General features: G+C 71.3%; 196 protein-coding genes and 10 pseudogenes (1 of these 206 running past the window's edge). 112 read left to right on the top strand and 94 right to left on the bottom strand.

The window, feature by feature from the left end:
- Positions 1 to 942 (top strand): protein phosphatase 2C domain-containing protein (locus SNA_RS27930; RefSeq protein WP_104532090.1); only part of this gene is annotated, 942 nt, incomplete at its 5' end.
- A gap of 309 nt (positions 943 to 1,251) precedes the next feature.
- Here SNA_RS27930 and SNA_RS45350 read toward each other — a convergent pair.
- Positions 1,252 to 1,874 (bottom strand): annotated as a pseudogene (locus SNA_RS45350) (hypothetical protein); the annotation flags it as partial.
- 261 nt (positions 1,875 to 2,135) lie between these two features.
- Between SNA_RS45350 and SNA_RS27925 the strand changes: the two are divergent.
- Entirely contained in the window at positions 2,136 to 2,597 is a 462-nt protein-coding gene (locus SNA_RS27925; protein WP_420823517.1) for an ATP-binding protein, read from the top strand.
- A gap of 42 nt (positions 2,598 to 2,639) precedes the next feature.
- On the opposite strand, the gene SNA_RS27920 is transcribed toward SNA_RS27925, so the two are convergent.
- Complete coding sequence (locus SNA_RS27920; RefSeq protein ID WP_044367175.1) at positions 2,640 to 3,725, bottom strand: DUF2637 domain-containing protein; 1,086 nt, start codon at positions 3,723 to 3,725, stop codon at positions 2,640 to 2,642.
- A gap of 205 nt (positions 3,726 to 3,930) precedes the next feature.
- A complete protein-coding gene (locus SNA_RS27915; protein ID WP_030062765.1) occupies positions 3,931 to 4,770 on the bottom strand; it encodes a (2Fe-2S)-binding protein in 840 nt (279 codons plus the stop codon).
- Between the two features lie 141 nt (positions 4,771 to 4,911).
- Between SNA_RS27915 and SNA_RS27910 the strand changes: the two genes are divergently transcribed.
- A complete protein-coding gene (locus SNA_RS27910) occupies positions 4,912 to 5,655 on the top strand; it encodes a GntR family transcriptional regulator (protein WP_030062764.1) in 744 nt (247 codons plus the stop codon).
- Positions 5,656 to 5,740: 85 nt separating this feature from the next.
- On the opposite strand, the gene SNA_RS27905 is transcribed toward SNA_RS27910, so the two are convergent.
- The 3 genes from SNA_RS27905 to SNA_RS27895 form a co-directional block, all read right to left on the bottom strand.
- Positions 5,741 to 6,616: a hypothetical protein gene (locus SNA_RS27905; protein ID WP_241779863.1), complete on the bottom strand. Its 876-nt coding sequence runs from the start codon at positions 6,614 to 6,616 to the stop codon at positions 5,741 to 5,743.
- Positions 6,617 to 6,958: 342 nt separating this feature from the next.
- Positions 6,959 to 7,801, bottom strand: a complete 843-nt coding sequence (locus SNA_RS27900; RefSeq protein ID WP_241779862.1) for a hypothetical protein — start codon at positions 7,799 to 7,801, stop codon at positions 6,959 to 6,961.
- Between the two features lie 395 nt (positions 7,802 to 8,196).
- Positions 8,197 to 9,861 (bottom strand): PucR family transcriptional regulator, encoded by a 1,665-nt coding sequence (locus SNA_RS27895; RefSeq protein ID WP_044367173.1) that lies wholly within the window; start codon positions 9,859 to 9,861, stop codon positions 8,197 to 8,199.
- Positions 9,862 to 10,143: 282 nt separating this feature from the next.
- Here SNA_RS27895 and SNA_RS27890 point away from each other — a divergent pair, with 282 nt between their 5' ends.
- The 11 genes and pseudogenes from SNA_RS27890 to SNA_RS27840 all read left to right on the top strand — a co-directional run bounded on the left by SNA_RS27890 (position 10,144) and on the right by SNA_RS27840 (position 24,217).
- Complete coding sequence (locus SNA_RS27890; protein ID WP_030064594.1) at positions 10,144 to 11,034, top strand: FAD binding domain-containing protein; 891 nt, start codon at positions 10,144 to 10,146, stop codon at positions 11,032 to 11,034.
- Positions 11,025 to 11,651: a (2Fe-2S)-binding protein gene (locus SNA_RS27885; protein ID WP_030064595.1), complete on the top strand. Its 627-nt coding sequence runs from the start codon at positions 11,025 to 11,027 to the stop codon at positions 11,649 to 11,651. Before SNA_RS27890 ends, SNA_RS27885 begins: the two co-directional genes overlap by 10 nt.
- Before the next feature lie 2 nt (positions 11,652 to 11,653).
- Positions 11,654 to 14,041 carry a xanthine dehydrogenase family protein molybdopterin-binding subunit gene (locus tag SNA_RS27880; protein WP_030064596.1) on the top strand — a complete coding sequence of 796 codons (2,388 nt, stop codon included), beginning with the start codon at positions 11,654 to 11,656 and terminating at the stop codon, positions 14,039 to 14,041.
- Positions 14,042 to 14,332: 291 nt separating this feature from the next.
- Positions 14,333 to 15,793 (top strand): NCS2 family permease, encoded by a 1,461-nt coding sequence (locus tag SNA_RS27875; RefSeq protein ID WP_030064597.1) that lies wholly within the window; start codon positions 14,333 to 14,335, stop codon positions 15,791 to 15,793.
- A gap of 35 nt (positions 15,794 to 15,828) precedes the next feature.
- Complete coding sequence (locus SNA_RS27870) at positions 15,829 to 17,022, top strand: XdhC family protein (RefSeq protein WP_044367170.1); 1,194 nt, start codon at positions 15,829 to 15,831, stop codon at positions 17,020 to 17,022.
- A gap of 203 nt (positions 17,023 to 17,225) precedes the next feature.
- On the top strand, positions 17,226 to 18,464 hold the full coding sequence (locus tag SNA_RS27865) for a GNAT family N-acetyltransferase (RefSeq protein ID WP_044367326.1): 1,239 nt from the start codon (positions 17,226 to 17,228) through the stop codon (positions 18,462 to 18,464).
- 55 nt (positions 18,465 to 18,519) lie between these two features.
- Complete coding sequence (locus SNA_RS27860; protein WP_030064600.1) at positions 18,520 to 19,494, top strand: LysR family transcriptional regulator; 975 nt, start codon at positions 18,520 to 18,522, stop codon at positions 19,492 to 19,494.
- 102 nt (positions 19,495 to 19,596) lie between these two features.
- A pseudogene (gene dmpI, locus SNA_RS27855) lies at positions 19,597 to 19,794 on the top strand (4-oxalocrotonate tautomerase DmpI); the annotation flags it as partial.
- Between the two features lie 112 nt (positions 19,795 to 19,906).
- Positions 19,907 to 21,448 carry an AMP-binding protein gene (locus SNA_RS27850; RefSeq protein WP_030064602.1) on the top strand — a complete coding sequence of 514 codons (1,542 nt, stop codon included), beginning with the start codon at positions 19,907 to 19,909 and terminating at the stop codon, positions 21,446 to 21,448.
- 107 nt (positions 21,449 to 21,555) lie between these two features.
- Positions 21,556 to 23,193 (top strand): AMP-binding protein, encoded by a 1,638-nt coding sequence (locus SNA_RS27845; protein ID WP_044367167.1) that lies wholly within the window; start codon positions 21,556 to 21,558, stop codon positions 23,191 to 23,193.
- A 349-nt stretch (positions 23,194 to 23,542) separates the two neighbouring features.
- Positions 23,543 to 24,217, top strand: a complete 675-nt coding sequence (locus SNA_RS27840) for a hypothetical protein (RefSeq protein ID WP_030064604.1) — start codon at positions 23,543 to 23,545, stop codon at positions 24,215 to 24,217.
- A 60-nt stretch (positions 24,218 to 24,277) separates the two neighbouring features.
- On the opposite strand, the gene SNA_RS27835 is transcribed toward SNA_RS27840, so the two are convergent.
- The 6 genes from SNA_RS27835 to SNA_RS27810 all read right to left on the bottom strand — a co-directional run bounded on the left by SNA_RS27835 (position 24,278) and on the right by SNA_RS27810 (position 29,991).
- Positions 24,278 to 24,658, bottom strand: a complete 381-nt coding sequence (locus tag SNA_RS27835) for an MmcQ/YjbR family DNA-binding protein (RefSeq protein WP_030064605.1) — start codon at positions 24,656 to 24,658, stop codon at positions 24,278 to 24,280.
- A 7-nt stretch (positions 24,659 to 24,665) separates the two neighbouring features.
- Positions 24,666 to 25,196 carry a GNAT family N-acetyltransferase gene (locus SNA_RS27830; protein WP_030064606.1) on the bottom strand — a complete coding sequence of 177 codons (531 nt, stop codon included), beginning with the start codon at positions 25,194 to 25,196 and terminating at the stop codon, positions 24,666 to 24,668.
- A gap of 8 nt (positions 25,197 to 25,204) precedes the next feature.
- The gene (locus SNA_RS27825; protein WP_030064607.1) at positions 25,205 to 25,966 is read right to left on the bottom strand and encodes a hypothetical protein; all 762 of its coding nucleotides are present in this window, start codon (positions 25,964 to 25,966) and stop codon (positions 25,205 to 25,207) included.
- A 531-nt stretch (positions 25,967 to 26,497) separates the two neighbouring features.
- On the bottom strand, positions 26,498 to 27,955 hold the full coding sequence (locus SNA_RS27820; protein WP_044367165.1) for a catalase: 1,458 nt from the start codon (positions 27,953 to 27,955) through the stop codon (positions 26,498 to 26,500).
- Positions 27,956 to 28,201: 246 nt separating this feature from the next.
- Complete coding sequence (locus SNA_RS27815) at positions 28,202 to 29,098, bottom strand: 2-hydroxy-3-oxopropionate reductase (RefSeq protein WP_044367163.1); 897 nt, start codon at positions 29,096 to 29,098, stop codon at positions 28,202 to 28,204.
- 53 nt (positions 29,099 to 29,151) lie between these two features.
- Positions 29,152 to 29,991 (bottom strand): TIM barrel protein, encoded by an 840-nt coding sequence (locus SNA_RS27810; RefSeq protein WP_044367324.1) that lies wholly within the window; start codon positions 29,989 to 29,991, stop codon positions 29,152 to 29,154.
- Between the two features lie 136 nt (positions 29,992 to 30,127).
- Here SNA_RS27810 and SNA_RS27805 point away from each other — a divergent pair, with 136 nt between their 5' ends.
- The 8 genes from SNA_RS27805 (at position 30,128) to SNA_RS27770 (ending at position 37,111) form a co-directional block, all read left to right on the top strand.
- Positions 30,128 to 30,418, top strand: a complete 291-nt coding sequence (locus SNA_RS27805; RefSeq protein ID WP_078970233.1) for a TroA family protein — start codon at positions 30,128 to 30,130, stop codon at positions 30,416 to 30,418.
- On the top strand, positions 30,415 to 30,813 hold the full coding sequence (locus SNA_RS27800; protein ID WP_030073339.1) for a helix-turn-helix domain-containing protein: 399 nt from the start codon (positions 30,415 to 30,417) through the stop codon (positions 30,811 to 30,813). The genes SNA_RS27805 and SNA_RS27800 overlap by 4 nt, the downstream gene beginning before the upstream one ends.
- A 316-nt stretch (positions 30,814 to 31,129) precedes the next feature.
- Positions 31,130 to 31,651 carry a 2-oxo-4-hydroxy-4-carboxy-5-ureidoimidazoline decarboxylase gene (uraD, locus tag SNA_RS27795; RefSeq protein ID WP_030073341.1) on the top strand — a complete coding sequence of 174 codons (522 nt, stop codon included), beginning with the start codon at positions 31,130 to 31,132 and terminating at the stop codon, positions 31,649 to 31,651.
- Positions 31,648 to 32,058: a hydroxyisourate hydrolase gene (uraH, locus tag SNA_RS27790; protein ID WP_030073343.1), complete on the top strand. Its 411-nt coding sequence runs from the start codon at positions 31,648 to 31,650 to the stop codon at positions 32,056 to 32,058. Before uraD ends, uraH begins: the two co-directional genes overlap by 4 nt.
- A 7-nt stretch (positions 32,059 to 32,065) precedes the next feature.
- Entirely contained in the window at positions 32,066 to 32,989 is a 924-nt protein-coding gene (pucL, locus tag SNA_RS27785; protein WP_030073345.1) for a factor-independent urate hydroxylase, read from the top strand.
- Between the two features lie 83 nt (positions 32,990 to 33,072).
- Positions 33,073 to 33,816: a solute carrier family 23 protein gene (locus SNA_RS27780; RefSeq protein ID WP_030073347.1), complete on the top strand. Its 744-nt coding sequence runs from the start codon at positions 33,073 to 33,075 to the stop codon at positions 33,814 to 33,816.
- 45 nt (positions 33,817 to 33,861) lie between these two features.
- On the top strand, positions 33,862 to 35,265 hold the full coding sequence (locus tag SNA_RS27775; protein ID WP_044367158.1) for an 8-oxoguanine deaminase: 1,404 nt from the start codon (positions 33,862 to 33,864) through the stop codon (positions 35,263 to 35,265).
- 310 nt (positions 35,266 to 35,575) lie between these two features.
- Complete coding sequence (locus tag SNA_RS27770; protein WP_044367156.1) at positions 35,576 to 37,111, top strand: nucleobase:cation symporter-2 family protein; 1,536 nt, start codon at positions 35,576 to 35,578, stop codon at positions 37,109 to 37,111.
- A gap of 137 nt (positions 37,112 to 37,248) precedes the next feature.
- Here the strand turns inward: SNA_RS27770 and SNA_RS27765 are convergent, their stop codons facing one another.
- The 5 genes from SNA_RS27765 to SNA_RS27745 form a co-directional block, all read right to left on the bottom strand.
- The gene (locus SNA_RS27765; protein ID WP_044367154.1) at positions 37,249 to 38,127 is read right to left on the bottom strand and encodes a chitosanase; all 879 of its coding nucleotides are present in this window, start codon (positions 38,125 to 38,127) and stop codon (positions 37,249 to 37,251) included.
- Positions 38,128 to 38,256: 129 nt separating this feature from the next.
- Positions 38,257 to 38,859: a TetR/AcrR family transcriptional regulator gene (locus SNA_RS27760; RefSeq protein ID WP_051877559.1), complete on the bottom strand. Its 603-nt coding sequence runs from the start codon at positions 38,857 to 38,859 to the stop codon at positions 38,257 to 38,259.
- 161 nt (positions 38,860 to 39,020) lie between these two features.
- On the bottom strand, positions 39,021 to 40,649 hold the full coding sequence (gene aceB / locus SNA_RS27755) for a malate synthase A (protein ID WP_030073362.1): 1,629 nt from the start codon (positions 40,647 to 40,649) through the stop codon (positions 39,021 to 39,023).
- 315 nt (positions 40,650 to 40,964) lie between these two features.
- Positions 40,965 to 41,543 carry a nucleotidyltransferase family protein gene (locus tag SNA_RS27750; RefSeq protein WP_030073364.1) on the bottom strand — a complete coding sequence of 193 codons (579 nt, stop codon included), beginning with the start codon at positions 41,541 to 41,543 and terminating at the stop codon, positions 40,965 to 40,967.
- A 101-nt stretch (positions 41,544 to 41,644) separates the two neighbouring features.
- A complete protein-coding gene (locus tag SNA_RS27745; RefSeq protein WP_030073366.1) occupies positions 41,645 to 41,869 on the bottom strand; it encodes a hypothetical protein in 225 nt (74 codons plus the stop codon).
- Between the two features lie 371 nt (positions 41,870 to 42,240).
- Between SNA_RS27745 and SNA_RS27740 the strand changes: the two genes are divergently transcribed.
- Both SNA_RS27740 and SNA_RS27735 read left to right on the top strand, forming a co-directional pair.
- Complete coding sequence (locus SNA_RS27740; RefSeq protein WP_044367151.1) at positions 42,241 to 44,130, top strand: serine/threonine-protein kinase; 1,890 nt, start codon at positions 42,241 to 42,243, stop codon at positions 44,128 to 44,130.
- Positions 44,131 to 44,500: 370 nt separating this feature from the next.
- Entirely contained in the window at positions 44,501 to 44,791 is a 291-nt protein-coding gene (locus SNA_RS27735) for a DUF5955 family protein (protein ID WP_030073368.1), read from the top strand.
- Between the two features lie 34 nt (positions 44,792 to 44,825).
- Here SNA_RS27735 and SNA_RS27730 read toward each other — a convergent pair whose 3' ends face one another.
- Complete coding sequence (locus tag SNA_RS27730) at positions 44,826 to 45,629, bottom strand: IclR family transcriptional regulator (RefSeq protein WP_030073370.1); 804 nt, start codon at positions 45,627 to 45,629, stop codon at positions 44,826 to 44,828.
- Positions 45,630 to 45,869: 240 nt separating this feature from the next.
- Here SNA_RS27730 and SNA_RS44835 point away from each other — a divergent pair, with 240 nt between their 5' ends.
- From SNA_RS44835 to SNA_RS27715, 4 genes are all read left to right on the top strand, one after another.
- The gene (locus tag SNA_RS44835; RefSeq protein ID WP_338059827.1) at positions 45,870 to 46,055 is read left to right on the top strand and encodes a cytosine permease; all 186 of its coding nucleotides are present in this window, start codon (positions 45,870 to 45,872) and stop codon (positions 46,053 to 46,055) included.
- Between the two features lie 299 nt (positions 46,056 to 46,354).
- Entirely contained in the window at positions 46,355 to 47,698 is a 1,344-nt protein-coding gene (gene allB / locus SNA_RS27725) for an allantoinase AllB (RefSeq protein ID WP_030073372.1), read from the top strand.
- Positions 47,695 to 48,870 carry an allantoicase gene (gene alc, locus SNA_RS27720; RefSeq protein ID WP_044367149.1) on the top strand — a complete coding sequence of 392 codons (1,176 nt, stop codon included), beginning with the start codon at positions 47,695 to 47,697 and terminating at the stop codon, positions 48,868 to 48,870. The genes allB and alc overlap by 4 nt, the downstream gene beginning before the upstream one ends.
- Before the next feature lie 420 nt (positions 48,871 to 49,290).
- Positions 49,291 to 50,109 carry an AIM24 family protein gene (locus tag SNA_RS27715; RefSeq protein WP_030073376.1) on the top strand — a complete coding sequence of 273 codons (819 nt, stop codon included), beginning with the start codon at positions 49,291 to 49,293 and terminating at the stop codon, positions 50,107 to 50,109.
- A gap of 31 nt (positions 50,110 to 50,140) precedes the next feature.
- Here SNA_RS27715 and SNA_RS43425 read toward each other — a convergent pair whose 3' ends face one another.
- On the bottom strand, positions 50,141 to 50,296 hold the full coding sequence (locus tag SNA_RS43425; RefSeq protein ID WP_198535141.1) for a DUF6126 family protein: 156 nt from the start codon (positions 50,294 to 50,296) through the stop codon (positions 50,141 to 50,143).
- Positions 50,297 to 50,382: 86 nt separating this feature from the next.
- A complete protein-coding gene (locus SNA_RS27705; RefSeq protein WP_241779860.1) occupies positions 50,383 to 51,048 on the bottom strand; it encodes a helix-turn-helix domain-containing protein in 666 nt (221 codons plus the stop codon).
- Between the two features lie 190 nt (positions 51,049 to 51,238).
- On the opposite strand from SNA_RS27705, the gene SNA_RS27700 reads away from it, so the two are divergent.
- The 12 genes from SNA_RS27700 to SNA_RS27645 all read left to right on the top strand — a co-directional run bounded on the left by SNA_RS27700 (position 51,239) and on the right by SNA_RS27645 (position 62,618).
- Entirely contained in the window at positions 51,239 to 51,688 is a 450-nt protein-coding gene (locus tag SNA_RS27700; protein WP_030073380.1) for a guanyl-specific ribonuclease, read from the top strand.
- 367 nt (positions 51,689 to 52,055) lie between these two features.
- Positions 52,056 to 52,724 (top strand): bifunctional 4-hydroxy-2-oxoglutarate aldolase/2-dehydro-3-deoxy-phosphogluconate aldolase, encoded by a 669-nt coding sequence (locus SNA_RS27695; RefSeq protein ID WP_030073382.1) that lies wholly within the window; start codon positions 52,056 to 52,058, stop codon positions 52,722 to 52,724.
- 127 nt (positions 52,725 to 52,851) lie between these two features.
- Positions 52,852 to 53,712 (top strand): transporter substrate-binding domain-containing protein, encoded by an 861-nt coding sequence (locus SNA_RS27690; protein WP_030073384.1) that lies wholly within the window; start codon positions 52,852 to 52,854, stop codon positions 53,710 to 53,712.
- 174 nt (positions 53,713 to 53,886) lie between these two features.
- Positions 53,887 to 54,606, top strand: a complete 720-nt coding sequence (locus tag SNA_RS27685; protein WP_044367145.1) for an SDR family oxidoreductase — start codon at positions 53,887 to 53,889, stop codon at positions 54,604 to 54,606.
- A gap of 246 nt (positions 54,607 to 54,852) precedes the next feature.
- The gene (locus SNA_RS27680) at positions 54,853 to 55,572 is read left to right on the top strand and encodes a GntR family transcriptional regulator (RefSeq protein WP_030073388.1); all 720 of its coding nucleotides are present in this window, start codon (positions 54,853 to 54,855) and stop codon (positions 55,570 to 55,572) included.
- 130 nt (positions 55,573 to 55,702) lie between these two features.
- The gene (locus SNA_RS27675; RefSeq protein WP_030073389.1) at positions 55,703 to 56,707 is read left to right on the top strand and encodes a sugar ABC transporter substrate-binding protein; all 1,005 of its coding nucleotides are present in this window, start codon (positions 55,703 to 55,705) and stop codon (positions 56,705 to 56,707) included.
- A 209-nt stretch (positions 56,708 to 56,916) separates the two neighbouring features.
- Positions 56,917 to 57,900, top strand: a complete 984-nt coding sequence (locus SNA_RS27670; RefSeq protein ID WP_030073391.1) for a sugar ABC transporter substrate-binding protein — start codon at positions 56,917 to 56,919, stop codon at positions 57,898 to 57,900.
- Entirely contained in the window at positions 57,897 to 58,940 is a 1,044-nt protein-coding gene (locus SNA_RS27665) for an ABC transporter permease (protein ID WP_044367143.1), read from the top strand. Before SNA_RS27670 ends, SNA_RS27665 begins: the two co-directional genes overlap by 4 nt.
- Positions 58,937 to 59,746 carry an ATP-binding cassette domain-containing protein gene (locus SNA_RS27660; protein ID WP_030069952.1) on the top strand — a complete coding sequence of 270 codons (810 nt, stop codon included), beginning with the start codon at positions 58,937 to 58,939 and terminating at the stop codon, positions 59,744 to 59,746. The genes SNA_RS27665 and SNA_RS27660 overlap by 4 nt, the downstream gene beginning before the upstream one ends.
- Positions 59,747 to 60,008: 262 nt before the next feature.
- Positions 60,009 to 61,130 carry an ROK family glucokinase gene (locus SNA_RS27655; RefSeq protein ID WP_044367140.1) on the top strand — a complete coding sequence of 374 codons (1,122 nt, stop codon included), beginning with the start codon at positions 60,009 to 60,011 and terminating at the stop codon, positions 61,128 to 61,130.
- A complete protein-coding gene (locus SNA_RS27650; RefSeq protein ID WP_030069948.1) occupies positions 61,127 to 61,699 on the top strand; it encodes a hypothetical protein in 573 nt (190 codons plus the stop codon). Before SNA_RS27655 ends, SNA_RS27650 begins: the two co-directional genes overlap by 4 nt.
- A 385-nt stretch (positions 61,700 to 62,084) precedes the next feature.
- Complete coding sequence (locus tag SNA_RS27645) at positions 62,085 to 62,618, top strand: GNAT family N-acetyltransferase (RefSeq protein ID WP_030069946.1); 534 nt, start codon at positions 62,085 to 62,087, stop codon at positions 62,616 to 62,618.
- Between the two features lie 102 nt (positions 62,619 to 62,720).
- On the opposite strand, the gene SNA_RS27640 is transcribed toward SNA_RS27645, so the two are convergent.
- The 7 genes from SNA_RS27640 to rpmF all read right to left on the bottom strand — a co-directional run bounded on the left by SNA_RS27640 (position 62,721) and on the right by rpmF (position 69,400).
- Positions 62,721 to 63,749 carry a methyltransferase gene (locus tag SNA_RS27640; protein ID WP_198535140.1) on the bottom strand — a complete coding sequence of 343 codons (1,029 nt, stop codon included), beginning with the start codon at positions 63,747 to 63,749 and terminating at the stop codon, positions 62,721 to 62,723.
- An 85-nt stretch (positions 63,750 to 63,834) separates the two neighbouring features.
- Complete coding sequence (locus SNA_RS27635) at positions 63,835 to 65,190, bottom strand: FAD/NAD(P)-binding protein (RefSeq protein ID WP_157880119.1); 1,356 nt, start codon at positions 65,188 to 65,190, stop codon at positions 63,835 to 63,837.
- Positions 65,133 to 65,528, bottom strand: a complete 396-nt coding sequence (locus tag SNA_RS38920) for a chorismate mutase (protein WP_063752846.1) — start codon at positions 65,526 to 65,528, stop codon at positions 65,133 to 65,135. Before SNA_RS38920 ends, SNA_RS27635 begins: the two co-directional genes overlap by 58 nt.
- 269 nt (positions 65,529 to 65,797) lie before the next feature.
- Positions 65,798 to 66,619, bottom strand: coding sequence for a class I SAM-dependent methyltransferase (locus tag SNA_RS27625; protein ID WP_030069938.1), 822 nt, complete (start codon positions 66,617 to 66,619; stop codon positions 65,798 to 65,800).
- 136 nt (positions 66,620 to 66,755) lie between these two features.
- Positions 66,756 to 67,724, bottom strand: coding sequence for a cytochrome P450 (locus SNA_RS27620; protein ID WP_157880118.1), 969 nt, complete (start codon positions 67,722 to 67,724; stop codon positions 66,756 to 66,758).
- A 320-nt stretch (positions 67,725 to 68,044) separates the two neighbouring features.
- Positions 68,045 to 69,223 carry a GTP-binding protein gene (locus SNA_RS27615; protein ID WP_030069937.1) on the bottom strand — a complete coding sequence of 393 codons (1,179 nt, stop codon included), beginning with the start codon at positions 69,221 to 69,223 and terminating at the stop codon, positions 68,045 to 68,047.
- A 6-nt stretch (positions 69,224 to 69,229) separates the two neighbouring features.
- Positions 69,230 to 69,400, bottom strand: a complete 171-nt coding sequence (gene rpmF, locus SNA_RS27610) for a 50S ribosomal protein L32 (protein ID WP_030069935.1) — start codon at positions 69,398 to 69,400, stop codon at positions 69,230 to 69,232.
- A gap of 38 nt (positions 69,401 to 69,438) precedes the next feature.
- On the opposite strand from rpmF, the gene SNA_RS45345 reads away from it, so the two are divergent.
- Entirely contained in the window at positions 69,439 to 69,699 is a 261-nt protein-coding gene (locus tag SNA_RS45345; protein ID WP_104532077.1) for a transposase, read from the top strand.
- Positions 69,700 to 70,204: 505 nt separating this feature from the next.
- On the opposite strand, the gene SNA_RS42820 is transcribed toward SNA_RS45345, so the two are convergent.
- Positions 70,205 to 70,489, bottom strand: coding sequence for a hypothetical protein (locus SNA_RS42820; RefSeq protein ID WP_157880117.1), 285 nt, complete (start codon positions 70,487 to 70,489; stop codon positions 70,205 to 70,207).
- A 74-nt stretch (positions 70,490 to 70,563) separates the two neighbouring features.
- Here SNA_RS42820 and SNA_RS27600 point away from each other — a divergent pair, with 74 nt between their 5' ends.
- Together SNA_RS27600 and SNA_RS27595 are read left to right on the top strand one after the other, a co-directional pair.
- Positions 70,564 to 71,400, top strand: a complete 837-nt coding sequence (locus tag SNA_RS27600) for an ABC transporter ATP-binding protein (RefSeq protein WP_044367318.1) — start codon at positions 70,564 to 70,566, stop codon at positions 71,398 to 71,400.
- Entirely contained in the window at positions 71,397 to 73,016 is a 1,620-nt protein-coding gene (locus tag SNA_RS27595) for a GumC domain-containing protein (RefSeq protein WP_044367136.1), read from the top strand. Before SNA_RS27600 ends, SNA_RS27595 begins: the two co-directional genes overlap by 4 nt.
- A 76-nt stretch (positions 73,017 to 73,092) precedes the next feature.
- Here SNA_RS27595 and SNA_RS27590 read toward each other — a convergent pair whose 3' ends face one another.
- A complete protein-coding gene (locus SNA_RS27590) occupies positions 73,093 to 73,266 on the bottom strand; it encodes a hypothetical protein (RefSeq protein WP_157880116.1) in 174 nt (57 codons plus the stop codon).
- 190 nt (positions 73,267 to 73,456) lie between these two features.
- Between SNA_RS27590 and SNA_RS27585 the strand changes: the two genes are divergently transcribed.
- Complete coding sequence (locus SNA_RS27585) at positions 73,457 to 73,876, top strand: VOC family protein (RefSeq protein WP_030069928.1); 420 nt, start codon at positions 73,457 to 73,459, stop codon at positions 73,874 to 73,876.
- A gap of 9 nt (positions 73,877 to 73,885) precedes the next feature.
- Here the strand turns inward: SNA_RS27585 and SNA_RS27580 are convergent, their stop codons facing one another.
- The 4 genes from SNA_RS27580 to SNA_RS27570 all read right to left on the bottom strand — a co-directional run bounded on the left by SNA_RS27580 (position 73,886) and on the right by SNA_RS27570 (position 76,724).
- Positions 73,886 to 74,770, bottom strand: a complete 885-nt coding sequence (locus tag SNA_RS27580; RefSeq protein WP_338059826.1) for a DNA glycosylase AlkZ-like family protein — start codon at positions 74,768 to 74,770, stop codon at positions 73,886 to 73,888.
- Complete coding sequence (locus tag SNA_RS45070; RefSeq protein WP_051877472.1) at positions 74,770 to 75,054, bottom strand: hypothetical protein; 285 nt, start codon at positions 75,052 to 75,054, stop codon at positions 74,770 to 74,772. Before SNA_RS45070 ends, SNA_RS27580 begins: the two co-directional genes overlap by 1 nt.
- A complete protein-coding gene (locus SNA_RS27575) occupies positions 75,051 to 75,689 on the bottom strand; it encodes a TetR/AcrR family transcriptional regulator (protein ID WP_044367316.1) in 639 nt (212 codons plus the stop codon). The genes SNA_RS45070 and SNA_RS27575 overlap by 4 nt, the downstream gene beginning before the upstream one ends.
- 519 nt (positions 75,690 to 76,208) lie before the next feature.
- Positions 76,209 to 76,724 (bottom strand): GNAT family N-acetyltransferase, encoded by a 516-nt coding sequence (locus tag SNA_RS27570; protein ID WP_037792599.1) that lies wholly within the window; start codon positions 76,722 to 76,724, stop codon positions 76,209 to 76,211.
- 209 nt (positions 76,725 to 76,933) lie between these two features.
- Here SNA_RS27570 and SNA_RS27565 point away from each other — a divergent pair, with 209 nt between their 5' ends.
- Positions 76,934 to 77,425, top strand: coding sequence for a DUF2975 domain-containing protein (locus SNA_RS27565; protein ID WP_030069644.1), 492 nt, complete (start codon positions 76,934 to 76,936; stop codon positions 77,423 to 77,425).
- Positions 77,425 to 77,646, top strand: coding sequence for a helix-turn-helix domain-containing protein (locus SNA_RS27560; protein ID WP_030069638.1), 222 nt, complete (start codon positions 77,425 to 77,427; stop codon positions 77,644 to 77,646). Before SNA_RS27565 ends, SNA_RS27560 begins: the two co-directional genes overlap by 1 nt.
- Positions 77,647 to 78,001: 355 nt before the next feature.
- Here SNA_RS27560 and SNA_RS27555 read toward each other — a convergent pair whose 3' ends face one another.
- Entirely contained in the window at positions 78,002 to 78,337 is a 336-nt protein-coding gene (locus SNA_RS27555) for a cupin domain-containing protein (protein ID WP_030069636.1), read from the bottom strand.
- A 72-nt stretch (positions 78,338 to 78,409) separates the two neighbouring features.
- Here SNA_RS27555 and SNA_RS27550 point away from each other — a divergent pair, with 72 nt between their 5' ends.
- On the top strand, positions 78,410 to 79,345 hold the full coding sequence (locus SNA_RS27550) for a GlxA family transcriptional regulator (protein WP_044367134.1): 936 nt from the start codon (positions 78,410 to 78,412) through the stop codon (positions 79,343 to 79,345).
- A gap of 430 nt (positions 79,346 to 79,775) precedes the next feature.
- Here SNA_RS27550 and SNA_RS27545 read toward each other — a convergent pair whose 3' ends face one another.
- Entirely contained in the window at positions 79,776 to 79,985 is a 210-nt protein-coding gene (locus SNA_RS27545) for a DUF6243 family protein (protein WP_030069632.1), read from the bottom strand.
- Between the two features lie 343 nt (positions 79,986 to 80,328).
- Here SNA_RS27545 and SNA_RS27540 point away from each other — a divergent pair, with 343 nt between their 5' ends.
- Positions 80,329 to 80,913: an Imm21 family immunity protein gene (locus SNA_RS27540; RefSeq protein ID WP_030069630.1), complete on the top strand. Its 585-nt coding sequence runs from the start codon at positions 80,329 to 80,331 to the stop codon at positions 80,911 to 80,913.
- Between the two features lie 426 nt (positions 80,914 to 81,339).
- Here the strand turns inward: SNA_RS27540 and SNA_RS27535 are convergent, their stop codons facing one another.
- Together SNA_RS27535 and SNA_RS27530 are read right to left on the bottom strand one after the other, a co-directional pair.
- Positions 81,340 to 82,602, bottom strand: a complete 1,263-nt coding sequence (locus tag SNA_RS27535) for a hypothetical protein (protein ID WP_030069628.1) — start codon at positions 82,600 to 82,602, stop codon at positions 81,340 to 81,342.
- 6 nt (positions 82,603 to 82,608) lie between these two features.
- Positions 82,609 to 83,421 carry an alpha/beta fold hydrolase gene (locus tag SNA_RS27530; protein ID WP_030069626.1) on the bottom strand — a complete coding sequence of 271 codons (813 nt, stop codon included), beginning with the start codon at positions 83,419 to 83,421 and terminating at the stop codon, positions 82,609 to 82,611.
- Between the two features lie 200 nt (positions 83,422 to 83,621).
- Here SNA_RS27530 and SNA_RS43420 point away from each other — a divergent pair, with 200 nt between their 5' ends.
- Entirely contained in the window at positions 83,622 to 84,167 is a 546-nt protein-coding gene (locus SNA_RS43420) for a hypothetical protein (RefSeq protein ID WP_198535147.1), read from the top strand.
- 147 nt (positions 84,168 to 84,314) lie between these two features.
- Here SNA_RS43420 and SNA_RS27525 read toward each other — a convergent pair.
- Positions 84,315 to 84,768, bottom strand: a pseudogene (locus SNA_RS27525) (transposase); the annotation flags it as partial.
- Positions 84,769 to 85,233: 465 nt separating this feature from the next.
- Here SNA_RS27525 and pcaDC point away from each other — a divergent pair.
- From pcaDC to SNA_RS27505, 4 genes are all read left to right on the top strand, one after another.
- The gene (gene pcaDC / locus SNA_RS27520) at positions 85,234 to 86,520 is read left to right on the top strand and encodes a bifunctional 3-oxoadipate enol-lactonase/4-carboxymuconolactone decarboxylase PcaDC (RefSeq protein ID WP_044367133.1); all 1,287 of its coding nucleotides are present in this window, start codon (positions 85,234 to 85,236) and stop codon (positions 86,518 to 86,520) included.
- A gap of 134 nt (positions 86,521 to 86,654) precedes the next feature.
- On the top strand, positions 86,655 to 87,296 hold the full coding sequence (locus SNA_RS27515; protein ID WP_030069624.1) for an MBL fold metallo-hydrolase: 642 nt from the start codon (positions 86,655 to 86,657) through the stop codon (positions 87,294 to 87,296).
- A gap of 30 nt (positions 87,297 to 87,326) precedes the next feature.
- Positions 87,327 to 88,106, top strand: coding sequence for an exodeoxyribonuclease III (locus tag SNA_RS27510; RefSeq protein WP_030069622.1), 780 nt, complete (start codon positions 87,327 to 87,329; stop codon positions 88,104 to 88,106).
- A 102-nt stretch (positions 88,107 to 88,208) separates the two neighbouring features.
- Entirely contained in the window at positions 88,209 to 88,511 is a 303-nt protein-coding gene (locus SNA_RS27505; protein ID WP_030069620.1) for a hypothetical protein, read from the top strand.
- A gap of 76 nt (positions 88,512 to 88,587) precedes the next feature.
- Here the strand turns inward: SNA_RS27505 and SNA_RS27500 are convergent, their stop codons facing one another.
- Positions 88,588 to 90,414: an SGNH/GDSL hydrolase family protein gene (locus SNA_RS27500; RefSeq protein ID WP_078970230.1), complete on the bottom strand. Its 1,827-nt coding sequence runs from the start codon at positions 90,412 to 90,414 to the stop codon at positions 88,588 to 88,590.
- A gap of 168 nt (positions 90,415 to 90,582) precedes the next feature.
- Between SNA_RS27500 and SNA_RS27495 the strand changes: the two genes are divergently transcribed.
- The 5 genes from SNA_RS27495 (at position 90,583) to SNA_RS27475 (ending at position 94,445) form a co-directional block, all read left to right on the top strand.
- A complete protein-coding gene (locus SNA_RS27495) occupies positions 90,583 to 91,023 on the top strand; it encodes a DUF6278 family protein (RefSeq protein ID WP_030069616.1) in 441 nt (146 codons plus the stop codon).
- Positions 91,024 to 91,237: 214 nt separating this feature from the next.
- Entirely contained in the window at positions 91,238 to 91,981 is a 744-nt protein-coding gene (locus SNA_RS27490) for an amino acid ABC transporter ATP-binding protein (protein ID WP_030069614.1), read from the top strand.
- Positions 91,982 to 91,995: 14 nt separating this feature from the next.
- On the top strand, positions 91,996 to 92,925 hold the full coding sequence (locus SNA_RS27485) for a glutamate ABC transporter substrate-binding protein (protein WP_044367130.1): 930 nt from the start codon (positions 91,996 to 91,998) through the stop codon (positions 92,923 to 92,925).
- Between the two features lie 9 nt (positions 92,926 to 92,934).
- Positions 92,935 to 93,579: an amino acid ABC transporter permease gene (locus SNA_RS27480; protein ID WP_030069611.1), complete on the top strand. Its 645-nt coding sequence runs from the start codon at positions 92,935 to 92,937 to the stop codon at positions 93,577 to 93,579.
- Positions 93,576 to 94,445 (top strand): amino acid ABC transporter permease, encoded by an 870-nt coding sequence (locus tag SNA_RS27475; protein ID WP_030069609.1) that lies wholly within the window; start codon positions 93,576 to 93,578, stop codon positions 94,443 to 94,445. The genes SNA_RS27480 and SNA_RS27475 overlap by 4 nt, the downstream gene beginning before the upstream one ends.
- Before the next feature lie 66 nt (positions 94,446 to 94,511).
- On the opposite strand, the gene SNA_RS27470 is transcribed toward SNA_RS27475, so the two are convergent.
- Both SNA_RS27470 and SNA_RS27465 read right to left on the bottom strand, forming a co-directional pair.
- Positions 94,512 to 94,988 carry a hypothetical protein gene (locus SNA_RS27470; RefSeq protein WP_030069607.1) on the bottom strand — a complete coding sequence of 159 codons (477 nt, stop codon included), beginning with the start codon at positions 94,986 to 94,988 and terminating at the stop codon, positions 94,512 to 94,514.
- A gap of 50 nt (positions 94,989 to 95,038) precedes the next feature.
- Positions 95,039 to 96,643, bottom strand: a complete 1,605-nt coding sequence (locus SNA_RS27465) for an alpha/beta fold hydrolase (RefSeq protein WP_030069605.1) — start codon at positions 96,641 to 96,643, stop codon at positions 95,039 to 95,041.
- 224 nt (positions 96,644 to 96,867) lie between these two features.
- On the opposite strand from SNA_RS27465, the gene SNA_RS27460 reads away from it, so the two are divergent.
- On the top strand, positions 96,868 to 97,212 hold the full coding sequence (locus SNA_RS27460; protein ID WP_044367128.1) for a hypothetical protein: 345 nt from the start codon (positions 96,868 to 96,870) through the stop codon (positions 97,210 to 97,212).
- Between the two features lie 100 nt (positions 97,213 to 97,312).
- On the opposite strand, the gene SNA_RS27455 is transcribed toward SNA_RS27460, so the two are convergent.
- Positions 97,313 to 98,365 (bottom strand): glutathione S-transferase family protein, encoded by a 1,053-nt coding sequence (locus tag SNA_RS27455; protein WP_044367126.1) that lies wholly within the window; start codon positions 98,363 to 98,365, stop codon positions 97,313 to 97,315.
- 74 nt (positions 98,366 to 98,439) lie between these two features.
- Here SNA_RS27455 and SNA_RS27450 point away from each other — a divergent pair, with 74 nt between their 5' ends.
- Positions 98,440 to 99,240, top strand: coding sequence for a hypothetical protein (locus tag SNA_RS27450; protein WP_052808999.1), 801 nt, complete (start codon positions 98,440 to 98,442; stop codon positions 99,238 to 99,240).
- A gap of 95 nt (positions 99,241 to 99,335) precedes the next feature.
- On the opposite strand, the gene ligD is transcribed toward SNA_RS27450, so the two are convergent.
- A complete protein-coding gene (gene ligD / locus SNA_RS27445) occupies positions 99,336 to 100,319 on the bottom strand; it encodes a non-homologous end-joining DNA ligase (protein WP_030069597.1) in 984 nt (327 codons plus the stop codon).
- A gap of 172 nt (positions 100,320 to 100,491) precedes the next feature.
- Positions 100,492 to 102,765: pseudogene (locus SNA_RS27440) on the bottom strand (MMPL family transporter).
- A gap of 249 nt (positions 102,766 to 103,014) precedes the next feature.
- Between SNA_RS27440 and SNA_RS27435 the strand changes: the two are divergent.
- Positions 103,015 to 103,752 carry an SDR family NAD(P)-dependent oxidoreductase gene (locus tag SNA_RS27435; RefSeq protein WP_030069595.1) on the top strand — a complete coding sequence of 246 codons (738 nt, stop codon included), beginning with the start codon at positions 103,015 to 103,017 and terminating at the stop codon, positions 103,750 to 103,752.
- 303 nt (positions 103,753 to 104,055) lie between these two features.
- Here the strand turns inward: SNA_RS27435 and SNA_RS27430 are convergent, their stop codons facing one another.
- Complete coding sequence (locus SNA_RS27430) at positions 104,056 to 105,156, bottom strand: calcium:cation antiporter (RefSeq protein WP_030069593.1); 1,101 nt, start codon at positions 105,154 to 105,156, stop codon at positions 104,056 to 104,058.
- A 55-nt stretch (positions 105,157 to 105,211) separates the two neighbouring features.
- Positions 105,212 to 105,955, bottom strand: a complete 744-nt coding sequence (locus SNA_RS27425; RefSeq protein WP_030069591.1) for a hypothetical protein — start codon at positions 105,953 to 105,955, stop codon at positions 105,212 to 105,214.
- 148 nt (positions 105,956 to 106,103) lie between these two features.
- On the opposite strand from SNA_RS27425, the gene ggt reads away from it, so the two are divergent.
- Together ggt and SNA_RS27415 are read left to right on the top strand one after the other, a co-directional pair.
- Positions 106,104 to 107,921, top strand: a complete 1,818-nt coding sequence (gene ggt / locus SNA_RS27420) for a gamma-glutamyltransferase (RefSeq protein WP_044367124.1) — start codon at positions 106,104 to 106,106, stop codon at positions 107,919 to 107,921.
- Between the two features lie 151 nt (positions 107,922 to 108,072).
- Positions 108,073 to 109,527, top strand: a complete 1,455-nt coding sequence (locus tag SNA_RS27415; protein ID WP_044367122.1) for an amidase — start codon at positions 108,073 to 108,075, stop codon at positions 109,525 to 109,527.
- Positions 109,528 to 109,551: 24 nt separating this feature from the next.
- On the opposite strand, the gene SNA_RS27410 is transcribed toward SNA_RS27415, so the two are convergent.
- The 3 genes from SNA_RS27410 to SNA_RS27400 are packed head-to-tail and all read right to left on the bottom strand — an operon-like array spanning position 109,552 to position 112,036.
- Positions 109,552 to 110,106, bottom strand: coding sequence for an isochorismatase family protein (locus tag SNA_RS27410; RefSeq protein WP_030067756.1), 555 nt, complete (start codon positions 110,104 to 110,106; stop codon positions 109,552 to 109,554).
- A gap of 59 nt (positions 110,107 to 110,165) precedes the next feature.
- Positions 110,166 to 111,608 carry an MFS transporter gene (locus tag SNA_RS27405; RefSeq protein WP_241779859.1) on the bottom strand — a complete coding sequence of 481 codons (1,443 nt, stop codon included), beginning with the start codon at positions 111,606 to 111,608 and terminating at the stop codon, positions 110,166 to 110,168.
- On the bottom strand, positions 111,605 to 112,036 hold the full coding sequence (locus SNA_RS27400) for a MarR family winged helix-turn-helix transcriptional regulator (protein ID WP_030067754.1): 432 nt from the start codon (positions 112,034 to 112,036) through the stop codon (positions 111,605 to 111,607). The genes SNA_RS27405 and SNA_RS27400 overlap by 4 nt, the downstream gene beginning before the upstream one ends.
- Positions 112,037 to 112,246: 210 nt before the next feature.
- On the opposite strand from SNA_RS27400, the gene SNA_RS27395 reads away from it, so the two are divergent.
- The 3 genes from SNA_RS27395 (at position 112,247) to SNA_RS27385 (ending at position 115,863) form a co-directional block, all read left to right on the top strand.
- A complete protein-coding gene (locus SNA_RS27395; RefSeq protein WP_044367115.1) occupies positions 112,247 to 113,530 on the top strand; it encodes a hypothetical protein in 1,284 nt (427 codons plus the stop codon).
- A gap of 171 nt (positions 113,531 to 113,701) precedes the next feature.
- Positions 113,702 to 114,544, top strand: a complete 843-nt coding sequence (locus SNA_RS27390) for a nitrilase-related carbon-nitrogen hydrolase (RefSeq protein WP_030067753.1) — start codon at positions 113,702 to 113,704, stop codon at positions 114,542 to 114,544.
- Positions 114,541 to 115,863, top strand: a complete 1,323-nt coding sequence (locus SNA_RS27385) for an aspartate aminotransferase family protein (protein ID WP_044367114.1) — start codon at positions 114,541 to 114,543, stop codon at positions 115,861 to 115,863. Before SNA_RS27390 ends, SNA_RS27385 begins: the two co-directional genes overlap by 4 nt.
- Positions 115,864 to 115,930: 67 nt before the next feature.
- On the opposite strand, the gene SNA_RS27380 is transcribed toward SNA_RS27385, so the two are convergent.
- The gene (locus SNA_RS27380) at positions 115,931 to 116,815 is read right to left on the bottom strand and encodes a substrate-binding domain-containing protein (protein WP_030067750.1); all 885 of its coding nucleotides are present in this window, start codon (positions 116,813 to 116,815) and stop codon (positions 115,931 to 115,933) included.
- Between the two features lie 428 nt (positions 116,816 to 117,243).
- Between SNA_RS27380 and hydA the strand changes: the two genes are divergently transcribed.
- Together hydA and SNA_RS27370 are read left to right on the top strand one after the other, a co-directional pair.
- Complete coding sequence (hydA, locus tag SNA_RS27375) at positions 117,244 to 118,653, top strand: dihydropyrimidinase (protein ID WP_030067749.1); 1,410 nt, start codon at positions 117,244 to 117,246, stop codon at positions 118,651 to 118,653.
- Between the two features lie 112 nt (positions 118,654 to 118,765).
- Positions 118,766 to 119,770 carry a TIGR03842 family LLM class F420-dependent oxidoreductase gene (locus SNA_RS27370; protein WP_030067748.1) on the top strand — a complete coding sequence of 335 codons (1,005 nt, stop codon included), beginning with the start codon at positions 118,766 to 118,768 and terminating at the stop codon, positions 119,768 to 119,770.
- Positions 119,771 to 119,856: 86 nt separating this feature from the next.
- Here SNA_RS27370 and SNA_RS27365 read toward each other — a convergent pair whose 3' ends face one another.
- Positions 119,857 to 120,921 (bottom strand): lipoate-protein ligase LplAB, encoded by a 1,065-nt coding sequence (locus SNA_RS27365; protein WP_030067747.1) that lies wholly within the window; start codon positions 120,919 to 120,921, stop codon positions 119,857 to 119,859.
- Between the two features lie 448 nt (positions 120,922 to 121,369).
- On the opposite strand from SNA_RS27365, the pseudogene SNA_RS40540 reads away from it, so the two are divergent.
- A pseudogene (locus SNA_RS40540) lies at positions 121,370 to 121,585 on the top strand (class I SAM-dependent methyltransferase); the annotation flags it as partial.
- A 229-nt stretch (positions 121,586 to 121,814) separates the two neighbouring features.
- Here SNA_RS40540 and SNA_RS27360 read toward each other — a convergent pair.
- The 3 genes from SNA_RS27360 to SNA_RS27350 form a co-directional block, all read right to left on the bottom strand.
- Complete coding sequence (locus SNA_RS27360; protein WP_030067746.1) at positions 121,815 to 123,071, bottom strand: MFS transporter; 1,257 nt, start codon at positions 123,069 to 123,071, stop codon at positions 121,815 to 121,817.
- Positions 123,062 to 123,562, bottom strand: a complete 501-nt coding sequence (locus SNA_RS27355) for a MarR family winged helix-turn-helix transcriptional regulator (RefSeq protein WP_037791412.1) — start codon at positions 123,560 to 123,562, stop codon at positions 123,062 to 123,064. Before SNA_RS27355 ends, SNA_RS27360 begins: the two co-directional genes overlap by 10 nt.
- 388 nt (positions 123,563 to 123,950) lie before the next feature.
- On the bottom strand, positions 123,951 to 124,598 hold the full coding sequence (locus SNA_RS27350; protein ID WP_078970229.1) for a TetR/AcrR family transcriptional regulator: 648 nt from the start codon (positions 124,596 to 124,598) through the stop codon (positions 123,951 to 123,953).
- Positions 124,599 to 124,698: 100 nt separating this feature from the next.
- Between SNA_RS27350 and SNA_RS27345 the strand changes: the two genes are divergently transcribed.
- Entirely contained in the window at positions 124,699 to 125,085 is a 387-nt protein-coding gene (locus tag SNA_RS27345; protein WP_030067743.1) for a nuclear transport factor 2 family protein, read from the top strand.
- A gap of 545 nt (positions 125,086 to 125,630) precedes the next feature.
- Here the strand turns inward: SNA_RS27345 and SNA_RS27340 are convergent.
- Together SNA_RS27340 and SNA_RS27335 are read right to left on the bottom strand one after the other, a co-directional pair.
- Positions 125,631 to 126,473: an aminoglycoside 6-adenylyltransferase gene (locus SNA_RS27340; protein ID WP_030067742.1), complete on the bottom strand. Its 843-nt coding sequence runs from the start codon at positions 126,471 to 126,473 to the stop codon at positions 125,631 to 125,633.
- A 133-nt stretch (positions 126,474 to 126,606) separates the two neighbouring features.
- Entirely contained in the window at positions 126,607 to 127,068 is a 462-nt protein-coding gene (locus SNA_RS27335; protein WP_241779858.1) for a helix-turn-helix domain-containing protein, read from the bottom strand.
- A 338-nt stretch (positions 127,069 to 127,406) separates the two neighbouring features.
- On the opposite strand from SNA_RS27335, the gene SNA_RS27330 reads away from it, so the two are divergent.
- Positions 127,407 to 127,964 carry a DUF3291 domain-containing protein gene (locus SNA_RS27330; protein ID WP_030067740.1) on the top strand — a complete coding sequence of 186 codons (558 nt, stop codon included), beginning with the start codon at positions 127,407 to 127,409 and terminating at the stop codon, positions 127,962 to 127,964.
- A 746-nt stretch (positions 127,965 to 128,710) separates the two neighbouring features.
- Positions 128,711 to 129,418 carry a rhomboid-like protein gene (locus tag SNA_RS27325; RefSeq protein ID WP_338059822.1) on the top strand — a complete coding sequence of 236 codons (708 nt, stop codon included), beginning with the start codon at positions 128,711 to 128,713 and terminating at the stop codon, positions 129,416 to 129,418.
- 22 nt (positions 129,419 to 129,440) lie between these two features.
- On the opposite strand, the pseudogene SNA_RS44350 reads toward SNA_RS27325, so the two are convergent.
- The 4 genes and pseudogenes from SNA_RS44350 to SNA_RS27310 form a co-directional block, all read right to left on the bottom strand.
- A pseudogene (locus tag SNA_RS44350) lies at positions 129,441 to 129,680 on the bottom strand (IS982 family transposase); the annotation flags it as partial.
- Positions 129,681 to 129,939: 259 nt separating this feature from the next.
- Positions 129,940 to 130,194 (bottom strand): annotated as a pseudogene (locus SNA_RS45340) (DUF1579 family protein); the annotation flags it as partial.
- A 345-nt stretch (positions 130,195 to 130,539) separates the two neighbouring features.
- On the bottom strand, positions 130,540 to 131,307 hold the full coding sequence (locus SNA_RS27315) for an SIR2 family NAD-dependent protein deacylase (RefSeq protein WP_044367111.1): 768 nt from the start codon (positions 131,305 to 131,307) through the stop codon (positions 130,540 to 130,542).
- 37 nt (positions 131,308 to 131,344) lie between these two features.
- On the bottom strand, positions 131,345 to 132,325 hold the full coding sequence (locus tag SNA_RS27310; protein WP_052808998.1) for a hypothetical protein: 981 nt from the start codon (positions 132,323 to 132,325) through the stop codon (positions 131,345 to 131,347).
- Positions 132,326 to 132,484: 159 nt separating this feature from the next.
- On the opposite strand from SNA_RS27310, the gene SNA_RS27305 reads away from it, so the two are divergent.
- The 6 genes from SNA_RS27305 (at position 132,485) to SNA_RS27280 (ending at position 138,864) form a co-directional block, all read left to right on the top strand.
- On the top strand, positions 132,485 to 133,435 hold the full coding sequence (locus SNA_RS27305) for an inositol monophosphatase family protein (protein WP_078970227.1): 951 nt from the start codon (positions 132,485 to 132,487) through the stop codon (positions 133,433 to 133,435).
- A 49-nt stretch (positions 133,436 to 133,484) separates the two neighbouring features.
- On the top strand, positions 133,485 to 134,897 hold the full coding sequence (locus tag SNA_RS27300; protein WP_044367109.1) for a phytoene desaturase family protein: 1,413 nt from the start codon (positions 133,485 to 133,487) through the stop codon (positions 134,895 to 134,897).
- A 192-nt stretch (positions 134,898 to 135,089) separates the two neighbouring features.
- Complete coding sequence (locus SNA_RS27295) at positions 135,090 to 135,602, top strand: O-acetyl-ADP-ribose deacetylase (protein WP_030067731.1); 513 nt, start codon at positions 135,090 to 135,092, stop codon at positions 135,600 to 135,602.
- 184 nt (positions 135,603 to 135,786) lie between these two features.
- Complete coding sequence (locus tag SNA_RS27290; RefSeq protein ID WP_030067730.1) at positions 135,787 to 137,262, top strand: DNA-3-methyladenine glycosylase 2; 1,476 nt, start codon at positions 135,787 to 135,789, stop codon at positions 137,260 to 137,262.
- A 9-nt stretch (positions 137,263 to 137,271) separates the two neighbouring features.
- The gene (locus SNA_RS27285; protein WP_044367108.1) at positions 137,272 to 137,868 is read left to right on the top strand and encodes a methylated-DNA--[protein]-cysteine S-methyltransferase; all 597 of its coding nucleotides are present in this window, start codon (positions 137,272 to 137,274) and stop codon (positions 137,866 to 137,868) included.
- 360 nt (positions 137,869 to 138,228) lie between these two features.
- Entirely contained in the window at positions 138,229 to 138,864 is a 636-nt protein-coding gene (locus SNA_RS27280) for an NAD(P)-dependent oxidoreductase (RefSeq protein WP_030067728.1), read from the top strand.
- Between the two features lie 8 nt (positions 138,865 to 138,872).
- Here the strand turns inward: SNA_RS27280 and SNA_RS27275 are convergent, their stop codons facing one another.
- From SNA_RS27275 to SNA_RS27260, 4 genes are all read right to left on the bottom strand, one after another.
- The gene (locus SNA_RS27275; RefSeq protein ID WP_030067727.1) at positions 138,873 to 139,211 is read right to left on the bottom strand and encodes a hypothetical protein; all 339 of its coding nucleotides are present in this window, start codon (positions 139,209 to 139,211) and stop codon (positions 138,873 to 138,875) included.
- 106 nt (positions 139,212 to 139,317) lie between these two features.
- A complete protein-coding gene (locus SNA_RS44830; protein ID WP_030067726.1) occupies positions 139,318 to 139,767 on the bottom strand; it encodes a hypothetical protein in 450 nt (149 codons plus the stop codon).
- 343 nt (positions 139,768 to 140,110) lie between these two features.
- Entirely contained in the window at positions 140,111 to 140,947 is an 837-nt protein-coding gene (locus SNA_RS27265) for a DUF4037 domain-containing protein (RefSeq protein ID WP_030067725.1), read from the bottom strand.
- 92 nt (positions 140,948 to 141,039) lie between these two features.
- Entirely contained in the window at positions 141,040 to 141,558 is a 519-nt protein-coding gene (locus SNA_RS27260) for an NUDIX domain-containing protein (RefSeq protein WP_037791386.1), read from the bottom strand.
- Positions 141,559 to 141,802: 244 nt separating this feature from the next.
- Between SNA_RS27260 and SNA_RS27255 the strand changes: the two genes are divergently transcribed.
- A complete protein-coding gene (locus SNA_RS27255; protein WP_044367107.1) occupies positions 141,803 to 142,927 on the top strand; it encodes a glycerate kinase in 1,125 nt (374 codons plus the stop codon).
- A 144-nt stretch (positions 142,928 to 143,071) separates the two neighbouring features.
- On the opposite strand, the gene pssA is transcribed toward SNA_RS27255, so the two are convergent.
- From pssA to SNA_RS27210, 9 genes are all read right to left on the bottom strand, one after another.
- Complete coding sequence (gene pssA, locus SNA_RS27250; protein ID WP_030067721.1) at positions 143,072 to 143,941, bottom strand: CDP-diacylglycerol--serine O-phosphatidyltransferase; 870 nt, start codon at positions 143,939 to 143,941, stop codon at positions 143,072 to 143,074.
- Positions 143,928 to 144,575 carry a phosphatidylserine decarboxylase gene (locus tag SNA_RS27245; RefSeq protein ID WP_030067720.1) on the bottom strand — a complete coding sequence of 216 codons (648 nt, stop codon included), beginning with the start codon at positions 144,573 to 144,575 and terminating at the stop codon, positions 143,928 to 143,930. Before SNA_RS27245 ends, pssA begins: the two co-directional genes overlap by 14 nt.
- 170 nt (positions 144,576 to 144,745) lie before the next feature.
- On the bottom strand, positions 144,746 to 145,951 hold the full coding sequence (locus SNA_RS27240; RefSeq protein ID WP_030067719.1) for an acyl-CoA dehydrogenase family protein: 1,206 nt from the start codon (positions 145,949 to 145,951) through the stop codon (positions 144,746 to 144,748).
- A gap of 5 nt (positions 145,952 to 145,956) precedes the next feature.
- Positions 145,957 to 146,481 (bottom strand): MaoC family dehydratase, encoded by a 525-nt coding sequence (locus SNA_RS27235; protein WP_030067718.1) that lies wholly within the window; start codon positions 146,479 to 146,481, stop codon positions 145,957 to 145,959.
- Positions 146,482 to 146,486: 5 nt separating this feature from the next.
- On the bottom strand, positions 146,487 to 147,449 hold the full coding sequence (locus SNA_RS27230) for an HpcH/HpaI aldolase/citrate lyase family protein (RefSeq protein WP_030067716.1): 963 nt from the start codon (positions 147,447 to 147,449) through the stop codon (positions 146,487 to 146,489).
- Complete coding sequence (locus tag SNA_RS27225; protein ID WP_030067715.1) at positions 147,446 to 149,458, bottom strand: protein meaA; 2,013 nt, start codon at positions 149,456 to 149,458, stop codon at positions 147,446 to 147,448. Before SNA_RS27225 ends, SNA_RS27230 begins: the two co-directional genes overlap by 4 nt.
- A 30-nt stretch (positions 149,459 to 149,488) precedes the next feature.
- Positions 149,489 to 150,826 carry a crotonyl-CoA carboxylase/reductase gene (gene ccrA, locus SNA_RS27220; RefSeq protein ID WP_030067714.1) on the bottom strand — a complete coding sequence of 446 codons (1,338 nt, stop codon included), beginning with the start codon at positions 150,824 to 150,826 and terminating at the stop codon, positions 149,489 to 149,491.
- Positions 150,827 to 151,233: 407 nt separating this feature from the next.
- Positions 151,234 to 152,037, bottom strand: a complete 804-nt coding sequence (locus tag SNA_RS27215) for a TetR family transcriptional regulator (RefSeq protein ID WP_030067713.1) — start codon at positions 152,035 to 152,037, stop codon at positions 151,234 to 151,236.
- 142 nt (positions 152,038 to 152,179) lie between these two features.
- The gene (locus SNA_RS27210) at positions 152,180 to 154,000 is read right to left on the bottom strand and encodes a 3-hydroxyacyl-CoA dehydrogenase family protein (RefSeq protein WP_044367106.1); all 1,821 of its coding nucleotides are present in this window, start codon (positions 153,998 to 154,000) and stop codon (positions 152,180 to 152,182) included.
- A 418-nt stretch (positions 154,001 to 154,418) separates the two neighbouring features.
- Between SNA_RS27210 and SNA_RS27205 the strand changes: the two genes are divergently transcribed.
- Entirely contained in the window at positions 154,419 to 155,015 is a 597-nt protein-coding gene (locus SNA_RS27205; protein ID WP_030067712.1) for a HEAT repeat domain-containing protein, read from the top strand.
- A gap of 386 nt (positions 155,016 to 155,401) precedes the next feature.
- On the opposite strand, the gene SNA_RS27200 is transcribed toward SNA_RS27205, so the two are convergent.
- Positions 155,402 to 156,415: an Rv2578c family radical SAM protein gene (locus SNA_RS27200; protein WP_030073690.1), complete on the bottom strand. Its 1,014-nt coding sequence runs from the start codon at positions 156,413 to 156,415 to the stop codon at positions 155,402 to 155,404.
- 157 nt (positions 156,416 to 156,572) lie between these two features.
- Between SNA_RS27200 and SNA_RS27195 the strand changes: the two genes are divergently transcribed.
- The gene (locus SNA_RS27195; protein WP_030073692.1) at positions 156,573 to 157,016 is read left to right on the top strand and encodes an SRPBCC family protein; all 444 of its coding nucleotides are present in this window, start codon (positions 156,573 to 156,575) and stop codon (positions 157,014 to 157,016) included.
- Between the two features lie 216 nt (positions 157,017 to 157,232).
- The gene (locus SNA_RS27190; RefSeq protein ID WP_044367105.1) at positions 157,233 to 159,605 is read left to right on the top strand and encodes an MFS transporter; all 2,373 of its coding nucleotides are present in this window, start codon (positions 157,233 to 157,235) and stop codon (positions 159,603 to 159,605) included.
- A 38-nt stretch (positions 159,606 to 159,643) separates the two neighbouring features.
- Here SNA_RS27190 and SNA_RS27185 read toward each other — a convergent pair whose 3' ends face one another.
- Positions 159,644 to 160,582 carry a class I SAM-dependent methyltransferase gene (locus tag SNA_RS27185; RefSeq protein ID WP_078970224.1) on the bottom strand — a complete coding sequence of 313 codons (939 nt, stop codon included), beginning with the start codon at positions 160,580 to 160,582 and terminating at the stop codon, positions 159,644 to 159,646.
- A gap of 192 nt (positions 160,583 to 160,774) precedes the next feature.
- On the opposite strand from SNA_RS27185, the gene SNA_RS27180 reads away from it, so the two are divergent.
- Entirely contained in the window at positions 160,775 to 161,839 is a 1,065-nt protein-coding gene (locus tag SNA_RS27180; protein ID WP_044367104.1) for an aldo/keto reductase, read from the top strand.
- Between the two features lie 16 nt (positions 161,840 to 161,855).
- Here SNA_RS27180 and SNA_RS27175 read toward each other — a convergent pair whose 3' ends face one another.
- Entirely contained in the window at positions 161,856 to 163,250 is a 1,395-nt protein-coding gene (locus SNA_RS27175; RefSeq protein WP_044367103.1) for an 8-oxoguanine deaminase, read from the bottom strand.
- A gap of 218 nt (positions 163,251 to 163,468) precedes the next feature.
- Entirely contained in the window at positions 163,469 to 164,302 is an 834-nt protein-coding gene (locus SNA_RS27170) for an alpha/beta fold hydrolase (protein WP_037788392.1), read from the bottom strand.
- Between the two features lie 140 nt (positions 164,303 to 164,442).
- On the opposite strand from SNA_RS27170, the gene SNA_RS27165 reads away from it, so the two are divergent.
- Positions 164,443 to 165,771, top strand: a complete 1,329-nt coding sequence (locus SNA_RS27165) for an aminotransferase-like domain-containing protein (protein WP_044367101.1) — start codon at positions 164,443 to 164,445, stop codon at positions 165,769 to 165,771.
- An 18-nt stretch (positions 165,772 to 165,789) separates the two neighbouring features.
- On the opposite strand, the gene SNA_RS27160 is transcribed toward SNA_RS27165, so the two are convergent.
- The 6 genes from SNA_RS27160 to SNA_RS27135 all read right to left on the bottom strand — a co-directional run bounded on the left by SNA_RS27160 (position 165,790) and on the right by SNA_RS27135 (position 173,403).
- Complete coding sequence (locus tag SNA_RS27160) at positions 165,790 to 166,287, bottom strand: cupin domain-containing protein (RefSeq protein ID WP_030063007.1); 498 nt, start codon at positions 166,285 to 166,287, stop codon at positions 165,790 to 165,792.
- Between the two features lie 71 nt (positions 166,288 to 166,358).
- On the bottom strand, positions 166,359 to 167,237 hold the full coding sequence (locus tag SNA_RS27155; RefSeq protein ID WP_030063008.1) for a carbohydrate ABC transporter permease: 879 nt from the start codon (positions 167,235 to 167,237) through the stop codon (positions 166,359 to 166,361).
- A complete protein-coding gene (locus tag SNA_RS27150; RefSeq protein WP_030063009.1) occupies positions 167,234 to 168,640 on the bottom strand; it encodes an ABC transporter permease subunit in 1,407 nt (468 codons plus the stop codon). The genes SNA_RS27155 and SNA_RS27150 overlap by 4 nt, the downstream gene beginning before the upstream one ends.
- A 12-nt stretch (positions 168,641 to 168,652) precedes the next feature.
- Positions 168,653 to 169,981: an ABC transporter substrate-binding protein gene (locus SNA_RS27145; protein ID WP_030063010.1), complete on the bottom strand. Its 1,329-nt coding sequence runs from the start codon at positions 169,979 to 169,981 to the stop codon at positions 168,653 to 168,655.
- Positions 169,982 to 170,144: 163 nt separating this feature from the next.
- Complete coding sequence (locus SNA_RS27140) at positions 170,145 to 171,884, bottom strand: glycoside hydrolase family 13 protein (protein ID WP_030063011.1); 1,740 nt, start codon at positions 171,882 to 171,884, stop codon at positions 170,145 to 170,147.
- Positions 171,885 to 172,119: 235 nt separating this feature from the next.
- Positions 172,120 to 173,403: an ABC transporter substrate-binding protein gene (locus SNA_RS27135; protein ID WP_044367100.1), complete on the bottom strand. Its 1,284-nt coding sequence runs from the start codon at positions 173,401 to 173,403 to the stop codon at positions 172,120 to 172,122.
- Positions 173,404 to 173,669: 266 nt separating this feature from the next.
- Between SNA_RS27135 and SNA_RS27130 the strand changes: the two genes are divergently transcribed.
- The 9 genes from SNA_RS27130 (at position 173,670) to SNA_RS27090 (ending at position 185,130) form a co-directional block, all read left to right on the top strand.
- On the top strand, positions 173,670 to 174,176 hold the full coding sequence (locus SNA_RS27130) for a PadR family transcriptional regulator (protein ID WP_030063014.1): 507 nt from the start codon (positions 173,670 to 173,672) through the stop codon (positions 174,174 to 174,176).
- Positions 174,173 to 174,928, top strand: a complete 756-nt coding sequence (locus tag SNA_RS27125; protein ID WP_030063015.1) for an ABC transporter ATP-binding protein — start codon at positions 174,173 to 174,175, stop codon at positions 174,926 to 174,928. Before SNA_RS27130 ends, SNA_RS27125 begins: the two co-directional genes overlap by 4 nt.
- 2 nt (positions 174,929 to 174,930) lie before the next feature.
- On the top strand, positions 174,931 to 177,261 hold the full coding sequence (locus tag SNA_RS27120; protein ID WP_030063016.1) for an ABC transporter permease: 2,331 nt from the start codon (positions 174,931 to 174,933) through the stop codon (positions 177,259 to 177,261).
- Positions 177,262 to 177,390: 129 nt separating this feature from the next.
- A complete protein-coding gene (locus tag SNA_RS27115) occupies positions 177,391 to 177,810 on the top strand; it encodes a hypothetical protein (RefSeq protein WP_051877023.1) in 420 nt (139 codons plus the stop codon).
- Positions 177,807 to 178,136, top strand: coding sequence for a winged helix-turn-helix domain-containing protein (locus SNA_RS27110; RefSeq protein ID WP_030063018.1), 330 nt, complete (start codon positions 177,807 to 177,809; stop codon positions 178,134 to 178,136). The genes SNA_RS27115 and SNA_RS27110 overlap by 4 nt, the downstream gene beginning before the upstream one ends.
- A gap of 146 nt (positions 178,137 to 178,282) precedes the next feature.
- Complete coding sequence (locus SNA_RS27105; RefSeq protein ID WP_044367099.1) at positions 178,283 to 179,116, top strand: M55 family metallopeptidase; 834 nt, start codon at positions 178,283 to 178,285, stop codon at positions 179,114 to 179,116.
- On the top strand, positions 179,109 to 180,527 hold the full coding sequence (locus SNA_RS27100; protein ID WP_078970223.1) for a M20/M25/M40 family metallo-hydrolase: 1,419 nt from the start codon (positions 179,109 to 179,111) through the stop codon (positions 180,525 to 180,527). The genes SNA_RS27105 and SNA_RS27100 overlap by 8 nt, the downstream gene beginning before the upstream one ends.
- 126 nt (positions 180,528 to 180,653) lie before the next feature.
- A complete protein-coding gene (locus SNA_RS27095; RefSeq protein ID WP_044367098.1) occupies positions 180,654 to 182,681 on the top strand; it encodes a S9 family peptidase in 2,028 nt (675 codons plus the stop codon).
- A gap of 628 nt (positions 182,682 to 183,309) precedes the next feature.
- A complete protein-coding gene (locus SNA_RS27090; protein ID WP_030063023.1) occupies positions 183,310 to 185,130 on the top strand; it encodes an alpha/beta fold hydrolase in 1,821 nt (606 codons plus the stop codon).
- A 172-nt stretch (positions 185,131 to 185,302) separates the two neighbouring features.
- On the opposite strand, the gene SNA_RS27085 is transcribed toward SNA_RS27090, so the two are convergent.
- The 3 genes from SNA_RS27085 to SNA_RS27075 all read right to left on the bottom strand — a co-directional run bounded on the left by SNA_RS27085 (position 185,303) and on the right by SNA_RS27075 (position 187,665).
- Positions 185,303 to 185,497 carry a ferredoxin gene (locus SNA_RS27085; protein WP_030063024.1) on the bottom strand — a complete coding sequence of 65 codons (195 nt, stop codon included), beginning with the start codon at positions 185,495 to 185,497 and terminating at the stop codon, positions 185,303 to 185,305.
- Positions 185,498 to 185,552: 55 nt separating this feature from the next.
- The gene (locus SNA_RS27080; RefSeq protein WP_044367097.1) at positions 185,553 to 186,788 is read right to left on the bottom strand and encodes a cytochrome P450; all 1,236 of its coding nucleotides are present in this window, start codon (positions 186,786 to 186,788) and stop codon (positions 185,553 to 185,555) included.
- A 232-nt stretch (positions 186,789 to 187,020) separates the two neighbouring features.
- Entirely contained in the window at positions 187,021 to 187,665 is a 645-nt protein-coding gene (locus SNA_RS27075; protein ID WP_030063026.1) for a TetR/AcrR family transcriptional regulator, read from the bottom strand.
- A 111-nt stretch (positions 187,666 to 187,776) separates the two neighbouring features.
- Between SNA_RS27075 and SNA_RS27070 the strand changes: the two genes are divergently transcribed.
- On the top strand, positions 187,777 to 188,676 hold the full coding sequence (locus SNA_RS27070; protein WP_044367096.1) for a DUF2867 domain-containing protein: 900 nt from the start codon (positions 187,777 to 187,779) through the stop codon (positions 188,674 to 188,676).
- 171 nt (positions 188,677 to 188,847) lie between these two features.
- Here SNA_RS27070 and SNA_RS27065 read toward each other — a convergent pair.
- A pseudogene (locus SNA_RS27065) lies at positions 188,848 to 190,045 on the bottom strand (RNA-guided endonuclease InsQ/TnpB family protein); the annotation flags it as partial.
- A 182-nt stretch (positions 190,046 to 190,227) separates the two neighbouring features.
- On the opposite strand from SNA_RS27065, the pseudogene SNA_RS27060 reads away from it, so the two are divergent.
- The 4 genes and pseudogenes from SNA_RS27060 to SNA_RS27050 form a co-directional block, all read left to right on the top strand.
- A pseudogene (locus SNA_RS27060) lies at positions 190,228 to 190,791 on the top strand (GNAT family N-acetyltransferase); the annotation flags it as partial.
- Positions 190,792 to 190,818: 27 nt separating this feature from the next.
- Positions 190,819 to 191,175: pseudogene (locus tag SNA_RS44330) on the top strand (glyoxalase superfamily protein); the annotation flags it as partial.
- 138 nt (positions 191,176 to 191,313) lie between these two features.
- Entirely contained in the window at positions 191,314 to 193,365 is a 2,052-nt protein-coding gene (locus SNA_RS27055; RefSeq protein ID WP_044367095.1) for a DUF5107 domain-containing protein, read from the top strand.
- 129 nt (positions 193,366 to 193,494) lie between these two features.
- Complete coding sequence (locus tag SNA_RS27050) at positions 193,495 to 194,421, top strand: NADP-dependent oxidoreductase (RefSeq protein WP_030063031.1); 927 nt, start codon at positions 193,495 to 193,497, stop codon at positions 194,419 to 194,421.
- A gap of 27 nt (positions 194,422 to 194,448) precedes the next feature.
- Here SNA_RS27050 and SNA_RS27045 read toward each other — a convergent pair whose 3' ends face one another.
- From SNA_RS27045 to SNA_RS27035, 3 genes are all read right to left on the bottom strand, one after another.
- The gene (locus SNA_RS27045) at positions 194,449 to 194,823 is read right to left on the bottom strand and encodes a VOC family protein (protein ID WP_044367094.1); all 375 of its coding nucleotides are present in this window, start codon (positions 194,821 to 194,823) and stop codon (positions 194,449 to 194,451) included.
- A 42-nt stretch (positions 194,824 to 194,865) separates the two neighbouring features.
- Positions 194,866 to 195,681, bottom strand: a complete 816-nt coding sequence (locus SNA_RS27040) for a class I SAM-dependent methyltransferase (RefSeq protein ID WP_044367093.1) — start codon at positions 195,679 to 195,681, stop codon at positions 194,866 to 194,868.
- A 99-nt stretch (positions 195,682 to 195,780) separates the two neighbouring features.
- Positions 195,781 to 197,286, bottom strand: a complete 1,506-nt coding sequence (locus tag SNA_RS27035; RefSeq protein ID WP_044367092.1) for a bifunctional phosphatase PAP2/diacylglycerol kinase family protein — start codon at positions 197,284 to 197,286, stop codon at positions 195,781 to 195,783.
- Positions 197,287 to 197,665: 379 nt separating this feature from the next.
- On the opposite strand from SNA_RS27035, the gene SNA_RS27030 reads away from it, so the two are divergent.
- From SNA_RS27030 to SNA_RS40515, 7 genes are all read left to right on the top strand, one after another.
- Positions 197,666 to 198,871 carry a cytochrome P450 gene (locus SNA_RS27030; protein ID WP_044367090.1) on the top strand — a complete coding sequence of 402 codons (1,206 nt, stop codon included), beginning with the start codon at positions 197,666 to 197,668 and terminating at the stop codon, positions 198,869 to 198,871.
- Between the two features lie 326 nt (positions 198,872 to 199,197).
- On the top strand, positions 199,198 to 200,244 hold the full coding sequence (locus SNA_RS27025; RefSeq protein ID WP_030063035.1) for a type III polyketide synthase: 1,047 nt from the start codon (positions 199,198 to 199,200) through the stop codon (positions 200,242 to 200,244).
- A gap of 202 nt (positions 200,245 to 200,446) precedes the next feature.
- A complete protein-coding gene (locus tag SNA_RS27020) occupies positions 200,447 to 201,649 on the top strand; it encodes an aminotransferase class I/II-fold pyridoxal phosphate-dependent enzyme (protein ID WP_044367089.1) in 1,203 nt (400 codons plus the stop codon).
- A gap of 138 nt (positions 201,650 to 201,787) precedes the next feature.
- Positions 201,788 to 202,972: an MBL fold metallo-hydrolase gene (locus SNA_RS27015; protein WP_030063037.1), complete on the top strand. Its 1,185-nt coding sequence runs from the start codon at positions 201,788 to 201,790 to the stop codon at positions 202,970 to 202,972.
- Positions 202,973 to 203,281: 309 nt separating this feature from the next.
- On the top strand, positions 203,282 to 204,721 hold the full coding sequence (locus tag SNA_RS27010) for an amino acid permease (RefSeq protein ID WP_044367088.1): 1,440 nt from the start codon (positions 203,282 to 203,284) through the stop codon (positions 204,719 to 204,721).
- A gap of 374 nt (positions 204,722 to 205,095) precedes the next feature.
- The gene (locus SNA_RS27005) at positions 205,096 to 205,608 is read left to right on the top strand and encodes a hypothetical protein (protein WP_030063040.1); all 513 of its coding nucleotides are present in this window, start codon (positions 205,096 to 205,098) and stop codon (positions 205,606 to 205,608) included.
- A gap of 75 nt (positions 205,609 to 205,683) precedes the next feature.
- Positions 205,684 to 206,199, top strand: a complete 516-nt coding sequence (locus SNA_RS40515) for a methyltransferase domain-containing protein (protein ID WP_198535139.1) — start codon at positions 205,684 to 205,686, stop codon at positions 206,197 to 206,199.
- 56 nt (positions 206,200 to 206,255) lie between these two features.
- Here the strand turns inward: SNA_RS40515 and SNA_RS26995 are convergent, their stop codons facing one another.
- Entirely contained in the window at positions 206,256 to 207,068 is an 813-nt protein-coding gene (locus SNA_RS26995; protein ID WP_037788397.1) for a helix-turn-helix domain-containing protein, read from the bottom strand.
- Positions 207,069 to 207,225: 157 nt separating this feature from the next.
- Here SNA_RS26995 and SNA_RS26990 point away from each other — a divergent pair, with 157 nt between their 5' ends.
- Entirely contained in the window at positions 207,226 to 207,537 is a 312-nt protein-coding gene (locus tag SNA_RS26990; RefSeq protein ID WP_044367087.1) for a 4a-hydroxytetrahydrobiopterin dehydratase, read from the top strand.
- 68 nt (positions 207,538 to 207,605) lie between these two features.
- On the opposite strand, the gene SNA_RS26985 is transcribed toward SNA_RS26990, so the two are convergent.
- The gene (locus tag SNA_RS26985) at positions 207,606 to 208,535 is read right to left on the bottom strand and encodes a YihY/virulence factor BrkB family protein (protein WP_044367085.1); all 930 of its coding nucleotides are present in this window, start codon (positions 208,533 to 208,535) and stop codon (positions 207,606 to 207,608) included.
- Between the two features lie 207 nt (positions 208,536 to 208,742).
- Positions 208,743 to 209,813, bottom strand: coding sequence for a DUF1266 domain-containing protein (locus tag SNA_RS26980; RefSeq protein ID WP_052808996.1), 1,071 nt, complete (start codon positions 209,811 to 209,813; stop codon positions 208,743 to 208,745).
- 118 nt (positions 209,814 to 209,931) lie between these two features.
- Here SNA_RS26980 and SNA_RS26975 point away from each other — a divergent pair, with 118 nt between their 5' ends.
- The 4 genes from SNA_RS26975 to SNA_RS26965 all read left to right on the top strand — a co-directional run bounded on the left by SNA_RS26975 (position 209,932) and on the right by SNA_RS26965 (position 214,850).
- A complete protein-coding gene (locus SNA_RS26975; RefSeq protein ID WP_078970221.1) occupies positions 209,932 to 210,924 on the top strand; it encodes a class I SAM-dependent methyltransferase in 993 nt (330 codons plus the stop codon).
- A gap of 129 nt (positions 210,925 to 211,053) precedes the next feature.
- Positions 211,054 to 213,129, top strand: a complete 2,076-nt coding sequence (locus SNA_RS26970) for a tetratricopeptide repeat protein (protein WP_241779856.1) — start codon at positions 211,054 to 211,056, stop codon at positions 213,127 to 213,129.
- 3 nt (positions 213,130 to 213,132) lie between these two features.
- Entirely contained in the window at positions 213,133 to 213,579 is a 447-nt protein-coding gene (locus tag SNA_RS45065; protein ID WP_338059821.1) for a hypothetical protein, read from the top strand.
- Positions 213,564 to 214,850: a hypothetical protein gene (locus tag SNA_RS26965; protein ID WP_338059820.1), complete on the top strand. Its 1,287-nt coding sequence runs from the start codon at positions 213,564 to 213,566 to the stop codon at positions 214,848 to 214,850. Before SNA_RS45065 ends, SNA_RS26965 begins: the two co-directional genes overlap by 16 nt.
- A gap of 72 nt (positions 214,851 to 214,922) precedes the next feature.
- Here the strand turns inward: SNA_RS26965 and SNA_RS26960 are convergent, their stop codons facing one another.
- Positions 214,923 to 215,714 (bottom strand): VOC family protein, encoded by a 792-nt coding sequence (locus SNA_RS26960; RefSeq protein ID WP_030063049.1) that lies wholly within the window; start codon positions 215,712 to 215,714, stop codon positions 214,923 to 214,925.
- 282 nt (positions 215,715 to 215,996) lie between these two features.
- Between SNA_RS26960 and SNA_RS40510 the strand changes: the two genes are divergently transcribed.
- Positions 215,997 to 216,888 (top strand): IS5 family transposase gene (locus SNA_RS40510; RefSeq protein WP_198535138.1). Its coding sequence is split into 2 segments (ribosomal slippage): positions 215,997 to 216,359 and positions 216,361 to 216,888, totalling 891 coding nucleotides; the frame shifts between segments, so codons are not numbered across the junction.
- Between the two features lie 541 nt (positions 216,889 to 217,429).
- A protein-coding gene (locus tag SNA_RS26955; RefSeq protein WP_030063051.1) for an arylsulfotransferase family protein crosses the window boundary here: on the top strand, positions 217,430 to 217,455 show its start. 1,192 nt of this gene lie beyond the right edge of the window; the window shows 26 of its 1,218 coding nt (coding positions 1-26); it begins with the start codon at positions 217,430 to 217,432; its stop codon lies beyond the right edge, outside the window.

The raw sequence follows: 217,455 nt of genomic DNA, 5'->3' as shown, positions 1-217,455 counted from the left end.
GCGCCCGCCCCCCCCTCCGCCGCCCCCCCCGAGCCCGAGCCCGCCCCCCCCTCCGCCGGGCCCCCCGAGCCGGAGCCCGTCCCGCCCTCCGCCGTCCCCCGCCCCGACGTCCGGCCCTCCTGCGTCCCCTTGGCCCACCCCCCAGTGGCCCTCCCCGCCGCCGACCCCGCCGACCTCGGCGCCCTGGTCCCCGACACCGAGCTGGACGGCGCCGCCTACGGCTGTCTCACCCTGCGTGCCGTCTCCCTGCGCGGCGACCGGGCCCGCTACCACGGCGAAGCCCGCCGCGACGCCCTGCTCACCGCCCGCTTCGGCAGCGGCCGCGACACCCTGATCCTGGTGGCCGTCGCCACCGGCAGCCCCGGCCCCGAGGGCTCGCCGCGCGCCGCCCGCGACGCCTGCGCCCGGATCGCCGCCGCGGTCGGCCGCAGCGGCACCCGACTGGCCGAGGACCTCCGCGGCGGCCGCCGCGACGCCCTGCGGTCCGGCCTCCATCGGCTCACCGCCCGCGGCTACGGCACCCTGCGCGGCCGCACGACGGAGCCCACCGCGGAACCGCCCGCCGCAGCGGAGGAGTTCCCGGCCGCGGTGCGCTGTCTGCTGCTGCCCGCCGACCCCGACTGCCGTACCCGGGTGTTCTTCGGCGCCGGCGCCGGCGGCTTCTTCCGCCTGTGCGACGGTGCGTGGCAGGACCTGGAGCCCGCCGCGCCGCAGGGCGGGGCGTTCCTCTTCCGGCCGGTCGACGGCCGCGCCGGGGACACCCTGCTGATGTGCAGTACGGGCCTGGCGCGGCCGCTGCGCGCCGACACCGCGTACGCCGACCGGCTCGCCATGCGGTGCGGTGGACAGCCGCCCGACCTGCCCGCCTTTCTGTCCGCCGCCCAGCTGCCCAGCGCGGGCCATGCGGGGGACCGTACGGCCGTGGGGGTGTGGGAGTCGTAGCCGCGCGGGTAGGCGGGGCCGAGAGCCAACGAAGGGCGCAGCGCCGTCGGGAGGAGCCCCGTCATGCCCAGGCAGACCGTCGCCGAGCAGTTCGTGGACATCCTGGTGCGGGCGGGGGTGCAGCGGCGTCGGGGACAGCCTCAACCGTTCCTCAGGGCTGAGCGGAGTGAGTCCTGACGCCAGAACTCATGCTCAGCCGCGTGCCCCGAACGGTGTTGGGCACCCTGGTCCCCCGCGTTCTCGCCGCATCCGGTCCCGGCGCATCGTGTGCGCGGACCGGGAATACGGGGGCGGGATTCCTCATGCCCTGCGGCCTCCGGTCCGGCCTGGACGGTCCGATGCCCACGACGATCGCTCTGGTCGTCGTGGGGCGGTGTCGTCCGTCGCCGGATCGGGTGCCCCTGGGCGCGTCGTCCGCAGCCGCTTGCCACCGCGCACGACGTGTACGACCCCGGCCTCGCGGTCGGCCCACTCCGCCTCCAGCCGGTGCTCAAGTGCCGCCAGGCGGCGGGTCTTGGCGTGCCACTCCCGCCCGGCGTCTTCTTGCTGCCCTTCTCACCAACTGGGAGCGATAGCCGCTGCGCGACGGTCTTGATCCCGGCCTCAAGCGACTGGATGTGTGCGAGCTGGCCACGTCGGGCCAGCGCCCACTGGTCGTGTGACGCCTTCGTGACCGTCCCAGCCCAGCGCGACGACGACACCGGCGTCAGTTCCCGTTTGCGAGCCGCCCACGTGTCCGCGGAGTGTTCCAGCCCGTCCGCGCAGCGGGCCTTGAGATCCTGCGACGCCAGCGAGCCGAGATGCGCGCCCACCATCGCCAGGACCTTCTCATCCTCAGCCGTCAAGTCCTTCAGACGCGTACGGACCGCCACGCCGGAAGGGCCGCTTACGACGAACGGTGCCTCGATCAGACGCAATTCCTGCTGATGCACCCAGCGCCCTCCCCTCGAAATCCCGTGGACCACGGACACCACGAACCTACCGGCCCCCACTGACAAAGCTCACACAACCTCGGGTGCGAGCAGTTGCCAACCCCGCCATCCAGCACGCCGTCGGTCCCCTGCAACGCTGTCCTCCCCGAGGACGCCGGCCGAAGCATGGCGTCCGGCCGGATGGGCATGCATGAGCGTGAGGCTGTTCGAGTGAGAGCGCCGGTCGTTTGTTGGGGGCGGGGGAGAGGCATGCGTCAGCCTGTGCGGCGCGAGGGACGGGACGGTTGGCAGGACGCGGGCGAGGGGACCCGCGGCGGGGGGATCGCCGCGCGGGCGCCGGGGGTGCTCAGACGTACGGTGCGCCATGCGGATCTGAGGGCCGTCGGCGAGGTGCGCCGCGAGCTGCGGCAGCTGCTCAGCCACTGGGCGGGGCCCAGGAACGGCGAGGTCGCGGAGGTTGCGACGCTGCTGACCAGTGAGCTGGTCACCAATGCGCTGGTGCATGCGGAGGGCGGCGCCATGGTCACCGCGACGGTCGGGGACCGGCTGCGGGTGGAGGTGCGCGATTTTGTCTCCGGGCGCCCCGAGCCCAGAGCGGCGACCACGGACGGGACGTCCGGGCGGGGGCTGCTGCTGGTCCGCTCGTTAGCGGACGCGTGGGGCATACGGTCCCACGGGGTGGGCAAGAGCGTGTGGTTCGAGCTGGGCGGCGGACCTGCCTGAGCCGGCGTTCGGGGGTGTGGGCCCGGCGCGGTCCGCCGCCGCTCACGCGAAGCGTTGCTCGATCGCGGCGAGTTTCTCCTCGAGGGAGTCCAGACGGGGAAGCGTCTGGGTGTCGTCCTCGGCCGTGAGGTCCACCGTCCGTCGTGGCTCGGTCATGACGGCGGTGGCGACCGGGTCAGTACCGGTCACGGCCTTGAGGGCCGGGCGGGAGCGCACCGGCGGTCCTGATGTGGGCAACGGCTCCGGGGTTTCCGGGGATATGGCCGAGTCCCGGTCGGCCATATCCGTGGCCGCGGCGGCCTGGGTGACGGTCAGCCGGCCGCCGCCTCTGCCCAGTCCCCACGAACGGTGCTGGCGGTTGAAGGCCCGCAGCCGGGCCCGGTCGAGCTTGACCTGCTCGCGCCGCCGAAGCCGCCGCTGCTCCTTCTGCCGGCGGTCCTCCCGTACCTCCTCGACCGCCTCGTCCAGCGTCCGTACGCCCTCCAGCAGCATCAGCGACCAGGCCGCGAAGGTTTCGCGGGGCGCCCGCAGCCAGCGCACGACCCGGATCTGCGGCAGCGGACGGGGCACCAGGCCCTGTTCGCGCAGCGCCGCCCGGCGGGTCTGTTTGAGCGCACGGTCGAAGAGCACCGCGGCGGACAGCGACATCCCGGCGAAGAACTGCGGTGCGCCCGCATGGTCCAGGCCGCGCGGGGCGTGCACCCAGTTGAACCAGGCCGCGGCGCCCGCGAACGTCCACACCAGCAGTCGGGAGCCGAGGGCCGCATCGCCGTGACTGGCCTCGCGGACCGCCAGCACGGAGCAGAACATCGCGGCGCCGTCGAGCCCGAACGGGACCAGATACTCCCAGCCCCCGGTCAGGCCGAGATTCTGGACGCCGAAGCCGACCAGACCGTGGAAGGACAGCGCGGCGGCGACCGCCGCACAGCAGAACAGCAGGAGATACGAGGCCGAGGCGAAGAGCGCCTCCTTGCGGCGGCGGCGTTCCTCGCTGCGCTCCCACGAGTCGTCGGCCGGCTGTCCGGCCGCGCGTTTACCGCGCAGGACCAGCGCCACGGCTGCTGTGACAGCGCCGAGCAGCAAGGCTGCCGGAACCAGCCAATCAAGCGATATGTCGGTCATTCTCATTCTGGGAATCCTTGCCTAGAGCTTCGCGCGTACGCGGTTTCGCGAGGCATCCTGGCGGAATTCCTCCCTCCCTCAGACGCTTTCGGGGCAAGAGAACGCCAAGGAAGTGCAGGAAGCGGCAGATGGGTGGCGGGAGGTCGAACGTGCAGTTCAACAGGGGGATTTGGGTTCGAATTCGATGGCCCGTACGGGCGCGCTGCGCGGGTCAGCTGGTTGCGGTGAGGCGGGTGATGCGGTCCGCGTCGCAGGTGCGGGGGCAGGTGACGCAGGTGTCCTCGGGGCGCAGCGTGTAGAACATGCAGCAGCTGGCGCGGTCGCGGGTGGGCAGCGCCTGGCCGTTAGGTCCGGTGAGCGTACGGAAGGCCGCGCCGCCGATGTACGGGGCGGTCGCCCCCGGCAGCAGCCGCTCCAGCTCCGCCACCGCGCGCCGCTCCTCGCCCAGCAGATGCCCGAGGTACCACAGGCCCTCGACGATCTCGTCCGATGCCATGCCCCACAGCGCCCGCGGACCGCGCCGCATCCGGGCGCGGAAGCCCTGGAGCACGGGCCCCAGATGCCCGGCCACCGCCGCCCGCAGCTCGCCGCGCAGCGCCTCCTCGTCCGCGACGACCCGGGCGCCGGGCAGCGCCGCCGCCGGATCGCCGGGCAGGCATGCGAACGAGCGCGCCCGTACCGCCATCCGGCCCACGTCCCGCCGGAAGCAGACGTCCTGGACGGGCAGCTGCGGCACCCGCCGGTGCAGGAACCAGGGGAGGGTGAACAGCAGGCACGCCGGCCAGGCGTAGCGGTGCAGCGCGAAGCTCGCGACGACGTCGGGGCGGGCGCGCTGTCCGTAGTCCTGCACGATCTGCGCGTCGTCCGCCGCCAGAAACGTGTCGAGGGTCTCACCCCCGGCCGCCAGACCGGCCGCGCACACCCAGCCCGGCCCGCCCGGAGGCGCACCGTCCCACTCCGTCACCCGCAGACCGGGGAACACCTCGGACAGCCGGGCGTACGCGGCGGCGAGGGGCGAGGAGAGCGGCGGGGCGGCGGGGGCAGACGTCATGCGGGAGACCACCGAATCGCGATCGTTAGCAGGTAAGCCTTACCTTATCGAAGGACTCTACCCGTGCCCGCTGAGGTGTGAACCGGCGCCATGGGCGCCTATGGTGCTGGGAACCGTCCGTCACATTCTTGAGGTATCGCCATGGAGCAGGGCACAGCGGAGCGCGAACCGCGCGCACGCGCGTGGGCGCCCGCGCACGCCGGTTCCGCCGTGCCGCAGCAGCCCGGACGCCGCTCGGCCGTGCCCCGGCAGGCGCCCCGGCCGCAGCGGCACTCCGTACGCGGCCAGGTGCTGGCCGCGCTGCGCGAGGCGCTGGTCGGCGGGGAGCTGGCCCCCGGCGAGGTCTACTCCGCCCCCGTCCTCGCCGAGCGCTACGGCGTCTCCGCGACCCCGGTGCGCGAGGCCATGCAGCAGCTCGCCGGGGAGGGCGCCGTCGAGGTCGTGCCCAACCGCGGCTTCCGGGTGTGCGAACGCAGCTCCCGTGACCTGGCCGAACTGGCCGAGGTGCGCGCGATGCTGGAGGTCCCGGCGGTCATCCGGCTGGCCGGCACGCTGGAGCCGGAGCGCTGGGAGGAACTGCGTCCGCTGGCCGAGGCGGGGGTGAGCGCCGCCGCCCACGGCGACCGGGCCGGCTACGCCGAGGCGGACCGCGCCTTCCATCGCGGGCTGATCTCGCTCACCGGGAACCACCGGCTGACCCAGGTCACCGACGAACTGCTGCGCGCCACCCACTGGCCGGCCGGCGGCGCCCGGCTGCGCAGGGCCGAACTGCTGGCCGGCGCCGCCGAGCACACGGCGCTGCTGGACGCGCTGATCGCCCAGGAGTACGCGGTCGCCGAGCGCATCGCCCGCGAGCACCTCTCCGTCGCGCGGCACGCGCGCTGAGCACCGTCGCACGGCACGCGCGCTGAGCGGGCGGGATCCGCGCTGAGCCGGTCGGGCCCCCTGCCGAGGGCCCGGCGCAGGGGGCTCAGCCGGGCAGCAGTTCCTCCAGCGGCAGCGCCTCGGCATCGGCGGCGGGCCGGGAGAGATACAGATCGGCGTGGTAGAAGCCGTCGGCCTCCTTGCCGACGGTGGACAGCCCCCGCGCGGCCAGCGCCTTGTACACTGCCCGCCGCTCGTCGCCGTCGGCGAACCGGCGCTGGCGGAAGGTCCGCGTGGTGAGCTTCTGGGTCACCAGTCCCGCGCGGTCCAGCAGCGAGACGATCCCGTCGTAGGAGACGGTACGGAGCACGAACGCGGCGATCCACGGCGGCGCGGTGACGCAGTCGAGGAGCCGGGCGAAGGTGCGCTCGGAGATGTAGCCGACGCCGCCGGTGACGGTGATCAGGTCGATGTCGGCCAGCGCCTTGCGCAACGGCGCGCTGGGGTCGGTGAGTTCGAGGTTGTCGGAGAAGCCGTCGTCGAGCAGGCCCACCGTGCGGGCGTAGTCGACGGCGTGTTCCGCGGAGTCGAGGCCGATCACCCGGGCCGCACCGGGGTGCCGACGCTTGGCGAAGAACGTCCGGTCCTCCTGGGCCAGCAGGTCCGTCGCCGGGGAGCCCGGGGCGCGCCCGGCGTAGCGGCCGTAGAGGTCGCTCAGGGACAGCCGGTGGTTGAGCAGCGCGGCGTTGACCCCGTATGAGCAGCACAGGTCGACGACGCCGAGCGGCGGGCGGTCGCTGCGGCGGCGCCGCAGGGTCTCGGTCACGGCGCGGAAGACCGCCTGACCGTGATGCGGAATCTGGTAGTCCAGGGGTTGCAGAGTGGTGAAGTAACGGCGCGGATCGGGGCAGTTGTAGATCGCCTCGAAATGCGCCTTGCCCCAGTCGGTCGAGGCGGTGGTTTGGGACACTCCTGCTGCCACGTTGGGCCTCCTGAAAGGCTGTGCCAAAGGGGAGCTGGTCCCCGAACAGCATTCAGGCCCCGCCGCCGCCTCGCACTGCGACTTGCGGCCATTCTCGGGGCGCGTGAGGCGGGGGCGCGGCACCTGTGTCCGAGCCTCGCACAAGCGAACAGCCACCGCACCCCGGCCGATCCACCGCGCTCGCCGCGCTTTTTCGGCCAATCGCCTCGCCGGGCCGCATGGCCGACGACGGGGGGTTGACGGGGAACGGGCGGGTCCGCTTCGTCCGGCCGGGCCCGCCGCGCTTGCCCCGTGGGTCCTTCGCACGTCCCCGTGGGTCCTTCGCCCCTCCCGTGCCGCGCGCTACGTGGCTGCGGTATCCGGCGAGAGGTGATCGGCCAGCCAGGTGGGCACCCCGCCCATGAGCCGGAACAGCCGGGCGGCCTCGGCGCGCAGCCGGGGCGCGTCCTCCTCCGGGGCGGCCTCGGCCAGGGCGGCCAGCGCGGGCGCCGTACCGACCAGGAAGCCCAGATCCTCCCGGATCCGCAGCGACTCGGCGAAGCCGTGCCGGGCCTCGGCCAGATCCCCGTCACGCAGCGCGAGGCCGGCCAGATGGCGCCAGGTGAACGACAGCAGCAGGATGTCGCCCTGTGCGGTGGCGCCGGCGTGCGCGCGGCGGTAGGCGGCGCGCGCCGCGTCCGGGCTGTCGGTCAGTTGCTCGGCCATCAGCCCGCGGCGGAAGTCCAGCAGCGGGCGGCCGGCCGCGGCGGGGTCCAGCAGGGCGGCGGCCCGGCCGAGCGCGGAGCGGGCCTCGTCGGCCCGGTCGCGCACGCCCAGCACCGTTGCCGCGTAAGCGAGATGGCCGCGTTCGCAGGCCGCGTCGCCCCGCTCGTCGTCGTCGCCCGCCAGCGCCTCGGCGGCACGCAGCGCCTCCTCCGCCGCGGCCCACCCGGTGGCGGTGAACATGCAGCGCTCGACGAGGAGGGCGGCGCGGCGCAGCGCCGCCGGGGCGTGCCGGGCGGCGTGCGGCTCCAGGAGGGCGGCGGCATCGTCCCAGCAGCCGCGGGAGCGCAGCCGCCATACCGCGCGGTCGAGGGGATCGTCGTCCGCGTCCGGCCTGGCTGCCGGTACCGCGGGCCGTGTGGGCGGCGGGATCGCCGATTGCGTGGACGTAACGGAATCCGCGGCTTCTGCGGATCCTGGCATGGCGGTATCCGCCACATTGCCCTCCCCGAGCGCACCATTGAGCGGGAATTTGGATGCAGTGGGCGCATCTCAGCACGAATTCCGTGGCCCGGCCAAGGGGGTGGGTGAATGTTTTCACAATCACCGGGAGGGCGGCCGGGCCCGCCGCCGGGCCCCGATCGGTGGCGCCGCAGCGCAGCGGGGGTCTCCCGTACGCGGGAACGCCGCCCGGCCGATGTCGCCCGATCGGGTACCCCGCCGGACGTACCGCGGTGCGTTCACCCGGGCCCCGGGCGGCGGGCGGCGGGCGGCGGGCGGCGGGCGGCGGGCGGCGGGCGGCGGGCGGCGGCACCCGGCCGCCCGGAAACGCGCGGATCCCGCCGCGGGGCGACGGGATCCGTAGGGCGCGGGCTCGGTCAGCTCATCCGCAGGGCCAGGAAGAAGTCCAGCTTGTCCTCCAGGCGGGACAGATCGCGGCCGGTGAGCTGCTCGATCCGGCCGACCCGGTAGCGCAGCGTATTGACGTGCAGGTGCAGGCGGGTGGCGCAGCGGGTCCAGGAGCCGTCGCAGTCCAGGAACGCCTCCAGGGTGGGGATCAGCTCGGCGCGGTGCCGGCGGTCGTAGTCGCGCAGCGGATCCAGCAGGCGGGCGGTGAAGGCGCGGCGGACGTCGTCCGGGACGAAGGGCAGCAGCAGGACGTGGGAGGCCAGCTCCTCGTGGCCGGCGGCGCACACCCGGCCGTTGCGGGCGGCGGCCACCCGGCGGGCGTGCCGGGCCTCCTCCAGGGCGCCGCGCAGCCCCTCGGCGGAGTGCACCGAGGCGCTGACGCCGATGGTGAGCCGGCCGTCCGCGTCCAGGCCCCGGCCGAGCGGCTCCTGGACGACGGCGAGCAGGGCGTCGGCGTGCAGTCCGGAGATCGTGGCCTCGCCGGACTCGTCCGGGATGGCCGGCAGCGGCACCAGGGCCACCGCCTCGTCGCCGGTGTGGGCCACCGCGATCCGGTCCGACGGTTCGGGCCCGAATGCCCCCGGATCGACCAGCACCTCCTCCAGCAGCGTCTGGGCCACCGGCCCGCCGGGGACCTCTCCGCGCTCCCACTCGACCCGGGCCACCACGATCTGCCAGTGCGGGGCGGTGCCCAGACCCGGCAGCAGCACCGGGGCGGCCACCCGCAGCCGGGCGGCGATCTCGGCGGGCGGGGCGCCGGTCTGGACGAGTTCGAGCACCTCCTGGGCGAGCCGCCGGCGCACCGTGCGCGCCGCATCGCGCCGGTCGCGTTCCACGGCGATCAGCTGGGTGACGCCGTTGAGCAGGTCCAGGCGCTCCTCGGGCCAGTCGCCGGCGTCCGCCTCGACGGCCAGCAGCCAGTCGGAGAGCACCGTTTCCCGCAGGTCACGGCCGTCGGAGCGGATCGGGAAGAGCGAGTAGGTGGCCCCGGCGAGGGTGACGCGGTGGGGACCGCGGCGGCCGCTGCGGGAGGCCGCCAGATGCTCCCCGGCGAGCCGGGCGCCGAGCTCGGCGGGCAGCTGCGGGCCGGAGTCCGCCAGCGTCGATCCGGCGATCTGGCGGCCGGTGGGGGAGAGCACCCACGCCCGCAGATCGAGATCCGAGCCCAGCAGGTCCAGGACCACCTCAGGCCCGCCGCCCGCGGGCCCGGACGTCATCATCCGCCGGTGCCGGTCCACCACGGCGGCCAGGTCGCCGGCCCGCTCGCTGGAGACCTGGCGGACGACGTACTCGGTGATGGAGGCGAACGAGACGTCCTCGACGACCGAGAACAGCGGCAGCCGGTGCCGTGTACAGGCCGCCACCAGATCGTCGGGCACCGCCCCGAGCTCGGCCTCGCCGGCGGCCAGACCGGCGACCCCGGCGGAGGCCAGGATCCGGACGAACCGCTCGGAGTCCTCGGGGTCGCGGCGCCAGGCCAGGCCCGTGAGGACCAGTTCGCCGCCGGAGAGATATCTGCTGGGGTCGCGCAGGTCGGTGGTCATCACACCCCGTACCGTGCGGTCCAGCTCGTCCTCGCCTCCGAGCAGCCGAAGGCCCAGAGTGTCGGTTTCCAGGAGTGCGCGGAGCCGCATGACCTCGCCCGCCGTTCTTTGCTGTCTTGTGTGGCCGGTGGAATGCCGCGAGGTTTCAGAGCCTCGTCTTTCGTTCGAATCTACAAGACGGGTGGCTTGGCCAGCCAACCGCTTCATGGTTTCAGTGACTGCACCGGGTGGGTGCCCTGCGCGTTCACTACTTCCAACCGCGTTAACAAGACATGAACAGGCTCGATGGAACCACGGACCCCCGGTCCGCACCGAGGATCCCGGTCCTGACCGTCAGCAGCGCATGACCCGATTTCGTAGAAGAGGCCACCCATGGACTTCCTTCGCCCCGCCAGCTGGGAGGAGGCGCTCGCCGCTAAGGCCGAGCTCCCCACCGCTGTGCCCATCGCGGGCGGCACGGACGTGATGGTCGAGATCAACTTCGACCACCGCCGCCCGGAGTACCTGCTCGATCTGAACCGTATCGCTGACCTGAGCGAGTGGGAGGTCGGCGAGAAGACCGTACGACTGGGCGCCTCCGTTCCCTACACCCGGATCATGGAGAATCTGCGGGCCGAACTGCCGGGCCTGGCCCTGGCCTCGCACACCGTCGCCTCCCCGCAGATCCGCAACCGCGGCGGCGTCGGCGGCAACCTGGGCTGTGCCTCCCCGGCCGGTGACGCGCACCCCGCGCTGCTCGCCTCCGGCTGCGAGGTCGAGGTCGAGTCCGCCGCCCGCGGCGTCCGCATGATCCCGATCGACGAGTTCTACCTCGGCGTCAAGCGCAACGCCCTGGAGCCCGACGAGCTGATCCGCTCGGTGCATCTGCCCAAGGCCGACGGCCCGCAGCAGTTCTCCAAGGTCGGCACCCGTAACGCCATGGTCATCGCGGTCTGCGCGTTCGGTATCGCGCTGCACCCCGAGACCCGTACGGTCCGCACCGGCATCGGCTCGGCCGCGCCCACCCCGGTGCGCGCCAAGGAGGCCGAGGTCTTCCTCGCCGCGGCCCTGGAGGAGGGCGGCTTCTGGGATTCGGGCGCCCCGATCCCGCCGTCCGTCGCCAAGCAGTTCGCGCAGCTCGCCTCCGGTGCCTGCAACCCCATCGACGATGTGCGCGGCAGCGCCAAGTACCGCCGCCACGCGGTCGGGATCATGGCGCGCCGCACCCTCGGCTGGACCTGGGAGTCCTACCGCGGCAACGAGAGGAGCGCACAGTGCGCGTGACATTCACCGTCAACGGCCGCAAGCAAGAGGCCGACGACGTCTGGGAAGGCGAGAGCCTGCTGTACGTCCTGCGCGAGCGGATGGGCCTGCCGGGCTCCAAGAACGCCTGCGAGCAGGGCGAATGCGGCTCCTGCACGGTCCGTCTGGACGGTGTGCCGGTCTGTTCCTGTCTGGTGGCCGCGGGCCAGGTCGAGGGCCGCGAGGTGGTGACCGTCGAGGGACTGGCGGACTTCGCCAAGCAGCGCGCCGAGAAGGGCGGTTGTGCCTCGGGGGCCTGCGGTACGAGCCTCCAGGACGCCCAGCAGTGGCAGTCGAAGCCGTCTGACAGCGAGCTCCGCTCGCGGGCAGCCGATTCGCAGACCGGTGAGAACACCGATCTCTCCCCGATCCAGCAGGCGTTCATCGACGCCGGCGCGGTCCAGTGCGGGTTCTGCACCCCGGGTCTGCTGGTCGCCGCCGATGAGCTGCTGGAGCGCAACGACTCCCCGTCCGACGCCGACATCCGTGAGGCGCTGTCGGGCAACCTGTGCCGCTGCACGGGCTACGAGAAGATCCTCGACGCGGTCCGGCTGGCGGCCGCCCGCGGCGAGAACCGGACCGCCGGACAGGGGGCCTGACCATGGCTGGTGCCACCCGTACACCCACCAACCTCACCCAGGGCGGCAAGACGGACGCCGGTATCGGCGCCTCGACGCTCCGCCCCGACGGCACCCTCAAGGTGACCGGTGAGTTCGCCTACTCCTCGGACATGTGGCACGAGGACATGCTGTGGGGCTTCACGCTCCGCTCCACCGTCGCGCACGCCGAGATCGTCTCCATCGACACCTCCGAGGCGCTGGCCCAGTCCGGTGTCTACGCCGTGCTGACCTACGACGACCTGCCCACCGACGTGAAGAACTACGGCCTGGAGATCCAGGACACGCCGGTTCTCGCGCACGGCAAGGTACGTCACCACGGCGAGCCGGTCGCCCTGGTCGCGGCCGACCACCCGGAGACAGCCCGCCGCGCCGCGGCCAAGATCAAGATCGAGTACAAGGAACTCCCGGTCATCACCGACGAGGCGTCCGCCCTCGCCGAGGACGCGATCCTGGTCCACGAAGGCCGCGACGACCACCACTCGGGCCACGTCCCGCACCCCAACATCGTCCACCGCCAGCCGATCATCCGCGGCAACGCCGACGAGGCCGCCAAGAAGGCCGATGTCATCGTCTCCGGCGAGTACGTCTTCGGCATGCAGGACCAGGCCTTCCTCGGCCCGGAGTCCGGCCTCGCGGTGCCCGGCGAGGACGGCGGCGTCGACCTGTACGTCGCCACCCAGTGGCTGCACTCGGACCTCAAGCAGATCGCCCCGGTCCTCGGCCTGCCCGAGGAGAAGGTCCGCATGACGCTCTCCGGCGTCGGCGGTGCCTTCGGCGGCCGCGAGGACATCTCGATGCAGATCCACGCCAGCCTCCTGGCGCTGCGTACCGGCAAGCCCGTCAAGATCGTCTACAACCGGTTCGAGTCCTTCTTCGGGCACGTCCACCGGCACCCGGCGAAGCTCTGGTACGAGCACGGCGCCACCAAGGACGGCAAGCTCACCCACCTCAAGTGCCGCATCGTGCTGGACGGCGGCGCCTACGCCTCCGCCTCCCCGGCCGTCGTCGGCAACGCCTCCTCGCTGAGCGTCGGCCCGTACGTCGTCGACGACGTCGAGATCGAGGCCATCGCGCTGTACTCCAACAACCCTCCCTGCGGCGCGATGCGCGGCTTCGGGGCGGTCCAGGCGTGCTTCGCCTACGAGGCGCAGATGGACAAGCTGGCCAAGAAGCTGGGCATGGACCCGGTCGAGTTCCGGCAGCTCAACGCCATGGAACAGGGCACGATCATGCCCACCGGCCAGCCCGTCGACTCGCCGGCCCCGGTGGCCGAACTGCTCCGGCGCATCAAGGCGATGCCGCTTCCCCCGGAGCAGCAGTGGCTGGCGGCCGGCGAGGGCGCCGATGTGCGTGCCCTGCCCGGCGGCCTGTCCAACACCACCCACGGCGAGGGCGTCGTCCGCGGTATCGGCTACGCCGTCGGCATCAAGAACGTCGGCTTCTCCGAGGGCTTCGACGACTACTCCACCGCCCGGGTGCGCATGGAGGTCGTCGGCGGCGAGGCCGTCGCCACCGTCCACACCGCGATGGCGGAGGTCGGCCAGGGCGGCGTCACCGTCCACGCCCAGATCGCCCGTACCGAACTGGGCGTCGAGCAGGTCACCATCCACCCCGCCGACACCCAGGTCGGTTCCGCCGGCTCCACCTCCGCCTCCCGGCAGACCTACATGACCGGCGGCGCGGTGAAGAACACCTGCGAGAACGTCCGCGAGAAGGTCCTGGACATCGGCCGCCGCAAGTTCGGTACGTACCACCCCGCATGGGCCACCGCCGAACTCCTGCTGGAGGGCGGCAAGGTCGTCACCGACGCCGGGGAGGTCCTGGCCGATCTGGCGGACGTCCTCGAAGGCGAGGCGGTCGACCTGGAGCTGGAGTTCCGGCACCGGCCCACCGAGGCGTTCGACCTGAAGACCGGCCAGGGCTTCGGCCACGTCCAGTACTCCTTCGCCGCCCACCGCGCGGTCGTGGAGGTGGACACCGAGCTCGGCCTGGTCAAGGTCATCGAGCTGGCCGTCGCCCAGGACGTCGGCAAGGCGCTCAACCCGCTGTCCGTCGTCGGCCAGATCCAGGGTGGTACCACCCAGGGCCTGGGCGTGGCGGTCATGGAGGAGATCATCGTCGACCCCAAGACCGCGAAGGTGCGTAACCCCTCCTTCACGGACTACCTCATCCCCACGATCCTCGACACCCCGACCATCCCGGTCGATGTGCTCGAACTCGCCGATGAGCACGCCCCCTACGGGCTGCGCGGCATCGGCGAGGCCCCGACCCTGTCGTCCACTCCGGCCGTCCTCGCGGCGATCCGGAACGCGACCGGGCTGGAGCTCAACAAGACGCCGGTACGCCCCGAGCACCTCACCGGCACATAAAGCCGTCCGGGGCCCAGTCCCCGGACACCGGTTCCGGGCGGTGCGTGCCCAGGGGTGTCCCTGTCCGTCCTCCTCCGCGCACCGCCCGGTTCCAACCAGCACCACCCGCACCACCCGCACCACCTGTTCCACCTGTTCCACGCGCACCACGCAGTCGCTGCCCGGCACTCCCCGAGCCGGGTCAGTACCCAACGTTCGTCTCGGGCCGTCCCCCGGGTCGTGCAGCCGAAGTTTCGTCCCAAATCCCGCAGTCGATGCGGGTGCCCCTGTGAACCTTGGGAGTCAGGCACCATGACCCAGCAGTCCACCGAGCCACAGACGGTGGCGGAAGACGCGGGCGAGGGCTCGCGTCAGCCCGCCGGCCGTTCTTGGCTCGACCGGTATTTCCACATATCCGCCCGAGGGTCGAGCATCGCGCGAGAACTGCGCGGAGGCATCACCACCTTCATGGCAATGTGCTACATCCTCCTGCTCAACCCCGTGATCCTGGGGTCGGTGGGGGACGTCAAGCACCACACCCTCGCCCAGCCCGCGCTGGTCACCGCCACCGCGTTCGCCGCGGCGATCAGCACCTTGCTGATGGGCTTCATCGGCAAGGTGCCGCTGGCCCTGGCGGCCGGACTCAACGTCTCGGCGGCCCTGACCACCCAGGTGGTCCCCAACATGACGTGGCCGCAGGCCATGGGCATGTGTGTCATGTACGGCGTGGTGATCTGCCTGCTGGTGGTCACCGGTCTGCGCGAGATGGTCATGAACGCCATCCCGCTGCCGCTCAAGCACGCCATCACCATGGGCATCGGCATGTTCGTCGCCCTGATCGGCCTGGTGAAGGCCGGTTTCGTGGGCCCGGGCAAGGGCACGCCCGTGACCCTTGGCCTCACCGGCGAACTCTCCGGCTGGCCCGTTCTGTTCTTCTGTTTCACCCTGCTGCTGATCTTCGTGCTGCAGGCCCGTAAGGTCCCCGGCGCCATCCTGATCGGAATCGTCGCCGGATCGGTCGTGTCCATCGCCGCCACCAAGTTCGGCGGACTGACCGACAAGGACTGGGGCGGTGCCCCGCCCGCGCTGCACGGCAGCGCCGTCTCGATGCCCGACTTCGGCCTCTTCGGCCATGTCCAGTTCGGCGGCTGGGACAAGATCGGCGCGCTCAGCGTCGGCATGATCGTCTTCACGCTGGTGCTGGCCGGCTTCTTCGACGCCATGGCCACCATCATCGGCGTCGGCACCGAGGCCAAGCTGGCCGACGACAAGGGCCGGATGCCGGGCCTGTCCAAGGCCCTGTTCGTCGACGGCGCCGGCGGCGCGATCGGCGGTCTGACCGGCTCCTCCGGGCAGACCGTGTTCATCGAGTCGGCGAGCGGCGTCGGCGAGGGAGCCCGTACGGGCCTGTCGTCGGTGGTCACCGGCCTGTTCTTCGCGGCCTGTCTGTTCTTCACCCCGCTCACCCAGCTCGTCCCGGCCCAGGTGGCCGCGGCCGCGCTGGTCGTCATCGGCTCGATGATGATGAGCGCCGCCGCCCACGTGGACTGGAGCGACCGCTCCGTGTCCATCCCGGTCTTCCTGACCGTGGGCCTGATGCCGTTCACCTACCAGATCACCACCGGCGTCGGCGCCGGCGTCATCGCCTACACCGCCATCAAGGCGGCCCAGGGCAAGTGGCGCGAGATCGGCCCGTTCATGTGGGTGCTGACCGGCATCTTCCTCGTCTACTTCTCGCTCCATCCGATCGAGCAGTGGCTGGGCGTCAAATAACCGCCCGCCCTCTCCCCATCCGTAAGGAGACCGACATGCTGGACATCGCCGAAGAGCTGCACCGGTGGGTCGGGCAGGGCCGCGACTTCGCGGTGGCCACGGTCGTGGCCACCAACGGGAGCGCCCCCCGTCAGCCCGGGGCCGCCCTCGCCGTCGACACCGACGGTACGGCGATCGGGTCGGTCTCCGGCGGATGTGTGGAGGGGGCCGTCTACGAACTGTGCCAGGAGGCGCTCAAGACCGGAAAGCCGGTCCTCGAACGCTTCGGCTACAGCGATGAGGACGCCTTCGCCGTGGGCCTGACCTGCGGCGGCATCATCGACATCCTCATCACCCCGGTACGGGCGAGCGGCCGTGGACCCGCCGCCGACAGTGGGTCCACGGGCACCCCGGTGGACAGCACTGCCGAGACGCTCGCCGCCGCGCTGGCCGCCGCCGCCCAAGGAGAGGCGGCGGCGGTCGCGCGGATCATCGAGGGCCCGGCCGAACTGGTCGGCCGCGCCCTGCTCGTCCGCCCCGACGGCAGCCACACCGGCACCCTGGGCGGGCACCCCGCCCTGGACCGCACGGCGGTCGAGGAGACCCGCGCCCTGCTGGACGCCGGGCGCACGACGACGCTGGAGATCGGCGCCGAGGGTGCGCAGTGCGGCCGCCCCGTCGTCCTCCTCGTCGAATCCTCCGTACCCGCCCCCCGCATGATCGTCTTCGGCGCCATCGACTTCGCCTCCGCGCTGGTGAAGGTCGGAAAATTCCTCGGCTATCGGGTCACCGTCTGCGACGCCCGCCCCGTCTTCGCCACCAGGGCCCGCTTCCCCGACGCCGACGAGATCGTCGTGGACTGGCCGCACCGCTACCTCGACTCCCAGGAGCTGGACGGGCGCACCGTCCTGTGCGTGCTGACCCACGACGCCAAGTTCGACGTCCCCCTGCTGGAGCGCGCCCTCAAGCTTCCGGTCGCCTACGTCGGCGCCATGGGCTCGCGCCGCACCCACCTCGACCGTCAGCAGCGGCTGCGCGAGGTGGGCCTCACCGAGCTCGAACTCAACCGGCTGCGCTCCCCGATCGGTCTCGACCTCGGGGCCCGCACCCCCGAGGAGACCGCCCTGTCCATCGCCGCGGAAATCGTCGCCAACCGCCGCGGCGGCACCGGCACCCCGCTGACGGGCGCCCACACCCCCATCCACCACGACGTGACCCGCCCGGTGGGCCAGATCGGTTCGGTGGCCTGACGGCGGGCCTCATGGCCCGGGACCGGCGCCCCTGACACCGCCGGTCCCGTAAGCGGGCGCGGCATCCGTGGGGGATGCCGCGCCCGGACAGGTTTCCGGGCAGGCTCCCGATGACGGCCCGGACCGGCCCGGAACCGGCCCCGGAACCGGCCCCGGAAAATGGGGATGCGACCCCGGTAGGCCCGCGTTAGCGTCCCCCGGTGATTACGACGACCGCCATCCGGGACATCCCCGAGGACCATCTCGACCAGGCCCTCGACCTGATCCACCTCGTCCACCACCTCGCCCCCGCGGCCCCGACCCGCTACTACCACCGCGAGCTGCTCGCGAGCTGCATCCGCGTCGGCGCGTACGAGGACGGCAGACTGGTCGGCCTGGCCGCCGCGCACCACCACGAGCTGTCCGTCCCCGGCGGCGAACTCCCCTGCGCCGCACTGGACTTCGTCTCGGTCGCCCCCACCCACCGGCGCCGCGGCCTGCTGACCGCGATGCTGGACGCCCTGTGGCCCCGCTGCGCCGCCGCCGGAATGCCACTGGCCGCCCTCTGGGCGTCGCAGAGCGCGATCTACGGCCGCTACGGCTTCGCGCCCGCCACCGAGACCGACCGCATCGAGATCGACGCCACCCGGCCGCTGGACCTGCGCATCGCCCCCGACCCCCGCCCCCTGCGGCTGATCGACCCGGCCGCGGCGCCCGCCCTGCTCACCCCGCTCTACGAGGAGAGCCGCACGCGCCGCGCCGGACGCTTCCGCCGCACCGAACGCCGATGGCGCTTCGAGACGCTGCGGCTGGAGACCGCCGACGCCGGCGCCGACGAGTTCGGCCCCACCCGGGTCGTGGTGCTCGGCGCCCCCGGCGAGACCCCCGGCGGCTACGCCGTCTACCGCACCCGCGGCGGCGAGGAAGGCGGCGGCGCGCCCGGTGCGGTCCAGGTCCGCGAACTGGAGGCGGACGGCGCACCGGCCGCCGCCGCGCTGTGGTCCTACCTCGCCTCCATCGACCTGACGGGCACCGTACGGGCCGGCGCCCGCCCGGCCGACGACCCGCTCCTCCAACTGGCCGCCGACCGCGACCAGGTACGCGTCACCGGCACCGTTCCCAGCCTCTGGCTGCGGCTGACCGACCTCCCCGCCGCTCTCACCGCCCGCTCCTGGGCGGCCCCCGTCGACCTCGTCCTCGATGTCCGCGACGACCGGCTCCCCACCCACGCACGGCGGTTCCGCCTGACCGCCGGCCCCGACGGCGCTGCCTGCACCCCCACCACCGCCGCCCCCGACCTCACCCTGGACGCCCGCGACCTGGCCGCCTGCTACCTGGGCGGCGCCCGCCTGAGCCCCCTCGTACGCGACGGCCTGGCCACCGCGCACACCCCGGGCGCCGCCCGCCGCCTGGACGCGGCGCTGGAGACGGAGTGGCTGCCGTTCACGGGGGAGGACTACTGAGGTTGGTGGGGTGGATGATGTTGACGCGGCAGAGGCCGCGGGAACGGGGGAGCGCATGGAGCTCCGGCAGGTGCGGTATTTCGTCATGGTCGCGCAGGAGCTGCACTTCGGGCGGGCGGCGGAGCGGCTGCACATCGTGCAGTCCGCGGTGAGTCAGCAAGTGCGGCGACTGGAACGGGAGTTGAAGGCCGAACTGTTCGACCGGTCCGCGCGCCAGGTGCGGCTGACGCCGCTGGGCGAGCGGTTCCTGCCCGAGGCACAAGCGCTGCTCGCCGCCGAGGAACGCGCCCGTGCGGTCGTCGCCGACCTGGCCGCCACCCGCGCGGGCGTGCTGCGGGTCGGGACCAGCACCGGCATGGGCGCCCACCTGGACCGGATGCTGGAAGCCCTGGCCCAGCTCGCGCCCGGGACCGGCGTGGAACTGGTCGCCGCCCCGGCCCCCGAACGCCTGGAGCAGGTCGCGGCCGGCGAGCTGGACGCGGCGTTCGTCCGGGGCGACGCGGACGACGGCGGCCCCGCCCACGCCCGTACGACGCGCGGGGACGGACGCGAGGCCCTCAGCTTCGTCCCGCTGTGGCAGGACCCCCTGGTGGCCGCCGTCCCGGCCCGCCACGCCCTCGCCGCCTCGCCCGGCACCATCGCGCTGGCCGACCTGGCCGAGGTCCCCCTGATCCTGACCGAACGCCGTACCAACCGCCCCCTGGTCGACCTGGTCCTGGCCGCCTGCCACGACGCCGGTTTCACCCCCGTACCCGGCCCCCGCCCCGGCACCCTGGACAACACCCTGGCCGCCATCGGCGCCTGCGGCCCGGCCGACGCCCTGTGGACCGTCGTCTACGCCGCCCACGCCGAACGGCTGAGCACCCCCAGGGTCGCCTATCTCCCCTTCCGCAACCCGGGCATGGAACTGACCACCTACCTCGCCGTCCACCGCACCGACCCTTCCCCAGCTTCCGGCCGGGGGTACCCCCGGCCCGGCGTCGAGCTGCTGCTGCGCGCCTGCGCGGCGGCCACCGATCTCGATCGGTGATCGCTGCGTGCACGGATCGCTTCTTGGTCCCGCGCCCCGTACGCGATGGACTGATCCCACGCCGGTGAGCCGCCCGGAACACGCCCGGACGGCCGCCGCAGACAGAGGAGTTCAGTCATGCCCGTCGTCACCGTCCAGCAGGGCCCGCGCAGCGTCGAGCTCAAGCGGGAGCTGGTCAAGCAGATCACCGACGCGTTCGTGGACGCGTACCGGATTCCCGCCGAGAGCGTGCAGGTGTGGATCCACGAGGTGCCAACCGACAGCTGGGGCGCGGCGGGCACGCTGACCGCCGACAAGTAGCGCGGGGCGCGCGCGATCCGGGCGCGCAATCCGGCGCTTCGCGCCCCGACCAGTCACCGCAACCGCCAAACTCCCCTGAAGACGAGTTGTTCCGGATCAAGGAGAGCGCAGCATGCGGACACCGATGACCATCGCGGATTTCCTCGACCGGGCCGAGCTGGGGTTCGGCGACGGCCCGGCCGTGGTCGACGAGCCGCACCAGCCCGCCCCGCCGGTGCCCGAGTCGACCTACGGGCGGTTCGCCGAACGCGTCCGGGCCTGGCAGGCGGGGCTTGATGCCCTCGGCGTCGGTGAGGGCGAGCGGGTGGCGGTCGCCTCGCACAACTCCGCACGGCTGCTGGAGCTGCTGTTCGCGGTGCCGATGAGCGGCCGCATCTGCGTCCCGGTGAACTTCCGCCTCAAGCCCGACGAAGTCGACTACGTGGTCCGGCAGAGCGGATCCTCGGTCCTCCTCGTCGACCCGGAGCTGGACGACGCACTGTCCGGCGTCACCGTGCGCCACCGCTTCGTCCTCGGCGAGCAGACCGACACCGAGCTGATGCGCTTCGGCACCGCGCCCCGCCCGTGGTCGCACCCGGACGAGGACGCCACCGCGACGATCAACTACACGTCGGGCACCACCGCCCGCCCCAAGGGCGTGCAGCTGACCCACCGCAACATCTGGGTCAACGGCCTGACCTTCGGCCTGCACACCCGCGTCTGGGAGCGCGACGTCTATCTGCACACCCTGCCGATGTTCCACTGCAACGGCTGGGGAATGCCGTATGTGATGGCCGGTCTGGGCGTCAAGCAGGTGGTGCTGCGCAAGGTCGACGGCGCGGAGATCCTGCGACGGGTCGAGGAGCACGGCGTCACCCTCATGTGCGGCGCCCCGGCCGTGTGGAACATGGTGCTCGATGCGGCGGCGACCTGGGAGGGCGAGATCCCCGGCCGCGACCGGGTGCGGATCGTCTGCGCGGGCGCCCCGCCGCCGACCAAGACGATCCAGCGCGTGGAGGAGGAGCTGGGCTGGGAGTTCACCCAGCTCTACGGTCTGACGGAGACCTCGCCGATGCTCACCTTCAACCGCACCCGGCCCGCCGACCTGCACCTCCCCGCCGAGGAGCGGGCCCGCAAGCTCTCCCGTGCGGGCCTGCCCGCGCTCGGCGTCCAGCTGAGGGTGTCCGACTCCGGCGAGGTCCTGGCCCGCTCCAACACCGTGCTGGGCGGGTACTGGGACAAGCCCGAGGAGACCGCGGACGTCCTGGAGGACGGCTGGTTCCACACCGGCGACGGCGGCACCCTCGACCCCGCCGACGGCCATCTGACCATCTCCGACCGGAAGAAGGACGTCATCATCACCGGCGGCGAGAACGTCTCGTCCATCGAGGTGGAGGACACCATCTTCAGCCACCCCGCGGTCGCCGAGGTCGCCGTCATCGGCGTACCGCACGAGAAGTGGGGCGAGACGATCAAGGCCCTGGTCGTCCTCGCCGAGGGAGCGACCGCCGACGAGTCCGGCATCATCGCGCACTGCAAGCAGCGCATGGCCGGCTACAAGGCCCCCACCTCGGTGGAGTTCCGCGACGCCATCCCCCGCACGGCCACCGGCAAGATCCAGAAGTTCAAGCTCCGCCGGCCGTACTGGTCCGGCCGCGACCGCGGCGTCAACTGAGGGCTGCGGCGCCGACCAGGTGCACGGCGCGGGCCGGTCGTCCGTGGAAGGATCGGCCCCCTGGTTCGCCGAACCGCCCAGGCCGACTACCGCGAGGAGAGCCACCGATGAGCGGTGAGCAGGAGCTGTCGTACACCAGCGGAGCGGCCGGGCGGCCGCTGCTGGGGCACACCATCGGATCCGATCTGGCCCGCAGCATCGACCGCTTCGGCGCCCGCGAGGCGCTGGTCGAGGCGGCGACGGGCCGCCGCTGGACGTACCGGGAGCTGGGCCGCGCGGTCGACGAGGTGGCGCTCGGGCTGCTCGCCAAGGGGGTCGGCAAGGGCGACCGGGTCGGTATCTGGTCGCCCAACTGCGCCGAGTGGGTGCTCGTCCAGTACGCGACGGCCCGGATCGGCGCCATCCTCGTCAACGTCAACCCGGCATACCGGGTACACGAGTTGGCGTATGTGCTGCGCCAGGCCGGGATCGGCGTGCTGGTCTCCGCCGTGCAGCACAAGACCAGCGACTACCGCCGGATGGTCGAACAGGTGCGGGGCGAGAGCCCGGCGCTGCGCGAGGTGGTCTACATCGGCGATGCGGCCTCCTGGGGCGGGCTGCTGGCCGCCGGCGCCACCGTCCCGGCCGCCCGGCTCGCCGCCTGCGAGAAGGCGCTGACCGCGGACGACCCCGTCAACATCCAGTACACCTCCGGCACCACCGGCTTCCCCAAGGGCGCCACCCTCTCCCACCACAACATCCTCAACAACGGCTACTGGGTGGGCGAGACGATCGGCTACACCGAACACGACCGGGTCTGTCTTCCGGTGCCCTTCTACCACTGCTTCGGCATGGTGATGGGCAACCTGGGCGCCACCTCGCACGGCGCCTGCATCGTCATCCCCGGCCCGTCCTTCGACGCCGCCGCCACCCTGCGGGCGGTGCAGGACGAGCGCTGCACCTCCCTCTACGGCGTGCCGACCATGTTCATCGCCGAGCTGAACCACCCCGACTTCGCCGCCTACGACCTCTCCTCGCTCCGTACGGGCATCATGGCCGGCTCGCCGTGCCCCGAGGAGGTGATGAAGCGGGTGGTCGCCGAGATGCACATGGCCGAGGTGTCCATCTGTTACGGCATGACCGAGACCTCGCCGGTCTCCACCCAGACCCGCCGGGACGACGACCTGGAACACCGCACCGCGACGGTCGGCCGGGTGCTGCCGCACATCGAGGTCAAGGTCGTCGACCCGGCGAACGGGGTGACCGTGCCGCGCGGCACGCCCGGCGAACTGTGCACCCGCGGCTACAGCGTGATGCTCGGCTACTGGGAGGAGCCCGAGCGCACCGCCGAGGTCATCGACGCCGCCCGCTGGATGCACACGGGCGACCTCGCGGTGATGAACGACGACGGGTACGTACGGATCGTCGGCCGCATCAAGGACATGATCATCCGCGGTGGGGAGAACGTGTACCCGCGGGAGATCGAGGAGTTCCTCTACTCCCACCCCAAGATCGCCGACGTCCAGGTCGTCGGCGTACCCGACGAGAAGTACGGCGAGGAGATCGCCGCCTGCGTCATCCTGCGCGACCCCGAAAACCCCCTCACCCGCGACGAGTTGGCCCGCTACTGCCGCTCCCGCCTCGCGCACTACAAGGTGCCGCGCTATCTGGAGATCGTCGAGGAGTTCCCGATGACGGTCAGCGGCAAGGTCCGCAAGGTGGAGCTGCGCGAACGGCTGGCGAAGGGGCCGGGGGCGGTGCGCTAGGGCGCTTCTGACGGATCTCCGCGGCGTCGCGGCGCCTGGCACGCACGCTCGCGGCGTTGCCGAAATGTCCCCATAGCTCCGCTATGAAGACATCCCGGCGCCTTGCGATCGCACGCACCAGGCGCCGCTCCTTCCTCCACGGAGATCCGTCAGAAGCGCCCTAGACGGCCCGACCGGCTTGTTTCGTCGGACGACTCACTGGCTTGTTTCGTTCGTACAGGGCACGGGTGCGGCGCGTACCCCCATAGGGTGCGGACGGCGCGATCATGACAGGATTCAGGCCAAGGGCCAGGCCGTATCGCGCCATCGCTGCCCCCTTTCCCCGCCCCCACGAAGAGAACGGAACTCCATGACGCGTATTGCTCGTTGGGCGACCGCAGCGGCTGCCGTGGTTGCTTCCCTGGGAGCCTTCGCGGCCCCCGCCTCCGCCGTCGGTCCCGATCAGTACGGCGGTTACAACACCGAGGTCTACACCGCGGGCTGCCCGAGCGGTCCCGGCCACCAGGCCGACCCCCACCGGCCCGGCGACCGGCTGGCGATCGACGCCGACGACGCCGCTGCCTTCTACCGCTGCCACCCGTCCACCAGCGGCCGGGCGGTCTCGCGGGAGCATGTGAACTGCGCCCCGGGTGCCTACTTCGACTGGACACGCGGTCTGTGCGGCCCGGCCCGTAAGGTGCCCGAAATGGGCACCAAGCTGACCGCGGGCCGCGCGGGACTCACCCACCTCTCGCCGCTCAAGGCCCGGCTCGGCCATCTGAACGCCACCCTGGTCCGGGACCGTGACAACGGCCCCCAGGACGCCATCTGGAACGCCACCATCACGTTCAAGGACGGCGCCGGCAACGTGCTGTGCGTGGCCAGAACGAACACCGCCGGCCGGGCCGCGTGTGACGCGGAGCATTCGGTGAACCCCGCCACGACGCTGCTGGGCGGCTACACCGCCGAGTACGCCGGCAACGGCAGCGTGGACGGCACGCTCAACACCCTCGCCCCCGCCACCGCGCGGGGCGGCGTGCTGTAAGGCGGTTACCGCCCGGCACCGTGGGCCCCTCGGCGCACCGCGCGGTGCGCCGAGGGGCCCTCACTGCTCGCGTACCCCCGGCCAGTCCAGAAGCAGCTGCTGGGCGCGCGGCAGGGAGGCCACGATCAGGTCGTAGGAGTCCTCGATCATGTCGCGGACCAGCCGGTCGGGGAGGCCGCCGACCAGCGAAACGGTGTTCCAGTGCCGCTTGTTGAGGTGGTAGCCCGGCACCACCTCGGGATGCTCCGCACGCAGCCGCTCGGCCAGCTCCGGGTCGCACTTGAGGCTCACCGTGAGCGGGCTGGCCGCCAGCGTCGTCAGCGCGAAGATCTTGCCGCCGACCTTGAACGTCGACACGTCCGGGTGCCGGGGGAACGGGAATTCCTCGGTGGCGCCGTTGAAGCCCAGACAGAGGGTCCGCAGCGTCCTCGCGTCGATCATCTCCGCATTATCGCCCGTCCGCCCCGGCGGTGCGCGGCCGCCGCATCCCCACCCGCGGCCAGCGGTCCAGCCCCCGTCGCGCCTCCTCGGCGCGGATCTCCCGGAGCCCTGGGGTGAGTTCGCCGTCGGCGAGCACCCGGAACCCGAGCCGCATGTAGTAGGGGGCGTTCCACGGCACCTCGGCGAACGTCGTCAGGGTCAGCGCCGCCGCACCCCGCCCCTCGCCCTCGGCCCGGTCGATCAGGGCCCGCCCGATACCCCGCCGGGCATGGTCCGGATGGACGGACACCTGCTCGATGTGGACACAGCCGTCGACCGGCTCCCAGAACAGATAGCCGACCGGCGGCCCGCCCGGCCCGGATTCCCCGTACGCGGCCAGCAGCCGCCCCGCCGCCCGGTAGCGGAGCAGTTCGCCGACGCCCGGCGGATCGTCGTCGGCGACCGGCGCCATGCCGAGCGCGCGGAAGGCTTCGCCCGCGGCCCGTTCGATCTCTTGCAGCGCGGCCAGTTCGGACGCGGCCGGGATGCGGATCCTCACCGCGCCGCTCACCGTCCCGTCGCCCCGTACTTGATCAACTCGTCGGCGGGGTCGTTGACGGGCTGCGGGGTGCCGGTGAGGTCCATCACGAACAGCGGCAGGTGGAGATCATCGGCGCGGGCACGGGCGTCGCGGGCGTAGCCGGCCAGCGAGAAGAACACCGGGAGGGCCGCATCGGTCAGGCCGTTGAGCCACAGGCATTCGATATCGCGCAGCCGGGTGGACCGGGTCGTCGGATCGATCTGGGCCACCACCCCGCCGCCCCGCAGATCCACGCCCGAGGCGGTGCGCTCCTGCGTGCGGATGACATCCGTGAAACCCAGCCACTTCAGATACTGCGCGGCGGCGGTCACACAGTCCCGGGCCGTACGGATGGTGACGGGGCGGAAGACGGGCCGCTGCACGGCGGGGCGCGGGCCGGGGCCGGCCGGAGGGCGGGCGGCGGGCGCGCCGGGCTGGGGGTACCCCGAGCCGGAGGCTGGGGGAGGATCGGCCGGCGAGGGGGCGGGCGCGGGCACCACCGGGATCCGCACCACCGTGCCGCAGGAGCAGCCGGTCTCCGGCGCCGGCCACTGGTCCTGCCGTCCGCACACCTCGCAGCGCACCTCCACCCACGAGGCCTGCCAGGTGCGGTGGAGTATCTCGACGGGGACCCCGCCGCGCAGCACGGGCAGGGTCAGCGGCGCGCCGCAGGCGCAGGGGAAGGTGGGCGGGGTGAAGGCGTTCTCGCGGCGGCACGTAGGGCACCGCACCGGCACGCTGTCGGCCATATGTGCTCCTGGCAGGTCGGTCGGCAGCGGGACGGTGCTGCCACTGGCAACCATCGTCCCCCCAAACCGGCGGCCGGGGGCCCGAATAAGCCGAGAGCCCCGCGCGGCCCGCAGGATCATCGCTTGGGGAGGGCGGGCGGGGCGCTGACGAAGGGGACGGGCGGGGCGCTGACGAAGGGGGCGGGCGGGGCGCACATGATGAGGGCCGGCGGGGCGCGCACGAAGGGCCCGGAACCGTGACCGTACGGCTTCCGGGCCCCTCGTGGGTGGTTCCCGCCCGGTGATACGAGAGATGGGCGCGACGGGACATCGCACCACCGGACGGAGCCGGGGGCCCACAGGACGAGCTGTGGGCCCGAGGCAGGAGGCGGCTCCGCGGCGGGGGAGCGGCTCGCCCATCCCTATCGGGCGAGCACTTCCACCGCACTGGTTGTCCCCCCGGCGCCGCGGAGCGCCGTACTGCCTCCCCGTACCGGCCGACCACCCCTCAACGGGCCGGCCGGTACGGTTGCGCAAGGAACTGACCTCCCGTCAGTCCTCGCGCAGCTCGCGGACGCGCGCCTCGACGCGCTTGCCGTAGTCCTGGTCGGCGGCGTGGAAGTGGGCGAGGTTCTTCTCGATCACATCGTCGCGGCCGACCTGGGACAGACCGCCGGCGATGTTCTCCACCAGACGCTTCTTCTCGTCGTCGGACATCAGGCGGTAGAGCTCACCGGCCTGGAAGAAGTCGTCGTCCTTGGTGTGCGCCGGGGCCTCGTGGGTGCCGGTGTAGCCGGAGATCGCCAGCGGGGCGGAGAGCGCCTCGTTGGTCTGCGCCGGGCCGTCGTAGGAGTTCGGCTCGTAGTTCTTGGCGTGCCGGTCGTAGCCGTTGGTGGCCATGAGGCCGTCCCGGCCGTAGTTGTTGGCCTTGGTCGCCTTGGGGGCGTTCACCGGCAGCTGGGTGTGGTTGACGCCCAGGCGGTAGCGGTGCGCGTCGGCGTAGGCGAACAGCCGGCCCTGGAGCATCTTGTCCGGGGACGGGCCGATGCCGGGCACGAAGTTGTTCGGCGAGAAGGCGGACTGCTCGACCTCGGCGAAGACGTTGTCGGGGTTGCGGTCCAGGACGAGGCGGCCGACCCGCTGGAGCGGGTAGTCGGCGTGCGGCCACACCTTGGTCAGGTCGAACGGGTTGAAGCGGTAGTTCGCCGCCTCGGCCGCCGGCATGATCTGCACATACAGCGTCCAGGAGGGGTACACGCCCCGCTCGATGGACTGGAGCAGGTCGGTCTGGTGCGAGTTGGGGTCCTTGCCCGCCAGCTCGGCGCCCTGCTCGCTGCTCAGGCAGCGGATGCCCTGGTTCGTCTTGAAGTGGTACTTGACGAAGAAGGACTCGCCCTCGGCGTTCGTCCACTGGTAGGTGTGCGAGCCGTAGCCGTTCATGTGGCGGTAGGAGGCCGGGATGCCGCGGTCGCCCATCAGCCAGGTGATCTGGTGGGTGGCCTCGGGGGCGTGTGCCCAGAAGTCCCAGACGTTGTCCGCCTCCTGCTTGCCCGTGAAGGGGTCGCGCTTCTGCGAGTGGATGAAGTCGGGGAACTTGATCGGGTCCTTGATGAAGAACACCGGGGTGTTGTTGCCGACGAGGTCGTAGTTGCCCTCTTCGGTGTAGAACTTCAGGGCGAAGCCGCGCGGGTCGCGGGCCGCGTCCGGGCCGCCCAGGTTGTCGGCGACGGTCGAGAAGCGCAGGAACGTCTCGGTGCGCTTGCCGACGGTGTTCAGGAAGTCGGCGCGGGTGTAGGCCGTGACGTCGTCGGTCACCTCGAAGTAGCCGTACGCGCCGGAGCCCCGGGCGTGCACGACGCGCTCCGGGATGCGCTCGCGGTTGAACCGCGCGAGCTTCTCCAGCAGGTGCTGGTCCTGGAGGATGATCGGGCCGCCGACGCCGGCGGTGGCGGAGTTCTGGTTGTCGGCGACCGGGGCGCCGGACTCGGTCGTCAGCGTGGGCTTCGACATGGTGACCTTCCGTACGAGAGCGCGGAATTGGCTTCCGCATGTCGGAGCGTAAGAACTGCTCCGACCAAACGTCAACAGTTTGTTGAAATGCTGTGCCAATGGAAACGCGGTGCGGGGAGCCGGGGGAGGCTCGGGGTGGGTGTTCCGGGCGACGGCCGCGCCTGGGCGCGACAGGACAGGTGTCGGCGCGGCCGCCGCCCGGAAACTTGGGGTCGGGGCCTGAGAAAGTAAGGCCCCGGGCCGGTATCAGCCTTCGATGTTGTGGCCGGAGAGGCGTTCGACGCCGCGGAGGAGGGCGGAGTGGTCGAGGCCGCCGTCGCCCTGGGCGCGCAGGGAGGCGACCAGGTTGGCGACGACCGCGCCGACGGGCAGGGCGGCGCCGACGGTGCGGGCGGCGTCGGTGACGATGCCCATGTCCTTGTGGTGCAGGTCGATGCGGAAGCCGGGCTTGAAGTCGCGGGTGAGGAAGTTGTCCTTCTTGCGGGTCAGGACGGTGGAGCCGGCCAGGCCGCCATTGAGGACGTCGAGGGCGGCGGCGAGGTCGACGCCGGACTTCTCCAGGAAGACGACGGCTTCGGCACACGCCTGGATGTTGACGGCGACGATGAGCTGGTTGGCGGCCTTGACGGTCTGGCCGGAGCCGTGCGGGCCGCACAGCACGATGGTCTTGCCCAGGGCCTCCAGGATGGGGCGGGCGGCGTCGAAGTCGGCCTGTTCGCCGCCGGCCATGATCGACAGGACGGCTTCGACGGCGCCGGCCTCGCCGCCGGAGACGGGGGCGTCCAGGACGCGGATGCCCTTGTCGCCCGCGGCCTTGGCCAGGTCGATGGAGGTCTGCGGGGTGATCGAGGACATGTCGATCAGCAGCGCGCCGGCCTTGGCGTTGTCCAGGATGCCGTCGGGGCCGTAGGCGATGGCCTCGACGTGCGGGGAGGCGGGGACCATGGTGATGACGACGTCGGCGTCGGCGACGGCCTCGGCGATCGAACCGGCCGCCGTGCCGCCGTTCTTGGCCAGGCGCTCCAGTTTGTCGGCCTCGAGGGTGTAGCCGGTGACCGCGTAACCGGCCTTGATCAGGTTCTCGGCCATGGGGGAGCCCATGATGCCCAGGCCGATCCACGCGATCTTGGGCAGATTGCTCATCGAAATAACCTCTTTCACACTCAAAAACAGGGGACAGCGAGCGGCGGACCCGGTTACTGGGCTGCGCGCAGCGGGGCCGGCAGCCAGGCGAACGACGAAGCACTCGGGGTGTCGCCCGGCTTGTACTCCAGGCCGATCCAGCCGTCGTAGCCGGCCTTCTTCAGGCGGTCGAGCAGGGCGTCGAAGTCCAGCTCGCCGGTGCCGGGGGCGCCGCGGCCGGGGTTGTCCGCGATCTGGACGTGCGCCGTCTTGGCCGTGTAGCGGTCGATGACCTCGTCCAGGTCCTCGCCGTTCATCGACAGGTGGTACAGGTCCATCAGGAAGCGGGCGTTGTCCAGGCCGGTGGCCGCGTTCACCGCGTCGACGACCTCGATCGCCTTCGGGGCCGAGACGATCGGGCACTTCGGTGACTCGGGGGCGTTGAGCGCCTCGATGATCAGCGTGCCGTCGATCTCGGCCACCGCACGGGCCGCGAAGGCCAGGTTCTCCAGCGCGAGCCGGTCCTGCTCCTTTGGCAAGACGCCCTCGACGCGGTTGCCGTACAGGGCGTTGAACGTGGTGCAGCCCAGCGACCTGGCGAACTCGATCGCGACGGGGACGTTCGCCCGGAACTTGTCCGACTCCTCGCCCGGGACCGACAGGGCACCGCGGTCCGGGCCGGGCAGCTGTCCGGCGTAGAAGTTCAGGCCCACCAGGCGGGTGCCGGCGTCGGTCAGGGCGTCGCGCAGCGCGTCCAGCTCCGCCTGCTCGGGGACCGGGGCGTCCACCCACGGCCACCACAGCTCCACCGCCGTGAACCCCGCAGCCCGCGCGGCCGCCGGCCGCTCCAGCAACGGAAGCTCGGTGAACAGGATCGACAGATTGACGTTGAAGCGCGTGTCCGGGAAACCCATGAGGGTCGGCATCCCTTCCGAATGATGGAATTTTTTTTCTGCGTGATGGAACCCTGCCTGTCCGGCTCGGATGCTGTCAAGGGGGGTCCGGGGCAATTTCTGGTGGGCGGAGCGCTGCGCGCGTAGGTTGAGCGGCGTGCGATTGAGAGTGGAGTTCACGACGGAGCCGTTCGACCTGGACGAGGCGCCGCCCCATGCGGTGGTGGCGCGCGAGATCGTCACCGACGCCGCGCTGGACGCGGTGGACGTCGGTCCGTTCGGCAATACGGCCGAGGGTGACGCCGACCGGGTGCTGGGTGCGGTCAATGCGCTGCTGCGCGAATCCCTGGAGGCGGGCGCGACCCGGGTCTCCGTCCAGGTCAATGTGATCGCGGACGCCGGGCCGGACGCGAAGGACGCCGAGCCGGACAAGGGGGATGCGACGTGACCGAACCCGCCGACCACCCGTTCGTCCAGGCGGTCAAGCCGCTGGTGGACGCGATGGGCGGAGAGATGATCGCGCCGGATCTGGCGCAGGGCGACGATGTCGTCCTGGCCTGGGAGGGGCAGGACCGGGTGGCCGTACGCCTGCCGCATCTGTCCGATTCGCTCGACCACATCCTCGCCGAGCTCCAGCGCCGCCACGGCATGCCGCTGGCCGAGCTGGACCGCAAGACCAAACAGTCGGTGGTACGGATCCTGGAGGCGCGTGGCGCCTTCTCCGTACGGCACGGGGTGGAGACGGTCGCGGGCGCGCTCGGCGTCAGCCGTTTCACCGTGTACAACTACCTGAACCGGGACAACGCGTCCAAGACCGCGAACTCGCAGGCAGAAGGCGCGTAGCCGGACGGTCGGTCCTGTGTGGGGGCCGGCCGTCCCGCATTTCCCGCGGGTCGGCGCCACGCGAGATGAGGCTCCGTGCGGATTGAGTACGACCTGTCCGAAACGTGAGAATGTCACTGAGGACACCAAAGTGAGGTGAACCGGGCGCAGGCCCCTCCCGGGCCCCGTTTCAGGCCCCCGAGCCGCCGTCCGGGCTACCCGGTCGGCGGCTTTTGTGTCGCCGAGTTTTCAACAAAGTGTTGACGAGATGTTGCTGGAGGTCTTAGCTGTTTCCAGCCAAGCAGAGCTGTCCAGCACCAGGCCACGGAGGCTTCCCGTGTCTTCGAGTTCGACCCCAGGTCTTTCCCGGCTCAATGACGCCGACGACGATGCGGCCTCGTCCGCACTGCACGAGGTGTGTGCCAGCCGGGCATGGGGGAGCAAGATCCTCACCCAGCGTCCCTTCGCCACCACCGACGCCCTCCTCGACGCCAGCGACGCCGCCATGGCCGAGCTGACCGCCGGGGATCTGGCCGAGGCGATGGCCGGGCACGCGCCCATCGGCCGGCCCAAGCCGGGCGATCCGACCTCCTCCCGTGAGCAGAGCGGAATGGCGGGTGCCTCCGACGACCTCAAGGCGGAGATGCTTGAGCTCAACCTGGCCTACCAGGAGAAGTTCGGGCATGTCTTCCTGATCTGCGCCACCGGCCGCACCGGTGAGCAGATGCGTGATGCGGTCCGTAACCGGATCGACAACTCGCCGGAACAGGAACGGGAGATCGTGCGGGGGGAACTCGGCAAGATCAACCGGATCCGCCTGACCCGTCTGACCGAACGCGCAGAAGGAGACGCAGCATGAGCAGCGAGACGGCTGCACCGACGTCGGTGTCCACGCACATCCTGGACACCAGCGTGGGCCGGCCCGCCGAGGGCGTCGCTCTCACGCTCTCGGTGCGCGCCGGACGCGAGGGTGCCTGGACCGCCCATGGAGCCGGCAAGACCGACGCCGACGGGCGCTGCAAGGACCTGCCGCCCCTGCCGGACGGCACCACCCATGTACGCCTCGACTTCGAGGTCGAGGACTACTTCGCCACAGAGCACGGCCAACCACAGCAAGCCGAGGAACAGCAGGACGCCCCCCGCGTAAGGGACAGCGGAGCCTTCTTCCCGGAGGTGGCAATCACCTTTGCCGTCAAGCCGGGCGAGCACTACCACGTACCGCTGCTGCTCAACCCGTTCGGCTACTCCGTATACCGAGGGAGCTAGCACCGACATGCCCACGATTCTCGGCCAGAACCAGTACGGCAAAGCGGAAAACCGCGTCGTCAAGATCACCCGCGACGGGGACACGCACCACATCAAGGACCTGAACGTCTCGGTCGCGCTCTCCGGCGACCTGGAGGAGGTCCACCTCTCCGGCTCCAACGCCCACTGCCTGCCCACCGACACGACCAAGAACACCGTGTTCGCCTTTGCGAAGGAATACGGGATCGAGTCGGCCGAGCAGTTCGGCATCCACCTGGCCCGGCACTTCGTCACCAGCCAGGAGCCGATCAAGCGGGCCCGTATCCGCATCGAGGAATACGCCTGGGAGCGGATCGAGACCTCCGACGCCAACTCCCGCTTCATCGGGTCGGACGACGTCAAGCACTCCTTCGTCCGCAAGGGCCAGGAGACCCGCCTGACCGAGATCACCTACGACGGTGAGGCGTGGCAGGTCATCTCCGGTCTCAAGGACCTGGTGGTGATGAACTCCACCAACTCGGAGTTCTGGGGCTACATCAAGGACAAGTACACGACGCTGAAGGAGGCGTACGACCGCATCCTCGCCACCGAGGTATCCGGCCGCTGGCGGTTCAACTGGACCGACGACGAGCAGCGGATGCCCAACTGGGAGCGTTCGTACGAGCAGGTCAAGAAGCACATGCTGCATGCCTTCGCCGAGACCTACAGCCTTTCGCTCCAGCAGACCCTGTACCAAATGGGGTCGCGCATCATCAACAACCGCTCCGAGATCGACGAGGTGCGGTTCTCCCTCCCGAACAAGCACCACTTCCTGGTGGACCTGGAGCCGTTCGGGCTCAAGAACGACAACGAGGTCTACTACGCGGCGGACCGCCCGTACGGCCTGATCGAAGCAACCGTTCTGCGCGACGGTGTCGAAGCCCTGATCCCGGTGGATCTGACGAACCTCTGAGGGCATCGACGCAACGCCGTGTCTCGCGGCCCCTCCCCACCCCGCAGCGGGGAGGGGCCCGCGAAACCCGAGGGGAACGACCCATGACACAGCAAGAGCAAGCCCCGCACCACCCCCGTCCACCGGTGCACCCGGTGGACGAAAAGCCGGCGGCCAAGCGGCTCGTCCCTGCCGCACTCCAGCACATCGCTGCCATGTACGCCGGTGTCGTCACCCCTCCGCTCATCATCGGCCAGGCCGTCGGCCTGGACACCGCAGGCCGCACCCGGCTGATCGCCGCGAGCCTCCTGATCGCCGGGCTCGCCACGCTCCTCCAGACACTCGGCATCCGCCGGTTCGCCGGAAACCGCCTGCCCTTCGTCAACGCGGCCAGCTCCGCCGGCATCACCCCGATGCTGGCCATCGCGGAGACCACCGCCAAAGGCCACCAACTCCCCGCGATCTACGGGGCGGTGATGGTCGCCGGGGTCGTCTGCCTCGCGGTCGGCCCGTTCTTCGGGAAACTGCTGCGCTTCTTCCCGCCGCTGGTCACCGGCGTGGTGATCACCCTCATCGGGGTCACCCTGATGCCCGTACCGGTCGGCTGGGCCCAGGGCGGCGACCTGGTGGCGGTGTCGCTCGGCGCAGGCATCATCCCGCTCGCCGCGCCGACCTTCTACGCCGACTTCCCCGCCTGGGCGCAGACCGTGCTCGGTTCCGGCATCAGCGCCGGAGCACTGGTCGCGGTCGCGCTCAACCTGTTCTTCCACCATCTCGGCACCCGGAGCACCCCACGGGCAGCGGTACTGTCAGCCGCCTCGTCCGGCTCCGGCACTCAAATCCCCTAGGGCCATGCCGTGCCCAACCGCCAGTCACCGAAAGAAGGAAGCAAAATGGCTGCATCGGCATCCCCTGACAGCGCGGTGAAGCAGCGCATCGTCATCGAGAACTGCGCCATCGCCACCGTCGACGCCAACGACACCGAGTACGCCACCGGGTACCTCGTCGTCGCCGACAACGTCATCGAGTCGCTCGGCGCGGGCAAGGCCCCCGAGAGTCTGGAGAACGTCGTCCGCCGTGTCGATGCCACCGGACATCTGGTCACCCCCGGCCTGATCAACACCCATCACCACTTCTACCAGTGGATCACCCGGGGCCTGGCGACCGACCACAACCTGTTCAACTGGCTGGTCGCGCTCTACCCGACCTGGGCCCGGATCGACGCCGAGATGCTCGCCGCCGCCACCCAGGGCTCGCTCGGCATGATGGTCAAGGGCGGCGTCACCACCGCCTCCGACCACCACTACGTCTTCCCGCGGGGCTCCGGCGACCTCGTCGGCGCCGAGCTGGCCGCGGCCGCCGAGATCGGCGCCCGGATCACCCTGGCCCGCGGCTCCATGGACCGCAGCGAGAAGGACGGCGGCCTGCCCCCGGACTTCGCCGTCGAGACCACCGAGGGCGCCCTGCTGGGCACCGAGGAGGCCATCGACACCTACCACGACGCCTCCTTCGGCTCGATGGTGCACATCGCCGCCGCGCCCTGTTCGCCCTTCTCCATCTCCACCGAACTCCTCAAGGAGGGCGCCGTGCTCGCCCGCCGTAAGGGTGTACGGATGCACACCCACGGCTCGGAGACCGTGGAGGAGGAGAAGTTCTGCCACGAGCTGTTCGGCATGGGACCGACCGACTACTTCGAGTCGACCGGCTGGCTCGGTGAGGACGTGTGGATGGCGCACTGCGTCCACATGAACGACTCCGACATCGCCGCCTTCGCCCGTACCCGGACCGGTGTGGCGCACTGCCCCTCCTCCAACGCCCGCCTGGCGGCCGGTATCGCCCGCGTCCCCGACATGCTCGCCGCCGGCGTCCCGGTCGGTCTCGGCGTCGACGGCACCGCCTCCAACGAGTCCGGCGAACTCCACACCGAGCTGCGCAACGCGCTCCTGATCAACCGCCTCGGTGCCCACCGGGAGGCCGCGCTCAACGCCCGCAAGGCGCTGCGGCTGGGCACCTACGGCGGCGCCCAGGTCCTGGGCCGTACGGCCGAGATCGGCTCCCTGGAGGCCGGTAAGCTCGCCGACCTGGTCCTGTGGAAGCTCGACGGCCTGGGCCACTCCTCCATCGCCGACCCGGTCACCGCGCTCGTCTTCGGCGCGGCGGCTCCCGTGACCCTCTCCCTGGTCAACGGCAAGCCGGTCGTCGAGGACAACCACCTGACCAACGTCGACGAGGACGCCATCGCGCGCACCGCCCGCGCCGAGGCCCAGCGTCTGGCCCGTATCGCCGCCGAGGGCTGATCCCCTCGGGGCACCACCCCAGACTCGGCCGGGAGGGACGGCTCCCGGCTGAGCTTGTGGATCCGAGCGGGATCCACAAGCGCCCGACCCCGGGGGTACGGGGATCGCCACCATGGCGATCCTTCGTACCCCTGGGTCCGGGTACCCACCCGGGCGGTTGACCGTCCGTCACCGCCCTGCGCCACAAGCGCCGCACCGACACCACGCTCACCAGCGCGACTTCTCGCACCACCGCACCACATGGCAAGACCTCCGTGACAGCCTCGCCTCGCCGGACGCCGGCGACGCAGAAAATCGAAGGAGGCCCGCAGTGGCCGCAATCACCGGGCAGAAGTCGGAGGAGGACCGGAAGCATCCGGTCGATCAGACCCTCCCGCCCTTCAAGATGTTCACCAGCGGCCTACAGCATGTGGCCGCGATGTATGCGGGTGTGGTGGCCCCGCCGATGATCGTGGGACCGGCCTGCGGGCTGAGTCCCACCGAGACCGCGTTCCTGATGGGCGCCAGCCTCTTCACCGCCGGGATAGCCACCCTGCTCCAGACCCTCGGGTTCTGGAAGGTCGGCGCCAAACTCCCCTTCGTCAACGGCGTTTCCTTCGCCGGTGTGACCCCGATGGTCGCCATCGGCAAGGCCCAGAGCCCGCACGATGCGCTGCCGATCATCTTCGGTGCGGTGATGGTCGCCGGTGTGCTCGGCTTCGCCCTCGCCCCCTACTTCTCCAAGCTCGTCCGCTTCTTCCCCCCGGTCGTCACCGGCACCGTCATCACCCTGATCGGTGTCTCCCTCCTGCCCGTGGCCTTCAACTGGTCCCAGGGAGGCAACGACCGGGCCCCCGACTACGGTTCCCTGACCAACATCGGCATGGCCGCGCTGACGTTCGTGATCGTGCTGGTGCTGCGCAAGGTGCTGCGCGGATTCCTCCAGCAGATCGCGATTCTGCTCGGCCTGATCGCCGGCACCCTGATCGCGGTCCCCGTGGGCATCACCGACTTCGGCGCCCTGGCCAAGGCGGACTTCATCGGCTTCCCGACGCCTTTCCACTTCGGCGCCCCGCAGTTCGACCTCGCGGCGATCGTCTCGATGTGCATCGTGATGCTGGTGTGTATGACCGAGTCGACGGCGGACATGCTCGCCCTCGGCAAGATCGTCGGCCGCCTGGCGGACGAGCGCACCATCGAGGGCGGCCTGCGCGCCGACACCCTCGGCAGCGCCCTCAGCCCGCTCTTCAACGGCTTCGCCAACAGCGCCTTCGCCCAGAACATCGGCCTGGTGGCGATGACCAAGGTCCGCAGCCGCTTCGTCGTCGCCACCGGCGGCGTCATCCTGATCGTGCTCGGCCTGTCCCCGGTCGCCGCCTCGGCCATCTCCCTCGTCCCGCTGCCCGTCCTGGGCGGCGCCGGCATCGTCCTGTTCGGATCGGTGGCCGCCAGCGGCATCCAGACGCTGGCCGGTGCCGCCATGGAGAAGGGCGAGAACTCCCTGATCGTCGCGGCCTCCGTCGGCATCGGCCTGATCCCGATCGCGGCACCGGACTTCTACCACAACCTGCCCAAGGACATGCTGGTCATCCTGGACTCCGGCATCAGCACCGGCTGCCTGGTGGCGATCGTCCTCAACCTCGCGTTCAACCACTTCGGGAAGGGCGGGGACGGGGCGGAGGAGGCCGATACGGGCGCGGTCACGGCGGAGACACAGGCCGAGGCCGGTGCCGACGCGGCCGACGGGCCTGACGTCGTCGACGGACCCGACGCCGCCACACCCACCGAGGTGGCCATCCCCCAACAGGCCGACCGCCGCGCCAAGGACCCCGGTTCCGGCGAACCGGCCTCGGCGCCCACGCCCTGACCCATGGACAGCCGATTACCCCGGCCACCCGACCGCCGCCCCCGACACACCCGTGACGCCGACAACGGCCCGTAGCGGACCGGCAACTGCCGTTCTCCTACGGGCCGTTGGTGCATGGAGCGCCGCGTCGGGTCGAATCACCCTATGTGGTAGCTGTCCCCGTACACCTTCCAGTCCAACGGCGTGTGCAGATCCAGATTGCCCCGCCGGAGGAACGCCCGCTGCTCGGTGTCCACCCGGCTGGTGTCGCTGTGCGCCTCCTCCTGCTTCATCGCCCACACCCGTGCGTCGAGGAAGGCGTTCAGATACGTCTTCTCGTCGCCGCCCTGGGCCGGCGGCTTCGCCTGGGCCAGCGCGCGCTTGCGGATGCTGGGGAAGCTGGTCCTGTCGTCGCCGTCGCCGTGCATCACGATCGCGTCGTAGTACGCGAACTGCCCCAGCACGCCGATCCCGTCGGCCTTGCCCTGCTTGACGGCGGGGTTGAAGTAGACCCGGTCGCGCTCATCGTTCTGCGCCTTCTGGAACTCGCGGTCCTGGGCCGCCTTCTTCCAGTCCTTGGGGTAGTTGGGGTCAAGCCCCTCGTGCGAATCGCTGCCGTCCACCTTGCGCAGCGCGGGCAGATACTTCGCCAGGACGTTGTCCGGCCTCTTCTTCGTATAGAGCTCGACGACTTCGAGCATGTCGTGCGTACCGGAGCAGAAACCGATGATCCCGCCGGTGTAGCCCCGCCCGTCGCCGATGTCCTCGATGTACTGGTACTGGGCCTTCCAGTCCAGCGAGGAGTTCTCGGCGCTGGAGACCAGCTGCATGGCGATCTCCTTCTTCGCCGGGTCGTCGAGGCCGGTCGCGGCCCGTACGGCGGGGGCCGCCCGGTGGGCCGCGGCGGGGGCGTGGTGCGCGGCGGTGGCGACGGCGGTGGCCGGGACGGCGAGCAGGGCGAGGCCGAGGGCGGTACGGACGGCAGTCTTGGGCAGTCCGCTGCCGCGGGAGCGGCCGCCTGTCGATCGGGTGCGCATGGAGTCCTCCAGTCCGGAGCGAGGCATGGGGGTCCGTGGGGGTCCCCAATCGTTAGGAAGCTTTCCTACCAGACTCGGCGCATGACGTGAACCCGTCACACGCGCCCGTCGTGGTCACTCGTCCTGCGCTCAACGGCCGGGCGGCGACAGCCCGTCCAGTCCCGCTGCTCGATCCCGTCCGCCCAACAGCCCCTCCAGCAAATCCCGGAGATCCGACGCCGCATCGAACTCCTCATCAGGAAAGACGAGTTGATGCAGCACCACCCCATCGAGGTGATCGAGCAGCATCCGCCCGTGCCGCTTTGGAGCCTCGGAGCCGAAGCGGCCCACCCGTTCCGCACTCCAGGCGAGCACCGCCTGCCGCCCCCGCGCCAGGGGCCCGCGCAGCTCGGGCCGGGCCGTGGACTCCAGGAACAGCGCATACCGGGCGGCCGTCAGCGACCGGCCGGGCCCCGTGGCATACCGGACGAACGCGGCCATCGCCTCGGCCAGTTCACCGGGATCGGCCGGATCGATACCGGCCGCGAAGGACTCCCACTCCCGCCGCTCCAGCGCCTGGAGGTGATCGACGATGCCGTCGATGAGTGCCGCGCGATTGCGGAAGTAGTTGGACGTGGTACCGGTGGGAACCCCCGCAGCACTGTCCACGGCCTGATACGTCAGCCGCCGCAGCCCCTCGGCCCCCAGCACCTCGACCGCCGCCCCCAGCACCTGCTCCCGCCGTCGCGCCACGCCATCCGCTCCTTTTACTACGCCCATAGTGCCCGGCAACGGCACACAGTACCGCGCTGCCGGGGGCTCCCCTCCAGATCCCGTCCCTGCCCCGGCAGGCCGAAGGGCCCCCGCCCGCCGCATCATCGCGGCCGGTGGGGGCCCTTCGGGTGTGGTCGGGGTCAGCCCAGGAGGTCGTAGGCCGGCAGGGTGAGGAAGTCGGCGAAGTCGGCGTCCAGGGAGACCCTCAGGAGCAGGTCGTGGGCCTGCTGCCACTTGCCGGTGGTGAAGGCTTCCTCGCCGATTTCGGTGCGGATGGCGGCCAGCTGTTCGGTGGCGACCGTGCGGACCAGGTCGGCCGTCGCCGTCTCGCCGTTCTCGAAGACGACCCCGGCGTCGACCCACTGCCAGATCTGCGAGCGGGAGATCTCGGCGGTGGCGGCGTCCTCCATCAGACCGAAGATGGCGACGGCGCCGAGGCCGCGCAGCCATGCCTCGATGTAACGGGTGCCGACCTGGACGGCGTCGACCAGGCCCTGGTAGGTGGGCCGGGCGTCGAGGGAGTCGATGGCGATCAGGTCGGCGGGCGCGACGGAGACGTCCTCGCGCAGGCGGTCCTTCTGGTGGGGCTTGTCGCCGAGGACGGCGTCGAAGGAGGCGCGGGCGACCGGGACCAGGTCGGGGTGGGCGACCCAGGAGCCGTCGAAGCCGTCGCCGGCCTCGCGGTCCTTGTCGTTCTTGACCTTGGCCAGCGCCTTCTCGTTGGCCTCGAGGTCGCGCCGGTTGGGGATGAAGGCCGCCATGCCGCCGATGGCGTGCGCGCCGCGCTTGTGGCACGTACGGACCAGGAGTTCGGTGTAGGCGCGCATGAAGGGGGCCGTCATCGTGACCGCGTTGCGGTCGGGGAGGACGAACTTGGCGCCGCCGTCACGGAAGTTCTTGACGATGGAGAAGAGGTAGTCCCAGCGGCCGGCGTTCAGGCCCGAGGCGTGCTCGCGCAGCTCGTAGAGGATCTCCTCCATCTCGTACGCCGCGGTGATCGTCTCGATCAGGACGGTGGCGCGGACGGTGCCCTGGGGGATGCCGACGTAGTCCTGGGCGAAGACGAAGATGTCGTTCCAGAGGCGGGCCTCCAGGTGCGACTCGGTCTTCGGGAGGTAGAAGTACGGGCCCTTGCCGAGGGAGAGCAGCCGCTTGGCGTTGTGGAAGAAGTACAGGCCGAAGTCCACCAGGGCGCCCGGGACCGCCCGGCCCTCGAACTGGAGGTGGCGCTCCTCCAGATGCCAGCCGCGCGGGCGCATCACGACGGTCGCCAGCTCATCGGCCGGCTTGAGGGCGTAGGACTTGCCGGAGCCCGGGTCCGTGAAGTCGATGCGGCGCTCGTAGGCGTCGATCAGGTTGATCTGGCCGCCGATGACGTTCTCCCAGGTGGGAGCGGAGGCGTCCTCGAAGTCGGCGAGCCAGACCTTGGCGCCGGAGTTGAGGGCGTTGATGGTCATCTTGCGGTCGGTGGGACCGGTGATCTCCACCCGGCGGTCGTTGAGCGCGGCGGGCGCCCCGGCCACCTTCCAGCTGTCGTCGGCCCGGATGTGCGCGGTCTCCGGGAGGAAGTCCAGGCTGCTGGTACGGGCGATCTCGGCGCGGCGTTCGGCGCGGCGGGCGAGGAGTTCGTCGCGGCGCGGGGTGAACCGCCGGTGGAGTTCGGCGACGAAGGCGAGTGCGGCGTCGGTGAGGACCTCGCCCTGCCGTGCAGGGGTGTGCTCGGGGTCGACTTCGACGATGGCCAGCGGGGACGGCGCTGGTGCGGACATGAGCTGTCACTCCAATTCAGCGGCGGTGCCTGGCGGCCGCCGGGGGCGCCCGTGCGGCACGGGGTGCCGCGGGCTCCGGGGTACGGTCGCGGGCGCCGTCTGGATTCAGGGCGCTTCTGACCAGTGGAGAGTAGTTTTCTTATCGCGGAACTTCAATGGTTTGTTGATATCGAGATTCTCCGGGTCGACAGAACTGGAGATCAAATGGCTCTCAGTGCCATCGCCATCACGCTCCATGACTCCGGCGGGTGCCCGCTCCGGCCCGCCGCGCGCCCCGCTGCACCCGGCTGCGTCGCAGGTCGCGCCCCTGTCCGGTCATTCGAGCCGCCGCAGGTCCTCCGGTGTGTCGATGTCGTACGGCTCGGCCACATCGGAGCATTCGATGAGCTTGATCACACCGGCGTGCCGCCGGAGATAGGCGCGCGCCCCCTGGTCGCCCTCCGCACTCGCCGCGATGTCCGCCCAGCGGTCGGCGCCGAACAGCGAGGGATGGCCGCGCCGCCCCTCGTACGCGGCGGAGACGAGCGAGGCGCGGCCCTGGTATGCGGCCACCACCCGCGCCACCGCCGCGGCGCCGATGCCCGGCTGGTCCACCAGGGACACCAGCACCGCATCGGCCCCCGAACCGGCCAGCGCCGCCAGGCCCACGCGGAGCGAAGTGCCCATGCCCTGGGCCCAGTCGGGGTTGACCGAGGTGGTGTACGCGGTGAGGTCGGCGCGCTCGCGTACGGCGTCGGCGGCCGCGCCCAGCACGATGTGCACCGGGTCGCAGCCGCCGTCCCGCAGCACCCGCGCCGCATGCTCGACCAGCGGTCGCCCCCGGTGTGCGAGCAGCGCCTTGGGGTGTCCGCCCAGTCGCCGCCCGCCGCCCGCGGCGAGCAGCAGCCCGGCCACCCGGGGAGGGCGGGGGGCCGGCGGGGGCGAGGCGGCCGGTGAGGTGGGTGAGGTCGATGCCATGGGGAGTGCTTATCGCATGGCGGCCTCGCACGGCGGCCTCACGCCGCATCGCCGGACGCCCGCTGGCGAGGGATCTTGGGCCGCAGCCGGTCCCGGAGCTGCTGCGTCCGGTGGTCCGAGAGGCGGTGCTCGGTGACGTAGCGGTGTATGTGCTCCACGGTGATTTCGGACGCGTCGGTGAGCCCGTATGCCCGGCAGATCAGCTGCACGACGCTGTCGGGGCGCGGGTTCGGGCCGGATGCGGGGCCGGTGTTGGACTCCAAGACAGTCTCCGATCCAGTGATATGCCGGAAATTTCCCTGAACGTGAGAGTGCTCCATGGTGCCGCGCCATACGCATCGCTTTCCCTACGCCCATGCCAACGGGTGGCGGAGCGAACGCATGTCCGATGTGTGAGGGGGGTGGATCTGGGCAGAGCGCGGCCGTGCGGACGGTGGGCGGGTCCTGGACGGCCCTGGAGGGGCGCCGGGCGGCCCCGGATCCGGGTGCGAATACGGCGCTTCGGACATGGCGTCGGCCGGGACCGCGCAGATGTCACGGCAGGGGGGAAGGCCGGATAAGGTTCTGCCCCGTTGCGGACATCGTGGCGCCGAACTGAAGCGGCACGCCCAGTTTTTGTGAGTCGGGGGACCAAGTGGTGAACAGTGTGGGCTCGTCCGGGATCTTCCAGCCGCTGGAGGGGGATGACCCGCGGTCCATCGCGGGCTACCGCCTGACGGCACGGCTCGGTTCCGGCGGTATGGGCAAGGTCTACCTCTCCTACACGCCCGGCGGGCGCCCCGTCGCCATCAAGGTGATCCGCCCCGAGTTCAGCGAGGACGCCGAATTCCGCCGCCGCTTCAAGCAGGAGGTGCAGTCGGCGCAGCGCGTCCAGGGGCTGTTCACCGCCCCGGTCATCGACAGTGACGCCGACGGCGCCAGCCCCTGGCTCGCGACCGCCTACGTGCCCGGCCCCTCGCTCTCCGCGGCCGTCGCCGAGCACGGCAAACTGCCCGTGTCCACCGTGCTGTTGCTGGTCGCCGGGATAGCCGAGGCCCTCCAGGTCATCCATGGCGCGGGCATCGTCCACCGGGATCTGAAGCCGTCCAACGTCCTGCTCGCCGCCGACGGCCCCCGCGTCATCGACTTCGGTATCGCCCGCGCCGCCGACGCCACGTCCCTGACCAGCAGCGGTGTCACCATCGGCACCCCCACGTTCATGGCGCCCGAACAGGCCGCCGGCAGCACCGTCACCCCCGCCACCGACATCTTCGCGCTCGGCCAGGTGGCGGCGTACGCGGCCATCGGGTCACCGGCGTTCGGCGAGGGCACCTCCCACGGGGTGCTCTACCGCATCGTCCACGAGCAGCCGGACCTGACCGGACTCCCCGAGGAACTGGGCGAGTTGGTCACCCGCTGCCTGGCCAAGGAGGCCGCGGAGCGCCCGTCCGTCGCCGAGGTGATCGCCCTGTGCGGCGCGGCCTCCGGGCAGACGCAGCTGCGCCGCCCCGAGGACTGGCTGCCCACCGCGGTGGCTGCCGACATCACCACCCGTACCGCGGCCCCCGCGCCCGCGCAGGCCCCGCCGCCCCCGGTGGAGCCGCCGGCCACGCAGCCCGCCACGGCCCCGCTGACCACCCCGCGGCCTCCGGCGCACCCGCCCGCCCCCTCGGCGGCGCCCGTTCCGCAGCAGCCGCAGACCCCGCCGCCCGGTTACGGGCCCGCGGCCCAGGCGCCGACCGCCAACGTCACCGCGCCCCTCACCCAGGTGCCCGCCGGTCCGAACGGCACCGGCCCGGCCGCCACCGCACCCACCGCCCCCGGGCCGGCCGCGCAGCCTCCGCAGTCCTCGCCCTCCCCGCAGGCCGCACAGCCCCCGCAGGCCCCGAAGAAGAAGCGCAAGGGCCTGGTCACCGCCCTGGTGCTGGTGTGCATGCTGGTCTTCGCGGGTGCGGGCGGCGCCGCCGTCTACTACGTCATGAAGGGCCGCGGGAAAGCGTCGCACCAGCAGGCCGAGAGCAAGGGCGGCAAGAAGAAGCAGGTCGGCAGCGGCGGCGGCGCGACGGCGACCCCGTCGGACGGTACGTCGCCGAGCCCCAGCGCCACGGGCGGCGCTTCCGGTTCCGTGGTGAAGGACCCGAAGCCCACCGACTACGCGAAGATCGATCTGCCCGACACCTACCACCTGTCCATGGCCGACAATCCGGTCGCGCCCAAGAGCGAGGACAGCGATACGGGCAACGACTTCTCCTTCACACACAACGAGTACTCGGACAGCACGGTCGACACCCAGAGCGGCAAGCTGGTGCTGCTCAACCCCGGCGAGAAGGGCACGCTCGACACCTGCCGTACGGAGACCCGCTTCACCAAGAGCATCAGCGTGAAGAAGCTGACCAAGGACGCGCAGATGTGCCTGACCACCAACTACGGCACGGTCGCGCTGATCACCTTCAAGAGCATGGCGCCCGAGTCGGACGTGAGCAGCTACATGACGGTCGCGGTGCGGGTGTGGCGCAATGCGGTGGAGCCCGAGGACGGGCAGTAGGCCGGGCGGGGCTCCGGGCGCGTCTGAGCGCCTTCGAGGACTGGGCTGTGTGGGATTGTCTGCGCGACGGTCGAACGGGCGGCTGAGGGGTCCTCTGGGGCCGTCGCAGGGGCCGCCGGGGCCCCGGTCCGCGTTCGCTCGTCGACGGCACTGCCGGACGGCACCGCCGCGGGCGGCGAAGGCCGCCGGGCGCCCGCCCCGTGATCGGTTTTTTCGCTCTCCGTATGGCGCGATCACCACAGAGTGGCGTTAACTGTCGCGCACTGTGAAACGGTCAACGGCCTTGGAGGCAGCCGTCGTTGTGGAAGACGTGCAGACGCGGGCGCAAGCGGAGCCGCAGGGGTCGGGGCGCGGGGGAGTGGCCGGGCAGGTGAGCGGGGGAGAGGCCGATGTACGGATCCGGGCGCTGCGCGGCGCGGTGGCCCGGCTGCGGCGTCAACTGGCCGTCCTTCCGGGGGAGTTACCGGACCGGGTCTTCGCCGACGAGGAACTGGCCGCGCTCGACGCGATGGTGCAGGACGGTGTGCCCGAAGTGCCCCGGTTGCGCCGTTCGCTGCTGCTGATCGCGGGGGCGGTCGGTTCGGTCAGCGCGCTGTCGCCCGCGCTGACCGAGGTACGCGAGGGAATCGACAGCTTCAGCGAACTGCCCCGAGGCCGGTGAACCACCCCGGCCGGCCCCGCCCCCGTCCCGCGCCCTACGCCGGCGACTGGCTCGCCAGCGCCACCGACAGCTGCGCCGCGACCTCCTGGAGTACCGGCACGATCTTGTCCGTCGCCGCCTCCGTCACCCGGCCGGTCGGGCCCGAGATGGAGATCGCCGCGGACGTGGGCGAGTTGGGCACCGGCACCGCGAGGCAGCGGACGCCGATCTCCTGCTCGTTGTCGTCCACCGCATAGCCCAGCCGCCGGACGTCGGCGAGCGCGTCGAGGAAGCCGTCCGGGTCGGTGATCGTCTTCTCGGTCGCGGCGGGCATGCCCGTACGGCCGAGCAGTGCGCGCACCTCCTCCGGCGGATGGTTGGCCAGCAGGGCCTTGCCGACGCCGGTGGAGTGCGGCAGGACGCGCCGGCCGACCTCGGTGAACATGCGGACCGCGTGCCGGGAGGGGACCTGTGCGACGTACACGATCTCGTCGCCGTCGAGCAGCGCCATGTTGGCGGTCTCGCCGGTCTCCTCCACCAGGCGGGCCAGATACGGCCGCGCCCAGGTGCCCAGCAGTCGCGAGGCGCTCTCGCCCAGCCGGATCAGACGCGGGCCGAGGGCGTACCGGCGGTTGGGCTGCTGACGGACGTAGCCGCAGGCCACCAGGGTGCGCATCAGGCGGTGGATGGTGGGCAGCGGCAGTCCGCTGCTGGCGGAGAGCTCGCTGAGGCCGACCTCGCCCCCGGCGTCGGCCATCCGCTCGAGCAGATCGAAGGCGCGCTCAAGGGACTGGACGCCGCCGCTGGCGCCTTGGGGTTTGGCTTCGGCGGCGGAGGTGCTGGCGCTGGACGGCGGCACGGCGCGTTCCTTTCGGGGCGGATCGGATCGGTCTCGGCATCTTCGTGCCCATGGGCTTTCGGGCGCCGGGCCCGACCGAAGCAGCCTACCGGTCCCCTCCCGTTCCTACACGGCCTCTCGCACAGTCGTTCCCGCCGGTCAGGTGCCCGGTCGTCCCAAGGCGTGAGAAGGGGGCGGTGCCTATACGTGATCCCTTGACGGTGCCAGTGGCCATAGCTACGTTCTGCTGCGCGAAACCTACTGTCCATTCTGTGGAATCCTCCAAATTGCAATGCCCCCGCGTCGCTCCGCGCGGTGATGGCCGTCGCCTGGTACGGCATTCGGACCTGGCTCGCCTCGACGGCGGTCGTGCTGTTGACGCCCCAGCTCGCGCCGGGACCGGACGCCTGTCACCGTCATTCCGCGGCTACGGCCCCAAGGCCGTGATCGCCTTCGTGCCGGCCGCGGCGGTTTCCGCTTCCGCGGGAGATCATCCCGTCGCAGGTCAGCGATGGTGCGGCGGAGGGGGCGGTGGCGCCCGGGGGCGCCGGGGCGGTCGGTGTCCCGGTGGCGGCGGAGGGGTCTTGACGGGCCGGGGTCCGAAGTGAAGACTCATTCAACAGACTGTTGAATTCCGCATGTCGTCGCGGGGTGAATTCCCGGCACCGGCCGCCGTACCGGCCGCCGGCCGTGCGCCCCGTGCGGCAGCACGCAACGATGAGAACACGCTACGAGGAGGGGACTGGGTGTCCGAAACAGAGCTGGTGCTGCGCTCCACGCGCGTCGTCACCCCGGAGGGAACGCGCGCCGCGTCCGTCGTCGTCACGGACGGCAAGATCGCGGCGGTCCTGCCGCACGACGCCGAGCCCCCGGCCGCGGCGCGGGTCGAGGACTTCGGTGACGACGTCCTGCTGCCCGGCCTCGTCGACACCCACGTCCACGTCAACGACCCCGGCCGCACCGAGTGGGAGGGCTTCTGGACGGCCACCCGCGCGGCCGCGGCCGGCGGGATCACCACCCTCGTGGACATGCCGCTCAACAGCCTCCCGCCCACCACCACCGCCGCGAACCTCGACACCAAGCGCGAGGTCGCCCGCAGCAAGGCGCATATCGACGTCGGCTTCTGGGGCGGCGCGATCCCCGGCAACGTCAAGGACCTGCGCCCGCTGCACGACGCCGGGGTGTTCGGCTTCAAATGCTTCCTCTCGCCCTCCGGCGTGGACGAGTTCCCCCAGCTCGACCAGGAACAGCTGGCCGCCGCCCTCGGGGAGATCGCCGGCTTCGACGGTCTGCTGATCGTGCACGCCGAGGACCCGGGCCACCTGGACGCGGCCCCCGAGGCGCACGGCCCCAAGTACGCCGACTTCCTCGCCTCCCGGCCCCGGGCCAGCGAGAACGACGCCATCGCCGGGCTGATCTCCCTGGCCAAGCTGCTGGATGCGCGGGTGCACGTCCTGCATCTGTCCTCCAGCGACGCGCTGCCGCTGATCGCCGCCGCCAAGGGCGAGGGCGTCAAGATCACCGTCGAGACCTGTCCGCACTTCCTGACCCTGACCGCCGAGGAAGTCCCCGACGGCGCAACGGAGTTCAAGTGCTGCCCGCCGATCCGCGAGGCGGCCAACCAGGACGCGCTCTGGCAGGGCCTGGCCGACGGCACCATCGACTGCATCGTCTCCGACCACTCGCCCTCCACCGCCGACCTCAAGTCCGCCGACTTCGGCGCGGCCTGGGGCGGTATCTCCTCCCTCCAGCTGGGCCTGCCCGCCATCTGGACCGCGGCCCGCGAACGCGGCCACACCCTGGACGACGTGGTGCGCTGGATGGCCACCGCCCCGGCGGCACTCGTCGGCCTCGGCCGCAAGGGCGCCATCGAACCCGGCCGCGACGCCGACTTCGCCGTCCTCGCCCCGGACGAGACCTTCACCGTGGACCCGCAGGCCCTCGAACACCGCAACAAGATCACGGCATACGCGGGCCGGACGCTGTACGGCGTCGTACGGTCCACCTGGCTGCGCGGCCGGAAGATCAACGACGGCGCCACCCTCGCCGAGCCCGTTGGCGAGCTCCTGGAAAGGCCGCAGAGCATATGACCAGCGCCGACCTCCCCCACCCGACCGGCCCGGACATACCCCGCTTCACCGGTGACGCAAGCCCCTACACGGGCGGTGACCCGTACGCCGACTACCGCACTCCGGGACCCGGCGGCTTCCCCTTCGCGCAGCTGCCCGACCTCGCGGACCGGCGGCTGGGCGCCGGGGTGATCGCGGCCAACGACGAGTTCTTCGCCGAGCGCGAGAACCTCCTGACGCCCGAGGCCGCCCACTTCGACCCGGAGGCTTTCGGCCACAAGGGCAAGATCATGGACGGCTGGGAGACCCGGCGCCGCCGCGGCACCGACGGCGCGAACCCCTTCCCCACGGACGAGGACCACGACTGGGCGCTGATCCGGCTCGGCGCGCCCGGTGTGATCCACGGCATCGTCGTCGACACCGCCCACTTCCGCGGCAACTACCCGCAGTCCGTCAGCGTCCAGGGCACCTGGGTGGACGGCTCGCCCTCGCCCGACGACCTCCTGGCCGACGACGTCACCTGGACCACACTCGTCCCGCGTACCGCCATCGGCGGCCACGCCGCCAACGGCTTCGCCGTGGACGTCCCCCGGCGCTTCACCCATCTGCGACTCAACCAGCACCCCGACGGGGGCGTCGCCCGCCTGCGGGTGCACGGTGAGGTCGTCCCGGCCCCCGGGTGGCTCGCCGCGCTGGGCACCTTCGACCTCGCCGCCCTGGAGAACGGCGGCCGCGTCGAGGACGCCTCGGACCGCTTCTACTCCTCGCCCACCAACACCATCCAGCCGGGCCGCTCCCGCAAGATGGACGACGGCTGGGAGACCCGGCGCCGCCGCGGCAGCGGCAACGACTGGGTCCGCTACCGCCTCACCGAGCAGTCCGTGATCCGCGCCGTGGAGATCGACACCGGCTGTCTCAAGGGCAACTCGGCGGGCTGGGCGGCCCTCTTCGGCCGGGACGGCGAGAAGGACGGCGACGGGGAGTGGACCGAACTGCTGCCGCGCACCCGTCTCCAGCCCGACACCGTCCACCGTTTCCTGCTGGACGACGCCGCGGCCGCCACCCAGGTCAGGATCGACATCTTCCCGGACGGCGGCATCGCCCGGCTGCGGCTGCACGGCTCGCTCACCGAGGAGGGGGCTCGCCGACTGGCCGCCCGCCATGAGGAGTTGGGCGGCGGCGCCGGGCGGTGATGCCGCGATGACGGGTGGCCGGTGACGCCACGAGGACCGGTGACCGGGTGGCCCGTGCCGCCCGGTCACCCCGAGGCCGTGCTGGACGGCCGCGCGGGCCGCGTCGCGGAGGTCCGGTGCGGGCTGCGCGAAGAGCGCGAAGAAACCGCGGGCCGCTTCGGGGAAGGCGTAGTGCTTGCGCATCGCGGCCTCGACGGTGACGCAACAGCCGCCCCAGGACGTGAAGTTGGCGGTTTCAGCGCGGAGCGGCGGCGCGAATCCTCGGACGAGAACCGCGGGCCGCCCGCGGCGCCTCGGCCGCGCCGCTCGGCGGGCCCCTGGAACCCGCCGGCCGCGCCGCTCGGCCGCCCCCTGGAACCCGCCGGTCGCGCCGCTCGTTGTGCGGGCGTTCGTTCCTCCGTCGCACCAGGGAGTGCCATTGTGACCCTCCAGCAAGAGATCGTCGGCAACGCCATGCAGATGGCCGTCTGTTCGCTCCAGCCCGGCCAGACCGTCTACTGCGAGGCCGGAAAGTTCCTGTTCAAGACGGCGAATGTGACGATGGAGACGCGGCTGTCCGGGCCCGGCGACAACCGGCAGGGCAGGGACGGCGGGGGCGCGGGCGGCGGCATGGGCGGCCTCCTGCGACAGGCGATGGGGACGGCCATGCAGGTCGGTCAGCGGGCCCTGGCGGGTGAATCGCTCGCCTTCCAGTACTTCACCGCCACCGGGGGCGAGGGCACGGTCGGTTTCGCCGGGGTGCTGCCCGGTGAGATGCGCGCCCTCGAACTGGACGGGCACCGCGCATGGTTCGCGGAGAAGGACGCCTTCGTCGCCGCCGAGTCGACCGTCGACTTCGGTATCGCGTTCGCCGGCGGCCGTACGGGCATGAGCGGCGGTGAGGGCTTCATCCTGGAGAAGTTCACCGGCCGGGGCACGGTCATCATCTGCGGCGCGGGCAATTTCATCGACCTCAACCCCGCCGATTTCGGCGGCCGGATCGAGGTCGACACCGGCTGCATCGTCGCCTTCGAGGAGGGCATCGAGTACGGCGTCCAGCGGATCGGCGGGCTCAACCGCCAGGGCCTGATGAACGCCGTGTTCGGCGGCGAAGGGCTGTCCCTGGCGACCCTGGAGGGCAACGGCCGGGTCATCTTGCAGTCGCTCACCATCGAGGGCCTGGCCAACGCCCTGAAGAAGGCCCAGGGCGGGGACAAGCAGGGGCCGACGGGTGGCCTGTTCTCGACCCATGCGGGATGAGGCCGGTTTCCCGGTCCCGGGCGGGCGCCGGTCAGCGCGTCCTGGCGGCGTACACCAGCAGGCTCAGGAACGCCAGCAGGACGTGGGTGGCGACGACGTAGATGAAGACGCGGACATAGACCCCGCGCGGCGGTTTGGTCTCGACGTAGGCACGGGCCGGGCGCTCCTGGGGCCTCTGGTCGGGCACGGCGTACGGTCCTTTCCTGGGGCTCGGTAGGGCTCGGTGGGGCCCTCGGTGGGGCTCTCGGCGGGGCCCGGTGGCGTCGGGGCCGGTCACGGTCCGCGGCGTGGGGTCCGGTCCCCCAGGCACAGCTCCGCGGCCCCGCTCTGGAGCAGCGTGTGGACGAACAGCAGCTCCGTGCCGCCCCGGGAGGCGGCCGCGATCCGGTGCGGTGTCAGCGAGTCGAAATGCGCCGCGTCCCCCGGGCCCAGCACATGCACCGCCTCACCCAGCGTCAGCCGCAGCCGCCCGGTGAGGACGTACAGCCACTCCTCGCCGGGATGCACCCGCACCAGCTCGCCCTGCGCCCGTTGCGGCACATGCACCCGCAGCGCCTGCATCGCCCGCCCGGCGCCGCCCACCGTCCAGTACGTCCAGCCGCCGGCCTCCGAGGGCTCGGTGCGTCCGGCCCGCAGGATCGGGTCCCGTTCGGGCGCGGTCTCGCCGAGCAGGTCGGATACCGTGGTTCCGTACGTACGGGCCAGGGCCAGCAGCATCGGCAGCGACGGCTGGCGGCGGCCGGTCTCCAGCCGCGACAGATGCGCGGGCGACAGTCCGACCCGCCGCGCCGCGGTCTCCAGGGTCAGTCCGCTACGGCGCCGCAGGTCACGCAGCCGGGGCGCGACGGTGGCCAGTTCCTCGGGTCCGGGGTCCGGGCCGGAGCCGGGCGAGGCGTCCGGAGGGGTGGCGGCGAGGTCGCCGGGGTCCGTGTCCGTCATGGTCCCGGTATAGCCACCTATCGCCCGAGGGGCAAAAGTTTTGCCTCTGAGGCAAATCGGCGCGGGCCCCCGGTACGGCGCGTGAGGCGGGAGCGGGACGCGGGCTGCGGTGGGGATTGTGTGAACTCCCGGGAAACATAGGCTGGTTGGCATTGACAGGGTCATGTCTACGCGCGTCATGCTGGACGGTATGAGAATCCCCCCACGGATCACCCGTCTCGGCGCCGTCGGCGCCCTCGCATCCGCCCTGCTCATAGGCGGTACCGCGGTCACCGCCACGCCCGCGGTCGCGACCCCGCACCAGGCCACCGCGTACGCCGCGACGGCGCACGCAACGCCGGTGCACGTCACCTCCGTCGGCAACGTCTGCTACTCCAAGCTGCCCTCCCAGGCCCACGACACCCTGGACCTGATCGCCAAGGGCGGGCCCTTCCCGTACCCGAAGGACGGCACCGTCTTCGACAACCGCGAAGGCATCCTGCCGTCCCAGAGCGCCGACTACTACCACGAGTACACCGTCGTCACTCCCGGCTCTCCCGACCGCGGCGCCCGGCGCATCGTGGCCGGCGAGAAGAAGGACGAGGACTACTACACCGCCGACCACTACAAGACGTTCGACCTCGTCGACCGCAGCTGCTGAGGTATTCGGCGGGCGTGTGACGTCAGCGCGGCGGCCGGGGTGCACGGGCACCCCGGCCGCCGTCGTGCTGTGTGCGGGTCCCGGTTGGCCCTTCCGCCCAATTCTCGGCGTAAGGGGGCGCGAGAGCGCACCCCCGGGGGAGGATTGTCAGTGGTTGCCGGTAGCGTTTCGGTAGAAACGAGGAGTGGGCGGGCATCGGCGGCAAAGAGGCCGTGCAGCGGCCGAGGGCCATGACGTGGCCGGTTGCCGTGGCGCGCCCCGGGAAGTGCCTGGTCCGCCCTTTCCGCCGGGACGGGTCCGTCGCAGCCGCGACCGGCGGTGGACGGCGGCATGCAGCGTTGGAGACAAGGAAGGACGGCGAACTGCCGTGTATCGCTGGGAGATCACCCGGGCCGCCCTGGCTCAGCGGGTTTTCGCCATCGTCCGCAGCAAGACCTATGACGAGGCGAGCGCCACCGCCGACACCCTGCTGTCGGCCGGCATCACCAGCCTGGAGATATCCCTGACCACGCCGTTCGCGCTGGAGGCGGTCACCACCCTCACCCGCGAGCTGGGCGAGGACGCGGTCATCGGCGCGGGCACGGTTCTTGACGCGGTGTCGGCCCGGATGGCCGTGGACGCCGGGGCCCGCTTCCTGGTCTCGCCGAGCCTGGACGCGGAGGTCATCCGTACGGCCCACCGCTACGGCGTCCCGGTCTTCCCCGGTGTGTCGACGCCCACCGAAATGGTCCGCGCTCTCGAACTCGGCGCCGACGCCCTCAAACTGTTCCCGGCCGCCGCCCATCACCCGTCCTGGATACGGGAGGTGCGCGCCGCCCTGCCCCAGGCGCCGCTGCTGCCGACGGGCGGGGTGACGGTCGAGGACGCGCCGGAATGGATCGCCGCGGGCGCGGTCGCCGTCGGCATGGGCTCCGCACTCTCCGAGGGCGACCGCGACACCGTCACCAAACGCGCCGCCGACCTCCTGGCCCGCCTCGCCGACGCGGCCCCCGACCATCCGTCGCCGGACATCATGGCCGAGCCGTTCGAGGACTGAGCTCCGGGCGAGGGCGGCGACGGCGCGGAGCGGGGCGGGCTTCCGGGGGCGGACTTCCGCAGGGCAGCCCCCTCTGCCACGCTGAGCGCTTCCACCACATGATCATGCGCCTGCCGCAGGAGCCGCCATGAAGCGCGCCGCCACGCTGTCCGCCCTCGCCTGTCTCCTCGCCCTCACCGCCGCCGCCCCCTCGCCGGCCGCCGTATCGTCCGCCACCGCCCCGGCTCCCACGCCCGGTTCCGCGCCCACCGCGGCCGCCCCGCACATCCGGCGGCCGTCCGCCACCCTCCTGGACGCCATCCCGCGGCGCGGCGTGCTGCGCGTCTGCACCACCGGCGACTACCGCCCCTTCACCTACCGCGATCCACAGACCGGCGCCTACCGCGGTATCGACATCCGGATGGCCCGGGACCTCGCCAAGAGCCTGGACGCCACACCGCGTTATGTCGCCACGACCTGGGCCCGCCTCATCGGCGACCTCGCCGCGGGCCGCTGCGATATCGCCATGGGCGGCGTCTCGATCACCCTCGCCCGCGCCCGCACCGTGTACTTCAGTGAGCCCACCCGTACGGACGGCAAGACGCCCCTCGTCCGCTGCGCCGACAAGGACCGCTACCGGACGCTGGATCAGATCGACCGCCCCGGGACGAGGGCCATCGTCAACCCCGGCGGCACCAACGAGGAGTTCGCCCGCGCCCACCTCAAGAAGGCCCGGATCATCGTCCACCAGGACAACACCACCATCTTCGACGAGATCATCGCCGGCCGCGCGGACGTGATGATGACCGACGCGAGCGAGACCCGCTACCAGGCCGCCCGCCACCCCGAACTCTGCTCGGTCCACCCCGGCAAGCCGTTCACCTTCTCAGAGAAGGCGTATGCACTGCCGCGCGGCGACGAGGAGTTCAGCGCCTATGTGGACCAGTGGGTCCATCTGGCCACGCATGACGGGACGTACCGGAGGTACGAAGGGGCGTGGATGAAGTGACGTGGCGCGGGGCGTGGCGTAGTGGACGAGTCATCGAGGAGGCGCGAAGTGGCGGAGCGTGAGCGGGCGGGCGGTCAGGGGGAGAGGGCGCGCAGCCGGGCGATGTGAGGTGACGGAACGCGGGCGAGCGGCTACGTATCCCTGCACCGCCCCCACCCGCCTCAGGAGCCCCGTATGCCCCCGTCGCTCGACCCGACCGCCACCGTCTCCCTCGTCACCGGTGCCAACCGCGGAATCGGCCGGGAGGTGTGCCGGCAACTGGCGGCCCTCGGGCATACGGTGCTGCTGACCGGGCGCAGTTTCGAGCCCACCGAGTGGGCCGCCGAAGAGCTGACCCGCGAGACCGGGCGCGAGGTGCGGCCGTTGCGGCTCGATGTCACGGACGAGGGCAGTGTGGCCGCCGCGGTGGGCCAAGTCGCCCATCTCTACGGCAGGTTGGACGTCCTCGTCAACAACGCCGGTATCGCCTACGACACGTGGCAGCGGGCCGTCACCGCCGACCTCGCCGTCGTCCGGGAGGCAGCCGAGACCAATCTGTACGGGCCGTGGCGGATGGCGATCGCCTTTGCACCGTTGCTGCGCGCCTCGGCGCATCCGCGGCTGGTGAATGTCTCCAGCGAGGCCGGTTCGCTCGCCTCCATGGGCGGCGGCACCCCGGCGTACAGCGCCTCCAAGGCTGCTCTGAACGCGCTGACCCGGATGCTGGCGGACGAGCTGCGGGGCGACGGCGTCCTGGTCAATGCGGTCTGTCCCGGGTGGGTGGCCACCGATATGGGCGGGCCGGGCGGGCGGCCGGTCGAGGAGGGGGCGGCGAGTGTCGTCCACGCCGCCACGCTGCCCGACGACGGGCCGACGGGCGGCTTCTTCCGCGACGGCAGCCCGCTGCCGTGGTAGCCGCCGGCGCGCCCCGCGGCCGTACGCCCACGGCCCCGTCCCGCGGCCCCCTCCCGCGGCCCCGTCCCAGGCCCCGTCCCACGGCCTGGCCCTCGCGGCCCCATACCCCCGCCCCCACCCCTGCCCGGCAATGTCCGGACAATGTGACCTCTGGACTTCCCGTCATCTGCGCGGACGGATACGCTCGCGAGCGTGGGGAAACGCGATGCACATGCCACGGGCGCCGAGAGCCCGATCCAGTTCAGCGTGGACCGGAGCAGCCCGGTCCCGTTGTATTTCCAGCTGTCGCAGCAGCTGGAGGCGGCGATCGAGAACGGCAGGCTGGCGCCGGGCAGCCTGCTCGGCAATGAGATCGAGCTGGCCGGGCGGCTCGGGCTGTCCCGGCCGACGGTGCGCCAGGCGATCCAGTCGCTGGTCGACAAGGGGCTGCTGGTCCGCCGCCGCGGTATCGGCACCCAGGTCGTGCACAGCCAGGTCAAGCGCCCGCTGGAGCTGAGCAGCCTCTACGACGACCTGGAGGCGGCCGGGCAGAAGCCCGCCACCCGGGTGCTGCTCAACACCACCACCGTGGCGGACGCCGAGGTCGCCGCCGCGCTGGGCATCGCCGAGGGCGCCGAGGTGGCACTCGTCGAGCGGCTGCGGTTCGCCCACGGTGAGCCCGTCGCGCATCTGCGCAACCACCTGCCGGCCGGCCTGCTGACGCTTCAGACCGCGGAGCTGGAGGAGACCGGGCTCTACCGCCTGATGCGGGCGGCCGGGATCACCCTGCACAGCGCCCGCCAGGCCGTCGGCGCCCGGGCCGCGACGGCCGACGAGGGCAAGCGGCTGGAGGAGCCCGAGGGCGCCCCGCTGCTGACGATGCAGCGCACCACCTTCGACGACACCGGGCGCGCGGTCGAGTTCGGTTCGCATGTCTATCGCGCCTCGCGGTACGCCTTCGAGTTCCAGCTGCTGGTCCGTCCCTGACCGGTCGCGGACCGTGGCCGTGCGCGTGCTGTCGTCAGAATGTTCGGACAAAGTATTGACGCGGCTCCGCGCCCGCCGTTAGAACTCCTCCAGTCGCATTCCCGCGGCCTGGAGCAAAGGCGGTTCCACGATGATCGGCGTGCGAAGCGCGCGAAAAGTGCGTACGGCCAGACCCGTCACCCTCCCCGCAGCCACCACCCTGGTGGCGGCCCTCGCGCTGGTCGCCGGGTGCAGCGCCTCCGGTGACGGTGCCGGGGACGAGGGGGCGGCCACACCCCGGATGACCATCGGCATGGTCAGCCACTCCGGCGAGGGCGACACCTTCTGGGACATCGTCCAGAACGGCGCGGAGCGGGCCGCCGCCAAGGACCGGGTGAAGTTCCTCTACGCCAACGACAAAGAGGGCGCCAAACAGGCCGAGCTGGTGCAGTCCTACATCGACCAGAAGGTCGACGGGCTGATCGTCACCCTCGCCAAACCCGAGGCTCTCAAGGCGGTGGTCCGCAAGGCCGTGGCGCACGGCATCCCGGTCATCACCATCAACTCCGGCGGCCAGTTCTCCAAGGCGTACGGGGCGCTGACGCATATCGGCCAGGACGAGTCGGTGGCGGGCAAGGCGGTCGGCGAGGAGCTCGGCCGGCGGGGCCGCAAGAAGGTCCTGTGCGTCATTCACGAGCAGGGCAATGTGTCGCTGGAGGACCGCTGCGCCGGCGTCCGCAAGGGCTTCTCCGGCACGGTCGAGAACCTCGACGTCGACGGTACCAACGCCCCCGCCTCGCAGTCGTCCATCGAGGCCAAGCTCCAGTCCGACAGCTCCATCGACTCCATCGTCACGCTCGGTGCGCCGATGGCGGCGGTCTCCGTCAAGGCCAAGCAGGAGGCGGGCAGCAAGGCGCAGATCGCGACCTTCGATCTGAACGTCGCCGTGGTCAAGCTGCTCAAGGCCAAGGACGTCACCTTCGCCGTCGACCAGCAGCCCTACCTCCAGGGGTACGAGGCGGTCGACCTGCTCGCCCTGCACAAGGCCAACGCCAACGTCCTGGGCGGCGGCCGGCCGGTGCTCACCGGCCCGCAGCTGGTCAGCGGCAAGGACGTACCGAAGCTGGAGGAATACACGGGGCGGGGCACCCGGTGAGCGCCGACCCCTCGAACCGGGACAGATCACCGGTAACGGATACTTGTGCGGTTGGACGAAATCCAGCCAGGCGGCTACCGGCCGGGCGGCCGGCGGGCGCAGCCAGGGAGCTACCACCCATGCGGCCAACACAGCAACACCAGCGGGAAGGGCGAGTCCTCGTGGCAACGGATCGAAGTAGAGGACGGATACGAAGAAGGGGACGCGCGGTGAGCGTCGCGCTGGCGGCGGTGCTCTGCGCCGCCCTGGCGGGGTGCAGCGCCACCGGCGGCAAGCGCGCCGAGGAGGAGCGCACCGCCCGGACCGCCGGCGGCAAGGCCGCGGTCAACACCCCGAAGTGGACCTTTGCGATGGTCACCCACTCCGGGGACGGCGACACCTTCTGGGACATCGTGCAGAACGGCGCCAAGCAGGCCGCCGTCAAGGACAACATCAATTTCCTCTACGGGCACGACGAGGAGGCCCAGCGGCAGTCCCAGCTGGTGCAGTCCTACATCGACCAGAAGGTCGACGGGCTGATCGTCTCGCTCGCCAAGCCCAGCGCCATGAAGGACGTCGTGGAAAAGGCCGAGAAGGCCGGGATCCCGGTGATCACGGTGAATTCCGGGGCCGCACAGTCCAAGGCGTTCGGCGCGCTCACCCACATCGGGCAGGACGAGACGGTGGCCGGTGAGGCCGTGGGCGACGAGCTGAACAAGCGTGGCCGGAAAAAGGCCCTGTGCGTGCTGCACGAACAGGGCAACGTCGGCCATGAGCAGCGCTGCGACGGTGCGAAGAAGACCTTCAAGGGCGACCTCCAGAAGCTCTACGTCGACGGTACGAACATGCCGGACGTGCAGTCGTCCATCGAGTCCAAGCTCCAGGCGGACCCGTCCATCGACGCCGTCGTCACCCTCGGCGCCCCCTTCGCCGCCACGGCCGTCAAGGCCAGGGAGCAGGCCGCCGGCAAGGCCGAGATCGACACCTTCGACCTCAACGCCCAGGTGGCGACCGGCCTCAAGAACGGCTCCCTGGGCTTCGCCGTCGACCAGCAGCCCTACCTCCAGGGCTATGAGGCGGTCGACCTGCTCTGGCTCTACAAGTACAACTCCGACGCGCTCGGCGGCGGCAAGCCGGTGCTCACCGGACCCCAGGTGATCACCAAGAAGGACGCCGCCGCGTTGCAGGACTTCACCCAGCGGGGGACCCGATGACCACCACCGTCAAGGCACCCGCGGCGGACGAACGCCTGCTGCACCGCTCCCTGGCGCGCCGCCTGATGGGCCGCCCCGAGCTGGGCTCGGTCGTCGGCGCGGTGGCCGTCTTCCTCTTCTTCGCGATCACCGCCGAACCGTTCCTGCGGCCCTCCAGCCTCTCCACCGTGCTCTATGCCTCGTCGACGATCGGCATCATGGCCGTCCCGGTCGCACTGCTGATGATCGGCGGCGAATTCGATCTGTCGGCCGGCGTCATGGTCGTCAGCGCGGCGCTGATCTCGTCCATGTTCAGCTACCAGATGACCGCCAACACCTGGGTCGGCGTCGGGGTGTCGTTGCTGGTCACGCTGGCTTTCGGCGTCCTCAACGGGGTCTTGCTGACCCGGACGAAACTGCCCAGCTTCATCATCACGCTCGGCACCTTCTTCATGCTGACCGGCCTCAACCTCGGCTTCACCAAGCTGATCGACGGCACCGTTTCCACGAAGTCCATCGCCGACATGGAGGGCTTCGACTCGGCCCGTACGCTCTTCGCCTCGCATCTCACCCTCGGCAGCGTCGACATCCAGATCACCATCGTGTGGTGGCTGGCGCTGGTCGCCGTCGCCACCTGGATCCTGCTGCGCACCCGCGTCGGCAACTGGATCTTCGCGGTGGGTGGCAATGCGGACGCGGCGCGGGCGGTGGGTGTGCCGGTCACCAAGACCAAGATCGGCCTGTACATGGGCGTCGCCTTCGCCGCCTGGATCTCCGGCCAGCATCTGCTCTTCTCCTACGACGCGATCCAGTCCGGCGACGGCGTCGGCAACGAATTCCTCTACATCATCGCCGCGGCGGTCGGCGGCTGCCTGATGACCGGCGGCTTCGGCTCGGCGATCGGGGCCGCGGTCGGCGCCTTCATCTTCGGCATGACCAGCAAGGGCATCGTCTACGCACAGTGGAATCCGGACTGGTACAAGTTCTTCCTCGGCGCGATGTTGCTGCTCGCCACACTCCTGAACGCATGGGTCCGCAAGCGGGCGGAGGACAAGTCATGACAGCGCTGGTCGAGCTCGACGACGTCAGCAAGTTCTACGGCAACATCAAGGCCCTGGAAGGCGTGTCCCTGGACGTGCACGCCGGGGAGATCACCTGCGTCCTCGGCGACAACGGCGCCGGCAAGTCCACCCTCATCAAGATCATCGCAGGGCTGCACCAGCACGACGCCGGCACCTTCCGCATCGAGGGGGAGGAGACCCGGCTGGCCTCGCCCCGCGAGGCGCTGGACCGCGGCATCGCCACCGTCTACCAGGACCTGGCCGTCGTCCCGCTGATGCCCGTATGGCGGAACTTCTTCCTCGGATCCGAGCCGAGGACCGGAGTGGGCCCCTTCAAGCGGCTCGATGCGCGCACCATGCGCGAGACCACCCGCAGCGAACTGCTGCGGATGGGCATCGATCTGCGCGATGTCGACCAGCCCATCGGCACCCTCTCCGGCGGCGAGCGGCAGTGTGTGGCCATCGCGCGCGCCGTCTACTTCGGTGCCAAGGTCCTCGTCCTGGACGAGCCGACGGCGGCGCTCGGCGTCAAGCAGTCCGGGGTCGTCCTCAAGTACGTCGCGGCCGCGCGGGACGCCGGGCTCGGCGTGGTGTTGATCACCCACAATCCGCATCACGCCTATCTGGTCGGCGACCGTTTCGTCCTGCTCAAGCGCGGCACGATGGCCGGCCGGCACGCCAAATCGGACATCGCCCTGGAGGAGCTGACCCGCCAGATGGCGGGCGGCAGCGAGCTGGAAGCGCTCAGCCACGAGCTGGCCCGGGCGGCGACCCCGGAATTCCCGGGAGGCCACCGACCGGAGTGATCGCGTGTCGCGCCCCGCGTCGCCCGGTGCGGCACGGGGCGCAGCAATGCCTGGTCGCGGTGCGCCGAATGCCGCCGGTGATGCACAATCGCACCGAACCATCCGCATCACGCGCGTCGTACGGGCCGGCCGTACGCGCCATGCCCCGCCGAGGCCCCGGCCTCCCGAGACCCGCAGGGACGAGACGACTCTTGCGAGCACGCAGCCGCCGCGACCAACGCGGCAGCCGTCACGGTGAACGTCACGGCGAAGAGGTGGGCCGATGAGCATGTACCGGGACCGGGTGCACCGGGGGTCCGCCTCGGCCACCGTCCTGCGCACGGTCGGCGCCCGTGAACGGCGCTCGCATCTGACCGCGCCCCGGGTGCCCACCGTCGGCATCGACATCGGCGGCACCAAGGTCATGGCCGGTGTGGTGGACGCCGACGGCACCATCCTCGAAAAGGTCCGCACCGAGACGCCGGACAAGTCCAAGAGCCCCCAGGTCGTCGAGGACACCATCACCGAGCTGGTCCTCGACCTCTCCGACCGGCACGACGTCCACGCGGTGGGCATCGGCGCGGCCGGCTGGGTCGACGCCGACCGCAGCCGGGTGCTGTTCGCCCCGCATCTGAACTGGCGCAACGAACCGCTGCGCGACCGCCTCGCCGGCCGTCTCGCGGTCCCCGTCATGGTCGACAACGACGCCAACACCGCCGCCTGGGCGGAATGGCGCTTCGGTGCCGGACGCGGTGAGGACCACCTCGTGATGATCACGCTGGGGACCGGTATCGGCGGCGCCATCCTGGAGGACGGCCAGGTCAAACGCGGCAAGTACGGTGTGGCCGGCGAGTTCGGCCATATGCAGGTCGTGCCCGGCGGCCACCGCTGCCCGTGCGGCAACCGCGGCTGCTGGGAGCAGTACAGCTCCGGCAACGCCCTGGTCCGCGAGGCCCGGGAACTGGCCGCGGCCGACTCACCGGTCGCGTACAACATCATCGAGCGGGTCGGCGGCCGGATCGGCGACATCACCGGACCGCTGATCACCGAACTGGCCCGGGAGGGCGACGCGATGTGCGTCGAGCTCCTCCAGGACATCGGCCAGTGGCTCGGCGTCGGCATCGCCAACCTCGCCGCCGCCCTCGACCCGTCCTGCTTCGTCATCGGCGGAGGCGTCAGCGCCGCCGACGACCTGCTGATCGGCCCGGCCCGGGACGCCTTCCGGCGCACCCTCACCGGCCGCGGCTACCGCCCCGAGGCCACCATCGCCAAGGCCCAGCTGGGCCCCGAGGCAGGGATGGTCGGCGCCGCCGACCTCGCCCGCCTCATCGCCCGCCGCTTCAGGCGCGCCAACCGCCGCCGTGTCGAGCGCTACGAGCGCTATGAACGGTCCGGCCGCCGATGACCGACACCGACCCGGATCCCATGAACGACGCCCCCCACCCCACCCCGCCCCCCGGCGGAAAGCCCCGCCGCCCGGTCCTGATGGCGCTGATCGTCTTCCTGCTGATCGCGATCCCGGCCGGCTATATCGTCATCTCCGCCCAGCAGAGCCGCCGCGGCAGCGCGAGCTCCAGGGCGGAGGCCGCGGCCACCGGGCTGACCAACGCCTTCCCCTCCAAGGTCCAGCAGCGCACCTACGACGTACCGGTGCCGATCGGCTCCACACCGGTCTACTACTACGAGACCAACTCATGGAAGACCAGTTCGCTGTATGTGCAGTTCCGCACCAACGACTGGGGCCTGGACCGCTATCTGGAGGCGGTGGGCACCAGCACCGCCGCCCTGAAGAAGGGCGCCAAGACCATTCCGCCCGAGCAAGCGGCCGAGGTGGGCTGGGACTTCACCGTCGACTGGCCCTGGGCGGGCACCGTCAACCCGAAGAAGGCGCCTCAGCCCACCCAGCGGATCATGGTCAGCTACGACGAGCCCGGCCACCCCGTCGTCTACACCGTTTCGACCATCACGTTCTGATTCCGTCCCGGCCTCTTCCTGACCCGGGTGTCAGGACCGCGTCAGAGAGTTCGGTGGCGTGGTCGGGGGAGTGAGAAGACCACGTAGCACCGGATCGACGGTCCCGACGACGCACCCGTACGCGTATGGGGTGCCTCGCTCGGCACCACGTGGCACAGGTTGTAGATGGTGCCTTGTGTGGTCTAGGCGGTCTAGGTGGTCTAGAGCTAGATCAGGAGCGTTTTCGCAGGTCAGGTACTTGTGGTCCAGGTGGGTCGACGCTGTTGGTGAGACGCCTGTGTGAGAGCCCGCGAGACGCCGACGGCTGGAACTCGGAGGTCCGGGCGCGGCGGCACGGCGAGTGCCGATTACTGATGAGGCCCTTGCCTTCGGCAGGATGGGTGCCATGACCGAGATCCGCACCCCCCGCCTCCTGCTCCGTCGCTGGCATGACGACGACCTCGCGCCCATGGCCGACATCAACGCGGACCCGCGGGTCATGCGCTGGATCGACGACGGCTCGGTGCGCGACCTGGACCACACGGCAGAGGCCATCGAGCGGTGGGAGGAGGAGTGGGACGAGGAGGGCTTCGGCCTCTTCGCCGTCGAGCTGCTGGCCTCGGGTGAACTGGCCGGCTTCACCGGGCTGTCCGTGCCTGAGTTCCTGCCGGAGCTCGGGCCCGCCGTGGCGATCAGCTGGCGGCTCGGCTCACAGTTCTGGGGTCAGGGATACGGGTCCGAAGCAGCCCAAGCCACGCTGGAGTTCGCGCTTCAGGACCGTGGCCTCGACCGCGTCATCAGCATCAGCCGGGTGGGTGACAATGCCTCCGAGAACGTCATCCGCAAGCTCGGCATGGTGCTGGAGCGTGAGACGGCACACCCGGTGTACGGCTTCCCGCTGCGCGTTCACACCATTGACCTCAGCGAGTACCAGGCGTGAACAGCCCAGCCATCGGATCATCACGGGACAACCGATGTGTGCTGCGGCCCGGTCCGTGGCACGCGGCACCGGAACTCGCCGCGGTGAACCAGGTCGTAGCCCTCAGGCCGCGACGGCCTCGATCGTCGAGAGGTAGCTGGTGGTGTTGATGATTCGGGTCAGTCGCAGCCCGGCGTCTGCGAGGAGCCGGCGGAAGTCTTCTTCGGTGCGTTCGCGGCCGGGGTAGATCGCCATCACGATGACGTCCATGAGCTTGCCCGGATGTGGGGAGTTTCCCGGCGGGATCACCATGTCGAAGAGCAGTACCCGTCCGCCGGGTTTCATGGCCTTGCGGCAGTTGCGCAGGATCCGTACCGCGCGTGCGTCGTCCCAGTTGTGTGTGATGTATTTGAGGAGGTACACGTCTCCTTCCGGGCACTTGTCGAAGAAGTCCCCGGGTACGGTCTCCCAGCGGTCGTCGGCGCCGAGTTCGGTCAGTCGGTGCTTGGCCAGGACGTGCTCTTGGTCGTACAGGATGCCGCGCAGGGTCGGGTTGCCCCGTAGTACGGGGATCAGCACTCCGCCGTAGCCGCCGCCCACGTCGACGACGGTGGCTCCTTCGGGGAAGTCGTAGCTGCGCACGGGATCCTGGATCTCCGGCTCGGTCATCGACATCATCCCGGTGTGGAATTCTTCCTCCGGCGGCAGGTCGCGGCACCAGTGTTCCCAGATGGTCTTGCCGAAGAGGCTCTCGAACGAAATGCCGTCGGCGCCGCCGCGGAGGTTTCCGGCGAGTTCGCCGGTCGACAGCCACATGGCCTTGCTGGTGATCATCATGACCGCCGCCCGCACCGACAGTGGCACGTCGGTGCGCAGATACTCCGCTGTGCCGGTCAGCTCGAACCGTCCCTGCTCGACTTCGCGGAACACGCCGCGAGTGGCGAGCAGTCGGAGTGTCCGGTACAGCTTCTGCGCCTCGGCCCCGGTGATGCGGGCCAGTTCCTCCGTCGTCTTGGGGCCGTCAGCGAGGTGGTCGGCGATACCGGTCACGGCCGCGGCGCGGAGGGCTGCCGGGTAGGCGTACTCCATCGCCTGTTCCAGCAGGAACATGGCCTGTGGCGCTCTGTCGAAGGCAGCGGTCTCGTTGGTCATGGGGATCTCCTTGCCGGTCGATTCCGGGGCAGAGGCGCGGCCGGCGGCAAGGCTCGCAGCGTCTCTCCTGGGTTGTCGGGATGCGTCACGCCGCGTCCCTGGCCGGTGCGTGCCGCTGGGTATTGCCGTGTGCCGTGGTCCTGGACTTCGGTACAGGGACCCGGCCGGCCTGGGGGAGAGGGAAGGGATGCGGGGGTGGTGTGGTGTGGCGGGTGAGGCAGTGGGCGATGTCGGCACTGCGTTTGACCAGGACCGGCATGCCGGAAATGAAGTAGAAGGCGCCGCTGGTGAGTTCACCCAGGACATAGAGGGAGGACCGGGGGCGGCCGTGTGTGGTGAGGGCTTGGCTGGTGTGCCGGTCCAGGTGTATCCCGCCCAGTGGGTGGCGGCTGAGCGTGCCGGTGGTGGTGGCGTTGTCGAGGAGGCGGCGTGCGGCCAGTGGGACTCTCCGGCGAGCCGGGGTAACGGTGTTGACCAGGAGGTCCACGCGGACGGGTCCGGCACCGGTGTCGATGGTGAACCCCCTGCGGGGGGCGGGCCGTATGGCGGTGGTGCCGGGGCGGACGGTGAGTTGGCCGGTGGACAGCAGACGGGCGAGGCGGGTGGCGTTGCGCAGCGGCATGGGGCAGCACAGGGCCATCACGGTGCGGTGGAGGTTGTCGACCACCCAGCGTTTGGCGTCCGGCGCCAGCAGGTACCACAGGTCCTGTCCGACCGTGGGGACGGCTTTCTGGAGAATCTGGGGCCCGATGTCGCCACCGGCGCGGAAGGCGTCCAGCTGGGCGGACAGGTGGGCCAGCGGGGGCTGGCAGTGCAGCGTGTGGCGGAGGCGGTCAAGGCTGCTGCCGGCAGCATGGAGTTCTGCCTCGACCAGCCGCTTGAGAGCCGTGAGCGAGAGCGGACCGTCGCCGGCGGCGCGTTCGATCGACGGAACGGTCAGATGGGCCAGATCGTAGGCGGTGTGGGGGCCTCGGACGGTGGGCAGCAGGCCGCTGCGGCAGAACATGCTGACCGGCCCGTCGTGGCCGAGAGCGTCAAGGGCCACGGCCACATCGACGGCGGCCAGCCCGGTGCCCAGGATGCCCACCCGGCAACCGCGGGGAATGGCGGCCAGGCGTTTTGCCAGGGGGTAGGGGTCGGGCAGGTAGTCCGCGGTGCCGGACAAGCGGTACGGGTCGGCGTAGGCGTTGCCGCCCACGGCAAGGACCGCCCGGTCGAGGTCGTGGCATCTGCCGCCGGTGGTCACCAGCCGCACTCCGCTGCCCTCGCACCGGAGGCGGGCGGCGCGTTCGGATACCAGGCGCACGCGCCAGCCGCGGGCCTCCAGTTGGGCGATGGCCCCGCCTGTGGCGGTGTGCAGGTAGTCGCCGTAGGCAGGGCGGGTCACGAGCGCAGGCTGCCCGGTGACCGGGTCGTGCACCGCGAGGTCACTGGCGCGCATCCATGCCAGGCCGTGGTCGGGATCGTGGTGAGGGGCCGGCACACCGGCCCGCCCCCGTCCCCACGCACCGGCCGGGATTCCGCACCGCGGCACAGCCGCAGCAGACTCAGCGCGATCTCACTGCCACCCCGTCCCAGCCCCTCGCGGTAGCGGCTGATGATCACCTGCTCGCGGCGCAGATCCGTACGGCAGCCACCGACGGCAACACGCGCCCCCTGCACCAGAGCCGAAACCGATATGCGCTCCTTCAGTAACCGGAGGATCCGTCTGTCCAGCTCATCCAGACGCCGCCGCGCCTCCGCGATCTCCCGGTCGTGGACATGCTCCACATGCGCCATGACTCTCTCTCCCGGCCACTCGAACCAACGTTGCCGTGCAAACCCCACGGCTCGGCACGACCACCGCTGCGCCGGGCCCCGAGAGGTCTTTATGCGACCCTCGCGCCCCCACGGCCCCGCAGGAACCGGTCAGGCACGGCGAACAGCGTGATCGTGTTGAAAGACCGCGCTCATGCGAGCGGAAGCCGAAGAGGTGAACCGTTGCTCGGGCGAAACGACGTCTTGAGGACGTGCTCCGGCCACGCGGGGCGCGCCCCTGCGGACAACAGTCACGGGTGGGCGGCGCCGGCGGAGCGCTGGGGCTTCCAGCCCCAGGTGGTGAGCATGCCCGGGGAGAGGCCGGCGGATTCCGAGGAGGACAAGGCGTGCCGGGCCAGTTCGATCTGTGGCTCATCGACCTGGCCGGTCGCCAGGATGGCGTCCCGCGTGCGCTCCCAAGTGTCGGCCCAGAAGCGGTTGAGCGGACTGTCGGGGACCAGTGGAGGGACGTGGATCTCGGCGGCCACCGAGCGCAGACCTTCCTCCAGAAGGAAGTACGGGTAGTCCGGCACCCAGGAGATGTCCGTGCCGATGCTCTGCCGCAGCGCCTGCCACATCGCGCGCATGACCGCGGTGTACGGGGTGGCCGGCGCGGTGGCGGTGGTCAGGTCGACGGCGTCGCTGAGCACCAGCACACCACCGGGGACGAGCAGCGAACCGAGCCTGGCGATCATCCGGCGCCAGGAGCGCAGATGCATCAGCACGAAGCGGGCGTGGACGAGATGGAAGCGGCCGGGGTCGAAGTCCGGTGCGGTGATGTCGGCAGTCCGGGCCACCAGGCCCGGCGGGCGTCCGGTGGGGAGGAAACGGGTGTCACGGTCCACGGCGAGGACGGAGGTGACATCCGCCGACTCCAGCAGCCACCGCGCCACGGTGCCGGTCCCCGCCCCGACGTCCAGGCAGTGCCATCCGGGGCCGGCACCCAGCGCCGTCAGCCGTGCGGTGCTCACCTCGTCATAGGCGAGCGCGCCCAGATCGATGCGGTCGGCCTCGCCGGTCTCCTCCGGGCGGAAGGCGTCCTCGCCGTAGCGCCCGGCATCCCCATGCCGCACCGCTTCAGTATGACCGCGAGGATCGGGGTTTGCCTGCTGTGGTGACCGAGGAGAGAGGGCGTGCGGGTCCTCCCCACCGACTTGAGGAGCCCGCAGATGAAGCATCTGCACACGAGGCCGCAGCCTGCGCAGCACACTAGTGAGCTGCCGGTGTTCCCCAGAGCACGGGAAGGCGCTCGGGGAGGCGTTTGATGTACCCGGTGCGCCACACGAGCTGGTCCACCAGCACGGCGAGCCGCAGGTCCGGAAGCCGCTCCAGCAGGGCCGTCAGAGCGACCCGGGCGTGGACGCACGAGAGGGCGGAGGCGGGGCAGTAGTGGCGGCCGGCGCCGAGGGAGAGGTGGGGGTTGGGGTGCCGGCCGATGTCGAGGCGTTCGGGTTCGCCGAAGACCGCCGGGTCGAAGTTGGCCGCTTCCACGCACACCAGGACCAGCTCCCCGGAGCGGATGAGCACGTCTCCGAGCTCGGTGTCCGCGGTGGCGATGCGGGGCAGGCCGTCGCCGATGGACATCGTGTGGCGCAGCAGCTCGCCGACGGCGCTCTCCATGAGCCCGGGGTCGGCCCGCAGGCGTGCCACGGTTCCGGGGTGGCGCACCAGGGCGAGGACCGCGTGGAGCAGGAAGGCCGAGGTGCTGACGGCGCCGAAGAGGGATGTCACGAAGGCCGCGATCTGCGCGTCGGTCAGGCCCCCCGACGTCGGCCCGGGCCCGTGGCGTGAGTCCTGCTCGGTGTCCTTGAGTTCGCACAGCCGCCGGATCGGTCCGCTCTGCCGCGAGCGGTCGGTGCGTAGCTGGTCGAGTACGTAGGCGTAGTCCTTGTCCCAGTTGGCGGTGCAGCCGTCGTACGCGTCGGGGCTGGTGACGAAGGCGAGGTCCAGGCCGGACATCAGCTGCCGCCAGTCGCGGTAGGGCAGCCCGAGGATCTTGCACAGCAGCGCGCCGGAGAAGGGCGCGGCGTACCAGTCGCGCAGGTCCACGGGCGGCCCCTGGCGCACTATCTCGTCGAGCAGATCGTGGGCCCGTGCCGTCATCCACTCGGCCAGCCCGCTGTCGGAGCGTGGCGAGAGGGCTTTGAGGATCTCGGCGTGCAGTCCCGAACTGTTCACATTTCCCATGGTGTTGACGACTTCGGGAGGGATGGTCAGCGCGTACTGGCGCGGTACACCGGGTGCGGCCGTGCTTCGGCGAGATCACCTTGGCCGTCACGCAGGTGTGACACCGCCGGCCGCAACGGCCCCCAGGCTCCCGGCCCGGTGGCAGCCGGGAGCAGGTGACCCTTCGCAGCGACGGTTGAGCATTCTCAGCGAAGGGCGAGCGATGATCCGGGCGAGGCCGGACGAGCGGAGACCGGTGACGCGCTCGCTCCACCGCCCCTCATTGACGACGGCATGCCAAGTACGAGGGCGCGACTGTGGGTATCGGTCAGTCAGCCGGCGGGGACGGCCTCGTGGGCGTGCTCGTGCTCGCACGCGTCGTCGATCCCGTACGTCTCCCAGGACGGGAACGGGTCGTCCAGTTCGGCGGTGGACTCGTCGTCCTGCAGGAGGCAGGCGGCGAGCCGTTCGGTCAGGGCTTCTTTGCGCAGGGCGGTGCCGATGAAGACCAGTTCCTGCGCCTGCTGCTCCCCGCTGCGGACACCGGCCGGTTCGAAGCGTGCCACCACGCCGGCCTGGGACCACAGGCCGGTGACGGCCGGGCGGCTGGCGAGCCGGAAGAAGCCCTTGGAGCGCAGGATGCCGCCGTACGCCCCGCTGTCCAGGTCTTCGGTGACGAAGTGCCAGAGGCGCTCGGGATGGAAGGGACGGTCGGCGCGGAAGAGGAGGCTGGAGATCCCGTACTCCTCGGTCTCCGGCACATGGTCGCCATTGAGCTCGGCGACCCATCCCGGGGCCTGCTGGGCCTTCTCCATGTCGAAGCGACCGGTACCCAGAATCTCGGCGGGATCCACCTGCCCATGGCGGACCTGCACGATGCGCGCCGAGGGGTTGAGCCGGGCCACAGCGGCCCGGAGCAGGTTCGCGTCCGCACCGGTGACGAGGTCGAGCTTGTTGAGGACGATGACGTCGGCGAACTCGATCTGGTCCATCAGCAGGTCGCTGACGGTGCGTTCGTCGTCCTCGTACTGGTCAAGGCCGCGCTCGACGAGTTCGTCGCCGCGTGTCAGCTCGGGCAGGAAGTTGGCGGCGTCGACGACGGTGACCATGGTGTCCAGGCGGGCGACGTCGCCGAGGGTGGCGCCGTCGTCGCGGGTGAAGGCGAAGGTCGCGGCCACCGGCATGGGTTCGGAGATGCCGGACGACTCGATGAGGAGGTGGTCGAAGCGGCCCTCGCGGGCCAGCCGGTCGACCTCCTCCAGCAGATCGTCGCGCAGGGTGCAGCAGATGCAGCCGTTGGTCATCTCCACCAGGCGTTCCTCGGTGTGCGAGAGGGCTGCTTCGCCGCCGCGCACCAGGGCGGCGTCGATGTTGACCTCACTCATGTCGTTGACGATGACCGCGACGCGCAGTCCCTCGCGATTGCCGAGGACGTGGTTGAGGAGGGTGGTCTTGCCCGCGCCGAGGAATCCGGACAGGACGGTGACGGGCAGCAGTCGGTCGGAAGGCATGAACGATCAGCCCTCGGGCCGCAGCAGTCCGCGCTCGTACGCCTTCACCAGCCGCTGGGGCACCAGGTACGGGACGCCGTCGACGGTGATCGGGACGAGCGTCGGCGTGGCCGCCTTCCACTGGGCGCGGCGGTGGCGGGTGTTGCTGCGGGACATCTTCCGCTTGGGAACGGCCATGGGGTCCTCCTGGGTGGATATGAGGACGCAAACGCTACATGAAAATGAATCCCATCACCAATCGATTTCACCGGCTCGGCACCGGCGTGCAGTGGCGTGAACTGCCCGAACGCTTCGGTCCCTGGGCGACCGTCCACAAGCGGTACTTGCTGTGGCCCGCCGACGGCACCTGGGAGGAACTCCTCCAGCATGTCCAGGCCGCCGCCGACGCCAAGGGCGGCAGGCGCTGCGTGAGGGGCATCCAGGCGGCGGATGTGAAGGTGATTGCAGTGTTGCTGCGGGTGCCGTTGTCGGTGTAGCCAAATGCTGTCACGGGCAAAACGTCGACGTCTTCCCCGGCTGGGCCAGCACGCTACCGACGCTGGCGTGTCCGGCACCCTTTTCTGGGGCCGAGGTGAGGGCGGCGGTCGCTGCGGCGACGGTTCCGGTCGCAATCGTGGAAGCGGCCACGGTGGTAGCCAGCGCCGAAGTAGTGGCTATCCTCCGGGTATTGCGCTTCACGTATAGAGTCTTTGATGCGCTACCGGGGGAAGAGGGCATGGCGGAGTACCGGTGTGAAGCCTGCAAGCAAAGCCGGCCCCCCGGTCTTCTTCCCCCGTTTTCCATACCGCCGGCTCTTTTTCTCAGGTCATGGCCGGTCGGTGCTGCGGAGCTAACACACGAGTCTTTGAACGATCCAAAAAGATCACCGAAGTGAGCAACACCTCGGCACATCGCCCTTTGCTCACCCCGCTCACCCCGCTCACCCCGCTCAGCCCTGTCAGCCCTGTCACCAAAACGGGCATTGCGGGAGCTACTCCCTTTTCATCGCCTTCTGGATCCTGCGACAAGTTGCGCAGGTTCTACGTCATCGCCCGCTGCATCGGCTTCGTCGTCGGTGTCGTGGGGCGAACCGGGAATACTGCGGTAGTTGTCGAATTGCATGGTGATCCATGCCTGTTGACCGTCGCCGTACAAGCGGTGCGGCCGCAGCTCCACAGGATTCGCAGGCATTCCCCGCTTCGAGTTCGGTGACCTTGGGGAATTATTGGGGAATTCTTGGCCATGCCGGTCTTCGAGCACCCGCTCGTTGTCCTGTCGCGTCGACACGTATCGTGGGATGCCGAACGGGGGTCATGACCAGGCCCCTACGGGGAGTTGAAAGGCAAGTCGTGACCGGCGAAATGAAAAACCAGGAAAAGACACAAGAACGAGACGGGCCGGGCATACCCGCGGGCGGTGCCGTGGGCGGCCCGCCCGCGGTCCGGATCGAGGGCCTGTGGAAGCGCTTCGGTGAGCAGACCGCCGTTCACGGCGTCGATCTGACGCTGCCCGCGGGCCATTTCATCGGCCTGGTCGGCCCCAACGGCGCCGGCAAGACCACCACCCTGTCCATGGTGACGGGTCTGCTGCGGCCCGACTCCGGACTGGTCGAGATCGGCGGGCACGACGTCTGGCGGGACCCGGTGTCGGTGAAGTCCCGGATCGGCGTCCTGCCCGAGGGGCTGCGCCTCTTCGAGCGCCTGTCCGGGCGCGAACTCCTCGCCTACATAGGCAGGTTGCGCGGCCTGCCGGGCACCGAGGTGGACAAGCGGGCCGACCAGCTGCTCGACGTGCTCGACCTGTCCGGCTCGCAGCACAAGCTCGTCGTGGACTACTCCACCGGCATGCGCAAGAAAATCGGGCTGGCCGCGGCGCTGCTGCACAACCCCGAGATCCTCTTCCTCGACGAGCCCTTCGAAGGCGTCGACCCGGTGTCCGCGCAGACCATCCGCGGCGTGCTGGAGCGCTACACCGCCTCCGGTGCGACGGTGATCTTCTCCAGCCATGTGATGGAGCTCGTGGAGTCGCTGTGCGACTGGGTCGCGGTGATGGCCGCGGGCCGGATCCGCGCCCAGGGCCCGCTGGCCGACGTACGCGGCGACGCGCCCTCGCTGCAGGAGGCGTTCCTGGAGCTGGTCGGCGCGCGCGGCCGCGGTGCCGGGCAGGATCTGGACTGGCTGGGCGGCGGCACCCGATGAGCGCCGAAGCCACCGCCGCCACCACCCCACTGGTCCCGGTCTTCGTGCGGCTCAAGCTGACGCTGCTGGGCAACGGCGTGCGCCAGTCGCCGGGGCGCGCGGTGGGGTATGTCGCCTCCGCGTTCGCGGGCCTGCTCGTCGCGGGCCTGGTCGTCCTCGGCCTGATAGCGCTGCGCGGCAATCCGCACGCCGGCGCGCTCGCCGTCCTTCTCATCGGCATCCTCACCCTGGGCTGGGCGGCGATGCCGCTGTTCTTCCCCACCGGCGACGAGACCCTCGACCCGACCCGGCTGGTGATGCTGCCGCTGCGGCCGCGCCCGCTGATCCGTGCGCTGATGGTGACATCGCTGGTCGGGATCGGCCCGGTTGTCACGCTCGCCGTGGCGACCGGCGCGGTGATCTCGGTCGCCAACGGGGTGGTCGCAGCTGTCGTCGGCATCGCGGCCGTTATCCTGGTGGTGCTGGTGTGCGTCACCCTGGCGCGGGCGGTCGCCACCGCCTCGGTGCGGTTGCTGACCAGCCGCCGCGGCCGCGATCTCGCCGTGCTCGGCGGCCTGTTCATCGCCCTCGGCACCCAGGGCTTCAACCTCGCCGTGCAACGGCTGGGCCGCCCCGACAGCCTGCCTGTCCTGGAGCCGCTGGGCAACGCGCTGCGCTGGGTACCGCCGGCCTCGGCGATCAGCGCGGTGGACGACGCCGGGCACGGCGCCTACGGACGCGCGGCGGCCGGCCTGGCACTGGCCGTGCTGGCGCTGGCACTGCTCCTGTGGTGGTGGCAGCGCACCCTGACCACCCTGATGACCGCCCCGGACTCCTCCACCCTCCAGGCCCTGGAGAAGGACAGCACGCGCCGCTCCGGCGGCGGGCAGCGGGGGCTCGCACGGCTACTGCCGGACGGGCGGACAGGCACGGTCATGCTGCGTATGCTGCGCTACGCCTGGCGCGATCCGAAGTCCAAGATGTCCTGGTCGACAACGCTCGGCTTCGGCCTGCTGATGCCGTTCATCTTGTCCCTACAGGGGAACCGCAGCGTCTACACCGCCTTGTGGGCGGCCGGGATGCTCGGTGCGCAGATGTCCAACCAGTTCGGACAGGACACCTCGGCGTTCTGGATGGTGGCCTCGACGATCTCCACCGCACGCGATGCCTACGAGGAGCTGAGGGCGCGTGCGCTGACCCTGGCACTGGTGGGCGTCCCGTACCTCACGCTGGTCGCCATCGCCGCCGCGGCCTTCCTCGGCCCGTGGTCGGCCTTCCCGGAGGTCTACGGCCTCTCACTGGCCCTGCTGGGCGCAACGGTGGCCAGCGGAGCGACGGCCTCGGCGCTGTTCCCGTACTCGATCCCTTCGGAGGGCAACAAGAACACTGCCGCCGGCCAGGGCTCGCTCGTCTGGGGCAGCTTCTTCGCCGGAGTGCTGGCCGCCGCCGCGCTGATCTCGCCGCTGCTCGGACTGACCATCGGGCTCCACGTGGCGGGCTTGCACGGCCTGTTGTGGATCGTGCTTCCGGCCGGCGCCGTTTACGGTCTCGGCATCGCGGCCCTGGGCCTGCGCCTGGCGGCTCCCCGGGTGGCCGGGCGCCTGCCGGAGATCCTTGCGGCGGTCAGCAAAGGCTGAAGCGAAGGGACCACCGCTTTCCTGGGATCAGCGACGTGTCGAAGTCCCCCGTGCCTTCCTGCCGGGGGACTTCGGCTCAAGAAGACAAGGAATCCCATGACGTGAGGCTGTCGATCTGGTGGCCCGGGGCAAGGGTGAGCAGGTCGTGGTGGAGCTGGTCGAGCAGTGCGTTCCAGCCGGGCCCGACCGTGTGAGCCCGGGCGGGGATCTGCCGTGGGCCCAAGAGGAAGTGGGCGCTCTGCTCCGTCATGCACCCCATGCTGGCGCGGGGTTCTGACAGTGAGGAGCTTTCGGGACGGTGTGATGCCGCCGCTCCGCCAGTCCGCTCGGCTGAGCAAGTTCCGCAACGGTGACGACCGGAGCAGACGAAGCGCACACGGCGTGATGCCTCCTAGAACCGGGCTTCTGAGATCTTCCAGCGCTTCGTTCCCCTGCTGTACGTGCGTGACAGCCTGGAGGCGATCGCCTTCTACACCGACGTCTTCGGCGTCGAGGAGCTCACCGAGCGCACCATGCTGCTGTCCGAGATGCCGGGCATGGACACGACGCCGGGCGCGGACCGGACGGTGGTCTACGCCAAGCTCCAGTTCTCCGACGGCAGCGCGCTGGGCGTCGCCGAGCTGTACGGCACGCCGCTGGGCGGTGGTGAGCACGTCATCGGCAACAGCATCCACGTCGGTCTGGTCTACGAGGACCCCGCCGAGCAGCGGACGGCCTTCGACAAGCTCGCCGAGGATGGGCAGGTCCTGGAGGAGCTGGAGAACCGGTTCTGGGGCGCTGCCTACGGTGCCGTCCGTGACATGTACGGCGTCATCTGGGAGACCAACTGCTACCTCCCCCAAGGCGGGCAGGGCGAGTAAGTCATGTACTCAGGAGGCGAGTTCGCGTTCCAGAGGAGTGCGGTAGGCGGGGGTGAAGCGGCGCTCCGCGAGGAAGGCCGTCATCCGTTCCGCCTCGGCCTTGATGGCCGTACGGGCCTCTCGTCCGGGATCGTCGAGCAGTCGCCAGGCCAGGGTTCCGTCCTTGCGTTGTGCCCAGCCGCCGACGATGCGGCCGTTCCACCACACGGTCGGGCCGATGTTGCCCATCCGGTCGAAGAGCGCGGGGACGTGGTCGGGGTCGAGATAGAAGCCGCGCTCCCGCCAGCCCATGGGGGTGGGGTCGAGCGCGGGCAGCAGCACGGCCGACGGCTCCGGCTCGGCGACTGCCGCGTCCATGTCCTCCGCCAGCGCGTAGCCGGTGGCCTCGTCCAGGTGGACCTCGACCGCGCCCGCGGCGGCTACGGCCTTGCGGGTGTCGGTCACCGTCCAGCCGGTCCACCACTTCAGGTCGGCGACGGTGCCTGGCCCGAAGGTACCCAGCCAGAGGCGGACCAACTCGGCGCGGGCCAACGGGGCCGGAATCTCCGGCAGTTCAGGGGCGACGGTCCAGGCATGCTGGTTGCTGGTCCAGCCGCCGCAGCGGCTACCGCGGGTGAGGTGACCGTCGGCAGCCAGAGCGAAGAGCAGGTCAGTGGCGATGCTGCGGCGCGACTCGTACCGCTTGCCGGGAGCGATGACCAACTGCCGGTCCAGGCCCGCGACGGCGGCGGCGAGTTCGGGTGTAGTGGCCTCGCCTCGCTCCCGTACGGCCGCCAGGGTGCTGCGGGTGACGCTCTCCAACCAGGCGGCGTCGCCGTAGCCGTTCTGTTCCAGCTGCCGCAGCAGCCCCTTGGTGCGGGCTGCGGCATTCGGTCGGCCGACGGCGGCCAGCATCACGGGCGCCAGGGCAATGGGAACGACGAAGAGGGTGCAGGCATCGCCGTCATCCGCAGCAGCGCCTGACGCTCGTACAGCTCGCGTTCGACGGACTCGTGGCTGGAGTCGTCCAGGCGGGCGGCAGCCGAGAGGTAGACCGTGGCGGCGTCGGTGGCGTGCAGGGCCAGCACCGACTCGACCACCTCCCGGGTGGTTGCCGCCCGCCGGCCGGGGCCGGGCAGGTGGCGGCGCGCCAGGCGGGCGCGGCGCTGTGCGTCGGTGATGCGGGGAACGGAGTTCATGCCGGGACCTCGGGGACCTGTGGGATGTCCTGGTCGGCGGCGGCGGCGGTGGGGGTGGGCAGGTTGGGGTTGGGGGTGAGGATGCGGCGCAGGATGTCTTCGACCTCCGCCCGGGTGGGAGGTGTGGTGCCGGCCAGGCCGCGCAAGGTCAGGCCGTTGGTGGCCACGGCTGCGGTGCGGGCGGTGAGCGGGTCGACGTACGGCAGGAGCGCGTCGATGCTCAGCTCGATGAACCGGTCGGCGATCGGGCGCAGTGCGGGCCGACGCAAAGCGGCCAGATAGAGCTCGAACTCCATGACCTGCTGGTCGCGTTGGGGGCCGAAGCAGCCCATGAGGGCGTCGGTGAGCAGCACGGTGAGCTGCTCCGGGGTGAGCTCGGGGCGCTGGGCGACCCAGTCGGCGAGGTAGGCGGCGTAGCGGTCGACGGCCCGCTGGAGGGCGGCCTGGATGAGGTCGTCCTTGGTCGCGAAGTGGTAGGTCGTCGCACCGAGCGGGACGCCGGCCTGCTCGGCCACCGCCCGGTGGGTCAGCCCCTCGATGCCGCGCTCGGCGATGACCTTCTCGGTGGCGGTGGTGATCTCCGCTATCCGCCGCTTGGGGTCGTACCGCCGCTTCGCGCCGCCCTGCCCAGCCATGACCATCTCTCCCGGGTGTCTCACATACTTCAGCGAAGTCAGTTATGTACGAAGGTATCAATCCTTCCTCGAAAGTGCCCCTGCGGGCGCCATCTCACCGAAGACCTCCCTGCATCTCTGCATTTTCACCGTCACCCTCCGTCGTTCCCGCAGGTGCAGCGATTGGCCAGCGATTGCCCCCCGAGGCGCGTTTGCCCGATTTGCCGGAACCTCTCGACAGGAGTCCGGCACGTATGTACTAATTTAGGGACAGGGCGTCGCGAACATTCCCCACAGACCTGAGAACACAGGGTTTCTTTCACCCCGCCAGGTGCTCTTCCTGCCCGGTGGCGACCTGCTGGAGCCGGGACGCCACCAAGCCCGCTCACCAGCCCGGGCGGCACCCACTGGGCCGTGATGCCGGACCCTCCGGCCGGCTCATCTGCCTCAGCGCCACCCCGTAGCCCGCCTGACCTGCCCCCACCTCATCCACCAGGGAGAAGACCATGCCTTTCGCGCCGTGCGGTCCGGTGCGGGCCTTCAGCGGTGGAGGAGCAGCCACGTATCCGGGGGCATGTCCTGTGGGAAGGGCGGTGGGACCGGCCGTTGCTCCTCGCGCCACGCCGCCCCGCCGGTGGCAGCGGCGACTTGACGCCAGAACCGGGCGGCGCCCTTGTTGGCTTCCTGGAAGCAGATGGCCCAGGGGCCGGGCCGCAGGCGAAGAAGTTGTTGGGCAGCCTGGCTGCCGACTCCTTGTCGGCGTAGGGCGCGGACGACGAAGAACGAGTAGATGGATGCTGCGCCGTCGGCAAGCGTGTACGTCAGAGCGAAGCCGGCTAGGTCCGTTCCGTGGTGGATCAGGTAGGCGCGGCGGCCCGGATCGGAGAAGAAATGTGGTAGCTGGTCGAACGCGAACAGCCCGTCGGGGCCAGGGATGTACCCGCGAAACTCCGACAGATCGTGTCGCTCGGCCTGAGCCAGCCGTTCCACGACGGGGCGAAGATCCTCCTCGGCCATCTGCAGTGTGACTGCCGCAGCTCCCACCGGTAAGTCCATCCAAACATCGTGCCACCCCTGTGGGCGGACGCGGCGAACTCCCCGGTGGTGGACAAAGATCAAGACGCTTCGCGCGAAGCCATGCCATGAGAGGGGGAGGCGGGCGTCCGGCCGCGGTGCGAAACCGCCGCCCACTCTCCGTCCCAAACCTTTGCTTCATCTATCGAGATTCGATAGATTCTCATCGCAACTCGATGGGAGGGTGGGTCATGGGCAGGCTGGCAGTGGGTGCGCTTCGCGTCGTGCTCGTGGTGGTGCTGGCCGGCACCGTGTGCGTACAGGCAGGGATGGTGTGGGTGTTGGTCACCGGGAGCGACCCGGAGGACGGGTCGCTCCCGCTGACCCCGCTGCGCGTGATCACGATCTTGGGCATGGTGTCGGTCCAGGTCGCGCTGGTCAGCGTATGGCGGCTCGTGACGATGGTGCGACGCGGAACCGTGTTCTCCCATGCCGCCTTCCGGTACGTGGACGCTGTGATCGGCGCGATCGTGGCGGCTGCCCTCCTGTGGTTCGCGGTCACGGCCATCAATGCGCCGGGCCAGCGGGCCGACCCGGGCGTCACCGTCATCATGGGCGGGGTCGGCCTGGCCATCCTGGGGGTCGCGCTCATCGTGCTCGTGCTGCGGATGCTGCTCGCCCAGGCCGTCGCGCGCGACGTCGAAGCGGCGCAGATGCAGGCCGAGTTGGACGAGGTGATCTGATGCCGATCGTCGTCGACATCGACGTGATGCTGGCCAGGCGGAAGATGTCCGTGGGTGACCTCGCCGACCGCGTAGGCATCACGCCCGCCAACCTGGCGGTACTCAAGAACGGCCGCGCCAAGGCGGTGCGCTTCGCGACGCTCGCCGCGCTCTGCGAGGTGCTCAGGTGCCAGCCGGGCGACTTGCTGCGCTGGGAGGCCGAGGACGCCGCGGGCGAATGACGTGCCCCAGGGCGGGCGTGAAAACGCCTGGCACCCCCGGGCCGTGACACGCACGTGGACCGCATGGACGTGGATCGCCAATCACCCGCAGCACCGTCCGGACCCGTTGGGTAGTTTCCGGTTGACCTGCACCGCACCGTCCTGGTCGATTATCGCGACGACCTGCGAACGCGACCATCCAGCATCAGTCCCCGCAGACAGCAGTCGCCCTTGGCCCGCTGGTCCTTACGCGGCCCTGAGGCGAACACATCCGCCACGAACAACGTCAACTTCGCCCGAAACCGGTTCACTTCGAGCGTCCACACTCCCAACATGCTCCTGATCAAGCGCAACAGGAAGAGCTAACGGAGCCCTACTAGCCCTCTGGGTAGAAGAGGAACAGCGTGCAGCCGGTGGTCGTCGAGGGCACATGCCACGACCCGGCCGGGGCGTGCAGGAACGTGCCGGCCGGGTAGTCGCGTGCTCCGTCATTGAAGGTGCCGCCGACCACGTAGACCTCCTCCGGGCCGGGCTCGTGGACGTCGCGGCGCGGCCAGGAGGTGCCCGCATCCATCTCCAGCACGTTGGCGTGCGCGCCGGCCGGTCCCCGCCACAGGGGACGCAGTCGGATTCCGGGGAACAGCTCACGGACCGGGGATTCGTCGACAGAGACAGAGGCGTAGCCCTCTTGGGCGAGGATCTCGGGGTGCATGCCTGCAACAGTGCCGTGCGTGGGCCGCAGCGGGACAGAGCCTGCGATGACATCGTGGGGTACTTTCGTGCCATGCATCGCGTGGTAGCCCTGGTGCGGCCGGTGCAGTCGACGTTCGAGCTCGGCTGCGCCGTCGAGGTCTTCGGCACGAAGCGGCAAGGGGTGCCGCAGCACTACGAATTCGGCACCTGCACAGAGATGCCCGGCCCAGTGCCGACCACAGGCGGGTACGCGATGTCCGTGTCGCAGGGCCTGTCGGCGCTCGGGGCCGCGGACACCGTGATCATCCCGGGCTGGCTGCCGGTGGAGGAGCCGCTCTCCGATCTCGTGCGCCGGGCACTGCTGCGGGCGCACGTGCGCGGGGAGCGGCTGGTCACGATCTGCTCCGGGGTGTTCGCGCTGGCCCGCACCGGACTGTTGGACGGCCGCTCGGCCACCACGCACTGGGCGCGCGCCGAGCAGCTGCGGCGTGAGTTCCCCCAAGTGCGCGTAGAGCCGGACAGGCTCTACGTGGATCACGGTGACGTCGCCACCAGCGCCGGCGCGGGCGCGGGGTTCGACCTGTGCCTGCATCTGGTCCGGCACGACCACGGGGCCGCATACGCCGCCCTACTCGCGCGGCACATGGTGCTGCCGCCGCATCGCGAGGGCAGCCAGGCACAGTACGCGCCGCCTCCACCGCCCGGGGATGCGCTCAACGGCCTGCTCAAGTGGGCCGACGAGCGCCTCGGGACACCGCTGTCGGTAAACGGCCTGGCCGCCTACCTCGGCGTCTCTCCCCGCACCTTGGCCCGACGCTTCGCCGACCAACTCGGCACAAGTCCGGGAGCATGGTTGCTCTCCCGACGGGTGGCTGCGGCACGCACCCTGTTGGAGGAGACGAACTTGCCGGTCGAGGCGATCGCGGCCCGCGTCGGCCTCACCTCTGCGGTCAACATGCGCCGCCGCTTCCACGCCCAGACAGGCACGACACCAGGCGCCTACCGACGAGCGTTCCGGGTCCCGTGATCCGCCGGACAGGCCCTGAGCCGGCTGAACGTTCGCACCGGAACGAGCACTTGGCGCTAGCAGGATCCGCAGCACCGACGGCCGCACGCACCCTCGCCATGCGTGTCCCACAGGCCGACCAGGCCGTACGAAGGCGCTGCGCTCCGCGTGCTCGGCGGGGCCCCTCTCGGCTTGGCGAAAACGCCTCCCGAGAAGTCTTCCATGTGGTCGGAGCCGACTCCCGAGCTTCGTAATAGGGGCAGCTGTGAGAGGTGAGGAGCCCCCGACGACTTGCTCCGGCGGGGGTTCGTGCGTGACGGGTCACGACGGTGGCTTTGTTCACCAGAACCGGTGCTCGTGAACAAAGCCACCCGATACGGCAGCAGGGCCCGGACCGCGCGTCGTGGTCCGGGCCCTGCCCCGTGCGGTGCCGCCCTGTGGCGGCGGTGCGTCAGCTCTGTGCGGTGTCGTCGCCCGTCTGCCCGGCGCCCTCAGCTGCGCCTGCCTTCTCGCGCATCTTGCGCACCAGCTCCGCCTTCTGGTCGGCGGCACCCTGGCGGTCGAGGTTGCGGTGCGGACCGTTGTTCTGCCGTTCGGCGCGGGACAGCCTCTTGCGCTGGCCGCCGCCCATGCCCACGGGGTTGTTGATGTTCTTGCTCACGGGTTCTCCCGGAATGATGTGAAGTGATCTACGGATTCATCGGTGGGGGATGGGCGCGGCGACATCGAAGGACGTCAGCAGGGGCCCATCACGCTCTCACTCGTAAATCGGAGTCTGGAAGAACATGACAAGGACATTACCCGGTTCCGTCGGCCCCGCGCACCAAGCTTTTCGCCGCCCCGGCGTCGGCCGGGCCTTCGGCGAGCGCCCGGGGGCAGCCGTTTCCTTCCGGGAATCTCGGCAGCGCCGGCACCCGCCGGTGGTCGCCGCCCGCCCGGGCAGGTCCAGATGGACGTTACTGGCCGCCGCGGGCGTTGTCAGTGGTCGCGAGCACACTGACGGCATGAGCATCTCTTCGTCTGCTGCGGCCGATGCACCCCACATCTCTCCTGTTTGGGTGGAGTCGATGGGCGGGCCTTTGATCGTCGTCCCGGTCTCCTCGTTGGCTGCATGGTGGGGGGCGAAGACCGGGGTCCTGGCGGGAGACGCCACCACTCCGGACGACTACGACCGGGCCTGCGCGGTGGATGATCTGGCCGGCGTGATCGCCGTTGGAAACAACGGTGCGCAGGCACTGGTGCTGGCGGACGAGCCCGCTACCAGCTGTTTTCTACCCGAGCACCGAGCCTTCCTGCGGTGGCTTGCAGCCGACTCCGAAGCCGAGCTGAAGGCTGCGGCCAGGGCTGTCCTCGCAGATGCGGCCACTCAGTGGGAGGAGTGCGGCACATGGGCGTCGGACGGTCCAGCCACGCTCATGGACTCTGCCGAAGCAGGCGCCGAACTGGACATCGAGTATCCCGGCGGCGGGATGCCCGCCCGGGCATCGGTCCCGCTGCCCGCCGGCCGCTGGAAGGTCCGTGCCACCCACACCAAGGCGGACGAGGAGACCTGGGTCGGCCTGGTCCAGCTCCTGCCTGTCGAATCTTGAGAGGTTTTGAGGGCTTCGTTCTCGGACATGTCTCCCACGCTAGAAGCCCACTGGGACGGCCAACATCCCCTATCCGGGCGCGGTCTGGAGTCATGTCCACAGAGCTGCCCGTCCTCTTCCTGGCCTCAGCTGTCGCCGCCACCCCGCCCCCGTCCCCCGATGGCCCGGCGCCGGATCGGCGGCGGACTGTTCGGGCCAGTGCGGCAGTCCCTAGGTGCCACTCTCGCCAGCCAGTGCGGTGACCGGGAAGGTTCGCCGCGGGCGTGCTGCGGCATGTAGAGGTCTGCCGCCCGGCGGGGTCTTTCTCATGGTGGATGGGGCGCTTTCGTGTCGTTGTGCGCCAGGCACGTCAGGTTGATGACTGTTGTCGTTGCGTCAGCGCAAGTCCCGCTTCCAGCCGCCGACACCGGTGGCGACGTCATCCGGTCACCGGGTCGCCATGAGGATCGAGGCGACCACCGAGGGCGCGGGAGGACCGTCGAGGGCGCGGCGCAGTTCCGTCACTCCCTCGCGCCGCTGCTTGGGCGTGAGGAAAAGGTACCGTTCGATGCGTTCGTTGAAGGTGCCGCGGAACCGCGCGTAGAGGTCGTCGTCCTGGAAGATGCGGCCGGCGACGGCCACGAGGGCCTGGGTGCCGGCGTAGTCGTCCTCGGGCAGCGCGTGACCGGGCAGGACGTCAGCGAAGCGGCCGGCCAGCTGCCCGAAGAGGGTGCCTGCGAGGTTCCGTACGGTGAAGGTGTGCGCGTAGTGCTGCTCGTGGAGCGCCAAGGGCAACTGGCCCAGGAGCGTTGTCTCGTTGAGCGCCGACAGGCCGGGGGCGAGGAGGGAGTGCGGTGTTGTCGCCGCGTGTCGTAGCAGCTCGCGCTGGGGCAGGAACCGGCGGTCGACCCGTCGTCCGGATGTCTGGTGGGTGCCGCCGCGGTGTCCGGCGTACGGGCCGCCGCAGACCAGGACACGGGTGAACTGTGGCCAGTCGGCCAGAAGATCCGGGATCCAGCGGTCGATGAGTCGGAGGTAGTCGTTGTTGGCCTCGAAGTCCAGGAGGAAGTTCTTGAAGCCGCCGGTGTTGATCACCAGGTCGTAGTCCGGTCCGCCGGTTGCCGGTTCGCCTTGTCCCGCCTCCCTGAGACCTTCCAGGTCGACGAGCGGACCGGTCAGATGCATCGCGCCATCCGCGCCGGTATCGGTGAACTCGGCCATGCGCCGCGAGACACCGGGGAAATTCTGGACCACGCTGTGATCGGCCAGCAGATGGGCGGCGAGGATGCGTTCATGCGGTGACAGGCAGGCCAGGTGGCGTCGTGCCGCCGTGAAGGAGGTACGGGGGACGGTCGCGCACAGGTCACGGATCCGCGCCAGGGAGTGCCCGTGCCGCCAGAAGCCGAACAGGCAGTCCACCAGGACCACCGGACGTCGCGCCACGACGGAACGCAGTACCAGGTCGGCGTCCATGACGGAGACGACCTGGTCGCTTTCGGCCAGCAGCCGGTCGAGGAGCGCGGCTCCGTGCCCGTGCGGCTCGGTGAGCTCGTGGATGTTCTCGAAGGCGGCGGCGTTGCGGCGGGCGAACTCTGCTGCGACACCGTCCCCCACGAACACCCGCTGGTGTCCGGGGAGCAGCCGGGAGACGGCGACGAGTACGGAGGCCGGGCCAAAACCGCAGTTCTGAGCGCCCATCAGGATGCGCATGACGCGTCAGCCGAGTGACGCCGGTGCGCCGGCCAGGATGTCGGCCAGTTGTGCGGCGAAGGGTGCGGGGTTTTGGGTGTAGCCGACGTGCCCGCCGGGAAACTCCACCAGTTCCCTGCCGAGCCGCTGTGCGAGGACGGCCACCGGCCGGTGCACGGCGTGGGTGCGCGATCGTTGGCCGCCGGCCAGGACGACACGGTCGGCCACGGCCATCAGTGCGGTGACGTCGGGCACGCAGCGGGTGGAGGGCAGGAGCACGTGGGCGAGGAAGAACGCGTGGTTGTCGGTTGCTTCGGGCAGCCGTGGGGCGGGCCTGCCGCCGAAGATGGCCCGCAGCCTGTCCAGGGCCGCCGGGACGCCTTCCTGGCAGAACGTCGCGTGCACCTCGTCAAAGAGCGAGGCGAACCGTGCCGCGTCCGGCAACAGCCCCATGGCGGGCGGCTCATGGGCGACGGCCAGCTGGATCCTGTGCGGATCGCTGATCATGAGCTCCAGGGCGATCACGGCGCCCGAGGAACTGCCGAACACCCGCACCGGCTCGCCGGCCCCGGCGAGGTGGTCGATGAGCCGGCTGGCGTCATCGACCTGGGAGGCGAGCCACGATTCGGGCGGCGGCCGGTCGAGGAGGCTGCGGGAGATGCCACGCGGGTCGTAGGTGACGACCCGGTGGCAGGCAGCGAGCTCGTCGGCCAGAGCTCGGAAGACCTCGGTGTCTGAGGCGCCGCCCGGGATGAGCAGCAACAGCGGCCCCGTGCCGCGCACTTCGAAGTACAGTCGCGCGCCCGGCACGGCCAGCGTGCCGCTCTCCAGCGTGTCCATCACTCTCCAGCTCGCTCCGGCGCAGGGCCCTGCGGGAGGACGAAAGGGACGGCACGAGGCTACGCGCCGGACGGCCCGCTCAGACAGGGCGTGACCAGCGCGTCGCGCGCCGTTCCCCATGACCGTGCATCCCCTCTCACTCCAGCACGCCTGTCTGCGAGCCGTACGACCAGGGAATGGCCTGTCACATGATCCTCAGTGTGAAGAGATCCGCAGTGACAGTTGGTGGCAAGCGCCTGCGCGCGGTCGCCCTGGTAGCCGCCGTGATGTTCGGCGCGGCCGCCCCGGCGCCGGCGTCCGCCCACCCCCAGGCGTCCGGTCTGTTGCAGTGCCAGGGCACCGAGTCCGTCCACTACCAACCGGGGGTCACCCTCCAGGCACGACCCATCCACGTCACGGTCGACGGGCATTTCTCCTCCTGCGCCGGAGGGGACGGGGCGGTGAAGAGCGGTGGCTACCAAGAGGAGTTCACGCTCGTCACGGGCTGCAACAACCTCCTCGAAGGGTTCCAGGCCCGCCGGACCTACACCTGGAACACCGGCGACTCCAGCACTGCCGACATCACCGGCAGCAGCACGGCGGCGGTCGGCCAGGTGGTCACGCAGGTCACCGGCACCATCACCGACGGCCGCTTCCACGGCCATAACCTGCTCCAGGTCATCACCTTGCCCCAGCCGAGTGCCCTGCAGTGCCTTGGGGATGGTCTCGCCAGCGCGACCGGCGCGACGACCTTGACGATCTTGTAGTACCCGTTGCCGGTGCCGTCCGCGCTGAACGAGTGGGAGGGACAAGCTGAGCGGCGGGGCACCACGAGTGAATTCCGGCGGTCGATGATGCCGCTCGCGTCGGCCTGCGTCCCTGACTTCGCAGGGTTGTTCAGGCTGCGGCTCTGAGGGGCGTCTGCACCAGCGGATGCCCTCTCGCTTCGGATGCGGGCGCGTTCCCTATGTTCCGCGGCCAGGACGTCGCGGTGGCGGGCGTTGGCGTTGCGTCAGCGCAGGTAGGCGTGCAGGGCCCGGGTCTGCACCGTGTGGTGGGGATGGTGCGAGTTGGCGATGGTGAACTGCCTCAGCGGCCCGAAGTGCGCCTCGATCGGGTTCGCCCACGAGGCGTAGGCCGGTGTGAAGCACAGCTCGACCTTGTTCTTCTCCGCCCAGCGGCGGATGTCGCTGCCCTTGTGGGCGGACACCTTGTCCATGATCACGTAGGTCGGTGCGCGTCGGGCCGGGCGGCCCGGATCGACTTCAACGCGGCCGGCGTGTTCACGGAGCCCTTTCTACGGCGGTTAACTCCCCACAGCCGGTCGACGCCGATCGAGTAGCAGCCGTGGAAGTAGCGCACCCTGTGGGGTGCGCCGATCAGCAGGGAGGTTTCGCCGGTGCCGGGCCAGAGCTGTTCGGGGTGCAGCCGGGCCTGAACGGGCTGATAGGGGGCGCTGGTTGCGGAGTTGGTGGCCCAGGCGGTGATGTTGCCGCCGAGCCAGGCGAGGTTGGTGAGATGCGAGAGCGTGTGAGACGCGAGAGCGCACGGGGCGTGAGTGAGATACCGACGCACACGTTGCATTACCGCTTTGATGGGTCAGAAGACGCCCGAGTCCTGATCACGAGCAAGGCACCGCCTCCGTACCGGCGGATCATGGCGAGCTACGACGAGTCGGGTCGTCCGGTCGTCTGCGCCGTCTCGACCGTGAAGCTCTGACCTGCGCGTATCCCGCTTCGGGTGCGGCCGGCGGCCACGCCCTTGCCGTCCCCGTGCCGGCTCTTCCTGACCCGGGTGTCAGGACCGCGTCAGGAAGTTCGGTAGCGTGGTCGGGTGAGCGAGAAGACCCTGCAGCACCGGATCGACGGTCCCGACGACGCCCCCGTACTCGTACTGGGTGCCTCGCTCGGTACCACATGGCATATGTGGGACCGGCAGATCCCCGAACTGATCCGCCACTGGCGGGTCATCCGTTTCGACCTGCCCGGCCACGGCGGTTCGCCCGCCCACGCCGCGTCCTCGGTCGCCGAACTCGCCGACCGCCTGGTCAACACCCTCGACCTCCTGGGCGTCGAGCGGTTCGGCTACGCCGGCTGCAACATCGGCGGCGCCATCGGCCTCCAGCTGGCGCTCACCCGCCCGCACCGGGTCACCTCCCTCGCCCTGGTGTCCTCCTCGCCGCGCTACGGCACCGCCGATGCCTGGCGTCAGCGCGGTGTGGTGATCCGTACCAACGGCCTGGACCCGATCGCCCGCACCGCCCCCGAGCACTGGTTCACCACCGGCTTCGCGGGCGCCCAGCCGGCCATCGTCGAATGGGCCGTCCAGATGGTGCGCACCACCGACCCCGGCTGCTACATCGCCGCCTGCGAGGCGCTGGCCTCGTACGACGTGCGCTCCTCCCTCGGCCGGGTCGGCGTGCCCACCCTCGTCGTCGTCGGCTCCGAGGACCAGGTCACCCCGACCACCGACGCCCGCAGCCTGGTCGCCGGCATACCCGACGCCAGCCTTGCGCTGGTGCCCGGCACCTCCCATCTGGCCCCCGTCGAGCAGCCCTCGGCCGTCACCGAACTCCTCATCCGGCACTTCACCACCGCCTGGCACGACAAGCCCGGCCCCGCCGGCCAGCAGCCCGCCCTCGGTGCCGCCGCCCCCAAGGCCCAGATCGCGCCCCCGCCGCCCCCGACCGCACCGCCCGCCGCCATAGAGTCCGGCCTCACCAAGCACGACACGGCCCACGACGGTACGTACGAGGCGGGCATCAAGATCCGCCGCGAGGTCCTGGGCGACGCCCATGTCGACCGCGCCGAGGCCGCCGCCGACGACTTCACCGGCGATTTCCAGGACTTCCTCACCCGCTACGCCTGGGGCGAGACCTGGTCCCGGCCCGGCCTGGACCGCCGCACCCGCAGCATCATCACCCTCACCGCTCTGGTGGCCCGCAGCCATCACGACGAGCTGGCGCTGCATACCCGCGCCGCGCTCCGCAACGGGCTGACCCCCGCCGAGATCAAGGAGGTGCTGATGCACACCGCGATCTACTGCGGCGTCCCGGCGGCGAACTCCGCCTTCGCGGTGGCCCAGCGCGTCATAAAGGAAGAGACCACCCCGGAGGTGTGAGCCCGCTGGGGCGGGCAACCTTTACGGGGCGTATGGGACGTCGGTTTTCCGGGCCGGCGGCCTTCGGGGCGTCGGCTTTTGCGGGGCGTCGGGATCTACGGGCCGACGACCGGCCCGCCCGGCAAGATGGCCCCATGGAACTCACGAAGAAGACCCATGCCTGCGTCCGGCTCGAAAAGGACGGGCGCACGCTCGTCATCGATCCGGGGGTGTTCAGCGAACCGGACGCGGCGGTCGGCGCCGACGCGATCCTGGTGACCCATGAGCACATGGACCACTTCGACGAAGGTCGGCTACGGGCGGGCATGGAGGCCAGTCCGGGCGCCGAGATCTGGACGCTGGCCGCCGTCGCCGACCAGATCTCGGCCGCGTTCCCCGGACGGGTGCACACCGTGGGGGAGGGCGACGCGTTCACCGCCGCCGGGTTCGACATCGAGGTGCACGGCCAGCTGCACGCCGTCATCCACCCCGACATCCCCCGGATCACCAACGTCGGCTATCTGATCGACGGCGGCACGGTCTTCCACCCCGGCGATGCGCTCACCGTCCCCGAGGACCGCACCGTCGACACCCTGCTGCTGCCCGTCCACGCCCCCTGGAACAAGGTCGCCGAGGTGATCGACTACCTGCGCGCGGTCACCCCCCGGCGGGCCATCGACATCCACGACAGCCTGCTCCAGGACCACGCCCGCCCGGTCTACGACGGCATGATCGACAAGCTCGGCGGCACCGACCACGGCCGCCTCGCCCCCGGCGCCGGCACCACACTGGGCTGACTGTCACACCCTCGCTGTAGGTTTACGTACATGCGCATCGCGACCTGGAACGTCAACTCGATCACCGCCCGCCTCCCGCGGCTGATGGCCTGGCTGGAGAGCACCGGCACGGACGTGCTGTGCATCCAGGAGACCAAATGCTCCGCCGAACAGTTCCCCCACGACGAGCTGCGCCAGCTCGGCTACGAGGCGGCCGTCAACTGCAACGGCCGGTGGAACGGCGTCGCGCTGCTGTCCAAGGTCGGCCTGGCGGACGTCGTCACGGGCCTGCCCGGCGGCCCCGGGTACGACGGCGTCCAGGAGCCCCGCGCCATCGCGGCGACCTGCGGCCCGGCGCGCGTCTGGTCGGTCTACGTCCCCAACGGCCGCGAGGTCGACCATGCCCACTACGCCTACAAACTCGACTGGTTCGAGGCCCTGAAGACCGCGGTCGCCGAGGACGCGGCGGGCCCCCGCCCGTTCGCCGTCCTCGGCGACTACAACGTCGCCCCGACCGACGACGACGTCTGGGACCCCGAGGTCTTCGTCGGCGCCACCCATGTCACCCCAGCCGAGCGCGCCGCCCTCGCCGCCCTGCGCGAGGCCGGTCTGAGCGACATCATCCCCCGCCCGCTCAAGTACGACCACCCGTACACCTACTGGGACTACCGCCAGCTCGCCTTCCCCAAGAACAAGGGCATGCGCATCGACCTGGTCTACGGCAACGAACCGTTCGCCAAGGCCGTCTCGGACGCCTATGTGGACCGCGAGGAGCGCAAGGGCAAGGGCGCCTCGGACCATGCGCCGGTGGTGGTCGACCTGGAGGTCTGAGCGGCAACTCCCGCGCGGTTCCTCGTGTGTTGATCCCCGCGCGTTGTTCACCGTGTGTTGTTCCCCGCCCCCGGTGTGTGGCGAGCGGAGTACGGTGTCCCCGTGGACGAAGACGAAGATCGCCGGCTGCGTGTCATCGCTCCGGACATCTCCCAGATCTCCATCAGCCTGCTGCGCAAGGTCGTCGGCCTCTACCCGGAGGAGCGCATCCCGGAGGAGGCACTGGCCTGCGCCGACGAGGTCCTGGAGAGGTACGGGACGGACGGTCTGCGGCTGCTGGTGATGAGCCTGGCGGGCTGGGCGGCCGTCGAGATCGAACGGGACGCCCAGGCCACCGGCCGCACCCATGAGGCGCTGCTCGACGACATCGACCTGACCCGGCTGGAGGCCCACCCCGACGGCTGACCCGCCGGGTCGCCGCCACCACCTCGTCACCGCCCTCGCCTCGTCACGGCCCCGCCTCGTCACCGCCTACGGCCCCTCACCGCCCCCGCCCCGGCACCAGCGCCCGCAGATCCACCGAGTCGCCCAGAGCCCGCAACCCCGCGTCGCCCGGGTGGAGATGGTCGCCGCTGTCGTAGGCGGGCAGCATCCGCTGGGGCTGGTGCGGATCGCGCAGTACGGCATCGAAGTCCAGCAGCGCGTCGAAGGTGCCGCCGTCCTCGCGCAGGAAGGCGTTGACGGACCGCCGTTGGGCCTCGACGGCGGTGGGGCAGCCCGGGGAGCCGCCGCAGGGGGTCAGGGTGGCCGCCACGACCCGCAGCCCCCGCTCATGCGCCCGCCGGGCCAACGCCCGCAGCCCCGCGACGACCGCGTCCGCCGGGGTGCCCGCGCGCACATCGTTGATCCCCTCGAAGACGATCACCGTACGGGCCCCGGTCTGCGCCAGGACATCCCGCTCCAGCCGGTGTTGTGCGCTCACCCCACCCATGTCGGTGCTCACCCCGTCGCCCTGGTAGCGGTCGGTGACGATGCGGTTCGCGGAGATGCCGTGATCGAGGACGCCGTAGCGGGGCAGGGCGCTCTGTGCCTGGAAGCGGCGGGCGAGGACATCGGGCCAGCGGCGGTTGGCGCCGCTCGTCGACTTCACCCCGTCGGTGATCGAGTCGCCCAGCGCCACCACCGAGCCCGGACCCCCGTCGACGTCCACACCGGTCAGGTACGGCCAGAAGGTGAGGGTCTCCGGGTAGGCCGCGCCCCCCGTGTCACCGGTCCGGTCGCCGCTGCCCGGCGCGCTGAGATACGACACCTGGGCCGCCTCCTGGTGCACCGGCGCCGCCGTCACCGTCCCCGGAAGGTGCAGGCTGACCAGCAGATTCGTGGCGGCCGGGACGCGGAAGCCGACCGCCTCGCCCACCGTCTGCGCGCCCGCCGGTATCCGGGTGCCGCGGTGGCCGCCGTCGAAGGTCAGCGGTACGGGCGCGCCCCTGGCCGCGGCGCCCGCGTCCTGCACCGCCACGCTCGCCGCCGCGATGTCCACCGGCGCCGCGGCGAAGGTGTTCGCCAGCCGTATCCGCACCCGCGGCCCGCCCGCACCGGTGTGGACGACCAGCCGCAGCGTACGGTCCGTCCATGGGCCGACGGCGCGGTAGCCCGCCGTACTTGCCGCCCAACTCCCCGTCCTGCCAGGGCCGTTGTCCCGTAACGCGGCCGCGAAGACATGGAGATCGGCCGCCGGTCCCGGATCCCGCGGCAGTACCACCGACGCCACCTCCCGCCCGGCCCGCACGGGCACCGACACCGCGTACAGCCGCGCCGGTGTCCGCGCGCTCTGCCCGTCCGGGGCGTTGACATGCGGCAGCGCCACTGCCGTGGTGCTCAGCGGACCCGTACGCCAGTCGGGCGCGGCCAGGGCGTAACGGGACCGGGAACCGTCGCGGTAGCGGACCGTCCCGGTGCCGGTCGCCCCCGCGCCCCCGGGCCCCGTCGCGGCGACCAGGAACGTCAGCGCACCGCCCCGTCCGTGCAGCGCCACCGCCTGCCCGTTGGCCACCACATTGTCCGGGGCTCCGGGCGCCGTACGGGGCCAGACGAGCCCCGCCCCGTCGAGGGTGAGCCGGGTCCCGGGCGCCCACCCGGCCGCCGTCAGGTCCTGCGCGGACAGCGAACGGCCCGCACCGTCGAAGTCGGCGGCGCCCGGCCGGGCATCGTCACTGACGGCCCGGTTGTCGAAGAGCCTGGCCAGGGGAAGCGGACGGGCCGGCGCCGGAGCCGTCGCGGCGAGGGCGGTGGCGGGCAGCGCGGTGGCGGACAGCGCCGTCGCGGTGAGCAGTAGAGCCAGGGTGGTGCCCATGGGGCGTCTGTGCATACGTGCCTCCCTGCGGTGGGCCGCGGGCAACGCGCAGCGTCGCCTGGCGGCGCGGGCGGGGGGCGCCATGAAGGTAGGGAGCCGTGCGGCGGTCGTCAAGGCAGCGTTCGGGCATTGTTGCGCGCGCGCCTGTGGCCGGGGCGCGGGTGCGGGTGGGACCCTCGCACCATGAACCTGTCTTTCCTGGACAAGTGGCGTAAGCGCACGTATCCGGACCGGTCGGTACCGCTCGCGGAGTCGGTGAGCGCCGACCCCGACAGCGTCATCGAGCTGCTGTCCGAATGCGAGCTGCTGCGGACGCAGGCCGCCGCCGAAGGGGTGGAACTGGACGACACCGTCGGCTCGTTGGAGCAACTGGACCAGCTGCGGCCGGTGTGGCGGGACGATCCGGAGGTGGCGCCCTGGCTCGGCAATGACGCGGGGCTGTATCTGGGCACGGTCGTGGTCCGTACGGTGTCCGGGGCCGTCTGGCATGTGTGGCCGGACGGGCAGCCGGTGGTGCGGCTGTCGTCCGGGCGGGAGATCGATGTGGTGACCTCCGGGCACGAGTGGGCCGATGTCGGCGCGCCCGAGCTGTCCCAGGTCTACGCCGAGGCCGCGGAGAGCTGAGCCGCCCGGCGGACGGCGGGCCACGTGGTTCCTCCGTCGCCGTGGTTTGGCCGCGCCCATCCTTCCCTCCGTGCGTGTCCCGGGAGAATCGCCCCTTTCCTCCCGGTAGTTTGCGGGCGCTGCGCTGTACGGACGCACCCGATACGGACGCACCCGATACGGACGCACCCGATACGGACGCACCCGGTACGGATGAAAGTGGGCAGGTCTGCATATGGCCGCTGAGGCGCTGATCGAACTGCGCGGGGTCAACAAGCACTACGGCACGCTGCACGTCCTCCAGGACATCGACCTCACCGTCGGCCGAGGCGAGGTGGTGGTGGTCATCGGCCCCTCAGGGTCCGGGAAGTCCACCCTGTGCCGGGCCATCAACCGCCTGGAGACCATCGAGTCGGGCTCCATCCACCTGGACGGCAGACCGCTGCCTGCGGAAGGCCGGGCGCTGGCCCAGCTGCGGGCCGACGTCGGCATGGTGTTCCAGTCCTTCAACCTCTTCGCCCACAAGACCGTCCTGGCCAACCTCATGCTGGCGCCGATGAAGGTCCGTAAGCAGCGCAAAGAGGAGGCGGCGCAGCGGGCCCGCGAACTCCTCGACCGCGTCGGACTCGCCTCCCAGGCCGACAAATACCCCGCCCAGCTCTCCGGCGGCCAGCAGCAGCGGGTCGCCATCGCCCGCGCCCTCGCCATGGAGCCCAAGGCGCTGCTCTTCGACGAGCCGACCTCCGCCCTCGACCCGGAGATGATCAACGAGGTGTTGGAGGTGATGCGCCAGCTCGCCCGCGAAGGCATGACGATGGTCGTGGTCACCCATGAGATGGGCTTCGCCCGCTCCGCCGCCAACCGTGTGGTGTTCATGGCGGACGGCCGCATCGTCGAGGACCGCACCCCCGAGGACTTCTTCACCGCGCCGCGCAGCGAACGCGCCAGGGACTTCCTCTCCAAGATCCTCAAGCACTGAACGGGGGTGCCGCGATGTCGTACTCTCCCCTCCCGCACCTGCGCCGCGCCCTGGTGGCACTCCTTCTCACCGCGCTCGCCCTGGCCGCCGCCGGCTGCGGCCGGGAGGGCAGCCCGCCGGTCAAGGGCCCCAAGAGCAGCGAACTGCCCACGTATCCCGTCGCCAGGAACTTCACCCTGCCCGCCTCGCCCACCTGGGAACGCGCCAGACGCCGCGGGCATCTCATCGTCGGCGTCAAGGAGGACCAGCCCTACCTCGGCGAGAAGGACCCGGCCTCCGGGCGCTACACCGGCTTCGACATCGAGATCGCCAAGATGATGTCCGCCGCCCTCGGCTTTCCTCCCGCCACCCTCCACTTCACCACGATCTCCTCCGCCAACCGCGAGACCGCCCTGCAAAACGGCCAGATCGATTACTACGTCGGCACCTACACCATCAACGGCAAACGCAAAAAGCTGGTGGGCTTCGCCGGGCCCTACTACCTGGCCGGCCAGTCGCTGCTGGTCCGCAGCCATGAGAAGGACATCCACGGGCCCGGGGACCTGGCCGGCAAACGCGTCTCCTCGGCAGCCGGCTCCACCCCCGCCCAGCGCATCCAGGCCCAGTACCCCAGGACCCAACTGGTCACCTACGACACCTATTCGGCCTGTGTCGACAATCTGCTGACCTATCAGGTGGACGCGGTGACGACGGACGATGCGATCCTGCTCGGCTACGCCGCCAAGGTGCCCGACGAGCTGAAGGTCGTCGGCAAACCGTTCTCCCGGGAGCCGTACGGAATCGGCGTACCGCGCGCCGACAACGCCCTGCGCCTCGCGCTCGACGACGCGCTCGCCGCCGACGAGAAGAACGGCAGCTGGAAGAAGGCGTACGACGTCACCCTCGGCCTGTCCGGAGTGCCCGCGCCCCAGCCGCCCCCGATCGACCGCTACCCGGCGAGCTAGGACCAGCCCATGAACGTTCTCCTCGACAACCTCTCCCTCTACGGAGAGGGCTTGCTGGGCACCGTCGAACTCACCGTCTACGCCTCGCTGCTCGCCCTCGCGCTCGGCTTCCTGATGGCCGCCTTCCGCGTCGCGCCCGTCGGCTCGCTGCGGGGCTTCGGCACGGCCTGGGTGACGGTGCTGCGCAACACCCCGCTGACCCTGCTGTTCTTCGCCGTCGTCCTGGGCCTGCCGCGCTTCGGAGTCGTCCTGCCCTTCCAGCTGTTCGCCGTCCTCGCGCTGGGCTGCTACACCTCCGCCTTCATCTGCGAGGCGCTGCGCTCGGGCATCAACACCGTGCCCGTCGGGCAGGGCGAGGCCGCCCGCAGCCTGGGCATGACCTTCCCCCAGACCCTCGGTGAGATCGTCCTGCCCCAGGCATTCCGCTCGGTCATCCCGACCATCGGCTCCACCCTCATCGCGCTCGCCAAGAATTCCGCGATCGCCGGCGCCTTCAGCGTCACCGAACTCCTCGGCGTCTACAAACCCCTCAACGAGCTGGGCTACAGCATCGTGTGGACCTTCGTCTGGATCGCCGTCGGCTATCTGATCGTCACCCTGACCATCAGCGCGCTCTTCACCCTGCTGGAGAAGCGCTTCGGAGTCGCCCGATGACCACCACCGCCCTCTACGACATCCCCGGCCCCCGCACCCGGGCCCGCCACCGCCTCTACGGCCTGATCGGTGCCGTGGCGATCTGCGCCGTGATCGCCTGGGTCGTCTCCCTCCTGTTCGCCACCGGCCAGTTCACCGCCGCCAAATGGGCGCCCTTCACCTACAAGGGCATTCAGGAACTGCTGCTCAGGGGCCTGGGCAACACCCTGCGGGCCTTCGGCTTCGCCGCGGTGCTGTCGCTGGCGCTCGGCGGGGTGCTGGCGGTCGGCAGGCTCTCGGTGCACCGGCCGGTCCGCTGGGTGAGCACGCTGGTGGTGGAGTTCTTCCGGGCGATGCCCGTCCTCGTCATGATCTTCTTCATCTATGTGGCGCTGAAGGTCGCCCCGCTGCCCGCCCTCGTCGCCGGTCTGACCCTCTACAACGGTTCGGTGCTCGCCGAGGTCTTCCGCAGCGGCATCAACTCCGTCGAGCGCGGACAGGGGGAGGCCGCCTATGCGCTCGGCATGCTGAAAACGCAGGTCATGACGCATGTTCTGGTACCGCAGGCGGTTCGGGCGATGCTCCCCGCGGTCATCAGCCAGCTGGTCGTCGCCCTGAAGGACACCTCGCTCGGCTTCCTGATCACCTACGAGGAGTTCCTCCACGCCGGCAAGCTCATCGCCTCCAACCTCGACTACGACCTGCCGTTCATCCCCGTCGTCATGATCATCTCGCCGATCTACATCGGGCTGTGCATGCTGCTGTCCTGGCTGGCCAACTGGGTCGCCAAGCGCCAGCGCCGCAACCCGAAGGTCGAAACGGCCGAGGTCGCCCCGCCCGAGCCGGGGACCCTGCTGCCGGGGATGCAGCAGGCGCCGCACGGATGAGGGACGCTGCGGCGCAGGCGGCGGGGGCCGGGGCGGTCGAGCGTCCCGGGGCCGTCGGGGCGCTGCTCAGCGCATCCGGCGGGCGAGCCAGGGCGTGAGCGCGCCGGGGAAGACCAGCTCCTTGTACGTCTCGTCGCCGGGCAGCGACACCACCAGCCAGCTGCGCGGCGGGAACACCCGGTGCCTGACCTGCACGAGCCCGCCGTACACCGACCGCAGAAAAGCCGGGACCGCGTCCCGGGGGACGTCCGCGAACTCCACCCCCTCGACGGTGATCTTCGCATCTTCCTCCGGGAAGAGCTGCACGGTGACGGCGGGCGACCCGCCCAGCTCCACGAACGCCTCATGCGGCAGCGAGCCGTCCGCATCCAGGACGGTGAAGAGCCCCGCCGAGGTACGGCGCGAGGTCTGGTCCGCGCCGATGTCGTCGGCGACGGTCAGCTCCAGCCCGTACTCCTGCGCAATCCCGCGGATCGCGGTGACGGCGGCCTCGGTGGTCGCGCGGTGGGGCTGGCGCTGCGGCTGTGACCTGTGGTTTCGCATACCCCGATCATGCCGGACCGACCACCCCCGCCCCCTGCGGCCGTGTGCCCTCAGTCCCGTACCGGCACCGACACATACGACGGATCGCCGGCCGGTGAGGAGAACGTCAGCTGGGCGCCGTGCGGATTGTGCGCGATGTAGAGCGGGTCGACGCTGTCCACGACGACCGCGAGCCGGTGGCCGGCCGGGACGTCGTACGCCGTCGAGAAGAGGTCCAGATCCACACCGAACGGCTTGCCCGGGGTCTTGCCGTAGAAGGTGAACGGCGCGTGGGTGACCAGTTTGCCCAGGCCCAGCGGGCCGACATCGTAGAGATAGGCGATGGCGGTGCCGCGTTCGGCGGTGCTGGTCATGGTGGTGTGCAGGCGGGTCGTCCCGCGCACCCGCTGGCCGGTCTCATAGCGTTCGGACTGCCAGACTGCGGCCAGCGAGCGCGGCAGCAGCGGCATGGAGGCCATCGGCGGCAGCCGGAAGAACTGGTCCAGCATGCTGGAGAGGAAGATCAGCCCGCCGTCGGCGCCGGAGTCGAGATGGGTGTGGATCTGCTGACTGCCGTCCAGCGCGATCCTGCGGTGCGCGGACGGGACGTCCTTCCAGCTCTTGTAGCCCTCGTAGGCGCCGGTGGAACGGGACTTGAGCAGAACGGGCGACTCGCGGTTGATGCCGTTGTCGGTGCCCTTGAGGTAGTGGTCGAACCACCGCTTGGTGTCCGTCCAGGTGTCATTGGGCAGCCCGAACAGCCCGAGCCCCTCGGCCGTCGCATGGTCGCCGGGCCGGAATTCCAGCCGCTTCGGCCCCTTCAGCTTCTCGTAGAAGGCGGCGTACTGATTGGGCGGGAAGAGCGAATCGCCCCAGGCGTTCCCGAGCATGATCGCCGCACCGTTGGCATTGATTTTGTCGAGATAGGTGGCGGGGGAGCGCTTCTTCCCCCACGCGATCATGTCCTTTTCCCTGGCGAGGTTGGAGGTGAGGAAGTCCTTGAGGATCCTGCGGAGTTCGGGGCTGGGGCGCCCGGTCAGTTCGCCCGCTCCGCCGAGCATCGCCGCGGCCTGGAGATGCTGGGTGCGGCCGCTGTAGATGGAACCGATCAGATCGGCCCAGCCGCTGAGCGCGGCAACCGCCTTGATCCGCTTGTCGAATGCCGACGCCAGCAGGCTGATTCCGGCCCCGTACGAGACCCCGCCCATGCCGACCTTGTGCGGATCGGCGGGCGTATGGGCCAGCGCCCAGTCGATGACCTTCGAGGCATCGGCGACATCCTGCGGACCGGCCGTCTCGATTTCGCCGCCCGACTGCCAGAAACCGCGCGAGTTGTAGCCGACGACCACATAGCCCGCCTCCGCCAGCTTCTTGGCCTGCACCATGTATTCGATCTGCGGCATGGCCCAGCTGGTGGGCAGCACGATCAGCGGATAGCGCCGGGACCCTTGGGCGCCCGCGGGGGTGAAGACATTCGCCTTGAGGGTGATGCCGCCGTCGCCCTTGATGTCGACGAACTTCACCGAGGGCGCGCCGGATACGGCGGCCGGATGCTCCGGCGCCGCCTGGGCGGTGGCCGGCGCAACGGTGAGGATGGTGCCGGCGACCATGGCCGCGGAGACGGTGCCGATCGCGGCGCGCAGGGTCGTACGGGACGTCGTACGGAAGGGCGTCATCTTCTCTGCTCCAGATCTCGATGCGAGCCGCGCGCACGCTGTCCGGGGACAGGTGGGGCGTACGGGGCCCGAGTTGACTGGAGAGTAAGGTCCACCCCTTACCTCTGGTAACCCATCGGTAGGTTACGGCTGGGTAACGTCGCGGTGCGGGGGCATGGTTGTCGGGGGCGGGCGGGTCGTCATGCCGGTTTGACGTCAAGCCTGCATGACGAAATCCTGACCCCATGCTGACTCCCGAGAGCCTCGACGGGCATTTCACCCTCGTGACCGCCGCCGCCCGCTATGACGCGCTCCGGCTACGCGACTCGCTCGCCGGGAAACCGGACGGCCAACCACTGTCCAGGGACGAGGCGTTGGAAATGCTGGCGCTCGGTGAAGTGATCGCACGCAAGGCGGCATACGGGCGCCAGCCGTCGGTGCGCTCCGCACGGGCCCTGGGTGCCTCGTGGTCGCAGATCGGCGCCGCCCAGGGGATCAGCAAACAGGCCGCCTGGGAGGCGCACGGCCGCTGGCTGGAGGGGAGCGCGGACGGCTCCGGGGCCGGCGAGGGGCGCGAACGGAGCGCGTGAGGCGAGCCTGGGGCGGGGTGCGTTCGGCGAGCCTGGGGCCGAGCGAGTAAGCCGAGCCGTCCTCGTCGGCTCCCTCCGGCTCACGGGCTTCCCTCCTCGGTCACTCACGGGCCCAGGGCTCCGGACGTCCCGACGCAGGCACTTCCTCGCCCGGCGGTACCGGGCCCGGCGGGGTCCCGTCGCCGAACGGGCGCCCGCCCAACTGCTCCCGGTGATGCGGCGCCAGCCAGCCGCCGAGGTCCGGGCCGAGCGGGACGATCCCGGTCGGATTGATGCCGGAGTGCACCCGGTAGTAGTGCTGCTTGATGTGGTGGAAGTCGACGGTGTCGCCGAAGCCGGGCGTCTGGTAGAGGTCCCTGGCGTACGACCACAGCACCGGGGACTCGGCCAGCTTGAAGCGGTTGCACTTGAAGTGGCCGTGGTAGGCGGCGTCGAAGCGGACCAGCGTCGTGAACAGCCGGATATCGGCCTCGGTGAGGCTGTCGCCCACCAGATAGCGACGCTCGGCCAGCCGCTCGGACAGCAGATCCAGACGCCGGAACACATCGCGGCAAGCCGCGTCGTACTCCTCCTGACCGGCGGCGAAACCGGCCCGGTACACCCCGTTGTTGACGTCGCGATAGACGCCCGTCATGACCTCGTCGATCTCCGCACGCAACGGCTCGGGGTAGAGATCCGGCGCACCGGGGCGGTGCAGCGCGGTCCATTCGGTCGCCAGGTCCAGGGTGATCTGCTGGTAGTCATTGGTGACCAGTTGCCCGCTGGGGACGTCCACGACGGCCGGCACGCTGACCCCGCCGGGGTGGTCCTGCTCGCGGGCGTCGTACGCCTCGCCGAGATACCGGATGCCCAGAACGGGGTCGCGTCCGCCCGGGTCCAGGGTGAAGCGCCAGCTGCGGTCGTCCTGGATCGGGTCCGCGATGGCGAGGGAGAGGGCATCCTCCAGCCCGAGCAGCCGCCGCGAGACAACGGCCCGGCTCGCCCAAGGGCAGGCGCGACTGACGACGAGCCGATAGCGCCCCGACTCCACGGGCCAGCCGTACCGGCCATCGGCGGTAATCCGGTCGGCGAAGTGGCTCTTGGAGCGCTTGAACGGCTTTCTTCCCAAGAGGGCGTTGGGGTCGTCCGGGGCTGGGGTGGGCTGCTGGGGCATGGGGGCTCCTTGAGGTAAGCGGCAACGAGGCGGCGAGATATGTCCAGGAATAGCGTTATCTGGCCCTGGATTTGATGGTGAACGCCTCCCTCGATAATAAGAACACCGAAGAGAACCGGTTGATTGCAGTGCGTTACCGTCCGAGTGTCGCGCCGCAGTCGCGGCCGGTGCAGTGGAGCGGAGAACTCCCCGTCGACCTCGAAGCGATCGACGCCGTACCGGGCCGGGACCGCGAGTACGTGGCCCTCGCCGGCCGGGGAACGGCGTACTGCATTCACGTGGAAAAGGGCACCGCACACGTTCTGAGCACCTTTCAGTTGCCCGGGATTTCCGCGGACGGCAACTACGAGGGATTCGCGCTGACCGCCACAAAGGACGGGACCGTCGCCGTCTGGGCGGACCGCGGCGAGGACGACCGGCCGGCGAAACTGACCGCCGCGCAATGGGACCCGGCCACGAACGCCTTCGGTCATCGCGATTCCGCGGAATTCAGTGCGCCGTATCCGGAAAACGACGTCCGTCACGTCTCGGACGTGAAGGTCTCCGCCTCCGGCGCGCTGACCGTGTCGTCCGCCTCGGACCCGGGCGACGACGGCCCGTTCGGCTCCGCCCTCTACGACATCGGCCAGATCTCCGTCGGCAAGGACGGCGACGCCAAGGTGTCCCTGGCCGACCAGCCGCACCGGCTCGGTACCTTCTCCGGGCACAAGGTCGAGGCGGTCGTCTGCCTGCCGGGCTCGAAGGAGGGCATCTTGGGCACGGACGACGAGAAGGATGGCGGGTCGATCGCGGCCGTCGAACTCTGTCGTCCGAACTCTGTCGTCCGTGAGCGGCCGACGGGCGGCCAATCAGCTGCCGATGAACGGTCGTTGTGAGCCGCCGGTCAGCGCTTGCTGAGCCTGCGTGACCGAGGGGCAGCCGTCCCTGCCTCGCGGTGACAGCACGACGGCGCCACGACTCGCCTACGGCATCAGCCCAGACGCGTCAGATCGGGCCGCAGCCGGTGCCAGATCGGATGTCGTAGCCGGCCCGCCGACGTCCAGCCGGTGAAGGTGATCTCGGCGATGAGCCGGGGTTCGACCCAGTGGGCGCCGGTGACGTCCACCGGGTTGAGGAAAGGGGAGTGGCCCAGCGGGATCACCCCCAGATAGTGCGCGAGATCCCGCCGTTCCCGGTCGGACAGGCCCGAGCCCACGGAGCCGACGTACCGCAGCCCGTTCGCTTCCCCGATGCCCGCCAGAATGGCGCCGGGGAGCCCGGCGAGCCCGCCGCGTCCCTCGGTCCAGCCGCCGATGAGCACATCGAGTGTCACCAGATGCTTGGTCTTGCGCCACTCGGGTGACCGTACGCCCGGCGTATACGGCGAGTGCAGTTTCTTGGCCACCACCCCCTCGATACCGCCCCGCAGCGACGCCTCCCACGCCTGCTGCCCCTGGCCCTCCACATGGGCGGGTACCGACCAGTTGGGGCCGCGCAGCTGCAACTGGGCCAGCATCCCGCGGCGCTCGTAGTACGGTGCGCCGAGCAGCGACTGCCCCAGATGCATCACGTCGAACAGGACGAGGTGCACCGGAATCTCCATGGCCAGCCGTGCCGTGCGGCGCGGATTGACCACCCCCATCCGCCGCTGGAGCAGCCCGAAGTCCGGCCGCCCCCGCGCGTCCAGCACCACGACCTCGCCGTCCAGTACCGCGGGCCGGCCGCGCAGCTGCTCACCGAGCCCGGCCAGTTCGGGATAGGTCGTGGTCGCGTCGTTGCCCGCCCGGGTGACCAGCCGGAGCGTCCCGTCCCCCGGCGTGCTGATGATGCAGCGCGCCCCGTCCCATTTGGCCTCGAACGCCCAGGCCGCCTGCTCGTACTCGGCGGGCAGCGGGCCGACGGTGGCCAGCATCGGCCGGATCTCGGGGTACGGGAGGAACCCGGAGGCGGCGGTCTGGGCCATATGCGGGGCCATATGTCGATGATCGGGGGATACGGGGCCGGTGGCCAGGCGGGCGGGCGGGCGTGGGGGGAGCGGGGCCTGGGGGACCCGTGGGGGCCGTGAGAAACCCGTAAGGGTCAGTCGAACGGATCCCCTAGGGGACGGGAAGGCCCCCTGCGGGCCAAGAACGGGGCGGGGCGGGACGTTATTCCCCGCCCGGGGCCCCGGCGTTCTCCCCCTCCGGGGACACATGCGGCAAGGCGCGGTCCAGCCAGCGGGGTGTCCACCAGGCCGCGCGGCCCAGGAGGGTCATCAGGGCCGGGACCAGGAGCAGGCGTACGACCGTGGCGTCGATCAGGACGCTCACCGCCAGGCCCAGGCCGAGCATCTTGACCACGATGGTGTCGCTGACGATGAAGGCGGCGAAGACGCTCACCATGATCAGTGCGGCGCAGGTGATGACCCGGGCCGTGATCTCCAGGGCGTGCGCCACGCTCCCCGTGGGATCGCCGGTGCGCAGCCAGGCCTCATGGACGCGGGAGAGAAGAAAGATCTCGTAGTCCATGCTCAGACCGAAGACGATCGCGAACATCATCATCGGCACATAGCTCTCGATCGGCACCGTCCCGTGGACGCCGAGGGCGGGACCGCCCCAGCCCCACTGGAAGACGGCCACGACCACGCCGTACGACGCGGCGATCGACAGGACGTTGAGCACCGCGGCCTTGACGGCGACGAGCACGCCCCGGAAGACGATCAGGATGATGAGGAACGCCAGGCCGACGACCACGGCGATGATCAGCGGGAGGTGCTCGGCCACGATGTCGAGGAAGTCCACCTGGGCGGCCGTGGTGCCCGTGACGTAGCCCGTGCCGCGGTGCCCCGTACGGCCCGGGGCAGGACGTCATCGGTGAGGTGGTTGACGAGGCGGGTGGTGGCCGCGTCCTGCGGGGCGCGGTCGGAGTACGCGGTCGCGATCAGGACGTCGCCGTCCGGCCGACAGCGGGGTGATCAGCGCCGCGTCCGGTACGTCGGTGAGCGCCTTTCCGGCCTGCGCCGCAAGCGCCGGACGGTCCGCCTGCGGGACCCGGCTCTCGTCGATGACCAGTGTCAACGGCCCGTTGGAGCCGGGGCCGAACGCCGCGGAGAGCAGATCGAAGGCCCGCCGGTCGGTGAACGACGTCGGATCGGCGCCGTCGTCGATATGGCCCAGCTGGATCGAGAACAGCGGGACGGCCAGGACCGCGACGACGGCCACCCCGCCCGCCAGGAACCGCCACGGCCGCCGCGCCACCCGCCCCGCGTAGCGGTGCCAGGTGCCTTGGGCCTCCTCGCCCGGCGGGCTGCCGGTCTCGGCGACGGGTCTGCGGACGTGCAGCCGGTCGATACGGCGGCCGATCAGCCCGAGCAGGGCGGGGACGAGGGTGAGCGCGCCGAGCACGGCCGTGACGACGGTGATCGCGGCCGCCGCGCCGAGCTTGCCGATGAAGCCGACACCGGAGACCGCCAGCCCGGTCAGCGCGATGACGACGGTGCAGCCGGAGACGAGCACGGCCCGGCCGCTGGTGGCATTGGCCCGGCCCGCGGAGGTCGGCGGATCGATGCCGTCCATGAGGTTCTGCCGGTGCCGGGTGAGCAGGAACAGCGCATAGTCGATGCCCACCCCGAGGCCGATCATGGTGGCCAGGGTGGGGGAGACGGTGGCGAAGGTGAAGGCCGCGGCGATCAGCCCCAGAAGGCCCAGGCCGCAGATGACGCCGATCAGTGCGGTCAGCAGCGGCACGCCGGCCGCGAGCACACTGCCGAAGCCGGCCAGCAGCACCAGGATCGCCACCCCGAAGCCGATCGCCTCGCTGACCCGGTCGTCGGGCCGCGGCCGGGCCCGCTCGCCCAGCGGCCCGCCGTACTCGACCTGTACGCCCGCCGAGCGCAGCGGTCGTACGGCGCGGTCGACGCCGTTCAGGTAGTCGGGGTGCAGGGTCGAGGGGGGCACGCTGAAGCGCACGGTGAGGTAGGCGGTGCGGCCGTCGGTGGACACCGGACCGACGTTCGGCGTCCCCGGGGGCGGCTTCGGTGGTGGCGTGGGTTGCTGGTGGGTACCCGGCTGCTGTTGTGGCGGCGAGAGCGGGTTCTGTACCGCCAGCACGTCCGGGAGTTTGCCCAGGGCGGTGACGGTGTCGCCGATCTGGCCGCTGAAGTGCGTCAAAGGCCGGGCGTCGTGCAGCACGACCTGACTGCTGTAGCCGCCCGCCGTGGGCTCATGCGCCGTGATGACCTGGCTGCCCTGCTGGGACCGGCTGCCCGGGAGCGTGAAGTTGTCGGAGTAGTCGCCGCCGTACGCGCGCTGGAGGACCTGGATGCCGGCCAGGGCGACCAGCCACGCCACGATGACCAGGACGGCGTGCCGGGCGCACCATTCGCCCAGGGGCCGCAGCACACCCGGGCGGCGGGGACCGGCTGGAGCCTTCGGCGTCGGCATGCGTGCTCCCGACGGTGAGCGGCGCGGCCTTCGGAGGGCGCTCCATGCCGCCCCGGGAAGGGGCGGCATGAACAGAGCGCATCCGACACTCAGCATTCAACGCGGGGTGCGCCGGTGCGGCATGTCCACACGGGGAGACGGGTGATGCCCCCCCCGGGTCCCCGGCCTCCTCCGCCCTCCATGCCATGGCCGTGATCCTTACCATGGTCATGATCATTCAGTGGCGGACACGGACAGGGGTGAGGGCGCATGAGCCGGGCGGTCTTGGTGACGGGGGGTTCGCGGGGGATCGGTCGGGCGGTCGCGGAGCGGTTCGCCGCGGGCGGGGACCGGGTGGCGCTGCACTACGGGTCGCGACGCGAGGCGGCCGAGGCGGCGTTCGCGGGGCTGGCGGGCAGCGGGCATGTCCTGGTGCAGGGGGACGTCGCCACGCCGGACGGTGCGGCCGCGGTCGTCGAGGCGGCGGTGGAGGGGCTCGGCGGCGTCGATGTGCTGGTCAACAATGCCGCGGCGAATACGGCCCACCCGCTGGACCGCACGTCGTTCGAGGAGTGGCAGCACGCCTGGCGGCAGATCGTGGACGTCAATGTGCTGGGCGCGGCGCACCTCAGCTACTGCGCGGCGCGGAACATGATCGAGCGGGAGGTGGCGGGCCGGATCGTCAACGTCGGCTCGCGGGGAGCCTTCCGGGGGGAGCCGGACCATCCGGCGTACGGGGCGTCCAAGGCGGCGCTGCATGCCATGGGGCAGTCGCTGGCGGTGCACCTGGCGCCGTACGGGATCGCCGTCGCCTCGGTGGCGCCCGGATTCGTGGGCACCGAGCGGGTCGCGGAGCGGATCACCGACGAGGTCCGGCAGCAGAGTCCGTTCGGCCGGGTGGCCACCCCGCAGGACGTGGCCGCCGCGGTGCACTATCTCGCCTCGCCCGATGCGGTCTGGTCCTCCGGCGCGGTGCTGGACGTCAACGGGGCCTCGCATCTGAGGTGACCGGGCGCGGCACCGGGGCGATGGGCTCGGCCCGAGCGCAACGGGCGCGGGCCCCGGAAAACGGGCGCGGGCCCCGGGAAAGCTCGGGGCCGCGCGCAGCCCGGCCCCGGAAAAGAGGAGGCCCCGGCCGAACGGGGGATTTCGGCCGGGGCGGGCCCCAGGCCGAACGGGGGGTTCCGGCCGGGGCGGTATGTGGGGGAGGTAATCGGAATTTGGTTTCCGCGGTGCTCCCGTTTGAACGATAAACCATCGAGGGGTGATGCGGTCCGCCCGCCCCGGGTGACAGTCGTCACCCGGGGCGCGTCAGGGGCTCACCGCGAGCACGATGTACGCCGCCAGCAGGGCCAGATGCATCCCGCCCTGAAGCGGAGTGGCGCGGCCGGGGATCACCGTCAGCGTGCCCACCATGACGGTCAGCGCGAGCAGCACCATATGGGTGGCGCCCAGGCCCAGATACAGGGGACCGGGCAGCCAGACCGAGGCGGCCGCGACCGCGGGGATGGTCAGGCCGATGCTCGCCATCGCCGAGCCCAGGCCGAGGTTGAGGCTGGTCTGGACGCGGTCACGCTTCGCGGCCCGTACGGCGGCGATGGTCTCCGGCAGCAGGACCAGCAGGGCGATCACGATGCCGACGACGGAGGACGGCAGACCGGCCGCGGCCACCCCGGACTCGATGGTGGGCGACACCGCCTTGGCCAGCCCGACCACCGCGACCAGTGCCAGCGCCAGCAGCCCGACCGCGGCCAGCGCCCTCCTGCGGGACGGCGGCTCGGCGTGCTCGTCGGCCTCGATCACCTCGTCGGCCGCGGTCACGGGGAGGAAGTAGTCCCGGTGCCGGACCGTCTGCGTGGTGACGAACAGGCCGTAGAGGACGAGGGCGGCGAGCGCCGCGAAGACCAGCTGCGTGGTGGAGAACCGCGGCCCCGGCGTGCTCGTGGTGAAGGTCGGCAGCACCAGGCTGAGGCCGGACAGGGTCGCGACGGCGCCCAGCTCGGCGCCGGTGCCCTCGGCGTTGAAGACGGCCACCTTGTGCCTGAGGGCGCCGACCAGCAACGACAGCCCGACGATGCCGTTGCAGGTGATCATCACGGCCGCGAAGACGGTGTCCCGGGCGAGCGCCGTGCTCTTGTCGCCGCCGTCGGCCATCAGCGTGACGATCAGCGCCACCTCGATGATCGTCACCGCGACCGCCAGGACCAGGGACCCGAACGGCTCGCCCACCCGGTGCGCGATCACCTCGGCGTGGTGCACCGCGGCCAGCACCGACCCCGCCAGAAAGCACGAGACCAGTACGACCAAGGCGACCGGCAGCGACCGCCCCCAGCTCAGCGCCAGCAGCACCACCGCCAGGACCGGCACCGCCCCGGTCCAGTGCAGCAGCAGGGCACGCAGACGGGCGCTCATGCCCATGAGCCTTACAGATCCCGCCCGCGGCCGCCCGCCGGGCGCGCCGCGCCCCTCAGGCCGCCGCCCGGTGCCCCTTCGCAGCCGCGGGCGACAGCGCGGCCTTGGTGACATCGGCGACCAGCTCGACGACATCGGGCCCGTACGCCTGCGAGTTCACCACCTTCAGCAGCAGGCAGAACTGGCCGCCGGAACGGTACTTGCGTGCCAGCGCGCCCCGGTTGCGCACGAGATGCCGTACCGCCGCCCGGTGGGTGACCGGACGCTGCCCGGCCGCCAGGAACACCGGCCGCTCGCCCTCACCGGCCGTCAGCCGCGCCAGCAGGACGTACTCGACGGCCCCCGGCTCCATCCGGTACGCCGTACCGCCGATGGTGAAGGTGCCCCGGCCCGCACCCGATTCGTCGCCCGGGTGCACCGAGACGCCCGGCAGCAGATTGGCCACATGGGCCCCCAGCCGCCGGTGCGCCGTGGGATCGCCGACACAGAACTCGGTGCGGGCGCCGAACCCCTGGAGACCGGTGTCATGCGGAGCGACCTCCGGGTGCGCACCGCAGCTCTCGATCACCCCGGCCAGCCCGAGCAGCGCCAGCGCGTCATGGCGGGGGATGCTCCAGTGGGCCGTGGCGTTGTCCCGGTGCGTGACCAGCACGCACTCCGAGCCGTCCGGCAGCCCGAAGAAGCTCTGTTCGCGGGTCAGCTTCCGGCGGGCCGCCGCCGCTTGCACGGCCCAGCCGGCCGCCAGGCCCACGAGGAGGGCCACGACCGCCGCGGTCAGGAGCATCAGGGTGTCATCCATGGCGGGCGAGCGTAGCGGCTGTCCGGGTATGCGTTCGAGGCCGGGCGGGGGAGTGGGAGGGCTTGCCCGGGTTTGCCCTCTGCTGTGGCCGCCCCTCCGCGAGTAGGCTCCGGGCCCCCGCCGCGCATGTCTTGGAGGTCACCCCGGAATGCCGAACGTCAGACGCCTCACCTCCTGGGGGGCGGCCGCCGCACTGGCCGGCTCCCTGCTGGCGGCCCCGGCCGCCGCCCAGTCCGCCCCGCCCCGCGTCCCCGCACCCCACCAGACCGCCACGCCCGCCAAGACCCCCCTCGCCATCGGCCACGGCGGCGCGGTCGCCAGCGTCGACGCGGACGCCTCCGCCGCCGGTATCGCCGTCCTCAAGAGAGGCGGCAACGCCGTGGACGCCGCGGTGGCCACCGCCGCCGCCCTCGGCGTCACCGAGCCCTACTCCTCGGGCATCGGGGGCGGCGGCTACTTCGTCTACTACAACGCCGGAACGCACACCATACGGACCCTCGACGGCCGCGAGACCGCCCCGCGTTCCGCCGACCAGAACCTCTTCCTGGACCACGGCAAACCCATCCCGTTCAACGACGCGGTCACCAGCGGCCTCAGCGTCGGCACCCCCGGCACGCCCGCCACCTGGGACACCGCCCTGCGCCGGTGGGGCAGCCGCTCGCTCGGCCAGGTGCTCGGCCCCGCCCGGAAACTGGCCCGGGACGGCTTCACCGTCGACGACACCTTCCGGCAGCAGACCGCCGCCAACGAGGCCCGCTTCCGCGACTTCCCCGCCACCGCCCGCCTCTTCCTCCCCGGCGGCAAGCTCCCGGTCGTCGGCTCGACCCTCAAGAACCCCGATCTCGCCCGTACCTACGGCGAGTTGGCCGACAAGGGTGTTGCTTCGCTCTACACCGGCGACGTGGGCCGCGACATCGTACGGACCGTGCGCAAGCCCCCCGTACGCTCCGGATCGAGCCGTCACGTACGCCCCGGCGACCTGACCGCCGCCGACCTGAGCGGCTACCGGGCCCTCGGCCAGGCCCCCACCCACACCCGCTACCGCGGCCTCGACGTCTACGGCATGGCTCCGTCCTCCTCCGGCGGCACCAGCGTCGCCGAAGCGCTCAACATCCTGGAGAAGAGCGACGTTTCCCGCCTGACCGAAAAGCAGTATCTGCACCGCTACATCGAGGCCAGCCGGATCGCCTTCGCCGACCGCGGCCGCTGGGTCGGCGACCCCGCCTACGAGCACGTCCCCACCCGGGGCCTGACCTCGCAGCGCTTCGCCGACTCCCGCGCCTGCCTCATCCGCGACGACAAGGCCCTGACCAGCCCGCTCGCCCCCGGCGACCCGCGCCGTCCCGAGCCCTGCCGCAGCGCGGACAAGGCCGCCCCCACCACCTACGAGGGCGAGAACACCACCCATCTCACCGTCGCCGACAAATGGGGCAACATCGTTGCCTACACCCTCACCATCGAGCAGACCGGCGGCAGCGGCATCGTCGTCCCCGGCCGCGGCTTCCTGCTCAACAACGAGCTGACGGACTTCTCCTTCGCGCCGGCCGACCCGGCCGTACACGATCCGAACCTGCCGGGCCCGGGCAAGCGCCCGCGCTCGTCCATCTCCCCGACCGTCGTCCTGCGCCACGGCAAGCCGGTCGTCGCCCTCGGCTCACCCGGCGGCGCCACCATCATCACCACCGTCCTCCAGACCCTCGTCAACTTCCTCGACCGCGGCATGCCCCTGGTGGACTCCATCGCCGCCCCGCGCGCCAGCCAGCGCAACGCGACGGCCACCGAACTCGAACCGGCCCTGTGGAACAGCCCGCTCCGCCGCCAACTGGAGGCAGTCGGCCACACCTTCAAACAGAACCCGGAGATCGGCGCGGCGACCGGCATCCAGCCGCTGCCGGGCGGACGCTGGCTGGCGGCGGCCGAAAAGGTACGCCGCGGCGGCGGCTCGGCCATGGTCGTCCGGCCCTAGGACATGTCCGAACGCACCCGGCGCCGGAGCCCGCTGTGCCGTCCGTGTTACGTCCATGTGGCCCACCGCGCGGCGTCGTTGCTGGCCACGGCGGTGCCCACTAACCTCCTGGGACCGTTCGCCGAGAACGGTCCCAGGGAGGGCGCGCACCGTGAGCGTTGACGAGAGCCGTGACAGCGGAACCGGGCCCGGCCGCGCCGCATCGCCGGACGGAGCACCCGAAGGGCTCGCCGACCAGGCGCGGGCGCTGGCCGAGGGGCGGGTGACCTCCACCGCGCTGGTCCGCCGCTCCCTGGAACGGATCGAGGCCACCCAGCCCACCGTCAACGCCTTCCGGCGGGTACGGGCCGAGGCGGCGCTGGCCGAGGCCGCGGCCGCCGACCGGCGGCTGGCCGCCGGCGAACGGCTGCCGCTCCTGGGCGTGCCCGTCGCGGTCAAGGACGACACCGACGTGGCGGGCGAGCCCACCGCGTTCGGCTGTGCCGGCCAGTTCCCGCCCAAGGAGCACGACGCCGAGGTGGTCCGGCGGCTGCGCGCGGCCGGCGCCGTCATCGTCGGCAAGACCAACGCCTGCGAACTGGGCCAGTGGCCGTTCACCGAGGGCCCCGCCTTCGGCGACACCCGCAACCCCTGGAACCTCGACCACACCCCCGGCGGCTCCTCCGGCGGCTCGGCCGCCGCGGTGGCTGCCGGTCTGGTCCCCGCGGCGCTGGGCACCGACGGCGCCGGCTCGGTCCGTATCCCCGCCGCCTGGTCCCATCTCATCGGCATCAAACCCCAGCGCGGCCGCATCTCCACCTGGCCGGACGCCGAGGCGTTCCAGGGCATCACCGGCATCGGCCCGCTCGCCCGCACCGTCGAGGACGCCGCGCTCCTGCTGGACGTCGCCAGCGGCAACCACGCCGGTGATCTGCACCGCCCGCCCGCCATCGCCGCCCGCGAGGCCGCCGGCCGCGACCCCGGCCGGCTGCGCATCGCCCTGTCCTGGAAACCGGCGCTCACCTTCACCCGCAAACAGCTGCACCCCGAAGTGCGCGCCGCGGTCACCGAGATGGCCCGTACGCTGGCCCGCCTCGGCCATTTCGTCGAGGAGGCCGAACCCGACTACGGCCTGGTCGGCCTCTCCTTCGTCCCCCGCGCCACCGCCGGCGTCGGCGAATGGGCCGCCCGCGTCCCCGACCCCCGCCTGCTCGACCCCCGCACCCGCGAATCCGTCCGGATGGGCCGCCTCCTGGGCGGCCCCGTCCTGCGCCACGCCCGCGCCGTCGAACGACGCCAACAACGCCGTATCGGCGCCCTCTTCGGCCCCTACGACGTCTTGCTGACCCCCACCACGGCCACCCCGCCGCCCCGCATCGGTACCCTCGCCAAACTCAGCGGCTGGCGCACCGATCAAGCCATGATCGCCGCCTGCCCCTACGCCTGGCCCTGGAACGTCCTGGGCTGGCCCGGCGTCAGCGTCCCGGCCGGCTTCAGCACCGACGGCCTCCCCCTGGGCGCCCAGCTGCTGGGCCCCGCCCACGGCGAACCCCGGCTGATCTCGCTGGCCGCGCAGCTCCAGGACGATCTGCGCTGGCAGGAGCGCCGGCCGGCCGCCGTGGCGTGACGGCCGTCCGGGCGCCCGGCGGGCTCAGCCCAGCAGTGCGAGGATCGCCTCGGTGCTGTCGGTCTCGCCCAGCCGCGGGAAGATCTTCTCCAGGCTGTTGCGGTGCGCCGCCTCGTCGAAGTCGGTGACGGCATCGGTGGCGATGGTGACGTGATAGCCGTGTTCATGGGCGGCGCGGGCGGTGGACTCGACGCCGATGCTGGTGGCGATGCCCGCCAGCACGATCTGGGTGACACCGCGGCGGCGCAGCTCCAGATCCAGGCTGGTGCCGTGGAAGGCGCCCCAGTGCTGCTTGCTGACGGTGATGTCGGTGGGCTGCCGGTCGAGTTCGGGCACGAGCTCGGCCCAGTCGGCGGGCGGCGTGGCGCCGCGCAGCGACGTTTCCGTACGGCCGGGGGCGCCGCCGGTGACATTCACCAGCACGACCGGCAGACCGCGCGCACGGAAGGCGGCGGCCAGCCGGACGCCCCGCCCGATGACCTCGTCGGAGGGGATCGGGGCGCCGGGCAGCGCGGCGATGCCCTTCTGGAGGTCGATCAGGACCAGGGCGGTCTGGGGGTCGAGGGTGGTGGCGGTCATCGGAAGCTCCAAAGGGTGGGGTGAACTTGCCTGGTGGGAAGGTGAGTTGAGGGACATGGTCAGGTTCCGGTACCTGTCCGCAGGGCGCGGTCGGTCACGGTGAGAAGGAACAGCACCGCACCGAGGGCGATGCCGGTCAGGGCGATGTGGTGCAGGCCGGAGTCGGTGGCCCGCTGCCCATACAGGAGGCCGATCAGGCTGGAGGCCGTGAGCGCGCCGAGGTACTGGGCGGTGCGCTGGAGTCCGGCGGCCGCGCCGACGCCGTCAGCAGGGGCCTGGGCGTAGACGGCGGCCTGATTGCCGGTGGACGCCAGCCCCTGCGGGATACCGATCAGCACCCCGGCGCACAGCAGCAGGGCCGGCGGACTGGTGCCGTGCAGGACGAGGAGCGCCGCACCGCCGGCCGTCAGACACACCGCCGTCAGGGTCAGCGGGGCGCGGATGCCCTTCGTGCGGGCGCCGGCGAGCGCGCAGAAGGCGGCCATTCCCGACATCGGCAGCATGATCAGCCCGGCGTGGAAGGACGAGTAGCCGTGCGCCTCTTCCAGCCACTGGCTGAAGCTGTAGAGCACGCAGTAGATGACGAGATACGTCAGTCCGTGGCGGAGGTAGGTGCGCAGCAGCCCGCCGTTGTGGGCGAGCATCCGCAGGTCGAGGAAGGGGGCCGGGTGCCGTAGCTGCCACCAGGCCAGCACGGCCGTCAGGACGGCGACGGGGGCCAGCAGCGGCCACTGGGGGTGCGCGAGGTCCCGCAGGAAGAACATCGTGGTGGTGAGCGTCCCGGCGAACAGTGCGATGCCCAGGGGGTCGAGGGCGGACGCGGCCGGGTCCCGGTCGGCGCGGGGGATCTTTTCGTCGCGGGGCAGCCAGGCCAGCCCGCACCCCAGTGTCAGCACCGCCAGCGGCACATTGATCCCGAAGACCGCACGCCAGCCCGCCGTCGCGGCGAGCAGGCCGCCGAGGGTGGGGCCGAGGGCGGCGCTGGCCAGCGCGGCGAGCGAGAGCCGCCCCAGGACGGTACGAGGGGTGGGCCGGCCCGTCCGTCGCGATTCGGCGCGCAGCATCGCCATCGCGGCGGGGTAGGCGGCGGCCGTCCCGAGGCCGAGCACGACCCGAGAGACGATCAGCAGGGTGAAGGTGGGGGCCAGCGCCCCGATGAGCCCCGCTGCGCAGACCGCCACCGCACCGGCGAGGAACACCCGGCGCGGACCGATGCGGTCTGCCAGCCGCCCCATCAAGGGCTGTCCCACCGCACTGGCGACATACATCGCGGACAGCAGCGAGGCGGTGCCGGCCGGCCCGACGTGGAAGGTGCGGCCGATGGTCACCAGCGCGGTGGCGATCATCGTGGAGTTGACCGGGTTGAGCAGGGAGCCGAGGAGTAACGGCGTCATGAAGCGGGCGCCGAAGGCCCGGTGCGGTGCGTTGTCGGGGGCCTGCCCGGCGGCGTCGGGCACGCCCGCGAGGCCGGCGGGGTCAAGGGAACGGCTCGGCCCGCTCATTGCTGCATCAGCCGTCGCAGCAGCTCGGTCGCCGTGGTGAGGGTGTGCTGTTCCTCGGGGGTCAGTCGCTCCGCGATGGCCACGGCGAGCCAGTTGTGCTTGGCCTGTCGTATGGCCGTGAGCGTCCGGCGCCCCTCCTCGGTGAGGGAGAAGACGACCTGCCGCCCGTCGGTCGGATGCGGGCTGCGGGAGAGGATCCCGCGCTCCTCCAGCGCGCCCACCGTCACCCGCATGGACTGCGGACGGACCAGCTCGGCACGGGCCAGTGCCGCGATGGTGGCCGGCCCGTCGGTGTCGATCCGGCTGAGTACCGCGCGCTGGGTGGGGCTGAGCTCGCCCTGCGGGGAGGCGGCGCGCAGCTGTCGCATCAGCAGGGCCACGGTCGCGCCCAGATCCGTTGCGAGGCGTTCCTGGTTCGTGTCGGGCATGGGGTGAGGATAAGTAGTCGACAGGGAAACTTGCAAGGCAATCTTGCAAGCTTGCCTGTTGTGTTTCCCTGGCTTGTTTTCGCGGGTGCCGGGGGAGCTTGTGCGCGGTCCGTAACCCGCCTGTAGCGCGGTGTCGCCCTCGTCGAAACATCGGCGGTGTGCGATGCGGACGAAGGCGAGAACTCCGGGCGAGGCGGGAGAGGCGAAGGCATGTCAGGGGCTCAACCCCGCGATGCAGTCCAGGAGTTCGCGTATTTCCTCACGGGCCTTGCCTGGCGGCTCGATCCGGAGACCGGGTGGTACGGCGTCTTCGCCCGGCGCGACCCAGACGGGCTGCGCGCCTGCCTGGAGGGGCGGGAGGTGCCGCCGTGGGATGTGGTGGAGTCGCTGCTGTACGACCTCGCGGAGCTGCCGGACGAACAGGGCGCGAGCGCCGCGGGCGCACGGGCCCGGCGGCTGCATGCACAGGCGGTCGCCGACGTCGATTCCCGTCCGGGCAGCCGCCCCGCGCTGGAGGAACGGCTGACGGCGATGGTGCGCGAGGAGCGGCGCACGGCGCAGCGGGCCCGCGAACTCCAGGAGGCCGCACGGACCGCGCACCCGCCGCAGGCGCGGCTTGCCGAGGATCTGGCCTGGGCGCGGGGCGACCATGCCCGCGCGGCCTCCCGGGCCGGTGAGCTGCGGGCCCGGCTGGAGGCGCTGGGGCAGGTCGAGACCCGCGTGCGGGAGCGGGCGGGACGGCGGAAGGCCAAGCGGCCCGCGCGTCCCCGCGGCGCCCGGTTCGCCGGGCTGGAGGTGACGGAGGAGGCGCCGGAGGAGGCGGCGGAAGCGGAGCAATCCGTGCACCTCCCCGCGCCGGCCGCCGCCCAGGGGGCCGGCCCGCGCGGCGCCCGCTTCGCTGGCGCCTGGGGAAAGAGGTCGGACGACGGCGGCGGCGGCCCCGCCGACTCCCCGCCGCCCGGGGCCGCCGCCCAGGACCGGGTCGCCGCCGCCACCGCCGTCTCCCGTCTGACCCGCCTCCGCGCCACCGGCGACGGCGGCCTCGCCTACGCCGAACTCTGCGCCGCCGCCCACCGCCCGGCGCCCGAACTCCCCCTGCTCATCGAGGAGTTGGAGCGTGCCGGACTCTCCTTCGACGTCCCCACCCTGCTGTGGGAAGCGGCCTGTCTGCCGCCCGACGGGCTTGCCGCGGCCGCCGATGCGCTGACCGCCGCGGACCGCGGTGCCGAGGGCGCCGCGCTGCTGCGGCAGGCCGTCTCCCGCCCCGTCGTGGAGGTGGCCCAGACCGCGCTCGCGCTGCTCGACCGGGACCGCGGCGCCCAGGCCCTGGAGCTGCTGGCCGCGCTCGTACGGTCCCGTACGCCCGAGGAGGCGGCCGCGGCGGAGGCGGTGGCACCGGACGCCCTCGGGCCCCTGCTGCTGGCGGCGGCCGAGAGCGTCTCCCCGCACCGCCACAGCGATATCGCCCACGCCCTGCGGACCGCCCACCGCTGAGCCTTAGGGCCTGTCCGGCCTGGACGCGCCGCGCTGGGAGATGGTCTTGCCACCGTGCGTGACGGGGCTTACGGTCACCTCCACACGCGTAGATCCCGCAGGTGCGGTGGCGCAGGTGTCGGCGTGGATCCCGCGTGGGCGCAGGCTGACGCAGCGACAAAGGAGCAGCTCATGGCCGATGTTGTGCGTGCCGCACTGGTCCAGGCGACCTGGACCGGCGACACCGAATCGATGATCGCGAAGCATGAGGAGTACGCCAGGACGGCGGCCGCGCAGGGCGCGAAGATCATCGGCTTCCAAGAGGTCTTCAACGCCCCGTACTTCTGCCAGGTCCAGGAGCCCGAGCACTACCGCTGGGCCGAGCCCGTACCCGACGGCCCGACCGTACGCCGGATGCAGGCGCTGGCCCGCGAGACCGGCATGGTCATCGTCGTCCCGGTCTTCGAGGTCGAACAGTCCGGCTTCTACTACAACACCGCGACCGTCATCGACGCCGACGGCACGGTCCTGGGCAGCTACCGCAAACACCACATCCCGCAGCTCAAGGGCTTCTGGGAGAAGTACTACTTCAAGCCGGGCAACATCGGCTGGCCGGTGTTCGACACGGCCGTCGGCAAAGTCGGTGTCTACATCTGCTACGACCGCCACTTCCCCGAGGGCTGGCGGCAGTTGGGCCTCAACGGCGCCCAGCTCGTCTACAACCCCTCCGCCACCTCCCGCGGCCTCTCCTCCCACCTGTGGAAGCTGGAACAGCCCGCGGCCGCCGTCGCCAACGAGTACTACATCGCCGCGATCAACCGCGTCGGCGTCGAGGAGTACGGCGACAACGACTTCTACGGCACCAGCTACTTCGTCGACCCGCGCGGCCAGTTCGTCGGCGACGTCGCCAGCGACTCCAAGGAGGAACTCCTCGTCCGCGACCTCGACTTCGGCCTGATCGACGAGGTCCGCCGGCAGTGGGCGTTCTACCGCGACCGCCGCCCCGACGCCTACGACGGGCTGGTGCAGCCGTGACCCACGTCCCCCATGAAACGCCGGGCCTGCACGCCCGCCACCAGGCCGTTCTGCCCTCCTGGCTCGGCCTGTACTACGACCGCCCCCTCGAACTCACCCACGGCGAGGGCCGCCACGTCTGGGACGCCGAGGGCAACCGCTACCTCGACTTCTTCGGCGGCATCCTCACCACCATGACGGCACACGCCCTGCCCGAGGTGACCAAGGCGGTCGCCGAGCAGGCCGGCCGCATCATTCACACCTCCACGCTCTACCTCTCCCGCCCCATGGTCGAGCTGGCGGAACGGATCGCCGCGCTCTCCCACATCCCTGACGCCCGGGTCTTCTTCACCACCTCCGGTACCGAGGCCACCGACACGGCCCTGCTGCTGGCCACCTGCTACCGCCGCTCCAACCAGATCCTGGCGATGCGCAACAGCTACCACGGCCGGTCCTTCTCCGCCGTCGGCGTCACCGGCAGCCGCAGCTGGTCGCCCACCAGCCTCTCGCCCCTCCAGACGCTCTACGTCCACGGCGGGGTCCGCGCCCGGGGCCCCTACGCCCACCTGAACGACCGTGACTACATCGCGGCCTGCGTCGCCGACCTGGAGGACATGCTCGACCAGACCGCGGGCGGGGTCGCCGCCCTGATCGCCGAACCGGTCCAGGGCGTCGGCGGCTTCACCGCGCCCCCCGACGGCCTCTACGCCGCCTTCCGCGAGGTCCTCGCCCGCCACGGCATCCTCTGGATCAGCGACGAGGTGCAGACCGGCTGGGGCCGCACCGGCGACCACTTCTGGGGCTGGCAGGCACACGCCGACAACGGCCCGCCGGACCTGCTGACCTTCGCCAAGGGCATCGGCAACGGCATGTCCCTCGGCGGCGTCGTCGCCCGCGCCGACGTCATGAACTCCCTCCCCGCGAACTCCATCTCCACCTTCGGCGGCAGCCCGGTCACCATGGCCGCGGGCCTCGCCAACCTCACCTACCTCCTCGAACACGACCTCCAGGGCAACGCCCGGCGCGTCGGCGGTCTGCTCATCGAGCGGCTGCGGGCCGTCGCGGCCGGACTCGACGTCGTACGGGAGGTCCGCGGCCGCGGCCTGATGATCGGCGTCGAACTGGTCCGCCCCGGCACCGGCGACCGCTCGCCCGAGGCCGCCTCCCTGGTCCTGGAGGCCGCCCGCGAACGCGGCCTCCTCGTCGGCAAGGGCGGCCAGGGCGGCGCCACCCTGCGGATCGCACCCCCGATGACCCTGACCGTCGCGGAGGCGGAAGAGGGCGCGGAACTCCTCGCCCAGGCGCTGGAGGAGGCACAGGGGAGGCTGGCGGGCTCGTAGCGGGGGCCGCTCCGCGGGGCGGGCACTTCGGCTGCCCGCCCGCTGCCGTTTTCCCGAGCGGGCGTGCCTAACGCCCGGCCATCACGTCCCGTACGGTGTCCGCCACCAGCGTGAAGAAGCCGGTGTGCGCCCGGCGGCTGCACGGCGCCTCCGGATTCCACGGCAGGATCCGCGCGCCGGCCTCCAGGGCGCGCCAGTGTTCGTCCGCCCGCAGCCGGTCGGGCCGGGCGGCATTCGCCCGGGCGTCCGCCAGCACGATGTCCGGCCGCATCCCGGCTGCCTCCGCCCAGCCGACCGTGGACCAGTTGGCACCGGACCCGGCGGCCGGTTCCAGCAGCTCGACGCCGTGCTCGCACAGCGCCCGCAGATCCGGCCAGGCGCCGGGCCGGGCCAGATGGACCCGCTCGCGGTCGCCGGGCGACAGCGCCAGCACCCGGGGCCGCACCGGCCCCCCGGTCGCCTGCCGCAGCACATCCTCCGCCGCGTCCAACTCCCGTGCGGTGCCGAGCGGTTCGCCCTTGCCCAGCGATCCGGCGAGCGCCGCGAACCGCTCCCGTACCTCGGCGAGCCCGCGCCCCGGCCCCACCGCCATGGCCGCCACCGGGACATGCGTCTCCAGCTCCAGCGCGGTCTTCGGATCGAGCCCGTAGATCTGCTCGCCGTCGTAGGTGACGGCGACCACCAGATCCGGCTCGGCCGCCAGCAGGGCGTCCGGGTGCAGCCCATGGCCCGAACCGAGATACGGGATGTCCGCGAGCGGCAGCTCGCCGGCCTTGGCCGGGTCGGGGGCACCGCCGTCGTGCTGGGACCCGAAGAGCCCCACGGGACGGATGCCGTGGTCCCACAGGGTGGCCCCCGCCTGTATGTACGCGACGATCCTCAACGGTCGGTCCCCGGCCACCGCCAGGCGCCCGCGGTCGTCGGAGAACTCCCACGGCGTGCTCTGCTCCATGACGTGTCGCCTTTCTGACGTCCGGTCTTCTGTGTTCGGCGTGCTGTGTCCGGTGTGGCGCTCCGGTCTTCCGTGTCGGTGTCGGTGTCGGTGTCGGTGTCCGGGCCCGGGTCCGGGTCCGGGTCCGGGTTCTGGGTCGGGTGTCCTCTCAGGGCGCGGGCCGTTCCGGCGTCCTCGTTCTGCCCGCCGCGGCACCCCCGCACCCCTCCGCGGCCGGTCTCCCACAAGCGGTGGCCCGCGCTCCGATCGCCACCGACGTTCAACCGTCCAGCTGATCGTCCCCGCAACACGGCCATCGCCGCTGATCAGCGGTCACGGTATTGCCACGGTGGGTGACATGCTTCTACGGTGTCTCCTTCTCGACCGGCATCTACGGGTGTAGACCAGCTATGACGTGGCGTCAGGTGGACGTCAGGTAGGGAGCAGCGATGACGAGCCGTACGGTCATCCGGGGCGGACTGGTGATCACCGCCGCCGACGAGATGCACGCCGACGTCCTGGTGGAGGAGGGCCGGATCGCCGCGCTCGCCGCCCACGGCAGCGCATCTGCGGAGAGCTGGAGCCGATCGACGGACCGCACCGTCGACGCCACCGGCAAGTACGTCATCCCGGGCGGCGTCGACGCCCACACCCATATGGACTTCCCGTTCGGCGGGACCGCCTCCTCCGACACCTTCGAGACCGGCACCCGCGCCGCTGCCTGGGGCGGCACCACCACCATCATCGACTTCGCCGTCCAGAGCCGCGGCCAGGCGCTGCGCCAGGGCCTGGACGCCTGGTACGCCAAGTCCGACGCCCAGTGCGCCATCGACTACGCGTTCCACATGATCCTCTCGGACGTCAACGAGAGCACGCTCAAGGAGATGGACCTCCTGGTGTCGGAGGGCGTCACCTCGTTCAAGCTGTTCACGGCCTACCCGGGCGTCTTCTACAGCGACGACGGCCAGATCCTGCGGGCGATGCAACGGGCCGCGGGCAACGGCGGGTTGATCATGATGCACGCCGAGAACGGCATCGCCATCGACGTCCTGGTCGAACAGGCGCTGGCCGAGGGCCGCACCGATCCCCGCTACCACGGCGAGGTCCGGCACGTCCTGCTGGAGGCCGAGGCCACCCACCGCACCATCCAGCTCGCGCGGGTCGCCGGCGCACCGCTCTACGTCGTCCACGTCTCCGCCGAGGAGGCCGTCGCCGAGATCGCCCAGGCCCGCCGCATGGGCCTGAACGTCTTCGGCGAAACCTGCCCCCAGTACCTCTTCCTGTCCACCGACAACCTCGCCGAGCCGGACTTCGAGGGCGCCAAGTACGTGTGCTCCACGCCGCTGCGGCCGCGCGAGCACCAGGCGGCGCTGTGGCGGGGGCTGCGGACCAACGACCTCCAGGTGGTCTCCACCGACCACTGCCCGTTCTGCTTCCAGGGGCAGAAGGAGCTGGGCCGGGGCGACTTCTCCAAGATCCCCAACGGTATGCCCGGGGTGGAGAACCGTATGGACCTCCTCCACCAGGGCGTCGTGGAAGGCCGGATCAGCCGTCGCCGCTGGATCGAGATCGCCTGCGCCACCCCGGCCCGGATGTTCGGCCTCTACCCGAAGAAGGGCACCCTCGCCCCCGGCTCCGACGCCGACATCGTCCTCTACGACCCCGCCGCCGAGCAGACCGTCTCCGCCGCCACCCACCACATGAACGTCGACTACTCGGCGTACGAGGGCAAACGGCTCACCGGCCGGGTGGAGACGGTCTTCTCCCGCGGTGAACTCGTCATCGACCAGGGCGAGTTCACCGGGCGCGCGGGCCACGGCCAGTACATCCCGCGCGGCACCTGCCAGTACCTCGCCTGAGGACCGGCGCGCGCTCCCCGCACCTCCGCCCGTACCCGCACCCCCTCGCACACCTAGGCACCCGTCCCGCACACCTACGCACCCCGCACCTCCGCACTTAAGGAGCGCCGCCGTGGACTTCGGAGTCGTCCTCCAGGCCGATCCGCCCGCCTCCGCCGTCGTCGACCTGATGCGCCGCGCCGAGCGCCAGGGATTCCGCTACGGCTGGACCTTCGACTCGGCCGTCCTGTGGCAGGAACCGTTCGTCATCTACAGCCGCATCCTGGAACACACCGAGCGTCTGATCGTCGGCCCGATGGTCACCAACCCCTCCACCCGCACCCCGGAGGTCACCGCCTCCACCTTCGCCACCCTCAACGACATGTACGGCAACCGCACCGTCTGCGGCATCGGGCGCGGCGACTCCGCGATGCGGGTGGCCGGACGGCCGCCCAACACCCTGGCCCGGCTGGGCGAGGCCATCGGCGTCATCCGCGATCTGGCCGAGGGCAGGGAGGCGGACCTCGGCGGCGGCCACCGGGTCCGCATCCCCTGGATCGAGAACGGCAAGCTGCCGGTGTGGATGGCCGCCTACGGACCCAAGGCCCTTGCGATGACAGGGCAGTTGGCGGACGGTTTCATCCTCCAGCTGGCCGACCCGTTCCTCACCGAGTGGATGATCAAGGCCGTACGGAAGGCCGCGGCCGACGCCGGACGCGATCCGTCCGCCGTCACGATCTGCGTCGCCGCTCCCGCCTATGTGGGCGACGACCTCGATCACGCCCGCGAACAGTGCCGCTGGTTCGGCGGCATGGTCGGCAACCACGTCGCCGACCTGGTCTCCCGCTACGGCGAACACTCCGGCATGGTCCCCGAGGAGCTGACCGAGTACATCAAGGCCCGCGAGGGGTACGACTACTCCCACCACGGCCGGGCGGACAACCCCGACACCGCCTTCGTCCCGGATGCCATCGTCGACCGCTTCTGCCTGCTCGGCCCGGCCGCCGCCCACCTCGACAAGCTGCACCGGCTCAAGGCGCTGGGCGTGGACCAGTTCGCCCTCTACGCCATGCACGACGCCAAGGAATCCACCCTCGACGCCTACGGGACGGAGATCATCCCCGCGTTCGCCGACTGAGCAGGGCGCCGACTGACCCGGGCAACGGGGGCAGCACGAGCCCGGGCCGCCGTTACCCGCGCCGCTCGGGGCCATGATCCGCGACCCTACGGCACCCGCGCGGTCCACTCCTCGGTGGCGAACTTCGTCCGCACCAGTTCCTCCGCGCGGGCCATCTCCTCCGCCGTGACGTCGCCGGTGGTCAGCCCGTAGCGGTTGCGGAAGGAAGCGATCATGTTCTCGATGACCTGCTCCCGCGCGAGGCCCGTCTGCCGGCGGAGCGGGTCGACGCGCTTCTTGGCGCTCTTGGTCCCCTTGTCGGACATCTTCTCCTTGCCGATGCGGAGCACCTCGAGCATCTTGGCGGCGTCGATGTCGTAGGACATCGTCACGTGATGGAGGACGGCTCCAGGGCCGCCATCAGGGCCGACCATGCGCTTCTGGGCGGCACCGGCAATCTTGCCGGCTTCGGTGGCGATGTCGTTCAGGGGCTGGTACCAGGCTTTGATGCCCATGTCGCCGAGTGCGCCCAGCACCCAGTCGTCGAGGTAGGCGTAGCTGTCGGCGAAGGAGAGGCCCGAGACCAGGGACTCCGGCACGGACAGGGAGTACGTGATCGTACTCATGGGCTCTACGAACATGGCCCCACCACCGGAAACCCGGCGAACCACGGTCATCCCGTGCTTCGCGGCCCCTTCGGGGTCCACCTCGTTCCGCAGGGACTGGAAGCTGCCGATCACCACGGAAGGCGAGGCCCACTCCCATACCCGTAGGGTCGGGGCTCGCCGCCCAGCGGCCACCTCGGTGGTGATCACCTCGTCCAGCGCCATGTGCAGGGCCGGTGCCTGCGGCTCCATGTGCACCAGCTGCCAGTCGTAGTCGTTCCATTCGGTCGCGTGGGCCAGAGCGCGCCGAACGGCGATGCCGACGCCCTCCGCTGTCAGCCCGAGCATCACGGTCGACTCCGGCAGCGCCGCCGTGATCCGGGCGGCCAGCCCTGAAGCGTCCGTTGATGAGGGTGAACCCTCAAGGGCTGTGTTGATCGAGAAAATCGCGTCGTCCGGCTCCAGGAAGAAGTCCCCGGCGACTCGCACGTTGCGCAGGACGCCTTCCTCGACATCCAGATCCACGACGACCAGCTTGCCGCCGGGCACCTTGTACTCGCCATGCACGGCTTCGTTTCCTTCCAGCGCGCGGTGTGTGTCCTGCGCCTGTTGCTCTGACATTCGGACAGATGCGCATATCACTCGGATTTCACCTTAATGCTTGCCCGTAGCGAGCGGATACGCGGCCCCAAGGGCACTGGAGGGGCGGGAGGGATGCCGAGCTGTTGTCCCGGTTGTTTCTTGTGGGGGAAAGCCCCGGCGCACAGGCCGACTTTTCCGATGCTTGAGCCCTTGGCCTGAGCGAAGGTGTGTCTTGTGTCCGCAGAGGCCGTGTGCGGGTGACTTCGTGTGGCCATTGAGCAGGTCGTCCGCTGTCGAACCGTGTTCGCGACGGTGACGGCAGCGCGTATTGCATTCCAGCCCCACCGGTTTACGCAGTTTTACGCAGTTCACTGCCTGGGTGTTGGTCGTGGAGCCGTCGGGCCGTCCGCGTCCGCTGTGGCAGGGTCGGACCATGCCCTTTGATCACAACGACCATTATCACCCTCTGCTGTTGAGCCGGCTGCCGCGGAATTGCGGTGCGGCCCTGGACGTCGGCTGTGGGACCGGTCGGTTCGCTCGTCGGCTCGCTCGCCTGGGGATAGAGGTCGATGCGATCGACCCGTCGGCAGAGGCCATCGCGGAGGCCCGCGCGCTGTCGGGGTGGATAGCCGGTGGCCAAAGCCCACGGCGGCGTCACGAAGGGGCCCCGCCTACTCCGGCGGCACCATCACACAGCCGCCCGGGTGATGTGATCCGGCTACCCGATCACACGGGTGTGACTGAGTAGCCGATCTGGCCCTATAGCGCTTGAGTTGGCCCGTCTGAGCATCGTGGTTGGCTCGCCGGGTGAGCCGTGACACGGTAGTTGGACCTGGTCACGAGAGGTGGAACCAGTGACTGAGCGCCTCGGGCAGGGCTCATGGGCTGGCTGCGGCTGTGTGTGGATGGGGCGGTGCGGAGGAACTGCGCAGGTCTGCCGTGGTGGCGCCCACCACAACGACGGCGCCGAGGCATAGCAGGCCACCGCTGACGAGGGCTGCTGCTCCCGAGGTGGCGTCTGCGACGAGACCGCCGCGCATGTTGCCGATGTCGGGTCCCGCTTGCCCGACGATCTGTTCGGCAGCGCTGACGCGGCCGAGTAGTTCGTGCGGGGTGTGCATCTGGACGACGGTGCTCCGGGAGACGACAGAGACGGTGTCGGCGGCGCCCGCTATGACGAGGAAGGCCAAACCGGCCCATGGGTTGGGCGAGAAGCCGAACAATGTCAACGCTGCGCCCCAGGTGGCGGATCCGCCAAGCATGGCCAGGCCGGGGCGGGGGAACCGGGTGAAGGTTCCGGAGAAGAGCGACGCCGCAACGCCGCCGACGGCGATGGCTGTGAGGAACAGTCCGAGAGTGCGGGGGTTGTCGCCGAACCGTTCGGCGTTGATCAAGGGGAACAGGCTGATGGGCATCGACAGCGCGGTGGTGGCCAGGTCTGTGAGCAGGGCCCCGCGAATGACGGGGGTGCGTGCCAGGAAGGCCAGACCGTCCCGCACTCCGCGCAGGCCGGGCCGTGCGGGCTCGTCCCCGGGGTCCATCTTCGGCAAGCCGAACGCACCGTAGAGCGCGGCGATGAAGGTCAGGGCGTCGATCAGGTAGCAGGCGCCGACTCCCAGCCCGCCCACGACCAGTCCGCTCAGTGCGGGACCGAGCAGCATGGCGCCCTGGAAGGCGATTCGTCTCAGCGCCAGACCCGCGGCCAGTTGGTGCTTGGGCAGGAGGTGCGGAATGAAGGTGCGCGAGGCGGGGCCGCTGCCTGCGCCGAAGCAGGACTGGAGTGCGACCAGCCCCAGAACGCCGGCGGCAGGAACCTGCCCGACGAAGCCCTGGAATGCGAGGAGGAGCGCACACACGGCCTGTCCGCCGATCGTGAGCAGGTAGAACTTCCGGCGGTCCACCCGGTCGACGAGCGAGCCGGCGAACAGCCCGAGCGCGACGAGGGGAATCGCCTGGGCCAGCCCGACGGCGCCTGTCCACGTGGTGCTCTTCGTCATCTGCCAGACCTGGAACATGACGGCGACGAGTGTCATCTGGCCGCCGAAACCGGACAGGGCCTGCCCGATCCACAACCGTCGGAACGGTGCTGATGACCGTAACGGAGTCACGTCGATCAGCGCGCGCTTCAGCACCATGCGGGATCCTCCGCCAGCTTCTCAGCGATCCGGTCGTGGAAGCTCTTGCGCTCCAGAGCCTGCTCGATATCGGCGACGACCTGGGAGAGCGGGTAGGGAATCTCCGCCTCCAGGTCAGCGACGGCAGCCTCGGTGGCCCGCCATTCCGCCGCCAGGCGATCCACGATGCGGCGGGCTTTGTCGGTGAGCGTCACCTTCCTGGTGCGCGCGTCGTCGCCCACGACGGTCTGCACCCAGCCGGCCTTGCGCATCGCGGCGACTTTCTGGCTGAGCGCCGAATGCGTGCGCTGAACCGACTCGGCCAGCTCCGCGATGGTCATGGGGCCACAGGCGTGGAGCCGGAGCAACTCCATGACGAAGCTGGGCTTGAGCCCGTCGATCTGCTGCTCGGAGTAGACCCGGGCAATGTCGGCGTCCATTGACGCCTGGAGCAGGCGCAGGGGGCGCCAGAGGCTCTGCCGCGTCGGGTCGAGTGCACGAGGGTCGGCCATGAGACGCATCATAACAGTGCTTATATAAGTGCTGTTGCTTCTGTTGCTTCTATTGCTTCTGTTGCGTCAGCGCCGGGCCGGCGATCGGTCCACGGCCGGGCCAACGATCGGTCCACGACATATGCGGTGAGGCGAGCGAGGCTGTGAGTGCGACGGCCTCGGGGTGGGTCACGAGTTCAATCCGCTGCCCAGGCTGGGGGTCGGTACGTGCCGCCTGTCCGAGGGCATGCCGGTGCTGGACTCGACCTTCCAGTTGATCTTGAAGCCCTGACGGGCGTCCGGGCTCACTCGGTGCTGTCGATGGCTCGGCGAGGATGCGGTAGACGGTGGCGACCGAGGTGACCCACCCCAGGTGACGGCGCTGAGGCGTGAGCGGGACGCTCGGCCCCTACGCGTGGGTGGGCTGCCCCGCGTTCGTGCCCGGGTCCGGGTCCGGGTCCGGGTCCGGGTCCGGCGATGAAGGGGCGACATGCCCCGAGTCGCACAACTCGGCGACGAGGCCGCGTGCGTAGTCCTCGTTCGTTTCCGGAATCGAGAACACCACCCGGAAATAGAGGGGAGCGACCACGTGATCCAGTACCCGCTCCAGTGGGGGTGCCCCCTCGCCCCGCCGGGCCGCGGCATCCAAGGCGGCGTGGAATCGGGCGCTGACCCGCTCCAAGCACTCGCGCAACCCGGCTCGTCGCTCATCCACGTCCGGTGCCACTTCGGCGCGGAAGAACGCCACGCCTCCCGGCCGGGACAGGTCGGTGAGTGTCCACAGGGCGGCCCGTTCGAGGTCCTTGCGCAGATCACCGAGCAGCTCCGGCGTCCCCTCGTCCTGGCGCTGGGCGGCCACGTCAGCCAGGAGGGCGGAGGTTGTCCCCCAACGGCGGTAGACGGAACTGGGGTTGACGCCGGCGCGGCGCGCCACCGCGGGGATGGTCACCTTCTCGGATCCGACTTCCTGTACCAGGTCCACGGTCGCCCGGTGCACGGCGGCGCGCACGCGGGCGCTCCGGCCGCCGGGGCGGCTGTCTTTGCTTTTGACGGGCATCCCCCCATCCTAAAGCATTGACTTGCGCTTTAGTGGTCGGGCCGCCTAGAGTTCTTAAAGCAGAGATCACCGCTTTAAGTGTCGCCCTAAGGAGAATCCGATGGCCCGGTACGACGTCCAGCACCAGCTCGGCAAGACGTTCCACGCCTATCTCGCCGCCCGCGACTGGGAGGGCATCCGGACCCTTCTCGCCGACGACGCCACCTGGACGCTCCCCGGTGACAACACCATCTCCGGTACGGCGGAAGGCGCCGAGGCGATCGTGGAGCGGGTGAAGAAGATCGCCTCCTACGGTGTCAACTTCAAGCTGCTGCACATCCTGGTCAGCCCCGAGAACATGGCCCTGTCCCTGCACAACACCGCCCGCCGGGGGGAGGTCCGGCTGGATGAGCACCTCTCCACCGTCTGCCGCCTTCGAGATGACAAGATCGCGAGCATGGAGACCTACCTGTCCGACGTCCCCGGCATGAACGCATTCTTCGTCTGAGCAGCGCTTCTCGGACGGCGTCCGCTGGTGTCGTTAGCCAGTGATGTTCGGCGGTTGCTTTTGGGTGGTCGGGGTCCTGGTTCCAGCGGGGGAGTGGGTCCGCTTGTGCGTTTTTCCTGCTGGACAGCCTGCGTGCGTCATGCAGTGTGTGGCGGAGGGGGCTGGTGGACATGGCGGAGGGTGCTGGCTCGGCTGGTGACCACCGGCCCGCCGCCGAACTCCGGCCATCGCATCAATCGAGCAACTACGGCCTCGCGGCCGGGAGTTCGCCGGAGGTGCGTCCGGCAGAGGAAAGGCTCGCCGACACGCAGGGTCAATACCCGGCGGGCCAACCGCGACGCTCGGCCGCCCCCTCCTGCCACGGCCGCACGATCGACGCGGACACCCTCGGCCTGCCCCGGGGCATATGGGTGTGGGGGCCGGTGACGACGTGGTGGCAGCCGTCTTGGGTGAAGGCTGACGCGCAGCCCAGGGGCGCGACGCACGGAGCGCGCGCCTCAACCGTCCAGTGGCTCACCCATTCAGTGCCTCAACCGCCCCGTGCCTCAACCGTCCAGCGAAGGAGGGCTGTCGAGCGTGGGCCGGATCGCGCGTTCGGCTCCTTCCGGGTACGTGAAACCGTAGGTGTCGGCCACTTCGTGGGCGAGTTCCGCGAACAGGTCGGCGGTGGCCCGGGCGGCCCGCAGTGCGTCGTGTGGGTCGAAGCCGCCGAAGATCTCGTCCAGGCGCTCCCATACGCCGGGAGCGGCCCATACGCGCATCCGGGTGCCGAGGTGCCAGACGTCGTGCCCGGCGCCGTGACGGCTCTGGGCGTGCCACTCGATCATCGTCTGGAGCAGTTCCTTGGTGGTCCAGTCGCGGGCCTTGACGACCCAGAGCTCGCCGCGGGCGGCGTAGCGCGGCAGATGCGCGATCTCGTGCCAGAACTCCGCGCACACGTCGTGGAAGTCGCCGGCGTCGGGGAGTTCGGCCTTCGGGGCGGCTCCGGTGGGCGCGGGCAGACGGGCCGCGGCACCGTCGCGGTCGAACAGCACCTCGTATCCGCGCTCGTGCAGTTCGTCGAGGCCGTTGTCGGCAAGCGTGGCCAGCCGTTCCGCGGCCATCACCTGGAAGTCGGCTTTGAGTCCCCCGTCGAAAAACACCAGGCACGCCGGGTTGTCCCAGGGGCCCTCCAGGTCCACGGCCACGGCGACGGTGCCGAGTTCGCCGAGCCAGTCGTCGCCGTTCTCGTAGCGCCCGGGGTCGGTGGTGTAGAGCTCGATGTCGTGGTCGGACAGGGCATCGACCGTGCCGTCGCGGCGAGCGCGCGAGCCGGTGCGCAGGACTGCCGCAATATCGGGACGGGCGGAAGCCCAGTCGAGCAGGCGGGCGATGAAGGCGTCGTGCATGGTTTCCTCGTACGGTTTTCTCGAAAGCGGTGGGCTCAAAGTGTGCCCGGGGCCTCGTGCTTGGGTGGCGCTTGGGTGGTGCTTGGGTGCCCTGGTGTCTAGTGGTCGGCGCCGTAAATCCTTCGTGGGTTGTTCACGCTGCCGGTGCGACAGAGCAGCAGCGACGCACGGTCGACGCCGACATGAACGGGGCGATGCCCCGGCGGGCGGCCTCGCGGGCCAGTTGCGGGCACGACCAGCGTGAGAGCGGTACTTCACTCTCGGCAGGCAGGCAGGCAGGCAGGCAGGCAGGCAGGCAGGCAGGCAGCCGGCAGGCCAGCGCCTTGACCTCGGCGGCTTGCAGCGGTGTGAACGAGGCGAGACGCGGGCGGCGTTGACGGTCCTTGAGCCCGGGCAGGCCCGCCTGGGCGAACCGGCCACGCCAGCGGTGCAGGGTGTCCACATGCAGCCCCGTCTCCCGGGCGATGCATGCGTGGGAGCGGTGTCCCTGCGCGGCGTGCAGCACCACCTGTGCACGCATCCGCAGCCGGTGCTCGGTCTTGTGGCCGTAGGCCATCTTCTTCAACCGCACGCGTTCGGCGGCACTCGGGGCCATCGGACAGGGGTGCGGACGGGCATGGCGGGCGAACCGATCGGCCGAAGTGGCTCACTGGTACCCGCAACCTGGCCCGCCCGTCACCGCCCCAGCCCCCGCAATGACCGGTGCACGAGGCCACTTGGACAGGGAAAACGCAACTTCGACATGGCCCGCAAAGGCAGCTACCTTCACCTGGTCTTCGGCGATCGCCCCCGGTCGCACAGGAGTTCACAGGAGTTCCTTCAGGCTGAGCCACCCGCGACGGGATGAGTCGGTCACGCCCCACGAACCCTCGCCCCGATGCGTAGGCCACCGAACCGGGTCCACACCAGGCACCCCCAACCAGGGAGAGACGCATGCCCCATCTTGCTCTGTACACATTCGGCGTCCTGAAGTCACCTCTCGCCGATCCCGCACCTCTCACGCGCGAGTTCTACGACATTGGTGAGGCCGTCTACCAGAAGATCAGTCAGCACCCCGGATACCTTGCGCATGCTGAAGCGGCAGACGGCAACCGGGGCTCACACTTCGACTTGGACTGGGGTGCATGGGGAGAGTTCACCGTACCGACCTGGTACGGCAAGGGCCGTACGGCGGAAACCACCGCCCTGGCCGCGACCCTCTCACTCTGGACCGACCTGCGCCCCGCCTTCGACGCCATCTACACCGGTCTGCACCGTGAGGCGCTGAACAGGCGTTACGACTGGTTCGAGAGGGCAGAACACCCGAATTACGTGTTCTGGTGGGCCCCCGACGACGTGATACCCACCTGGCAGGACGGGGTTTCCAGGCTGGAACACCTCCACGACCACGGCTCCGCGCCGCACGCCTTCACCTTCCACCACTCATTCACCCCGGACGGAACTCCGACCAGGGTCAAAGGCATCGGGCCGAAGAGCGACCAGGTTCGCTGACAAGGAAGCCTGATCGACTGGGTTCGCCGTCAAACGCCCTACCCTTCAAGCAGGTTCGATCGGGCATGAGCGGCAGCCCCGGGACACCGGGGCCGCTGCTCGCCCTCGCTGCTGATGAAGAGCTGCGATCAGGATCGCTACAGTACGGGCGTGCAGGTGGGCACCCGGTCGGGCAGGCGACAGAGGACGGGGACGTCCGGTCGTATCCCGTTTCCGTGGACTTCTCCACCGGGCCCGCCCGCTGACCTGGCAGACCTCTCCGGGCCCGTGGGGCGACAGCCCCATGTTCGTCCCCGTGTTGGAGGGCCTGCGGATCCAGCGGCACGGGCCGGGCCGACCCCGCAGCCGACCGGATCGCGTCCGCGGTGACAAGGCGTACTCCAGCTACGACAACCGTGCTTATCTGCGACGGCGGGCATCAAGGCGACCATCGCCCAGCCCGATGACCAGCGCGCCAAGCGCAAGCGAAAGGGCCGGTCCGGCGGACGTCCTCCGGCCTTCGACAGGACCCAGTACCCCCACCGCAGTGCCGTCGAACGATGCGTCAGCAAGTGGCAGCAGTACCGTGTAGTGGCCGGCAGATACGACAAGCGCGACTACATCTTCAACGGCACCCTGGCCGTTGCAACGATCGTCATCTGGCTACGCGCAACCGTCCAAGAACCATCAGAAACAGCCCTGGCTCTCATATGGCGCAGCCTGGGCGCTTACCACGGCCCGACGTTGGGGTTCTCTATCCTGCCGTAATGACATGGCTGCGACGCTTGCCCGCTACGACCGTGTATGTGGGTTTGCTGCTGGCCACTGCCGGGTGGATGGCCTCGCAGTCCGTGCGAGAGCAGGCCCGCTTCATCCGGCACAACAGCAGTAATGTGCACCACCTTGAAGTCGGCAAGTGGTGGACGCTCTTCACCAGCGGGCTGATGGTGGACGGAGTCCCCATTCTGCTCGGGATAGGTGCCGTAGCTGCCGTACTCGGGATGGCGGAGTGGCGGTGGGGGACCCTGCGCGGGTTCGGGATCTTCCTCTTCGGCCACGTCGTGGCGACGCTCCTCACCGAGGGTGCCATGTGGCTGATGAAGCTCGCCCACCTGCCGGGCGCCCTGTCCAGGGCCCGTGATGTCGGGATCAGTTACGGGCTCGTGGCCACCGCCTCCTGCCTGTTGGCGCTCAGCGGACGGCGAGTCCGCCACTACGGAGTGCCCGCCCTTGCCGGTCTGCTCACGGTCGCGTGGATCATCAACCAGGAACTCGCCGACGCAGGCCACCTCGTAGCCTTGGGCCTGGGCATACTCGGCGCCCGCACCTCCTGGCTGCGTTTCGCCGCGCGGCACTGTTTCGTGCAGAAGGATCCGAGCTCAGCGACAACCCGCCAAGGTCACGCCATCCAAGTACGTCTGCCAGACCAAGAACTGATCCCCCCACCCCAGCAAGAGCCGTCAGAAACGCCCTAGACGACTAAGTCCGAAGTCCTGGTCAGTGGTCGTCAGCGATGAGAGTGGTCTGGTCAGTGGTGTGGTGTTGGCCCGGTTGTGCCAGATCGCGGCGATGAGGGCGAGGATGCGTTGTCCGTTGTCCGATGCGGGCCAGGACACCGGCGGGGGTCCTGGCTCCGTGGCGTTCGAGGTCGAGTTGGCCTTTGAGTGTGTCGTTGACGGGCTCGATGAGCTGCCGGGTCGGTTTGAGCAGGTGTTCGCCCGGGCGGTGGCGGTGGCGGTGGCGGTGAAAGGCTGCGCTCACAGCTCAGGGCACAGCCCCGCCCAGGCGGTCGGCATGCTGGTTCGGGTGCTGCGTTCAGTCGGTCTTCCGGGTGTAGGTGACATGGTCGACCAGGCGTTCCTGCTGGCCGGGCGGGGTGAAGTAGAGGTCGGCGGTGTGCCGGTCGGGGGAGTCGATCCTGAAGACGGTGCGCAATCGGGATGGTCTTGCCAAGGTACTCAGGGCCGAGGATGCCCGGGTCGGTGAATTCGCCGGGGATGGAGATCTCGGAGGCGCTGCCGCTGTCGGGTGCGCCGCGGTAGGTCATCGCGGTGGGCGTGACGCTGTCGAACGTGGTCCATTCGTAGCGGCGGTCGATGTTGGAGTAGCCCATGATGCCCAGGCGGTAGTACGGGTGGCCGGCCAGCGTCCCCTGGGTCTGCTCCTTCAGGAAACGCCCTCCGGTCTTCTTGATCCACTGGACACGTACGGTGATGTCGTGGGAGACGACCGGTTTGCCGTCCTTGCCCAGGAGGTAGTTGACCTTGGTGGCTTTCCAGTGCCGACCAGGGGGTCGAGGAGCCGGTGGTGCGGTCCTGGCGTCAGATTGTCGCCCGGCGGGGCCGAACTCGCGGAGGCGGCGGGCGCGGTATGACCCGTCGCGGCCGAGGCCCCGAGGGTGCTGGCCAGGCCAATGACCACCGCGAGTGCCGCTGCCGGTAGATATCTGTTCCTGACGTACCTGTTCCTGACCATCCGCTTCTCCCTGGTCGTGATCGTCGAATGACCCGTGAGCCGGCACCCTGTCTCCGGCCAGGGGCGAGCCGCGGCCGAATCGGTCACAAGAGTTCGCGCGTGAGCTGCGCTTCGTCTTCGATCAGGAGGCGGCCAGGCCGTCCAGCAACCGAGGCAGCGCGCTGCCGATCGGCTCGCGGACCACCTGGTCGGCGCGGTCGTCGTACGGCGTCGGCTCGGCGTTGACGATGATCAGCCGGGCGCCGTGGTCGGCCGCCACCCCGGCGAGCGAGGCGGCGGGCTGGACCTGGAGCGTGGTGCCCACCGCGAGAAAGATCTCGGCGGCCTTGGCCACGCCCAGCGCCGTACCGAGCACCTGCGGATCCAATCGCTCCCCGAACATCACCGTCGCGGACTTCAGGATCCCGCCGCAGACGAGACACGCGGGTTCCGGTTCGCCCGCCACCACCCGCTCCAGCGCCTCCTCCATGGCCGACCGGGCATGACAGCGGGTGCAGGTGACGGCGCGCACCGTGCCGTGCAGTTCCAGGACCTTGCGTGCGGGCATTCCGGCGAGCTGGTGCAGCCCGTCGACGTTCTGGGTGATCACCCGCACCGGCGTCCCGGACCGCTCCAGTCGCGCCACCGCCTCGTGCGCGGCATTCGGCCGGGCCCGGAACGCCGGGCTCTCCAGCCGCATCCGCCACGACCGCCGCCGGATCTCCGGATCGGCCATATACGCGTCGTAGGTGACCAGCTTCTCGGCCTCCGGGTTGCGCCGCCACAGCCCGTTCGGACCGCGGTAATCCGGAATCCCGGAGTCGGTGGAGATCCCGGCACCGCTCAGGATCGCGACGAGGGGGCGGCGGGGTGCCGGGACGGGGGTCGAGGTGTGGTCGGTGCCGGTCATGGCGCGAGCGTACGCAGACGGGGTGTCTGCCGTCCTGTCAGTTTCCGGTGTCGGGGTGCCAGCCGGGGGCGTGGTGATGGGCGAGCGCGTCCCAGGCGTCCGAGCCGCCGGGCAGGGGCCAGGAGCGGGTGAGGTCCGGGGCGGCCTCGAGAGCGTGCAGCTGATTGCCCAGTTGGCGGCTCGCCGCACCGGCGAGCATCGTCGCCGGCGCATCGCCGTCCGCGTAGGCGCGTTCCAGTGCTGCGAGGCGTGCCTCGTAGTGGCGGATGATCGGCTGAGCCATCCACGTCACCCACCGCTCCGACGACTCGCGGGCGAGGGCGAGAACGGCCGGACGGCCGCCCTCGGAGAGCGCTGCGGCGAGCCGGTCGTGCCCGTCCACCAGCACCAGCGAGTTGAGGCCGCCGACCCACCAGACCAGGACGGGCGGCAGTACGCCTTCGCGGTACTGGCGGCGGTAGGACTTCACCCGCGGCGCGTCCGGCGCGGACAGCGGACGCAGCGGCAGGAGGTCGCGGCGGTCCTCGTCGGGATCGCCGTAGCCGAACCACGTGATGTGGCCGACGGCCGGATCGTGGTGCGGCAGCCGCTCCCAGTTCTCGGCCAGGTCCCACCCGGACGGCATACCGCGCGTCAGTTGCCAATCGCCTTGATGCAGCGGCCCGTTGGTGCTGTCCCGCAGCCCGTCCGCGAAGTGGTTCGCCCACCGCGCGAACCAGGCGTCGTCATCGTCCGGGCACGCCTCCCGGTGCTTACGGGCGAGGTCGGCGCGCAGCGGTGGCAGCGGGGATGCGTACCGCCCGGTGCGGACGTAGTACACCCCGCGACGCGTGACCCGCTGCCGCGCCAGCAGCACGACCCGATCCCCCTGCTCACCGTCTTGGAGCAGTACGAGCCGCCCTCCGTCGGCGACCTCCCAGCGCAGCGGCGGACGCGCCGGACCCTCGACGTTCAGGGCGAGCCCGTCCCAGGGGACTCCTTGGGCGCCTCGGGGGAGCGTGGTGCGCTGCATGGCCATGGGGGAGAGCCTATAAACAGGCGCCGACCCCGGCCCCCGGCCCCGGAGGTATGGCTCCGGCCCCTGCCCTGGCCCCAGCCCCGTCCCGTGGTCGCCGCGGCACCCGGCGTTCACCTGTGGTCCAGCCGCAGTGTCAGTGGCCCGTGTTTCCATGGATGCATGTTCGACACACTTCGTACCGAAGACCCGGGAGTCACCACGAACCTCACCGACGCCGTCGCGACGGCCTCCGCGACCCTGACGACCCCGCCGACCAGCCCCTCCGCCGCCTCCCCGGACGGCGGCGCGCCCGATCTGTCCGCCGCGCTGCTGGCTGCCGTCGAGGCCGCCGTCCGCCAGGCCGCGGCCGACGAGATCATGCCGCGTTTCCGGCAGCTCGCCGCCGAGGACATCGTCGAGAAGAACGGCCCGCACGACCTCGTCACGGTCGCCGACCGGCGCGCCGAGGAGCACCTCACCGCCGCGCTGACGGACCTGCTGCCCGGCTCCCGGGTGGTCGGCGAGGAAGCGGTCCACGCCGACCCGGGCGTCCTCGACGCCCTGCACGGCGACGCACCCGTCTGGATCGTCGACCCGGTCGACGGCACCCGCCAGTTCGTCCACGGCGACCCCGGCTTCGCCACCCTCGTCGCGCTCGCCCACCACGGCGAGGTGCTCGCCTCCTGGACGTACGCCCCCGCGCTCGGCCTGATGGCCACCGCCCGCCTGGGCGACGGCGCCCAGCTCAACGGCGTACCGCTGCGGGCCGGATCCCCCGATGCCGGCGCCGTCCTGGACGTCGCCACCTCCCACTTCGACTTCACCACCGACGAGCAGAAGCGGGTGCTCGCCGCCCTGGACACCGGCGGCATCGCCCCGCGCCCCTGCGGCTCGGCGGGCCTGGAGTATCTGCACATCGCCACCGGCGACCTCGACGCCACGGCCTTCAGCTGGGAAAACGCCTGGGACCACGCCGCCGGGCTGCTGCTGGTCCACGAAGCGGGCGGCGCCAGCGGTACGGTCGCGGGACAGCCGTTCCGGATAGCCGGCGGCAATGCGCTGCCGTTCACGGCGGCCCGGGACGCCGAAACGGCGCGGCGTATCCTCGGATTGCTGGCAGCCGCCAACTGATCCTCACCGACGAGGGTCGGACTTGAGGGGAGTGGCGCAGGTGCCGAGGATGCTCGATGCCGTCGTGATCGGGGCAGGACCCAACGGCCTGACGGCGGCGGTCGAACTGGCCCGCCGCGGGATGTCCGTCGAGGTCTTCGAGGCCCACGGCACCATCGGCGGCGGAGCACGTACGGAGGAGCTGACCCTCCCCGGCTTCCGCCACGACCCCTGTTCGGCGGTGCATCCGCTCGCCGTCGGCTCGCCCGCCTTCTCGACGATGCCCCTGGAGCGCTACGGCCTGAAGTGGCTGCATCCCGACATCCCGATGGCGCATCCCTTCCCCGACGGCACGGCCGGTGTACTGGCCCGCTCCGTCGGCCAGACCGCGATGTCCTTCGGGCCGCGCGACGCCGGCACCTACCGCAGGCTGGTCGCGCCGTTCACCGGCAAGTGGGACACCCTGGCCCATGACTTCCTGCGGACGCAGTGGCTGGGCCTGCCCAAGGACCCGGTGACCTACGCCCGCTTCGGCCTGGCGGCCGCGCAGCCCATCAGCCTGTTCAACCGCCGCTTCCAGGACGAGAAGGCCCGCGCCCTGATGGCCGGTCTCGCGGCGCACGCCATCGCGCCGCTCGGCTCCTTCGGGACCACCGGTATCGCCGTGATGTTCGCGCTCGCCGCGCACGCGGTCGGCTGGCCGGTGCCGCGCGGCGGCTCCCAGGCCATCGCGGACGCCCTGGCCGGACTGCTGCGCGCCCACGGCGGCGCGGTGCACACCGACTTCGAGGTCAAGCGGCTCGACGACCTGCCGCCGGCCCGCGCGTACATCTTCGACACCTCACCGACCGCGCTCGCCCGGATCGCGCGCCTGGGCAACGCCTATCGGGACGTGAAGTACGGCCCCAGCTGCTTCAAGATCGATTACGCGATGGCGGAGCCGGTGCCGTGGACGGCCGAGGAGGCCCGCCGGGCCGGCACCGTCCACGTCGGCCCCACCAGCGGCGAGATCGGCGCCGCCCTGGATGCCGCCGCCACGGGCCAGGACCCGTCGGTCCCCTTCCTGATCACCGCCCAGCCCAGCCTGATCGACACCACCCGTGCGCCCGAGGGCAAGCACACCTTCTGGGCGTACGGCCATGTCCCCAATGGCTGGGAGGGCGACGCCACCGAGGTGATCGAGCGGCAGATCGAACGCTTCGCGCCCGGCTTCCGCGACCTCGTCCTGGCCCGCGCGGTCGCCGGACCGCCGCAGATCGCCGCGCGCAACGCCAACTACGTCGGCGGCGACGTCGCCTGCGGCTCCGCGGCCGGACTGCGCCTGCTCATCCGCCCCAAGCTCGCCCGCGTCCCGTACGAGACCGCGCACCCGGCGGTCTTCCTGTGCTCCCAGTCCACCCCGCCCGGGCCCGGTGTCCACGGCATGTCGGGCCACTATGCCGCGAAGGCAGCGTGGCGCCGTTTGACTGCGGGGCGTCGTTAGGGTGCGGTGCGCCCCCGGCGCCGTTTGACTGCGGGGCGTTGTTAGCGTGCGGCTGGGCGTCCGGCGCCGTTTGACTGCCGGGCGTCGTCAGCCGACGCCCGCGGGCGACCCCAGCCGGCGCCCGGGCGACCCCAGCCGCTGACGCCGCAATCCGCTGGTCGCCCCACGCACTCCTGCCTACGCTCACACACCATGAGCACCTCCCTCACCCTCGTCCGGGGCGACCTCACCGAGCAGACCGTCGACGCCCTCGTCAACGCCGCCAACTCCTCGCTCCTGGGCGGTGGGGGAGTGGACGGCGCCATCCACCGCCGCGGCGGCCCGGAGATCCTCGCCGAATGCCGCGCCCTGCGCGCCTCCCACTACGGCCGCGGCCTGCCCACCGGCGCAGCGGTCGCCACCACGGCCGGCCGTCTGCCCGCCCGTTGGGTGATCCATACGGTCGGCCCGGTCTACTCCGCCACCGAGGACCGCAGCGACCTGCTCGCCTCCTGCCACCGCGAAGCCCTCCGCGTGGCCGACGAACTCGGCGCCCGCACGGTCGCCTTCCCCGCCATCTCCACCGGCGTCTACCGCTGGCCACTGGAGGACGCCGCCCGGATCGCCGTGGCGGCCGTACGGGAGACGGAGACGGCCGTGGAGGAGGTACGGTTCGTCCTCTTCGACGAGCGGGCGTACGGGGCTTTCGCCGCGCAGCTGGGCTGATCTGGCGATCCGCAGAGACCGGCCCAGGGCCGAAAGGCCCGGTCCTCGTAGCCCGTCAGTCAGTCCGGACAGTCTCAGTCCAGCCGGAACAGACCACCGGCCGCCCGCCCCTTCCCTGGTAGCGCGACGCTGATGTCGGATTTCCGCCAGCCAGAGGTCCGGTCGCTGCGGAATCCTTGGGGGCATGCACACCGACACCGAGCGCTGTCTGCGCGCCGTGCAGTCCAAGGACGCCCGCTTCGACGGCTGGTTCTACACCGCCGTGCTCACGACCGGGATCTACTGCCGTCCCAGCTGCCCCGTCGTGCCGCCCAAGCCCGAGAACATGCGGTTCTACCCGAGCGCGGCCGCCGCCCAGCAGGCCGGGTTCCGGGCCTGTAAGCGGTGCCGGCCGGATGCCAGTCCGGGCTCGCCGCAGTGGGACGAGCGGGCCGATCTGGTGGCGCGGGCGATGCGGCTGATCGCCGACGGGGTCGTCGACCGGGAGGGCGTCCCCGGTCTGGCCGCGCGCCTCGGCTACAGCACCCGCCAGATCGAGCGCCAGGTGCGCGCGGAACTCGGCGCCGGCCCGCTGGCGCTGGCCCGTGCGCAGCGCGCCCAGACGGCCCGGCTGCTGGTGGAGACCACCGCGGTGCCGATGGCCGACGCCGCGTTCGCCGCCGGGTTCGCCAGTATCCGCACCTTCAACGAGACGGTACGGGAGATCTTCGGGCTCTCCCCGACGGAACTGCGCCGCCGCGCCCGCCCCGGCAGCGTGGCCGCCGCGTCGCCGGGCACGCTCTCGCTCCGGCTGCCCTTCCGCCGCCCGCTGAACCCCGACAACCTCTTCGGACATCTCGCCGCCACCGCCGTCCCCGGCGTCGAGGAATGGCGCGACGGCGCCTACCGCCGCACCCTGCGCCTCCCCTACGGACACGGGATCGTCGCCCTCACCCCCCGCCCCGAACACATCGACTGCCGGCTCGCACTCACCGACCTGCGCGATCTGGCCGGCGCCATCGCCCGCTGCCGGCGGATGCTGGACCTCGACGCGGACCCGGAGGCCGTCGACGATCTGCTCCGCCAGGACGCCCAGCTGGCCCCGCTGATCGACAAGGCGCCCGGCCGCCGGGTGCCGCGCACCGTCGACGCCGACGAGTTCGCGGTCCGCGCCGTCCTGGGCCAGCAGGTCTCCACCGCGGCCGCCCGTACGCACGCCGGACGGCTGGTCCTCGCGCACGGCGAGCGGATCGACGACCCCGGTGGCGGACTCACCCACCTCTTCCCCTCCGCCGCCGCGCTCGCCGCACTGGACCCGGAATCCCTGGCGATGCCCCGTACCCGCCGCGCCACTCTCACCGGCGTGGTCGACGCCCTCGCCTCCGGTGTGCTGCACCTCGGCGTCGGCAGCGACCGGGAGGAAGCCCGCGCCCGGTTGGCGGCGCTGCCCGGTATCGGGCCATGGACCGTCGAAGTCGTCGCCATGCGTGCCCTGGGCGACCCCGACGCCTTTACGCCCACCGACCTCGGCCTGCGCCGCGCCGCCGCCGGGCTGGGTCTGCCCGCCACGCCCGCCGCCCTCATCCGCCACTCCGCGGTCTGGCGCCCCTGGCGCGCCTACGCCGTCCAGTACCTCTGGGCGACCGACGACCACCCCATCAACCGCCTCCCGATGAACTGAGCCCGCATCATGACCGTGCAGCCGACCACCCGCCCCTGCGCCCCGCTCACCCACACCGTCCTGACCGACACCCCGGTGGGACCGCTCACCCTCGTCGCCCTCGGCGACGCCCTCACCGGCCTCTATATGACGGACCAGCGGCACCGCCCGCCCCAGGAGAGCTTCGGCGCCCCGGCGGCCCCCGAGGACCCGCCGTTCGCCGCCGCCATCGCCCAGCTACGGGCCTATTTCCGCGGCGAGTTGACCGCCTTCGACGTCCCCCTGGAGCTGCGCGGCACTCCCTTCCAGCGCCGCGTCTGGGCATCCCTGTGCACCATCCCGTACGGCGAGACGGTCACCTACGGCGCGCTCGCCCAGCGTCTGGGCGCCCCGTCGGCGGCCCGGGCGGTTGGGCTGGCCAACGGCCGCAATCCCGTCGGGATCATCGTTCCCTGTCACCGCGTCGTCGGCTCCGACGGCAGCCTCACCGGCTACGGCGGCGGACTGGACCGCAAGCGCCGACTGCTGGAGTTCGAGCGGACGGTGGGGGGTCCGTTCCCGGTGGAGGGCACTGCGCCGTACCCGGTGGACGATATGGCGCTGTTCCCGGTGGGGGAGTGTGGCTGACGGGGTGTCCAGCAGCCCAGGGCTGGCGAAGAGGGAGGCCGCCATCGGGAAGGCGCGACGGTAGAAGTGGACGGCGGCCAGCGTCATCTGCGTCAGGAAGTGTTTGTTGTGTCAGGAAGTGCTTGTAGAGGGTGGCCTCCGAGCAGCCCGCCTCCCGGGCGATCACCTTGGTCGTCGTCCGCGTCAGGCCCGCGGTGCTCATCAGCGCGGCGGCGGCGTCGAGGATGCGGGAGCGCGCAGAGCGCCTCCGGCCAGGGGGCTTCGGCGGCGTCGTGCGACATGGACCAAGCCTACGTTGACATGTGAGTGAACACTCACCCACACTGGTGGGTAAGTGTTCACTCACTTTTGGGAGAGTCCATGAAGCTCACCGTTCTCGGCGCCTCCGGCGGCGTCGGCCGGCATCTCGTCACCCACGCCTTGGCCGACGGGCACGAGGTGACCGCCGCGCTGCGCAGCCCGCAGAAACTGACCGTGCGGCACGACCGGCTGACGGTCGTGCGGACCGACCCGCTCGACGCCGCCTCGGTCAAGTCCGTCGTCGACGGCGCCGACGCGGTGCTCTCCGGTATCGGCCAGGCCGGTCGGCACGATCCCCTCCGGCCCGCCTCCACCTCGGCCCGCGCCGCCGTCGAGGCGCTGACCGCCACCAGCGTGCGGCGGCTGCTCGTGGTCAGCGCGGGCCCGCTCAACCGCACCGGCGTCGGCCAGCCGATGCTCGCCCACCGGGTGTTCGGGCCGCTGCTGTGGGCGGCCCTCAAGGAGCTCTACACCGACCTGGAGCGCATGGAAGCCGTGCTGCGCGACAGCGACCTCGACTGGACCGCCGTCCGCCCGCCCCGCCTCCTCGACAAGCCGGGAGAGGGCCGCTACCGCCACGCCATCGAGGCCGGTCCGGTCGGCAGCGTCATCACCCGCTCCGACGTGGCCCGCGCCATGCTCGACTTCATCACCGATCCGACCACGTTCCGGCACGCGGTCGGCGTCAGCCGCTGAACGACGCGTCAGTGGAAGAACGCCGCCAGCTTCCGGAGCGGCTTCCGGAGCGTCCCGATGAGCGGGCGCCCGTGGGTGCCGGGCGGGTCCGAGATGTCGGACGGGCCCGAGACGTTGGACGGGCCCGAGATGGAGGACGAGCCCGAGACGGAGGACGGGCCCGGGGCGGCGGCCGCCGGGGCGTTCGTCCGCTCGGGCATCGACGCGTCCGGGCTCTGCGGCGCGGGCGCATCGTCGGTCCGCTCGTGCGCGGTGTTGGTCACGGGCCTGGGTACGGACTTCATTCCAGTGCGTGCGGCCTCGGCGCGTACGAGCGCGCCAAGAGCGGCGAAGACATCGAAGGGCATGCCGGTCTCCTGCGGTAAGGGCGTCCTGGGTGTGATGGCGGCAGGCCGAGAGCGCCCGATCGCCCGCATACGGGCAGGGCGGGGCGCTTACGTCGGCCGGGCCGGATCAGCAGCGCAGGACGGCCGTCCGCCCGGAGAGCGCGCCGGGCGCGGAGGTCCGGACGGCGTGGGGAGAGCCGTCGCCGGTCGCCTCGGCTGCGGCGGCAAGGGATGCGGCCCCGATCGCCTTGCCGCCGGGGCCGGTGGGGGTGTGCGGGCGCAGATGGCAGCCCGACGCCTGGCTGATCCGCCCGGCGCCGCTGCCCGGATGGTGCCTCTTGCCGGCTCCGGCCGATGCCAGCTCGGGCCCGTCGGAGACGCAGTGCCCCACGGACATGCCGGATACGGCGGCGGGGGCGTCGAAATGGCAGTGGCCGGTCTGGGACGACGGCAGTTGGCAGATGCCGGCGAGCAGCGCGGCTTGCAGGAGCGCCAGCAACGCGACGAGCAGCAGGCCGCGCACGCCGCGCACGCCGCCGGCGTCCGCCGAGCGGCCACGGCTGACGGCGTCGCGCATGCGCTTCTCCCCACGGCTCTCCGCGAGGGATTCCCCAGGAAGCACTCCAGATACGCCGCAGACAGCAAAAGAGGCGATATTTCCGCCCGATCCGGGCATGCGGTCGCACGTATGTCCCCATGTCCCCATGAGGCATGCCCGGATCGGGCGCGTGCCCCGTCCGGCATCAGCTACCGGCTGCCTACGGACTGGACCGTCTCCCGTCCGGCATCAGCTACCGGCTACCTACGGACCGGACCGTCCCCCGTCCGCCCATCGACTACCGGCCTCCTACGGACCAGCCCGCCCCCCCCGTTTCAGCCGCCGCCCCCGGTCGCCTACGGCCCGGCCCGCCCCCTCCCGCTCAGCCCTCGACCGTCGTCCGCACCTCCTCCACCAGCCGCTCCGCCTCCGTCAGTGAGTGCCGCAGTTCCTCCACCGTGCAGCCGAGCCGGCCGAGCAGGGCGGTGGCGCGGGCCGCGAAGTCCGGGGGTGTGCCGGGGAGCGCCGCGGCTGCGGCGAGGGCGCCCTTTTCGTTGAGGCACCAGGCGCCGTGGTGGGCGTGCAGGGCCTGGACCAGGTTGCCGACGGCACGGGACAGGCACAGGGCCGCATGCAGGACGTCCCCGGTGGTGTACGACTTGCCCGCCATCGCCACCGAGAATCCCGCGTCCCACAGCGCACCGGCGGGCAGCGACTTCCGCAGTGCCTCGGGGTAGTACCGCGTCTCCTCCTTGAGCCGCGCCAACTCGCCGTCCGTATCGGCCAGTACGCGCCCCAGCGCCACCTCGCCCGGGTAGGCGGGCGACCAGAAGCCCAGCGGATGACCGGCCTGCATCCCGGTCTCGAACTGGCCCTCGCGGCAGTCGTCCGCTATCCGCCGGACCCGGTCCACATCCCGCAGGATCCAGTCCACATGGCTGCCGTCGGGCAGCACCAGCCAGGCCCCGCCGTTCACCCATGCGCCCCACGCCCCCGGTCCGTAGACCTCCACGGGGCCGCCGGTCACCTCCGCGGCCAGCGCCTTCAGCGCCGGAAGGTCCGGTTCGCCGCGGTAGTACACACCGAGATCCCAGTCGGAATCCGGCCGGTGTGTCCCCCGCGCCCGGCTGCCACCGAGCATCACCCCCACCACGCCCGGCACCTGCCCGATCCGCGCGGCGATGTCCTCGACCGTCGCCAGGTCCGTCCTCTCCGTCATACCGCCACCCCTCCGTGTCTTTCCGTGTACGCAGAACACGTTAGGGGGATTTGGCGCTCTTGGGATCAACCCACGGTTCTCATACCGGGGTTCTATGCGGCCGACGGGCCCGCCCCGCCCCGTCCGGTACCCGCCGGCGGCACGCCGTCCTCCAGCTCGGCCGGTCCCCGTCCGTCGGCCAGCGCGTCCAGCGCGGCGCGGATCCGCAGCCGCATCTCGTCGTTCACCATGGTTCGGGCCTCCTCCCAGTGCACCAGCCGCCACGACAGCAGCTCCTCCTCCTGGACCCGGATCGCGGTGAGCTGCTCCTCGTCCAGCACCCCGCCGTCGAAGAGGTACGACACCAGCGGCGGCCGGCCCTCTCCGCGGACCCAGTCGACGGCGAGCAGCGCGCCCAGCTCGACGTCCAGGCCGATTTCCTCGGCGGTCTCGCGGCGGGCGGCCTGCCGGGGCGATTCGCCGGTGTCGGACTCGACGGTGCCGCCGGGCAGGATCCAGGTGTCGCGGTAGTTGGGCTCCACGAGCAGGATGCGGCCCTGGGCGTCGCGGAAGATGGCGCCCGCACCCGCGAGCACACGGGGCAGACCGGCGATGTAGGTGGCGTAATCCATGGTCGTCACGGCGCGAGCCTAGGCCCCGAGCGCGCCGCCGCGCAGGCCCGGAAGGCAATCCAGCGCAGGCCCGGAAGACAACCCGGCGCAGGCCGCGCCCCGTATGGCCGCCGCGCCGGTCCTGCGGAGCGAGATGGCCTGTGCGGCGGGGCCCCTCGCCGGATATGGTCACAGCGGCGCGACTGCCAGTTCGAAAGCAAGGGGAAACACGGTGGCGGACGCAGCAAGGACACACACCGGACAGGTGCTGATCGCCGCGGACAAGTTCAAGGGTTCGCTCACGGCCGTAGAGGTCGCCGAGCACGTCACGGCCGGTCTGCGGCGCGTGGTCCCCGAGCTGGACGTGGCGGCCATCCCGGTCGCGGACGGCGGTGACGGCACGGTCGCCGCGGCGCTGGCGGCCGGTTTCGCCCGCCATGAGGCGCGGGTCACGGGCCCCACCGGCGAGCCGGTGACGGCCACCTTCGCGCTGCGCGCGGACGGTACGGCGGTGGTGGAGATGGCGGAGGCTTCCGGCCTCCAGTACCTCCCCAAGGGCGTTTTCGCGCCGCTGACGGCCACCACGTACGGCACCGGTGAGCTGCTGCTCGCGGCGCTCGACGCGGGGGCGACCTCGATCGTCTTCGGCGTCGGCGGCAGCGCGACGACCGACGGCGGCGCGGGCATGCTCGCCGCGCTGGGGGCGCGTTTCCTGGACACGGACGGCAAGCCGGTCGCCCCCGGTGGCGGCCCGCTGGCCGATCTGGCCACCGCCGACCTGTCGGGCCTGGACCCGCGGCTGGCCCGTACGGACATCGTGCTCGCCAGCGATGTCGACAATCCGCTCACGGGGCCCAAGGGCGCGCCCGCGGTCTACGGGCCGCAGAAGGGTGCCGGTGAGGCCGACGTGGCCACGCTGGACGCCGCCCTGGCGCGCTACGCCCAGGTGCTGGAGGCCGCGGTCGGCCCCAAGGCCGCCGAGCACGCCCTGGCACCCGGTGCGGGCGCGGCGGGCGGGATCGGCTACGGCGCGCTGGTCGGCCTGGACGCGGCCTTCCGGCCGGGCATCGACGTGATGCTCGATGTGCTGGGCTTCGCCCCGGCGCTGGCGCAGGCCACGTTCGTGATCACCGGCGAGGGGTCGCTGGACGAGCAGACCCTGCACGGCAAGGCGCCGGCCGGTGTCGCCGCCGCGGCCCGTACGGCGGGCATCGAGGTCGTCGCCGTCTGCGGGCGCCTCCAGCTGCCCCAGGAGGCTCTCGCCGCGGCCGGTATCAGCCGCGCGTACGCCCTGACGGACCTGGAGTCCGACCCGGCCCGCTGTATGGCCGAGGCGGGCCCCCTGCTGGAGCGGGCGGCCGAGAACCTCGCCCGCGACTTCCTGGTCTGAGCCGCACCCGGCCCGAGCGCCGCGCGGCGCAGGCCAGCCGTACCCGGCGCCGGTCCGAGCGCCGCGACGGCCCCACGACAACGCCGAGGGCCCCGGGTGATCCACCCGGGGCCCTCGGCCTGCTCATCCGTCGTCTCCGCTGTGTCAGGGCAGCTGCGCGGCGCGCGACTCCGTCCGTGACTCGCGGCGGTTGTCGCGGAAGGTGTTCACCCTCCGGGCCGTCGCGAACAGCGGGATCATCGCGCCCATGACCACCTGGAGCGAGCAGCCGGTCCACAGCAGCAGCTGGCCGCCGGGGGCGTCCAGCGCCCAGGCGGCGAGCATGCCCATGCTGAGCACGATCCAGCTGAGCATCGCCACCGCGAGGCGGCCACGCGGCTTGGGGTACTCGACCCGGCTCACCATCAGCCAGGCCACCCCGATGATCGCCAGCAGCGTCGGCAGGAACGGCAGCTCCAGCAGCACGATGGCGACGACGGTCAGGGCGCCGAAGGGGCTCGGCATGCCCTGGAAGATGCCGTCGCGCAGCGTCACGCAGGAGAACCGGGCCAGCCGCAGGATCACCGCCAGCAGCACCACCACCGCCGCGACCACCGAGACCTTCTGGTTGGCCTGGTTGGCGCCCGAGGCGACCATGCCCCAGGTCACCACGAAGTACGCGGGCGCCAGACCGAAGCTGATCAGGTCGGAGAGGTTGTCGAGCTCGGCCCCCATCGCCGAGGCACGCAGCTTGCGGGCGACCAGTCCGTCAAAGAGGTCGAAGACCGACGCCATCAGCATCAGGATCACGGCCACCGCGGCGCTGTGCCGCGCCATGCCGCCGTCCTCGGTGCCCGTCAGATGCGGGATGAGGACGCCGGTGGTGGTGAAGTACACGGCCATGAAGCCGCAGATGGCGTTGCCGAGGGTGAGGGTGTCCGCTATTGACAGCCGCGTGGACAACGGCATGTCGTCCCCGTCCTCCTCGGTCTCGGGTGCCCAGCCGGCTTGTGTTTCCGGATCAATCACGGTCAAGACGAGTCACCCCCGCGGTGGTGGCCTGGCCGACCTCGACGGCCACCTCGACGCCCTCCGGGAGGTAGATATCGACGCGCGAGCCGAAACGGATCAGGCCGATGCGCTCGCCCTGCTCGACCTTGGTGCCCTCGGGCACGTACGGGACGATGCGGCGGGCCACCGCGCCGGCGATCTGCACCATCTCGATGTCGCCGAGCTCGGTGTCGAAGTGCCAGACCACCCGCTCGTTGTTCTCGCTCTCCTTGTTGAACGCCGGAACGAAGCCACCGGGGATGTGCTCCACGGACGTCACCGTGCCGGCCAGCGGGGCGCGGTTGACATGGACATTCAGCGGGCTCATGAAGATCGCGACGCGGGTACGTCCGTCCTTCCACGGCATGATGCTCTGCACCACACCGTCGGCCGGGGAGATGACACGGCCCTGAGCGACCTCTCGCTCGGGGTCGCGGAAGAACCACAGCATGCCCGCCGCGAGGGCGGTGGTGGGCACGGCGAGCGCGGCCCAGCGTCCCGAGCGACGGGAGCGGGCCAGGCTGACCGCCGCCGTTGCCACGGTCGGGAGGAGCCACGGCGACGCTCCGCGCGCGAGGCGGACGCGACCGCGTTGTGCAGAGGATTGGCTGTGGGGCATGAATGACCTTCGTAGCGGAGGATGCCGCGTAGGGATACGGGGGACGGCGGCTTTCCTGGGATGCTATCGGGTGCGGGCGGCAACTGGCCAAGAGCCAGCGCCAATCCGTGGCCGAAGTCCGTGACCGGGGTGTGATCTTCGTCTAGACGAAAACGCCCCAATTGGGACGTTCACCCCTGGATTCGGTACTCCTCCAGCAGCCGGCGACCAATGATCATTTTCTGGATCTCGGCGGTACCTTCACCGATCAGGAGCATCGGGGCCTCGCGGTAGAGACGCTCGATCTCGTACTCCTTCGAGAAGCCGTAGCCGCCGTGGATACGGAAAGCGTCCTCGACCACCTCCTTGCAGTACTCGGAGGCCAGGTACTTCGCCATGCCCGCTTCGAGGTCGTTTCGCTGGCCGGAGTCCTTTTTGCGGGCGGCATTAACCATCATCGCATGGGCGGCTTCGACCTTTGTCGCCATTTCGGCCAGTTTGAACTGGATGGCCTGATGCTGGGCGATCGGCTTGCCGAAGGTGTGGCGCTGCTGCGCGTACGAAACGCCCAGCTCGAAGGCGCGCTGGGCGACTCCGCAGCCACGCGCGGCGACATTGACCCGGCCGACCTCGACGCCGTCCATCATGTGATAGAAGCCACGTCCGGTCTGGCCGCCGAGCACCCGGTCGGCCGGGATCCGCAGGCCGTCCATGATCAGCTCGGTGGTGTCGACGCCCTTGTAGCCCATCTTGTCGATCTTGCCCGGGATGGTCAGGCCGGGGCGGACCTCGCCGAAGCCCGCCTCCTTCTCCACGAGGAAGGTCGTCATCGACTTGTGCGGCGCGGTGCCCTCCGGGTGGCCCTCGTCCGTACGGCACAGCACCGCGACGAGCGTGGACGAACCGCCGTTGGTCAGCCACATCTTCTGGCCGTTGAGGACGTAATCGTCGCCGTCCCGCACGCCCTTGGAGGAGATGGCGGACACGTCCGAGCCCAGCGCCGGCTCGGACATCGAGAAGGCGCCGCGGATCTCACCGGCCGCCATCTTCGGCAGGAAATAGTCCTTCTGCTCCTGCGTACCGTGCTGCTTGAGCATGTACGCCACGATGAAGTGGGTGTTGATGATGCCCGAGACGCTCATCCAGCCGCGGGCGATTTCCTCGACGGTGAGCGCGTAGGTGAGCAGCGACTCGCCCAGCCCGCCGTACTCCTCGGGAATCATCAGCCCGAAGACGCCCAGTTCCTTCAGCCCCTCGACGATCTGCGTGGGGTATTCGTCGCGGTGTTCCAGCTCCGTGGCGACCGGGATGATCTCCTTGTCCACGAAGTCGCGGACGGTCGAGAGAATTTCCCGCTGAATGTCGGTCAGGCCCTCGGTCTGCGCAAGACGGGTCATGGTGACTACTTCTCCTTCTTGGCCGCAGGGGCCTTGAGCTCGGGGCGGCCGGGCTGCTCGCCGCCGCGCTCCTCGATGTACGTGGCCGTGGGGACCATCACCTTGCGCCGGAAGACACAGACCAGCGTGCCGTCCTGCTTGTAGCCCTTGGTCTCGACGTACACGATCCCGCGGTCCGACTTGGACTTCGAGGGCGTCTTGTCGAGCACCGTCGTCTCGCCGTAGAGGGTGTCGCCGTGGAACGTCGGCGCCACGTGCTTGAGCGACTCGATCTCCAGATTGGCAATCGCCTTTCCGGAGACATCGGGCACCGACATGCCCAGCAGCAGCGAATAGATGTAGTTACCGACGACGACGTTCTTGCCGAAGTCGGTGGTCTGCTCCGCGTAGTTGCTGTCCATGTGCAGCGGGTGATGATTCATCGTGAGCAGGCAAAAGAGGTGGTCGTCGTATTCCGTGACGGTTTTTCCGGGCCAGTGCTTGTACACGTCGCCGACGGTGAACTCTTCATAGGTACGGCCGAACTGCATCGCGCTTATGCCTCCGGGGCCTCGAACGTGGATGTACGGATCATGCCTGCGGCACGGCCCTTGCCGGCGATGACGAGGGCCATTTTCCGGCTCGCCTCGTCGATCATCTCGTCACCGAGCATCGCGGAACCCTTGGCCCCGCCCGCCTCCGAGGTGTGCCACTCGTAGGCGTCCAGGATCAGCTCGGCGTGGTCGTAGTCCTCCTGGGACGGCGAGAACACCTCGTTGGCGGCCTCGACCTGACCGGGGTGCAGCACCCATTTGCCGTCGAAGCCCAGGGCCGCGGCCCGCCCGGCGACCTCGCGGTAGCCGTCGATGTTCTTGATCTGGAGATAGGGACCGTCGATGGCCTGGAGGTTGTGCGTACGGGCCGCCATCAGAATCCGCATGAGGATGTAGTGATAGGCGTCCGCCGGATAGCCCGGGGGCTGCTCGCCGACCACCAGGGACTTCATGTTGATGGACGCCATGAAGTCGGCCGGGCCGAAGATGATGGTCTCCAGGCGCGGCGAGGCACCGGCGATCTCGTCGACGTTCACCAGACCCTTGGCGTTCTCGATCTGCGCCTCGATGCCGATCCGGCCGACCTCGTAGCCCATCGTCTTCTCGATCTGGGTCAGCAGCAGGTCCAGCGCCACGATCTGCTGGGCGTCCTGCACCTTCGGCAGCATGATGCAGTCGAGGTTGGCGCCCGCGCCCTCGACGACCGTGATGACGTCCCGGTACGTCCAGTGCGTGGTCCAGTCGTTGACCCGTACGACCCGGGTCTTGCCCGTCCAGTCGCCCTTGTTCAGGGCGTCGACGACGGTGTGCCGGGCCCCTTCCTTGGCGAGCGGCGCGCAGGCGTCCTCCAGGTCCAGGAAGACCTGGTCGGCGGGCAGGCCCTGGGCCTTCTCCAGGAAGCGGGGGTTGCTGCCCGGGACGGCCAGACAGGAGCGGCGCGCCCGCTGCCGGTTCACAGCGGTCATGCGGGGACCTCCAGGGGATCGAGCTTGTTCGCCTTCCGGATCTCGTCGACGATACGGCCGATGATCTCCGTAATCCCGAAGTCCTTCGGAGTGAACACGGCGGCCACCCCGACTTCCCTGAGGGCGGCCGCATCGGCCGAAGGGATGATGCCGCCGACGATGACCGGCACATCGTCCACACCGGCGCGGCGCAGCCGGCTCAGCACGTCCGGCACCAGCTCGGCATGCGAACCGGACAGGATCGACAGTCCCACGCAGTGCACGTCCTCGGCGACGGCCGCCGAGACGATCTGCTCGGGGGTCAGCCGGATGCCCTGGTAGACCACCTCGAAACCGGCATCGCGGGCGCGTACGGCGATCTGCTCGGCGCCGTTGCTGTGTCCGTCCAGACCGGGCTTGCCCACCAGCAGGCGCAGTTTGCCGCCGCCCAGGTCGGCGGCGGTCCTGGCGACCTTGTCGCGGACCAGCGCCAGCGGGGTGCCCGCCTCGGCCGTGACGGCCAGCGGCGCGCCCGAGACACCCGTCGGCGCCCGGAACTCGCCGAAGACGTCCCGCAGCGCCCAGGCCCATTCGCCGGTTGTCACACCGGCCCGCGCACACTCCAGGGTCGCCGCGAAAAGGTTGCCGTCGCCCGCCGCGGTCTTCTTCAGCGTCGACAGCGCCTCCTGGGCGCGGCCCTCGTCCCGGTTGTCCCGCCAGTCGTGCAGCGCCTGGACGACCCGCGCCTCATTGGCCGGATCGACGGTCATGATGGCGGTGTCCAGATCCGCGGTGAGCGGATTGGGCTCGGTGGACTCGAAGCAGTTGACGCCGACGATCTTCTCCTCGCCGGCCTCGATCCGGCCCCGCCGCTCGGCGTGCGAGGAGACCAGCTGCGATTTGAGATAGCCGGACTCGACGGCCGCCATCGCGCCGCCCATCTCCTGGATCCGGGCGATCTCGGCCAGGCACTCGTCCACCAGGGCGTCGACCTTGGCCTCGATGACATGCGAGCCGGCGAAGATGTCCTCGTACTCCAGCAGATCGCTCTCGTGCGCCAGCACCTGCTGGATACGCAGCGACCACTGCTGGTCCCAGGGCCGCGGCAGGCCCAGCGCCTCGTTCCAGGCGGGGAGCTGGACGGCGCGGGCGCGGGCGTCCTTCGACAGCGTCACCGCCAGCATCTCCAGCACGATCCGCTGGACGTTGTTCTCCGGCTGCGCCTCGGTCAGGCCCAGCGAGTTGACCTGGACGCCGTAGCGGAAGCGGCGGTGCTTGGGGTTCTCGATGCCGTAGCGCTCGCGGGTGACCTTGTCCCAGATGCGGCCGAAGGCGCGCATCTTGCACATCTCCTCGACGAAGCGGACGCCCGCGTTCACGAAGAAGGAGATCCGGGCCACCACGTCGCCCTTGCGGTCCTCGGGGACCTGCCCTGACGCGAACACCGCGTCCAGGACGGCGATGGCGGTGGACATCGCGTACGAGATCTCCTGGACCGGAGTGGCGCCCGCTTCCTGGAGGTGGTAACTGCAAATGTTGATCGGGTTCCACTTGGGGATGTTGTTGACCGTGTACGCGATCATGTCGGTGGTCAGCCGCAGGCTCGGCCCCGGCGGGAAGACATGCGTCCCCCGGGACAGGTACTCCTTGACGATGTCGTTCTGCGTCGTCCCCTGGAGCCTGGTGATGTCCGCGCCCTGCTCCTCGGCGACCACCTGGTAGAGCGCCAGCAGCCACATGGCCGTGGCGTTGATGGTCATCGAGGTGTTCATCTGCTCCAGCGGTATCTCCTGGAACAGCCGCCGCATATCGCCGAGATGGGAGACCGGGACCCCGACCCGGCCGACCTCGCCGCGGGCGAGGATGTGGTCGGGGTCGTAACCGGTCTGCGTCGGGAGGTCGAACGCGACCGACAATCCGGTCTGGCCCTTGGCGAGATTGCGCCGGTAGAGCTCATTGGACGCCTCGGCGGTGGAGTGCCCGGCGTACGTCCGCATCAGCCACGGACGATCCTTCTGACGCTCAGTCATCTAAACGGTCTCCCGTACCTCTTCGCCGGCTCAGACGTTCCGGAAGCGGTTGATGGCGTCGAGGTGCTCGGCGCGCATCTCCTCGTCGCGCACGCCCATCCCCTCCTCGGGCGCGAGCGCCAGCACGCCGACCTTGCCCTGGTGCAGATTGCGGTGCACGTCGTAGGCCGCCTGCCCGGTCTCTTCCAGGGTGTAGGTCTTCGACAGCGTCGGGTGGATCTTGCCCTTGGCGATCAGCCGGTTGGCCTCCCACGCCTCCCGGTAGTTCGCGAAGTGCGAGCCGATGATCCGCTTCAGCGACATCCACAGGTAGCGGTTGTCGTACTCGTGCATGTAGCCGGAGGTCGAGGCGCAGGTGGTGATGGTGCCGCCCTTGCGGGTGACGTACACGGAGGCGCCGAAGGTCTCGCGGCCGGGGTGCTCGAAGACGATGTCGATGTCCTCGCCACCGGTCAGCTCGCGGATCCGCTTGCCGAAGCGCTTCCACTCCCGCGGGTCCTGGGTCTGCTCGTCCTTCCAGAACTTGTAGCCCTCGGCGTTGCGGTCGATGATCGCCTCGGCGCCCATCGCGCGGCAGATGTCGGCCTTCTTGTCGCTGGAGACCACGCAGATCGGGTTCGCCCCGCCGGCCAGCGCGAACTGGGTGGCGTACGAGCCGAGCCCGCCGCTGGCGCCCCAGATCAGGACGTTGTCGCCCTGCTTCATCCCGGCGCCGTTGCGCGAGACCAGCTGGCGGTACGCGGTCGAGTTGACCAGACCGGGCGCCGCCGCCTCCTCCCAGCTCAGGTGCTTGGGCTTGGGCATCAGCTGGTTGGACTTGACCAGCGCGATCTCGGCCAGGCCGCCGAAGTTGGTCTCGAAGCCCCAGATCCGCTGCTCGGGGTCGAGCATGGTGTCGTTGTGGCCGTCGGAGGACTCCAGCTCGACGGACAGACAGTGCGCGACGACCTCGTCACCCGGGCCCCAGGCGTTGACGCCGGGTCCGGTGCGCAGCACGACGCCGGCCAGGTCGGAGCCGATGACGTGGTACGGCAGGTCGTGGCGCTTGGTGAGCTCGGAGAGCTTGCCGTAGCGCTCCAGGAACCCGAAGGTCGACATCGGCTCGAAGATCGAGGTCCACACGCTGTTGTAGTTCACGGAGGAGGCCATCACGGCCACCAGCGCCTCGCCCGGGCCCAGTTCGGGCACCGGCACGTCCTCGACGTGCAGCGACTTGCGCGGGTCCTTCTCCCTGCTGGGCAGGCCGGCGAACATGTCGGCCTCGTCCTTGTGCACGGTCACCGCGCGGTAGGACTCGGGGAGGGCCAGCGCGGCGAAGTCGTCGCGGGTGGTGTCGGGCGCGAGGATCGCGTCCAGGATTTCATTCACGGGATGCCTCCGGCGAAGCACGTTTTTTGAGGGGAACGGCTTGAGGGAACGTCGGGGGTGGTGCAGGGGTGGTGCCGTCGGTTCGGCCGGTGTGGCTGTGGCGCGGGGTCGGCGCCGGTGTGAGGTGTGCCTGTGACGCAGGCGTCCGGACGGGGCAGCCGCGAAGGGTTGCTGGGACAGCCGATGCACGGGTGTCGCTGTGCACCGGTCGACCGGACACTCTCAACGTATGACACCGCGTGCCATCTGACAAGACACTGAGTGCCATGAATTTCTCGCTTGAGAAACTTGGCGTTCAGATGAGCGCAATGAGCGATCAACGATGATCGTTCATCGCGTAAACGCCGCAGCCCGCCCAGCGCCTCGGCGGCTGGACGGGCTGCGGTTCTGTGGTGTGGAGGCGCCCCTCAGCGCTTCTTCAGCGCCCGCTCGATCGTGCGCATGACCTCGTCCAGCGGCGCATCCGTACGGGCCACGGCCACCAGGACCTCGCCCGCCCGGGAGACGGAAGCGGGGGCGGCCGGCTCTCCGGAGGTGGTGCGGCCCGCGCCGATGCCGGTGCCGAAGGTCTCGCGGACGATCTCGAAGGCATGGTCGAGCTGGGCCTCGACGTCGCCCTCGGCGCCGGCCCGCAGCCAGCGGCGCAGAACGTGGTTGTGGGCGGTGACCACGGCGGAAGCGGCGACCTCGGCGAGCAACGGGTCGTCGTCGCCCTCGCGGTGGGCGCCCTCGTCGAAGTGGCCCAGAAGATAACGGGTGAAGAGGCGCTCGTAGCGGGCGACCGAGGCGATCTCGGCCTCGCGCAGGGTGGGCACCTCACGGGTGAGGCGGTAGCGGGCGACGGAGACGGCCGGTGCGGCCGCGTACATCCGCATGACCTCCTTGATGCCGCGGCAGACCGTGTCGAGCGGGTTCTCGTGCGGCGGCGCGGCATCCAGGACGGCCTCGGCGCGCACGAGGGTGTCGTCGTGGTCGGGGAAGATCGCCTCTTCCTTGGAGCGGAAGTGGCGGAAGAAGGTCCGGCGGGCGACCCCGGCGGCGGCCGCGATCTCGTCGACCGTGGTCGCCTCGTAGCCCTTGGTCGCGAACAGCTCCATGGCCGCAGCCGACAGTTCGCGGCGCATTTTGAGCCGTTGGGCGGCCGCGCGGCGGGAGCCGGGAGTGCTGGTGTCGGTGGCGTCGGAGGTCGGCGTACGAGCGGGCTGGGACATGTGGGGACGGTACTGCATATTTACTCGGCCTGCGGCATCAGGTACCGGCCGCGCCCCCCTGACCTGGGACGGACCGCCGGCCGAAGGCTCCAGCAGTCCGCCCCACGGCCCCCCGGCGCGTGGCCGGGGGTGCCCCGTCCCGTCAGCGCTTGGCGTACTCACGGAAGCCGCGGCCGGTCTTGCGGCCGAGGCAGCCCGCCGCGACGAGGTGCTCCAGCAGCGGCGCCGGGGCCAGGCCCGGGTCGCGGAACTCGGCGTGCAGCACCTTCTCGATGGCCAGGGAGACGTCCAGCCCGACGACGTCGAGGAGTTCGAACGGGCCCATCGGGTAGCCGCCGCCGAGCTTCATGGCGGCGTCGATGTCGTCCAGCGAGGCGTAGTGCTCCTGCACCATCTTGATCGCGTTGTTGAGGTACGGAAACAGCAGCGCGTTCACGATGAAGCCGGCCCGGTCGCCGCAGTCCACGGCGTGCTTGCGGACCTTGGCACACACCGCGCGGACGGTGGCGTGGACGTCGTCGGCCGTCAGGACCGTACGGACCACCTCGACCAGCTTCATGGCCGGGGCCGGGTTGAAGAAGTGCATCCCGATGACGTCCTGCGGACGCGAGGTGGCGCGGGCGCAGGCCACCACCGGCAGCGACGAGGTGGTCGTGGCCAGCACGGCACCCGGCTTGCAGACCTTGTCCAGGGTGGCGAAGAGCTGCTGCTTGACCTCCAGGTCCTCGGCCACCGCCTCGACGGCCAGATCGACCTCGGCGAAGGCGTCGAGCGAACCGGCCGGGGTGATCGCGGCCAGCGCGGCGTCGCGCGCCTCGGCGGTCATCCGGCCCTTGCTCACCGAGCGGTCCAGGGACTTGGTGATCCGGGCCTTGGCCTTCTCCGCCTTCTCCAGGCTGCGGGCGGCCAGGACGACGTCGAAGCCCGCCTTGGCGAAGACCTCGGCGATACCGCTGGCCATCGTCCCGGAGCCGGCGACGCCCACGCTGGTGACCGTACGGCCCGCACCGAGCGCGCCGTCGGCCGCGGGGCTCTCCGCGTCCGGCACGACCGTAGGGCTGCCCGGCGCCTCGTACGTGTAGAAGCCGCGGCCCGCCTTACGGCCGGTCAGCCCGGCCTCGGCCAGCTGCCCCAGGATCGGCGCGGGGGCGTGCAGCCGGTCGTGCGACTCGGCGTACATGGCCTCCAGGACCGTACGGGCGGTGTCCACGCCGATCAGGTCGAGCAGGGCGAGCGGGCCCATCGGCAGGCCGCAGCCCAGCCGCATCGCGGCGTCGATGTCCTCGCGGGTGGCGTACTTGGACTCGTACATCGCGGCGGCCTGGTTCAGGTAGCCGAAGAGCAGACCGTCGGCGACGAAGCCGGGGCGGTCGCCCACCGCGATGGGGTCCTTGCCCAGGTCACGGGCGAGCTGGGTGACGGCGGCGACCGCGGCCGGTGCAGTGAGCACCGAGGAGACCACCTCGACCAGCTTCATGGCCGGGGCCGGGTTGAAGAAGTGCACGCCGAGCACCCGCTCGGGGCGCTGCGAGTCGGCGGCCAGCCGGGTCACCGACAGCGCGTTGGTGCCGGTGGCCAGGATCGCGTCGGGGCGCACGACGGCGTCCAGTTCGGCGAAGACCTGGCGCTTGAGCTCGTAGTTCTCCGGCACCACCTCGATGACGAGATCGGCCTCCGCGGCGGCCTGGAGGTCGGAGAAGGTGCGGAAGCGGGCCAGGATGCCCTGCCGCTCCCGCTCGCTGATCCGCTCGCGCTGCACGGCGCGGGCGGTGGCGGCCTCCAGGGAGGCGACGGCCTGGCGGGCCGCGGCCTGGTCGGTGTCGATGCCGATGACCTCGCGGCCGGCGCGGGTCAGCACCTCGGCGATACCGGTGCCCATGGTGCCCAGGCCGACGACGGCCACCGTGGAAAGGGACAGGGGAATGACTTCGGTCGAGAGATCAGGGGTGGACGAAGGGCCCATCGCGAGACTCCAAGGGTGTTCCCCTGAGGCAGGGGAGAAGTGACGACTGGGACGACAAACGGAGGGGTCGCACCGACGCGGCCGTACGCAGCGCACAGCGGCCAGAGGGATACGGCGGAAATGCCGCAAAAAGCCGCAGCGTCACGGGGAGCGCCGACGGGGCGGGAGTCGCGGCGGGCCCTGTCCCGGGGCCGTGCCGTGTGCTCCTGCAATGTCGTGCTGAGTGCGGTGCCGAACCGACTTCGAACCGACTTCATTTACTGGCGGCTGCGTCACCGGCCGCCCGAGCAGGGGTGCTGCCCGTCCCAGCAGGTTAACCGGTGGGTAACCGAAGCGCCAGGGGTAGTGCGGGTCATTAGGCTGTGGTGCAGGCCACGTCGTCGTCACCCGGGACGGCCCGGCGGGAGGGAAGCGACAAATGGAAGAGGAATTCCACGAGTTGACGGACCGGGTGCGGGCCGAGCTCCGCTCCCCGGACGATCTGGCCGCCTACGAGCGGCTGCTCGCACTGGCCCGCAAGAACACCCCGGCCGCCCGCGACGAACTGGCCCGGATGCTGGTCGCCGTCGAACGGCCCCTGTGGGCCCGGGAGATCGCGGCTTTCGTCCTCGGCTGCGCCGGCGACAAACGCGCCTTCGAGACGCTGGTGCTGCTGCTGAACTACCGCGAACCGGTCCGCTGCGCCACCGCCGCGCACGCCCTCGGCCGCCTCGGCGACCCCCGCACCGCCCGTGCCGCGGCCGCCCTCGCCACCAATCCGCTGCGCACCGCCTACGCCTTGCACCCCGTCCGGCTGCTCGCCGAACTCCGCGCACCGCAGTCCGTACCGGCCCTGATCGCCACGCTCGATCGCCTCCTCACCCCGAACACCCCCTATTGGCGCGTCGCCCTCGCCTGCGTGGAGGGCCTGGCCGCGCTCGGCGACCGGCGCGCGGTCCCCACGCTCACGGCTGCGGCGGCGCACCCTCGGTTGGCGGCGGCGGCCGCGGCGGCGCTGGCTCGCTTGGGCGTTTAGTCCCACGGTCCCGCCGTGGCGGGTTTCTCCCCACGTTTTTGTCTGCGGCGCCGCGGTGTGTTCTCGCCGTTGCGCCTGCGGCGGGCGTGGGGTGTACGGGGGCGGTGCCCCGCCTCCGGACTTCGTCCTGCGGCGCGGCCCCTCCCGTGGGTGGGGGGTAGAAGGCCGGTGGGGGCGGGCGTCGTATGTCCGGTTCCGTATGACGCGATCGACAAGCGGCATCCGACCGCCCACGTGCACCCCCACTGGTTTTCTCCCACCCCCAACGGGGAGGGGCCGGGCCGCAGGACGAAGTCCGGAGGCGTGGCACCGCACCCGTACAACCCACGCCCGCCGCAGGCGCAACGGCGGCAAACACCCACGGCGGGACGGCCGACAACGTGGGGTCACAACAACGACAGCTGCGTGGGATCCGCCGGCCGCGTCGGCGACTCGGGGGCGGCGACCCCCCGGTGCTCACCGGGCCGGTACGGCCCCACGCCGTACTCGGCCGCGAGCTCGTGCACCTGCCGGGTCACGCCCCGCTGGTACCACGTGGGGGCGTAAGAGCCCCCGGCATACAGGCGCTCGTAGCGCCGTACGAGGTGCGGGTGATGGCGGCCCAGCCACGTCATGAACCATTCCCGGGCGCCGGGGCGCAGGTGCAGGACGAGCGGGGTGACCGAGGCGGCCCCCGCATCGGCTATGGCGCGGACCGTGGCCCGTAGCTGGTCGGGTGCGTCACCGAGGAAGGGGATGACCGGCGCCATCAGGACCCCGCACGTGATGCCGTGCGCGGTGAGCGTGCGCACCACGTCGAGGCGGCGCTCGGGCGCGGGTGTGCCCGGTTCGACGGTGCGCCACAGGGCGTGGTCCAGGAAGCCGACGGAGACGGAGATGCCGACGTCGGTGACCTCGGCGGCCTGCCGCAGCAGTTCCAGGTCGCGCAGGATCAGCGTGCCCTTGGTGAGGACGGAGAACGGGTTGGCGTGGTCGCGCAGCGCCGTAAGGATCCCGGGCATGAGGGCGTATCGGCCCTCCGCCCGCTGGTAGCAGTCGACGTTCGTTCCCATGGCTATGTGCTCGCCGCGCCAGCGCCGCGCGGTCAGCTCGCGGCGCAGCAGGTCGGGGGCGTTGACCTTCACCACGATCTGCGAGTCGAAGCCGAGCCCCGTGTCGAGGTCCAGATAGCTGTGGGTCTTGCGGGCGAAGCAGTAGACGCAGGCGTGGCTGCACCCCCGGTACGGGTTCACGGTCCATTCGAACGGCATCCGGGAGGCGCCCGGGACGCGGTTGAGGATCGAGCGGGCGCGCACTTCGTGGAAGGTGATGCCGCGGAATTCGGGGGTGTCGATCGTCCGGCTGACGACGTCCGTACCGAACAGCGCGGCAGGGCTTTCGCCCAGATTGTCCCAGCGCATCGGGCCTCCTTCGGGGTCCGGTCGAGCCCCCCGGCTCCATAATAGAACATCTGTTCCCTTCTCTGGTGTCGCCCCGGATTTTGGGCGTGCCACCCAGTGGTGGTTGGCTTGGCGGCGCACCGCAGGACCGGCAGCCGAGTACTGGAGGACGACACACATGGGCCAGGTCGAGGCCACCACGCAGCGTGAGATCGCGGCGGACCCGGAGGACGTTTTCGATGCGCTCGCCGACTACAGCGGCATGCGCCACAAGCTGCTGCCCGAGCACTTCAGCGAGTACGAGGTGCGCGAGGGCGGCGACGGCAAGGGCACGCTCGTCCACTGGAAGCTCCAGGCCACCAGCAAGCGCGTGCGCGACTGCCTGCTGGAGGTCGACGAGCCCACCGACGGGCAGCTCGTCGAGAAGGACCGCAACTCCTCCATGGTGACCACCTGGGTCGTCACCCCGGCGGGCGCGGGCCGCGCCAACGTCGTGATCACCACCACCTGGAACGGCGCGGGTGGGATCGGCGGCTTCTTCGAGCGGACCTTCGCACCCAAGGGCCTCGCGCGGATCTACGACGCGATTCTCGCCAACCTCGCCCGGGAGATGGAGAAGTAGCCGGTCACCGGTTCGGGTGGTTTCCGTTGCGCCGTGGTGTCCGGTCCGCTGGACCGCTCCCGTACGGAAACGCCTGATGGGAGCCCAATGGGCGTCCCGCGCAACGTACTTGATGTCCCTTCCCGCCCCGCACGACCCCTTTCGTCGTACTTGATCGCCGTTAACGCCCGATGCGAGAAATGGGCGGTGGTGCAGGTGTGACAAGGGAGGCAGTACGTGGGCGGGACCACCCTGGCGGTACGGGGCGAACGGGCCGCGGTACCGGCCGCGGCCACACCGGGCGGCGCAGCTGGGCCGCCCGGTTCCGGCCGGCCGCGCATGGTGCTCGCCGGCCTGATGCCGGCGCTGCTGCTTGCGGTCCTCGATCAGACGGCCCTTGCCCCCGCCCTCCCCGCGATCGCCCGTGAGCTGCACGGACTGCCGGTGACGCCCTGGGCGATCACCGCGTATCTGCTCGCCGCCGCCCTCGGTCTGCCCGTCCACGGCGCCCTCGGCGACCTCTTCGGCCGCAAACCGGCCCTGCTCCTCGCGATCCTGGCCTTCACCGTCGGCTCGGCGCTGGCCGGCTGGTCGGGCTCCATGGGCGAACTGCTCGCCTTCCGCGCCCTCCAGGGCCTCGGCGGCGGCGGTCTGCTGATCGGCGCCCTGGCGGTCACCGCCACGCTCGTCCCGCCCCGCTCCCGCCGTCGCTGCCGGGGCCTGATCGCCGTCGCCCTCGGACTCGCCTTCGTGGCCGGGCCGTTGGCCGGCGGCCTCCTCGCCGACCACGCTTCCTGGCGCTGGGGCTGCTACCTCACGGTGCCCTTCGGGGTGCTGGCGTTCCTCGTCGTCGCCGCCCGGCTCCGGCTGCCGAAGCCCGGCGCCCGGCCCCGGCGCGACGTCGCGGGCGCGCTGCTGCTGACCGCGTTCGCCATCTGTCTCGGGCTGCTGGCCAGTTGGGGCGGCGGCGCGTACGCCTGGACCTCACGGGTCGTCCTCGGTCTCGGTGCCGGTGCGCTCGCCACCGCCCTGCTCTTCCTCGTCGTCGAACGCTTCGCCGCCGCGCCGCTCCTCCCGCCCCGTCTGCTGCGCGACTGCCTGGTGAGCATCACCGCTCCGGTCGGCGCGGTCGTCGCCCTCGCCCTCCACGGCGCCCTCGGCCGGCTGCCGGACCTTGCCCGGACGGCGGGCGGCGCCACCGGCGCCGGCCTGCTGACGCTGCCCCTGCTGCTCGGCATCGTCCTCGCCACCCTGGTCTCCGGCCGGCTCATCGTCCGCACCGGCCACCACCGGATCTTCCCCGTCCTCGGCTGCGCGGTGGCCGCCGAGGGCATCTGGCTGCTGACCCGCACGGCGCAGGACGCCCCCTACGGCGCCCACGGCCTGGGGACCGGCCTGCTCGGCCTGGGCATCGGCTTCGTCCTGCCCGTGCTGGTGCTCGCGGTACGCAACTCCGCCTGCCGCTACGGCGCCGTCTGCCGCGCCACCACCACCGCCCGATGGCTCGGCGGCAGCATCGGCGTGGCCCTCTTCTGCACCCTCGCCACCGCCCGCCTCGCCGGGCAACTGACCCCCCACCTCCCCGCCGCACTGCGCGGCGGCTCCCTCGCCGCCTCCGCGCACGCCGTGCCGGAGATCGTCCGCTGTCTCGCCCCGCTGCTCGCGCTGGGTTTCCTGCTCGCCCTCTTCCTGAAAGAGAAACCACTGGTGTCCCACACCTCTCCCGCCACGCCGGCCACCCCGATGCCGCACCTTCCGTACGGCGACGCCGAGAACTCCGGGGCCGGTGTGCCCAGGGCCCGCTCCGCCACCAACTCCTATGGCACGCACGCCGGTTACGCCCCCTCGTCGGCCGGCGTCCCGGTCTGCGGCACGGTCCAGCACCACGACGGCTCCATCGTGCCGCGCGCCGCGCTCACCCTCATCGACGTCGCCGGCCGGCAGGTCGGACGTGGCGCCACCGGCGAGGACGGCCGCTACGCGCTGGGCACCCCCGGCGCCGGCTCGTACGTCCTGATCGCGGCGGCGGGCGGCCACCAGCCGCAGGCCGTCACCGTCACCGTCGGCGAACGGCCGGTCGAGCTGGACGTGGTGCTCGGCGGCGCCGGACGCCTCGCCGGCACCGTCACCACCGGCGACGGCACCCCCGTACGCGACGCCATGGTCACCCTCACCGACGTCCGCGGCGAGGTCGTCGCCACCACCCGCAGCGGACGCGAAGGCGGCTATGTCATCGGGGAGTTGGTGGCCGGCGAATACACCCTCGCCTCCAGCGCCCCCGCCTTCCGGCCCGCCGCGCTCCCCGTCACCGTCCACGCCTCCCGCGAGACCCGCCAGGACATCGAGCTGGCCGGCGGCGCGGTGCTGCGCGGCACCGTACGGGCCGGCGGCGGCCGCCCGGTGGAGGACGCCCGGGTGACGCTGCTGGACGCGGCCGGCAACGTCGTCGACACCGCCACCACCGGCCCCGACGGCCTCTTCCGCTTCGTGGACCTCTCGGCCGGCGAGTACACCGTCATCGCCGCCGGATACCCGCCGGTGGCCACCGTCCTCCAGGTAGCCGGCGGCGGCCGCACCGAACGCGACCTCCAACTCGGCCACGAGGACTGAGCCCCCGGGGCGGGCAACTGGACGGCGGTTGCGGCGGCTTACGGCCCGCCGGGTGGGTCGGCGGGCGCCTCGGCGAACCGCAGCCGGGTGATCAGCGGACGGTTCTTGCGCAGCAGCGGTACGGCGGCGGTGTGCGGGGCGAGGAGGCCGAGGAGGCCGCGGCCGTAGGGGAGCGGGACGTCGGTGACCTCGGTGACGGACGGGTGGGCGGCGGGCAGCAGGCGGCGCTGGGCGGCGTCCATGCCCCAGGGCATCGGCGGCAGACGGTGGCCGCCCGGCCCCCGTACCCCGTCGCGGGAGCGGGCGCTGTAGCGGCGTGACACGGTGTCGAAGACCATCGTGCCCCCCGGAAAGGCCGCCGCGCACGCGCCGATCAGCCCATGGGCCTGGGCGGGTTGCAGATACATCAGCAGGCCCTGAGCGGTCACCAGCACCCCGCGCGAGGCGTCGATCCCCGCCATCCAGCGGTGCTCGCGGGCGTCGCAGGCGACCAGCCGCTGCCGCGCGCCGTGCGGCAGCAGGCGCCGGCGCAGCTCCAGCGGATCGCTCAGATCGACGGTGACCCAGTGCACCCGGCCGTTGTCCACCCGCCAGAACTGGGTCTCCAGCCCCTCCCCGAGGGCGATCACGGTGCCCTCCGGGTGCCGGGCCAGAAAGGCCCGCACCACCCCGTCGAACGCCAGCGCCCGCAGCGCGAGAACCTGCGCCGCCCCCGGCCGGGCCGGGCCCAGACGCTCCCGGAAGGGGAAGTCCGCCTCGGCCACCAGCCGCACCGCGCGGGGATCGGCCAGCACGGCATCCGGACGGGCGGCCTCGGCGGCCCGGTGATAGACGGTCCACAGCGCCGTCTCGGGAACACCCCGGAGGTCGACCGGGTTGCGGCCGGGCGCCGGCTGGTGAGGCGTGTCCTGGCGATGGACGCCGTACGGGTGACCCTCCTGCTGCTGCCCGCCCTGACGGCGCACGTCCTCGATCATGTGGCGTTCCTACCGGGGGACCGGCCCGCTGTCGGGAGCATCGCCGTGCCGGTCACCCAGAGGGGTGCAAAGTCGTACCGGGGGGTGGTAGGGCCGGAGCCTGTCGGCCGGGGTTTGCGTTGGAGTGTGCTCCAGCGCCTAGCGTCTGACGGGCGGTCGCTCGACCGCTCGGACCGACCCAGAGGAACCACCGTGCGCTACACACTGTTCGGTAAAACCGGCCTCCGCGTCAGCGAGTTGAGCCTGGGGACGATGACCTTCGGCGGGGACGAGGAAGGCGGCTGGGGTGCCGACAAGGACACCAGCGCCCGTCTCCTCGATGTCTATGCGGAAGCGGGCGGCAATTTCCTCGATACCGCCAACAACTACACCGGCGGCCGCTCGGAAACGATTCTCGGGGAGCTGCTGGGCGGCCGGCGGGAGCGTTTCGTCCTTGCCACCAAGTACACCTGCGCCACCCGCACGGGCGATGTGAACGCGGCCGGGAACCACCGTAAGAACCTTGTCCAGTCGGTGGAGGCGAGCCTGGACCGGCTGCGTACGGACCATGTCGACATCCTCTGGGTGCACGCCCGGGACGTCTTCACCCCGGTCGAGGAGACGATGCGGGCCCTGGACGATCTCGTACGCGCCGGAAAGGTGCTCTACCTCGGGGTTTCCGACTGGCCCGCCTGGGAGATCGCCCAGGCAAGTACGCTCGCCGAACTCCGCGGCTGGACCTCCTTCGCCGGGTCGCAGCTGCGCTACAACCTTCTGGAGCGCACCCCCGAGCGCGAACTCCTCCCGCAGGCACGGGCGTTCGACCAGGCGGTGCTGGTGTGGAGCCCGCTCGCCGGTGGCAAGCTCACCGGCAAGTACCGCAGGGGCGGAACGGGCCGTTTGACCGTCGACGGCGCCTACAGCGGCGGCAGCCACAACGAGGACGCGACGGTCACCGCCGTCCTGGAGATCGCCGAGGCGGGCGGCTGGAGCCCGGCCCAGGTCGCCCTGGCCTGGCTCCGCAGCCGCCCCGGCAACATCATCCCCATTGTCGGCGCCACCAAGGAGGCCCAGCTCGTCGACAACCTCGCCGCCGTGGACGTCGAGCTCGACGCCGACGCCCTGGCCCGGCTCGACGAGGTGAGCGCCGTACCGCTCGGCTTCCCGCACGACTTCCTGCGGGAGGAGGGGGTCCAGGAGAACGTGTACGGCGACCGGCGCGGCGCGATCGACGACCGGCGGTCGACGTACCGGCGGACGACGGAGGGGATCCGTTAGGACCCGGCCCCCGTCCTCACTTCAGCCGCTGGATGCGGCGGGCCACCCGCGCGTGGTCCCGCAGCTTCTCCGCCAGTTCGGGCAGCTGCGGTTCGCCGCGGTCCACCAGGACGCGTCCGCCGACGATGGTGGTCCAGGCGCGGGACGGCCCGCAGCGCAGCCAGGCTTCGACGGGGTCGGTGAACGAGCCGGCGAGGGCCACCTCGTGGGTGTTCCAGACGACGAGGTCGCCGCAGGCGCCGGGGCGCAGATGGCCGAGTTCGTCGTCGCGGCCCAGGCAGCGGGCGGAGCCCCGGGTCGCCATGTCGAGCGCGTCGCGGGCGGCCATCGCCCCGGGGCCGCCGCGGTAACGGGCGAGCAGCAGGGCGGCGCGGGCCTCCATCCACAGCGAGGCGTGGTCGGTGGAGGCGGAGCCGTCGCAGCCGATTCCCACCGGCATGCCGAGGGCGCGCATCTCCCGGACGGCCGCGGTGCCGCCGCCGATCAGCATGTTGGAGCTGGGACAGTGCGCCACCCCGACCCCCGCCGCGGCGAGCCGGGCGCGCTCGTCGTCGTGGGCGTAGATGCAGTGCGCGACCCACGTACGGTCGGTCATCCAGCCGACCGACTCGAAGTACTCGACGGGCCGGCAGCCGTGCGTCTCCTGGCAGAAGGCGTCCTCGTCCGGGTCCTCGGCGAGATGGGTGTGCAGCCGTACGTCGAGCCGTTCGGCCAGTTCCGCGGTCTGCACCATCAGCTCCTTGGTCACCGAGAACGGCGAACAGGGCGCCAGCGCGACGCGGATCAGCGCGCCGGGGGAGGGGTCGTGATAGGCCGTCACCACCCGTTCGCTGTCGGCGAGTACCTCGTCATCGGTCTGTGTGACGGAGCGGGGCGGCAGCCCGCCGTCCTCGACGGAGCGGGTCATGGAGCCGCGGGTGGCGTGGAAGCGGAAGCCGATCTCCTGGGCCGTGCGGATCCCGGCGTCGACCAGGCGGGGACGCGGATGGACGTAGAGGTGGTCCATCGAGGCCGTACAGCCGCCCATCAGCAGTTCGGCGATGCCGACGTAGGTGGAGAGATGGACGGCTTCGGCGTCGAGGCCGGACCACAGGGGGTAGAGCGTGGTCAGCCAGTCGAAGAGGGTGCCGTTGACCGCGGGGGCGAAGGAGCGGGTGAGGTTCTGGTAGAGGTGGTGATGGGTGTTGATCAGGCCGGGGGTGACCAGCCGCCCCGTCGCCGCGACCGTACGGGCCACGCTCGCCGGCTCGCTGCCGGGCCCGCCGACCGCGGCAACCCGGCCGTCGCGCAGGGCGATCCAGCCGCCCGGGATCTCGGTGGCGCCGTCGACGACCAGCAGCTGGGCGTCCTTGACGAGCAGATCGTAGTCGTGCGTGCGGGGGTGACTGGGGCTGCCGGCGGGCGTGCGCATGCGGAGGTCTCCCGTGATCGGTGTGCCGACGTGGCACAAGGACAGCAGCGAGTACGCGGTTGCCCTGTACCGGTGCCGAGCGCCGACCCCGGATCGTCACCACCCGCGGGCGCGGGCGGACGGGCGTTTCTGTGTGAGTGGTCTTGGATCGTGCGCCCGCTCGGCGTCCGCGTATGCGTTTCCCCGTGTATCGCTCATGATCCGGCTTCGCGTATCGCTCATGACCCGGTTTCGGCGGGAGAGGGGAGCGAGCCGAGGAATTCCCCGAGCGCCGCGTTGAATTCCGCGGGGCGTTCGAGATTGGGCAGATGCCCGGCCTGTGCGACGACCTTCAGCGTGGCGCCGGGTACGTGCTCCGCAATGACCCGGGCGTCGCTGACGGGGGTGAAGGCGTCCTCCTCGCCGACCACGACCAGCGTCGGCACCTCGATCTGCCGCAGCAGGCCGGTGTAATCGCGGCGTTCGGCGCGGCCGCGCAGCGCCGCGGCCGCGCCCTCGGGGGACGTGCCGCGCATCATGTCCAGGACGTGGCGCGCGACGGCCGGCTGGGCGTGGACGTTGGCGGGAGTGATCATCTTGGGCAGCACCTCCTGCGCATAGCCGGCCATCCCCTCGCGCAGCAGGCGCTCGGCCGTGGTGCGGCGCAGCGCCCTGCCCTCGTCCGTATCCGCCGCGGCGAAGGTGTCGGCGAGCAGCAACGCCCGTATGCGGTCCGGGAATTGGCGGTGGCACTCCATGACGATCTGCCCGCCCATGGACAGCCCGCCCAGCACGAAACGCCCGACTCCGAGGGTGTCCAGCAGGCCGATGATGTCCTGGGCGAAGGTTTCCAGACGGGTTTTCCCGGGGGCGGGCGGCGGGGTGTCGGTGCTGTCGCCGTAACCGCGGAGATCGGGGGCGATGACGCGCCAGCCGACCTGCCGGGCGTACGCGATCTGCGGGTTCCACATGGTGCGGTTGAACGGATGGCCGTGGATGAGGACGAGCGTTTTGCCGGTGTCCGAGTTCGTGTCCGTGCCCGCGCCCTCGTCCGTGTACCTGGTGATGGTCATCGCGTTTCCCCCTTCCGCGGCGACGGCCGCCGCCTTGACGCCTCGATGCTATAGAGGGCAATCTCTCGGTGCAATGAAAACAATGTGCTCGGTGCAATGTGGGGGTTGTGTGGCCCACGGGTGCCGGAGGGGGAGGGGCGATGGACGACTACCGGGTGATCGCCGATGAGCTGGCCGCCGAGATCGCCTCGGGTCAACTCCGGCCCGGCGACCGGCTGTTGCCGCTGCGGCGGTACGCCCGGCGGCGGGGGATCGCGAGTTCGACGGCGGCGCGGGTCTACCGCGAGCTCACCCGGCGTGGGCTGACGGTGGGGGAGGTCGGACGGGGGACCTTCGTACGGACCTCGGCGCCGGCGGCCGAGCCCGCGCTGGCCGAGCCGGGGGAGGCGCGGATCGATCTGGAGCTGAACTTCCCGGTGCTGCCCGGACAGCCGGACCGGCTCGCGGCGAGCCTCCAGCCGCTGCTGCGCGCCGATGCGCTGGGGCCGGCCCTGCGGCCGGTCGGCGCGGCGGGCACCGCGGGCGCACGGCGTGCTGCCGCCGCGCACCTCGCCCGCGCGGACTGGGCCCCGGACCCTGGGCAGTTGCTCTTCGCGGGCAACGGGCGGCAGGCCCTTGCCGCGGCCATCGCCACCCTCGTCCCGGCCGGTGAACGCCTAGGCGTCGAATCCCTCACCTACCCCGTGGTCAAGGGCATCGCCGCCCGCCTCGGCGTCACCCTCGTCCCGCTGGCGATGGACGCCCACGGCCTCGTCCCCGAAGCGATCGAGGACGCCCCGCCGCTGCGCGCCGTCTATCTCCAGCCCGCACTGCACAATCCGCTCGGCCTCACCATGCCCGGCACCCGCCGCGAGCGGCTGACCGAAATCCTGCGCCGGCACGATCTGTTCGCGATCGAGGACGCCATCTACGGCTTTCTGCGCAACGATCTGTGCCCGTTCGCCGCCCTGGCACCCGAGCGCACCGTCGTCATCGACAGCCTCTCCAAACGCCTCGCGCCCGGCCTGACCCTCGGGTTCCTCATGCCTCCGGAGGGTCGTACGGCGGACTTCGCGGCGGCCCTGCGGTCCGGGGCCTGGACGGCCACCGGCTTTGCGCTCGATGCGGCGACCCGCTGGATGGCCGACGGCACCGCCGCCGCCATCGAGGACGACAAACGCCACGACGCCGCCGCCCGCCAGCGCCTCGCCGCCGAACGCCTCGCCCCGCACCCCCTCCAGGCCGATCCGCACGCCTACCACCTTTGGTGGCAGCTCCCGGACCCCTGGCGGGCCGACACCTTCGTCGCCGCCGCGGCCCGTCGCGGTATCGCCGTCACCCCTTCGGGCGCCTTCGCCGTCGGCCGGGGCCACGCCCCCAACGCCGTACGCCTGGCCCTGGCCTCCCCGCCCCTGGAGACCCTGGCCGAGGCGCTGGGCGTACTGGCCGAACTGGCCCGGGGCACACCGGAGGACGCCGGGGCCGAGTAGCAGACACGCGGGCCGCGGTCAGTCCGTGTGTGGGCCGCCGCGGAACACGTACAGCTCGGGCAGGTTGACCACGACGGCCTCCTGGGTGCTGCGGGCGATCACCACGACGGCCTCCTCGTCGGGGCTCGGGTTCTCCTCGCGGTGCGGGACGTACGGCGGGACGAAGAGGTAGTCGCCGGGAGAGGTGCGCAGGCGGACTTCTTCGGGGGTGCCGCCGGAGTCGTCGAGGAAGACGAATTCGGGGTGTCCCTTGACGATATGGATCGCCGTTTCGGACGCGCCGTGGTGGTGGTCGGCGGACACGGTGCCCGGCGCGACATGGGTCTGCCCCATCCAGAGGCGCTCCGAGCCGACGGTCCTGCCGCTGATCGCGGCGAAGCGGCGCATTCCGCCGGTCTGGGCGGTGTCGGCGTCGAGCGCATCGGCGCGGATGTGGTGCAGCCGGGCGCGCAGCGGGAGGGCGTCGCCGGGCGAGGCGTCGGGAAGGTCGGGGTGGAAGGCGTCGTACGAGGTCATGGGGCCACGGTACGGAACGGGCGACCGTGCACCCGCTCCGTACCGTGGCCCCCGACGGGATCCGACGGCGGCTACTTCACCGATCCGGCCATGATCCCCTGGACGAACTGCCGCTGGAACACGAAGAACACGATCAGCGGCACGATCAGGGAGAGGAACGCGCCCGGCGCCAGCACCCCGATGTTGCTGCCGAACTGCCGCATCTGCGACTGCAACGCCACCGTCAGCGGCTGGGAGTCGTTGTCGGCGAAGAGCAGGGCGACCAGCATGTCGTTCCACACCCACAGGAACTGGAAGATGGCCAGGCTGGCGATGGCGGGCCGGCCCAGCGGCAGCACCAGCTGGGAGAAGATCCGCCATTCCCCGCCACCGTCCATCCGGGCCGCCTCCAGCATCTCCTTGGGGATCTCCGCGAAGAAGTTACGGAGGAGGAAGATGGCGAACGGGAGGCCGTAGGCGGTGTGGAAGAGGACCACGCCGGGGATCGAGCCGAACAGCCCGAGCGCGCCGAACATCTTGGCCACCGGCAGCAGTCCGATCTGCACCGGCACCACCAGCATCGCCACGACCAGCAGGAAGATCCAGTCGCGGCCGGGGAAGTCCAGCCAGGCGAAGGCGTATCCGGCGAGTGCGGCGATGACGACCACGGCGGCGGTGGTGGGCACCGAGATCAGTACGGTGTTCCAGAAGGCCTGGACGATGCCCGAATCCTTCAGCAGCGTCGTGTAGTTGTCGAACGACAGCTGGCCGGGCGCGGCCAGCGCCTGCCACCAGCCGCTGTTCGCGTTCGCCGTGTCCGTCCGCAGGGACGAGAGGAACAGCCCGGCGGCGGGGGTGAGCCAGACCAGGCCGATCAGCGCCAGGAGGACCTGGATCGCTCCGCGGCTGAGCCATTTCGCCGGTCGCGGCGGGCGCCGGCGGGGCGCGGCGGTTCGCTGCACGGTGGTCATGACTGGCTCCTGCGGAAACGTCGGATGTTGAGGGCCATGGCCGGGACCACCAGGAGCAGCAGCAGGACGCCGAGGGCGCTGCCGAGGCCCTGGTTGTTGCCGCCGCCGAAGGAGACCAGCCACATTTGCAGGGCCAGCACATTGGCGTCCTGCTGCACGGGGCCGGGGGCGATGATGTAGACGAGGTCGAAGACCTTCATCACGTTGATCACCATGGTCACGAACACCACGCCCAGGGTGGGCGCGAGCAGCGGCACGGTGATCCGGCGGAAGACCTGCCATTCGCCGGCGCCGTCCATCCGGGCCGCCTCCAGGACGTCCCGCGGCATCGCGGACAGTCCCGCGCCGATCAGGACGAGCGAGAAGCCGGTCCAGATCCAGGTGTACGCGCCGATGATGGCGGGGGTGATCAGCGCCGGGCCGAGCCAGGAGACGCCCTGGTAGGGCGGGGCGAAGTCCTCGGCGGGCAGGCGGACCGTATACGCACCGGACTTCAGGCCGGTCAGGCGGTAGGCGCCGTCGGGGCCGGTCGTGGCGCGGGCCGCCACCTTGCCGTGCGGGTCGACGGCCTCGACGGCGAGCCGGGGCAGGCCGCGCTCGGTGCGGTCCACGACGCCGGGCTTGCCGCCGCCACCGGGGGTGAAGTCCAGGAAGGCCACACCGCGCAGTTCGCCGTGCCCGGCCGGGGCCTTGGCGGCCCGTGCGGCGGGCACGGCCTGCTTGGGCATCTCTGCGGGGGCGACGCCCACCAGGCCGAGGTTCACGGTCGAGCCCGGTCCCGTACTGCGGGTGGTGGTGTACGAGCCGTCCTTGGCCTTCACCAACTGCGTGTCGCCGATGCGGGTCTTGGCGCTGGGGAAGGAGGCGGTGGCCTCGCTCCGGAAGGTGTCATGGATGCCGACGGTGACGGCGTTGAGGACGCCGCGCTGCGGGTCCTGCTCGTAGGCGAGGCGGAAGATGATCCCGGCGGCGAGGAAGGAGATCGCCATCGGCATGAACATCAGCAGCCTGAACGCCGTCTTCCAGCGGATCTTCTCGGTCAGGACGGCCAGCACCAGACCGAGTCCGGTCAGCAGCGCGGGCGCGAAGACGACCCAGATCGCGCTGTTGCGGATGGCCCGCAGGGTGGCCGGGTCCTGGAACATCTGCGAGTAGTTGTCGACGCCGACGAAGCGATTGCCGGAGGCGTCGTACAGGCTGCGGATCACGGAGAAGACGATGGGATACGCGACCAGCGCACCCAGCAGCAACAGCGCGGGCAGCAGGAAGACGGCGGCGATCTGCCGGCGGCGGCGCACCGCGCGCCGCCGGGGGGCGCCGGCCCCGCCGGACGGGGCGTCCGGCGGGCCGGGCCGGGTGCCGACCGGCGGGGCGGTCGGCACCTCGGAGGTGGTGACAGGCATGTCAGGAATTCCTTAGTTGCGGTACGCCTTGGCCGCGGCGGCCTCGAGCTTGGCGGCCGTGGCCTTGGGGTCCGAGGGGTCGCGCAGGAAGTCCTGGAGCAGCTTCCATTCGCCTGCGCCCTGGGTGCCGCCGAAGGCCGCGGGCGCCTGGTCGGACATGTCGAAGCGGACGGAGTTCCCGGCGTCCGTCAGCGACTTGGCCGCCTGGCGGGTGACCTCGTCCTGGTAGTCGGAGGCGGGGACCTTCGCGTTGGGGGAGATGAAGCCGCCCTGCTTGGCCCAGATTCCGGCCGCCTCCGGGGAGGCCAGATACTTCACCAGCTCCATCGCGGCCTTCTTGTTCTGCCCGGCCTTGAGGACCACGGCGGCGTCACCGCCGCTGACGACCGGGGCCTTCCCGTCGTCGACCGACGGGAAGGGGAAGAACTTGGCGTCCTTGCCGACCTGCTTGTTGAGCTCGTCCTTGACCAGCGCGCCGACGAAATCGCCTTCGTGGGTCATGGCCGCCCCCGGCTGCGGACCGAAGACCTGCTGGACGGACTCGGGGAAGTCGGTGCGCAGCGCGCCCGCACCGCCGCCGGCGACCAGGTTCTTGTCGCCGAAGAGCTTGCCGAGGGTGGTCAGCGCCTTGACGACGCTGGGATCCGTCCACGGGATCTTGTGCGCGGCGAGCTTGTCGTACTTGTCCGCCCCGGCCTGCGAGAGATAGATGTTCTCGAACCAGTCGGTGAGCGGCCAGCCCGCCTCACCCGCGACCGAGAAGGCCGGTACGCCCGAATCGGACAGTGTGCGGCCGGACTTGAGCATCTCGTCGTACGTCGTCGCGGGCTTGACCCCCGCCTGCGAGAACGCCTGGGGGCTGTACCAGACCATCGACTTGTGGCTGGCCTTGAAGTACAGGCCGTAGTACTTCTTGCCGACGGTGCCGTAGTCCTTCCACACCTTGGCGTAGTTCTTGGTGGCCGCGGCGTCGACGTCCTTGGAGAGGGGCTCCAGCCAGCCCTTCTTCGCGAACTGCTGGAGCACGCCGACCTGGGGGACCATCACCACATCGGGCGCGTTGCCGCCCTCGATCTGGCTGCCGACGACGGTGGAGACGTTGTCGCCGGTGGAGGAGAAGGAGACCTTGGCGCCGGTCTTCTCGGTGAAGGCGTCCAGCACCTGCTTGAAGTTCTTCTGCTCGACGCCGGTCCACACCCCGGCCACGGTCAGGCTCTGGCCGCTGAGCGCCTTGTCCCCGCCACCGGGGGAGGCATTGCCGCCGCAGGCGGTCGCGGTGAGCGCCAGGCCGAGCACGGCGGCGCCGGAGAGGGCGGTACGGGCGGTGCGGGCGGTACGCATGGAACGAGCCGGGGTGTGTCTCATCGTGGTGTTCCCATCGAATCGGAGCGGTCGGATCGAAGCTGTCGGTGCGGAGCGATCTGTGGGTGCGTTCTGTGCGGAGCGATCTGTGCGGTGCGGTGCGGAGCGGTCGTGCGGTCGAACGGCCCGGAGTGCCGGGTGGTCAGGGGTGGTGCTGCTGCGACTCGGGGGTGTGCATCCACCAGGCCGCGGTGGAGCCGGGCAGCGTCCCGGTGGGGCAGTCGCCGCTGGCCAGCAGGGGGGTGCCGGGTACGGGGGCGGGCACCGCATCGGTACCGAAGTTGACGGCGCACACCAGGCCGTCGCCGCGGACGAAGGCCAGCACCCGCGGCGGGGTCTCCAGCCAGCGCAGGGTGCCCTCGCCGAGCTGCGGGAGCGTGCGGCGCAGCTGGAGCGCCTCGCGGTACAGATGCCAGAACGATCCGGTGTCGGCCAGGGCCCGGTCCGCGGTGTGCGCGGCGAACGACGCCGGCTGCGGCAGCCACGTCCCCCGGCCCGCCTCCTCCGCCGTGTCCGGCCGCGTGCTGAAGCCGAACGGGGCGGCCGTACCGGACCACGGCAGCGGCACCCGGCATCCGTCGCGGATGTGCTGACGGCTGCCCGTACGGTGGAAGATCGGGTCGGTGAGGACGTCGTCCGGCAGATCGTCGACCTCCGGCAGGCCCAACTCCTCGCCCTGGTAGACGTAGGCGGCCCCGGGCAGCGCCAGCATCAGCAGCGCCGCCGCGCGGGCCCGCGCCGGGCCCACCCCGCCGTCCGTGCCGCCCGGCCCGGTCGCGTACCGGGTGACGGTGCGGACCTGGTCGTGGTTGTTGAGCACCCAGGTGACGGTGGAGCCGGTGCTCGCGATGTCGGTGAGCGCCTCGGAGATCACCGTGCGGAAGACCTCGATGTCCCAGGGCGCGGTCAGCAGATGGAAGAAGAACGCCTGGTGCAGCTCGTCTGCCCGGACGTAGGCGGCCTGTTCGCCGGGCGTACGGACCGAGACCTCGCCGACCAGCAGCCGGTCGCGGCCGTCGCGGGCGGTGTACTCCTCGCACAGCGCCCGCCATTCGCGCCAGATGCCGTGGACCTCGGGCTGGTTCCAGGCCAGCGGGTTGACCGAGTCGCGGGTGCGCTCATCGGCCGAGGGGTCGGGGGAGTCGGGCAGTTCGGGGTGCTTGAACAGGCCCGCGGCCACATCGATCCGGAAGCCGTCGACGCCGCGGTCCAGCCAGAAGCGCAGCACCTTCTCGAAGTCCGCGGCGACCTCGGGATTGCGCCAGTTCAGATCGGGCTGCTCGGGCGTGAACATGTGGAGGTACCACTGGCCCGGCCGCCCTTCCGCGTCCGTGACCCGGGACCAGGCGGGCCCGCCGAACATCGCCCGCCAGTTGTTGGGCGGCAGTTCGCCGTTCTCGCCGCGCCCGTCGGCGAAGTGGAAGAGCGCGCGGGACGGTCCGTCCGGGCCCTCGTCCAGGGCGGCGCGGAACCACGGGTGCTCGCTGGAGCAGTGGTTGGGCACGATGTCGAGCAGCACCCTCAGGCCCAGCCGGTGGGCGTCGGCCACCAGGAGGTCGAAGGCGGCGAGATCGCCGTAGGCGGCGTCGACGTCGCGGTAGTCGGCGACGTCGTAGCCGTGGTCGTGCTGCGGGGAGGGGAAGAACGGGCTGAGCCAGATCCCGTCCACGCCGAGCTTCTTGAGGTACGGCAGTCCGCTGCGGACGCCGGCCAGATCGCCGATGCCGTCACCGGTGGTGTCGCGGAAGCTGCGGACGTACACCTGGTAGATGACCGCGTCCCGCCACCAGCGCCGCGCGGTGTCCGAAGCGGTGTGCGGGGCCAGCGAGGGAGAGGGGGTGAGTCCGGCCGAGGGGCCGTTCCCTGCCGAGGTGGTGAGCATCTGCCGTGGTTCCGTTCTTACCTGGGCATGCCGAATCGGCCTGCACATCGCCGGTCAGTGGGGAGCGTGGGGGGAGCACGGGGGGCCGTGAGTGCATGCATGTTAAGTAGAGATGTCATTTGTGTGTCAACGAAACTGACGAAAATGGCAGGGAGATGCCCGGGTTTGGCCGGTTATGTAGAGCCCTCGGAATACTTAACAAGTAACTAAAGGGCGAAGATGATCACGCGGACGGTCAGCCGCGGCCGACGATCGCCGTCAGCTCCCGGCGCAGCCGCGCCACCGTCGCACCGGTGCTCCGGCCGTGCTCCATCGCGTCATGCATGACCGCCTGCACGGCCAGGCTGACCTGGTCGTAGCGGGGGCTCTTGAGCCGCGGCCGGGCCGCCAGCACACTGCGTTCGAGCGTCGGCAGATACGGGAAACGCCGCACCAGCCCCGGCTCCTCGTACAGCTCCGCCCACACGGGAGGCAGCGCCCCCTCGGTGAGCCCCCGCCGCTGCACCGGCTCGGACGTCAGATACGCGATCAGATCGGCGGCCGACTTCTGGTGGCGCGAATGACTGCTGACCGCCAGGTTGGAGCCGCCCAGCACGCTGGAGCCGGGGCCGTCGGGGCCCGGCAGCGGCACCGCGCCGACCTTTCCGGCGACCTTGCCCCCCGCATGCGGCGCCCCCGGGTGGGCCAGTGCGTACGCATACGGCCAGTTCCGCAGGAACAGCAGCTTGCCGTCCTGGAAGGCCCGCCGGGACTCCTCCTCCTTGAACGTCAGCGCCCGCCGCGGGATCCACCCCTCGCGCACCCCGTCCAGCAGGAAGGACAGCCCCCGGCGCGCCGCCGTGGAGTCCACCGTCACCCGTGCGCCCTCGCCCGCCAGCACTGTGCCGCCCGCCGACTGCACCGCCTCGGTGACATTGGCGGTCAGCCCCTCGTACGGCAGGAACTGGCCGGCGTAACCGTCCAGCCCGTACTTCGGTGCGACCGTTTTCGCCAGGTGCGCCAGCTCGCCCCAGGTGTGCGGCGGCCGGGCGCCCTCCCGGGCGAGGATGTCCTTGCGGTAGTAGAGCAATCCGGCATTTGTGACATACGGCACGGCGTACAGCCGGCCCCGGAAGGTGGCGGTGTCCACCACCGGGGGCAGGAAGTGGCCCAGCGGGAACCGCCGCCCGTCCACCGGGGTGATCCAGCCCGCGGCCGCGAACTCCGACGTCCACGCCACATCGATGTTCAGTACATCGAAGCGGTCGCTGCCCGAGCGCAGTTCGCTGGCCATCTGGGCGCGCACCTCGTCGGCGGCGTCCGGCAGCTCGACCAGGGTGACCTTCTCGCGCGGATGCCGGGCGTTCCAGCCGCCCAGGACCCCGCGCAGATAGCCGGTCAGGTCACCGCCGGTGACCAGGGTCATCGGGCCGCGGCCGTCCGTATCGCCGCGCACGCCGCCGGGCTGGGCACCGGCGATCGCCGCCAGCAGCAGCGAGCACACGAGCAGAGCCCGGGCCGCGGCATGCTTCCACCGCATGGGCTCCTCCTAGGGCCTGTCCTCGCGCCGGTGCCGACGGGGTCACGGTCCCGAGGGCAGGCCCCCTGTATACCTGTTAGGCATGCGGGGATACTAGGTCCCGCAGGTAGAGCCGGTGCCCCGCACGAAGAGTGCAGCGCTGTCCGGCTCCGCGGCACCACTGGAATCCAGGACCACGGGAATCCACGACGACGATCCGGCACCGGCCGGACGCGTACAGCCGGCCGAGAGGTACGGACCGACAACCACGGGCGGGGAGGGAAGGCGTGCGGCTGCCACTCCTCGCGCTCTTGGTCGGCGGACCCGCTCACGGCTACGAACTCAAACAGGCCCTTGAGAACCTCCTGGGCGCGGCATACCCTCAGCCGAACGTCGGCCAGATCTACGTCACCCTCGGCAGGCTGGAGAAAGCGGGCCTGATCCAGGGGGAGGACGTCGAGCAGTCGGACCGGCCGAACAAGCGCATCTACCGGATCACCGCGGCGGGACGCGAGACGGTGGACGCGTGGTTCGAGCAGTCCACCGCCGAGCCGCGGGTGCGGGACGAGTTCTTCATGAAGCTCGCCCTGGCCCCGTACACCGGGACCGCCGACCCGATCGCCCTGATCAACAAACAGCGCCGCCAATACCTCAAGACCATGCGCGACCTGTCGAAACTCGCCGCGGCCGAGGACCGCGGCAACAAGGTGGCGCAGCTGTTGATCGAGGGCGCGATGCTGCATCTTCAGGCGGATCTGGACTGGCTGGAACGCTGCCAAGAGGAGTGGGAATGAACCGCGACGAGCCGCGTGGCTCGATAGTGCGGGCCACCGGCCTGGTCAAGACCCACCGGCCGGAGGGCGCCGCCCCCGTACACGCCGTACGGGGCGTCGACCTGTCCGTCGAACGCGGCGAATTCGTCGCCGTCACCGGGCCCTCCGGAGCCGGCAAATCCACCCTCCTGCATCTACTGGCCGGGCTCGTACGGCCCGACAGCGGCACCATCGAGCTCGACGGCCGCCGGATCGACACGCTCAGCGAGGCGCGCCGGGCGATGCTGCGCCGCCGCCACATCGGCGTCGTCTTCCAGTTCTTCAACCTGGTCTCCAACCTCACCGTCGCCGACAACGTCGAACTCCCCGCGCTGCTGGCCGGCCGCTCCCCCAAGCAGGCGCGCGCCGACCGCACCGAACTGCTGGAGGAGCTGGGCCTGGCGGCCAAGGAGAAGCGCACCCCCGGCGAGCTCTCCGGCGGCGAACAACAGCGCGTCGCGCTGGCCCGCGCCCTGGTCAACGCCCCCAGCCTGCTGCTCGCCGACGAACCCGCGGGCAGCCTGGACAGCAAGGGCACCCGGGAGGTGCTCCGGCTGCTCGGCCGCTTCCACCAAAGGGGCCAGACCATCCTCCTGGTCACCCATGACGCCCGGATGGCCGGTGCCGCTGACCGGGTGATCAGCTTCTTCGACGGCCAGGTGGCCGACGACGTCCACCTGGACGGCGGCCGCCCCGGGGCCGATGTGACCGACGTCCTCAGACTGAAGGGCTGACGGTGCGCGCGGCGTCCCGCTGGGCGCGGGCCCACCTCAGAGCGCATCGCGCCGAGGCCGTCCTCATCGTGCTGGCGACCGCCGGGATCACGGTCTCCCTGCTGCTCGCCACGTCGCTGTTCGCCTACGCGACCGACCCCTGGCAGCGGGTCTTCACCCGCTCCACCGGCGCCCACGTCTGGATCCACACCCAGGCCGGCGCCCCCGCCGCCTCCCTGGCCGGCCTGGACGAGGTACGGGCCGCCTCCGGGCCCTTCCCCACGGTGCGCACCACGGCAAGCCTCCGGCTCGGCGGCGCCAAGGCGACGCTGGAGCTGCGCGGCGCCCCGCGACGCCCCGGCGTCGCCGCACCACAGGTGGTCGCGGGGCGCTGGCTGGACCCGGCGCGGGATGCGGGCGGCGTCTCTCACCGGGGTGGACGCCCCGGCATCGTCCTGGACAGCGCGGTGGCCCGTGCCATGTGGGCCAAACCGGGCGACTCCCTCGCGCTCGGCGGTTTCGCCGCGCCGCTGCGGGTGGTGGGCGTCGCCGACACCGCCGAGGCGGGCTTCCCTGCGGGCGAGACGCCGGGCGTGGCCTGGGTGCTGCCCGGGACGCTCGCCGCCTCCCACGCGGGCCCCGAGCTGCGCGGCCGGACCATCGGGCTGCGCCTCGCCGACCCCGAGGACACCGACTACGTCGTCCAGCGGGCGGTCACCCGGCTCGGTGCCGACCAGATCACCGATGTCTCCACCTGGCGGCAGGCCAAGGCCGAGGCCGCGGGCGACAACCAGCTCCTGGGACGGCTGCTCGGCCTGTTCGGACTGGGCGCGCTGTGTGCCACGGCCCTGGCGGTGGGCGGCGCCATCAGCACCCGCGTCCACGGGCACCTCAGGGATATCTCCGTCCTCAAGGCCGTCGGCTGCACCCCCGGCCAGGTGGTCCGCATGTTCCTCGCCGTGCACCTGGGCTTCGCCCTGCTCGGCGGCGCGCTCGGGGCACTGCTCACCCAGCTCCTCGGCCCGCTCGCCCCCGGCCGCATCGGGGAGGCGCTGGCCCTGTGGCAGGGCCTGCCCGAACACACCTGGCTGTCCGCCGCCCTCCCCGCCGGCGTGGTGGTCTTCATCGGCTCGGCGACCTGGCTGGCCGCCTGGCGGGCCGGGCGGGTGCCCCCGGTGCCGGCCGGCCACGCCGCGGTGACCTCCGGCCACCGGAGCTCCGGTTCGACCCGCCGCGCGCTCGGCCTGCGCGTCCCGCCGGCCCTGGTGCTCGGCTGGCGCGCCGCCTTCCACCGCCCGCTGCGCGCCTCGGCGGCCGTGGCCCGGCTGGCCGTCCCCCTCCTCCTCATCACCATCGCCCTCGGCGCCTGGTCCACCCTGGACCGCTTCACCGCCCACCCCGCGAGCGTCGGCCTGCCCGCCGCCCTCACCGCCCGCTCCGACACCCTCGGCGACCAGCAACTGCGCAGCCTCCTCGCGGCGCAGCCCCGGGTGACCGCCTACCCGGGCGCCGAGGTCGAGGCCCTCGTACCGGGCCAGACCGGCACCATCACGCTGCGCGGCCTGGGAACCGGCGCGCACCCCTACCCGTTCACCGTCGGGGAGGGCCGCGCCGCCCACGGCCCCGACGAGGCGGTCGCCGGCCAGGGACTGCTCGACCTCCTCGACGCCCAGGTCGGCGACTGGGTACGCATGACCGTCGCCGGACAGCCGCACGTCCTGCACATCGTCGGCCGCAGCATCGAACCGTCCGACAGCGGCCGGGTCATCTCCACCGGCCTGGACACCCTGCGCGACGGCGCCCCCCGCCTGCACCCCGACTTCTACAACCTCGTCCTGCACCGCGGCGCCGACCCCGCCGCGGTCCGCGACGCCCTGACCAACGCATCCGCCGGCCGCGTCGAGGTCCGGGAAATCCCCAACCCCGCCGACCAGCTCTCGATCGTCCGCGCCGTCATCATCGGCCTGATCGCCGTCCTCGTCCTGATCGGCCTGGCCGAACTGTCGGCCACCGTCGCCGCCGCTGTACGCGATCGCGGCCGCGACCTCCTCGCCCTACGGGCCGTCGGCCTGACCCCCCGCCAGATAGCCGCCGTCATCGTCGCCGCCACGGTCTTCATCACCCTGACCGCCGCCCTCCCCGGCACCGCCCTCGGCGCCTGCGCCGCCGAATGGCTCATCAACCTCCAGGGCCACACCAGCGGCTGGGGCACCGGCATCGCCCAACGCCCCGCCATGAGCACCCTGCTCCTGATCAACACCATCGCGGTACTGGCCGCCGCCACCGTCTCCCTGCCCCCGGCGGTCCGCGCGGTGCGCCGCAAGCTGGTGGATTCGGCTGACGGGTTCTTCTGAGCACGGGTTCCGGGTCGGGGCGCCGAAGTCCCCTCCCGCCCTCGCTTCCCTTGCCTTCCCGCTTACTTGCCAACTCGACAAGTACTTGCCATTCTGGAAACAGTTGACCGGCAGGTGCAAGGGGGAGTCATGAGCGAAATCGCCGATGCCAGGCAGACCTTGGGGCGGGCGGCCGACGTGGAACAGCAGGTGCGGGCGCGAAGCGGCTGGTACGCGCGCTATTTGTGGGTGTTCGCCGCCTGGCAACTGGTCCTCGTCCCGGCAGGTCTTCTGCTGCACGGCCGCAACGCGACGATCGCCGTCTCGCTGACCAACGTGCTCATGGTGATGGGGCTGAGCGCGTATGTCGCGCGGCAGCGCGTGGTGCGCCGTGGCTTCGGCGTCAAGCACGGCATCGTGATGGCGTCCTGGGGCGTCGTCTACGGCCTGGCGCTCGCGCTGGGGAACACGGCCTTCACCGACAGCCCGGCCTTCGCGGCCGTGGCCGCCGCGGCGTGCGCGCTGCCGCTCGTCACGGGTGCCTGGCTGGAGCGGAGGCAGGTGGCGTGACCGGCGAGCGGAACTCCGACGGGCCGCAGGCGGGGAACCATCCCCGGCACGACCTCGCGCCCCTGCTCAACGCGCCCGTGCGCCTGTCGGTGGCGGCGGCCCTGGCGCCGGTGGACAAGGCCGAGTTCGGCTTCGTGCGCGATCTGGTCGAGGTCACCGACTCGGCCCTCTCCAAGCAGGTGTCGCTGCTGGAGGAGGCGGGCTGGGTGCACGTCGAAAAGGGCCGGGTCGGACGGCGCCCGCGTACCTGGCTCTCGCTGACCTGTGAAGGACGGGCCGTCTACGAGCGCCATCTGGCGGCACTCCGGGCCATCGCTGCGGGGTAGGAGCCGTCGGCCGGTTGCGGGCACGCGGTCGGCGCCACCCCGGGCGGGCATCGCTGCGCCACCCGGGTAGACCTCCGGTGGTCTGGACCTCCGGCGTTATCCACAGGTCTGGCCGGGGTGTTCGGGGCCGCGTAACGTGACGAGGCATGAAGATCCTGATCAGCGCGGACATGGAAGGCGCAACGGGCGTTACCTGGCCCGCGGATGTGCTGCCTGGGACGCCGCAGTGGGAGCGCTGCCGGCATATGTTCACCTCCGATGTGAATGCGGCGATCGCCGGGTTCTTCGAGGGCGGGGCCGATGAGGTGCTCGTCAATGAAGCGCACTGGACGATGCGCAATCTGCTGCTGGAGCAGCTCGACGAGCGGGCACAGATGCTGACGGGGCGGCACAAGTCGCTGAGCATGGTCGAGGGCGTCCAGCACGGTGACGTGGACGGCATCGCCTTCGTCGGCTACCACACCGGCGCGGGTACCGAAGGCGTCCTGGCGCACACCTATCTGGCCAACACCCTCACCGGGGTCTGGGTCGACGGCACCCGGGCCAGCGAGGGGTATCTCAACTCCCTTGTGGTGGCCGAGTACGGCGTGCCTGTCGTGCTGGTCACGGGCGATGACCGGACGTGTCAGGACGCCCTGGGGTATGCGCCGGACGCGCCGGGGGTGGCGGTCAAGGACTATGTGTCGCGGTACGCCGCGGTGTGCCGGCCCCCGGCCCGTACGGCCGCCGACATCCGGGCCGCGGCGAAGACGGGGACGGCGCTGGCGGGGCGGCGCGAGCCGGTGCGGCGCGGGCCGCATGGCGTCGAGATGGAATTCGACGCCGAGCATCTGGTGGGCGCGGCGACGTGCGTGCCCGGCGTGGAGCGCAGCGGAGAGCGCCGCGTCGCGTATACCAGTCAGGACATGTATGAAGCCATCCGGTGCTTCAAGGCGGTCACCACCGTCGTCTCTTCCGCCGTGGAGGAACAATATGGCTGAGCAGCAGGGGGACCGCGCCGGACCCGTCGGCGTCCCCGAAACGGCCGGGTCCGCCAGGGTCGTCGGCCCCGCCCGGGCCGCCGATGCCGTCGCGCCCGTCGACCAGCAGGCCCTGGACGAAGTGGTCCGCTTCACCTCCGAGCTGATCCGTATCGATACCGGCAACGCCGGTGACGGAGCCTGCCAGGAGCGCCCGGCCGCCGAGTACGTCGCCGAGCGGCTGGCCGACGCCGGGCTCGAACCGACGCTGCTGGAGCGCACCAAGGGCCGTACGAACGTCGTCGCCCGGATCGCCGGCACGGACCCCGGGGCCGCGGCCCTGCTGGTGCACGGCCATCTGGACGTGGTGCCCGCCGAGCCCGCCGACTGGAGCGTGCACCCGTTCTCCGGGGAGGTGCGCGAGGGCGTGGTCTGGGGCCGCGGCGCGGTCGACATGAAGAACATGGACGCCATGGTGCTGGCGGTCGCCCGCCGGTGGGCGCGGGCCGGCGTCCGGCCGCGGCGCGACATCGTGCTGGCCTTCACCGCCGACGAGGAGGCCAGCGCACACGACGGCTCGGGCTTCCTGGCCGACCATCACGCCGACCTCTTCGAGGGCTGCACGGAGGGCATCGGCGAGTCCGGGGCCTTCACCTTCCACGCGGGCGGCGGCATGCGGCTGTACCCGATCGCGGCGGGGGAGCGGGGGACGGCCTGGCTGAAGCTGACCGCGCGCGGGCAGGCGGGCCACGGCTCGAAGGTCAACCGCGCCAATGCCGTCAGCCGGCTGGCCGCCGCGGTCGCCCGGATCGGCGCGTACGAATGGCCGGTCCGGCTCACCCCGACCGTGCGCGCCGCGCTGCGCGAACTGGCCGCCCTGCACGATCTCGACGTCGATGTCGCCGCGCCCGACTTCGACGTCGATGCGCTGCTGGCCAAGCTCGGCCCGTGCGCCAAACTGGTCGAGCCCACGGTCCGCAACAGCGCCAACCCGACGATGCTGGACGCCGGTTACAAGGTCAATGTGATCCCGGGCAGCGCGGTCGCCTATGTGGACGGCCGGGTCGTCCCCGGCGGCGAGTCGGAGTTCCGTACCACCATGGACACCCTCACCGGAGCCGAGGTGACCTGGGACTACCACCACGGCGAGGTCGCGCTGGAGGCGCCGCTGGAGTCCCCGACGTATGCGGCGATGCGGGCCTCGGTCGAGCGGTTCGACCCGCAGGGCCATGTCGTCCCGTACTGCATGTCCGGGGGCACGGACGCCAAGCAGTTCTCCCGGCTGGGCATCGCAGGCTACGGCTTCTCGCCGCTCAAGCTGCCCCCGGAATTCGACTATCAGGCGCTGTTCCACGGCGTGGACGAACGGGTGCCGGTGGAGGCTCTGCACTTCGGCGTCCGGGTCCTGGACGATTTCCTGAGACGGGCTTAGGACAGGATCCGGGACAGGACCGGGGACGGAATCGGGGACAGGCCCCGGGGCGTGTCCGCGGGCAGGCGGAGCGGCAGGACCGTACAGCGGCACCCACGCGGTGCCGGGTGAAGGAGGAACAGCAGCATGGTGACCACGGCCCCCCACGGCGCCTGGCCGTCGCCGATCGACGCCCGGACGGTGGCGTCCCATGACGGCCGGCCGACGTTCGTCGGTGTGGTCGGCGACGAGATCTGGTGGACCGAGCCCCGGCCCGCCGAGGGCGGCCGCCGCGCGCTGATGCGCCGACGGGCGGACGGCACCGTGGAGTCGCCGCTGCCCGGACCGTGGAACGTCCGCAGCCGGGTGATGGAGTACGGCGGTCAGCCCTGGGCCGGTACGGTCACCGAGCGCGGCCCCCTCCTGGTCTTCAGCAACTTCGCCGACCAGCGGCTGTATGCCTACGAGCCGGACAGCGGCGTCCCCCCGCGCCCGCTGACCCCCGTCTCCGCGGTCGGCGGCGGACTGCGCTGGGCGGACCCGGTGCTGCGCCCGGAGCTCGGCGAGGTGTGGTGCGTCCTGGAGGAGTTCACCGGCGCGCGGCCGACGGATGTGCGCCGGGTGATCGCCGCCGTACCGCTGGATGGATCGGCCGCCCAACACCGCGCTTCCGTACGGGAGTTGAGCGATGCCCGGCACCGGTTCGTCACCGGCCCGCGGATCTCCCCGGACGGGCGGCGGGCGGCCTGGATCGCCTGGGACCACCCCCAGATGCCCTGGGACGGGACGCTGGTGATGCTGGCCGAGATCACCGCCAAGGGGGAGTTCGCCGATGTCCGGCCGCTCGTCGGCGACCTCGGCCCGACCGCGCCCGGCGGCGGCGAGAGCGGCGAGTCCGTCGCACAGATCGAGTGGGCCGCCGACGGCTCGCTGCTGTTCGCCTCCGACCTCAGCGGCTGGTGGGAGCTCCAGCGCCTCGACCCGGACGCGCAGTCGGACGGCGTGGTGGCGAGCCGGGGCCTGTGCCCGGCCCGGGAGGAGGAGTTCGGCGGCCCGCTGTGGACCCTCGGGCAGCGCTGGTTCCTGCCGCTGGACAACGGCACCCTGGCCGTCCTCCACGGCCACGGCACCACCGTCCTCGGCATCCTCGACCCCGTCTCGGGAGAGCTGGTGGACGCGGCGGGCCCCTGGACGGAATGGGCCCCCGCCCTCGCCGTCCACGGCAGCCGCGTCATCGGCATCGCCGCCGGGCCGCACCGCTCCTACGAAATCGTCGAGCTGGACACCTGCACCGGACGCGCCCGGCCCCTCGCCGCCGAACACACCGACGTCGTGGACCCTGCCTACTATCCGCAGCCGCAGACCCGCACCTTCGCGGGCCCCGACGGGCGCGACGTCCACGCCCATGTCTATCCGCCGCACCACCCCCAATACGCGTCCCCCGAGGGCGAGTTGCCGCCCTATGTGGTGTGGGTGCACGGCGGCCCGACCGGCCACTCCCCTCTGGTGCTCGATCTGGAGCTGGCCTATTTCACCTCCCGCGGCATCGGCGTCGCCGTGGTCAACTACGGTGGTTCCACGGGCTACGGCAGGCACTACCGCGAACGGCTGCGCGGCCAGTGGGGCGTGGTGGACGTCGAGGACTGCGCGGCCGTCGCCCGCGCGCTGGCCGACGAGGGCAGCGCCGACCCCGCCCGGCTGGCGATCCGCGGCGGCAGCGCCGGCGGCTGGACCGCCGCCGCCTCGCTCACCACCACCGACCTCTACGCCTGCGGCACCATCAGCTACCCCATCCTGGACCTGGCCGGCTGGGCCACCGGCGAGACCCATGACTTCGAATCGCAGTATCTGGAGTCGCTGGTCGGCTCGTTCGCCGAGGTGCCCGAGCGGTACCGCGAGCGGTCGCCGCTGCACCGCGCGGACCGGATCACCGCGCCGTTCCTGCTGCTCCAGGGCATGGACGATGTGATCTGCCCGCCCGTGCAGTGCGACCGGTTCCTCGCTGCGGTCGAGGGGCGCGGCATACCGCATGCCTATCTCGCTTTCGCGGGCGAGGGGCATGGCTTCCGTCGCGCCCAGACCATCGTCCGCGCCATCGAGGCGGAACTCTCCCTCTACTCCCAGACCTTCGGCTTCGTCCGCGACGACATCCCGGCCTTGGAGCTGCGCCCATGACCGTCCGCTGCGCTTGGCTTGGACCCCACGTTTTTGTCTTTCCCGCCGTGGGGGTTTTTCGCCGTTGCGCCTGCGGCGGGCGTGGTGTTTTCGGGTGCGGTACCACGCCTCCGGACTCCGTCCTGCGGCGCGGCCCCTCCCGTGGGTGGGAGGGAAGGGGCCGGTGGGGGCGTGCGTCCTCTGTCCAGTTCCCATGTCTCGACGGACAAGCGGCACCCGACCACCCACGGATCCCCCACTGGTTTTCTCCCACCCCCAACGGGGAGGGGCCGGGCCGCAGGACGAAGTTCGGAGGCTCGGTCCCGCTGCCGAACAGCCCCGCGCAAGCGGCAACGCCCGCCGCAGGCGCCACGGCGAGAAGAAACCGCGGCGGGACGGCCGACAACGTGGGGAGAAACCCGCGACGGCGGGAAAGCCGAAAACGTGGGGCCCCGGCAAAGCGCAGCGGACGGGCGACACGAGCGCATACCCCCCGACCTGCTGAATTCGCCCTGAACGACGGCGAACTGACGTGCCATCAAGAAGTCCTGTCAGGGTCGTTGACACGTCGGTTACTCGTGTCACACGATGAGGCGCTGCTACCGACTGGTTGGTACGGCCGTCCTTGTGGAGGTCCTTCGTGCCCAGCGTGTCCCGTGCCGCGTCCCGCTCCGTACTCCGCACTTCCCTCGCCCTGCTGGCAAGCACCGCACTCGCCGCGCCCCTCGCCCTGACCGCCCCCGTACACGCATCCGCCACCGACCCGTACGCCGTCTCCGCGCTGAAGGTGACCGTCCGCGCCGGCGGCCGCACGTGCACCCTGGACGCGGACCTCTACCGCCCCTCCGGCGTCGACGCCGCACACCCGGCGCCCGCCGTCCTGACCACCAACGGCTTCGGCGGCAGCAAGGCGGACGGCTCGACCGACGCCATCGCCAAGGCCCTCGCGGCCCGCGGCTATGTCGCCCTGGCCTACTCCGGCCTCGGCTTCGGCAAAAGCGGCTGCCCGATCTCCCTCGACGACCCCAGGATCGACGCCCGGGCCGCGAGCGGGCTGGTCGATCTGCTGGCCGGCACGCGCGCCGCCGACGACGGTACCCGGGTCGATTACGTCACCCAGGACGGCACGGGCGATCCCCGGGTCGGCATGATCGGCGGCTCGTACGGCGGCGCGATCCAGATGGCGACCGCGTCCGTCGACCACCGTATCGACGCACTGGTCCCGCTGATCACCTGGAACGACCTCTCCTACTCCCTCGACCCCAACAACGCCGGCCGCATCCGGGGCGCAGCCGGACCGGTCCCCGGCGCCTACAAGTACGAGTGGACCAACGGCTTCTTCCTCATCGGCGAGGCGCAGGGACTGCTCCATCCGAGCCTGGCGGCCTCGCGGTGGGGCGGTGCGGGCTGTCTGCACTTCGTCGCGCCGGCCTGTCGGACCAAGCGGCTGCTGGATTCCGGGCGGTACCCGGCGGAGCGGACCGCCGCCATGCTCGCCTATGTGCGCAGCGTCTCCCCGGTCTCGTATCTGCGGTCGGTCAAGGCCCCGACGCTGCTGGTCCAGGGCCAGGCCGACACCCTTTTCAACCTCAACGAGGCCGCCGCCACCTACCGCACCCTCACCGCCCAGGGCACCCCGGCCAAGATGATCTGGCAGCACTGGGGCCACAGCGGCGGAATGGAGCACCCGGCGCCGGGCGAACTGGACCTGGGCAAGGGGCACTTGGAGAGCAGCTACGTCGGCAGGCGGATCCTGGCCTGGTTCGACCGCTATCTGCACCACCGGATGGGGGCGCACACCGGGCCGGCCTTCGCCTACTACCGGGACTGGGTCACCGACGGGCCGACGTATGCGACCTCGCCCCGATTCCCCGTGGGCGCCGGCCAGAAGCTCTATCTCTCCGGTGACGGCAGGCTCGTGGACGACCGTACGCAGGTGGTGCGCGGCAGCCGCACCTACCGCAACCACCTGCTGCCCACCAGTCATTCCGAGAACCCGGCGTCCGGTCTGCTCAGGCTGCCCGACCTCGCGCCGTACGACGGGAGGGGCACCTATCTGGACTGGACCTCCGCCCCGGTGGCCGAGGGGAGGCCGGTCGATGTGGTGGGCGCGCCCAGGGTGTCGCTGAGGGTGATCTCGCCGCGGACCGAGAGGGTGCAGAACTCCTCCGACGCGGCCGACAAGCTGGTGCTCTTCGCCAAGCTCTACGACGTGGCGCCGGATGGCTCGAAGACGCTGGTGCACCGGCTGGTGGCCCCGGCCCGGGTGCCCGATGTGACGCGGAAGTTCACCGTGGAACTCCCGGCCATCGTGCACCGTTACGAGCCGGGGCACCGTCTGCGCCTGGTGATCGCCGCGAGCGATACGGCGTATACAGGCAATCGCGGGGTGAAGCCGGTGAGGGTCACCAGCGCGCCCGAGGACACCGGGGTCCTCGAACTGCCCGTTACCCAGGGGGCGTTGGGGTAGTGCGGTGCAGCCGGGGTCGCTGCGGTAGCGGATGGGGTGGATGCCGTAGGGATACCGGATGCCGTTGGGATGAAGGGCCGTAGGGAGAGAAGTCAGGGGACGCGTCACGCGGCCGTCGTGACGGGGTGGTCTTGACGGCCGGACGGTCGTTACGGCCCGACGGCCTTCGTGGTCAGGCGTCCTCGACGGTGATGGCCTGCACCGGGCAGGCGCGGGCGGCCTCCCGTACGAGCGGGTCGCCCGCACCGTCCTCGCTGCCGGGCAGCACCTGGCTGAAACCGTCGTCGTCCTGGGTGAACACCTTCGGCGCGGTCAGGACGCACTGCCCGGAGCCGATGCATACGTCCTGGTCAATGGCGATCCGCATACCGGACCCCTTTCGCTCGTCCGCTGTTACGTCCGCTGTCACCGGTGGGTGGCACTTACCAGGCCACCGGCAGTTCGATCATGCCTTGCAGGGTATCGCCGGGTTTGAACGGGATCTCGGCGGCCGGCGCGGCGAGCCGCAGATCCGGGATCCTGGTGAACAGCGAGCCCAGCGCGATCTCCATCTCCGCGCGGGCGAGATTCTGGCCCAGGCACTGGTGCACGCCGAAACCGAAGGCCACATGGTGGCGCGCGGAACGGTCCCAGTCCAGGGCGTCCGGCTCCGGATACGCGGTGGCGTCCCGGTTGATCAGGGAGGTGGGGAACAGCACCCCGTCATCGGCGCGAATGGTCACGCCGCCGATCTCGATGTCCTCCGTTGCCACCCGTACCAGCCCGTCCGCGATGGACAGGAACCGCAGCAGCTCCTCGACGGCGGCCGGTATCTGCTCCGGCCGCTCCCGCAACCGGGCGAGCCGCTCGGGGTGTTCGAGCAGCGTGAAGGTGCCCAGCGAGATCATATTGGCCGTGGTCTCATGGCCCGCGACCAGCAGGATCATGGCCAGCCGGACCAGTTCCCGGTGTGCGAGGGAGCCCTCCTTCAGCCGGTCGGCGATCAGTTCGTCGAGCAGCCCGTCACCCGGCTCGCGCTCCTTACGGGCGATCAGCTCGGTGAGGTACTCCTCAAGTCGGAGGCGTGCCTGCTCCGACTCCTCGCTCGTCGGGCCGCGCAGGATCCGGCGCGACTGCTCCTCGAAGAACTCGTGGTCGCCGTACGGGATGCCGAGCAGCGCGCAGATCACCATCGAGGGAACGGGGAGGGCGAATGCGGATACCAGCTCGGCGGGCGGGCCCTGGGCCAGCATCCGGTCCAGCAGACCGTCGACGATCCGCTGGATGTCCGGCCGCATGGCGGCGGTCCGTTTGACGCTGAAGCTGGGGATCAGCATCCGGCGCTGAGTGTTGTGCTCCGGGTCGTCCACGCCGATCAGCGGGGTCCGCACCCGCCGGATCGCCTCCAGGCGCTCGATGGGAATGGGGAACGCCGGGTTCTGGCGGTCGGACGAGAGCCGGCGGTCGGTCAGCAGCGCCCGCGCCTCGGCGTGGCCGGTCACCGCCCATACCTGGCGGCCGTCGTAGAAGGCGACCCGGGTGAGGGGACCCTGTCCGCTCAGCGGCCGGTAGCCGGTCGGCGGGTGGTAGGGACAGGAGCGGTCCTGAGGGAAGACGATCGCCTCGGACGGCGCCCGGGACGGCGCCGCGAAGGGCGCCGCGGTCGGTACTTCGGTCATCGAACTGCCTCCCATACAAGGGGTTTGAGGTGCTCGTGTGGCGGGATGGACAGGACGGGCGGGATGGAGCTTCGCCCGTCAATTCCCACTTCATGCCTCTGTACGGTGTATGGCTAGACCTAGTTCGGCCAACTCGGGCCGTTTTGCAGGGGAGTTAAGCAAAGGTGGGGCCCCGCGATATCGGCCGGTCGCCGGGCGGTTGGCCACCTGCCGGCCGCCCGTCGGCTCCTCGTCACCCCCGGTGCAGCAACGTGTCGATCACCGACTCCAGATAGCGGGTACGGTCCGCCCCGGTGGGCAGCGCCTGGGGGGCCGCATGGCCGAGCTGGGCGTGGCCGAGATGCGCGGTGTACGCGAGCAGTCCGCGGCGCCGCGCCTCGGTCTGCGGAAAGCCCAACTCGGCGAAGAGCGCGGAGACATAGCCGATCCGCCGCTCGGTGACCCGGGCGAGCGCGGCCGCCACCCGGGGGTCGGCGGCGGTGGCCAGCAGCGACATTCCCAAGGGGTCGGTGAGGGCCGCGTCGGTGGCCCGCAGCAGCAGGGCGCGCAGCCGGAGTTCGGGGTCGGGTTCCGCCTCCGTCTCGGCGATCACGGCCTCCGTGGCGACCTCGGCCCAGCGCTCCAGGGCGGCCTCGATGAGGGCGTCCCGGCTCGCGAAGTGCCAGTAGAAGCTGCCTTTCGTGGTGCCGAGCCGGGCCGCCAGCGGTTCGACGGCCACCGCCGCGAGACCGCCCTCGCCGATGGCCGCCAGTGCGGCATCGGCCCAGTCCTGTGCGGTCAGCCGCTGCCGTGTGCCGGCGTTTTTCGGATGTCCCGCCTTCGGATGTCCCGCCTTCGGATGTCCCGTCTTCGGATGCCCCGCTCGTCGTTGTGCCATGACCATACGCTACCGTACGGTCAAACATACGCTGCCGTATGGAGGTGCCGGATGCGATCAAGTAGCTCCAGGCGAAACCCCGTTGATGACCCGAGCCGCACCGCTCGTGAGGTGCGCAACCGCACCATCCGCGATGTGCACACCCGCACCGTCGCCGCCCCGGCCGACACCGTCGGCGCCCTGATCGACCGGCTGGGCGGCGACCCGGATCCCGTCTTCCCGGTGCCCGCCTGGCCGCCGATGCGCTTCGACCGGCCGCTGGGCGTCGGTGCCGACGGCGGCCACGGCTTCGTCCGCTACCGCGTCGCGGCCCATGAACCCGGGCGCCGTATCCGCTTCGACTTCACCCCCGGCCCGGCCGGATTCCACGAGGTCACCGTGCACCCCGTGGGCCCGGACAGCTGCCGCGTCGAGCACGTCCTGGACAGACAACTGCACGGTCGGCGCAAGCTGTTGTGGTACGCGGCGGTGGGCGCCGTCCACCGCACGGTCGTCGAGGAGCTCCTCGACAACATCGAGCGGGCGGCCACCGGACACGTCCGTCACCCCGTCCGCCCCTCGCCCCGCGTCCGCCTCTTCCGTCGCCTGGCGTGGGAGCGCCCGAAGGCCGTTGCGCTCTCCGTCGAAGCCCAACTGGCACGGAGTGCCTTCTCCCGTACGGACTTCCAGGACGCCTGGCAGATGGAGCTGCCGCCCGGTATGCCCACCGATCCGGCCGCCTGGGAGGGCGTACTGCGCGGCTTCCCCGCCAGGGGCCGGACGGACCGGGAACTGCTCCTGGGGAAGGATGCCCGGCACCTGGACTTCCGCGCCTCGCTCCTCCTCGCGAACGGCCATGTCACGCTGAGCACGGTCGTCCACACCCACCACCTCGGCGGCCGCGCCTACCTCGCCCTCATCCGCCACCTCCACCCCGCGATGGCCCGTCTGATGCTGCGCCGTACGCACCGCCGGCTGGCGCTGGCCGTGCCGGGCGCGGGGGAGCGGGAGCGGGCGCGGACGGGAGGATAGCGGAGGCGGGGCGAAGGGCAGCGGCGCTCCCGGCGCGCCGCCCCGCCACGCCGGGGCCGGTGGCCGGGCCCGACCACCGGCCCGCCGCCCCGGTTCCGTACGATCTCCCGTTGACACCTCCCCCTCGCGGGCGAGGGGGATTCCTGGCTCACGTCGCCTGCGGTCCGGCGGGCCGACAGGTCTTACACGATCAGCACCAGCCGGGTTGAAGACCAGCCCGGACGAGCATCACGCGGGCGGAGTTCTTGTCTCTGGGCGAGACCGCTCCGCACGCGGTGCACGTATATGTTCGTTCCGAGAGAGGTAGTGCGTGCTTGGTTCTCGCTCCGCACTGCGCACAGTCCATCGTGGTGTGCGCGGGGTGGACCAGATGCACGGCCCTGCCGTGCTTGCGGGCCATCTCGACCAGCGCCGCCTTGGTCGCGCCGATCGCGGCGTCAGCGGCCTTACGGGCCATCGAGGACTTGGCGAGGAATTTCGGCTTGAAGTCCTCGACCGCCAACGCGTCATGGTCACGGACAACGCGCTTGGCCCACTTGCGGGCAGTGTCCTGACGCTGCCGGGACACCTTCTTCTGCAGCTTGGCCGCGTGATGCTTCGCTTCCTGGTAGCCCTTCGATCCGGTCTGGCCGCGCTTGGGCTTCCTGCGCGCCATCATCCGCTGGTAGTGCGCGAGGCGCTGCGCAGCGTTCTTTCCGTGCTGCGGGTGGGGGAGGTCGTGGGCGTCGGATGTGGTGGTCGCGGTTTCCTTCACGCCCCAGTCGATGCCGATCACCGCACCCGTTTCCGGAAGCGTCTCGGTGTTGGTGGCTACGACGAAGGACGCGTACCAGTGTCCGATGCTGTCGCGGTAGACGCGCACGCTGGACGGGGTCTTGGGCAGCTCCCGCGACCACACCACGGTTACCGCGATGCCGCCCGCCAGGTGCAGGCGCCCGTCCTTCAAGCGGAATCCGCGCCGGGTGTATTCGAGGGTGGGGAGCGCTTCGCGCTTCTTCTTGTACTTCGGCATCCCGGCGCGCTGCCGCACAGGAAACCGGGCCTTGATGTCCTTGAGCGCTTTGGCGCGGGACTTGCCGAAGTCGCGTATCAGCTGCTGCTGAGGAACGCACGCGCCCTCACGCAGCCACTCCGTACGGGCACGCGCCTCGGTCAGCATCGCGGCGAGCTGCACCGGACCGCACGTCTCCTTCTCGCCGGTGGCCTTGTTGTGCGCGTACACGGCCTTCGACTTGGCCACGCACTCATTCCACACCCACCGACACCGCGTCCACTCCGCTTCCAGCGCGGCACGGGCCGACGACGACACACGCATGCGGTAGGTGTAGCGGGCATGCCCGTCACCTGTCGTCTGCGCTTCCGTCATCATGACCATCAACCTACCCGGGGGGTCTGACAGTTGAGAGCTCCTGCCCTGTGCGGGCTGCCTCACCACCGTTGCGGATGGACGCCGATCCGCCCAGGCGGCGCATCGGTATTCCCCGCCCCGCTCACACGGGAGCTTCGTTTCCCCACCCGGCCAAAGCCGGGCGTATCCACGAAGGAAAGCTGATGACGTCCAACGACCGCGACCACCGGAACGACCCCGACCGTCCGAACGCCCCCTACCTCGCCCGCGGCCCCCGGATCGGCATCCGCCCCTTCACTGCCGCCGACCGGGACGAGTTCACCGCCCGGGCGCGGGAGAGCACCGAGCTGCACCGCCCCTGGCTCGCCCCGCCCGCCACCGACGCCGACTACGCCTCCTACCTGGCGCGGCTCCAGGAGCCGCTGCGCGAGGGCTTCTTGTTCTGCGAGCTGGACAGCGGCAAGATCGCGGGCTATCTGACGATCAACAACATCGTGCACGGCGCCTTCCGCAGCGGCGCCATCGGCTACGGCGCCTTCGCCCACGCCGCCGGGCGCGGTCTGATGAGCGAGGGCCTGCGGCTCGTCCTGCGCCACGCCTTCGAGGTGCTGGGCCTGCACCGTCTGGAGGTCAACATCCAGCCGGCCAACGCCGCCTCCCTCGCTCTGGTGCAGCGGGCCGGATTCCGCCGCGAGGGCTACTCCCCGGACCTCCTCTTCATCGACGGCGGATGGCGCGACCACGAACGCTGGGCGCTCACCCACGACGCGGTCCAACGGCCCGTCTTCGGCCGTTCGGTGCCCGTCTTCCGGATCTTCGACCTCGCCAAGGCCCGGGAGTTCTACGTCGACTACCTCGGCTGCACCGTCGACTGGGAGCACTGTTTCGAACCCGGTACGCCGCGCTATCTCCAGGTCTCCCGCGGCGCCCTGGTCCTGCACCTCTCCGAGCACCACGGGGACGCCACACCCGGCTCCACGCTCTTCACGGAACTGACCGGGGTGCGCGAGCTGCATGCCGAGCTGGCTGCGAAGGACTACCCGTATCTGCGGCCCGGCCTGGAGGAGGATGAGACCGGCCGCTCGCTCACCCTCATCGACCCGTTCGGCAACCGGCTGCGCTTCAACGAGCCGCCGACCGCCGGGGCGTAGGAGCACACGCGCCGTCTTTGCGTAACCCTGACCCCGTCCGCCGCAAGAAGCCCTGTCCAGAAGGGCGCTGACGAGGTTCCATGGTCAACAGGAGGCCGCCGGAGCCGAGGTGGCCCGGTCCAACCCTGCGAGGCAGCCGTGGCCACGAGTGTGCGACGCACCACCCTGACCCTTCCCGCCGCCCCCATCGGCCCGGACAACCCGCTCCCGGCCCTGCGCACGGGCCCCGACCTGCACCGTATCGAGATCCCCGAGGACGCCGGACTGCCCGCCGACATGGCCCGCCAGATCGGCTACGGCCCGCTGCGCTCGATCCTGCCCACCCGGCTGCGCGACGGTTACGGGCGCGACCGCCGCAGCACCGACGTCGACGGGCTGGTCCTCGAGAACGACCGGCTGCGCGCCACTGTCCTGCCCGGTCTCGGCGGCCGGGTGTACTCCCTGCACCACAAGCCGACCGGCCGCGAACTCCTCTACCGCAACCCGGTGTTGCAGCCCGCCAACTTCGCCCTCAACGGTGCCTGGTTCTCCGGCGGCATCGAATGGAACATCGGCGCCACCGGCCACACCACCCTCTCCTGCGCCCCGCTGCACGCCGCCCGCGTCCCGGCGCCGGACGGCGGGGAGATGCTGCGCCTGTGGGAGTGGGAGCGACTGCGCGATCTGCCGTTCCAGGTGGACCTGTGGCTGCCCGAGGGCTCCGACTTCCTGCACGTCGGCGTACGGATCCGCAATCCGCACCACCACACCGTCCCCGTCTACTGGTGGTCCAACACCGCCGTCCCCGAGGGCGCGCAGACCCGCGTCCTGGCCCCCGCCGACGCCGCCTGGCAGTTCGGTTACGACCGCACCCTGCGCCGCGTCCCGGTCCCGGTGGCGGACGGCGCCGACCGGACCTACCCCCTGCGCAGCGAGATCCCCGCCGACTACTTCTACGACGTCCCCGACGGCCCCCGCCGGTGGATCGCCTCCCTCGACGCCGAGGGCCACGGCCTCGTCCAGACCTCCACCGACACCCTGCGCGGCCGCAAGCTGTTCCTGTGGGGCGCCGGGCGGGCCGGGCGGCGCTGGCAGGCGTGGCTCACCGAACCGGGCACCGGCGGTTATGCCGAGATCCAGGCCGGTCTGGCCCGTACGCAGCTGGAGCACCTACCGCTCGACGCGGGCGGCGAGTTCGCGTGGCTGGAGGCGTACGGACCGCTGGCCGCCGATGCGGCCACCGTGCACGGGGACGACTGGGGCGCGGCGCGCGGTGAGGTCGCCGCGCGGCTGGAGGCGGCGCTGCCGCGGGCCGACGTCGAGGCCGCCTACGCCGCCTGGCGCCCCTACGCCGACCACGAACCGAAGGAGGCGCTGGCCACCGGCTCCGGCTGGGGCGCCCTCGAAATCGCCCGCGCCGGATTCGACCTGCCGGGCACCCCGTTCGACACGGCGACCCTCGGACCGGCCCAGCGGCCCTGGCTGACCCTCCTCGAAACCGGCGATCTGCCGCCAGAAGGGCCCGTACCCGGCCCGGCGCTGGTCGCCCCCGCCTGGCGCGATCTGCTGGAATCCGCGCTGCCGGGTCCGGCCACGGACTACCACCTGGGCCTGGCCCAGTGGCATGCCGGCGACCGCGCGCAGGCCGTCCGCAGCTGGGAGCGCGCGCTGGCGGCCGGCGGCGGCCGGCTGTCGCTGGACGCGCTGCCGCTGTACTGCCTGGCGGTCGCCGAGGCCGAGTCGGGCGAGGCGGTACGGGCCGCCGACCGGTACGCCGAGGCGTTCGGCTGCGCGGCCCGCTTCGCCGAGACGCTGGCGTCCGACGACGCCTCCGCGCGTGCCTGGCGGGCGGTGCTGCCCGCGCTCGCCCGGGAGGCGGTCCCGGCGCTGCTCGCCGTGGACCGCGCCGAGGAGGCGTGCGATCTGCTGGCCCATCTGCGCCAGGAGGACCTGGCCGACGGCCGCTTCCGCCTGCTGACCGCCCAGGTCCTGATTGCTCAGGGCGAACCGGCCGCGGCCCGCGCGGTGTTCGAGGCCGGCTTCGAGATCCCCGACCTGCGCGAGGGCGAGGAGACCCTCAGCGACACCTGGTACACCCTCACCGAACGCCTCATCGCCGGCACCGGCCCGGTCACCGACGCCGTACGCGCCGAGGCCCGCACCCAACACCCCCTCCCGGAGCGCTACGAGTTCCGGATGCGGCCGGTGTGAGGCGGGGGAGGGGCCGGGGAGGCCCGGTGGGGGGCGGTGATTCCGCCGCCCCCCGTGATCCCTAGGCCATTCGGAGATTTTTCCCGGCCCCGCGGAATGATCCCTGGCCGTCACGCGTTGTGACCGTTCATGAAGGCAATCAGCGTGAACAGCTACGGCGGCCCCTCGGTCCTCGAATACACCGACCAGCCCGATCCGAAGGTGGGTCCCGACTCGGTCCTGATCCGGGTCAGAGCCGCCGGCGTCAATCCCGTGGACTGGAAGATCGTCGGCGGCTATCTGGACGCGATGATGTACGCCCACTTCCCGCTCATCCCCGGCTGGGACGTGGCGGGCGTGGTCGAGGCGGTCGGCGTGGACGCGGCCGAGTACGCGGTCGGTGACGAGGTCATCGGCTATGTCCGCAAGGACGAGGTGCAGCACGGCACCTACGCCGAGCTGGTCGCGGCCCCGGTGCGGACCCTGGCCCGCAAGCCCGCCGCGCTCAGCTGGCAGCAGGCCGCGGGGCTGCCGCTGGCCGGGCTGACGGCCTATCAGGCCATCGAGCGGGTCGGGACGAAGCGGGGCGAGACCGCGCTGGTGCACGCCGCCGCGGGCGGCGTCGGCTCGCTCGCCGTACAGATCGCGGTGGCCCGGGGCGTACGCGTGATCGGCACGGCCAGCGAGCGCAACCACGATTTCCTGCGCTCCCTGGGCGCCGAACCGGTGACGTACGGTGACGGACTCGCCGAGCGGGTCCGGGCGCTGGCGCCCGAGGGTGTGGACGTGGCGCTGGACTTCGTCGGCAACGGCGTCCTGGACGTCTCGCAGGAGCTGCTCAAGGACCGCGGCCGGCTGGCGTCCATCGCCGACGGCGAGGTCCAGCAGAAGGGCGGCCATATGGTGTGGGTGCGCCCGGACACCGCCGATCTGACGGCGCTCGCCGATCTCGCGGAGGCCGGCAAGCTCACCGTCCCGGTGGAGGCGGCGTTCCCGCTGGCCGAGGCGGCCGAGGCGGTCAAGCGCAGTATGTCCGGACGCTCCCGCGGCAAGATCGTGCTGGAGGTCTCTTCCTGACGGACCGTCGGCCGGTCGGCCCGGCGCCTACCCCACCCGCTGCCCGCCATCCTGATCCTGCTTCCGGTCGACGTACTCGAAGACCGAGCCGTCCGGATGGCGGGCGACGAGATTGCGGCCGATCGGCGTCGGCAGCGGACCGGCGATGATGTCCGCGCCGACCGCCGTCAGATCGGCGACCGCCTCGTCCACGTCCTTCACGGCGAGGGTCGCCGTGATCTTCCGCAGCACCGACAACTCCGCCTCGGGGCCGCTCATCAGGAAGAAGCACCCGACGGCCGCGACGGCCACACCACCGCGCTGAAAACGAATGGCCTCGGCGCCGGTGAGCCGTTCATAGACGCCGATCGCCGCATCGAGGTCGCCGACGCATACCCGCAGTGAGGTCCCCAGAATGTCCATACGGGGCAGCCTAGTTGGGTGCCTTCCCTGCGCGCACGGTGGTCACACCCGGCAGAGGATCTCGCCGTGCAGGATGGCGAACCAGCCGTCCTCGTCGGCGCCCCACTCCCGCCACGCCCCCGCGATCGCGGCCAGCTCCTCGGGGGTGGCGTGTCCGCCGTCCACCGCCAGCCGTGCGTACACCGACGAGACCGTACGGTCCGCCCACAGCTCGCTCCACCAGGCCCGTTCCTCGGGGGTGTGGTAGCACCAGGTGGCGGCCGTCGCGGTGAGGGTGGACGGGACGAAACCGGCCTGGCGGGCCCAGGCGTGCAGCCGGCGTCCGGCGTCCGGTTCGCCGCCGTTGGCGCGGGCCACCCGCAGGTACAGCCGCTGCCAGTCGTCCATCCCCGGGACCTGCGGGTACCAGATCATGCCCGAGTAGTCCGAGTCGCGGACGGCGACGATTCCGCCGGGTTTGGTGACCCGGCGCATCTCGCGCAGCGCCTGGACGGGATCGCCCACGTGTTGCAGGACCTGATGGGCGTGCACCACGCAGAACGTGTCGTCCGGGTAGTCCAGTGCGTGGACATCGCCGACCGCGAAGTCGATGTTCGTCAGCCCGCGTGCGGCGGCCGTGGCGCGGGCCTGCTCCAGTACCTCGGGTGCGTGTTCCAGGCCGGTGACCCGCCCGTCGGGCACCAGCGCGGCCAGATCGGCGGTGATGGTGCCCGGACCGCAGCCGATGTCCAGGACGTGCATCTGCGGCCGCAGCGAATCCAGGAGATAGGCCGCCGAGTTGGCGGCGGTGCGCCAGGTGTGGGAGCGCAGAACGGACTCGTGGTGGCCGTGGGTGTAGACGGCGGACTCCTGCGGCATGGTCGGCTCCTTCCGGGTAACCGGGCAACTGATCACACCGTACGCACGATCTCGCATCATGAGAGTCCCGTCTCAACATGCGAGCGAGGTGAGAGCGCGTCAGGCGTACGGCAGGCGGTAGACCGTCAGCGCCTCGTTCGCCTTCTCCAACGTCAACTCGCCCTCCCACGTGGTGACTTCACCGTCGACGGCGAGGGACGTACCGGTCGGCAGACCGCTCAGCCGGAGGGTGCGCAGCCGGGCCTCGCCGAGGACCGGGGAGGTGTGCGGACTGCCGGTCAGGGCCGCGGCGAGCAGCCGGGTGCGGGCCAGCCGGCCGCCGTGCACCACCCGTACGTCGAGCACCCCGTCCGCCAGATCGTGCCGCCGCACCGGCGTCAGCCCCAGCCCCCGGTACCGGCAGTTGCCGGCGAACAGCAGCCACACCGCGCGCCGGGTGCCGTTGACCTCGACCGTCAACGGCTCGGCGGTACGCAGCACTTCCCACGCCGCGAGCACCCCCGCGGGCCAGGCCCCGATCCGCCGCGCCCACCGTTCGCGGATCCGCACCAGCTCCGGATACACCCCCAGGGAAAAGGTGTTGAGGACATACCGGCCCGCCCGGTCCGGCCCGGCCCCGAAACGCGCCAGATCGACGGCGACCGCCTCCCCGCTCTCCACGGCGCGCGCCGCATCCGCAGCGGTCTCGATACCCAGGTCATGGGCGAAGTGGTTGTGGGTGCCGCCGGGCAGCACCGCCAGCGGCAGCCCGTACCGTACGGCGACCGTGGCCGCCGCATTGACGGTGCCGTCCCCGCCGAGCACCCCGAGCGCCCCGCCGCGCACCCCGGCCCGTCGCGCGGCATCCTCCAGCGCCGCCGTCAGCGTGCCCGCCGCAGCGCCTCGCGAGGTCCGCGCCCGGGGGCCGCCGTACGGGACGACCTCGGCATGCGGCAGCACCCGGCGCAGCTCCTGGGTCCGGTCGACGTGCGCCCCGGCGCGCTGCCCCGATCCCAGGTTGGCGACCACCACCAGCCCGCGCCCCCCGGGCAGCGCGGGAGCGTCGGCGCGCGGGCGGGCGGGCGGAGCCAGCTGTGCGCGGGTCGGCGCCAGGCCCCGTACGGCGAAGGCGGCCCCGGCGCCCAGTGCCGCCCCCGCCAGCACATCGCCCGGATAGTGCACCCCCGTATAGATACGGGAGAACGCCACCGACGCCGCGACCGGTGCCAGCGCCAGCCCCCACCACGGCTTCTCGAAGCCGACACCGGTGGCGAAGGCCACCGCCGAGGCCGCATGCCCGGACGGGAAGGAGGAGGTGAACGGCTGGCGGTGCAGTCGCCGTACCACCGGCACCGCGTCCAGCAGCGGCCGCGCGCGCCGCACGGAGCGCTTGCCGAGGGTGTTCACCGCCGCCGACGCCACCGCCAGCGACGCCAGCCCGCGCAGCGCCGCCCGGCGGCCGGGCCTGCCGCCCAGAGCGGCGGCGCCCGCCGCGATGCCGCACCACAGCAGCCCGTGGTTGGCGCTGCGCGACAGCCGCGGCAGCACGCTCCGGGCGCCGGGCCACTCGCGGGAGGCGATATGGACGAAGACCAGCCGGTCGAGGTGAGGCAGGGTGTGTCGCATGCGGCACCTTGTACCCGGACGCTGCCGGGGCAGACCGGGGCGCGGCCGAACGGGGGGAACGGCGGCCGGGGTGGCGACGGCCCACGGGGGAGCGGCCGTGCGGCGGAAACCGGTACGGGAAACCACCCGATCGGCGTAATGCTCCCGGTGCCCGCGCCGTGCCGTACCCCGCCGCCGACGGCCCTGGCGACCTCGCGTTTCCCGCCCGCCCCCGGGCCGACGGCCGGGCCGCGCCGCGGACGCCTGGCTAGCATGCTTGCGAGCGACGACAAGGCGCCCGTGCGGTCACAGGCCGACGCGCGCCGCCGCCCACCACGCCCGGCCTGCCCGCGCGCAGGCGGGCGTTCCCGCTCAAACCCCCCACCTTCGGGAGCTCAGCATGGAATCCGGCCCGAACGTCTGGAACTGCCCCTTCGACTACGCCGAGGCCCTTGAGTTCGATCCCACGCTCAAGCGCCTGCTGACCGAGGAACCGGTGGCCCGTATCAAGCTGCCCTACGGGGAGGGAGAAGCCTGGCTGGTCACCCGGTACGACGACGTACGCACCGTGACCACCGACCGCCGCTTCAGTCGGCACGGCGTCGTCGGCCGGGACTTCCCCCGGATGACCCCCGAGCCGATCGTCCAGGACGAGGCCATCAACGTCATGGACCCGCCCGCCAGCAGCCGGCTGCGCAGCCTGGTCTCCAAGGCGTTCGCCCCCCGTCACGTCGAACGGATGCGGGCCCGTACCCAGGGAGTCGTCGACGAACTGCTGTCGGCGATGGCCGAGCAGGGCCCTCCGGGCGATCTGATGGAGAACCTCGCGAGCCCGCTGCCGCTGACCACCATCTGCGAGGTCCTCGACATCCCCGAGGACGACCGCGGACGGCTGCGCGGCTACGCCCGCACCATGATGAACACCAGCCTCTCCAACAAGGACGCCGCGGTCCGGGCCAAGGCCGAGATGCGCGCGTACTTCGCGGACCTGACCGCGCGGCGCCGCGCGCACCCGGGGGACGACCTGATCAGCGCCCTGGCCACGGCGCGCGACGGCGACGAGATCCTCGACGAGCGGGAACTGACCGTGATGGCGATGGTCCTGCTCATCACCGGCCAGGACACCACGACGTACCAGATCGCCAACCTCTCCTACACGCTGCTGACCCGGCCCGACGATCTGGCCGCACTGCGCGCCGACCCGGAGCGGCTGCCGTCGGCGATGGAGGAGATGCTGCGGTTCATCCCGTTCCGCAAGGGCGTGGGCATTCCCCGGGTCGCTCTGGAGGACGTCGAACTGAGCGGCGTGACGATCCGGGCGGGGGACATTGTGCATGTCTCGTACCTGACGGCCAATCGGGACCCGCGCAAATTCGACCGGCCCGACGAACTGGACCTGGACCGCGAGAAGCCGCAGCACATGACCTTCGGCTGGGGCGGGCACCACTGCCTGGGCGCCCCGCTCGCGTTCGTCGAGATGGAACTGGCGCTGCGCACCCTCCTGGAGCGCTTCCCGGACCTCAAACTGGCCAAGCCGGCCGACGAGGTGCGCTGGAACGAGACCTCCATCTGGCGCTATCCGCTCGCACTGCCGGTCACCTGGTGACCCCATGGCATCCCGCAGCGGCATGCGGACGTCACCCGACTGCCGTACCGTAGCTCGTAAAGCTTGATCACCTGCAAAGGCGATCGGCTTACACACTGACCGAGCTGCAAGATGACCCACCTGCACAGGGCGAGTTCATCCTTCGACGGCAGGCCCGCTCGCTGCGCCCCTCGCGGGGCCTTGGCCGGGCCGCCGGACCCGTCAGCGGGCTGTGGTGCACCGCGCACCGCAGCACCGCGGCGGATCCCCCGGACCGCCAACACCCCGTACGTCACCGCTATCAGGAGCGCAGCGGGCGGGCCACAGTCTGCTAGGAGCGCAATCCCATGGCAGTTCTGTGCAAACCGGCAATCGCAGTCCCTGAGTACATCATCACCAGGGACGACACCCTCGAACTGGCACGGCAGCTGCACGACGACCATCGGCAGCTGAAGAAGGTGCTGCGGCTGATCGAACACACCGGAGTCGTCCGGCGGCATCTGATCCAGCCGATCGACAAAGTGCTGGAACACCCGGGGCTCGACGCCCGCAGCGCCGTCTACGAGGAAGAATCCAAGGCCCGCGTGCCCGCAGTGGTGCGCAAGGCGCTCGACCAGGCCGAACTGGACCCGCAGCAGATCGATCTGATCGTCTATGTGTCCTGCACCGGCTTCATGATGCCCGCCCTGACCGCATGGCTCATCAACGAAATGGGCTTCAGGTCGGAGACCCGGCAGATCCCGATCGCGCAGCTCGGCTGTGCGGCCGGGGGCGCCGCGATCAACCGCGCACACGACTTCTGCCGGGCCTACCCGGACGCCAACGTGCTCCTGGTCGCCTGCGAGTTCTGCTCGCTGTGCTACCAGCCCACCGACCTGGACGTGGGATCGCTGCTGTCCAACGGCCTGTTCGGGGACGCGGTGGCCGCCGCGGTGGTCCGCGGACGGGGCGGCACCGGCGTCCGCCTGCAACGCAACGGCTCGTATCTCATCCCGCACACCGAGGACTGGATCTCCTACGCGGTGCGCTCCACCGGGTTCCACTTCCAGCTGGACAAACGCGTCCCCGGCACCATGGAGCCGCTCGCCCCCGCGCTGCGCGCGGTCGCCGAGGCCGAACACTGGAACGCCGGCGACCTGGACTTCTACATCGTCCACGCGGGCGGCCCGCGCATCCTCGACGATCTGTGCCGCTACCTCGGCGTCCCTCCCGAAGCCTTCCGCTTCAGCCGGGCGACGCTGACCGAGTACGGCAACATCGCCAGCGCGGTGGTGCTCGACGCCCTCGCCCGGATGTTCGACGAGGCGTCGGCGCACGACGGACAGCGCGGGCTGGTGGCGGGTTTCGGACCCGGCATCACCGCCGAAATGGCGCTGGGGACCTGGACCTCGTAGGGCGGCCCGGTTCGGCCGTCGCTCGCACGGATGGCCGAACCGGTGCCCCATACGGTCGCACCCCGCCCCGCCGCCCGGCCCCTCCCACCTGCCGCTGACGTGTCGGCCCGGCCGCCACCCGTGCCATCTGCCAAGGTGGTCGGAGCCGTCAATCATGTGATGGGCCCACGATCGCCTGCTGTCGCGGAGGGTGGAGGTACGGATGCAGCTCGCCGCCCCGGATCCGGCCCCGGACCCGCCGGCGGGCCTTCCGGTGCTCCCGGAGCTCGCCGCGCATCTCGCGGCCGCCGCCGGCCGGGACGAGGCGGAACCGCCCGGCGGCTCCCGCCCGCTGCGCACCGCCGCCTGCGGCTACTTCGCCCGCCGCGGCCTGGACACCGACCCCGGCCATACGCTCGCCGCGCCGGGCGCGCCCGCCCTGCTCCTCGCGCTGTACGCCGCGGCCGGCGGGGCCGTGGTGCTGCCCCGGCCCTGCTCACCGTGGTACGCGCCGCCCGCCCGGATGCTCGGGCACCCGGTGCACCGCGCGCCCGTACCGGCCGAATCGGGCGGTGTGCCCGACCCGTTCGCGCTGCTGGAGACCGTCCGGCGGGCCCGGATACACGGCGTCGAGCCGCGCGTCCTGGTGCTGTCCGTCGCCGACGACCCCACCGGCACCTGCCCGGTGCCCGAGCAGCTGCACGAGGTGTGCGAGGCGGCGGCGGGGGAGGGGCTGTGGGTGATCAGCGACGAGTCGTACCGCGATCTGCTGCACGATCCGCATGACACCGTGGTGCTCAGCCCGGCCGAGATGCTGCCCGACGAGGTCGTGGTGCTGACCGATCTGCGGGCCGCGCTCGTCCCGGCGTCCTGGCCCGCGGCCCTTGCGCGCTTCCCGGACACCGAGCGCGGCGCCGCCCTGCGCGGCGCGACGCTCGATGCGCTGGCCGCGCTGGACATACCGCTGCCCGGCCCGCTGACCTGCGCCGTCGCCCATGCGCTCGGCGAGCCCGAGGCCGTACGCACCCGGACCGCCACCGCCGCCCGGCTGTACGGGACGCTCGCCGCCGCGCTGCACCGCACCCTGACCGACGCCGGTGCGCTGTGCCGTCCGCCGCACTCCGGCAGCCATGTCTACGCCGACCTGGAGCCGCTGCACCGCGCCCTCGCCGCCCGCGGGATCAGTGAATCCGCCGCACTGGAACGGGAGTTGGAACGCTGGGCGGCACGCGGCGGGCATCGCTTCGGGGACGATCCGGGGGCGCTGCGGGTGCGGCTGGGGTCCGAGGCGCTGCTCGGCGACGGCATGGAGCTGCGCGGGCAAGCCCTGGCGGCGGCCGACCCCCTCCAACTCCCGTACGTGGCCGATGCGTTGACCGCCCTCTCGCAGGCGCTGGCCGCGCTGACGGCCTCGGGGGAGGGCTGAGCCGGCCCGGTATCCGTCGCCCCAGCCGTCCGTCCCTGTTGCGATCCCTGAGTCCGAGCCCTGCGCCCGTGCCCCGTGTTCGCGCCCCGTGTCCCGCGCCCCGTGCGTTCCCCGTGCGTCCCCCGAATGGAGCCCTCGATGACCGAACAGACCGAGCGCTCGGTCGCCGAAGCCCGCGCGTCCGCCCAGCCGCCGGCCCCGCCTGCGCCGCCCCCTGAACCTCCCGCACCATCCGCCGAGGCACTCGCCCCACCCGCCGAGCTGCCCCTCCCAGCATCCGCCGACCTGCCCCTCACCCCTCCCCGCACCGCCCCCCTCCGCCCGCACCCCGTCCCGCCGCCGCTCACCGAACCCCGCCCCCTGGGGGAACCCCGTACCTGGCCGCGGGACTTCACGGACCGGCTGACCGCGCCGCTGCCCGGCGTCCGTGCGCTGGCCCGGATCGCCCGGGAGGGCAAGCTGCGCCCGGTCCCCGAATCGCTCCGGGAAATCCAGGAACTCCCCTTCGAACCGGGCCCGATGCCCCAGGCCGGACCGACCACCCTCGCCCTCACCTGGGCCGGACACGCCAGCTGGGTGATCCGGATCGGCGGCCTCACCGTCCTGACCGACCCGGTCTGGTCCCGCAAGATCCTCGGCACCCCGCCCCGGGTCACCCCCGTGGGCGTCCGCTGGGAGGACCTGCCGTCCGTCGACGCCGTCGTGATCAGCCACAACCACTACGACCACCTGGACGCCCCGACCCTCAAGCGGCTGCCGCGCCACACCCCGCTACTGCTCCCCGCCGGCCTCGCCCCCTGGGCCCGCCGCCGCGGCTTCACCCAGGTCACCGACCTCGACTGGTGGGAGGCCGTCGAACTGCCCGCACCCGGCGGCACCGTACGGTTCGACTTCGTCCCCGCCCACCACTGGAGCAAGCGCACCCTCTTCGACACCTGCCGCACGCTCTGGGGCGGCTGGATGCTCACCGCGCCCGACGGGCGGCGGCTGCACTTCGCGGGGGACACCGGCTACGGCCACTGGTTCGAGGAGATCGCCCGCCGCTACCCCGGCATCGACGCCGCCCTGCTGCCCATCGGGGCCTACGACCCACGCTGGATCCTGCGCCCCGTACACACCGACCCGGAGGAGGCCGTACGCGCCTGCCAGGACCTGGGCGCCCGCGTCCTGGTCCCCATGCACTGGTCCACCTTCCTCCTCTCCGCCGAACGCCCCATGGAACCCCTCCACCGCGTCCGCACCGCCTGGACCGCCACCGGCCGCCCCCGCGAGGACCTGTGGGACCTGGCGGTGGGCGCTTCGCGGGTGCTTCCGGAGAGGTGAGCGGGGGCACGGGCGGCGGATACGTCCCCTGAGCTCCAACGTCCCCTCGCCACCCATGTCGTCGGCCGACTCCGCCCACCCTTCTGCCATCAGTCGGTACGGCCGAAGATTTTCGCCCCACAGGTCGGCCGGACAGGATGATCCGCGGCGATTTTGAGCGCTGCGCGCGGCCGGTGACCATGGGCTCAGCCGGCACCCCGGCGAGCCAGCACGATGAGAGACGCGTCACACACCATGCACCGCGATCCTGCCGCAGAGGTCACCCCTACCGCCTCTGACCTGCACGCTCAGTCAAAGCGTCCGTTTCGGATGAACCTGATGACCGCCACTGCCCTGGTGATGGGCAACATCATCGGCGGCGGCATCTTCCTCCTCCCGGCCTCGGTCGCCCCCTTCGGCACCGTCAGCCTGCTCGCCTTCGGTGTCCTGACCGTCGGAGCGGTCGCCCTCGCCCTGGTCTTCGGCCGGCTGGCGGAGCGCCACCCGGACACCGGCGGCCCCTATGTCTACGCCCGTGAGGCGTTCGGCGACTTCGCCGGGTTCCTCTCCGCCTGGTCGTACTGGACCATGACCTGGGTCAGCAATGCGGCGCTCGCGGTCGCCGCCGTCGGCTATGTCCATGTGCTCCTGCCCGGGTTCGCCTCCCCCGGCAATGACCTCCTCGTCGCGCTCGCTGCCCTGTGGCTGCCGGCGCTGGCCAACTTCGCCGGTACCCGCTACGTGGGCGCGGTCCAGCTGATCTCCACCGTTCTGAAGTTCATCCCGCTCCTCTTCATCGCCGTCGTCGGACTGTTCTTCTTCGACCCGCGCAACCTGGGCGCCTTCCACGAGGGCGGCGGCAGCGCGTTCGGCGGGATGTCCGCGGCGGCCGCGATCCTGCTCTACAGCTACGTGGGCGTGGAGTCCGCGGCGATGAGCGCGGGCGAGGTCCGCGATCCGGAACGCAACGTAGGCCGGGCCACCGTGCTGGGCACCGTCGGCGCCGCCGTCGTCTACCTCCTGGGCACCCTCGCCGTCTTCGGCACCGTCGCCCACACCAAGCTGGTGCACTCCACGGCGCCGTTCTCGGACGCGGTCGATGCGATGTTCGGCGGCCACTGGGGCGGTACGGTCGTCGCCGCCGCGGCCGTGATCTCGATCATCGGCGCCCTCAACGGCTGGACCCTGATGAGCGCCCAGTCCCCGTACGCCGCCGCCAAGGACGGCCTCTTCCCCGCGCCCTTCCTGACCAAGCGGCGTGGCGTCCCGACCTTCGGCGTGCTCGCCGCCGCGCTGCTGGCCAGCGCCCTGACCGTGATCAACTACCTGACCGGCGCCGGCGGGGTCTTCGAGATCCTGGTCCTGATCACCACCTTCTCGGCGACCGTGCCGTATCTGCTGGCGGCCGGCGCCCAGATCTACTTCCTGCTGTCCGGCCGCCGCGACAAGGTCCGCCCGGCCCGCTTCGCCCGCGATCTGACCCTCGCCGTGCTGGCGTTCGGCTTCACCTTCTGGCTGGTGGCGGGCGCCGGTTACGCCGCGATCTACCAGGGCGTGCTGTTCCTCTTCGCCGGAATCCTGGTGTACGCGGTGATGGCGGCCCGAAGGGCCGGGCGTACGCGGGACGCGGAGACGGGGACGGGGACGGGGACGGGGACGGGGACGGAGACGGAGACAGGGACGGAGCAGGAGCAGGAGCCGGGGGCGGGGGACCGGGCGGCCGGCGGAGCGGCCGGCGCCAAGGAGACCGCCGCGGCCGACGCGCGGTAGGGCGGCGGCGCGGCGCCTTCCCCGCGTACGAGGACACGGTCGGCCCGGTCCGTACGTCGCTCCCGAGCTCCGACGGCAAAACGCGATGTCCGAACTGCTCGGCGGCGCACCGGACGCCGCCGGCCTCGCCGCCCGCGACCGGTATCTGGCCGACAGCCTGCTGGACTTGTGTGCCCCTGGGGCATCCCCTCGCCCAGGAACTCGGGGCCGACTATGTGTCCGTCGCGCTGACCAGCGGCGGTGGCCGGACCGTGGCGAACGTGCCGGACCCGGCGCACCCCGCCGGGATGCACCAGTCCGCGGCCGACGCCCCATCCAGGGATGGTCTCACCCGCCAGGTGTGGACCCGCCTGCCAGCCGCTAGGGTCGCGCGCATGGGTGCTACGACTGCCGCCATGGTCACTGCCGTCGTCGGAGTACTCGGCACGCTCCTGGCGCCTGTGATCGCGACATGGACGACGAAGCGCCAGCGGGCAGAAGAGAGGCAGGCTGAGGAGGGAAGACGGGTCTTTGAGGAGCGACGCGCCGCGTACGGTGCCATGAACCGCGCCTCCCGCCACTTCCACACCATGCTGAAAGACGCCCTCCATCGCATGCGCGACGGTGTCTACACCGACGACGACCGCGCCCAGGTCGAGGAGGCGCGGCGGGACTACCGGGATCGCTATGCCGAGGCCCAGATGATCGTCCCCGAAGCGGTACTCAGGGCATCTCGCGAGTTGAACGTCGTCCTGGCCGCGATCGACGCCACTGCCAAGCGCATTGATCGGGGTCTGGCTCGGGAACGGGAGAGTGCGGATCAGGCACTCATCGACCTGAAGGCCGCAGAACCCGCACTGACCGCCATGCGCCGGATCATGCGTGAGGACCTGGGCGTGGCCGACTGACGTTGTCCGGCCGGCGGGATCCCGCACAGCGTTCCTACAGCCGTTCCACGCACCTACTCGTCGTAGGGTGTCGGCGTGATCGACAACATACGTGAGACACGCGCCGCGTACGACGTCATCGCGTCCGAGTACGCGGAGCGGTGGGCCGGACCGGCCAAGTGGATCACTGCCGAGCTTGATTACCTGTCGGCGGTGCTTCCGCGCGGAGCCCGCGTTGCGGATATCGGCTGCGGCCCCGGCCACCACACGCGGCTCCTGCGGGAACGCGGCTTCCGCGCCACCGGCTTCGATCTTTCCTGGGGGATGCTCTCCTCGCAGAGCACGCCCGGCGTCGCTCAGGCCGATGTCGCGGGGCACGCGGGGCTGGTGGCTCTGATCACCGCGGCGCGGGCGCAGTTTCCCGGGATGGTGTTCCGGGCGTTGGGGGACGCGGACGGGCACCACGATCTTGTGCGGTTCGGCTGGGAGCTGGTCAGTGAGGCGGACGGGACGGCGCCGGTGGCCGGGTTTGATGTGGTGCGGCTGGACGGAGACGGGCGGATCCGGTCGGTGAGCGGGTTCCTGGACCGGGTGCCGGCCGCGGTGGCGTAAAGCGGACGGGCCGCGGCGGCGTAAACCCAACCCGCCGCGCCCCCCCCGCGGGCCCCCTACGGTTCCTGTTTTCGCAGGTAGGTGACGGTTTCCGGATCGGCGGGAAGGAAGGTTTCCACGGCCAGTTCGGAGACGGTCACATCCATGGGGGTGTTGAAGGTGGCGATGGTCGAGATGAAGGAGAGCACATGTCCGTCGTGCTCGATCACCATCGGCAGTGCGAAGGGCGGATGGTCGCCGAAGGACGCCACCTCCCGCCCGCCCTCGGGCAGCGGATAGCCCCGTACCTCCTCGTACAGCTCCCGCAGCGGCGCGGACCGCAGGACCGCCAACTGCCGTTCCATCTGGGCGAGGAGGTGGCCGCGCCACTCCAGGAAATTGCGGATACGGGGCGCCAGCCCGTCCGGATGGAGCGTGATCCGCATGGCGTTCAGCGGCGGCCGCAGCAGGGCGGGGTCGATGCCTTCCAGCAGCATGGTGATGCCCCGGTTCGCCGCCTGGACGTGGTACGTCCCGTCCACCACCAGCGCGGGGAACGGTTCGTAGCCGGTCAGCAGCCGTTCCATCCCGGAGCGCAGGGCCGCCATCGAGGGGTCGTCCATCGGCGTCTCGGGGAAGGCGGGGGCGTAACCCGCCGCGATCAGCAGGGCGTTGCGCTCGCGTACGGGGACGTCGAGGTGTTCGGCCAGGCGCAGCACCATCTCCTGGCTGGGGCGGGAACGGCCGGTCTCGATGAAGCTGATGTGCCGGGCGGAGGAGTCGGCGCGCAGGGCCAGCTCCAGCTGGCTGATCTTGCGGCGGTCGCGCCATGTGCGCAACAACGCCCCCACGCCCGTCGTCTCCGGCGCCAGTGCCACGGCAGTCGTCATGGGAGGGACGGTAGCCGACCCGCGGTGGCCGCCCTGCCCCGCCCAGACCACTCGCCCACACCACCCGTACGTGCTCCCCGTACTACGGCGTGCAGGCCGCCGCGCCGTGCCACGCTGGGCGTGCCACAGCAGTGCCAACGGCGAAGGGACGAACGTCATGAGCGCCCAGGTGGAACCGCTCAGCACCAAGGAGATCGAGGACCGCCTCGCGGAACTGCCCGGCTGGTCCGTCGACGGGGACCTGCTGCGCCGCCGCTACGCCTTCGACGGGCATCTGCCCGCGGCCGTGATGGTCATCCATATCGCCCAGATCCAGGAGGAGTTGGGCCACCACGCCGATCTGACCCTGAGCTACAACCGGCTCGGCATCGCTGTGAACACCCACAGCATCGGCGGCCGGATCACCCGCCTCGACTTCGGTCTCGCGCGGCGGATCGAGGAGATCGCTCCCAGCCACGGCGCCCGCTGAGCGACGGCGGCGGCCGTACGGCCAATCGACGCGGCACATACGGCAAGTACGGCAAGTACGGCCGTCCGTCAGGAATGCTGCCGCGGCACCCGCACCCGCCGCCCCGCCCGCACCAGCTCCGCATTGAACTGCGCCCCGCACAGCAGCGAAAGATGCGAGAACCACAGCCAGATGAGGAAGACCAGCGGGCCCGCGAGCGAGCCGTAGAGGCGGTTGAAGGTGCCGACGTACGACACGTAGGCGGAGAAGCCTCCGGAGGACACCAGCCACAGCAGGACCGCCACCATGCCGCCGGGCGCGGCGCGTCGTACGCCGCGTGACATCGGCGGGCCGGAGCGGAACAGCACCATCGCCAGTACGGCGGCGAGCAGCAACAGCAGCGGCCACTTCAGGAGGTTCCAGGTGGCCTCGCCCCCCTCGCCCATCCCCAGCCAGCGGCCGATGGCACGGGCGATCGGGCCGCTCACCAGCAGCACCACCGCGCTGCTGATCAGCAGCGCCATCAGCAGCAGGGCGTTGGCGAGGATGCGCGGCGCCTTGCGCCACGGTGGCCGGTCGTCCTTCGTGCGGTGCATGGCGTGCAGCGCCCGGCGGAACACCGCGAGATAGCTGCACGAGGACCACAGCGCACTGACCAGCGCACCGCCGACCACGACCCAGGCGGCGGTGCGCTGATGGGCCATGACCACCAGCGCATGGTGCACGGCCGCCCCCGAGCCGGCCGGGGCGAGGGCGCTGATCTGGTTGATCAGCTGCACGGTGGCGGTGGGTTCGGCGAGGCCGATCAGCGAGACGGTGACGATGACCGACGGCAGCAGCGCCAGTACCGAGTAATACGTCAGGCTGGCCGCCCAGTCCGTCACATCGTCGCGCCAGACGGCCACCGGCGTACGGCGCAGTGCGGTACGGATCTGGCTCCAGGTCGGCGCTGTTGTACGGACCGGCGCCGGTTCGGCGGCGGGTGTGGTGGCGACCTGCGGAGCGGAGTCAGCGCCCATGGCGGTCTCCCGGTGTCGCGGTCCGTGTGGGCGCGCGGCGCCCGGCGCTCCCGCACATGTCGTTTTGCCCCTTCTGTCGGTCCGTGCCTCTGCTGCATCATCCCCGACGGCACGGCCGCGCCCCAAATGACCGCCGGGCCCGTCCCTTCCGCCCGTACGGACCGGCGGTCCCGGTCCGGTCCCGGTACGGCCCCGTGGGCACCCTCGTCAGGCGAACGGCAGCGCCCGCCACGGCGACGCCGGGTCCTGGGTGAGGGTGCGGTGGAGGTGCAGCGTCTCGGCGTACTGCGGTCCGAACCAGCCCTGGTCGTAGGCGAGCAGCCGGCCCAGCGCATAGCCCGCGGCGAACTCCTCCCAGGAGCCGTACCCCTCCCTGGCCCGCGCCCCGGCCTCCAGGACCGCCTGCTCGGCCTGCTGCGGGGCGCACAGCCGGGCGCTCAGGCCCCAGCGGACGAGGTTGACCGCGTGGACGAGGTCCAGGGCGAGGACGGAGACCACACGGCCGTCGGGCGGCAGCAGTCCGTCCGTACGGAAGCGGTCCTCGTAGCGGGTGACGAGTTCGGGGAGTTCCGCCTCCTGCACGTCGGCCTCCGCTGTCCCCTCCCGCGCCTCGGCCTTCGCCGCCCCCTCGTCCGTACCGGCCCGCCGCCGCAGTGCCGCCTCTGCCGGTGCCGGGACGAACTGCCCGGCGAGCAGCTGGCTCAAGCGCTGCTGCCAGGTCGCCGGGTCGGTCACCGACCACTGTTCGTGCAGCGTCCGGGCATCCGTGGCGGGGTCGAGGAAGAGCGTGCCGAGTTCGTTCCACGGGACGCTGTGGTGCACAGCGAGGGGGGCGCCGCAGGCCAGTCCCTGCGCGAGCGGACCGGTCAGCGGACCGCCGTAGTGCGTGGCCAGCAGTCCGCCGGGGCGTACGCCGTAGTGGGCGCGCATCGCCGTCCAGGTGGCGCGGTGCGGGGGCGTCGCGGCCAGATAGACGGCGGCCGGGGTGGCGGGATTGACCGCCAGCCGCCACTGGTCGTGGGGCCAGTCCTGCGCCAGCTCCTCAAGGGTGACCCGGTCGAAAAGCTGCTGCGGCTGCCACGGCGGCAGCATGCCGCGCGTCAGGACGGGAAGGCACTTACCGCCGGTCGCGGGATCGTCGTAGACCGGCAGCGGGTCCTGACCCTGCTGCGGCGCCGCCAGATACAGGTCCTCGCCGGCGATCGCCGCGATCTGTCCGTTCCAGTCGCCGCGTGCCGTTGCTTCGCACAGCCGCCGCTCCGTTTCGGTCGGCGGCATCCATCCGGGAGTAGCCACGGGCCGACCCTACGGTGGGCCGGTGCCCCGGAGGGCGGCGGGGTTGCCGAACCGGCAACGAAGGTTGCCCACGAACGATCCGTCACGGAGGCTCGACCGCATGACCCGTCACGATCATTCCGTCACCGGCGCAGACCACCTCTCCGCCGGCCCCGGCCCGGCCGCGCCCGGGAACCACCACTCCGGCCACGGCCACGGCTCCGGCCACGGCCACGGCCACGGCCAGGACGCCACCGACCTGGACTGGGAGGTGCTCGGCCCGGTCCTCGAAAACGGCGCCGAGGTGCACCTGCCCGTCTACGAACAGGCGGTGGACTGGCTGCGCACCCTGCTCGCCGCCGACGGCGGGCCCGGCCCGGACGCGGTGCGCCGGGTGCTCGATATCGGCAGCGGTCCCGGCGTCGCCGCCTGCGTCCTGGCGCAGGCGTTCCCCGGCGCCGAGGTGGTGGCCGTGGATCCGGGGGCGGCCCTCCTGGAGCGGGCCCGTGAGCGCGCCGTCCGCCTCGGCCTGGGTGACCGCGTACGCACCCACGTCGCCGAGGTCACCGACGGCCTGGACGCACTCGGCGGCGCCGACCTCATCTGGTCCAGCAAGGTGCTGCACCACATCGGCGACCAGCGGGCCGCGGTGGCCGCCCTCGCCGGGCATCTGCGGCCCGGCGGACTGCTCGCCATCGCCGAGGGCGGCCTGGCCCCGCGGTTCCTGCCGCGCGACATCGGCATCGGCCGCCCGGGACTGCTCGCCCGCCTCGACGCGGCCGGAGAGGAGTGGTTCACACGGATGCGGACGGCGCTGCCCGACAGCGAGGACACCCTCGAGGACTGGCCCGCCTTCCTGGCCGATGCCGGTCTGCGGACCCCGTGCACCCGCAGCTTCCTCCTCGACCTGCCGGCCCCGCTGTCCAGCGCCGCCCGCGAGTACGTCGTCGCCACCCTCACCCGCATCCTGGAGGCGTACGGCGACCGGCTGGACGAGGACGATCGGACCACCCTGGCCCGCCTCACCGACCCGCACGACGCGGCCGGATTCGCCCGCCGCCCGGACGCCTTCCTGCTGGCCGTCCAGACGGTGCACACGGCGCGCGCCCGGTAAGCCGGCCCCCGCCGACCGACTTCCCGTGGATCCCGGGCACGGCCGATCGCGGCCGCATACCCTGGACGGCCGAAGCGGGGAACCTCCCGCGTCCGTGCGGCGTTGGGAAGTGCGGGGAAGGGAGATCGGGTGGACGACCGGGCGGACGGCGGCAAGGCCGGGAAGAGCGTGCGCAATGTCCTGTCGGGGGAGGCGGTGGTCCACGGCTCCGTCGTCCAGGCCCAGCTGATCGAGACCCTCAACTCCCTCACCCTCAACGTCCCGGCTCCGCCCGAGCCGGAGGTACCGCGCCAAGTCCCGCTCCCCAGGGGCGGGTTCGTCAACCGCACGCAGGAGTTCGCGAGCCTGCGCGCCGCGGCCGAGTCCTCCGGGCAGGGCGGCCCGCCCGGCATCATCGTGATCACGGGCCTGGGCGGCGTCGGCAAGACGGAACTGGTCTCCCAGTGGGTCTGGCGCGAGTTCGCCGACGCCTTCCCCGACGGTCAGCTCTACGTCGATCTCGCCGAGGTGCGCCGCGACGGCGGCGTCGACGTCGGCGCCGTCATCGGCACCTTCCTGCGTGATCTGGACGTCGACGAGCACTACATTCCCGCCGGACTGGCCGACCGCTCGAAGCGCTTCCGTACGGTCACGGCCGCGCGCCCGCTGCTGGTGGTCATCGACAACGCCCGGCACGCCGCCGAGGTCCGCCCGCTGCTGCCCAGCCGCGGCCTGGTCGTGGTCCTCGGCCGCACCCGACTGACCTCCCTGGAGCTGGACGGCGCGGTCTCGGTCGTCGTGGACCCGCTCGAAACCGCCGCCGGCCTCCAACTGGTGCGGCGCTGGCGGGACTCCACCGAGGACGCGGGCGCCGCCCAGCGGCTCGTCGAGGTCTGCGGCGGGCTGCCGCTGGCCCTGCGGGCGGCGTGCGAATGGCTCATGGAGCGCCCCCATCAGAGCCTGGACGCGGTGGTCCGCGAGCTGTCCGAGGAGCGGCCGGGACCGGGCCTGCGCGAGGCGGCGGCCGCCGTGTTCGACGCGGTCACCGACACCTTCTCCCCGCACACCCGGTCCCTGTACGACTTCCTGGGCCGCTTCCCCGGTACGACCTTCACCGCGGCCGTCGCCGAAGCCGCCGGGGTGCCGCGGTTCGAGGACGGGCTGCGCGATCTGCGCACCGCCCACATGGCGGTGGACGCGACGGAGCCGGAGCGGTTCCGGCTGCACGACGTGGTGGCGGCGCACGCCCGCGCCCGTGTCCAGAGCGCACCGCCTCATGACCTGCGCGCCGTGCGACGCCGGGTCACCGACTTCTACGTCACCACCGCGGCCCTCGCCGACCATCTGGTCCTGGGACCGCGCCTGCGCCTCCAGGAAGCCCCCGAGGAGCGGGCGCGGAAGCCGTTCACCACCAAGGCCGGGGCCCTGGAATGGCTCGACGCCGAGCGGGCCAACCTCCTCGCCGTGCTGCGCACCGCCGCCGACGAGGAATGGCACGACGCCGTCTGGCGGCTGTGCGAATCGCTCTGGGCGCTCTACCACAACCGCGCGCACTACGCGGACTGGATCGAGTCCCACGAGCTCGGCATCGCGGCCGCACAGGCCGCGGGCCGTCCCGACGTCCAGGTCCGGATGCACAACCAACTGGCCCGCGCCCACTACTCGTTGGGCGAGTACGCCGCCGCCGAGGCCGAACTGGACCGTGGCGAGGCGCTGCTGGGCAGGGTCGCCGAGGCCCGGCTGCACGGCGTCATATGGGAGACGCACGGCCTGCTACGGCTCGCCGTGGACCGTCCCGGCGAAGCCATCGCGCTCTTCGAACGGGCCCTGCGCGCCAACGAGGGCGACACCCACGGCATCGTCGTCCAGACCTACAACCTCGCCCAGGCGGTCCTGGCCGCCGGCCGCCCCCAGGAGGCGCTGGACCTGCTGGCCGGGGCGCTGGCCACGGCTGAGGCCGAGGGCGACGACTCCATGCGGCTGCGCCTCGGCATCGTCCGCGGCCGGGCCCTGCGGGCTCTCGGGCGCGAGGAGGCCGCGATGGCAGCCGTCAACGATGCGGTACGCCTCGCGCACCAGCTCCAGCAGTGGGCCAAGCTCGAACAGGCGCTGGACCTCGCGCAGGAGCTCGGCGAGGGGATACACAACGCCCAGGTCCAGCGGGCGGTCCGGGGTCGCGTCCAGGAGCTGCGCCGGCGCGGCGGCATCGGCGAGACGGCGGCCTGATCCATGCCCGTGCCGCCCCTCCGCCGCGCCCGGCGCCGGCGGCCGCGCTGGGACACCGTGGCGGAGGAGGCCCAGGTCCTGGGCGTCGCCCGCACCCTCACCTCGGCCACCCGGCTGCTGGATGTGATGCGGCTGCTGCCCCCGCAGGACGGCATCGGAGTCTCGTACACCATCAATCCCGGATCGGCCTTCGCCGACGGGCTGGCGGAGTACTTCACGGGCCGCGGCGGGCGGCTGCTCAGCTGGCGGGAGGCGACGCGGCGGTCCTTCGACCTGGCGGTGGCCTGCGCGGTGCATCCGTCCATGCGGCGGCTGGACGCGCCGCTGATGGTGATGCCGCACGGCGCCGGATACAACCGCCTGGTCGTCGAGTCCACGGGCGATCCCGGCGTGCCCGCGGGGCTCTCCCGGCGCGAACTGACCCGCTGGGACGGGTGCTGCCCGCCGTGATCGGGGTCTCGCACGCCGACCAGATCGGCCGCCTGCGCCAGATCTGCCCCCGGGCCGTCCCCAGGGCCCAGCTCATCGGGGACTACTGCTGGGAGCGCATCACCCACAGCCTCGGCCGCCGGGATCTGTACCGCGCGGGCATGGGCGTCGGCGCCGGCCGCCGGCTGGTCGTCATCAACAGCACCTGGAGCGAACATTCCCTGCTCGGCAGGCATCCCGACCTGCCGTTGAAGCTGGTCACGGCGCTGCCCGCGGACGAGTTCGCGGTCGCGCTCGTGCTGCACCCCAACGTCTGGATCCGCCACAGCCGCCAGCGCGTCTTCGCCCGGCTGCGCAGGGAGATGGACGCCGGGCTGCTCGTGCTGCCGCCGGAGGAGGGCTGGCGGGCCGCGCTGATCGCCAGCGACTGGGTGGTGGGGGACCACGGCAGCACCACCTTCTACGCCGCCGGGCTGGAACGCGTCCTGCTGCTCGCCGCCACCGGTCTCGACGAGCTGGACCCGGCCTCGCCGACGGCGGACTTCGGGCGCAACGCCGAGCGGCTGGACCCCGACGGCGACCTGCTCGACCAGCTGCTGACGGCCGCCGAGAAGCATGCTCCCGAGTCCCTCCAGGAGATCTTCGACCGTCAGGTGGGGATGCGCGGTACGGCCGGACGGCGCCATCAGGAGGCGATGTATCCCTTCTTCGCGCGCCGCAACATCCCCCTGCCGACGGACCCGCCCGAGCCCGACCCCGTTCCCGTGCCCCGCCCCGAACGGACGTCGGGGCCCACCACCTACGAGGTGGCGGGCGAGGTACTGCCCGACGACTCCGTGGCCCTGCGCCGCTGGCCGGTCGCCGCCCGCCGCCCCATCGAGGAGCCCCGCGGCTTTCTCGCGGTGACCGACCTGGAGGTCTACTCGGTGTGGAAGGCCACCGCCGCGGTGCTCGCCCGTACGGTCCTCGACGCCGAACCGGCCCCCGCCGACTGGCTCCACGACCACATCCAGGACTCCTCCTCCGGCCTGGACGTGGCCGTCGTCGCCCTCGGCGACGACCGTGCTCTGCTCCTGCTGCGGCGCGGCGGCGTCCTGCTGGAGGCGCACGCCCCGCAGCCATGGGGCGAGCCGCGGCCCCGGCTGGATCCGCTGTTGCTCGGGGCGGCGGTGAACGTCTGGCTGACTGCGGCGCGTACGGCGGACGAACTGACGACGCGGGGACTGGTCGTCCGCACCGGCTCCCGTGCGGTGAAGGTGTCCTTCACCGCACCGCCGCGAGTGCGGCCGTGACCTCCGTGAATGCCGCAGTAACCACCGTGACGACGGCCGCCGCGATGACGGCCGCTGTACCCTCCGGGCCGCTCAACTCCCGTTCATCGGCTTGGGCTTGATGACGGCGAAGGGTGCGCCCTGCGGGTCGGCCACCACGGCCATCCGTCCGGCGATCATGTCGAACGGTTCCTTGAACACCGATCCGCCGGCCTCCTTGAGCCGGGCGACCGTCGCATCGGTGTCCGTCACGGAGAAGTACGTCATCCAGTGGGAGGGGGTGCCCGCGGGGACCCCCTCGGGCATCGGCTGCATACCGCCCACCGGGCGTCCCCCGACGTTGAGGGAGAAGTAGCCCTCGGCGCCTTCCATGGGGGCGGCCCGGAGGGCGAGGACCGAGTCGTAGAACGCGGCCGCGGCGTCCGGGTCGGTGGTGTTGAGCTCGTTCCAGATGACGGCGCCGGGCTCGTTGACGAGGCCCGCGCCGGGGAAATCGCGCGGCTGCCAGACGCCGAACGCGGCTCCGGTGGGGTCGGCGGCGATGAACATCCGGCCGATGGTCATCACATCCATGACGGGCATCAGCACCTGGCCGTTCGCCGACTCGACCGCCTGCGCGGTGGCGTCCGCATCGTCCGACGTGAGGTAGGTGTTCCACACCGTGGGCGGCGCGGGCTGGCCGCCCATGGCGACCGCGGCCATGATCCCGGCCACCGGCTTGCCCTTGAGCTCGCACACGGCGTAGCCGCCGGTCTCCGGTGGCCCGATCTGCCCGGTCCAGCCGAACAGGCCCGAGTAGAAATCGATGGCGGCTTGCTGGTCGGGCGCCGCGAGATCGACCCAGCAGGGGGTGCCGGGCGCGTAGGGAGCGGTGACTTCAGGCATCGTTGCCTCCTGGAGGGCGTGTACGTGCCCCTGCCGGTGCGCGCAGGGACCACCCGCTCACTCCACCCTTCCCGCCACCCGCGCGGCCCGCCACTCGGGAGCCGGATCCGCCGCCCGCTATGGGACGGCGGCCCCGGCTCACCGCGGGCCGAATCCGAGCCGGGACCTGGTGGCCCCTGGCCCCTGGACCTCAGGCCAAAACGAACGTGGCCGGGTCCGGGCCGAGGCGGTTGCCGGCGTCTAGAGCGTGTCTCTTTGGTGGGGTTGTTCAGTTGATCGGACGTGTCTGTCCGGTTAGTGATCACTGATGCGATGTGGGACCGGATCGAGTCGTTGATGCCGGCCGATCCCGTTCGCGGACGGCGGTGGGCACACCACCGCCGCACCCTCGAGGCCATCGCATGGAAGTACCGCACCTGCTCTCCGTGGCGGGACCTACCCACCGAACTGGGCTCGTTCCAGACGGCACACAAACGCCTGATCAGATGGGCCGTGGACGGCACCTGGGAACGCATCTTCGCCGCCGTCCTGTCCGCGGCGGACGCGGATGACGACGTGGGCTGGACGGTCTCGGTCGACCCCACGGTCTGCCGGGGCCACCAGCACGCGGACGGTGCTGAAAAAAAAGGGGGCGCCACGCCCGTCAGAACCCGACGATCACGCACTCGGACGCTCCCGCGGTGGCCTGAGCACGAAAGTGCATCTGGCCAGCGACAGCCGGGCACGGCCGTTGGCCCTCCACGTCACCGCAGGCCAAGCCGGTGACGCCCCCGAATTCGAGACCGTCATGGCCAGGATCCGCATTCCGCGACGTGGACTCGGTAGACCCAGAACTCGACCAGAGACTGTCCTCGCGGACCGCGCGTACTCCTCTCGCGCGATCCGGCGCCATCTCCGCCGGCGCGGCATCCGTGCTGTCATCCCGCAACCCGCCGACCAAGTCGGACACCGCCTGCGGCGAGGCAGTGCCGGAGGCCGACCGCCGAGCTTCAACCCTGAGACGTACAAGCAGCGCAATACCGTCGAGCGGTGCATCAACCACCTCAAGCAATGGCGTGGTTTGGCGATGCGCACCGACAAGCTTGCTCTGGCCTACCAGGCGGCCCTGCACCTGGCGGCCATCTTGCTCTGGGCCCGCCGCCGAGCTGGCATGATCAACCCATGGCCGGAGTGATCAGGATGGCTCGTGTACGACCAGTCGCGATTGCCGCCCCGCAAATGCACTTGGGTGCAGTTCCTTTCCAGGGAAGTTCGTGATCAAGCGGTGAGCTGGTAGCGGTGCTGGTCAGGGCTGGGGTAGAGGCGTCGGTGCTCACGTTCGAGGTGAACGCCCAGTGAGAGTGGCACGTCCGGCCGCACGGTCTGGCATGGAGTGCAACAGTCCCGGCCGGTCATGCTGTTCGCTGCGTGGACGTTGATTGACGCTTCGGTCCGTGCGCGGCTACGTTCTGCCATATGCAGCGGCGCAAGATCCTCACGACTCGCGGTCACATCGACCACATGCGGGTGTGTTCTGCTGCGTGTCGCCCCTGTTGAGAGCCGTTCGGCCTCCAGTGGCATCCGTCCGCGCCTGACAGCCTCACTGGCTATGCGCGGTAGCGCCTTCCTGTAGTCGCCATCTCTCACTGCGCATGCCCGGTCGGGTGTGCGCCTTCTCCGCATGCCCGTGACCGAGCCGACCGATTCGGCTTCGGGCTACCAGAAACGGACACCTGATGCGTCACAACTCCATACCCCCGCG

The organism is Streptomyces natalensis ATCC 27448 (genome assembly GCF_000935125.1).
Lineage (GTDB): Bacteria > Actinomycetota > Actinomycetes > Streptomycetales > Streptomycetaceae > Streptomyces > Streptomyces natalensis.
The sequence above is the reverse complement of the archived record's forward strand: the minus strand, read 5'-3'. Positions and strand labels throughout refer to the sequence as shown.

Excerpts from the sequence above, each read along its gene's own strand:
- SNA_RS27235 (WP_030067718.1), bottom strand. The coding sequence starts at position 146,481 with ATGCAGTTCGGCCGTACCTATGAAGAGTTCACCGTCGGCGACGTGTAC.
- SNA_RS27845 (WP_044367167.1), top strand. The coding sequence starts at position 21,556 with ATGAGCGGTGAGCAGGAGCTGTCGTACACCAGCGGAGCGGCCGGGCGG.
- SNA_RS27225 (WP_030067715.1), bottom strand. The coding sequence starts at position 149,458 with ATGACTGAGCGTCAGAAGGATCGTCCGTGGCTGATGCGGACGTACGCC.
- SNA_RS27215 (WP_030067713.1), bottom strand. The coding sequence starts at position 152,037 with ATGTCCCAGCCCGCTCGTACGCCGACCTCCGACGCCACCGACACCAGC.
- SNA_RS27240 (WP_030067719.1), bottom strand. The coding sequence starts at position 145,951 with ATGACCCGTCTTGCGCAGACCGAGGGCCTGACCGACATTCAGCGGGAA.
- SNA_RS27825 (WP_030064607.1), bottom strand. The coding sequence starts at position 25,966 with ATGGCCGACAGCGTGCCGGTGCGGTGCCCTACGTGCCGCCGCGAGAAC.
- SNA_RS27405 (WP_241779859.1), bottom strand. The coding sequence starts at position 111,608 with ATGAGCGGGCCGAGCCGTTCCCTTGACCCCGCCGGCCTCGCGGGCGTG.
- SNA_RS27285 (WP_044367108.1), top strand. The coding sequence starts at position 137,272 with ATGACCGTGCAGCCGACCACCCGCCCCTGCGCCCCGCTCACCCACACC.
- SNA_RS27200 (WP_030073690.1), bottom strand. The coding sequence starts at position 156,415 with ATGCGCTGGGACAATCTGGGCGAAAGCCCTGCCGCGCTGTTCGGTACG.
- SNA_RS27355 (WP_037791412.1), bottom strand. The coding sequence starts at position 123,562 with ATGGCCGACCCTCGTGCACTCGACCCGACGCGGCAGAGCCTCTGGCGC.
- SNA_RS27195 (WP_030073692.1), top strand. The coding sequence starts at position 156,573 with ATGGGCCAGGTCGAGGCCACCACGCAGCGTGAGATCGCGGCGGACCCG.
- SNA_RS27485 (WP_044367130.1), top strand. The coding sequence starts at position 91,996 with ATGTCGTACTCTCCCCTCCCGCACCTGCGCCGCGCCCTGGTGGCACTC.
- SNA_RS27515 (WP_030069624.1), top strand. The coding sequence starts at position 86,655 with ATGGAACTCACGAAGAAGACCCATGCCTGCGTCCGGCTCGAAAAGGAC.
- alc (WP_044367149.1), top strand. The coding sequence starts at position 47,695 with ATGACCAGCGCCGACCTCCCCCACCCGACCGGCCCGGACATACCCCGC.
- SNA_RS27600 (WP_044367318.1), top strand. The coding sequence starts at position 70,564 with ATGAAAAACCAGGAAAAGACACAAGAACGAGACGGGCCGGGCATACCC.
- SNA_RS27125 (WP_030063015.1), top strand. The coding sequence starts at position 174,173 with ATGAACCGCGACGAGCCGCGTGGCTCGATAGTGCGGGCCACCGGCCTG.
- SNA_RS27810 (WP_044367324.1), bottom strand. The coding sequence starts at position 29,991 with ATGGGTTTCCCGGACACGCGCTTCAACGTCAATCTGTCGATCCTGTTC.
- SNA_RS27425 (WP_030069591.1), bottom strand. The coding sequence starts at position 105,955 with ATGGATGACACCCTGATGCTCCTGACCGCGGCGGTCGTGGCCCTCCTC.
- SNA_RS27075 (WP_030063026.1), bottom strand. The coding sequence starts at position 187,665 with ATGGCACAACGACGAGCGGGGCATCCGAAGACGGGACATCCGAAGGCG.
- SNA_RS27350 (WP_078970229.1), bottom strand. The coding sequence starts at position 124,598 with ATGCCCGTCAAAAGCAAAGACAGCCGCCCCGGCGGCCGGAGCGCCCGC.
- SNA_RS27410 (WP_030067756.1), bottom strand. The coding sequence starts at position 110,106 with ATGACCGCCACCACCCTCGACCCCCAGACCGCCCTGGTCCTGATCGAC.
- SNA_RS27500 (WP_078970230.1), bottom strand. The coding sequence starts at position 90,414 with ATGCACAGACGCCCCATGGGCACCACCCTGGCTCTACTGCTCACCGCG.
- SNA_RS27450 (WP_052808999.1), top strand. The coding sequence starts at position 98,440 with ATGGTGAACGCCTCCCTCGATAATAAGAACACCGAAGAGAACCGGTTG.
- SNA_RS27495 (WP_030069616.1), top strand. The coding sequence starts at position 90,583 with ATGAACCTGTCTTTCCTGGACAAGTGGCGTAAGCGCACGTATCCGGAC.
- SNA_RS27565 (WP_030069644.1), top strand. The coding sequence starts at position 76,934 with ATGGGCAGGCTGGCAGTGGGTGCGCTTCGCGTCGTGCTCGTGGTGGTG.
- SNA_RS27780 (WP_030073347.1), top strand. The coding sequence starts at position 33,073 with ATGACACAGCAAGAGCAAGCCCCGCACCACCCCCGTCCACCGGTGCAC.
- SNA_RS27050 (WP_030063031.1), top strand. The coding sequence starts at position 193,495 with ATGAAGGCAATCAGCGTGAACAGCTACGGCGGCCCCTCGGTCCTCGAA.
- SNA_RS27615 (WP_030069937.1), bottom strand. The coding sequence starts at position 69,223 with ATGCCTTCCGACCGACTGCTGCCCGTCACCGTCCTGTCCGGATTCCTC.
- SNA_RS27210 (WP_044367106.1), bottom strand. The coding sequence starts at position 154,000 with ATGGGCCCTTCGTCCACCCCTGATCTCTCGACCGAAGTCATTCCCCTG.
- SNA_RS27175 (WP_044367103.1), bottom strand. The coding sequence starts at position 163,250 with ATGCGCACGCCCGCCGGCAGCCCCAGTCACCCCCGCACGCACGACTAC.
- hydA (WP_030067749.1), top strand. The coding sequence starts at position 117,244 with ATGACGAGCCGTACGGTCATCCGGGGCGGACTGGTGATCACCGCCGCC.
- SNA_RS27230 (WP_030067716.1), bottom strand. The coding sequence starts at position 147,449 with ATGACCGCTGTGAACCGGCAGCGGGCGCGCCGCTCCTGTCTGGCCGTC.
- SNA_RS27465 (WP_030069605.1), bottom strand. The coding sequence starts at position 96,643 with ATGACGCCCTTCCGTACGACGTCCCGTACGACCCTGCGCGCCGCGATC.
- SNA_RS26975 (WP_078970221.1), top strand. The coding sequence starts at position 209,932 with ATGACCCGTCACGATCATTCCGTCACCGGCGCAGACCACCTCTCCGCC.
- SNA_RS27665 (WP_044367143.1), top strand. The coding sequence starts at position 57,897 with ATGACCACCACCGTCAAGGCACCCGCGGCGGACGAACGCCTGCTGCAC.
- SNA_RS27185 (WP_078970224.1), bottom strand. The coding sequence starts at position 160,582 with ATGATCGAGGACGTGCGCCGTCAGGGCGGGCAGCAGCAGGAGGGTCAC.
- SNA_RS27015 (WP_030063037.1), top strand. The coding sequence starts at position 201,788 with ATGACCGAACAGACCGAGCGCTCGGTCGCCGAAGCCCGCGCGTCCGCC.
- SNA_RS27030 (WP_044367090.1), top strand. The coding sequence starts at position 197,666 with ATGGAATCCGGCCCGAACGTCTGGAACTGCCCCTTCGACTACGCCGAG.
- SNA_RS27560 (WP_030069638.1), top strand. The coding sequence starts at position 77,425 with ATGCCGATCGTCGTCGACATCGACGTGATGCTGGCCAGGCGGAAGATG.
- pucL (WP_030073345.1), top strand. The coding sequence starts at position 32,066 with ATGCCCACGATTCTCGGCCAGAACCAGTACGGCAAAGCGGAAAACCGC.
- SNA_RS27895 (WP_044367173.1), bottom strand. The coding sequence starts at position 9,861 with ATGCGGCTCCGCGCACTCCTGGAAACCGACACTCTGGGCCTTCGGCTG.
- SNA_RS27290 (WP_030067730.1), top strand. The coding sequence starts at position 135,787 with ATGCACACCGACACCGAGCGCTGTCTGCGCGCCGTGCAGTCCAAGGAC.
- SNA_RS27535 (WP_030069628.1), bottom strand. The coding sequence starts at position 82,602 with ATGCGCATCCTGATGGGCGCTCAGAACTGCGGTTTTGGCCCGGCCTCC.
- SNA_RS27635 (WP_157880119.1), bottom strand. The coding sequence starts at position 65,190 with ATGCGCGCCAGTGACCTCGCGGTGCACGACCCGGTCACCGGGCAGCCT.
- SNA_RS27145 (WP_030063010.1), bottom strand. The coding sequence starts at position 169,981 with ATGCGTACCGCCCGCACCGCCCGTACCGCCCTCTCCGGCGCCGCCGTG.
- SNA_RS27920 (WP_044367175.1), bottom strand. The coding sequence starts at position 3,725 with ATGAGAATGACCGACATATCGCTTGATTGGCTGGTTCCGGCAGCCTTG.
- SNA_RS27880 (WP_030064596.1), top strand. The coding sequence starts at position 11,654 with ATGGCTGGTGCCACCCGTACACCCACCAACCTCACCCAGGGCGGCAAG.
- SNA_RS27085 (WP_030063024.1), bottom strand. The coding sequence starts at position 185,497 with ATGCGGATCGCCATTGACCAGGACGTATGCATCGGCTCCGGGCAGTGC.
- SNA_RS26995 (WP_037788397.1), bottom strand. The coding sequence starts at position 207,068 with ATGACGACTGCCGTGGCACTGGCGCCGGAGACGACGGGCGTGGGGGCG.
- SNA_RS27840 (WP_030064604.1), top strand. The coding sequence starts at position 23,543 with ATGACGCGTATTGCTCGTTGGGCGACCGCAGCGGCTGCCGTGGTTGCT.
- SNA_RS27550 (WP_044367134.1), top strand. The coding sequence starts at position 78,410 with ATGCATCGCGTGGTAGCCCTGGTGCGGCCGGTGCAGTCGACGTTCGAG.
- SNA_RS27650 (WP_030069948.1), top strand. The coding sequence starts at position 61,127 with ATGACCGACACCGACCCGGATCCCATGAACGACGCCCCCCACCCCACC.
- SNA_RS27690 (WP_030073384.1), top strand. The coding sequence starts at position 52,852 with ATGAAGCGCGCCGCCACGCTGTCCGCCCTCGCCTGTCTCCTCGCCCTC.
- SNA_RS27910 (WP_030062764.1), top strand. The coding sequence starts at position 4,912 with ATGGAGCAGGGCACAGCGGAGCGCGAACCGCGCGCACGCGCGTGGGCG.
- SNA_RS27080 (WP_044367097.1), bottom strand. The coding sequence starts at position 186,788 with ATGACCGAAGTACCGACCGCGGCGCCCTTCGCGGCGCCGTCCCGGGCG.
- SNA_RS27820 (WP_044367165.1), bottom strand. The coding sequence starts at position 27,955 with ATGTCGAAGCCCACGCTGACGACCGAGTCCGGCGCCCCGGTCGCCGAC.
- uraH (WP_030073343.1), top strand. The coding sequence starts at position 31,648 with ATGAGCAGCGAGACGGCTGCACCGACGTCGGTGTCCACGCACATCCTG.
- SNA_RS27260 (WP_037791386.1), bottom strand. The coding sequence starts at position 141,558 with ATGGATTACGCCACCTACATCGCCGGTCTGCCCCGTGTGCTCGCGGGT.
- SNA_RS27005 (WP_030063040.1), top strand. The coding sequence starts at position 205,096 with ATGGGTGCTACGACTGCCGCCATGGTCACTGCCGTCGTCGGAGTACTC.
- SNA_RS27480 (WP_030069611.1), top strand. The coding sequence starts at position 92,935 with ATGAACGTTCTCCTCGACAACCTCTCCCTCTACGGAGAGGGCTTGCTG.
- SNA_RS27020 (WP_044367089.1), top strand. The coding sequence starts at position 200,447 with ATGCAGCTCGCCGCCCCGGATCCGGCCCCGGACCCGCCGGCGGGCCTT.
- SNA_RS27570 (WP_037792599.1), bottom strand. The coding sequence starts at position 76,724 with ATGGACTTACCGGTGGGAGCTGCGGCAGTCACACTGCAGATGGCCGAG.
- SNA_RS38920 (WP_063752846.1), bottom strand. The coding sequence starts at position 65,528 with ATGGCGCATGTGGAGCATGTCCACGACCGGGAGATCGCGGAGGCGCGG.
- SNA_RS27575 (WP_044367316.1), bottom strand. The coding sequence starts at position 75,689 with ATGGCTGGGCAGGGCGGCGCGAAGCGGCGGTACGACCCCAAGCGGCGG.
- SNA_RS27555 (WP_030069636.1), bottom strand. The coding sequence starts at position 78,337 with ATGCACCCCGAGATCCTCGCCCAAGAGGGCTACGCCTCTGTCTCTGTC.
- SNA_RS27245 (WP_030067720.1), bottom strand. The coding sequence starts at position 144,575 with ATGCCCCACAGCCAATCCTCTGCACAACGCGGTCGCGTCCGCCTCGCG.
- SNA_RS27700 (WP_030073380.1), top strand. The coding sequence starts at position 51,239 with ATGAGAATCCCCCCACGGATCACCCGTCTCGGCGCCGTCGGCGCCCTC.
- ligD (WP_030069597.1), bottom strand. The coding sequence starts at position 100,319 with ATGGCCCCGCATATGGCCCAGACCGCCGCCTCCGGGTTCCTCCCGTAC.
- SNA_RS27135 (WP_044367100.1), bottom strand. The coding sequence starts at position 173,403 with ATGCGGTGGAAGCATGCCGCGGCCCGGGCTCTGCTCGTGTGCTCGCTG.
- SNA_RS27025 (WP_030063035.1), top strand. The coding sequence starts at position 199,198 with ATGGCAGTTCTGTGCAAACCGGCAATCGCAGTCCCTGAGTACATCATC.
- SNA_RS27345 (WP_030067743.1), top strand. The coding sequence starts at position 124,699 with ATGGCCCGGTACGACGTCCAGCACCAGCTCGGCAAGACGTTCCACGCC.
- SNA_RS27160 (WP_030063007.1), bottom strand. The coding sequence starts at position 166,287 with ATGACCTCGTACGACGCCTTCCACCCCGACCTTCCCGACGCCTCGCCC.
- SNA_RS27775 (WP_044367158.1), top strand. The coding sequence starts at position 33,862 with ATGGCTGCATCGGCATCCCCTGACAGCGCGGTGAAGCAGCGCATCGTC.
- SNA_RS45070 (WP_051877472.1), bottom strand. The coding sequence starts at position 75,054 with ATGAACTCCGTTCCCCGCATCACCGACGCACAGCGCCGCGCCCGCCTG.
- SNA_RS27470 (WP_030069607.1), bottom strand. The coding sequence starts at position 94,988 with ATGCGAAACCACAGGTCACAGCCGCAGCGCCAGCCCCACCGCGCGACC.
- SNA_RS27035 (WP_044367092.1), bottom strand. The coding sequence starts at position 197,286 with ATGCGACACACCCTGCCTCACCTCGACCGGCTGGTCTTCGTCCATATC.
- SNA_RS27655 (WP_044367140.1), top strand. The coding sequence starts at position 60,009 with ATGAGCATGTACCGGGACCGGGTGCACCGGGGGTCCGCCTCGGCCACC.
- SNA_RS27305 (WP_078970227.1), top strand. The coding sequence starts at position 132,485 with ATGTTCGACACACTTCGTACCGAAGACCCGGGAGTCACCACGAACCTC.
- SNA_RS27335 (WP_241779858.1), bottom strand. The coding sequence starts at position 127,068 with ATGGCCCCGAGTGCCGCCGAACGCGTGCGGTTGAAGAAGATGGCCTAC.
- SNA_RS27170 (WP_037788392.1), bottom strand. The coding sequence starts at position 164,302 with ATGACCATCACCAGGTACACGGACGAGGGCGCGGGCACGGACACGAAC.
- SNA_RS27455 (WP_044367126.1), bottom strand. The coding sequence starts at position 98,365 with ATGCCCCAGCAGCCCACCCCAGCCCCGGACGACCCCAACGCCCTCTTG.
- SNA_RS27900 (WP_241779862.1), bottom strand. The coding sequence starts at position 7,801 with ATGCCAGGATCCGCAGAAGCCGCGGATTCCGTTACGTCCACGCAATCG.
- SNA_RS27295 (WP_030067731.1), top strand. The coding sequence starts at position 135,090 with ATGAGCACCTCCCTCACCCTCGTCCGGGGCGACCTCACCGAGCAGACC.
- SNA_RS27580 (WP_338059826.1), bottom strand. The coding sequence starts at position 74,770 with ATGCTGGCCGCCGTCGGCCGACCGAATGCCGCAGCCCGCACCAAGGGG.
- SNA_RS27275 (WP_030067727.1), bottom strand. The coding sequence starts at position 139,211 with ATGCCCTTCGATGTCTTCGCCGCTCTTGGCGCGCTCGTACGCGCCGAG.
- SNA_RS45345 (WP_104532077.1), top strand. The coding sequence starts at position 69,439 with ATGAAAATGAATCCCATCACCAATCGATTTCACCGGCTCGGCACCGGC.
- SNA_RS27095 (WP_044367098.1), top strand. The coding sequence starts at position 180,654 with ATGGTGACCACGGCCCCCCACGGCGCCTGGCCGTCGCCGATCGACGCC.
- SNA_RS27510 (WP_030069622.1), top strand. The coding sequence starts at position 87,327 with ATGCGCATCGCGACCTGGAACGTCAACTCGATCACCGCCCGCCTCCCG.
- SNA_RS27040 (WP_044367093.1), bottom strand. The coding sequence starts at position 195,681 with ATGCCGCAGGAGTCCGCCGTCTACACCCACGGCCACCACGAGTCCGTT.
- SNA_RS27115 (WP_051877023.1), top strand. The coding sequence starts at position 177,391 with ATGAGCGAAATCGCCGATGCCAGGCAGACCTTGGGGCGGGCGGCCGAC.
- SNA_RS27765 (WP_044367154.1), bottom strand. The coding sequence starts at position 38,127 with ATGCGCACCCGATCGACAGGCGGCCGCTCCCGCGGCAGCGGACTGCCC.
- SNA_RS27105 (WP_044367099.1), top strand. The coding sequence starts at position 178,283 with ATGAAGATCCTGATCAGCGCGGACATGGAAGGCGCAACGGGCGTTACC.
- SNA_RS27010 (WP_044367088.1), top strand. The coding sequence starts at position 203,282 with ATGAACCTGATGACCGCCACTGCCCTGGTGATGGGCAACATCATCGGC.
- rpmF (WP_030069935.1), bottom strand. The coding sequence starts at position 69,400 with ATGGCCGTTCCCAAGCGGAAGATGTCCCGCAGCAACACCCGCCACCGC.
- SNA_RS27310 (WP_052808998.1), bottom strand. The coding sequence starts at position 132,325 with ATGGCCATGCAGCGCACCACGCTCCCCCGAGGCGCCCAAGGAGTCCCC.
- SNA_RS27380 (WP_030067750.1), bottom strand. The coding sequence starts at position 116,815 with ATGGAGCAGAGCACGCCGTGGGAGTTCTCCGACGACCGCGGGCGCCTG.
- SNA_RS27815 (WP_044367163.1), bottom strand. The coding sequence starts at position 29,098 with ATGAGCAATCTGCCCAAGATCGCGTGGATCGGCCTGGGCATCATGGGC.
- SNA_RS27100 (WP_078970223.1), top strand. The coding sequence starts at position 179,109 with ATGGCTGAGCAGCAGGGGGACCGCGCCGGACCCGTCGGCGTCCCCGAA.
- SNA_RS27300 (WP_044367109.1), top strand. The coding sequence starts at position 133,485 with ATGCTCGATGCCGTCGTGATCGGGGCAGGACCCAACGGCCTGACGGCG.
- SNA_RS26980 (WP_052808996.1), bottom strand. The coding sequence starts at position 209,813 with ATGCCGCCGACCGAAACGGAGCGGCGGCTGTGCGAAGCAACGGCACGC.
- SNA_RS27530 (WP_030069626.1), bottom strand. The coding sequence starts at position 83,421 with ATGGACACGCTGGAGAGCGGCACGCTGGCCGTGCCGGGCGCGCGACTG.
- SNA_RS27835 (WP_030064605.1), bottom strand. The coding sequence starts at position 24,658 with ATGATCGACGCGAGGACGCTGCGGACCCTCTGTCTGGGCTTCAACGGC.
- SNA_RS27475 (WP_030069609.1), top strand. The coding sequence starts at position 93,576 with ATGACCACCACCGCCCTCTACGACATCCCCGGCCCCCGCACCCGGGCC.
- SNA_RS44830 (WP_030067726.1), bottom strand. The coding sequence starts at position 139,767 with ATGCGCGACGCCGTCAGCCGTGGCCGCTCGGCGGACGCCGGCGGCGTG.
- SNA_RS27860 (WP_030064600.1), top strand. The coding sequence starts at position 18,520 with ATGGAGCTCCGGCAGGTGCGGTATTTCGTCATGGTCGCGCAGGAGCTG.
- SNA_RS27045 (WP_044367094.1), bottom strand. The coding sequence starts at position 194,823 with ATGGACATTCTGGGGACCTCACTGCGGGTATGCGTCGGCGACCTCGAT.
- aceB (WP_030073362.1), bottom strand. The coding sequence starts at position 40,649 with ATGTCCGCACCAGCGCCGTCCCCGCTGGCCATCGTCGAAGTCGACCCC.
- SNA_RS27540 (WP_030069630.1), top strand. The coding sequence starts at position 80,329 with ATGAGCATCTCTTCGTCTGCTGCGGCCGATGCACCCCACATCTCTCCT.
- SNA_RS27155 (WP_030063008.1), bottom strand. The coding sequence starts at position 167,237 with ATGACCACCGTGCAGCGAACCGCCGCGCCCCGCCGGCGCCCGCCGCGA.
- SNA_RS27870 (WP_044367170.1), top strand. The coding sequence starts at position 15,829 with ATGCTGGACATCGCCGAAGAGCTGCACCGGTGGGTCGGGCAGGGCCGC.
- SNA_RS27205 (WP_030067712.1), top strand. The coding sequence starts at position 154,419 with ATGGAAGAGGAATTCCACGAGTTGACGGACCGGGTGCGGGCCGAGCTC.
- SNA_RS27340 (WP_030067742.1), bottom strand. The coding sequence starts at position 126,473 with ATGCACGACGCCTTCATCGCCCGCCTGCTCGACTGGGCTTCCGCCCGT.
- SNA_RS27330 (WP_030067740.1), top strand. The coding sequence starts at position 127,407 with ATGCCCCATCTTGCTCTGTACACATTCGGCGTCCTGAAGTCACCTCTC.
- SNA_RS27325 (WP_338059822.1), top strand. The coding sequence starts at position 128,711 with ATGACATGGCTGCGACGCTTGCCCGCTACGACCGTGTATGTGGGTTTG.
- SNA_RS27460 (WP_044367128.1), top strand. The coding sequence starts at position 96,868 with ATGCTGACTCCCGAGAGCCTCGACGGGCATTTCACCCTCGTGACCGCC.
- SNA_RS27400 (WP_030067754.1), bottom strand. The coding sequence starts at position 112,036 with ATGCCCGACACGAACCAGGAACGCCTCGCAACGGATCTGGGCGCGACC.
- SNA_RS45065 (WP_338059821.1), top strand. The coding sequence starts at position 213,133 with ATGCCCGTGCCGCCCCTCCGCCGCGCCCGGCGCCGGCGGCCGCGCTGG.
- SNA_RS27280 (WP_030067728.1), top strand. The coding sequence starts at position 138,229 with ATGAAGCTCACCGTTCTCGGCGCCTCCGGCGGCGTCGGCCGGCATCTC.
- SNA_RS27490 (WP_030069614.1), top strand. The coding sequence starts at position 91,238 with ATGGCCGCTGAGGCGCTGATCGAACTGCGCGGGGTCAACAAGCACTAC.
- SNA_RS27850 (WP_030064602.1), top strand. The coding sequence starts at position 19,907 with ATGCGGACACCGATGACCATCGCGGATTTCCTCGACCGGGCCGAGCTG.
- SNA_RS27660 (WP_030069952.1), top strand. The coding sequence starts at position 58,937 with ATGACAGCGCTGGTCGAGCTCGACGACGTCAGCAAGTTCTACGGCAAC.
- SNA_RS26990 (WP_044367087.1), top strand. The coding sequence starts at position 207,226 with ATGAGCGCCCAGGTGGAACCGCTCAGCACCAAGGAGATCGAGGACCGC.
- SNA_RS27645 (WP_030069946.1), top strand. The coding sequence starts at position 62,085 with ATGACCGAGATCCGCACCCCCCGCCTCCTGCTCCGTCGCTGGCATGAC.
- SNA_RS27140 (WP_030063011.1), bottom strand. The coding sequence starts at position 171,884 with ATGCTCACCACCTCGGCAGGGAACGGCCCCTCGGCCGGACTCACCCCC.
- SNA_RS27890 (WP_030064594.1), top strand. The coding sequence starts at position 10,144 with ATGGACTTCCTTCGCCCCGCCAGCTGGGAGGAGGCGCTCGCCGCTAAG.
- SNA_RS27875 (WP_030064597.1), top strand. The coding sequence starts at position 14,333 with ATGACCCAGCAGTCCACCGAGCCACAGACGGTGGCGGAAGACGCGGGC.
- SNA_RS27435 (WP_030069595.1), top strand. The coding sequence starts at position 103,015 with ATGAGCCGGGCGGTCTTGGTGACGGGGGGTTCGCGGGGGATCGGTCGG.
- SNA_RS27360 (WP_030067746.1), bottom strand. The coding sequence starts at position 123,071 with ATGGTGCTGAAGCGCGCGCTGATCGACGTGACTCCGTTACGGTCATCA.
- SNA_RS27675 (WP_030073389.1), top strand. The coding sequence starts at position 55,703 with ATGATCGGCGTGCGAAGCGCGCGAAAAGTGCGTACGGCCAGACCCGTC.
- SNA_RS27395 (WP_044367115.1), top strand. The coding sequence starts at position 112,247 with ATGTCAGGGGCTCAACCCCGCGATGCAGTCCAGGAGTTCGCGTATTTC.
- SNA_RS27685 (WP_044367145.1), top strand. The coding sequence starts at position 53,887 with ATGCCCCCGTCGCTCGACCCGACCGCCACCGTCTCCCTCGTCACCGGT.
- SNA_RS27165 (WP_044367101.1), top strand. The coding sequence starts at position 164,443 with ATGGACGACTACCGGGTGATCGCCGATGAGCTGGCCGCCGAGATCGCC.
- SNA_RS27315 (WP_044367111.1), bottom strand. The coding sequence starts at position 131,307 with ATGACCGGCACCGACCACACCTCGACCCCCGTCCCGGCACCCCGCCGC.
- ggt (WP_044367124.1), top strand. The coding sequence starts at position 106,104 with ATGCCGAACGTCAGACGCCTCACCTCCTGGGGGGCGGCCGCCGCACTG.
- SNA_RS27595 (WP_044367136.1), top strand. The coding sequence starts at position 71,397 with ATGAGCGCCGAAGCCACCGCCGCCACCACCCCACTGGTCCCGGTCTTC.
- SNA_RS27265 (WP_030067725.1), bottom strand. The coding sequence starts at position 140,947 with ATGACGGAGAGGACGGACCTGGCGACGGTCGAGGACATCGCCGCGCGG.
- SNA_RS26960 (WP_030063049.1), bottom strand. The coding sequence starts at position 215,714 with ATGCCTGAAGTCACCGCTCCCTACGCGCCCGGCACCCCCTGCTGGGTC.
- SNA_RS27640 (WP_198535140.1), bottom strand. The coding sequence starts at position 63,749 with ATGACCAACGAGACCGCTGCCTTCGACAGAGCGCCACAGGCCATGTTC.
- SNA_RS27390 (WP_030067753.1), top strand. The coding sequence starts at position 113,702 with ATGGCCGATGTTGTGCGTGCCGCACTGGTCCAGGCGACCTGGACCGGC.
- SNA_RS27150 (WP_030063009.1), bottom strand. The coding sequence starts at position 168,640 with ATGCCTGTCACCACCTCCGAGGTGCCGACCGCCCCGCCGGTCGGCACC.
- SNA_RS27705 (WP_241779860.1), bottom strand. The coding sequence starts at position 51,048 with ATGACGGACACGGACCCCGGCGACCTCGCCGCCACCCCTCCGGACGCC.
- SNA_RS27430 (WP_030069593.1), bottom strand. The coding sequence starts at position 105,156 with ATGAGCGCCCGTCTGCGTGCCCTGCTGCTGCACTGGACCGGGGCGGTG.
- SNA_RS27590 (WP_157880116.1), bottom strand. The coding sequence starts at position 73,266 with ATGACGGAGCAGAGCGCCCACTTCCTCTTGGGCCCACGGCAGATCCCC.
- SNA_RS26985 (WP_044367085.1), bottom strand. The coding sequence starts at position 208,535 with ATGGGCGCTGACTCCGCTCCGCAGGTCGCCACCACACCCGCCGCCGAA.
- SNA_RS27915 (WP_030062765.1), bottom strand. The coding sequence starts at position 4,770 with ATGACGTCTGCCCCCGCCGCCCCGCCGCTCTCCTCGCCCCTCGCCGCC.